Here is a 230686-nt window from a genome sequence, read left to right as displayed (position 1 = left end):
ATAAAAGCTCCATCGAGGTCATCCGAACCGGCCGAGATGTATTACAGTTCACAGAAAAAGAAACCGACATCTATTTTCCCTGCGCGGTGAATCCATCCGATGCCTTTGCCTATACAGGCAATGAATGGGGGTTTGGCAGCGTTGAATCAATGATAGGTAACAACAGTTCCCTACGCTTTGATCAAGTGATCCATGCAAATCCTTTACTGTTAGACATCAAGCATCATATTCCTGTCAGAATAATGGAAGATTACCAAGCGAAAATCGAAGCAACCAGCATCGCTAAACCACGAAGCCAGAACCTCAAAATAGAAACAAACATCCCTCAAGCAGACGCTGATCCTCGGTCACATCAACTGCGTCTCTAAAAATTGAATTTTTGCTCAGAAAGAAAAAAGGGTGATGCAGTGCTGAAATAAATGTTCAGCACTGCATCACCCTCGGTACAGCTGAGACTAAATCGAATAATCTGTCTTATTCATTTTTAGGGAATATTCAACAGCACCAATTATCCTTTCATCCCCTTCAACGCGACTTGCCAACCGTTCCGAAGACATATCGGTATAAAGATGTTGGCAAAAGGCCGCAAACGTCTCTTCACTGCCATTAACCAACAGCCAGTTAAGGATATTTCGCTCTGAAATAAAATCCGTTTTACGCATAGTCTTAGGAAGATCCTCATTAAACTCAACCATTAAATTAGGAACCATTCGACCGTCTAAAAATTTACTCTGATATGTAGGACAGGTCGATGCGAGCCATTGCTCCAAAGGCTGATGTTCCAGAACCAATTGTTCATGTTCTATATCCAGGCTATCGGCTTCTATTCCTGTATCGATTTTTAGCATTCCTAAACACGTTGCTGAACCGTAAAAGATATGAATCCAGGATTGAATTGTATGCGTTCTATTATCTTTTATGAATTGTTCTAAATGCTTGAGAGATGAACAAGCACCCCAGCCAAAAGGATTCTCATTAAATTTTTGATACTGTTCTACATCAGAAAACCGTAACGCCATTAATTCATCTTTTGTAGCTCGAGCGATTAATCCTCCCTGGTTATGCAACATGGCATGACTTCGACCGTCTACACGAAACAATAATTTTGGTTGTTGCAATTTGACTAATGGACGTCCTACTCGCGGATTTCCCAAATTATTCAGAGTATTCCCTATCTCATGAGTTTTATCCTTCACTTTTTGTTTTACATGAAAAAACCATTTTGCGGAATACATAGCTTGCCTCTTTATAATAACGATGATTTGTAACGCTGAAGCTCTTTGCTTCTCATGATCAAAGCGATTATATCTGGCAAATATTAACTAAAAATTAAGCACCCTGCCTTATTTATTAAAAGATTTATAGAATTTAGGTGCTGTTGACATTTCATTATGTTCAAGCTTACTTTCCGCGACTTGTTCGCGGAATCGATAGATCTTGCGCAAAACAAGAATATATTGCGCCTAGAAAGATTGAATTGGATCCCGCGAACAAGTCGCGGGACGTCCAAACTTGAATTGTCAACAGACCCTAGAATCGATTGACCATTTCGCGTTCGATGCCAAGAGAGGCGTTGGGAATAAATTGATGAATACTTAACCCACCCTGATATCTAAGACCGGTGTGGTTTTTAAATCAGCCGGCAGCATGCTCAATAAATAATCTCTTAATCAGATTAAATTCATTGCACACTCGCAAACCCAAACCACGCAACGCAGTTAACGGGGTAAACGAATGAGTAAAGACTTGTTTAAAGCCCTCCATTAGCATAATGGTTTGCCAGACAGCATGTTTGCGCTCTCGTTGATAGGCACCCATTCTCTTGCTGGATATTAAGGTATCATCCCCTTGATCCAGGAGTTTTAGCCAGGAAGTCACATCTGCCAATCCCAGATTTAACCCCAATCCTGCCAAAGGATGGATGGTATGAGCTGCATCACCAAGAAGCAACCACCGTTTTCCAGTGTATTGCTTCACATGCCTCATTCTTAATGGAAATTGGTGCCGTTCGCTTGTTAAGGTGACCTGACCTAAGTGTTGAGCAAATGATCGGGTAATTTCAGTATTAAATTCACTCGGCTCCAGGGCCATCAATTTTTGTGCTCGAACAGGATTAGTTGACCAAACAATAGAGCATTGATGTGCATTGACTAAGGGTAAAAATGCCAAGGTTCCATCCGAATTAAATACCTGGTACGCGGTTTTTAAATGAGGTTGTTCCGTTTGTACCGTTGCAACTAATGCATTTTGATTATAAGACCAACTGCTTACATCAATCTTTAATTTATTACGGGTTGGCGAATTCGCACCATCTGCAATCATCAGTAATTGCCCTTCCCAGACACCATTAGAACTGGAAATCCTAATCCCATTCTCAATATGGGTAACGTCTTCAACAGCACAATCAGAAAACAAACAGAGATTGGATTCAATCGAAGCCCGTTGCAATAATCCTTGTTTTAAAATGGACTCTTCGATAATGGAGCCTAAATTCTGTTCCGCAATAAGACGTGAATCAAAATCGATGTACGCACCGCTCGAAGCGTCCCAGACATGCATGTGGTTGTATGGAGATATCCGTGTTGCATCCAGACAGTCCCATACATCCAATTTCTGCAATAAACACTGTGATGCCCTGTTAATCGCATAAACACGTTTATCCGTATCAGAAACATCGGCTTCTAATGGCCCCGCATCAATTAAGGCAACAGAGTAATTTCGTTGAGCCATAGCAATGGCCGCGGATAATCCAACGATTCCTCCGCCGATTACAAGTACATCAAATCTCTGGCTCATTCTAACTCCCGTTTGCTTAAGGCAATGTCACAAACCAAATCAGGTATAAACCCGCCAAACCCGCGTGCATAACGTGCAAGAATGTTTTTTAGAGCCGGAATATTATCCAGGGCAATGAGACCAATATTTCGTGCCAGACCAACCCCGGGAAAACGACTGGTAAAGAGTTGAATCAAACCATCCGTAGAGCGGGTTATCACCCGTTGATCATGCAGCCTTAACTGCAAGTACTCATCCAGCATGTCCAAGTTAAGCCCTTTTTGGGCGATACATTGCGCGAGAGTCGCTACGTCCCGTATTCCAAGATTAAAGCCCTGACCTGCAACCGGATGCAGTGTGTGTGCCGCATTACCCACAAAAACAACAGGCCAGTGGGTTTGTTGAGGCATCAAAACCTGTTTTAGTGGATAGGTAAATCGTTTTCCAACCTGGACAAATCGTCCTAAACGATACCCAAACTCATGCTGCAGTTCTTTAAGAAAAAGGCCATCACTTAAAGCCATTAATTTTTTTGCTTTTTCTGGAGGCATAGCCCAAACCAGGGACATTTTCTTATCCTGCATGGGTAGAAGGGCAAGAGGACCATGAACGGTAAATCGTTCATAAGCCTTGAAATTATGAGGCTTTAGCAAACCTATATTGGCAACAAGTGCATTTTGCCCATAACTTTTGGATTGTGCCGTTAAAGCGCAAAATTTACGGATTTCAGAATCAGCGCCATCAGCAGCAACAATTAATTGTGCTTCAATACTCATGTCGCCAGATTGCGTTGCAACGGTTACTGTTCTATTGTCACGATCCAATGCCGTGACAGTTGCTGGAGCCAACAGCTGATTTTTGTCTAATAATTGATGTAATGCCCGATTAATATATTGTATTTCAACTACATAACCCAGAGGATTTATTTCATCACCCTGCAATCGGGACACCCCAAAGCGGTGCTGATCTGAAACATGAATCATAGTAATTGGCGTCACATAGTCTTTAAGAATATCCCACACACCGAGCATGCTTAATATGCGCTTGCTGGCCGGTGATAAAGCAATAGACCTGGCATCAAAATCTGGGTTGACCTTATCACTAAATGGCTTCGATTCGACCAATAAAGTACGATGCCCTAAACCATTCAAAGCCAGCATTAAGGTGGCACCGGTCAAACCACCACCCACTATGAGAATATCAGTCTGTATATCAGCCACGCATCAACGCCTCAATTTCTTCTACATCAACAGGTAACGCTGCAGTTAATACTTCATGACCTGTAGGAGTAACCACCACATCGTCCTCTATTCGAACCCCAATATCCCACCAACGTTTGTCTACGCCACTCATCCCGGTGCTAATGTAAATTCCTGGTTCTACAGTCAACACCATGCCCGGCTCAAGAGGCCGCCATTCATTATTTATTTTATAACGTCCCGAATCATGAACATCAAGACCCAACCAATGGCCTGAGTTGTGCATATAAAAAGGCTTGTATGCTTCTTTTTCAATAAGTTCATCCACGTCGCCGTGTAAAAGTCCCAATTCAACCAGACCAGAAGTTAATATTCTGACCATTATTTGTTGAACCGAATTCCAGGGAATCCCAGGTTTAATAACCGCAATACCCGCTTTTTGAGCTTTAAGTACCAGTTCATAAATGCTTTTTTGCTCTGAGGTAAATGTGCCGCTAACAGGAAAAGTCCGAGTAATGTCTGCTGCATAATTACCGTATTCACCGCCTGCATCAATAAGCACCAAATCACCTCGTCTCAATGGCTTATTGTTATCAGTGTAATGAAGAATACAGGCATTTTCACCACTTCCTACTATAGGATCGTATGCGACACTTCGGCATCCATGGCGGCTGAATTCATGAATAAGTTCCGCTTCCAATTGATACTCATGCTCCATATGTTTACATACTTGCATCGCACGTTTATGCGCGCTTACTGAAATACTGGCCGCACGTCGCATTAAATCAAGTTCTGCTTCGCTCTTAAACAGCCGCATCTCACTGATTAAAGGCTCCAGATCACAAAAAGTCTCAGGCGCTTTTATTCCTTTTCTGACTTGAGATTTAATCGTATTCAAAGTCGTCATTAATCGTTTTTCCAAGGACAAATCCCTGCCAAGGATAAAATAAACCGCGGTCTTCCCGCTCATGAGCTTGGGCAACTCGTCCTCAAGACTGGCGATAGGAAAGGCCTGATCCATACCCAGCTCGCTAATGGCACCATCCTGCCCCAAACGTTTGCCGGTCCATTGCTCCTGAGCCGGGTTACGAGGACGATTAAACAAAATGCTTTGGCTTGACTTACCTGAAGTGATTACCAGCAAGGCATCCGGTTCATTAAATCCCGTTAAATAATAAAAGTCACTGTCCTGACGAAATCTATAATGCGCGTCACCATTACGCAGTGATTCATGTGCCGCTGAAATTATCGCGATACTGTCGTCAGCTAATTGTTGCGCTAAATTTTTTCTTCTGGTTTCGTATTCGCTAAATAAATGCACCATCTTCACTTCCTTTTAAATTAATGTGTTGTTTCCGAACCGCCCCGTTCTCGTTCATTCATCACTAAATCACCATGCAGACGGATTACCGCCAAACGCGCATATTCACTTACTTCCATCAATGCTTTTTCATCTTCTTCATCAACATCCAGAGTCTCACAGTCCAACTCGGCAAATTCGATAATGTGCTGAAGCGCTTCCTGGGCTTCTTCTTCATAAAATTGATCCGCATCCACTCCAGCCATAGTCAAACCTTGCGTAAATCCTTCACACCACTCACTAAATGCCTGTGCTCGCTCAACTAAAGATTCATTCTCATCAGGAAGTAATAATTCAAACTCAAAATCAAAGTTGTTGATTTGCTGCTGACTTATTGCATAAACAGAAAACATAACCAATAAAGCATTACGGCTTTCTTCATCTTTTTTATTGTTCAGTAGGGCTCGTAAATAAGCCTCGCCCTGACTGTCTGCTCCAGCACAAAGATAACCACACATCATCCCATGCAGTTCACTGCCAGATATACTGAGTGACAATACAGCAATGGATTCGGCAAAATCAGCGTACTCTGGTAAATGCAAGTGGGTATTTTCTACAGACATAATTCACTCGTTTTAAAAAAATTATTAATGATAACCGATTTACAGTGAGTGTTCACCTGCATTAATCACGTTAATCAGGAATTCACACTATTTGCTGCATTCGAGCAAAATTGCTACTATTTAAATAGTACATTGCTACTTCAAAGGCATAATAATGACTCCTATTAAATCCTGTAAAGTTAAAATTTTAAATAAATCATATGAAATAAAGTGTCCGGAAGGCGAAGAAGGCAATTTACTGCTCGCGGCTGAGAAGCTTAATGAGCAAATGCAGATTAATAAAAGCAAATTTAAAATGCTTGATAATTTTCATAATTTATTACTTGCGGCGCTGGATATTGGTCACGAGTTAATCCTGTGCAAAACCGAACAAGAACAACAACGACTTAAAGTGACCCAATTCATCACTTCTTTGGAAAATAAAATTAACAAGACCGTTGGCGGTGAAGCCGATAACATGCCACAAACAGATTAATCACGTAGTTTACTGTAAGGCACTCTATAATAAATGTATTGGAATAGTTGAAAGGAATTCATCATGCGACGTCAATGGTATATTGGATTTGGGGTAGTTTTATTAACGTTTTTGGCCCTGTTCGCAATGTTTCATGACATCAGATGGTTTATCGGTTTCATGATTCCTATACTCATTCTCTGGATTTATGATCTGTGTCAAAAAAAACACAGTATTTTACGAAATTTCCCCGTACTAGGTCACGTCCGATTTTTTCTTGAGTTCATAAGGCCAGAGATTCAACAATATTTCGTAGCAACTGATGAAAGCGAACTTCCGTTTAACAGGGAAATGCGTTCTCTTGTATATCAACGAGCAAAAAACACCCGTGATACGATTCCGTTTGGTACAGAACGCGATATCACCAGCGTAGGGTATACCTGGGCCCTTCACTCACTGGTACCCAAGCACGCCGCGGAAGTTGAGGACCGCATAATGGTAGGCGGACCGGATTGCAAAAAACCCTATAATGCCTCTCGATTGAATGTTTCAGCAATGAGTTTTGGCTCCTTATCCGCAAATGCCATCATGGCATTAAACAAAGGGGCAATGATTGGTGGTTTTGCTCATAACACAGGTGAAGGAGGGCTAAGCCCTTATCATTTGCAAGGTGGCGACATCATTTTTCAGATAGGAACTGCCTATTTTGGTTGCCGAGATGAACATGGCAATTTCAACGATGAGGAATTTATTAAAGAAGCCAATCGCAATGAAGTTAAAATGATAGAAATCAAACTGTCCCAGGGGGCCAAACCCTCGCATGGAGGCATATTACCGGCAGCCAAATTAACACAAGAAATAGCCACAGTGCGAAAAGTTAAAATGGGAACTGATGTACTATCACCGATTGCTCATTCCACGTTTGATACTCCGGTTGGATTATTGCATTTTGTAAAAAAACTCCGTGATCTTTCTGGAGGAAAGCCCATTGGGTTTAAACTATGCCTTGGCCGCAAAGATGAATTTCTCGCCATATGCAAAGCCATGCTAAAAACACAAATATTGCCCGACTTCATTACGGTTGACGGGGCAGAAGGGGGAACAGGTGCTGCTCCGGTGGAATATGCCAATTTTATAGGCACGCCATTGGAAGCTGGATTGGTTTTTGTTCATAATGCCCTTGTAGGAATCAATGTTCGGGATAAAATTCGAATTATCTGCAGCGGTAAAGTAACCAATGGCTTTGATTTGGTTACCAATATTGCTCTGGGAGCGGATATGTGCAACTCAGCCAGAGCGATGATGATGGCCGTAGGCTGTCTGCAATCAAAACAATGCAATGCCAACACCTGCCCAACCGGAGTAGCAACTCAAAATAAACGGTTGCAATTTGGCTTGGTAGTCGACGAAAAAAAACATCAGGTAGCCAACTTTCACAACAATACAATCAAGAGCTTTTTAGAAATGGTTGGTGCTTTGGGTTTAAATAATCCCAGTGATTTAAGACCAAGGCATATCATGAGACGCATCAGTGTCAATGAAGTAAAACCCTTCAATGAACTGTACGAATATCTCTCACCTGGCCAGTTGCTAGGTGATAATATTCCTAACAGTTTTAAAGAGTTTTGGGACCTGGCTAATCCAGAAAAATTTTAGGGTCTGTTGACTATTCAAGTTTCGACGTTCTGCGAACAAGTCGCGGAACGTCGGCTTGAACATAATGAAATGTCAACAGACCCTAGATGTAAAACATAGCCCAAACTGCTCGATTAAAAATGATCAATATGACCATCATACTTACAACTATGCTATACTCATTTTATGTTGTGCACCGTATTTCTAATGCGTAACGAATAGTCATCATCGAAGGAATCGATATATGGATATAAGAGAACGCTATTTAGTTAAAAATCGTACTCATGAGGAGATACGGAGAGGAGGGGCCATTGGCAATCTCAATGAGGGAATTGAAATTACCCTGCATAACATACCCACTCGTTTAATTGCCTGGCCTGGGAATGGTTTTCAAACTGAAAGCATTCACGTTTTAACCCTGGCTCCAGGGTTAGAAAGCCCAATGTATCAGTATCAAATTTCTGAAGAAGCTTTATTGTGTGCGCAAGGAAAGGGCGAAGTCTATCTTCATAATCAATGGGTTGAAATTGAAGCCGGTGATATTGCTTATTTTCCTGAAAATATTCCGCATGCTGTCCGAAATCCAGCCGGAAATAAAGAAGATTTTGTTTTGGTGAGTTCGATCACCCCGCCTTTAGTTAGCCTGTATGAAAAATCAGGTTTTTATATTCAGGACTTGGGTAAAATCGATTTTGACGCAGCAGAAGCCGCAAAAGACCGAATTATTCCAGGTAACTTGTCCACAGAAAATCAAATGCATTTTAACGACTCTCATCCGAAGCTTCGTGCCTGGAATATGAAAGCCAGTGAAGTACGACATAAAGGAGCATTGTTTAACGTATTTATGGGAGCTGAGTTCACAGCCAATGGCAGTCCTATGCGATTTGTCTTATGGCCTGGTCATGGTGCACGTCAATGTGGATTTCACTTAACGCGTTGTTCTCCAGGTGATTTATTTGCTGCTCATACTCACCCCGTTTCTGATGAATGTGTTGTCATTTGGGCTGGCTCAGCCCGAGGATTTCTGGATAACCACTGGATAGAAATGTACCCCCATGACTGTTTGCTCGCACCCTGTGGCGTTCCCCATGGCGGTCCATTAAATGTAAAAATCGAATCAAAGGGATTGCATGAAGCAAAAGCACACACACTATGGGGAGGATTTGCATCACCGCCTCAAGGTGATTTGTATCTGCGAGCTGCTTATATAAAAAATCAGGAATTTGATGATCCACCTGCGATACGGTTTACTGACATAGAGCCTATAAAATAAATGAATATTAAAGACAGCCTTACACCACGCTCCATTATTCTAAAAAGTCATGTCAACAGATATACTTTTTTAGGGTTAGCCATTGCTGTAAGCAGTATATTGATTGCCAGCCTGATCGTTTCATATCAAATGACTGGCTCGGTGAGTTTAGCCGGCTTTATAAAAGCGCAACGTTCCAATCCGGCAATTTGGGTATTAGATTTAACCCCTTTTATGTTCGTCTATTGGGGTCAAGCATTCTGTGAAGGCCTGGTAAACAGAGCACAAACCCTATTGGTTGATCAAACCCGAGAATTTTTAAATATCAGTGGAAATCTGGAGTTAAAACTCCGATACGAGAGTAATCATGACAATTTAACCAGTTTACCGAATAGCCGCATGCTAAGCGAGCAAATGAAACAAGGGATAGAACAATTAGGCACCCAGGGGCAATTGGCTCTCATCATAATAAAAATTAATGATTTTCAAGCCATTAATTATAATTTCGGGACATTTAACGCCAATACGGTTTTGAAACAATTTGCCGATCAATTAAAAAATCTGCTAATCGACCCTTATATGCTGGAGGTCTCGATCGGGTTGAACATGGTTTCGCGCTTGCAAAGCGATGAGTTTGCTTTTTTACTCCCCAGACTAAAAAAAGAATTCAATACGAATGAATTATTAGAAAAGATGCTGAAATTAATCCCGTCGAATTATGCTATTGATGGTATCAATATAAACATCAACACCACAGCCGGTATTGCCGTCTACCCATTTCATGGTCAGGATGACGTAACCTTGATAAACCATGCCAGCATTGCCGTATATCATGCTCGAAAAGACGGCAGGCCTTATGCCATCTATAACCCGGAAATGCAGGATGATTTAGTCCAGAATCGAATCATGATCAATGAATTGAAACGCTCTATTGAACATAATGAACTGGAAATTTATTATTTACCCATCATCAATCTGGCTTCCGGCCAAATCATAGGGGCGGAATCTCATATACGATTTGAACACCCTGAATACGGCATATTAAGCCCTGAAAAATTTATCCCCTTGGTTGAGGGTACGAGTTTAATTCAACAATTAACCGAATTTATGCTGAAAGGAGTGATTCAACAAATTGCCAGTTGGCAAAGCGAAGGCTACGCATTATCAGCATCAGTCAATCTGTCAGTAAAAGATGCTTCAAATAAAGAGCTACCCGGTCTCATCGAAGAATTACTTGATCGATATAAAGTACCCCCTTCCCGTTTTATACTGGAATTTACTGAAAGAGCCTGTTTAACAGAACAAACTACAACCAAAGAAGTGCTTGGCAAGCTCGCTGCAATCGGAATACAGTTATCCATTGCAGATTTTTGCAGTGGCGATACCTCGTTTATTTATTTAACCAATTACCCAATAAACGAAGTCAAAATTGAAAAATCCTATGTATTTAAAATGACGCATGATCCCAAAAAAATTAAAATTGTTGAGGCAATTATAAAAATTGCCAATACATTAGGGCTAAAAACGATGGCGGATGGAATTGCTGATCACGATACTTTAGAACGATTAAAAGAGCTGGGCTGTCAATCCGGTCAAGGTGTGTATTTTTCTCATCCCGTCAAAGCCGGTGAATTTAAATCACTATTGAATAAAACATTTCCACGTTAACATGAATGCACCCCAGCAAAGCATTCATTTAATATCCACTCTAGAACTATTTTTATCACATTAATATTTTTTTCTATGTTTTAATAAAAAAGCGCTGCTATAATGTAGTTAACCCGATGGCGAGTGATTTTAGAACCAACGCTCATTAGCCAGGGGAGCATCCTGTAATTGGCGTTGTGCAAGCCCACCATAGCAGTGGGAAGCCTGAACCGATTCATCCGCCCCCCACTTGAACCCCAGGGTTCAAAATCGATGACTGTCGGGTTATACCTTCATTAACTGCTCTTTCAACAACAGATACTCATCCCTAACCTTGGCGGCCTGTTCAAACTCCATGTTCTTGGCGTGCAAGTACATTTTCTTTTCCAGCAGATTAATTTGCTTGACCAGCTCTTGCTCTGACCAATGCATGTATTCAGGTACTTTTTCTGCCACAGCCGTTTTTCGCTTACCGATATAAGCGCCTTCCATAATATCTTCCACAGACTTATTAATCCCCATGGGAGTTATGCCATGTTTCAGGTTAAAGGCTTTTTGTTTTTCCCGTCGTCTGTCTGTTTCATCCAGGGCTCTTTGCATGGAACCAGTGATTTTATCTGCATAAAGAATCGCCCTTCCTTTTACATTTCGTGCAGCACGACCTATGGTTTGAATTAAAGAACGATCCGAACGCAAAAATCCTTCCTTGTCGGCATCAAGGATGGCCACTAATGCAACCTCCGGCATATCAAGACCTTCACGCAGTAAATTAATCCCCACAAGGACATCAAATTCGCCCAAACGTAAATCACGGATGATTTCAACCCGCTCTACTGTATCTACATCGGAGTGCAAATAGCGCACTTTAATTCCATGTTCCGTTAAATAATCCGTTAAATCTTCTGCCATTCTTTTAGTTAAAGTAGTCACCAGAACACGCCCCCCCTCCCTGATGACCTGACGCGTTTCAGACATTAAATCATCGACCTGGGTTCTTACCGGCCTGATTTCCACTTCCGGATCAATTAATCCGGTGGGGCGAACCACCTGCTCGGCAATGTTAGATGAGTGTTCCTGTTCATAAGGCCCTGGTGTTGCAGAAATATAAATAGTTTGCGGCGAACGATCTTCAAATTCCTCAAACCGTAAAGGACGATTGTCCAAGGCTGAGGGCAAGCGAAATCCATAATTGACCAAGGTTTCCTTACGAGACCTGTCTCCTTTATACATCCCGCCAACTTGAGGGACAGTCACATGCGACTCATCAATGATCAATAAGGCCTCAGGCGGCAAATAATCAAACAAGGTTGGCGGTGCTTCACCGGGTTGACGTCCAGACAAATAACGAGAGTAATTTTCAATACCCGAGCAATACCCAAGCTCCTGCATCATTTCAATATCAAAACAGGTTCGTTGTTCCAGACGCTGGGCTTCAACCAGCTTGTTTTGTGAATTAAATTCAGCAAGACGATGCTGCAACTCATCTTTTACTAACTCAACGGTTTCCAATATGCGTTCACGTGGCGTGACGTAGTGGGTTTTAGGGAAAATTGTAACGCGCGGCAAACGTTGCAGGATTTCACCGGTTAACGGATCAAAACTGGCGATATTTTCTATCTCGTCATCAAATAATTCGACTCTGATCGCGTCTTTTTCTGAATCAGCTGGAAAAATATCAACAACATCCCCATGCACCCGGAACTGACCTCTCTCCAGAGTTAAGGTATTTCGTGTGTATTGCATTTCAGCAAGGCGTTTTAAAATTTTACGCTGCCCGCATTGTTCTCCACGGGAAAGATGTAATACCATACGTAAATAGGAATCGGGATCACCCAAACCATAGATTGCAGAAACTGTAGCTACGATTATGGCATCCTTACGCTCGATTAAGGCTTTGGTTGCTGACAATCGCATCTGCTCAATGTGTTCATTGATGGATGAGTCTTTTTCTATAAAAGTATCGGAAGCAGGGACATAAGCTTCTGGTTGATAATAATCGTAGTAGGATACAAAGTATTCCACTGCATTATCAGGGAAAAAAGCTTTAAACTCGCCATAGAGTTGAGCCGCCAGCGTTTTATTTGGCGCCATAATTAACGCGGGTCTTCTCATGGCCTGAATAACATGGGCTATAGTAAAGGTTTTACCCGAGCCGGTTACGCCTAAAAGTGTTTGTTTGGCCAAGCCTGATTCCAGGCCATCAATTAACGAGGCAATTGCAGTAGGTTGATCACCGGCTGGTTGGTAATTTGAATAAATTTTAAATAAGTCTTTCATATTCTATATTATATGCTAGGACACTGATAATTCACAGGAGTAACAGATGGATATCGCATTGGCGAAGCGTGTACAAAAAGTAAAACCCTCACCTACTCTGGCGGTAGCTGCAAAAGCAGCTCAGATGAAGGCACAAGGCCTTGATATCATCGGTCTTGGAACAGGGGAGCCAGACTTTGACACGCCACAACACATTAAACTTGCCGCCATTGCAGCCATTGAAGCGGGGTACACCAAATATACTGCGGTAGACGGGATTGCTGAATTAAAAGAAGCAATTCAGAATAAATTCCGGCGCGACAATGGTCTGAATTATCAGATGAATCAAATTTTAGTTTCCGTTGGCGGAAAACAGAGTTGTTATAATTTATGCCAGGCATTCCTCAACGCAGGTGACGAAGTCATTATTCCCGCACCTTATTGGGTTTCCTATCCGGATATGGTTCTATTGGCTGAAGCAGTGCCGGTCATTATTTCAACCACTCCTGAGCAACGGTATAAAATCAATGCACAGCAGTTAGAACAAGCCATTACACCTAAAACCAAAATGATATTCCTGAACAGCCCCTCCAATCCCTCAGGAGTAGCCTATACATTGGATGAGTTAAAAGCTTTGGGCGCTGTATTGAAAAAACACCCCAATATACTTATTGCTACTGACGACATGTACGAACACATCATCTGGAGCCAACCCTTCGCCAACATACTGAATGCCTGTCCCGAGTTATACGACAGAACCATCGTACTGAACGGCGTTTCCAAAGCCTATGCCATGACCGGATGGCGCATTGGGTATGCAGCAGGTCCTGCGCCTTTAATTAATGCCATGAAAACCGTGCAATCCCAATCCACGTCCAACCCCTGTTCCATAGCTCAACGAGCTGCTGTAGCGGCCTTAAATGGCAGTAACGACAGTGTCAACGAAATGGTGAATGCATTTCATCAACGCCATGACTATGTAGCGGATCGATTAAACAACATCGAAGGCATTAATGTCATCCCGGCTGACGGCACCTTTTACATCTTCCCCAGTGTCCAGGCCATCATCGAGAAACGCGGCTACGCCAACGACATCGAGTTTTCCGAAAAATTATTAAACGAAGTTGGAGTCGCTCTGGTACCCGGATCCGCATTCGGAACAGAAGGCTGCATCCGCATATCATTCGCCACTGGAATAGATACATTGAAAGACGCATTAAACCGTTTACAACGTTTTTGTAGCGAATAATAAAAATAAATTCAAAATATACTTGACCATTAAGCGGAATCGTTTTAAGATTTCGCCTCAATTCCCCGGTAGCTCAGTCGGTAGAGCGGATGACTGTTAATCATTAGGTCGGCGGTTCGAGCCCGTCCCGGGGAGCCATATCCAGTCTAGGTTTTGGCGAATTCCAAGTTTTACCATCCTGAAGCTTGGTACCAGTTTTGGTACCGATTGTTTAATACATTTTATCCCCTATAATTTGTAATATATTTTACCTTTAAGCCGTTCAATGCAAAACATCAAACAAACAGAAATAGCCCAATGGCTTGAACAATTAGAAAAGATTCCAACGGGTAGTTGTTCGTGCCCCAGTTTTTTAAAACCATTTCATTTTGTTACTATTGGATTAGCAGTAAAAAAAGCAGGGTGGGAGACTATGAAGTTACCAGAAGATCTTATGCAATACGCTGCAAGAATGAAGTTATGGGATGCGATAAATTTATTACCTCCTTGCAATGTTTCAGAAAATCAGAATACCGGAAAATTTTTACCTGTTCAGGCTTTTCTTGATAATCAACAAGATGTTTCGCATATTACAGATGAATTAACCAAGATTATTTTAAATACTGCATCAAAGGAAATCCGTGAATCTTTAACAATTTGCTTAACTGAGTTAATAAATAATTTTTTTGATCATGCTGGAGTTAAGTCCGATTTACCATGTTTGGTTTGTGCACAAAGCTGGCCTAAAGGTAAACTAATTCAAGTTGCAATAGCTGACGCTGGAATAGGTATTAGAGATTCCTTAATTGAAAATAACCAATTGATTACTCGATTAGAAAATGAAAATTCATGTAAAATTGCTTCAGAATATGGTGTAACCAGTAAACCTCAAAACGATCATTCAGGATATGGTCTAACGCTTGCTAAAGATTTAATGATACAAGCAAACGGAACCTATATTTTGGCTTCTGGTAATGAAATATACTCTTGCTCAAAAAATAGCACAGAATTCCATGATACAATTAATTCTCGATGGAATGGGACTATACTTGTATTAGAATGGAAAATTGATGAACCACTGGATAGTAAATCTATATATGATAGTTGGCCTGTGGCAGAGGGGTATAGTGATGAAGACTTCTTTTAAAATTCAACTTAAAGATTTAGTAAATGACAACTCTTCTCGCTCTAATGCAGCCAAAGCTTTTGAGCTTATTATTGAGTTTTTAAATAAATATAACTCGATTGAGATTAATTTAGCTGATGTAAATTTTACACCATCTGTTGCTGATGAAGTAATTGGTAAACTTGCAGAAACCCTTGGCGCCAGAAGATTTAAAGAAAAAATAATTATTTCAAATTTCTCAGATGCTCAAATGTCACTTATGAGACATGTGATTGGACGACGAATGTCTAAAAAACAAACCTATCATCTATAGCTTAATATAATAATGCAACCACCTATAAAATCACTGAATTTGCCCTGTTTTAAGTTTAGTGTTGGTCGAGCGGCTCACTCAAAGTTGAAACCCAGCAATGCTGCGTAGCTCGAAGTTGGGGGCAAATCAACCGTAATATGGCAAACGGTTTCGCCTGTTTACAGCCATTTTTTAATCCGTTACCTCCTATATATTTTAAATTGATCAAACAATTATTAAAAAATTGCTACCTTTACTTACCCTACTAAACGTCCAGCCACAAGTTAAGGGTTAAGGTGGCTTTGCATAAGACGTCGGTTGACGTTTCGCCGGAATTTCACCAGCTCATCAGTCATGCTTGATTCCAAATTAGCAAAGCGGTGCTTGCTTCGCAAGGGATTTTGGAAAGAATTTTGTCCAATCCCGATTGGCGGGATCGGACAAAATGCTGAAATGTGTTGATTTTACGCGGTAAAATCAAGGTGGTTTTTCTGCGTCACTGCTGGAAAATTGCAGTGACGCAGAAAAAAATAGAGGTAAACAATAATCTTTGACTCTTAAAAGGATGGGTATTATGTGTTATCCCATGCACTTCAGTCATCTTGAATACCTACCTGTTTATTATCACAGTCCTGTACAATTGGTGCTGAATGCTCAAACACATATGGATTTGTTTGCCAACATTTTCTAGCTAACCAGTTAGCTGGATATTTCCATGTAGGTACCCATACTCCCATCATGACCTGGAAATTATAACTTTCAATTTGCCTGTTTAGTCCCGCCATTATCTTTTCAAATAAGGTATCATCAGGATTAAGTTCTCTAAATACAGAAAACGCCGCTTCCCTATCAACGGGGTGTGGATAACTTTTCCAAAATTTTTCAAATTGGCTACACACATATATATAATTATAATCTTCTGACTTATGAGGTGGGTCGGCCTCAGGGGTATTGTCTGTGTCTGGTTTTTGTCTTAACTGACAGGATTCCCCTGATCCTAAAGAATTTTCCTGTGTCGGGTTTGTGCCGGGATTAAGGTTCGACTTCGATACGGCCTTTTTTGGCGAAGGGTTATCCAATTCAGCGTAAATACACTTTACTATCAGATGCCTTTCAGTTGACTGGATTTCAATAAGACCAGCACGCTCAAGCGATTTAATGGCTCTTTTCATTTGCTGGAGACTTGGGCTGCCTGTTTTAACGCCTGCAATGGGTCCAACATAAAGTGTTTCACGCAACGATTGGTAACTAATCCTGCGCTTGATGCCTACAATACAACTTTGTCTGTCCATGTAGGGACGAATGCCCATCAGGTAAACTACTCTTTGTATATAAGGTAATTCCAGTAGCGCGGCTAACTCGTGCGCATTAGCGAATAAAAAATTCATACCCTTCCATTTAAATACAATTCCAATAATCATTTTTATTTGCCAGCTGGCATTTTTTCATTTTAAGAGTCTTATTAAGGCTGTCAATATAGATAAAAGATGTGTTACTAAATGATATTATTTGAACCAGAAAAAATTTTGAATTTATGGAATTCGTCATTGCAATAGTAACAATATCGAATAATGGGCACTGTCTGTGTTAATACCTTTGTTGTATAACGATTTTCATTATTTTCTGATAGATTCAGCACAAGTTGCCTTTATATCAACCGCGATTGGTTTAAAAATATTTAAAATATTCTAGCTTGGCTAGAACTTTTAACTTAAAAATAAACTACTCTGTTTCGTTAGTTTATTTTTATGCTATATTATCTAGTATGACTAGAAAAAATGAAACAAAATTAAACCATTTCTTGGTTAGCTCACCATCCGGTGAAGTTTTGACTTCTGACTGGCTTGAATCCCATGGTGTATCGTCAAAGCTGGCATGGTGGTATGTTCATACCGGGTTATTAGAAAATCTTGGGGCAAAAGCTTATAAAAAGGCTGGTGATAAAATAGGTTGGGCTGGCGTTGTTAGCGCACTACAAAACCAATTGTCGTTGCCTGTACATATAGGAGGTAAAACCTCATTGCGGTTACTAGGTTTGGCTCATTTCGTGATGATGCAAGCAGGTAATCGAGTGGAGTTATTCGCACCTCTGGCAACAAAACTTCCCAAATGGCTGAAAAATACTGAATGGAACACCGAATTTGCAATAGTCAGAACATCTATATTCAATGATCTCGATAACCAATTAGGCATCATAAAACAGACTATAGACGGTAAAGAATTACAATTATCCTGCCCAGAAAGGGCTGCCATGGAATTACTCTATCTCTATCCACAAGATGAATCATTCGATGAAGTGGTTTATCTGATGGAAAATCTGAGCCAACTTCGTCCAAAGGTTGTACAGGCGCTTTTAGAAAGTTGCGGTTCTGTCAAAGTAAAACGGTTATTTATGCATCTGGCTGAGGAGTTTAATCATCCTTGGGTTTCTGCGTTAGATTTAAATAAAGTTGATCTTGGCCAAGGCAAACGAGTTATGGAAACAGGGGGTAAATATTATCCCAAATACAAAATATCTTTGCCAGAAATAAAGGAGCTGTAAGTGAGTTTTGAACAAATATATCAAAATCAAGTGGCATTGTTGATAGATACCTTACCAGTTTTAAATCAATTTGAATGTTTTGCATTAAAGGGAGGTACGGCTATTAACCTATTCTTCCAAAACATGCCAAGATTAAGTATTGATATAGATTTAACTTATTTATTCATTGAACCAAGAGATGAATTTTTGATAAACATAGAAGCTCAACTCACCAAAATGAAACAACTGTTAAGTAAAAAAAATTTAATCATTCAAGAAGTTCGTACGAAAAGTGGAGTATTAGCAAAGCTATTGGTTTATCAAAACAATGCTGTGATCAAAATCGAACCTAATTTTACGCTTAGAAGCACTGTTTTTCCTTGTGAAGATAAAGAGCTATGCCAAAAAGCTCAAGATACTTTTTTTAAATATGTTCGAACAAAAACCTTATCCAAAGCAGATGTTTATGGCGGTAAGATTTGTGCAGCACTTGACAGGCATCACCCTAGAGATCTATTTGATGTTAAATTATTGATAGAACACGGTGGTATAAATGATGAAATAAGACAGGCTTTTGTAGTTTATCTGGCAAGTACAAACAGACCTATGCACGAACTTCTTTCACCTCAGCCCACTAATGACGTATTTAAAAGAGAGTTTGAAACATTATTTAATAAGCAGTTTGCTGGGATGACTGATTTACCAGTTACTCATACTGAATTACTTCCAATACAGCGTGAGCTCGCCATTCAATTAATAAATGACTTTAGTGATAAGGAAAGACAATTCTTACTCTCTGTAAAATCAGGTGAACCCGAATGGTCATTGATGCCTTTATCTGGCATTGATCAATTACCCGGTATCCAATGGAAATTACAAAATATTAATAAATTGGAAAAACAGAAAAAACAAGAACTGCTAGATAAACTAAAAGCTGCCCTGCAAATATAATTCTAATCACATGGATTTAGCGAAAGGTAAATGTATCACCTTGTCCTGTAATAAACTGTAAACGTAATTTGCCCAGCTATCTAGTGCTTCCTTTCTTTGCGGTAACATTTCATTGCGGTTATAAGTTGCCATGATTCTCGGCATCTTATGCCCAAGGCATTTCTCTATCACCACAGGATCAATTTGCAGTGCTTCTCCAAGCTGAGTGGCAAAGGTACGACGGAGATCATGTGCAGTCCATTCGGGAATCCCTAAACGATCCTGAATACGCTTGATAGCCCTTGGTAAGGCATTTTCTGTCAATGGTTGACGTCCATCAATACCGGTCAATACATAGTTTGATTTACTGATCAATTTTAATTGTTGTAATAAGTTTATGGTCAAATTGCTGAGATGCACTTTATGTAAAATACTGGCTTTTGAATGAATTGCGGGAATAGTCCAAAGCGATTCAGCAAAATTAATTTCATCCCACTGAGCCAAACGCAGTTCAGCAGTACGCACACCAGTCAGTAAAATAATCTTAATGGCAATCCGAGTCTGTGGTGCCATTTGAGAGTCGTTACTGTCCAGAAATAGCCAGAGAGTTTTGATTTCTTCCAGACTTAAAACACGCTCTCTTGGTTTCTCATGACCTCCAATATCTCTTGCACGAATGTTAGAGGCTGGATTGGTACTCATAGTGCCTCGGCTGACTGCATAACCAAACATTTGTTTGAGCGAGCTTAAAACGCGGTTTGCGTGGACGCTTGCTCCCCGTTTGACGATCTTATCTAGCGCTTGGGTAATATGCTTGGTTTCCAGTTCATCCAAAACCCAATCGCCCAGAAGCATTGTGATATCACCATCTATTTGTTTTTTAACTGTTAAAGGACGTTTTAAATGCTTTTCGACATAATGGGTATACCAACTTAAAGCCAATTTTTTTACAGTGTTGTCCGATTTGGCTTGTTGTTGTTTCGCGTGCTCTATAGGGTTAATCCCTTGCTCTTTTAGATGTTCCGCATCCAACATCAGCTCTCGTGCTTCCCTCAAACCAATTCCCGGATACTTGCCCAAAGTCATCTTGTATCGCTTGCCATCAAAAGTGAATCGAAAGATCCAAGATTTACCCCCTCCTGGCATCACTCGAATTCCTAGCCCACTAAACTCGATTTGTTCAAACCATTTTTGCTGAGGTTTTAAATTGCGGATGTACACATCAGTAAATTTCATAACTGGTACCAAGATGATTTTTGGTACCGATTTTGGTACCACTAATTGTGAATTTAGATAATATTAAATGATATTAAAACAAAGTCAAATATCAATAAAAACCTATTATTTACATGAAATTATGATTTTATTTGAAATCAATTGATATCGAATAATAAATGACTGTTAATCATTAGGTCGGCGGTTCGAGCCCGTCCCGGGGAGCCAACTCCAGCAAGGCTTCTAAGCTCTCTCCTCAAAATATCAAATTTAACGTGTCGAATATGTGTCGAAGTTTGGTGATATATTTAAATAGATTTTAATTTGCTGGGATTAAAGATCTGTTCCCACAAAAATATTGCATATCTATCAGTCATTCCTGAAATATAGTCAGCCAAATAATTGTACTTTTGTTCTTCGAAATTTTTGTTGCTGCGAGCTTTGGAAATATTGTATTGAACATGTTTAGGAATTATTTTAAATAAATCTGTTGAATCATAATGGTTGCTTATTAGTAATTCGGCTTCCATAATTGCCCAAAGATCTTCTATCACTTTTTTTGCAAGTAACTCTGTTCTTGCAACTTCCGGGGCTTTCAGAACGTAATTTTTATAAATGTCCTGCTTTAAAGAAGAATAATTTCGGCCGGATCCAAAATAGAGTATATTTAAATCACAGTCGCCTGCTTCAAAATATCCATCCAACAATTTTGGTAAGTTATTAATATCTTCATTTTTACAACAGTTATCTAGAAAATTATCTAAATTCATTTTTGTTTTTTGCATCATGGCCTTGATAAGGATGGATGAAACTGCACCAAAGTTATCTAAATCGAAACTACTATGAATAAAATCGGACCAGGTTTTTTTATCCAAATGATACAGATTTTCTGGTAAATCAATATCATTAAATAATGTTAAAACATCTTCTCTACTAACAAGGCTAAGTTTCATTGCGTCTTGTAAATCACTACTAATATAAGCAATATCGTCAGCAGCCTCCATTAAATAACAAGCAGGATGCCTCAGACTTTGAGTATTTGTAATATGAAATAATTTTTCCAGGGGTATTTTTTCGAAACTATAAAACCCGGGAAATTTCGATTTTTTTTTAAAGTTAGTCGATTTATACTTCATTATTCCGTCAATCAAAGCACATGTTACTTCATAAGGTTTTCGACCCTCATTTCCCAGTAAGAGCCTAACGTTTTGTTTGTTGGCTTCAAAGCAATTAGTATCATCTACCCCCCTCTTTCTCATTAATTCGTTGAGCGTTCTTTCACCTCTGTGACCGAAAGGAGCTTGCCCTATATCATGTACCAGACAAGAGGTAGCCACTAAATCCTCAAAATCCTTTTCAAATGGGGTTTCATTTTTTAAATCAAATTTTTCTATCAATTTGCTTACAAAAAATCTAGATAACTCTCTACCAATCTGTTCAACCTCAATGGAATGAGTTAAGCGAGTTCTTGGATAATCAATAAATGGATTAAGGTAAACTTGAGCTTTGTTTGATAATCTTCGAAACTGAGATTTATGGATAATTGTTCCGTAATCCACTAAATACTCAGATCGCTCAATATTCACGTCCGTCCTACGACTGATTCCTTTATATGTGCAGATGCTACTGTTCATCCATGAAATTGACATTATAAAACTCCTAATTCACCTATTTATCATTTTAGACCAAATAATAAAGTAAAGGGGTCAGATCTTGCCGTTTGCCTTTACCATGAGCTAGAAATCACAAAAATCAGAAACTTAACACGATATGAATAGCAAGCGGCACGGGGTCGCGTCTTGACATTTGCTCTTTTAGAAATAGGCAAAAGTCAAGACGCGACCCCATTCGTGTGGTTGGGAAACCATTACTTGGCCGTTTAAAAGAGAAAACACGATTTCCAAGCTTTTTACCCGCACTTGGGGGTATAGTTAACATTATTGGCAATTGGGGGTAAAAATAGCACAGATAGAGGGTCAGATCTTGCTTTTTGCTTTTCTCTATTTTAAAACAAAAGGCAAGATCTGACCCTCTATCTTTTTGCTATTTTAAAACAAAAGGCAAGATCTGAACCTCTATCTTTGCTCTATCTTTTTTTGGGGGGGGTACGAACGTTGCTGTTAAAGAGGTTAAATAAACCTGTTTTTCAAATATTTGTCTATTTTGAGGTTAATTTCTATTTAAAGTCTACTTTTAGAATTAATCAGACTAATGACTTGAAGTGGATTTAGCTCACAGCTGTTCAGATATCACTTTTTTAGCGTCTTTTAAAAGGAGTAATAATTGATTCTCTCTTATTGGAGAAGGTTCAAATCCAAATCGTTTATAAAAAGTTTCGGCTTTCTCATCTATAGCATGAACTAATAAAGCTCTTACGCCGCTTTGTTCTGCAATTTGCAAGGTTTTTGATATTGCATCTTTAAGCATTGCCTTCCCAATACCCTTTCCTTGATATGTATCAAGAACAGCTAATCTTGCTAATATGACAACAGGAATAGGATATTTGCCCATTCCCTTTTTTATGCGATCAGATGCCTCATCAGCTTCTACCTGCCCTACTGTAAGACTGTAATAACCAACCACAAAATTATCATCAGCAACTATGAAAGTAGTGGCAGAACCAGACATTTTTGCTTGAAAAGCATATTTTTTTAACCATTCATCTAATTCTGGGTAATTACTATTAAAATCAGTTAAATTATGATCTTTATTTAAAGGTTCAGGTTTTTTTAACGTCATTTAAATCCCAAGGAGATGATGAAGAAAATAAATCCTTTAGCCCTTCATTATCTTGCTCTGGGCGGTCTAGAATTTCGGAAAATTGATTAAAGATATCGCCAGAAACCATAAATAATCTCTGATCTAAAATAATTTTTTCAGCAGCTTGATACGCACTATCCGTTATAAATTCAGTCAATGACTTATGACTTATATCAGAGGCCATTCGGATTACTTTGGCTTGCGATTCAGATGCACGAAAACCCAATCGGGAAGTTTTAGCACGCACAGTCCTTGATTGTGGTCTTCTCACCTTTCTTGGATCTTTAGCCGTAGGTGTTTTTGTATTGTCCACCTTTCTTACATTTGTCATGATATTTCTCAAAATAATCTCTATTAATTACATGTTAGTACAATTGACGCACATTATCAATGAAAATCCCTTTTCAAGTAAATAAAACGGGGCGGCCTGTTGAAAAATATGAAAAAACTTTACTCAAATTATCAAAAATGATCTAATCCGAATTTATTTTCAATGAGTTAAATTATTTGTATGCAGAAGCAAGCATTGGGGTCAGATCTTGCTTTTTTGCTTTTAATTTTATGCAAGTTACTGATTAAGGGGCTATAGATTAGGAATATTTTTATGAGTAGAACTGAAATATATAATGGAAGGATTATTCGATCTAATCCATTGGTCCCACATATAGGCGGATTCTCTTCTAATGGAGTTATTGAAATTCATACTAATAATTTTGTTGACGTTTCTCAACCAGACAGTTTGCAAGCTAGGATATTTAATGGTGAAGATGATGCAGATATATTTTATATTGAAGGTGCAATACAATTAATTGATCAGGGATTAGCCTGACCTAGACCATTAACTGGTTATGAATATCCCAGTTAGCCTATTTGCTTCGCTGCTCACCGCAAGCTGTATTCCACTCTTTAGTGAATTTCTTTATACTTGTGCCACAAATTAATATTGTAGGAAAAATATGAACATAAATACTGAATTAGCACCAACTGTTGAGGAATACTCTCAGGCTATGAATCTTATTGGGTCAAATTTATTTTCATCCTTAGTTCAAAGTATGGAAAAATTACAGCCCCATTTTCGCAATCAAAAAATGGTTTCTAATGCCCTATCTTCTTTTATAGTTAATGTAATCTATAAACAATCTTCAGGAAATAGTGAAAAAATACATCAAATGTTGGATGAAATCCTGAAACTGGTAAAAATTCAATTGGATAGTATTCCTTGAAATGAAATTGTATATCAGTAAATAGCCTGTTTGCTTGCAAACAGGGCTTCATTCGCCAAACTCACCTTGCAATGACTTGCCGCCCCAATTGTTCGGTAACATTTCTTGTCTGGCATAATTCTGAAAACTTGAATAAGGCCTGTCGATAACCTTTTGTACTAGACCGTGCTTAACTGGATTAAAATGAATATAATCTATATGAGTAGACAAATCTGACTCATCACGTACCCGATGTTCCCAAAATCGTCTCTGCCACAAATTATACTCATCTCGGGCATTTTTTAATAATGGAATACCCAATAATTGGATCTCTTGAGAGTAATATGTTTTTAATTGACGCACTCGAGTCGAATAAACCAAGTCACCCTCCGGAAGTTCCCACGGCTGTCCCATTAAAAATGTGACATCTTTCCGGGCGTAGCGAGGAATCTCCTGCAAATTGGCACAATCTGAATTAATGCATTAATTATCATTACTATTTAAACTCTCTAAAAATACATATGCTCATGTATTTTCGATTTTAAATCCGGATGAATTTAAGAAGTGCTTTATTTCCTGGATTCAATCATTCCAACAAGCATTGGGTAATTTGATAGCCATTGATGGCAAAACATTAAAGAAATTTAAGGATATGAGCATTAGGCGCCTGCAGAAAAAGGCTGGCTGGGTAGACTCAACTCTTGATATGATTTTTATGGCAGCATTTTAATGGGATCGTGCAACCTTGCAGGAGATTCCTCGCTACGCTCGGAAAGACGTCATATTTTTAATGGGACAGCCGTGCGGAAGTTCCATAATCATATGCAAGTGATCAGGTAATACTACTATTGATTTGATACTAAACGGATTATTCTTTTTCGCACGGCGAATAGACCATCCTAATAATCGGATGTATTTTACTATTAAATCTGATTTTCTATTTTTTAACGTTAGTGTAAAAAATAAGTATCGCCTCGAGTTTGATCTCGTCTGTATTTGACCATGTAATTCTTCCTTTGCGCCTTGCTGAGGCGAACAGAACATGTATATATTGGAATCGATAGCTTCAATAGACAAAATCCTGGTTTACACTATCTCTTAAGTTATTTTTAGCAATATTGGTCAAACAATCAGTTTAAGATCGAAGTAACCTGAACCCTGTAAATATAACGATAGTTGAGTGAGAACAGTATGAATTATGAACGTCAGTTAAATAAAGTAATCGATTTTATCGGTGAGCATCTTGACGACAAACTCACTTTAAATCAACTGAGTGATATTGCATGCTTTTCAAAATATCATTTTCATCGCTTATTTACGGCTTTTACTGGCTTATCTTTGCAACAATATATTCGTTGGCTTCGCCTAAAAAGAGCAGCTCATCAATTAATTGTTAATAAAGATACTTCCATTATTGAAATCGCAATCAATTCGGGGTTTGAATCTCATGAATCATTTACACGAGCCTTTAAAAAAGCGTGCAATCTAAACCCAAGTGAATTTAGAGCACAATCAAGCTGGCAAGCCTGGGAACAACCGCCGTATTGTTTGCCTAAACAAGGTAATATGACCATGAATGTAACGATTAAAAATATAAATGCACGACGTTTAGCTGTATTAGAACACCGAGGAGATCCTCGAACAATGGGAGATAGCGTTAATCGATTAATTAGCTGGGCTAAAGCTCAAACTATTAGCCTGAAACCTAAAGCGGGAGAAGCCTTTGGATTTGGGTATGATGATCCTCAAACGACCCCACCAAATGAATTTCGTTTTGATCTTGGTATTACGGTACCAGAGCAATTGAAACTGGAAGGTGAGATAATTGAAAAACGATTACCCGCAGGCCGATACGCAGTAGCCATTCATCAAGGTTCACGTAATAACCTGAGTGACACGGTGTATGAATTATACCGTAATTGGCTGCCAACATCAGGTGAAGAACTGGGGGATTTGCCTTGCATTTTTTGTTATTATAATTTTGATCATGAGGTTGCTGAAACAGAATTACTCACTGAGTGTTGGTTATTTTTAAAATAATCAACAGATCCATAATTCCCCCTGTGTATTAATAAAAAAAGTGCTCGCAAAATTTTGCTAAAGTACAAAATAACAGCAAAAATTAGATCAAATATACACAATCTGTGATATAGTGCGCCATTTTTTTTCCCGTGGTTGGTTTAATGATGAAAACATTTCATGAGGCGGTTCGCTTAGGTTCTTTGGATGACATCAAACAATGGATTGATAATGGAGCTGATATTGATAGCACTGATATTAACGGCAATACACCGCTGATGCTCGCTGTTGTACGGCAACGCCCGTTGATTGTTCGTTATTTGCTGTCTCAAAACCCTGACCTGTTAAAAGCCAATAATAACGAGCAAACGCCAATAACAGCAGCACAGGGAAAGAATGAAAACATTATTCGTATGTTGGTCATTCAGCATGCAAAAGTTGAACATTTAGCTCAAATTAATTCCTATGATACAACAGAGCTTATCATCAATAAGCTCATTACTACATTGTTGTACAAAAGCAAACGTCATGGTTGGGATGATCAGTATTGCATTAACCTAAGATATTACATCAATTCCCTGGACTCTTCGTTTGAGGAGAAAGATGAAAAAGCATATGAATCGTACCTCCTCCATCAAGAAACAACTCAACATGATTTTTTTGGTTCCTGGTTGTCAGATGATTCGGATTCGGAAGAAGAACAAGCGTTTCTTGCCCAACCAGAAGAAGACCGTGAGGCTATTCTCTCTGAAGCCAAAACTTCTCAGTCCCATGCTCAGCGAAATAATCTTTTTTATAGAAAAAAAAACAAAGACTATCAACGTGGCGATTTTAAGAAAATTAATGACGCCTCCAGCGTATTTAAACTGCAGGATCGTATGCAAATTCATCATCCTAAGTCAGAGGATATGGATGCTGTAGCGCGAGATCTGGAGAGACTTAACGCATATATTGGGCTTGGATATTCTATTGAAGAAGCCCAAAAAAGAGTAGTAACCCAATTCAAAATTGCGCAATATCGAGGCGTGACCTATTTAACATCAAGATGGAATAAACCAGCACGTGAAGGCCATCGTAAAGCGGATGAGTTAGGACAGCCGCAATACAGTGCCTCTGTCTATAAAGCTGCTGGAATTGATATTTTTAAAGATTATGCGGATGGACGGCAGCGTCTTAAAGATCCAAAAACCAGAAGAAAAGTAACCTTGATAGCTAATACACTTCGTGAATTATTATTGACTTTTCGTGAACCTCGTCCCCTTGCCTGGAAGGGCTACAGCTACTCAACCTACGCTTATTTTTTACAAAATCTCTATACTCAAGCCTATGATGCATTTCATCGATACATATCGCAAGATCCCATGCTCAGTAAGATGCTCATTAATGATGCTAACCCTTTTCTTTCTACTGGCGGCACTCCGTATCATGCCGATAAATATGCCTATGGCATCAAACCCTATAAGGGTCATAAAGATGAGCGGCTCAGACCTCGGTGGAATAAAACAGGCCGGGCAGAGCGCCCATATTCAGGAGCGGTTTATGTCTCCTTGCATCCGCTCACCGATTTTGATGTAGATGGCCCTTTACATATTCCAACATTGACATGGGATGCTGAAATCAGACTGAGTAGTGAACTCAACATTGTCCCTGAAAAGGAGTCCTGTTTTCCTTCCTTTTTGCCTGGACAAAGAGTCATCTACAAACACATTGCAAAATATCCTTCTTTTGTTGGACCCTACAAACAGATTTATCTTGCCAAATACGGTATAGACGAGGTGTTTTATAATACGTTACAGGAGATGTTGGAGCATGCTGCGCCACATACAAAAGAAATGGTGGCTTTTAAACAGATTTTAGGTGAGTGGTTGTGTGGGTTTCACGAAGTACGATTGATTGAAATAGCCCGTAAGAAAGCCGAAGAAGATGGGTATGTTTTGATTTATAAAGGCATAGGAAAAACCTTTTCGCTGACTCCGCCTATTGATTCACCTCGTTGTAATACAAGTACTAATACTGAAGAAGTTAAATCACCAATCAATCAGATGGTAAAATTTCGTAGAACGTTGGCGCGTGGAGTTGGGGATAAAATCGTTCGCTTGACCAACCCAAGAGATTACTCCCAATTGCTTGGTAAAATAGATGAATCATTACTGTCTGAACATGGTTTAGCTGGCGTAGATGACAAAAAAAATCCGGCGCTCACCTTGCCCATGGCGTTTGCACTTAATGCTTTGAAGCACAAACGCTACTTTGCTTTAAGATATATGTTGCGTACACCATATTTTATAAATTGCTTTAATGATCCTTTCCATCGGGTCAATACTGACAGGCTTTTAGGCGCATCCTTGCTTCATTTAGCGGTGGTGAATGAAGATCGAGTAGCATTAGGGCTCTTATTAAGCTGTAAGGCATTGCAAATTAGTCGTTGTGATCAGTCAATCAGCCACTCGTTCCAGGGAAGAACATTTTACGAAAAAATCTCACCACTTGCTTTAGCCATTATTTCTAATCAACAGGACATCTTTCGAATGATGCTCAGCAGTAAGCGATTCAATATAAAAGAGGAAGTGGGTTGTGTGAGCACCAAGGATGTTGATAATTGCGAAGTTCAGGCCTGTTCTGATGATAGCGATCAGGATACCTGGGAAAGAGAATTTGTACCCTCAGCACAGGATAGGCTGACCAGAGAACCTGAAGTTAATTTGGTGCAATTAGCTATCGAACACGCGACTCCTAAAGTAGTTGTGATGCTGTTGCTTGCTAACGCGCCCTCCCGAGTCAGAGGCGCTAGTCAACGACATGCTCTGAGTAATGCCAGGCGCGAGCAACTCAGATGGTTTTTTACACCACCACCAAAGGCGGAGGATGATTTGATAAAAGATCATCTTTCAGGAGTTTTTGATGGCTTGCTAAGCCTTGCCAGATAACTAATAATAAACGATGAAAATGAGTTCATGGATTGAATAATGAAATGAAAAAAAAATTCCTGAAAAGAATAACCACCTTTTTATGCTCAGGGCTTTTATTGAGTCAGATGCCAGCCAGCAACGCGTGCACACGTGCAGTGTATTTAGGTTCTGATAATCTGGTTATTACTGGTCGCTCTATGGATTGGAAGGAAAACATGCAGTCCAGTATCTGGGTATTTCCAAGAGGGATGAAACGTAATGGATTGGCAGGCCCCGAATCACCACAATGGACATCAAAATACGGATCAGTGGTTATCTCTATATATAACTTTGCAACGGCCGATGGAATGAATGAGCGTGGCTTGGTCACCAACATGCTTTATTTGGCAGAGTCAGATTATGGCAGTGCCAAAGAAGGGCATCCTCCTTTATCGGTGAGTATATGGGGGCAATATGTTCTGGATAATTTTGCAACAGTTAATGAAGCTGTAGAGGCCATGTCTAAAAAGCCCTTTCAGATTATCGCGCCCCATTTACCCGATGGAACAGCAAGCACAGTCCACTTATCATTATCCGATTCAAATGGCGACTCCGCTATTTTTGAATACATTAATGGCGAGTTGGTGATTCATCATGGCCGTCAATATCAGGTGATGACTAATTCACCCATTTACAGCAAACAATTGGCAATCAACGAATACTGGCAGAACATTAACGGTTCTGTATTTTTACCGGGAACCATCAGGGCTGCGGATAGATTTGCCAGAGCCTCATATTTGATTCAGTCTATTCCCAAACAAGTGGATAAAAATTACATTCAAAACGTACCAGAACAGGCTTATACCTATCAGGCTATTGCTGGAGTATTGGGGGTGATACGCTCTGTTTCTGTTCCTTTGGGCATCTCAGATGCGGCAAAACCTAACCTTGCATCAACTATTTGGCGCACCATCTCTGATCAAAAAAATCGTGTTTATTATTTTGACTCATCAACCTATCCCAACATTTTTTGGGTGAATCTGAAAAAAGTTAATTTTGCTCCCGACGCTCCAGTGCTAAGTCTTTTAGTTGATGGAGGTACTTTTTATGCGGGAGAAGTATCAAAACTGTTAAAACCGGCGAAACCTTTTGAATTTTTGCCGGCACAATAAGTAAAGGGATCAGATCTTGCCTTTTGTCTGTACCATGGGCTAGAAATCATACAAATCAAAAATTTGTCACGATATGATAATAGCAAAAGACAAGATTTGACCCATCTGTCTACGAATCAAGGACAGTTTCACTAATAGAACTGCAGTCATCCAGTCTAACAGCCGCTCTTTCATTTTCCATAATGTATTCTGTTTCAAAAAGAAGTTAGATATTAAATATAGGTTAACGTATAATCCGCGAGCTCAATTGAGACAACTGTATTTTTTAGGGAAATGGCCCTGAACAAGTATCCCCTGTCATCTACAGATAGTGAGTTATAAATACATATGAAATAATTTAGATTTGGAACAATTTTATGCAATCTACAACAGCTATTAAAGAAGCACTTGAACAAAAGAAAATGCAACAAAACGAAGCATTAATCAAAGAGTCCATTTTAAATGAAATGCTGCACAACGTGTCGGAAAATACGCTTCTTTCTCCAGAATTAAAGTCAGCCTTGATTTTGGAAATAATAAAATTAAATCTGGATACTTATCTCAACATACAACTTTCTTTGGACAATAAAATCAACCCTGAAGTTGATAAGATACACGTCAATCAATCGAATCAAACAACCACTACAACTACCGGCAGTGAAGCACCGGCAAGACCAGTAAAGGAAACCCATTCCAATCCAGTAGTTACCAGTGATTTAGTTCACATTGACACGCCTTCAAAATCTCGTTCTCGTAGTCAAAATAGAAAGATTTCACTAAATTTGGAAGAAAGAAAAGCAAGGTGTAAAGCCTCTAAAGAAGGCGACTTGGCAAAAAGCAAAAGCTCTCCAAAAGATAAAAGCTCACCCAGAGATATAATAACCCAGGCAGGCTCAAAATCGTCCGATTCTCTTCATGATACCGCTCACTCCTCAACGCCTTCACCACGCAGAAACTCAAGCAGTCCACGATGGTTTCTTGCTGGGAGCGAAAGCAGTGAATCTCCCAGAAAAAGAAGATCATTTACCAGTCCGCATAGTGGAAAAAAAGAATCACCAAGAGATCAGACATTCACTGATTTGCTACCAGTAAATAAGGAAACCCTGCATCAGTACCTCAATAAATTGAAACCCTATTTAAAAATGAAAGACACCGATATTGCTGTATTGACTGATGAAGACAGACCACATATCCACCTGGTAGTTACCCCTCACCGAATAATGAAAACGAATACATTAAGTCAAACCAAAACGGTCATTCTTGTCGATAAGCAAAAAATTGAAGGAGAAGGGGCTAATCGAGTAATCAGGGGATATGATTTAATAAACAAACAGTACCTGGCTGTAAAAATACTTAATAAAAGCGTCACTAAAGCAGTACGTGACATAGAAATCGAGAATCTTAAAAAAAGAGGGTGGTTTTATGCGCGTTACCAACTCAATAGTGACGAGCAAGCCTTGATCATGAAACAAATACCCGGGGATACCTTGTTGCAAGTTCTTTATGTTACGGATGACACGGTGTCCAAGCATGATATCTATGCCAACTACTGTCCTCATAAAAAAATCATTGATTTTGAACTGCAATTGAAAATTATCATCAATTTAATGAAAGAAGTATTAAAACTTCAGGAACAATATGGATTATTGCATCGAGATTTAAAACCAGAAAACATTAAAGTATATTATGCAAATGATACTATTAAAGTGCGTATCATTGATTTTGGCGACGCCGTTCCTGTTGATTCCGAGATAAAAGAGCTTTGTGGGACTGATGGTTACACCGATCCGGAAATAGATAGTCTGGAACATCAAAAACCATACCACAAAGAACATGATTATTTTTCTTTAGGTGTTATTATTGCTGAAATTCTTACCACAAGAAATTATCAGAAGGCTATTCGCGAACAAAAAGCGTTGGTTGCTCATGAACTATTTACAAAAAGAATATCTCCCAACCTGATTCAGCAAGCCATGGATGATGTATTTAGGCCTGAAACGGTAGAAGATCACTATGATAGTGTCTCTGATCAACAAAAGAATTTACAGCACTTTATGCTTGTGGAATTGAAAAAATTAGCAAAAAAAATGATCATGACGCGGCTGCGTCATTCTTCTTTGGAAGAGGAAATCCATCGCATAGAGACTATAGAAAAACACGTTCATAAGTTTTCCAAAAAAGTGGAACATTTTTGGGATGCAAAGGACCAACTGCAAGTGTCATTAAATAAAATGAATAGAAATTTCAATGCGGGTTTTTTCTTACCTCAAAAAGAATTTCACATTAATTCAGCTCAAGATGCAACTGAGTGCTTTAAAGAAATGCATCAGTCAATAGCTGAAGACGATTTCACTTTATATATTTAAGGCGATTACAAGCCCGTGCGGAAAGGACCGCTTGCTGAAATCAGTTATCTTAATGAATTCAGCAGATATCGCACGTGTCTTAAATGCTTCATTCAGGACACGTGCTGAACGTATTTAGAGACCAGGAGCGGGTGTCTCATCACGTTCAGTAGAAGCTACTGCAGCATGTAATCCAGTAGAGGCTCCTCGAGTTGTCATTACAAGCAACGATAGGGGCAATACAACTAAATCAAGAACCGCCTGACACAAGTCGTTAAATATATGTTTTGCGACATTAAAAAAATAAGATGCGTTATGCTCATCCCCAACTAATTCATGGATTCCGGAAAGAACAGCGCTACCAATAATAATCGCGCCAATTACCGCAGGCGTGGTTATGAGCACAGCGGGATCTAAAATTGCCAATCCAATCATTGCTATTGGTAAAAAGGTATGGCGTGCGCAAAAAACAAACTCTTCTTTAGACTCATAAGGCTGAAAGAACATCTGATCTACTGTACGACGTTTACGTGGAATAACAATATCGCTATTTAAACGATTTTGAATTACGTGATCTGAACCTGTTAGAAAACTTATTGATAATTTGCCAGCCATAAATATCCTCTAGTCTTGTGTAATAAATAAGCGCTCAAGTATACGTCGAGGCAAAAAAAAGAGCAATGTGAAAGTAATTTGGTTGTCTGGGTGAAATCCACTGACAAACGGGAAACAACTCCTTACTTAGGTATTTTACCAAGCAAAAAGCCGGAGCGGATCATGGCTTCCATGCAATAACCTGTTGCAACAACTGTCTTTTGCTCACATCTTTGCCCATGCCCAACGGTTTTGATCGCGGAACCACAAAAACAAGGGATCCCGCGGTCACAGCCGCGGGAATTCGCTTGAGATGTGAGTACATGCTGCATTTCGAATTTCCGTGGCTGTGACCGCGGGATCAAAAAAATAGGAGTGCCTGTTTGCTCGCAAACAGGATCATGGTTTCTCAAGTGTTTAAGTCGAAACTTATAGTTGGTGCATCAAATCCTGGTTGCGAGCACCTGTCTCTTGATCATATCTTGCCCACGACTAGCGGATTTGATCGCAGAACCAGGATGGCTGTGCTAAAACACGGGATCCCGCGGTCACAGCCGCGGGAATTCGCTTGAGATGTGAGTACATGCTGCATTTCGAATTACCGTGGCTGTGACCGCGGGATCAAAAAAATAGGAGTGCCTGTTTGCTCGCAAACAGGATCATGGTTTCTCAAGTGTTTAAGTCGAAACTTATAGTTGGTGCATCGAATCCTGGTTGCGAGCACCTGTCTCTTGATCATATCTTGCCCACGACTAGCGAATTTGATCGCAGAACCAGGATGGCTGTGCTAAAACACGGGATCCCGCGGTCACAGCCGCGGGAATTCGCTTGAGATGTGAGTACATGCTGCATTTCGAATTTCCGTGGCTGTGACCGCGGGATCAAAAAAATAGGAGTGCCTGTTTGCTCGCAAACAGGATCATGGTTTCTCAAGTGTTTAAGTCGAAACTTATAGTTGGTGCATCAAATCCTGGTTGCGAGCACCTGTCTCTTGATCATATCTTGCCCACGACTAGCGGATTTGATCGCAGAACCAGGATGGCTGTGCTAAAACACGGGATCCCGCGGTCACAGCCGCGGGAATTCGCATGATATGTGAGTGCATGCTGCATTTCGAAATCCCGCGGCGAAGACCGCGGGATCCATGAAGTTAAACCGGACTGGTTTGTAAAGATGTGTATAAGATTCAGTTGCGAGCAACCAGGCTAACTGCATTTCGAAGTGACCCGATATTTTATCCAAAATCCACTTTAGAATGAGATGGAGAAATTATGGATTTAAATACTTTTCTTTTGCTGCAAATCAGGATAATGTGCTCTTTTATTAACATTACAAACAAGGATGAACACTATGCCATTTAACCAAACTTTTTTTAATGAATGCATGGAGGCACACAGAGGTCGAGCTCCAGGCTATAGCATGGAATGCTTATTTGCAGATGCCTTGCTGCAAACGTATCATTTTATGAAATATCTCACCGTAACATTAATCTTTTTGAGCCTAGCTTACACTATTTACAATCACGCTCATATCAAGCAAACCCCAGAAACAGAGTATAATCGATTAAATACTCTAGACTAATCACCACTGAAGCGAGAGGTTATTTGTTTGAAACCGGATTCAGCTTTATTTTTGCTATTCCTGAATAAAACTATGTCTACAACACATTGCTTTTATCAGGAATAGATGTCACCGCAGAAGACATTGAATCTGTGCTCAACACCTGCTTTTCATTTTCAGGATCTTCATTGAGTACCTGATATCGTCTATAGAGCAAAACTTAGCTATTTTAAAATCAAAAAATTCCACACTAACGTTTCTGGGGACTTGAAGAAAGCGATACCTCATCTGCGGCAGTTAAATCAGATTTTGAATTCTTTGCAGCATCCAACTGATCCTTCATCAATTTTGTATAGAAACCAGTATTGGAGCTTTTTACTAAAGGATGTTCCTCATCCACCCCTCTCGATTGCTTCTCACTTAATCCAGTTAAAGTGCTCACTGGCTGTGCATGAAAAATACAACCACCGTTTGGATTTTTATCATATCCTGTCCACTGCATTTGGGTAGGAGGTATCAGATATTCAAACTCCTCAGGCTTTTTTGAAATACTTGATATGTATTTCCCAATAACATTGGAATAAACAATCCCGGTAATGACCCCCGAGTTGATACCTTCTTCTGTCATTGCCCTCATAAATTCCGATTCGATTTTCTCATGTGATGTACTGATAAACCCCATCTCCTGAGTAACAAGACCACCTTGTTCAACGGCTTTAATTCGTTCTTCAATGTACTCTTCACTGAATTTGTCTTCTACCCTAAAGGTATGTACTGGATGGGTTTCCGAAATCTGATTGAGGCCACTGCTCACAAAAGCAATATGGCATAATGTTTCGCCCAGTTGCCGGGAGTCAAGGGAAGATACTTTTTCAGTCGAACCTCTTAATAAACTGTTACACAGAGCATAAAATCCACCTGAATAAATATTGATAGCACTCTTTTCTGACCAATTTAATTGTTCCAATGCCTTGGGTTTTGATGATGCCTTTTCTCGCTCTTTATAATCATTATCAGTAGGAATACCATCCAAATCGGGCAATCGGGGAAGTTCCATTGCTAATCCACTATTAATGAACTTTTCATAATGTGCCGCGTCCTCTTTTCTCAAGGTCACATGATTCATATTAGCGAAACGTATTATTTCACTCATATCAAAGATCTCATTTTGATACCTTGCATACAAAATTTCATCTTTTATTTCAAAGGTAACAGGCTCTTTGTTGTTTCCAAGCTGGTAATCAAGAAATGCTGAAATCAAGTGCTCAAAAGCATAGGTATATGGGTTTTTATTCAATGGACCATATTCAATATGCTCCTGCACAAGACCCACTTTTGTTAATTTTTTAATTAGTTCGGGATTCTGCTGGACAAAATCTTCTGTTAAACTCATTTTCAGTACCGCATACAGCCTATATGATTAAATATAGACCAAAAATGCGGTAAACTATTCTCGGGTATTTCGATGTAATCAGGTAAAGTCACACACCACCAATGAAATGCCATTATTGAATTGGCAATTTAACTATTTTAAAATATCAATGAGCCTTGGAACAGTTGGGCAAGAGGCTTCTAAACGAGAGACCATTGGAATTGAATCATTCACCTTTAAGTAGTTCTTCTGTAGGAATTTTATCTGTTTGTCATATTTTTTTAATAACAATCAGCAACATATTAGTACAATATCCCATTGAACTCTTTGGGTTTCATACAACCTGGGGGGCTTTTACTTACCCCGCCATATTTATTCTAACCGATCTGACAACCCGGCTCACTTCCGCCAGTGCTGCACGAACTATTATTTTTCGCAGTATGTTTCCTGGATTAATCATTTCTTATGCTGTTGCAAGCTATTTAGAAACTCAAGACTTGAGTCTTTTTTTTGTTCTACACCCTATACCTTTACGTATAGCATTCGCCTGTTTTATCGCTTATGTTGCCGGGCAGCTTCTTGATATCTTCATTTTTCAGCACTATAGAACTCATTCGTCCTGGTGGCTAGCCCCTGCACTGTCAACTACCGTTGGGAATCTCATTGATACTCTCTTATTTTTTGCTATTGCGTTTTATCAAAGTTCCAATCCTTTTTTAAATCAGCATTGGCCTGAGATTGCTGCTATAGATGCCCTGTTTAAAATCATCATTAGCCTGGTTGCATTTGTTCCAATATATGGCTTCTTGTTAAACAGGCTTCGTATCCGTTATGTGAATCAAACAATGGCATAGGACAGCAAAATCCCAAGTGAGGTATCGCCAACAGGTACTTCCTAAATTCATGCGCCTATGTCTTCAATTTGAACAGACTTTTTAATCCAAGTTCTATTGCATGGTCTTCTGTTTTTTCGATCAACTGCTCATCTTTGTCAAACGCAGTATCATCACCGATAACAGCCAAAATTGCTCCACTCAGAATAGGTGGATACAGTGAGTTAGAAGCGTTTCTGAACGCAGTATGCAAACTGGAAAGAATAAATAATTGCGCACACTCCATCTCGCTGGCCAATACCCCCGCTCTTTTCAAAGTCGTCATGTAGGAACTGTTGTCATCCATCAATGAAAAACCAAATTCCCTGGCAAAAAGTGAGCTTTTCGAGTGAACTATTCCGGTATGGATATTGAATGCTGCTGAAGACATATCTTTGCTCGCTTCCTGAGAAGCCAGAACAAACTCCAAAGAAGCAATTGCGGGGTACTCTTTGTAAATATAATCCCAGCTGGCCTTGTCATCCCGTACAGCACCCGTAACGATAACCAAATCTCCTGAGCGAACTTGACTTGGCAAGAGAGTTCCTGCAGTACCAACGCGCAGAAAACGACTGCCTCCGAGCAGCATTAATTCTGTAACGATAATATCGGAGCTACCGCCCCCCATACCCGTTGAAATAACGGCGACATCAAGGCTCCTGTGATCTTGTTTTATCACACCAAGATAACAATTATGCTGTCGTGGATGAGGTTTTATCTGAACTGATTCAAAATGTTCACTGATGCGTTTTGCTCGGCCATCTGATCCGGTAAGAATAATATATCGCCCCAAGGATCCATTACCTTTCAAATCATCAGCAACAAGGCCTATATGCCTGGGCGACATGTCTGATTTTATCATGTTTAAAACCCCAAGAGTCAAAGCACTATACCTCTATGAACCCAAATTCAACGCATCCTATTGAGCACTATCAGGTTCCAAGTTGCATATCTGACTGTTTCTCATCATCCAGGGTTTGGCTGTCATCGTGTTCTGCATGCTTTTCTGGGACAGAAGGAAGTTTGGCGTCATCTATTCCCTTGCCCGGATCTTGCACCGTTTCAGACATTGGTGACAAATTCGTGGGGCCCTTCTGTTGTTTTCTATACTCCTCTATGTCCAATCCACTAGGAGTCAATTCATCGCCTTTAACAAAGGGCCGACCATCACCATGATATAAGGTGCCATCACCTTTTGAGAAAGCCATCACTTTATTGGTTGCATGATCCACGACAACAAAAGGTCTATTTAATTCAGCCTGTTTGTGGAAAAAATCAGTCATAGCTTCCTTGGTAGGAAATGCAAGCGTTACCCTGCCATTTTCAACTTTGGGCTCTCTATACCAATCTTCTTTACTAAATTGCTTATTATAATCTTCAACAATGGGATCAATATTTTTACTTGAAACATCTGCCTTCGGTAACTCTTTTTCTTTCGCCAAGGCTTCTTGCAATTCCAGCATGGACATTTTCGCCAATTGGCTGTTCTTTTCCATAAGTTGATTTAATTCCTGCAATTGCTGTTCTTCCAATTTTTTTTGTTCTTCTAATTGTCTCAATACGATTAATCGTTCCAGAACTTTTTTATCATGCATGTTTTACTCCTGATGATTCGATTTATAATTAAAGCCATATGAGAAAGTATAGTCCAAATCAAAGGTTACTCAGCTAATCCAATATTTTTAACACGTGTTATCCATCAATATTCTTAAGACATATCCACGCTCTCTTCATGACAAAAACCTGTCTTGACCGCGCCGGTGGGCAAGACGGGTTTTGTGTCCTGTACCAAGCACGATATTAAATAATCCTTATTTTATGAACTATCTATGATATGATTGCCGCGGAAAATGGCATCCGCTCACACTACAGCCATTACTGAGCAATGACAGGCCAAATCAAAGTCTCAACGCTCATTCCAAACCAATCAACAATGGAAATTTAAGCCGCATTAACTTAATGACAGGACTTGGATTTTTTACACTAAAATATTTATGAAGGGATACATAAGCACATGAACACTAGATTTATTATTATATTCATTTTGCAGCTTTTTTGCGCATTAAGCTTTGCCGGTGATGTTGGTCCTGCCAAAGAGGACAACTCAATCAGGGTTTATATTCCGGATTTAAAACCAGGATTTGAATTTACAGCAAGCGCTACATACCTTCAGCCACACGCAGATAATTTAGGCTGGGCAGTCATTACAACCGTGCTCCCCATACCCTCGCCTAACTGGCAGGTGGAAACGATAGATCCTGAATATCAAATGGGCTTTAATCTGGGAGCGCGTTACGTGTTCTCAAACCCGGGTACCGATGTCCAACTGAACTGGTCGCACCTCGATTCCCAAGACCGTGATGGAGTCATTGTGAATCCAACATCACAGTGGGTTTCTCCTTTCTCCCAAACAGGAACACCCCCGACCGCAACAGGTCAGATCACTGGCGTTTCCTTATTGAAAATAGCCGATACCCAACTGAATTTTAATTACGATTCCGTTAATCTTGATCTGGGAAAATTTATCAATTTTGGCTCTAACCTGCAAAGCCGCCTGTTTACTGGAATCAGTTCCGTGTTTATTAAAGAACGATTGGTATCTACCTTTCGTGGTTTACCATTACCCATTTTTGTATTTAACAATACCACGTCGTACAAAGGCATCGGGCCAAGATTAGGACTTAACAACAACTACGAGTTATATCGAGGTATTCATCTGATTGGCCAATTCGCAGGCTCGCTCCTTTATGGCAGAATGCAGCCGGCTCAATACCAATTTACCGGTACTTCCAAGGAATTAATTGCAGCGCAGATCTATGTAAACCAGGAAGGGCTTGCAAATCCCACAGTTAATCAGCTGGTTACGGCTCTGGATGCAAAACTGGGTTTAAGTTATCGATACCTCTATAATCAAAAAACTGAATTAACGTTTGAAGCGGGCTACATGGGTGCCTTGTACATTAATCCTCTTTCAAGTTACGAAACCAATACCAATGTTATTGCCATTGATTCAGGTTCACTCTCTACATCAAGTGCCAAACACACCCAAAGTAATTTTTCAGTAGGCGGACCTTACGTTTCAATCAATGTACGCTGCTAATAGATAAGATAACCGGTGGAACAAAATGTTATAGTACTCATTCCATTGGTTATTTTGTGCTACTATTATCGGCATAAAAGATAAAAAAACACGATCTGTTATGACAAATCAACTCTGTATGCGTTGTTACATTGCTGGTAAAGTTCAAGGAGTCTGGTTTCGTGCCTCAGCCAAAATTGAAGCAGATAAACTGCACATAAATGGTTGGGCTCGAAACCTGGATGATGGCAGGGTAGAAGTATTTGCTTGTGGTACCTATGAACAATTGGAGCAATTTCATATTTGGCTCCAAAATGGGCCTCGACTTGCCAGGGTAGACCGCTACGCCAGGGAAGATTTACCTTGGGAAGAATACCGAGGTTTTGTCACGTTATAGCATGGTTTTTCGGTCTTGATGTATCTGCATAAAATCATTGAGTTGTTTGGCAATACGCTCTTTTTTTCTCAAAGAAGAATCATAAGTGCTTACCAGCGGTAACGCGGGCTGATTGTTTAAGGCTAAAGCCAATCGATAGGTCATGCCTCCCTTGCTTCCCCTACTTTCCTGAATGATTACTTGTTCAACATCTGAAAACGACAATTTTTGCTCCTCTGCATAAAAAAATCCTTTTCGTTTAATCACGATTGTTTTCAATATCCGGTCAAAATCAACGCTCACCCCTCTTACCGCAAGTAAAACAATCCCTAGTAATGAGATAAATGCGGCTAAAATATAAGCCCACCAAGGTGTTGGGTACGGAATCTTGAAATGTGTATCAAGACTTTGGTTAATGTAATTATTTATAGCCTGAGCAGCACGGTCTTTATTGATTCGACCACTTGAGCTTCCACCTGTAAGATTCACGTCACCATTACCTGTAACGAGATTTACCGAGTAAACCGTTCCCCCTTTACTTGAACGGCCACTCATAACAAAAGCTCCTTTTAACTGGCCCAAATCAGTAATTGAGTGATAAATATTAAAAATACTGCGTTCCAAGGTGCATGATTTAGCACTGTTTAATTGCTTCTCTTTACAAACAATCGTGTATTCCAACATCATAAAGGAAATTGCCAATAAACTACCAATGAGAATCACTAAACCCAATATGTGAAGAATCCATTGACTGATTACCAATTGTAACTGGTTAGCACCGACAGTAATTATTTTCATAAGAATCATCCATTAATCATCAACATCTGTATCGACTTTTAGTAAATAAACTTTATAACGGCCGGGACGAGCCTTTTGTAATTCATTCTAAAATGCGGAGTTAATTTTAAATAAATCATAGCTGAAACTTTATTGTTTGTTATATAGTGCCCGAATTTCAATAAATGGAGTTTGGGTTATGTTATTTCGCTACAGTATTCTATCTGCACTATTATTAGGGGCATTGAGCACCTCAGGATTGACTCAAGCAGCCATAAATAAAGATCGATTAATCGTTACAAACTGTATGGTTAACAAACTCAAAGAAAAAGCCAGGGTAATTCATCAAACGACTGAATTCAGTTTGATTGAAACCGAACTGGATAATGAAATATTAAATACGATGCATGAGAACAGGCCAACTTGCGGAAAATTTCTTAACCTGGATGCCTATTACTCCAATACTCCTCATACAACACTGAGTCCTGAACAGTTAATACAGCATTTTACACACAACAAAGAATTATTCAGTAATAAATCCTATCCAATTCATCATGAAAAACAGGTCGAGCAACTATTTAAGCTGATCGAGCCTGGCAAGATTTGGCAAACCAATCAACATTTGACCAGTTACCTTAACCGCTCGGCAAAATCCGATACCGGTGTAGCTGCCGCTCATTGGTTTAAAGAGCAATTCGATACACTGGCCCTAGAATATGGACGGACGGACGTTAACAGCTATTTTATTGCAACAGGAACAAAATACCCTCAACCTTCAACCATAACCGTAATTGGTAAAGATAAACCGACCGCAGCAATTGTCATTGGCGCTCACATCGATACCCTGGATGGAAACATGCCGGGAGCAGATGATGATTCCAGCGGCATATCAGTAGCCCTGGAGATAGCCAGAACATTGTTAGCATCGGAAATTCAACTGAATCATCCTGTTTATATCATTGCTTACGCAGCAGAAGAACGTGGTCTGGTCGGTTCTGGTTATGTTGTGAACCATTTTTTAAATAAAAAAATTCCTGTTAAAGCGGTGATGCAGTTGGATCAAGCAGGATTCAGGGCAAATCCAAAAGACCAAACGATATGGTTACTTAAAGATTATGTTGATTCGGATCTCACCCGATTTATCGCTCAATTATTAACTCAATACGTCAAAATTCCAGTAGCTTATACCCGATGCGGTTACGCGTGCAGCGACCACGCCAATTGGACAAGGGAAGGATTTAGCGCTTGCTATCCTTCAGCGACCACCCTGGATGATGATAATCCCTATATACACACTTCTGAAGATAAACTCGACATCATTAATCTGGAGCATATGGTTAATTTTTCAAAGCTGGGATTGGCCTTTGTTGCGGAGCTTGGTTTGAACTAGATTGAGTCCCCCAAAAATGACTCATATGCCTGTTTCATACACCCAAACTTCGGTTCATTTAAAAGACAAAATGAACCGAATTATATCTGTCTTAATAATTCCTTAAGTAAATATGAATACACTGTATTCTCTATTTATTTAACTTTTTGGAACGAACGATAATGACCAAAGTAGTAATCTATACAGATTTTGATGGCACTGTAACCAGTAGATCGGGAAATAAAGCTGTATTTACCCCCTTCTACCAATCGCTATTAATAGGTTATGAAGAAGGTAAAACTCAGGATTACAAAAGAACACCGATGAAGTCCGTCGAGGCAATCCAGGAACTGTTCGTAACAAAATTTGGTGAATACACCGAGCAATTCGACTTCAATAAACCTGACGCGGACATGCTTATGGCACCGTCAGCTGTACAATTTTTCCATGAATTATTAGCAAATGACCAGGTCAGTATTAATATAGTCACTCGAAATCGCTCCGAGTACGTAAACGCGCTGTTTAAGTATCAGGGATTTTCTGACAGTGAAATCAATAAATTAACCTATATGGAGAGTGGCTTTAAATTTGAAGATGTTGATAGAGACCTTAAAGTGCGCGATCTACGAGGTCAACGTCCATCATCTCTATATATTCTTGATGATTCGAGGAGTGATTTCTTTGCAATGCTTAATGCAGCCAGATTGAATTCTTATACCAACGAACAAACTAAAGCATTTAACAAAGAACCAGGACAATTCGAGTGGAATCTCTACCTGGATGATGTCAAAGCAGACATTTTAAGACCCGAGGCCCCCATAGTGGAACCCAATACGGAACATCAGGACTCACTGACTACTGAACCCTCTACGTCTGCCTCGTCTACGCAAACCACAGATGTGGATTTACGGGTAGCTGGAATCTTCAACCTGGGAACATCAACAATTCAAAGGAGCGATGAACACGCTCAATCTACGCCACAACAGGAAATAACTGACGGGCAGAATTCAACTGTAGTGATACAAGCCCCTGTATCCGATGAGGCTCCGAATAACCATCCTCATCCAAAATCTGTACTACCCGATAACACCAAAACACAGCAAACACCACCTCTGCCATCAAATTCCAGCCCTGCAAAAATTATGGCTACAATGGCTGGATTAGGCTTTAGCCTTGCCTTTATAGTTGGTTTTGCTTTAGTAGCCAGCGGTGTTTTTGCTCCTTTCGGATTGGGTCTCATTGGAGCCACAATACTTGGAGCGGTACTTGGCGCCCATACAGCGCTAATAACTGGAGTATTTGGATTAATAATTGATATAGCCAGACAACCCAGCCCTAATGCGGGACCAAAACTCAATACCGATAACTCTATCCAAAGTTGCAGCAGCAGCATCATCTCGTTGCGTGGTTTAGGTGGAAAAGCACCTGTTTCTCAGTCTGATGTTCCTGTCGCTCATTTTCCAGGAGTACTCTTGGTAGAACACTCTTCAAAAGAATATTCTACAGCGGATCAATCTACTTCCCCAACACAAGAGTCCTTTAAGCCAGATTAATAACTCCTAAAGCCAAAGTCGCATCAATAAGTGTTCATATTGACTTCAATTGATGCGACAAACTCATCCAAAAGATATAGAAATTATACGTGTGCTCTCTAAATGCGTTATCATAGCGCCAGAACTTACGAAAAAACCCAACAATACAAGCATACACACAGGCTTGATGACTGGCTTTGAAACTCTTTTGTTTCATGAAGCGATTGGGCTTTTCCGTAAGTCCTGTTCCCTTTATTTAATCAATGCAGGAAATCAGCCATGAATCAATTACCCAATTGTCCTAAATGCAATTCTGAATATACCTACGAAGACGGCGCTCTGTACGTTTGCCCTGAATGCACGCATGAATGGGCTAAAGACCATCAAGAAGCAGACCAGGAACATTCACGCATTATAAAAGATGCTAACGGCAACATCCTTCAAGATGGCGATTCAGTTACGGTCATCAAAGACTTGAAAGTCAAAGGTTCATCACTGGTAGTCAAGGTAGGAACAAAGGTAAAAAACATTCGCCTGGTTGAAGGCGATCATGATATCGATTGTAAAATTGATGGAATAGGGCCAATGAAACTGAAATCGCAGTTCGTGAAAAAGATGTAAAGCCTCCATAACTGATTCGTGGCTAAATCAACCATTCAAATGGTCTTTTTCGCCACGATGAAGCAATTAATATTTCCTTAAGGAGCAGTGATTATAATTTGGGCACGCCCATTCGAGTCCAATATACCGGAGTTTATATGAAAACTACTGAAGAATTACTCAATCTCCTTAATGTAACAGCAACAGATACTTTTGGAGACATTCAAAAAAAATATCTTGCATTAAAAGAACAACATGAACGGCTTGAATGGATGAAAAAAATAGGTGCAATTAAACCCTTTGGACCGCAAGCAGCCAAATTAATTCCTGTTGTCGAGCTTCAAAATGCCTGGGCTCATATTGATACCGAAACCAAATACCAACACTACAAAGCTACCGGAACCTTTCTAGCTGTAGCGTCATCATCACAAACAAAAGAACAGGAACTAAGCGATCAAAACAAAAGTGCGCCTCTATTAGATTCACTGACCAAGTCGCGCCCAGCCCCCAAAGGACGTAGATTGCCCACCAGAAGAAAAGCAGGTGAAGACGCATCATCAACAGTACCACAAGCTACCGAGCCAAATAAAAACACTGCATCACCATCCGAAAGACAATCAATACCTGTTCTATCTGCTTCAATACCAGCACAAACCACCGAGTCAACGCCTGTTGAACCCGAAAAACAAAAAACGATAAAAGAGCTTCAGGCAATCGTTGCAAATGGAGTCAAAGGTTTGGCTATACCCGCTGAACCAATTACACTAGATACCAATCCTGAATCGACAGAAAGCAATAATCAACTCACGGCTAAAGAGCTTCAGGAAGCTGTACTCAAAGCAGTACAAGACTATACCCAATACCATAGAGTTGGTGACAAAGGAAATGCTCAAGTGAACAGAGGACAAGGAGATGGCTTCTTTAGCTTTTTACGTCACGGAGCAAAAGGTTTAGCCACTGCAAATGCATTATACAGCTCAATAAATTCAGATACACTCACCGCACAAGAGATTGTAGGTACTCTAAAAGATTTTATGGGTGATTCATCCAGAGCCTATCATCATCATTCATTCACTTCATATCTTGCTGACGCAATGGCACAAAAGAGATTAGTAACTGCACACCAAACGGCACGCTACAGTCAAAAAGAATTGGTTCAGGAAATGGAGCAATGGATACAGAATAATTCAACCCCTGAACAAACCAAAACCTTATAAAACGCACTTTAGCCCTGTTGATTCGATATCGGAAGGCAGGGCTTTTTTCAATAGATCAAAACATCACGAAATCTGAATAGTGTTCACGCATTTTAAACAGGATGCGATGGGTCCATATGAATTATATTTACAATTACTGTGCTTTTTTTTACTATCCTGCAAATTCATATATAAATTTTGGAGTAATCAATGGCCGGGCATTCGTTTTTTTCTCAACTCAATGCAACATGGGATGAATATTCTTCTTTAAGAAATAAATATTCAGACGCGATCCCTATTCCACAAAAAAGTTATTTTAACCGTATTCGGTCTATAGATGAATTCGCAACTTTAGCAGTTCGACCGATTGAGAAACCATTGTGGCTGGGCATTCATACCTTGAGCTTTTTATTAAAAGCGGTACTATCCCTTGCTGTATCTGTTATTTTAGCACCCTGCGCTTTGGCATTGGTGATTATTGCCCCTACATCCGACTTAAGCAAAGCCACCAGCGAAACCTTCAAACTGGCAGCAACGCATGCACTGGTTTCAACTGGAATGGCCTCCTTGGCCCTGTTTTCAACCGCCCTTGCTTTAATGTTGAATCCTCTTTACCTGGTCACTCGTGCCGCATCAACTGTTGTCGACAGCCTCAACACAACTACTGAAACGAGTTGTGGATTCAGCCTGACCCGATAATCAAATTTTAAGCCGAAACACTCGTTTCGGCTCCACTCTTCCTTTTCAGATATATGATTTAAAATGATTTTTCTTATGAACTGCATTAAAGTAACCAAAGAATCAATATCGATTTGCAACACAATCAATAAAGGAAGGAATCATGCGAGTAAAAGCAGCAATAGCATTTGCAGCAGGTGAGCCACTTGAACTAGAAATGGTTGATCTGGAAGGACCGCGAGATAATGAAGTTTTAGTAGAAATTAAAGCAACCGGAATTTGTCATACCGACCGTTATACTCTGTCAGGACAGGATCCCGAAGGACTCTTTCCAGCTATTCTGGGGCACGAAGGAGCCGGGGTAGTCGTTGAAACAGGAAAAAAAGTAACCAGCCTGAAACCTGGCGATCATGTTATACCGCTTTATACACCTGAATGCAGGCAATGCGAATACTGCCTCTCCCAAAAAACCAATTTATGCCAGGCCATTCGCAACACTCAGAGCCGGGGCGTCATGCCCGATGGAACGTCTCGATTTAGTCTGAATGGCAAAACCATTCATCATTATATGGGAACATCAACCTTTGCCAATTATACGGTTCTGCCAGAAATTGCTCTGGCAAAAATTCGTAACGACGCGCCATTTAATAAAGTATGTTACATCGGCTGTGGAGTCACTACAGGCCTTGGAGCCGTGTTGTTTAATGCCAAAGTTGAAGCTGGAAGCCGAGTCATTGTATTTGGATTAGGTGGCATTGGTCTTAATGTAATTCAGGGAGCACGCATGGTGGGCGCGCGGCAAATAATTGGCGTAGATAAAAACCCTGATCGTAAAGGGCTTGCAACACAACTTGGAATGACTGATTTTGTCAATCCAAACGACGTACATGGTGATTTGGTTGGGCATTTGGTTGAATTAACCCAAGGTGGCGCTGATTACACCTTCGAATGCATTGGTAACGTAGACATCATGCGCCAGGCCTTAGAGTGCTGCCATAAAGGTTGGGGCGTTTCAACAATTATCGGTGTTGCCCCAGGCGGCCATGAAATCTCAACTCGCCCTTTCCAATTAGTTACAGGCAGAGTTTGGCAAGGATCCGCTTTTGGAGGAGCGCGTGGACGAACTGATGTACCTAAAATTGTTGATTGGTATATGGAAGGACGAATTAATATTGATGATCTGATTACTTATGAGTTACCTTTTGATCAAATCAATGAAGGCTTCGAATTAATGCGCAGAGGATTAAGCATTCGCACTGTGCTTAACTATTAAAAAGCGGTTTGCTAATGCATGCATTACAACTGCATGCAAAATCATTAATTACCCTGCTTACTCATCAAGTTTATCGCCTTATTAACTCAACGAATCGGAACACTATAGTTCCGATTAATACTGCGCCAACTCACGCAATACACAGGTAGCATACGCTCCTGCTGGCAATGTAAACGATAATTCAGCAACAGAATCTTGAATTGAATAATTGCATTGCTCAATATGAAGGATGTTGGAGCGCCAACCCTCTTCCAAGCCATTCCGCTCCAATCCAGCCAACCATTCACTCCAATCTGAAAACACTTCGTTAATCAGCTCACGAGCCCTTCCCTGCACCATGGGTTTGCCCTTACCTGGTAATGGGCTTGCCGGAGCAATGTCCTTATCCTTAACTCGATTTAATAACTGTTCATCCACCTCATCAATAACAAAAATACTGTTTGATCCTCTGAGTTGAATCACATCGCCTGGCTGAGGGACATTCCAGGTTAAATCGAGTACTCTTCGGGACAAGACTAAATTATAAAGCCATGAACGGGCAGCAGAACAATAGATTCCCTTTAAAAATCGATCTTTAACTTTTCGTCCCTGTACCAGCATTTCTTCTGCTTTTATCAAGTTTCCACCCTCGCGGCCAAACCGCTGCTCCCCAAAATAATTAGGAACGCCAGTCGTTTTAACAAGCTCCACTCGATCCGCTAAATCTTGTTCATTGGAGACATCCCTCAATCTCATGACAAATTGATTGCCAGCTAAATAACCCGGCCTAAGTTTTTTATTATGGCGCGTGCATTCTAAAACCCGCCATCCCGGTGCCTCAAGTGTTTCAATACCAGGAATAGTCTCACCAGGAGCATGAATGCTTAACCACTGAGTAGCTAACGCCTGACGATCTTTTAAGCCGGCATAACTGATCAGTTTTATCGGTTTATTAATCAACCGACCCAAAGATTTAACCACCTCTTCGGTAGTTAAACCTCTTTTTTCTATACGAATCAGAATGTGTTCGCCTTCACCACTAAACTGTCCCTCAAAATACTCATTAACCTGAAAATCTTCAGGGGCCAATTTAAAACTGACCGTAGATTTTGGAATACCGTGTATACGTGGCCAATCAAGAGAATACATCAACAAATTCCTTGGAAAACCGTGACCAGATCAGCGTTTATCGATCAATGGCCTACGAATGAGTGAGAATAAAACATGTGAGAGTATATCATGAGAAATGGATTCGATTAAAACAATGTGATTTTATCCTCTGCTGATAGAATCTCATGGCCTTGATCTATTCATTAATTAAATACAATAAAAATTTATCACTGGTCATTTCTTTTGAGAAATACCAACCTTGAACCAAATCACAGTGAAGAGTTCGAATCAAGTCTAATTGTTCCTCTGTTTCTATCCCCTCTGCAATGACTTCTAATTTTAAATTTTTGGACAGGGCAATAATACTGCTCACCAAATTCAAATCATTATTATTGGTATTAATACTCTGAATAAAAACGCGATCAATTTTCAAGCTTTTGACCGGATAGGAGCGGATGTACTCCAGTGCAGAATAGCTCATACCAAAATCATCCAGAGAACAATGAATATTCATTTTATTTAACTGATTTAAATGAGATAAAATTATTTTGTCGTCATCATTAAAGGCAGATTCTGTGATCTCGAAAATTAAAGACTCGGGATGTACTTCCGCTTCGTTTAAAATGGACTTAAGTTGTTCAATAAAATCTCTTTGTTTTAACTGGACAGGTGAAATATTGACCGCAACCTTTATATTTCTTCCTGTAATTAATTGCCATTCTTTAATTTGTGAACACACTCTTTTGAGTATCCAATACCCTAGTGGAATGATTAGACCCGTTTCTTCTGCTATAGGAATAATTTGTTCTGGAGTAATCGACCCCAATGACTGACTATTCCATCTTAATAAAGCTTCTGCTGCTATGATTTTATTGTCTTTAGTATCAATAATAGGCTGATAGCACAGATAAAACTCATTACGAGCCAGTACCTGGGGTAATTCGGCCTTGATGCTAAGATAATGAGTCGCTATATCCGTCATAGAGTTAGCAAAGACTGTCCAATTGTTCTTTCCTTTCATTTTGCTTTGATACATCGCAGCATCTGCATTACGCATTAGTTTTTTTGCATCGATTCCATGATCAGGATAAATGGCAATTCCAATACTGAACGAAATATATAACTCCAGCGATTCAATTTTAAAGGGACACAAACAAATTTCCCGAAATTTCAGGACAATACGCTCCGCATCAGAGATATTATTTATATTTTCCAATAGCAGCATAAACTCATCACCGCCCAAACGGGCAATTGTATCAGTCTGTCGGATGATAGAGAGGAATCGAGCTGATAATGCCTTTAACAGCATATCTCCTGCAGCATGCCCCATAGAGTCATTAATCTGCTTAAAATCATCCAGATCAAGAAACAACACTGCCAGTTTTTTCTCACTCGCATAGGCCTTTGAAATAGCACGCTCTAATTTCCTAACGCCATAAGAGCGATTGGGTAAATTGGTTAAATGATCGTAAGTTGCCTGATGTTTGAGCATTTCCTCATAACTTTTTTTCTGAGACACATCTTCCATAACAGCTAAATAGTGGGTTGTCTCCTCATTGTCATTGCGAAGTGGGGATATAATTGCGGATACCCAAAAATCTTCCCCCTTTTTATTTCGATTGAGCAGCTCACCTCGCCATTCTTCCCCTTTGATTAATTGATTCCACATTGACTCATAGACTTCTATTGGAGTTTTACCTGACTGGAGTATTCTTGTATTTTTTCCCAAAAGCTCATCAGCACAATACCCTGTCTGCTCGAGCACTTTGGCATTGACGTATTCAATAGCCCCTGATTTATCAGTAATCATTACTAATACAGGAGTTTGTTCCAGAGCACGAGTTAATTTCCTGATGGTATCCTCTGAACTTTTTCTGGCAGAAATGTCTCTTGCGATAGCCAAAACCAGCTTTTCACCAGTGGCATTAAAAATACCCAGGCGAACATCAACGGGGAACGAAGTTCCATCCTTTCTTTTATGGCGTCCTTCAAAGGTGATGGGACCGTTTTGCAAATCCAGCCAAATTTGATTCAATGCCTCTTGTGTCGCACCAATTTCAATATCCCAAACAGATAAAGTACAAATCTCTTCCCTCGTATAGCCTAATGACTGACAAGCAGCGCTGTTTGTTTCTACAAAATGCCCGCTTAAATCATGAATAAAAATGGCATCCGCAGCGGCATTCATCAAGTTTCGGTATCGTTCCTCACTTATCTTCAACTGATTAATCTGCTTAATCTGCTCTGTAATATCTTGTTTTATAGCTATATGTTGGACGACTTTGCCAACATCATTAAGCACAGGAACTATGGTTGTTTTAGCAATCCAATCGCTGCCGTCTTTTTTTCGTGATTGAATTTGGCCTTTCCAAATCGCTCCAGAGTCTAACTGAGCCTTTATCTGTTCAAATAATGTGATATCTTCTATAGGCGAACGTAATAAAGACGATACGGATTTATTAAGTGCCTCAGCAGCATCGTACAAGGTAATGTGTTCAAAAGCAGGATTTACATATTGTATTACTGCTTCTTCATTGGTTATTTCTATAATGTCACCCGCCTTTTCCAGGATAGTATTCAGTATTTTTTCTCTGTATTTAACGTTCATTTTCGAAAAATTAAGAGCACACACTCCTAAAATATCTTTAAGAAACGGAGTCACTAAGGCTAAATAAGGGGCAGGTGAATTAAACCAAATACTAATACAAATCAGTTCATGCTGTGCTTTTTCCAAACAAACATCAATGCGGTTCGTTACATTATCCAGTCGCTGATGGTTAAGTCTGACTTTTTTGATTTTTAAAAGCGAACTGGTTGCCAATTTCATTGAGGCCTGTCGCAACTCTTTTTGAATATCGAAATCAGAACCGTAAAAGGCAAGGGGATTAATGGATTGGTGCACATCATACTGCCAGATGACGATTGTATTATTTTTAAACAGAGGATGTTGAATCAAGACACTAATAACCTGTTCAGCATAAGCAGGTAATGACATGTCATTATGACTGATGTGGATCAATTGACTGATCAGTTCACGCTCGTATTTTTTCACACTTAAATAATCATCATGGCTCTTTGGATGACTTAAATGAATCGCTAAAAGAGATTTTATTTCTTCATTGGTCATTCAAAACTCGCACACAACGATCAAATATAATACATTAAGTTTAGGCTCTTATTCTCCATTAAGCAAAATAAACTTATTTCATTTTTCATCAGACACTCATCGAATTACATCGTCACCATAAATTGAATGATCATTTTTGGTATATGCTTAATAGAGGCTTCAACGAAGGAAGTTATTATGAGTTTTAAAAACAAGGTGGCCATAATCAATAGCTCCAGAACTCCATTTGTTAAATCCCAAACTCTCTATCTGGGGAAATCAAATCAAGATTTACTGGGTGCTGCTTTGGCTGATTTAATACACAAGACGAAATTACAAGGCCAAATATTAGGCGATGTCATCGCTGGTGCAGTGATTAATCATCCGTTTGACTGGAACCTTGCTCGAGAGGCGGTATTAGGAAGCGAATTATCTCCAGAGACTCCAGGGCTAACAATACAACGCGCCTGTGGAACAGGATTGGAAGCGGTGAATCTTATTGGATTAAAAATCGCCAGCGGCCAAATCAGTGCCGGTATTGGAGGAGGCACCGATACGAATTCAGACATCCCCTTAATTGGTCAACGAGAGTTAACTCATTTTCTAATTAAATTAAAACAAGCTAAACGCATTACGGAAAAACTGGCCGCACTTAAGTCATTCAGGCTCAGCATGTTAAAACCCCAGCTCCCCGAAGTAAGAGAACCACGAACCGGTTTGTCTATGGGAGAGCATTGTGAATTGATGGTAAAAGAATGGAATATTTCCCGCGCAGCGCAAGATGAACTGGCCCTGCTCTCCCATAAAAACGCTGCGCAAGCTTATGATGAAGGTTTTTTTAATGATTTAATCACCAGTATCGATGGACTAAATCGAGATACCATTACTCGTAAAGACACCACCTTGCAAAAGCTGGCACATTTAAAGCCAGCCTTTGATCGCTCAGATAAAGGAAGCCTGACAGCAGGAAACTCAACCCCGCTGACTGACGGCGCATCCGTTGTTCTATTAAGCTCACCTGAATGGGCAAAAGCCCGTCAATTAGAGGTACTGGCCTATTTTGTGGATTGCGAAGTCGCCGCTGTTGATTTTGTGCATGGAGCTGGATTGTTAATGGCTCCCACCATTGCAGTGAGCCGCTTGTTAGAAAGAAACAAGCTACGCCTGCAAGATTTTGATTATTATGAAATTCATGAAGCTTTTGCTGGTCAGGTACTTTGTACGTTAAAAGCCTGGGAATCAGAAGAATATTGCAATAACATCCTGGGACGCAAATCCGCACTGGGACGCATTGATTTAAATCGACTAAATGTAAAAGGTGGAAGTCTTGCTTTAGGTCATCCTTTTGCGGCAACGGGTGGTCGAATCGTAGGATCTGCAGCTAAAATGCTTGCTCATAAAGGGAATGGCCGCGTTTTAATCAGCATCTGTACAGCAGGTGGCATGGGGGTAGCTGCGATTCTGGAGCGCTAGATCGAAATCATCAATCACCAGTTCAGTTAGGTAGTCTTCAATCCACGCACCGGAACATCCATATGATACACATAATGATTAATTATTTGCTCGGCCTGTTCGCTGGTTAATGGTTTCGTTATGGCACCTTCCATGAAATACTGCTCACAATCGTATTTTATTACATCGGCTTCATATCCCGTTAAAGCGATAATAGGAACATGATGATTCGTATCTTTTTCCATGTTACGTAATTGCTTGGCAACAACATATCCTGAAGTATCCTCCAGACCAATATCCATTAAAACTAAATCATATTTACCGGGACCAAACAGCTTTAAGGCCTTATCTCCTGTCTCGGCAATATCGACCTGACAATTCAGCGCGGTTAAAAGAGCCTTCTCAACATTTTGTGCGATGACATTGTCTTCTATCATTAACACGTTAGGCAAGGATGTGGTTTTTGATGGTTTTTCTGAACTTAGCGATTTTTCTGCTTTGGATCTGGTTTGTTGTTCCTGAATTTTTAGTCCACTAATATCCGTTAATACAACCACCAAACCCACTACATTTTTATTTTCATCAAACATCGGTACACGATTGGTTTTAAAATAAAAACTCTTTTGCTTGTCATTGAATATTGGCTTTTCTTCTACATTATAATGAGATTTGCCGGTAAATATGGCGTTCATATCCTTTAATTTTAGCTCCTCAATGCATTCGTCCTTCCAACGAGCAAATTTTTTCATTTGCAAATAGGGAGTTCCTTTGAAATCACGTAGTCCATTGAAACCTAATAATTGAACAAACCGATTATTGCAACCCAATAAATTGCAATCCACATCAACCCAATAAACCATATCAGGAAGGCAATTCATAATATCCATGTAATATTGATGAATCTGTTCTACATCCTCTGGGTTTCCTTTCTGATGATTCCAAAACATATGGATTCTCTCTTCTTTTGTATTTTAAGAAAATTATAGTACATATTGATTAATTATGTTTCCCAGGACAGTCCTTTTCAAAAGCAATAAAACAAATACAGAGTGACTTTAATTTTTATTGCATGTTAATCAAAGAGTTAAATATGGAGGGGACTTTGCATTCCACATTGCAAATCCCGTTTTTCTTGACTTAATATAAAAATTCATTCGGTTAAAATACTGAGCTAATGATGGCAGCATTCACTGTATTTGCGTTTGGTACTGGGGAACGAAGTACTGTAACAAAAAATATTATATCTCAATTTTCTGCTGCCTGTAGCAGCGAACATCTCAATATCGAAGGTCCCGATTGGCTTGGGAGAGAAGTTAGAGGTAATGCTATAAATGCCGCTCGTCGTATTGTAAAATGGTTAAGTGCTCAAGACAGCATGGATAACTCAATCAATTTAACTGGATTTAGTCGAGGTTCAGTAACCTGCATTCATATCGCAAACCAACTCAAAGAATTTGAATCCTATCTGGAACATAAGGCAAGACCATTGAGTGCACGACACAGTAAATTGCTTAATCAATTGCACTCGTTAAAATTAAACCTTTTTGCCATTGATCCCGTAGCTGGCATGAGCGATAAAAGTGACCTGCTCGCTCGAACCATTCCAGACAATGTAAAAAATTACATCGCCATTTTGCAAATGGATGAGATGCGACGTGATTTCAAGCCCCAGGACATCACACGCACTATTATTGTTTCACCAACGCAAACCAAAGTATCCATGCTGCCAATGTATGGGAATCATTCGGATAATACCAAAATAAAAAATAAAGACATGCAAAGTGGTGCCATATTATCTTGGTATATGCTGTATTATTTTTTAACGCAAAACGGAGCCCAATTCAAAAACAATCAAATACCGCCAATAATCGCCCAGCATCTTGATCAGGGTATCATGGAGCTTCCGAAAAATCCTGATCCAAAGGATTTATTAAAATTATGCACTCTTCACCATATGGAACGTGAATATTATTTAGCATCAGGACAAATGCTTAACTTTTACGATGGAATACCTCTTCCCAGGATCGCAAGAACCTTAAAAAATCATTTAAAATATTACGTAAAAAATTCCCATTTTTTTACAAATCAGTTAGAGCGTGAACTACTAAAAATATCCTATCCCAAAACGTTTAATTATTTATTCGAAAAAAATCAGTTTGATGAACGCTTTCCACATGATAGCGCCAGTAACAAACGTGATGTTGTTGCTGAACTTGGCACATTAAAACAAGAAGATCCTGACTTATTCGAGCGTCTGTACGCAAGGGGGGTTAGCCTTAATGATCAGGATATATCGCTAGGCCCACCTCGTGGCATCTATTATCTGGAACCGTGTTCCTGCATTCAACAAATTATACCGCACATGGTACCTGATCAGATAAAACAGCATGACCAGGTAATGAATCAACTGCCACAACTTGAGTCAGCAATTTATCGATTATGCTTTCGTTATCAACGTGAAAAATCAGAACTGAATTTTGACTCAAACCGCGCCCTATCCACCTTTGTTACGTCCATTCGCAGTCAAATCAACTTTATTGTCAATAATTCTCCGCTGAGCAGGGATACAAAATATCATCTCATCCTGGAGGCTATTGAAGCACATTACACTTTTCTGATTAAGTCCAATAGCTCATCTGAATTAAAATTCATGCTACGCAGTTTATTAAATATGCAAGGCCGTACCTATCAGATTCATCAACAATCATTGCTCAATAGCACTTTAACAGGGCTGGTAGAGGCTTTATTCTTTCTCGTAAGGGAAATCATCCTCTTTGCAGGCAATTTGGGGTACATCGGTGGAGCCGCTTTCACCTGCATTGGCACCCTAATTCAGGATCTGGGGCGACGAGTCAATGAAGTGCTAGGAAAGATTGACTACAATCCCCCCAAATACACACTGAGTCTTCTTGCACGGCTTATAGAAATAATAGGATATGCAATTAAAAACAATTTTGGATTAAAAGCATTAACTGAAATGATTACCTTGTATATTAATACAATCAAAAACACTCTGGTTATAGCTATCAATACTACAGAAATGGAACGATTGGATACTAAGCATTCACAAAGAGCCGAGCAGATTCACGGGTATCATACCAATCAAAGCGCCGATTCAAGGCTTAGACTGTACGATCAACCACTGGATCACGCATCAAAACAGGGGAATCCTCCTCTCGAAAAGATGCCCCCTGACTCAAAAACCCCCGCATCAATGGATTTTTAATCCTCGCTAGAGCCTAACATTTAACGCGCTCCAGCACCGAACTATTTAACCGCCATTGAGCAGTTCATCAAACCACATCATCAAGAGTCACTTCAGGCACTTCCATAATAAGATGTTCCGTATAAGCAGTAGATGGTGTCTGAAAACCAACAGGAGCATTTCCTGCTAAAATATGCTTCATAATGACTAAAGAAATTATTGACGTCAATTCATAGCCATTTGGTGTGGTCATCAATGCGGCTTTCTTGATGCCCTCGCGATTAATCACTTCACCGTATATTTTGGAAAGGGAATTATGCCGCTCGTCTCTGGATGGCCCTTCAGGTAATCGTCTGATTTTATAGTCGATAAGATGCTGAATAGGAGCCCATTTAAATAATGATTTAACTGGATTTATCCATTGGTGCAATTGAATCACTTTTCTGGGTAATGCCATGTAGGTTTCAATATGAGGTATTCCAGTACTCCACCAGGCTGAAGCTAAATCGCCCCAGGAAATCGTAGCACAAGTTAGCGATTTTTTAAGGCCAAAATCAAAGGTCCGCATCTTCCAGTTCTTGGAATTCTGCATTAAATGGCCGTTTTCTCGAATGAGAGTACCTTCGGAAAATCCTGACATCATCGTTCTCGCTGTTCCACGAGAAACACTCGAACCGGATTTGACTCCCTTTTGCAAAAATCCTATGGCAAGAATTAACTCTATGGCATCAGGCAATTTGCTCTTCAAGTACCGAGCCAGACAATCACTAGGAACAACATCAAAACCCGCACCTGGCAATATCATAATCCCAGACGATTTAGCCTGTTCATTCAAAGTCATCAATTGTTCAATGACCTGCACTTCACCGGTAATATCAACATAATGCGTCCCTGAAGCAAGGCAGGCTTGAACCATTTTTGAATAGGTATTGATAAAGGGGCCAGCACAATGCAAAACGGCAGTAAAGTCTTCTAAAATTTTTGTGGTTTGTTCCAAATCCTCAAGATCAAAAACTCTATATTCAAGATTTAACGCATTCGACTGACGAATCAACTGCTCTTTGTTTCGTCCACCCAACACTGGATTCAGCCCTTGCTTCACACTCAGTTCTGCAATTAATGAGCCGGTATACCCATAAGAGCCATAAATTAAAAAATTGGTGTTCTTAGTCACCGCAATCCCTTGTAACATTATTGATTTACCTTATTCTATAACGATAGTGCACCATGAGCGAGGTAAAATTAAATCCATGAATGACTTCAAAGTATACATTAATCAAGTTAACATAGGGTATTGGAATCCTATCTAAAGTTTCTATGAGAACACCCCATTTTCTTGATCATCTAATAACCGAAATCGACACCGCCCTTCGCACATTACTTCCCCCTCCAAAGCGAACTTCTTCTCGTCCATCCCCTGCAGCACAAATGAATAACGTACCACTTTCTTCTAATGAAAAAAAACATGTTGCAGGCTTGATGCGAGTGAACCACGCCGGTGAAGTATGTGCCCAGGCGTTGTATCAAGGACAAGCATTAACTGCCCAGTTAGCCCATGTCAAAGAACAAATGACTCAGGCAGCTATAGAAGAAACCGATCATTTAGCCTGGTGCGAAGAGCGCTTGTCGGAGTTAGGCTCTAAACCCAGCCTACTGAACCCGCTCTGGTATTGCGGCTCACTATTCCTTGGCGCCATTGCTGGACTTGCTGGAGATAAAATAAGCCTGGGATTTGTTGCTGAAACGGAACGACAGGTAACCGCCCATTTAAAAAAACATGTAGAAGGCTTACCAGACAAAGATGAACAATCCAGGTCCATACTTCAGCAAATGCAAGCGGATGAAGAGCATCACGCCGCAATGGCTCTTGATGCTGGAGCAGCAGAACTTCCTTACCCTGTAAAACAATTAATGAGTATTGTATCGAAACTAATGACCAAAAGTAGTTACTATATTTAATTTAGGACAAACTCCTATGGTCAGAAATATGGAATCTTGGAGAAAAGTCAGATTTGCGTGCAGCAACAATGGTTGCTGCTGCAATGATGTTAACCATGTATAAAATGATTATTCTGCCGAACAGGTTTTACCTATGTGCAGCACACTGTTTTTACGGCTAAATGAAAAATACACCACCATGCCCACTATCATCCAGACAGCAAAACGCAAAATAGTGATCCAGGGTAAATTCATTATCAGATACAAACAACTGACTATTCCTAATATGGGGACATAAGGCATTCCCGGAGTTTTATAGGGTCTGTGCATATCTGGCTGTGTTTTCCGCAAATATAAAACACCACCACAAACAATGATAAAGGCAAATAATGTACCTATATTCACTAACTCAGCCAAAGTGGTAATTGGAGTAACTGCAGCAAACAAAGCCATTAAAATACCGCACATTACAATGATACGGGCTGGAGTTTTGGTCTTGGGATTTGTTTTAGAAAATATCCTGGGTAACAAACCGTCGCGAGACATGGCGAAAAATACTCGGGTTAAGCCATAAAATAAAACAAGCATCACTGTGGTTAATCCGGCTATAGCGCCCACTCCAATCAAACCAGCTGCTGTTTTATGCCCCAAAACCAGCAGTGAATGACTGATCGGTGAAGAAACATTAAGCGTTGTGTAATGAGCAATGGCAGTAAGCAATCCTGAAACGATAATGTATAAGACAGTACAAATTATTAAGGAGCCTATAATCCCTTTGGGCAAATCACGTTGCGGATTAATGGCTTCCTCCGCAGCGGTAGAAACGGCATCAAAGCCAACATAAGCAAAAAATATCAACGAGGCTCCTTTCATTACTCCTGACCAGCCAAAGGGCATGAATGATGACCAGTTTTCTGCGCGCACTTCCGTAGATGCAATCGCTATAAAAATAAAAATTACAAATAACTTGATTATAACCATCAGGTTATTAAAACGGGTGCTGGACTTTACTCCGATAACCAATAAACCAGTCAAAACAGCAATAATAGAAAAAGCCAGGATATTAAATACGCCCCCATCTTCGGGACCATGCAATAAATAATTCGGAATATGTATTTTCAATGCTAAGAGAAAATCATTGGCATAACCGCTCCAACCCACTGAAACTGCTGAAACCGAGATGGAGTATTCCAATAATAAATCCCAGCCAACAATCCAGGCCAGCAATTCACCAAATCCGACGTAGGCATATCCGTACGCGCTTCCACACCCTCCGATTGAGGCAGCCAGTTCAGCATAGGACAATGCTGCAAAGGCACAGGCAAATCCAGCGATAACATAGGATATTATTACTGCAGGGCCAGCCTGAGTCGCTGCAACGATGCCCGTGAGAATAAAAATTCCAGCACCTATAATAGCGCCCACGCCTAACAAAGTAAGATCGAATGCAGTGAGGCATTTGGCTAAATGCGTTTCATTATCTAACGAATCAGCAATATCTTTTTTGCGAAACAAGTCCATGATAGTATGCTCTCAGGTTTATGACTTTTTTATTTCAGCACCTAATTCTGTGTTGTTGAAATATGACGTCTGGTTAAGGTCCATATAACTAAAACCGTTCACCATTTAACTCTAACACTAAACAAAGGCTGGGAGAAACCCCACAAAGGTTAAAATTTGAATGAAAAGAATAACTTCCAGTTTATTGATGATGTGTACATTAACCTCGAACGCCTCTACTGCAAAGTTACAAGACAGCTGTTCTCGCTGGATATCTTTTTTAAAACCAGTGTGTCAACGGCTTCATCAGGTTTGGACTGAAGGTGATACCGATCTCTATGTTTCTGGCTACGCCTGGCATAATCGTTATACGTACAGCCGAGAAAAAATAGCATCCTATAATGAAGCCGCCTTAGGCGGAGGACTTGGGAAGGGGCTGTTTGATGAGAAGGGAAATTGGCATGGTTTATTTGCTATAGCATTTCTTGATTCTCACTCTGACTGGGAGCCTGCTGCGGGTTACGCTTATTTAAAAGTAGCAACTCTGAACACCAATTTAAAAGCGGGGCTTGGATATTCTGTACTGCTTACCGCTCGTTCTGATATCAATAATTACATGCCCTTTCCAGGAATACTTCCCTGGACATCAATTTTTTATAAAAAAATGGCAATAGCCGCAACCTATATTCCTGGATTTAATAACAATGGCAATGTTTTGTATATTTTAGGAAAATATACTTTTTGATCAATTAAGCGTTCTGCCTGCTAAAAATTTACCTAGTCAAAATAGTTGCAACAGAATATTCAACTTGTTAGTCTCTCTATGAATTTTAACCCTATGTAACAAGGAGATGTAACATGATGTTCAAATCAAAGCTGGCCACTTTTGTTAGCGCTTTAGTCCTTGCCAGCTCTGTTTTCGCTGCCCAAGATAAGCCCGAAATATGTCCTGGAATGGCAGCCGTACAGGCAGAGGGAATGACCAACGCTGCGGAAATTCTTGAAGGCTTATATCTGACATTTAATTTAAGCCATTACGATACCTCTTCTAATTGGGTATTTATCATGGGGGCAATTAATGCAGACTCTGAAGATATTGCTATCGAAGAAAGCAATCAAATTCTTTCAACCATGTCAGGTTCGCCTACGCCTGAAGATGATGGAGAGGGAAGCTGGATCTGTCAATATGAAACCAATGTCCCCGAGGTATCTGCGTTTGCAGTCCAGGCAGACGATATGATTTCCCCATTAAAAATGTCCAGATACCTCAGAAAAACCCATTAATATTAATTAATCATTACGGAAGCTGTTTCTGCTTCCGTACCTTTGATGACGAATACTCATTACAACACCCTAAACATCATAATCTACATTAACTTCTCTTCCAGGGAACTTCCAAATGTTTTTTAGCGAGGCGGATTAATTAAGCTGTATATAACAAAAAAGCTATCGTGCACTAATGTTCGAGCAAGACCGCTTTTTTGTCATGTACAGTATTCTTTTATTATTTACTCGCTTTCATTTTGGTAGTTAATGCCATATTGTGCTATGTTTTCTTAATGGAATATAAATCAGGGTGATTATAATGAAATCATTTGTTGAGCAAGCTCAATTTTATGCGGAATACCACCAAAATGCGATGACTCGCTACACTCATATGGCAGGAGTGCCTTTAATCATCCTCTCCATGATGATCCTGTTAGGGTTCGTTAAAATTAGTGTTCCTGGGGTCTATTCAACCAATCTGGCCTGTCTAACAACTCTGGTCTTTTTAGTTTATTACTTTAGACTGCACTGGAAACTGGCCTTGGCTCTTACACCAATTTTGCTCATATTATTATGGTTGGCCAGTTGGTTTAATTATTACGGTCCCACCAAAGTTGGTCTTTGGGCATTCTTGATAACCTTTGTTGTTGGTTGGGGATTACAATTTTATGGTCATTATATTGAAGGCAAACAACCCGCATTCATGACCAATCTGGGCCAGGCGTTAATCGCACCGCTCTTTCTCACAGCAGAACTTTTTTTTATGGCTGGATATATGAACGAACTAAAAGAGCAAATCTACGGTACTGCTAAAGCGGAATCGCATTAAATCCCATTTTTGACCCGGCGCAGGAACCTTTTTATTGCATCCTGCGCACTCTATCAGGGAACTAATTAACCAGCAAATTGCGGCATTACCAATTTAAAGCAATGATGAATTTTATTATTTCTTTTAAAATCCTGATCTATAGTCTGAGTACTAATATCCTGTACGGAGTATTTTTCCTTAAGCAAAGGATCCAGTTTAAATTGGCGAAAGTTGGTAGAAAAATACAAAACACCATCCGGATTAAGCAAGCGCATTGCCGAGTTTATTAAAAGAACATGATCTCGCTGAATATCCAGCGTATCCGTCATTCTTTTCGAATTGGAAAAACTGGGGGGATCCAGAAAAATAACATCAAATCGATCTCTGGTGATTTTTAACCATTCCCTACAATCAAATTGAATAAACTGGTGTTTTGAGACATCAATTTGGTTGAGTTTAAAGTTATCTTCTGCCCATTTTAAATAAGTATTGGATAAATCAACATTTGTTGTGACGGCACCTGCCAACGCAGCATGAACACTGGCACTGGCCGTGTAACAAAAACAGTTGAGAAATCGAGTTCCGGGCTTCAATTGGGCAAATCGCAATCGTAAGGGTCTGTGGTCTAAAAACAAACCGGTATCCAGATAATCATAGAGATTCACGATGAGTTTGGCTCGACCTTCAGTCACCACCATCGTGTGTCGTGTCTTATCCATTTTTTGGTATTGCTCTGTCCCTTTCTGCTGCTTGCGCTGTTTCAGCACTAATTTATCGGGATTGATGCCAAGTGCCCGTGGCACCACCTGCATTACTTCCAAACTGCGTTTTTCCGCTTTTTGCACCGGGATACTGGCTGGAGCCGCATACTCTTGTAGCACAGCATAATCGTTGTAAATATCAACTGCATAAGCATATTCTGGCAGATCCGCGTCATACATCCTGTAACAGGAAATATCGTTCTTTTTGGCCCATTTTTGCAAATGATTCCGATTTTTTTCCAGTCGATTCAGCAACATTTGTGCATTTGGTGACAAAGTACTTGATTGCGTCCCCTTTAATTCATTCTCAGCGGAGATATCAAAACAATATAATTTGCATTCAAGGGGGCCGTTAAACAAGGTATATTGTTTACCTGCTCGCAGTCCTATAGCCTTCGCCAGGATTGGATTTGAAGTAAGTACGGCGGCTTTCCACCCTTGATAATATTGATGCAGCGTACTTCCCAACTGTTGATATACTGGTACAAGCTGTGTCGCATCACCCAATCGCTCACCATATGGCGGATTACAAACGACCAATCCCGTCTTATCTGTCGGTCGCGAATCACCCACGGCCCGATTATTGAACTCGACTAAAGGAGTAACTCCCGCCCGCTCGGCATTAGAACGCGCTAATGCAATTAATTTACTGTCGTTATCCGAGCCGGTAAGCTTCACTGTCAGGGGTTTTACTTGCTGCAAAGCCTGAAGCCGTATTTTTTCCCAAAGGGATTCTTGGTGTTGCGCCCAATATTGCAAAGACTGATCCTGACGTAGCAACCCTGGTGCGATATGCGCTGCCATCATCGCGGCTTCAATGACAAGTGTTCCTGAGCCACAAAAAGGATCATGCAAACCATAACCCTTGGCAGCTAGTTCTGGCCATTTTGCCCGAATCAACAAAGCAGCTGCTACATTTTCTTTTAAAGGAGCTGCTCCTGCTTTGCTACGATATCCTCGCTGATGAAGACTGTAACCCGTTAAATCAAAACTGACTGTTAACACATCATTTTTTAAATGTGCGTGAATACGAATTTGCGGCCTTTCTTTGTCTACATTGGGTCGTGATCCATTCAAACGCCGAAAATGATCCACAATTCCATCTTTGACGACCTGAGCTCCGTACATGGTGTTGCGAATCTGCTCAGAAGCACCGTGAAACTCTATGGCTATGGTTTTATCATGAGTGAACACGGTCTGCCAATGAAAGCCAGTGCATAGTTGATGCAGTGCCTGTTCATTGGCTGCATGACCACTAAATAAAACCAATTGAATTCTATTGGCTATACGTGACCACAAGCACAGCTGGTAAATTACCGGTAGGGTCGCTTCCCCATAAACCCCTTGCGGGCTGACTCGGGTGATATGCATACCTAAGGCTTTAAGCTCTTCCTCCAGCAAATATTCGAGTCCTTTGGGACAACTTACAAATAATGGATAATTCATAATATAGAAGTCCTTAAATAGCGAAAAAGAGCTTTTGCCGCGCCTGTATTTTTTTCCTTCATCTGATCATCAACTGCTTTTTTTATCAACTGTCTTAGCTGTTGCACGTCTTCTGGTTGATATAGATTAATAAACTCGGTTAAAGCATCTTTACCCTCATGAATCAATTTATCCCGCCATTGTTCAATTTCATGAAAATTAGCGGTAATAGCACTGTCTTCTTCAAGGATTTTTTCGTATGCCTCAAGTATTGCTTCATAATCGGCTGCACGCATTAATTTACCGATTAACTGAGCCTGACGTCTTTTGGCACCATGACTTTTAATCGATTTTGCATCGACAATTGCTTTACGCAAATTATCGGTAAGAGGCAAAAGATCTAATTTTGCTTCACTTAAATCGATAAACTTTACCGCTGTTTTTTGTAAAAAATCGGCTTCTCTTTTTTTCTGTGATTTACTGACTTGCTCTTCCATAGTATGCACTGTTATCTAAAATTTGTGCTGATTATACTATATATGCCTAAAACCCGATACTGGAACGCGAACTTACTGCATTGTCAGGTTGAACGAAGCACTTTTGGGTGATTTATCCTTACCGAGGGATAAGAATAACGAAGTAGATGCAACTTATGTTGTCTGTAAGTTCCAAGCGATGCAGTGAGCCAATTGAATGGGATATATCGAGGCTACCTGACTTTAGGAATACCCTGCAAAAATAAAATGTTACTCCACTGCAACCAATGCACCACTCGATTGTGCACGATTTTTATTTGGTTTGGAGCGAAAATAAGTATGGCCAATAGCAATCAGATTATAGATTAATATAAATAATAAGAGTGTGTGTAACCAACTGATTGTTAGTTGCGTGAAAACAGGAATGGTAATCATCACCCCCAAACACCCTGAAAGACTTAAAATCAAGGTTTTCTTTAGAGGGATCTTATTTTGCTGTAAAAAGACCAACGTTGTAAGCGGTTGTTGCATTGCACCAGCTGTCGTCATAATAGGAAAAGCAACAACAGGTGATATGTTCATGACAAACAACACCCCTTGAACCATGACAAATAAACCGACACCTACTGAAGTCAACGCCCCGCAGATTACCAGTGCAAAAAATCCTATCACTAATTTCCATGAATGCAGCTCAATCAAATCACCGCCAACGGGTAATAAACGAAACTGGTGGGAGATTAAAAGCGCAATGATTAACGCAAACGAACACATCATTGCCAAACGAATGGCTTGTTTACTCAGCTGACTCACAACAAAACCACCCAATAAACCGCCAATGCAGGTTCCGGCAACCAAAGTTAATAAAGTAGTTAAATCTACATCAACCAAATGCATAAAAAATAAGGATTCAATGGCACCGGGAATAACCTGTGCGCCATTATTAACGGCAGGTAATTCATCATCACGAAAAGTACCTAATAATTTAGCCAGGGCAACATTGACAGCAAAACTGCCTACTCCCAAAGTATCTGCAATAAAGGCAACTATGCCGCTAAAGGTAAGTTTGACATATTGAGTTAATGTCAGAGGAACGGAAGGGGCACTACGAAGTTTAATTACCATCACAGCGACACAGAATAAACTCAAAATTAATATGCCAGTGGTAATAAAATATATGGCCATTCAGTTCTCAACACAAAATTAATAGATATCCCTGATGGATGGCTAGTTCAGTTAACAATTGACTTGTTCAACTACTACGCAGCACTTAGGGCTTATGGAGCACTTAGCAACAACTCCAGACAGAATGCCCGCTTAAAATTTTAATCCAGTCAAATTTCAGGGTAATTCCCAGCATGGTGATTATATACTAATTTCCATGCTCAGCAAACAACATTTAGCGCAAAAAAAATTCTGAGTGCATCATGCAGATACATTGATTGATTCAAAATGCAGTAAACCCTCAATCCAATAAAGCCAATTAAGGGTCAACACATGTTATACAGCACAATTTGAAGTATCAATTCCAACCTGACCAAAAGCAGATTGAATCACACCTGAATCCACACCGAGCTCCCTACCCGCATAAACGACGCCGCAGGCTCCAGATATAAAATCCGTTGCAGGAGTCCAATATTTCATATTGGCAATGACCATTAAATGATAGGCTTTTTTGATTCCCAAATCTTTGGAGAGTAAATAAAATGCTTTATTAAACACGCCACTCGCTGTATGGACTATGTAATTTTGACGATATTGAGGATCGCTAAAATTTGATTCTGCGAAAGCAATCAGCTCATCATAACTAATTGCACAATATGCCCCTTTGCTTTGAGCAAGATTTTTATCAAGACAATCAGCAGAGCTGCCGTCAGAAGAAGGATAATCCATAAATCTCAGTGCTTTTCCAAAAGCTTCGCGGACTACAGTCTCACCAATGCCCCAGGTTATTTCATTCGGTTGTAAATATGCTTTATTGTACATAAGGGGATTTTGTTCTAGCAAATAAGCACGAGATGCCTGTCCAGCCATATCGGACATGGATTCATTCAAAGCGCCGGACTGATCATGGTATTCAAGACCTGAATGTTGTTCGGTAAACCCATGTGTTACTTCATGACCTGCAACATCGAGAGAAACCAGAGGATAAAAGTCCTCGCCATCCCCAAAAGACATGGCCTGCCCATCCCAAAAGGCATTGTCAAATTGTGTACCAAAATGGACACGCATCACTAATTTCATGGGTCTACCATCGGGCTGTTGCAGCGCATTTAGACCGTACCAATCCCGGTACATATTGACAATAGTGTGTCCAAAAAAGTAGGCGTCATTACTTGGAGAAAAGGCACCGTTAATATTTTCTTCTACATTATTGTTGCAGGTATATTGAAAAGGCGTGTTAATCATATTATCCCAATCCCATTCGGAATACAGATTAACTAACTTCACTTTGGCATTATCCATCACACATTGATTACCCCGTTGAGTAACCTCCAGTCCTGGCAAACCATCTTTTCCGTACCAGTACTCATGAACTTTTTCATTGCCACCTGGGCCGCTGTCCAGATAGGTTTTAATATTATTCCATTGGCTCACGAAAGCCCCGGTTTTCGCATCAATGACAAAGAAAGGCCAACTCGGCTTGCCATCTTTTTGAATGCTTTTAAAAGAAACCAAATACACCAGCGTTAACTCATCATTCTCGCCTGGTCTGATTTGTAATTCAGTTTTTTCCTGTTGGGTATCCGCTTGGGGATTAACATTAAAATAGGATTTTTTAGCTAATTCCAATGCCTGTTGACTGCTGATGGCGGGCTTTATATCAATTTGAATGTCTTCCAGTAAATGTCCGTTCACTTCGGCATTGTCCTTGGAGATTCCAACCTGCTTGCCAGTTTTGGTTATCATGATCTGGGCACCGATCACTGGTATGCCTTTGTACATTTGTTGGTAGCGCGTTATGACCTCATTATCCTCTTTAGTTTGATTCATTTGTTGCAAAGAATTATTTTTAGGGGAGGAATTTAATGCTCGAGTTGTTTTCGAAGCGTCCTGAGTTAAGGGAAATTGATTTAAACGGTTAAGAGGCGCCTGGTACAAATCCACTTCAGTGGCAGCAACAAGAGAAGAGGAGGACAAAAACATGGCACAAAGAGCGATTTTTTTTAACATGGGTAGAGTCCAAAAATCAAAAACCCTCTCATAATGTCACAAAAGTAAACATGATGCAATATTTTCTTCCAGTCAGCTTGATTCTTCAAACCGGGACTGCCTTTGGATTGAAATAAAATAAGGCCTCATAAAAAAATACAATCGTCTCATCACATTACTCTTTCTTTAATTCTGAATAAGCAATACCATTATTCCTGCAATAAATGACATATGATCCGCTGAGATGACCAGATGATGGTATCAGTGATGTAATCAAGGATGAACAAAGTGATGAATTATATTAAAAGCGCTGCTCTTATTGGATTGGGATTAGTATCCTGCCTGTCCCTTAGTTATGCCGGACCTCTTGAGCTTTTTTTGCAAAAACATCAGGAAAATCAGCAACCTTTATTGGCAAGCAACTCCATAAAAACATCAAGATTCATGCAACGCCTCGATCACAATCATCCTGAATTGGGCACTTTTGCTCAGCGCTATTATGTCGATGAAACCTATGGCCCTAAAGCGACTGACCCTGTATTTTTCTATATTTGCGGTGAGTCCGCATGTACTCCTAGAGCATTGAATGGCGCGATAAGGACTTATGCAAAAAAACATCATGCCAAAATGATTGCCCTGGAACATCGCTATTATGGAGAAAGCCTGCCTCGAAACACCTTTTCAGCAGAAGATCTGCGCTTTTTATCTACTGAAGCTGCTTTGGACGATTTAGCTTATTTCCAGCGTCAAATGAGCAAAGAACGGAACTGGACGGGAACCTGGATAGCCTTCGGAGGGTCTTATCCCGGATCATTATCGGCTTACTATCGATTAAAATACCCTTATTTGATTGCCGGGTCCCTTGCTTCATCCGCTCCGGTAATGGCCAAAGAGGATTTTTATGAATACGATGCTCATGTTGCTAAAGTAGCTGGGCCTGAATGTGCAGAACAGATACGCTCTGTAGTTCGTGAAGTAGAAGCAACATTAAGCGATGACCATAAATTACAGGAGATGAAACGTTTATTTGAAGCAACGGAAGTTCGCGATCCGGTTGATTTCTTGTATCTAATTGCGGATACGGGCGCCGCTGCAATTCAATACGGAATGAGAAATTCATTTTGTCAGGCTTTATCCACCAGTTCAACGCCTCTTATCGGCTATTCTGATTTTGCCAAAAAACTCTACAAAGACATGGATGTTTCTGCGGTAGAAATTACAGCCCAGGGAGCGATGAGTGAAAACCCCGATGATTATAAAAAGGGAGTGGGTACGCGACAATGGTACTATCAATCCTGTACCGAATACGGTTATTGGCAAAATGCCAACCCAGATTATTGGCTATCGGCACGATCGTCTTTAATCAATCTGGAATATCATCGAACTATTTGCCAACGTTTGTTTGGTTTAAGTAAACCGGCTAACACCGCCAAACTTAATAAATCATTTTATTTCCCTTTAATGGATGATCTGGTGTCCAACATTTATTTTACCAATGGCGATAATGATCCCTGGTCAATATTGTCTCTCTCTGAATTAAACGGTAACGCAGTGAATCTTAAATTGACTTACCAGATAATAGAAGGCGCAGCACATTGTGAGGATTTACACAGTCCTGACTCCTCTGACTCTGATTCATTAAGGACGGCTCGTACCATCATGAATTCTCTATTAGGACAGTGGCTTAAAAACAAATCATCAGCCATCTGATTGTGGAGCTACTCCTGTTCGTTAGTAAACGTTTATTGCAGTTTGGAGGTACTGCTGATGGAACCATCTGATTTTATAAAGCGTATGGTGTTTGTATTAATTTGTTGCACTCGAAGACATCTGAATTGAGATTTCCCATAGGCGTTAAGAGTACGACAATATTGATTGTTTTTAATATACCAGGTTCCTGTCCAATTTCTTTTTTTTCCAAGTATATAAGTGTATCCATAAATGGAGCCGTTTTTATTCCAGCATCCATACCCTGTAAATTTAACCCCACCGTGGTTACCGAAAAAAACTGAAGAATGGCCAGAAAGAAGAGTTTTTATTTCACTTGTTGTAAGATAGTGAGCTGAGTTCACAGAGCCAATTGGAAAGAGCAAAATCAGAATCATCCTTTTTAAAAAAGCCATAATAGGACCTTCGGGCAACAAAAAAATCATATTGACTAATTCTAGACCAATATATTGCTTTTTCAAAGGAACATGAATCGACAGGACATCCATTATTGTTGTTTACTTAAGAAAAGAGACATGATTTAAAAAATGCAGTGCCGATCAATTAAAACGCACGGGTATTCAATAAAAGCAAAGTGATTTAATAATTAAAACCATAATAAAATTCGAAATTATTACTACCCTATATTCAGTCTGCTCTTACTGGCATCTTTGAAAATACATTCCCTTCCTATCAATCCTGTCATCAATCGCGTTCCTTGCCCTTTAAAAGCTCCGCTTGATGGCAGACTTTTGAAAACAAAGCTATTCTAAAAAATGAATCAAGGAACGAAAGGAAACCGTCATGGATACAAATGAACATACTGAACTGGGCAATGCATTAAGACTGGAAAATACAGAAAACAATCCCTATTTAAGGATTGACGACTCTGGCGTGCTGCATCTTCGTTTGCAACGCTTTAGTGACAACAACTTGCCTGAGCCCATGAAGCTGGAAGTGTCGGCTGGTGAAATCATCGCCATGGCAGGAGATTTTTTTACTGAGGCAAATTGGACTATGGATTTGGATTTACCTCAATGCGATCGATTTAAATCCTCAATTGATCTAGGTCAATACCTCATCCACAAAAAAATCAAGCCCAAGGAGGAAGCAGCCTTAATTAAGGCTTACAATAACCTGGCCTCACCGGATGTCTCTCGTAAACAAATTGATACCATTTATACCATCACCAACAGCAACTACATCCCATTCTCCCCGACCCTTGATTTTTATATGAAACAACTGATGTATGTTTTTCGGGTTAAAAATTATGGAGAAATGCTGACTCGAAATCAGACTCACTTTACCCCCTGGTCTTTAAGGGTCTATGTTTTAGGTCATTCTATTGCGTTAAGGTACGCTCACCTGGCCTATGAATTGAAACAATGGGCAAAAGACACGGCATATCAATCTGAAAATCCTGATTTTCAATCAATAAAAAATTCTTTTTCCTCTAATAAAATTACACCGCCCCACAAAACATTATTTGATCTGGCACATCGATATCATGCTCAGGCACTGTCAATGGAGTTTTTTACATTTCATTACTATACCGATCATTTTGCTACCGGTCATATGGCCATGATTGGCGACCTGCGCAAAATATTGCAAGATCGCTTTGGAACCTGGGGAAGCATTTTGGCCAACAACCTGCACGATGAAATAAATCGTATAGGCGTGTTTACCATTAGACCCTATGATCCAACGCCTAATGAGAATGAAGCGCCAACGCGCGCTCGTGGCGATGGAACAATTAATTCCTGTCTGGATCAACACAATCGTAAAGCATGCATTGACGGAATGACTAAGTCCTTACAAGATATTAATGACGTGTTACATGGCGCCCCTGTTCCTAAACACCAAAATTTTGGTGGTCTTGAACACTTGCCTGATGTTGATTTTAACTCCAGACAACATCAACCGCTGATTGTATTAAGCGGGGATAAAGTCTTTTACCGTAAAAAACTCAATACAATTCATATTATATCACCAACTGAATATGAAGCATTACGGGAAAACCCTTTAGAACATGGCTACGTTGAATTAACCAGTAAATGGGAGGCATTCAAACTGGTAACCAAACTTCGCCTGTTTCCCTCTCTCTACGAAGGACAAGTACAACCCGTTTCAGCAATTAAAAAAATTGAAATTATGTTAGACGAACACAATAGACAACCGCAACGGCAGCCGATAGCTGAGAGCAGCTGTACTCCAGAACAGGATAGAAGCGTTCTTGACTGGAGAACTAAAGCGTTCGAGTGGGATAATTTAAAAGACAGGATGGACGCGCTGGACGGCCTAAAGAAATACAGTGTTTTAAAAATGAAGCGCATGGAGAAGCCCGGGGAAATTCCGGAAACACAGGAAAATGTGACCTTGGCAATCTAAAGTGTGTTGACACTATCGAATTCGACGTCCCGCAAGCCATAGGATTTCGGTCGATATGTAATCCAGATTCATCCTTCAAATTCCGGCGGTCACAGCCCTGACTCTTGGTCACAAATATAGAATCTTGGAGAAAAGTCAGATTTGCGTGCAAGAGACAGGGTCGAAGCCGCGGGAATTCGATAAGTAGAGCTGAACTGGTTTTTAATGATATGCTGAAGGTTCAGGAACACGTCGCAAGAAAGCAAAATAGACTGCACACCCTATGGGGCTCACGGCTGTCCCATTAAAAATATGACGTCTTTCCGAGCGTAGCGAGGAATCTCCTGCAAATTGGCACAATCTGAATTAATGCATTAATTATCATTACCTTTTAAACTCTTTTTTTTTACAAGGAATTTAATGATGTCATCAGAAGATGTACCTGGATTTTTATATCATTTCGACTGATATGATTTTAATAGCCGCATTTTAATGGGATCGTGCAACCTTGCAGGAGATTCCTCGCTACGCTCGGAAAGACGTCATATTTTTAATGGGACAGCCGTGCTATGGGGATTTTTATTCAATAAACAAATTCAAATAATATGATAGAATAACTTCCAATATCCATGAGGTAATTATGAACTTTCTAATTAAAGTCCTATTCTCTACTGTTTTATTAATGATCTCCGTCGCTCCTGGCTATGCGGAAGTAATCCTTAAAGACCTTCAAGGCCAGAGTACCCCATTTTCAAAGCTTAAAGGTAAATGGGTATTCATAAACTACTGGGCTGGCTGGTGCCAAACCTGCCTGGATGAAATACCTGAATTTAACCGTTTTTATCAGCAACACAAAAACAATCCGATTGCCTTATATGCAGTAAATTTTGATGCCTTGCCTTTGTTCGAACAAAAAAATTTGATACGACGCTTCAATATCAACTATCCCAGTTTACTTAACGATCCCGCAACCGATCTGCGTCTTGGAGATATATCAGGAGTACCAGTAACCTTTATCTTCAATCCTAAAGGACAATTAGTAAAAACTTTATACGGTGGACAATCAGTCAACTCATTAAATAAAGTGATGATGGAGAACCAAAGCTGAACTGGCTCTCTCAATTTCAGGTTCCGCCTCCAACTTTTATGCGGCTTATTGTTTCCGAGAAATCCTGAATAACAGCCTCAGATTGAGTCTTTGTCTTGAAGAACCTTGCTTGACCGGTCATCAAATTAGCAACACCCAAAGAAAGTACTGAAAGTGCATCACTAAGAAAATTAACCAAAGTCTGTTTCCAGCCTCTATGAACACTTAAAACGATTAATGCATCAGAAACGGCGTCTACGCACTCCCTCTGAAAATCCTTCAGGTTCAATTGAATGGGCAATCCCGAGTTGAGAAATCCCTGTTTCGCATACTCTATTCTTGTATAAAACACAGCAGCCTTTTGAGCTGCGCTTTCATAATTCTTATTCGTTTTTGCAACTTCTTCTAATCGTTCTTTTAAAGACCTGATTTTTTCCAAATGCTCTGAAAAATTAATCTGCACCAGGATTTTTTGAGCGTCAAGATAAGAATTTATTTGCTCTTTGGCATGATCGGCAGAAGCTACTACGGATTCTCTCTTTCCTTTTTCTGCATCGGAGATCACGTGGTGAAGTTGACGTAAACCCAAAGTCTGATGAGCAGCAACTAAATCAGCTCGATTTTGAGTTATCTCGTCCAATTTAGCGAGTATTGATATAACTTGATTATCAACACCTTCTAGAGTAGTGATCCCTGAAAACTCTACAGGTAATCCTCTAATATGCTGTGCACAAGACCGAATTACTTCATTAGCCTTGCGTAAATCGTCAAGACGCTGGTTGGCACACTGATGAATTTCCTGTTTTTTCTTATCCAGCGCTAACTGAATTCGGGGATGATGACGGCCCGAATACCCCAGAGTCTCTCGTGCTGTTTGTAAATCACTTTTATGTTGGATAATTGCGGTTAGTTGATTCAAGGATACTCCAACGGCTTGAGCCACGTCTTTTTCATTTTCTAATTGGCCAAAATTCACTGTAAGTACATTAATTTTTTGTTCATAACGTGAAATGATCTCTAGAGAATACTGAATCTTTTTTTCTTTGGCTGCAGCGCTATAAATTGCTTGCCGTTTATCTTCAAGAGCCTTTTTGATTTCGGGATGTACTTCGCCAGAAATACCCAAGACATGTTGTGCTCGCCGCAACTCATCTGTTGATGCTGCACATTCGTCCAGTGCTTTCAATAAGATATCAGTCGTTCTAACCAACTCCTCTGATGATTGGCCTGGGGCAAAATATATTTGTAACGCATTAATTCGATCGACCTGATTGGCAATCGCTTTTTTTGCAGAAGCAAAATATTGATATTTCTCCTGGGCAAGCCGTTGCATTTCACTCTCTTTTTGATCCAACGCATCACCAAACCGCATTACGAAGGGATGAAACAAACCCAAAGAGAGTTTTGCTGCAGCTAAATCCGCTTTACTATAAACCAGACGGTCAAGACCGGCTTGCAAAACCTGCAAATATGGAGCAACATCTTGTTCCTGAGTGACTTCTTTAAAAGATATCGAATAGCCTTTAATCGCAATGATGTAAGACTCCATAACCCGAATATCTGCTGTAAGCGCCTCTTCTTTGAGAGCACCAGTGTTTCTAATCTGCTGTATTTTATGTTCCAGCGCATGCCTCAAGCCTGGATGATAGCCATCCGTATTGCCTAAGATATGAATGGCTTCTTCAAGCTCAGGTTTCGCTACGATTAACTCCTCCACTTGCCTTACCAACAGCTGGATTTGATGTTCAATATCTTGTGTAGAATGACATGAATCAAAATCGAAGGGATATTCAGAAATCCTCTTAATCCAGCCATCGATAATACTCTGTGCTGCATTCTCATCCATTGGGGCTTGTGTTGAACCAAACCAGCGGTGAAAATCAGTATGAGGTTGGGCATTTAGTAACGCATTAAAGTCCTTCAGGGAAATTTTGAATAATTCCTCAATTCGTGCACTGGCCATGGTACTCAAGGTTTTGGCCAGGGCAGGGTTGACGGTACTTAAGGCAAAAAATGAATCAAATAATTGTTGTGGATTTTTATAATTCAAATCCTGGAGCAGCTCATTTAGAAACTGATCATCAATGATGCTGTGATCCATCTGTCTCAAGGCATCAACTAATAGTTCGTCAACACGTCCATTCAAATAAATATAAGCAAATACCGTCTTCTCAGAAAATTTATTGGAACCAAATAAATGGAAGATGTCTTCCTGATTAAATAACTGCTTATAAAATAATGTCCGTAACCCCCCGCTTCGAGATAAAGCATTATCGGAGGGCTTTAAGTAATGCTGAACCAGGCCAACCTCTAAAAGATTTCGAGCCTGAGCCATGGTACATCCTACCTCTAGACTTTTTTCACGACAAGCAACTTCTATAACCCGCTTCAAAAACTCAGGGTTTTTCAATTCTTGGCGCACTAATGATTCTGAACTTCTATCACCTATCAATTGAGCAATGGCCTTAAAATCCAGAGAACTATCCCGGGTGTATATAATAGAGAGTAATTCCAAACGCGGTATCATTTGAATGAATAAATTGATAAATTTATCCTTATCTCCTTGCGATAGCAGAATACTATCCAAAAGAGTGTTTACATCATCTGAAGATAGCTTATTTAAGAGGGATTCAAAATAAGGAATACTGCGATACACATTATAAAAATAATTAACAATATCCTTATTTAATGGCCCACGAGCCTGTTGATTAATCAACAACTGATGAAGCTGCGGATTTTGAAAAACATAATGCCCCACTGCAGTTGGACATATGAGTAACACCTTGGTCAGCTCGTGATTTTGTGCATTCGTATTATAGACACTGAATCGATAATTTCTTTTTTTTATATCATCCAGATTAAACGTCTCTCGCTTTGTATTATCATGAGGATTAATGAGCACAAAATCATAAGTGCCATCGCTTTTTTTAGTCACCCTGTCAATTCTTAAAGCATGACGACTGTGTATGATCCCGTGTTGGTCCGGTCGACCATAGGACATACTGATATAAACGGGTTGTGCCGGATTAATCATCTTTAACTTGATAATTTCACCCAGATTTCTGGTGTCATGGGCCTCAACTCCAATAAATTTGCCCACAAACTCTGTAGAAGATGTGCTATGACGGGCTCGAATATTATGCGCCACAATACTGGCAAGAAGATCCTCATTTGACCACTCACTTGTATAATAATAAGAGCTAATCCGTTCTAAAATTTTTAGAGCCAAGGCGTTAGTCTGCACCCCACCCCGCGCTTCATCAATAGCTTTTAATCGGGCCTTATCCATAAAGAAGACGTCTTCATTAGTTAGGGGATCAAAATGATGTATGTACTTATCCTTCATTTTATCGGGATTAAAATTGTTAGAAGTAGCATGGATTTCAGTACGCTTAATTCTCAGATATACCCCATCTTCTGTTTCAGTAAACAAAGATTTTACTAATTGTAATCCTTCATCTCCGGAATTCAGAATGCAATCGAGCGCTGTTAACAGATAACAATCACCCGTCTGGCCTTGAATTATGGTGATTGGAGTAACATCGCTTGGGAATAATGGAGTCATTTTATATCCTGAATATCATAAATTAAATATGTTCTAATATTGGTCATTATAGGAAATGATTATTATGCGAACATTAACAGGAGGATCGTTTATTATTTAAAATGACGAAAAATCAATTTCTTACTCAATTTTTTCGCTTTATGACTGGCCATTAATTGTATAGGCACTATGAATGATGTAAAAGACGTTGTTTTTGATCCGCAGTAATTCTGATTTTCAATTGCCAGTCACCTTCTTCATTGATCGATTCGGACAATACAGCCCCCAATTGATACAATTGAGCGCGCAGTTTAGCCTGAGCACTATTTAAAATGATGTCTTCAATAAGAACAGCTCCATGCAATTGAGCCGCTATAGCTTCTTTTAGCAACTCAAGACCCTGTCCTGTTACTGCGGAGAGCCATACTTTACAAGAGCCTTCGTTGCAATCAATTTTAGGTACCCATCCTTCCTGTAAATCAATTTTATTAAAAACCTGAATGACAGGAATATCGCTTACACCAATTTCATCCAACACCTTTTGAACCGCAAAAACCGTGTCCCGCCAGTGAGGATCGGAAATATCAATGACGTGTATTAATAGATTAGCCTGCTGTGTTTCCTCTAAAGTTGCACGAAAAGCTTCGACGAGATGGTGGGGCAAATCACGAATAAAACCTACAGTATCTGCCAGAATCACTGGCAAAGAACCAGGCAGTTCCAATTTGCGCATCGTAGGATCCAAGGTAGCAAATAATTGATTTGCTGCATAAATATTTTCACCAGTCAACGCATTAAATAATGTGGATTTACCGGCATTGGTATAGCCCACCAATGACACAGTAGCCATATCTGCTTTTTTTCGGGCCTGACGATTTTGATCACGGCTGCAGCGTACTTTTTCAAGGCGTTTATTAATGTATCGAATGCGTTCTCGTAATAAACGGCGGTCTGTTTCTAATTGTGTTTCACCGGGGCCACGCAGACCAATACCTCCCTTTTGACGCTCCAAATGAGTCCAACCGCGAACAAGACGAGTAGATAAATGTTGTAACTGGGCCAGTTCAACTTGCAATTTACCTTCAAAAGTCCTGGCTCGCTGGGCAAAAATATCGAGAATCAATCCGCTTCTATCGACAACACGACATTCGAATAACCGCTCAAGGTTTCGTTCCTGTGAAGGAGATAACTCATGATTTACCAGAACCAGCTCTGCATCAAGCGCTTTGACTAACTGACTAATCTCTTCCGCTTTTCCTTTACCCAAATAATATTTAGCATCAGGAGTAGCACGAGTACCCAGGACACAATCAAGAATCTCAGCTTGTGCTGAAAGAGCCAGCTCTTCAAATTCAGCCAGGGCTTTTTCAGCATCAACGCCTGGAAGCGCTAATTGTACCAATATCGCTCGTTCACCACCTTGCGGACGTTCAAACACAGCTCATTCCAATAATTAAAAGTAGCTTAGTCTGCCACAGTTCCTTCGTCCTCACCAGAGGCCTCGTCTGTAGGTATTTTCACCATACGAGAGGGCACAACTGTGGATATGGCATGTTTGTACACCATTTGAGTGATGGAGTTTTTTAACATGACGACGTATTGATCGAACGAATCCACCACGCCATGCAATTTAATTCCATTGACCAGAAATACAGATACAGGGACCTTTTCCTTACGCAATTCATTCAGGAAGGGATCTTGTAACATATGATTTTTAGACATTGCCTACTCCTTGTTGTTATTGTAGTTTTTAAAGGCAAAAACGAATATCTAATTACTTATTCGACAGCTGTAAATAAAACTTTAGTTTAATTTCATGACAGCGCAAATTGAATCCGCTAATATAGAGTCTCGCTTGATTACCCCTCACAAAAACATCAGCGCTAGCTGAGCATATAAGGAGATTTACATGGGATACACGGTAGAAGAAATTCAAGAGTTACAAAACCCCTATAAAGATCTTGGTACTGGAGATGCCCTAGCGACACACCGGGCAGGATTGGATCAATTGTCGGCTGAACAAAAAAAAGAGTTGGCTACCCGCATGGTTTTAGAATGCCCTGAAGGTGAATTAAAAAGCTTTGGTCGTGCCATTGAAGCGGCAAGAGTACCGCATGCAGACGGTCAAACCTTCCATTCGGTATTAGCCGAAGCCTATGAAGTAAAAAATCGCATTCATGCCTTATTGGATAAAAGAAATAAAAATCCCCATCTTTTGCTTTTAAATAAAGAATTTGATAAAAAATTGTTTAACACTTATAGAGACTTAGCCTTACAGGTTCTCGATAACAATGAAACAGCTATAGCGGAGCGGCTAGCCCTGACAACCCCAAGCGAATCCCATGACCAGGTTGCTCAGAATGTGGAAGAAATATTCTCCGATACACTGTTTGCTTCCAAAATAAATCAGGCTTTTGCGCTAAAACGAGATATCGATCATTTCCTTCTGGGTGATAATCCCGGTGAATTTTTCAGCCGCTCGGAGGACAGTATAGACTCATTCCAGGAATTTCCAGGCTTATTCAAAGTTATTGAACAGAATGAATCAACTATAGCAGCAAAGCTTGCCTTGCATGCCCCTAGAGAACAACATCATATTATTTCTCGAAGCATCCAAAATCTGGCTCCGACAACTGGTGAATTTACAACCAAAGTAAGATCAGCCTTTACTCTGCGTCGTAACATCGATTTCCTTTTAGGTGATAAGCCAGAACAGTTTTTCACTAGCCGTGATTTTAGTGTTGATGCCTGCCTTGAGTTTTCAATGTTATTCCCAATCTTGTTAAAAGACCATGAGCACAACATAGGCAAAAAATTGTCCTTGCTGGATTCCAAAACGCTCTCTGAAATAAATCGCAAACTTGAAATGATCAATGGAGCTGCTCACGATCAGTCCAGCTCCTTCCGCTTGATTGCAGCCTCTATAGTCCCAAAACAAGAACCGTCACCAGCTCAACAATCCTCTGTTGAGGTAACTGTATCTGAACCTGCCTCATCAACTTCAAGCAATCCCAACACAGTATTTCAGAGTGTTTTAAGAAAAAGAACTCCGGAGTTGTCTCGATCTGCAACCCTAGCTCAATCCAGTATGGATTCTGACAGTGACAGTGATAACGAGGATGATGATTGCTACTCTAAATTTTGTAGTCTGTTTAAATAAGAAATAATCGATTTAGCCCTTACCTGGTAAGGGCATCTTTACACTATTTTTTCTGAATTTTACATCCATTAAAGTCACTGTCCATGCTACTATTTTTAATTCATACATTATCGAATTCAATTCATTCAATGAATGACTATTTCAACCCAAATACAAAAAACACCTTGGCTAAACAAAGAAGCATTGTTTACAAAGAGATTGGATGACTGTAGAAAGCTCTGATCAATAACGGGTTACAAGACAATTTGTTCAAAACCAATTAAGTGTTATTTAGTAAAATTAATACTGGTACAAACAGATTTTTTTTTGATAACATAGTCGGATTTTTAGTCTACAGACAAAACACTTTATTTTAACGCAACAACTTATAGGAAAACTAATGGCAGAAAACAAATTAAGGGTAGCACTGGTTCAGGAGCAATGGCATGAACATGCTAAAGAACATCAAGACAGTCTGGCCTCTGGAATATTTTCGGCAGCGCAACAAGGCGCTGAGCTGGTGTGTTTGCAGGAACTCACTTTGAGCCCTTATTTTTGTACTCGTTCTGACGTTGACGGAACCCCTTATATGGAAGACATCCATACAGGACCTACAGCTCAATTTGTCAGTCAAATGGCTAAAACACATAAGGTATGTATTACCGCCTCTTTGTTCGAAAAAGCAGGGTACAACACCGCTGTTGCCTTTAATACTCAAGGTGAGCTGATTGCCATTACCCGCAAACAACATATACCCAGCGGGGAAAAATACCATGAAGACTTTTACTTTAAACCAGGAGATTCCAATTACCCTGTTCATTCAATAGCAGGACACCAGTTTGGTTTACCGACTTGTTATGATCAATGGTTTCCAGAATTATCACGAATCTATGGGTTAAAAGGCGCCGAAATTCTGGTTTATCCAACCGCTATTGGCGGTGAACCAACAGCTCCAGGGTTTGATAGTCAGCCCATGTGGCAAAAAGTAATGGTAGCACAAGGGATCATGAGCAATACCTTTATCATCGCTGTTAATCGAATTGGTTGTGAGGATGATTTACAGTTTTATGGCAGTAGTTTCATCAGTACACCAATGGGTGAAATTTTAGCTCAGGCGCCACGAAATGAGCCTGCAGTTCTTGTTGCCGATCTTGATTTCAGTCAACGTGAATTATGGGGAAGATTATTTCCATTTGCCCAACAAAGAGAACCCGCGACTTATCAAGAATTAGTCAAGCCTCGTAATCCTTTGGGAACCAAATAATGAACAACAATGCACAATCAGAAGATAACTTATACAACATTAAGCATTGGGGTGATGGGTATTTTAATATTAATGCGCACGGAAACATTGAAATCAGCAAAAACCCGGAGCAAAAAGGAGTTGAATTACTGGCTATAGTAAATGCAGCTGAACGCGCTGGATTACATTTACCGTTATTAATTCGGTGCAGCGATATACTCCATGATCGCGTACGCAGAATATACCAGGCATTCACTGAAGCCAAAAAGGACACGGACTATTCTGGAAGCTACCAATTGGTTTATCCTATAAAAGTAAACCAGGAACACAGTGTGGTTCGTGAGCTGCTTAAATCACCATCAAACACGATTGGCCTGGAAGCAGGCTCAAAACCTGAATTGATGGCGGTAATCGGTATGCTGGGTGATAATCCCGGCACCATAGTCTGTAATGGTTATAAAGACAGCAGCTACATAAGAACAGCCCTCATAGCTCAACAGATGGGACATAAAGTATTCATCGTTATTGAAAAAAAATCGGAATTGGACATCATTTTAAGTGAATCCGCTCGTCTTAACGTTAAACCCACCCTTGGGGTTCGTATTCGCTTAGTCAGCAAAAGCGCCGGTAAGTGGGAAAATACGGGGGGAGTTAAATCCAAATTTGGTTTAAATGCAAAGCAAGTACTTGAATTGGTAACGCAATTAAAAGCAAATGGCTTACTTGATTGCCTCCAGCTAATGCACTGCCATTTAGGTTCCCAAATTGCCAATATTCATGATATTCGCCATTGCATGCAGGAGGTTGCCCGATATTATGTCGAATTACGCCATCTCAATGCCCCAATAGATACTATTGATGTGGGTGGCGGTTTAAGCGTTGATTATGAAGGCACACGTTCCAATAAAGGCTGTTCCATGAATTACAGCCTGAATGAGTATGCGACGCACATCTTATTGGCTCTTAAACATTTGTGCCAGGATGCGGATATTCCTGAGCCGAACATTATTTCGGAGTCTGGACGGGCGTTAACAGCACATCATGCGGTATTGATATCCAATATTACTGACATCGAAATCATTAAAAAAGCCCCTGTGCTTCCTGAAATTTCCGAAGAGGACTCGCACGTGATTCGCGATATCTATGATACTTATCAGGCAATCACTGACAGTTCGCCAACAGAAATTTATAACTATGCAGAACACTCTTTGCACGAAGCCCACTCTCTATTCAAGCATGGGGTAATCAGCTTGCAGGAAAAAGCAAAGGTTGAAGCATTCTATACCAATATTTGCATGGAATTAAAAGACAGGCTTGATGAAGAAAATCCCAGTGAACACGCATTATTAATGATGATAAATGAGTGTATGGCTGCCAAAATTTTTTGTAACATTTCTTTTTTTCAATCCATTCCTGATGCCTGGGCAATAGGTCAAATCTTTCCAGTAGCGCCTATTTCACAATTAAATGAAACGCCAAATATGCACAGCATTCTCCAGGATTTAACCTGTGATTCGGATGGTACTATTAAGCAGTATCCAGGCCAGTCTTGTGTTACAACCACCCTGATGCTCCCACCTTATGACAGCAAAAACCCATACTGTATCGGTTTTTTCCTGGTCGGTGCGTATCAGGAAATATTAGGAAATCTGCACAATTTATTTGGTGATACGAACTCATTGGACGTCAAGCTTTCTGATGATGGTCACTTTGTGCTGGAAGACCTAGTCAATGGCGATACAGTCACCAATGTATTGAATTTAGCTCACTTCGATACTAAAAAACTCATTCAATCCTATGAGAAACAGTTAATCCAGGCCGAGTTGCCAAAAGAGCAAACTTTATCTTATTTAAATGAATTAAGAAGCATTTTTTCTCAATTAACCTATCTTGATGGACGATCTACACAGTGACGATACTAACACCGAAACAAGCTGGATATTACATGCCGGCAGAATGGCACCCGCATGAACGATGCTGGATGGCATGGCCCTGTCATCAATCCACATGGGAAAAAGTAGGATTGGAACGCGCACGAATCGCTTATGCCAAGGTGGCAAAGTCTATAGCAGCGTATGAGCCAGTAACGATGCTGGTCAACCCAGGAGATGAAGCTTCTGCAAGTGAATTATGTGGTGATACAATTTCCATAATTACTCTCCCCATCAATGATTCATGGACTCGTGATACAGGAGCAACATTTTTATTAAATGCAGACAACCAACTTGCGGGAGTCGACTGGATCCATAATGCATGGGGCGGCAATTATGCTGACTGCGCTCTGGATAATAAGATTGCGTCAGTGATTATTGAACAGACCAAGGCCCGCTATTTTCATGCGCCACTGGTCATGGAAGGAGGATCCTTTCATGTCGATGGAGAGGGGACTGTATTAACCAGTCGTGAATGCCTGCTCAATGCAAATCGTAATCCGCAATTAACTCAACAAGAAATTGAACACTATTTAATGGATTTTCTTGGAGCGGAACGCATTATATGGCTCAATAAAGGATTGCTTGGTGATGAAACAGACGGACATATAGATGAAATAGCTACCTTCATCGCACCTGGAAAAGTGCTCTGCCTAATCACCCATGATAAATCGGATCCTAATTACACAACCCTGCAGGAAAATCTGGAAATTCTCAAATCAGCAACCGATGCAAAAGGACGATCATTGGAAATCTATTGTGTCGAACAACCACCCGCGACTTATCTTGATGGAGAACGGCTCACACTTTCCTATATTAATTTTTATCTGGCTAATAAGGGCATAGTCATGCCTGCCTTTGGCTACGAAGAGTATGATAAGGCAGCATATATATTGTTCACCCAGTTATTTCCTGAACATCAAATAACTCAAATTGACGCTTTGGACGTATTTGCTGGCGGCGGAGGGATACATTGTATTACCCAGCAACAGCCAGTATCTCTGCAAATCAATAACTAAGCTAACTAATTGACTATCTGCTGTACTGTTCTGCACCATTACAGTGGATAGTTACTCTTCTACGCCAAATGAATTCAATGCACGTTCTTATCTCACCGTCTCGACACTCTGCAATAGGTCTCGGTATGTTCTTCATCGCGAAAATGAACGATGCAATTCCACTTATAAGAAATTAACGATAGGAAAGACACTGGTTGTTCAGAAAGCCTTGTCTGATGGCGAAGAAAATACCCCCTATTCTTTGAGAAATTTCTTACAATTTGTTGCTCTATCTACGCAATGACTCTATCTGCCAAAAGGTTATACTAAAAACTCAAAAGGATGACATGGATATGTCTGACAGGATGTCAACTAAAGGGACAAGTACAATGGATGTACTTCGCCGCAAGGATGCGGCACTTATTTTTGAAAGAAACAATCCAATGATCATCTGAATAATTTACACGGAACGGCACACATCGCTCACAACCTCATTAAGTATTGGCCCAATGCTGCGGCTTGAATAGGTGTTGGCGCGAAGATATCCATTGTATGATAATCGTTTAGCCAGGCTGGCGTCTTTTATTATTCGCTCCAAACCACTAGCCAGACTCACAGGATCTGAAGGTGGCACCATAACCGCGCATTCTGCTTCACCTACGATTTCCAGGGGACCGGATATTTCTGTGAGCACCATGGGTACTGAATGCATCATACTCTCAACAACTACCAAACCAAAAGATTCTTTCAATGAAGGATGACAAAAAATATCAAGGCCCTCATAAAATGCCTGTTTATCATTTATCCAGCCCAATAAGGTCACTTCATTCTGCAGGCCATGGTGATTAATTTGTTTGATGTACTGTTTTTTCTGTTTTCCATCACCAGCAATATGCGCTTTAAATATAATACCTTTGCGTTTTAATATTGCCAAAGCATCGATAAAAACATCCAATCCCTTAAGATCAGAAAACCTGGCAATGGCTCCTATTACTGGAACTCGAGATCGCTCAGGCTCTATGTAAACCAGATTATCTGGAATGGATATCATATTAGGCACAGTGTAAATTCGTTTTTCTGGATTTCCTAACCTCATGATCTCCCGATGCATGTGTTCTGTAATGGCAATAACTGAATCCGATGTTTTTACTAAGTCATTGTACGATTCAATAGTATGGCATACAGCAATTTTGGGCACTGAAGTACCTGTCTTTTCAAACAATATGGCAGCTCGTTTTGTATGTGTAATAATGCAGTCTGGTTTCTCTTTAAGGATTAACTGGCGCAATCGTTGAACGGCAATCAAGTCATGTCGCCCAAAACTAAAGATTGTTTTTAAATTAGGATCCGAACACGCCTTTCTTATTTGCGACCAAGGGTGAATAACAGGAATAATCTTGTGACCCAATCCTCCCAAAACCTTGGAATAGTTTAAAAAAACTTGTTCAACACCTCCATTTACTCTGGAGAACATGGCATTCATTATTTTCATTAAAAATCCGCAATAATTATATTTCGACTGTTTTGGGCTACATCCGTTTTGTTCGTCATTTGTCTATTTGCATTTTTTAACAATTCTGACTTTGATCTCATGGGACGTTAAGAACTATTCGATGAAAGATCAATTCTTTGGTTCATGGATTAGGAGTTATTATATACCATTTATTCTTTTTATTTGATTGAATCCCAAGCTAGAAACCAATACTGACAATCCCGATTATCCAATTGTTCAAACATTCTCAACACAAATCACATGGACTATCACGGCTGTCCCATTAAAAATATGACGTTTTTCTGAGCATAGCGAGGAATCTCCTGCAAGGTTGCACGATCCCATTAAAATGCGGCCATTAAATTCATATCAAGAGTTGAGTCTCCCCTGCCAGCCTTTTTCTGCAAGCGCCTAATGCTCATATCCTTAAATTTCTTTTTGGTATTTTGTAACCTGTTCAAAATAATATGCCGAACCATCACCCTATTTTCAGGAGAATGATCGTTGCGTACGCGAAAATCATCTTCACGTAATGTAACGTCCAATGATAATTAATGCATTAATTCAGATTGTACCAATTTGCAGGAGATTCCTCGCTACGCTCGGAAAGACGTCACATTTTTAATGAGACAGCCGTGCATGGACTATTCTATTGCAATTTCCTTGTTTCATAATTAAGATTGAGTAAATTATCAAACAGATAATTTATGGTGTTTAGAGCTTATTTCTGTGTAAACCTGCAAACCAAGTTTCTCAAAGCAATGTGATGCATCGTATTGCTGACTAGATTTATTGGCTTACTTTTATGTATTAATATTTAATTTCAAGGAATGATTTATGAATATGCTTCGTTGTATCCCTCTCTTTTTAGCTGGTTTTAGTGTGTCTGGAAATGCCCTCTCTGCCCCCACAATTCCTGACAAAGACGGCCCAGTCTGTTCATCAACACTCTGTGCTTTTAATATGAAAGGTGGTGTTTATGCGGGAATCACAGGTTATTATGTTAAGCCTAGTGAAACTGGAATCGGTATGGTTACTGACAGTTGGTTGTATGGAAATACTGGAAATTTTACAGCGATAAGTAAACCCTTCAATCCAGTACATAAATGGGCTGGAAGTGTTAAACTGGGCTACAATCTGCCCATGTCTGCAAATAATATTGAAGCCAATTATTTATTTTTAGATAATAAAACGCATGCATTCAATGACTTTTCAGACGGTTCAATTGGTTTTGGGAGTATTTTGTTTCCAGATGCTGCCTTTCCACCGACTCCTGGATTTGTCAGTGATGCCTCTCTTACTTATAAAGTAAATCAGATTGATCTTAAAGCCGGTAGAAAATACTCTGATGTATCAGGGGTGTTTTCGATCAAGCCGTCATTGGGACTCCGCTATGCTGAATTGAAACATACACTTACATTTACAGCACCAGGGAATATGATCAGTACTTATAATGGAGCCGGCCCCATGCTCAGTATAGATGGAACTTACACTCTTGGACATGGATTTGGATTAGTCGGTTATTTTGATTACGGCCTGTTGGTTGGAACAATCAACGCGCATTCTTTTGTGAGTTTGCTTGGAACCAATTTTAATTTTTCCTGGCCTAAGCGGGATCGAATCGTTAACAGCCTTTCTGGTAAGTTAGGCGTCGATTATTCTCACAATTTTGCATCCAGTTCTAATGTGACCCTGGAAGCAGGCTATCAAATAAATGAATACATCAATTCAATGGATACCATTAGAGGAACAGTACCTCTGGCACAAGGCGTTATTCAACGCATCAATGGGTATGAAACGAATAGTTTTGGATTTCGTGGACCTTACATTAGCTTGACTGTTGCAGCTTAATTTCTTATCGGAACTCTCTACTGAGTGGTTGTAAGGTGAACTATCACCTTACAACAGTTCTTGAGGTTAAATATCTATATTTTCCGCATCCAACGCATTCGATTCAATAAAATCTCTGCGCGGCTCTACATTGTCACCCATTAGTGTTGTGAATATTTCATCTGCTGCAACAGCATCCTCGATATTTACTTGCAACATACGTCTAACCTCAGGGTCCATAGTGGTTTCCCAAAGCTGTTCCGGATTCATTTCACCAAGTCCTTTATACCGCTGAATGGTTTGACCTCGTTTCGCTTCATCCATTAACCAATCTAAAGCTTGCTCAAAATGTTCAATCGGTACAGATTTATCCAAACGCTTTACGTACGCTCCCTCTTCAATCAAACCACCCAGGCGAGACCCCAGGTTCACCATTTCTTTATAATCCTTCGAATAGAAAAACTCTGCATTCATAGGAACATGATGATCCATTCCGTGTTGAGCTATTGTGATTCGCGGAATGAACTGGTTCGTCTCGTCTAAAACCTGAACACCTACAGAGTAGTGTTCCGTTTTACTATCAACCTGCTGCAAGCTTTGATGTAACTGATTACACCAATGACTTATTTTATCGTGATGATTGAAATCTTCATTCTGCAATACAGGTAAATAAGCGACTCGCTTTAATATATCCGCAGGATATCTGCGTTTATAGCGCTTGATAATTTTTTCAACTCGTCGAAACTGTTGTACCAGTTCCTCTAAAGCCTGCGCAGTGATAGCCGGAGCATCTTTAGAGGGATAAAATGCAGCACCGTCCAGAGCGCTTTGTGTTAGATATTCAAACAAGGCCTCATCGTCCTTAACATATTGTTCCTGTTTTCCTCTTTTTACTTTATATAAAGGTGGTTGGGCAATATATATATACCCTCTCTCCAGGAGTTCTCGGGTCTGCCTGTAAAAGAAAGTAAGCAACAATGTACGAATATGAGAACCGTCAACATCGGCGTCAGTCATGATAATAATACGATGATATCGCACTTTATCCGGATCGTATTCATCTGGACCAATGCCACAGCCTAGTGCGGTAATTAATGTTGCAACCTCTTGCGAAGCCAGCATTTTATCAAACCGTGCTTTTTCCACATTAAGAATTTTACCCTTGAGCGGTAATATAGCCTGAAATTTTCTATCGCGTCCTTGTTTTGCAGATCCACCCGCAGAATCTCCCTCTACTAGATACAGCTCTGACAACGCAGGGTCTTTTTCCTGACAATCAGCCAGCTTTCCGGGCAAACCAGCAATATCAAGAGCACCTTTACGTCGGGTCATTTCCCGCGCTCGACGAGCAGCTTCTCTGGCACGTGCAGCATCGATGATTTTCCCGACAATTGCTTTAGCTACAGATGGATTTTCAAGCAGAAAATCATTAAATTTTTCTGCAACGCTTGATTCTACTGCGGATTTTACTTCAGAGGAGACTAATTTATCTTTTGTTTGAGATGAAAATTTAGGATCAGGAACCTTCACAGACAATACAGCAGTTAATCCTTCACGCGCATCATCTCCTGTTGGAGATACTTTTGCTTTTTTTGCATATCCTTCGTTTTCAATATAGTTATTCAGTGTACGAGTCAGCGCGGCTCTAAAACCAGCCATATGCGTACCGCCATCTCGTTGAGGAATATTATTAGTAAAACAAAAGAGTGTTTCTTGATACGAGTCATTCCATTGCATGGCTAACTCGACAACAATGCCATCTTTTTCTGCCGTCATCGAAAATACAGCTGGAAAAATGGGAGTTTTATTCTTATTTAAATGCTCAACAAAAGCTTTAATACCGCCTTCGTAATGGAAGGTATCTTGTCTTTGAGTTCGTTCGTCAAACAAATGGATGCAGACACCGGAATTTAGGTAAGATAATTCTCTTAATCGTTTCGCTAATATATCGTAATGAAATTCAATATTACTGAATGTTTCAGCGCTGGGTTTGAACCATATCTGAGTTCCAGTAGTTGTTGAGTCACCAGTTTCAGCAATTGGAGCATCGGGAACACCGTGTCGATAGTGTTGCTCATGAATTTTTCCATGCCTGCGAACAAGCAAATGCAATTCTTCCGATAAGGCATTAACAACTGAAACCCCCACCCCATGAAGACCACCGGAAACTTTATAAGAGTTATCATCAAATTTACCGCCAGCATGCAGAATGGTAAGAATAACTTCAGCAGCAGAGCGGCCTTCTTCTTTATGAATATCTACAGGAATACCACGGCCATCATCTTTAACCGTAATGGATTCATCGCTATGAATTGTAACGAAAATTTCCTTGCAATGACCTGCAAGAGCTTCGTCAATAGAGTTATCAACAACTTCAAAAACCATGTGGTGAAGACCGGTACCGTCATCGGTATCACCTATATACATACCTGGTCTTTTTCGTACTGCATCTAAACCCTTTAGGACTTTAATATTATTTGAATCATAACTGGCATCAACGCTCATCAGGAACCCTCATTACCCTATTGTGGTATTTCGAATCGTTCAATTATACCATCTTTTGGCGGCGGTTTATATGTCAGTGGATAAACTTTGGTTTCTCTTTCTCTGCATCCGGTTAATTCATTTTAGTTATTGGCACACAGGATTTAATTTAATTAATTTGTTCCACGTGAAACATTTACATGCCTATTTAATTACACCAAAAAGCAACGTTCTAAATCAGAAACAAGGTTCATTATGCACGGCTGTCCCATTAAAAATATGACGTTTACCGAGCGTAGCGAGGAATTTCCTGCAAGGTTGCACGATCCCATTAAAATGCGACCATTAAAATCATATCAAGAGTTGAGACTCCCGAGCCAGCCTTTTTCTGTAGGCGCCTAATGCTCATATCCTTAAATTTCTTTTTGTATTTTCTAATCTGTTCAAAATAATATGCCGAACCATCGCCATATTTTCAGGAGCATGATCTTTGCGTACGCGAGAATCATCTTCACGTAATGTAACGTCCAATGATAATTAATGCGTTAATTCAGATTGTGCCAATTTGCAGGAGATTCCTCGCTACGCTCGGAAAGACGTCACATTTTTAATGGGACAGCGGTGGTTCATTATGGATGTTATACTCTTTAGTGCGTTTTAATGAAATACCATTACCCTAAATAGGTAGACACAAAACTTAATAATTGTGATTAACTCTTACATTTTATTTACAAAACGGATAAATATTCATGATCCAAATTGATACAAACATTCGACATACAGCAAGCTGGAAAGAAGATGTTATAAAAAATATTAAAATGATACATTCCCAGAATCAATATAAAAGCTAGAGTATTCAAGATGAGGTAAACGATTTAAAAACTCGGATTGATTAATGCAGGTAAAGACATATTGACCTTTATTAACATGCAAATATTCTAACAGGGCATTTTTATGTTGTTCATCAAGTTCAGCTGGAACATCATCAAATAAATACAAGCAATCACCACTTAGAAGAGTTCCTTGCGCCAATTTTAATGCAATCAATATAATTTTTTGTTGACCACGAGACAGTACCTGTTTTGCTTTTGTCTCGTCACTGTATATTAAAATATCTGCTTGATGGGGACCGGATTGAGTGTATTGTTTGTGAAGATCACTGGTGAACTGCTCTGCAAGTACCTCCATCAGAGATCGCCCGGTATTTTTTTTATCCCATCCCTTGTAGTATTCAATAGAACAGGACGTGTTAGTTAATTGTCTTAATGTATCGTAAAAAATAATTTTCCATCTTTCGAAATATTCGTGTCTGAGCATATCCATTTGATTAGCAAGTTGATCTAATTGCTGGTCCCAGGGGATAAAATCTTGATATGATGAACGTTTTTTTAAAAGTGCATTTCGATGCTTTATCACCTTTTTATAATCTTTCCACAGTGACAGGTAATTATGTTTCACGTGAAACAACCCCCAATCCAATACGCTTCTCCGAACGGCGGGGCCTGCATCAATGATTTGGAATATATCCGCATAAAAAATTTGACAAGGTAAAGCATAGGCTAATTGACTGGTACTGTAGCAAAATTGATTGTTCAATTTGATTTGTGTTGGTTGTGAAAAAGATTTTTGAATACTGATGGTTGAGTTATCAGTACAACGAGAAAAAACCGTCAGTGCAGGGTGGCCCCGAGCGATTATAGGCGAAATTTCGCGAGATCGGAACGAATGACCACAGCTCAGCAAATACAAAGCTTCAAGAATGGAAGTTTTACCACTTCCATTCGGGCCGTATATAAAATTAAAGTGTTGATTGAGTAATAAATGGGCTTCAGAAATATTTCTTAAATGATGAATTTTAAGATCAGCTAAAATCATATTTTCATTGGCATGATAATGTATTGATAATTATCATTTTGCAAAGACTCGATTAAAATACTGCTGTCCGTATTCGACATGGACATTCGAATCTGACCGTCACCGAAATGATTCAATACATCGAGTAAATAGGTCGCATTCAAACCGATTTTTAACTCATCACCCTGAGTTTCAGCCACCAGAGTTTCAACCGCTTCTTCCTGTTCATTATTGTTGGCAATCAAAGTTAGCTGACCGGATTGTAAATGGAAAAGTACCGCTTTGGATTTCTCATGAGCCAAAATAACAATTCGCGCCAAAGATTTTTTTAAAATAGCACAATCAATGATAATCTGCTTATCCTGCTCTCTGGGAATTGCTTTAGAATAAGGTGGAAAACGTGCTTCAATCAATTTGGACATAAAAGTAAATTGACTGCTAATCAATTTAAAATGAGATTTTCCTGCAGCCAGCAAAACATGCTCATCACTAATGCAATTTAATAAACGTAATAATTCCTGAACACCTTTTTTGGGTAACAAAAGCTTATACTGACTAACATTATCACAAGAGTAACGACAAATTGCCATTCTGTGTCCATCAGTTGCAACTGCAGAAATTTGATGGGGTTCAAATTCCAAAAAGAGCCCGTTAAGAAAAACTCGAACATCCTGTTGCGACATGGCAAAATGGGTTGATTGTAATAATTGAAGCAAGACCAGTCGTGGTATTGATAGTTCAACCTCGTTGCACTCATCTTCACTTAAAGGGTAATTTTCAGCGGGTAAAGTAGTCAACTTGAAGGAACTGCGTCCTTGTTTGATCGATACAATCCCGTTATCAAAAACAATATTGGGACTGGTATTTTCATCGAGAGATCGGATGATATCAATGAATTTTTTTGCAGGAACAGTAATACTCCCTGAGGTTTGATTAGACTCACAAGAAACCTGAGCAGAAATTTCAATTTCTAAATCTGTAGCGGTAACATGAAGCAAACCATCAGCCAATTTTAATAGAAAATTGGATAAAATAGCCAAAGATTGCTTTTTATCAACAGCACCAGCTACAGTAAGCAAAGGAGCGATGAGATCTTCTTTTTTTATAGCTAACTCAAACACGATAAACCCCTTATCAAGAAGATAATATACGCATTAAATTTTTATAATCTTCGGCAAAATCACTATCATCCTGGACAAGTTCTTTAACTTTTCTGCAGGCATGAATAACCGTAGTATGATCACGACCACCAAAATGATCACCGATTTCAGGCAGGCTGTGATTGGTTAGCTCTTTGCTCAGAGCCATCGCCATTTGTCTTGGTCTGGCAATAGAGCGGCTACGACGTTTAGACAGTAAATCAGCAACTTTAACTTTATAATATTCCGCTACAGTTTTCTGAATGTTTTCTATGGTCACTAATTTATCTTGCAATGCCAATAGATCACGCAACGCTTCATGAACAAACTCAATTGTGATCGGTTTCCCGGTAAAATGTGCATTAGCAATAACCCGACGTAATGCTCCTTCCAGCTCCCTGACATTTGAACGTATTCGTTTCGCAATAAAAAAAGCTACTTCATAGGGAAGTTCAATATTCGATTGCTCAGCCTTACTGATTAAAATGGCAACACGGGTTTCCAGCTCCGGTGGCTCGACAGCAACAGTAAGTCCCCAGCCAAAACGAGATTTGAGTCGCTCTTCCATACCCTCGATTTCTTTAGGATATCGATCACTGGTTAAAATTATCTGTTGTTGCCCTTCAAGCAAAGCATTAAAGGTATGGAAAAACTCTTCTTGAGAGCGATCTTTACCTGCAAAAAATTGAATATCATCAATAAGTAATGCATTTAATGAACGATAAAAGCGCTTAAATTCATTAATGGAGTTGGTTTGTAATGCTTTAACCATATCTGCTACAAATCGTTCTGAATGTAAGTAAAGGACTTTAGCTTCAGGATTATTTTTAAGGATATTATTACCAATAGCATGCATTAAATGGGTTTTACCCAATCCAACACCACCATAAATAAACAATGGATTATAGGCGTCACCGGGACGCTCTGCGACTTGCATTGATGCAGCGCGGGCTAATTGGTTTGAGTTTCCTTCAACAAAACTATCAAAAACGAATTTTTTATTTAAATGACTGCTCTTGTAGTCAACGGCTTTTTTATTGACCGGTTTGGGTGCGGTATTGGTTGTAGGAGAGACAGTAGTCTCAACAACTGAGGCAACGGGTTCAGCAGCCTTGCTTCCGATCTCTATAGAAACAGATTTTATATTGTCACCGCAAAACTGATTAATCAATTCTTCAATGCGAGAAAAAAAATGCTTTTTTACCCAATCAACTACAAATCGATTAGGCGCAAGTAAAACTAAACGTTGCTCATCTGTATGAGCTTGCAAAGGACGCAGCCAGGTATTGAATTGCTGAGCAGAATATTCATCTTGCAATAAACCTAAACATTTTTGCCAAACAGTATCTGACACAACAAAACTCCTCATTATATAAGGGTGGTAAAAGAGCAATACAACTAATTACCCACAGCAATAAATAGTGCCATTGAAAGCACCTGTACAGCAAGATAATTAAATAGAATAAATTAAAGATTCAATAAAAGATTAAAATTATAAATTAAAACTGAGCTTTAAATAATAGATGATTAAACCTGCAGATTATACTCAGCCTTCAATAAAAGGCAAAGTTATCCACAAAAAAAAAGTAAATAAAACCCAAAAAGAACTAAAAAAATAGATGTTCTTAACCATTCTCAAGTCGAATTAATAGATAAATCAGAAGAATTATAAGCTATGGATAACTGGGGTTTTAAAGCGGGTATAAGTTGATTACAAATCAGAGAATAGTAATTCGTCAGAAAGAGCAAACACATTAAACACAGCCATAAAGGGAACTTATAAACATCCTAAATATCGATCTAATCTATTGAAATTAATAGTTAATTTAAGGTTATCAACAGATATGGTGTTTACTTATAATAAAAATAAGTTTTTTAAGTATATAAATTTATATTAATTACGTGGAGCTTTTTGGCGTCCAAAAAAATCATTTTTACAACGAATATGTAATTCAGCTCGCATTTCTCTTTCGTTGTAATTCAAACCTGATAACAATAATGTTCAACACATCCAGAAATAATAAATCAAATCTACACAGGGAGGCGATTATGTCCCGAATACAAGATGCGGCGATAAAGGACAATATTGAAGAAGTAGAGAGCTATTTGGAACTTGGAGATAAGATTAACGATTTGATTTAGCAAAAAAGCTAATAGACCATGGAGCAAACGTTCATTACATCGATAAAGAAGGAAAAAGCTATCTACATAAAAGCAATAATACAGAACCTACTAAGTTATTATTAGCCCACGGTCTGAAAAAAAAAAACAAGAGGACAATTATTCGAATTCACTCGAGAGAAAGATGTGAATAAGACGAGGTTTAATAATACTATATTCAGTGTACAAATTAAGAGTTAGTAAAATGGGAACGGTTTATACACACGCAAAAACGAATCAATACAAGAGTTTTGAACAGGAAAAAATAAACATAAGATATTGATCTTAAATAAAATAATAGAAATATCAACAGGATTGAGAATGCTAAATATAATAAAAAAATAAATAATTTAAGAAATATATTATAATTAACAACCTCGCAAAATAATAAAATGCGCCAAAAAATAAACATCTTTCTAATTTGACAGTGGAAAGAAAGTTATCTATCATTGCCAACCTCATAAATTTATATACAGGTTCATCATGAAACGCACCTTTCAACCAAGTAATTTAAAACGCAAACGCGATCATGGTTTTCGTGAGCGTATGGCAACTCGTGCAGGTCGATTAGTAATTAAACGTCGTCGTGCTAAAGGACGTAAGCGTTTGTCAGCTTAAGTGTTTGCATTTAATAAAACACAGAGACTGTTGACAAAAAAAGATTATGACCATGTGTTTGAACAGGCAAAAAAAATTGTAACGACTGAATTTGTTGTATTATACAGAGCCAATAATCTTGGTTATGCCCGTCTAGGGCTGGCGTTATCAAAAAAAATGATATCAAAAGCCCATGATAGAAATCGAATAAAACGTCTTTTGCGAGAAGGATTCAGAAAACAGAATCTGCCTGCAGTCGATATGATATTTCTAGCAAAACAAGGTGTGGCACGACAAACAAATTCAGGCATAAATACCCAATTGAGCAAAACATGGGAAAAACTAATTTCATACTACGACAAATAGTATGCATTCCAATAAAAATATATCAATTTTTGATTGCCCCATTGATTAAACCATGCTGTCGCTATTATCCTAGTTGTTCACAGTATGCTGAGAGTGCAATCAAACAACATGGCATAACGAAAGGCATGTGGATGGGATTTAAACGATTATTACGATGTCATCCCTGGTCGCGTGGTGGTTATGATCCGGTACTCCCTAACGATGAGAAGCTTTAATGGATATTAGACGTATAATATTATATATGGCGTTAGCCTTGGTTGGTTTATCACTTTGGAACGCCTGGCAGGCGGATTACCCAGCAAAAACTCCTGTTGCAATAGAATCAACCAGTCAGTTGAACACTGATGGTCATTTATTACCCCAAGTAACTCCTGGTGACTCAGAACAAAGCCCACTAAATCCATCTGTTGAGCAACAAGCAAACAATGTTATGACGAAACCTGAACAATTGATTCAGGTTAAAACGGATGTTTTAGACGTTGCCATTGATTTAAAGCAAGGAGACATAGTTAAAGGACTGCTTCTTGATTATCCTTTGAGCGTTGATGATAAAAATAAACCATTCCCTCTTTTACAAAATCAACCTCAAGAACGCTATGTAGCGAACAGCAGTATTTTTGTTGCAAAAGACCAATCCGTTCAATCGCTCAATTTTGGTTTTACTTCAGAACAAAAAGAGTATCAGTTACAACCTAATCAAGATCAATTAATCGTTACCCTTGAAGGGAAAAATGAAGATGGGTTAACTGTTAAAAAGGAATTTATTTTTACTAAAGGCAGTTATTTAATCGATGTACAATATAAAATCATCAATAATGGAACAAGTGATTGGAAAGGCTATTTAAACACGCAATTGTTGCGCAGTTCACCCCAGGAAGATAAATCCAGCATTTTTCATGTTGGTTCTTATACTGGAGCATCCTATTCTAATCCTGGATCTCATCGTTATCAAAAAGTTGGTTTTAGCGATATGCATAAAACCAATCTTGATGTTGATGCCAAAGGCGGTTGGATTGCCATGCAGCAGCATTATTTTTTAAGTGCCTGGATCCCTTCCAGTTCAAGTGAAAATAAATTTTACACTCGAGCAATTAATGGTGATTACACTATAGGTGCAGTAAGTCAACCTATTACCATCAAGCCAGATGAGCAAAAGAACATAGGTTCCAGGCTGTATGTTGGTCCTGAAATTACCAGCGTTTTAAAAGGCATCGCTCCTTCTTTGGATTTAACCGTTGATTACGGAATCCTTTGGTTTGTTTCTTCATTGCTGTTTTCATTGATGAAGGCAATTTATAATCTTGTTGGAAACTGGGGCTGGTCTATTGTTCTGGTTACCGTCTTAATTAAGCTGGCATTCTACCGGCTTTCGGCAACCAGTTATAAATCAATGGCTGGAATGCGTAAATTACAACCCAAACTGCAGGCTTTGCGAGAGCGTTATGGCGATGATAAAGCCAAAATCAGCCAGGCAACTATGGAACTGTATCGCCAGGAAAAAGTGAATCCTTTAGGTGGTTGTTTGCCTATTATTATTCAAATTCCTGTATTTATTGCTTTGTATTGGGTATTGCTGGAAAGTGTTGAGTTAAGACAAGCTCCCTTTATTTTCTGGATTAATGACTTGGCTTCAGCTGATCCCTATCATGTTCTGCCGCTTATTATGGGTGCGACAATGTTGGTTCAGCAAAAATTAAACCCAACACCGCCGGATCCTATGCAGGCAAAAGTAATGATGTTCTTGCCAATTCTATTTACTGGTTTGTTCTGGAGTTTTCCATCCGGATTGGTGTTGTATTGGATAGTGAATAATACCTTATCCATTATGCAACAATGGTACATTACCCGAAAATATTCAGACGACAAACCAGCCAAAAAACTGGTAGCAACAGCAAAGTAAATGTCTGAAGATACCATAGTAGCAATAGCTACCCCACCAGGAAAAGGTGGGGTAGGCATCATCCGATTATCGGGTGAAACAGCTTATTCAATTGCAATAACTCTTAATGCTAATAAAGCACTGAAACCCAGATTGGCAACGTACTGTTCTTTCTATACATCAGATAATGAGTTAGTTGATCAGGGCTTAATGCTCTATTTTAAGGCTCCTCATTCTTTTACCGGTGAAGATGTCGTAGAAATTCATGGACATGGTTCACCAGTTGTACTGGATATGCTCATTAAAGAATGTGTTGTTTTGGGTGCTCGCCTAGCAAGACCTGGAGAGTTTTCAGAACGAGCTTTTTTAAATGATAAAATCGATTTGACCCAAGCTGAAGCAATAGCTGATTTAATCAATTCAAGTTCACAAACTGCAGCACGTCTGGCATTACGTTCCTTGCAAGGCGAATTTTCAGCCAAAATTAATCAATTAAATGAAGAACTCATTTATTTGCGCTTGTATGTTGAGGCTGCAATTGATTTTCCTGAAGAAGAAATTGATTTTTTAAATGATGGAAAGGTATCAAATTTACTTCAGGATTTGCTGGAGCAACTGACTGTAATACGATCCCAAGCCAATCAGGGCGTGATTTTACATGAAGGTCTTTCTGTAGTTATTGCAGGCAGACCCAATGCGGGTAAGTCTACTTTAATTAATAATCTTGCAGGTCGGGATGTCGCGATAGTTACCGAGGTTGCAGGTACTACTCGCGATGTCATGCGTGAACATGTATTATTGGATGATATTCCTTTGCATATTATCGATACAGCAGGATTAAGGGAAAGTGATGATTTGGTTGAGCGAGAAGGAATTAGAAGAGCTTGGCTTGAATTAAAACAAGCTGATTGTGTTTTATTGGTAATTGATGTGAATGATCCCGAGCAACATGAATACATTTCCAATGAAATAAGATCGGAATTACCAAACGATGTCCCCATAATAACTGTGTTTAATAAAATTGATATGAAGAACCTCTCTGCTAAAACAGAGAACAATACCGTGTATTTGTCAGCCAAGTCAGGCTATGGCGTCGATGGTCTAAAGACTTTAATCAAACAAATGGCCGGTTATCATCCCAATGAAGGCCAGTTTTTAGCGAGAAGGCGTCATCTTCAAGCTTTGGATGAAGCTCAAAATCTACTACTCACCGGACAAAAGCAATTAACGGAGCATCGGGCTGGGGAATTGTTAGCAGAAGATTTACGTCTTGCTCACCAAGTGCTTTGCGAAATTACAGGAGAATTTACCTCGGACGATTTATTGGGAAGGATTTTTTCCAGTTTTTGTATTGGTAAATGAACCAGTTCACTCTAATCGGTGCTTTTAGTCTGCGCTTGTGAACAGGCGCAGTATTTATTAGCTCTTTACATTACAAAAAAACTGTCTTGCCCGCGCAGGCGGGCAACCATCCCTCAAAATAATCCGATACCCAAATCAAGCAAATGGGGATTGTTTTGCCCGATAAGATTTGTTTTTCATTGTCAGTTGCATTTCTTGATAAGTTTTTCTCTTAATCTCTCCTTCAACTCGCTGACACACTTCATATAACCTCGCTTTTAGCGTTCGGGATTATATGATTTTCATTTTGTCAGCGAGTTATCTTAATTGATCTCAGTGCCAAACCTGAAATGGTTGCCCGCTTGCGCGGGCAAGACTGGATTTTTTCATGTACAGAGATTTATTGGATAAAATACTGAAATCAAGCAAGAAAATGATTTTCTTCTGTTCACCTCAATTCTAAAAACCTACATCTTTATTCTTAAATATTCACCCGTTTATGAACGTTTCATACTGCTGAAACTCACAAAACAATGTGTCAAAAAACAATACAAAAAGACTTGTCAAATGCAAAACCAAGTGTTAACGTACTATAAATAAAACTTCCTGTATAATTTTTGAGAGTTGTTATCATGGTTTATTCGAAGCAAAATGCAGCTGTACGTAGGGACAAACATCAGTTCTTCTCCGAAATTCCTTCCATTGACACTCTCCAATTAAAATTTAAAGCTACTGATCAACGCGCTGAAACGATCGGATACAGTTTTTTACTGCAGAATAAGCATTTGCTCGAAGCCGAATTTACTGAAATGTTTCACATCTTAAAAAATCAAGATGATGAAAAAAAAGAAGTTTTTTGGATCTATTGTTACTATTGTGCCTCTTTGCTGGAAGCTTTTCATAGTGCTTACCTGCAACCAGGAAAACAAGCTGAATATGCTCAAATAAAGGTACAAATTAAAGAGCGCCTGATTAATAAAGTACAGCATAAAGCTTCAGAAGCGGCTTTTATTGATTCACTATACAACTCTTACCTTGGCAGTTTTCGCAATTTGGTGAACTCCCCTTTTCATGTATCGCAAATTCGTGATTATGTTGCGTATGCGAATCTGTGTCGAATTTACTGGGCCTTTTGTCGTATGACACTCACTCAGGGTTTGACTATGGCAAAAGATTTGCATCTCATAGAAAAACTGGATGTTTTACTCGGTACACATACAGATGTAGACAAGATTATTTCTGTTTTTCAAGCGCCTGTAGGCGTCATTAATTTCTTTAGTGTAGGATTCTTTCTTATACGATTGATGATTGATGGTGGTTTGTTGATCAAGCATACATTTTTTCCATCTGAATTGGAGAAAGGAGCAAAAAATGGTTGTGATGTCACCAAACTGGATTATTTGCCTGGTGCTGCCAGCATTGAGCCTTACAGAAACAGTTACATTCTGGTTCGGGATGAAGACCATGATAATGTACAGTTATATTATGTCCCTAAAATTGGAACTCCCCTAAAGCTAACCGTTAAGGATCCCAATAAATTCAAAGATGAATTGCTGAGTAAATTAAATGAACACAGCACAATCCGTTTAAACGCTCATGATGTTAAGGAATTGATTACAGCCCAAACGGGTCATGTTCCTGAAATTACAACCGCTTTTGAACGGTTTACCAATGAGCTTTATAAACGGCATTGTAATTTTGCTAATGACGTGGTTTGGGCAACAGTTAACTGTTTGTCCAATTTTAATAATTTATTCAATATTTCAGGACCTGTCGCAGGCTATTTAACGGCGGTATTTCTGACCTTTGACGTATGCATGGCACTGTATAAGTGTAAGTTAGCCAAAGAGGAGTATTTGACTAAAAAATCTCAATATCTTTTGGAAATTGACGATTACAATAATCCAAATTTATTTAAGAAATTGACAGATGAACAACGACGTTTGCATATTGAAATGCTCAATAAACAGTTATCGGAACTTGAGATCAATTGGCGGACTAAAGAAGCAACCTTTTATTTTGTAGCTGCTGCAGCTGCTGTGTTAATGTCAGGATTTACTGTCGCAATTTTAGTCAGTCCTCCTATGCTGGTGCTCGCTTCATTTTTTGTTTGTACTGTAGCCGTAGCGATGTATCTTTCAGCTGGAGCCTATTCACAATACAAAGAAAAAAGCCTCTACTTGGAACAAGCTCAATTAACGGGTAAGCAACTTCCAGTAGCTTATAAGGAATATGAAACCGCTCGTAATGATTTTATCTTTAATATGGCTAAAAATACGATCATGCCTATGGTATTGATAACTACTTTTGCGATTTGCTGGCCTGCGGCGATTGCCCTAACAGCCATGTATCTGGGATATGAACTTTACCATGCTTATGATCAACATAAAGACACTCTTGCATCCCGCCAATTGATGGACGGAGAGGAAGAAAACCAGGGTTTTCTTCCTGGCAAGAGTTAAGCTTCAGGGTACATTGCTTTAACGGCAGCGATATCTTTTTCACTTAAGTGGGTTCGCTGCCCAATTTCTACTCCATCAGTTAATGGGATAATGGTTTTTTCACCATTTTTGGAAAAGGCAAAGCTACCGTAGTGCATGATTGATTGATAATCATAATAACCAAAATCTTTACCGTCGGTTAATTGCTGTTCAAAATTGTGCTTGTATTTCTCGTCAATATTCTCCCATACGATACGCACATAGGAGTTTCTGTCTGCTCGTGATTGTTCATGCCATAAACCAAGAGCATGGCCAATTTCATGTACCGTATTCATAGTGGTACACCGTGGCGCCAGATTAATTTCCTGTTTACCTCCCTTTTTGCCTACATATGAAGAACAGGTTGTACCTTCCGCATGGATGAATGAAATATAATCACGGTGTTCGTAGCGATTTTTAGAGTTTAACTCTAAAAACTCCAGATGAGTGTTTTTTTGCCAATGATCGATTGCTTGATAGATGGCTAATTTGTTCATAAAGGGTAAATCTTCAGCTACCTCATAAGGAACAACTCCATTAGGCCAACGCGAGCCTCCTGCTTTTGGAGTGATAATGGCCCCCTGAGCTTTTAAATGGGCTACCTTTCCAATAAGAATATCCCCTTCAACTACCGCAAATTCATTAATTTGTTCATAAATAATATCACGGTTGCCCAATATTGGATCGGCAATAGTAACATGTCCATGATGTGCCGCATATGATGAAGAAAAGAACAAAACAGAACCAATAAAACAATGCTTCCTTAAAAAATATTTCATAAAAAATCCTTATTTTTGAAATAATCCAGGATTAGTTTATTGAAAGGCTCTATTAAATTCTATGGCAGAAAAGAAAAATAAATCGTAGTGATTATTGGCACCTATCTTTTTGTTTTAGTTGTCTTCTGAATTCAATAACCCGCTTATCCATTATTCTACTCCAGAGAGGGGGAATTAACGCCAGAACTATCATACCCAGATATCCTGATGGAAGTTGAGGGCTTTGTTCCATATGGCGTAAAATTTGATAAGGACGAGCGCCATAGGTATGGTGATCTGAATGACGTTGTAAATGAAATAATATGGCGTTGGTTAACCAGTGATTCGCATTCCAGGAGTGATATGGACTGACTTTTTCATAAAGACCGTTTTCCAGTTTTTTTCTTTCCAGACCATAATGCTCAATATAATTTACCAGTTCAAGGGTCATGATGGCGGTGAATGATTGTATTATAAAAAATGCCAACGTAGAAAATCCCCCGAGAAGCAAACACAGACTACCAATGATTAATGGTACTGAAAGTATCCACCAGAAATGATTATGTAAACTCCAGCATGCGTATCCCTTCTGCAGCATGCGTCTTTTTTCAAGACGCAGGGCTGATTTAAAGGAGCCGATCAATGTCTTGGGTATGAATTGATAAAAGCTTTCTCCCAATTGTGCCGTTGCAGGATCTTCTGGGGTAGCTACCCGAACGTGATGCCCTTTGACATGTTCGATAAAAAAATGACCATAACACACGCATACTAATAATGTTTTACTCAGAATTTGTTGGGTACGGCTGTTTTTATGCATCAATTCGTGCGCTAAATTGATCCCTGCCCCACCGGATATTAGTCCTATCGACAGGGTAAAACCAAGCCATTCAATCCATGACAGATGATGAGTGCTAACTACATAAGCAGCATAAACAAGCATGATCATTTGAGCTGGTACATAGGCATAGGTTATGTATTTATAATAACTGTCTTTAATCAGTTCATGTTCTTGTTCTCTTGATGGATTGGATGGATCTCTGATAAAAATGTCAACAAAAGGGATTAAGATAAACACTACTGCGAAAGGTAAAAAACTGTACCATCCTCCAAGGTGAAGGCCGATAATGGGTAGTGGAATGAGTAAATATACCATTAAAAAGCTGAGTTTTTTTAGCGATGACATCATTGTACTCTATTATGTCTGACCTAATTAAATTATAGGATATAGCCCTCTGATCCAGCTTGGCATAATAGGACATGAGCTGGTTATTTTCGGACATTTTGAGCTCATTTGCGGTTCTTTGCATGCATTATGAGTGAAAGTGAGGACATAAAGGTCTATTAGAGAGTAATTTGCTTAAATGTCTCATAATTTCCTGGTTCTCCTGTTTTGCTCGCCGAATTTGGGATAGTAGCAATAAAAAATTGGAACAACAGTGTCTCAGCATCAAATAGTTGCAATGGTTGAATAAATTTCAACCTATTGGCTAATAAACACAATAATGTTTTGTACACTGGTGTTACCAATGATTTGATACGTCGCGTCTACGAACACAAAAACAAATTGGTGGCTGGATTCACCAAAAAATACAACGTGGATAGACTTGTTTACTATGAAGCCTGTGAAAGTATCCCTTGTGGCTATTGAACGAGAGAAACAAATTAAAGGTTGGTCACGAAAAAAGAAGCTTGATTTGATTAATGCATTGAACCCAGATTGGAACGACTTGTATCAATTGATTCTTTAAAGTTGTGCCTCCCGAGAGGAGATCCCTCACTACCTTCGGGATAACGTGGGTAGTTACTTTTATTGCCGTGCAAATTAATTTTAGGTAAAAAATTTGTTTTGAAAGAAGATAATTAATCATGCTCAAACGCTAAGAATTGCTGCGGTAATGTATTGGTAAACTCATTATTAAATGCACAGGGTCAAAGCCGCATCATTCAGGAGGTTAGAGCAATTGCCAACAGCCTCTAATACAATGACTTCATGACTTTTTCATTTTTAAAGCCATTTCATAAAGTTCGTTTTTGTTTGCTTTAGTTATTTTACAGGCTATGGATACCGCTTGTTTTAAAGGTACTTCTTGTAACAAAACAGCAAGGAGCTCCTGATGCGATTGAAGAGAATCACGCTCCGGGCGAGGAGGTATTATTAATACAAATTCTCCTTTTGTATGGCCTGTATCTGCTAATAACCATTGTTTGACTTCAGACACTGTACCTGTAATAAATCGCTCATATGTTTTAGTCAGTTCTTTCGCCAGAACCAGCTCACACTCTGGACCGTAGGTCTTTGAAATATCATCAATGCACTCCAGAATTCTGTGTGTTGACTCATAAAAAATAAGCGTATGAGGTTCATTTTGTAGTGATTCGAGTTTGCTTATTCGAGCAGCGTGCTTTGCTGGAAGAAAACCTGAAAAGATGAAGGAATCGCAGGGTACTCCTGCTGCACTTAGAGCTGTAATTAAGGCACTTGGTCCTGGAATTGGGGTAACAGGAATTAAATGTTCACGAGCAAGTTTTACTAAAGGATATCCAGGATCGCTGATTAAAGGTGTTCCTGCATCACTGATTAGAGCAACCGTAGTTCCATTGAGGATTTGTTCAATGATTTGCTTACTTTTATCACTTTCATTATGGGCGTGCAGAGAAGTTAAATTATTTTTTATTCCCAGCGCAGTGAGTAATTGTATGGAGTGCCTGGTATCTTCAGCAAGGATTAGATCGACTGATTTTAAAATATTAAGCGCCCTGAAACTGATGTCATCACGGTTTCCAATCGGAGTCGCAACTATATAGAGAGTTCCTATGCCTGTTGCTAGAGAGTTTGTCATAGTTTATCCTCTTCGGTTATTGCGTATTTGGCGAATGAATATGTTTCTAAAATTATTTAATGTTCGTATTTTTTTATTACTGGTCTCAACATTTTTGCTGTGTCAATGCACTCAAACCGTTAATTCATCTGAGCCTGTAGTGACCACCGTTCACAAAAAAGTTAAAGATCCTTACAGTATGCCTACTGCGACCTATCTTGCATTAGCAAAAAATGAAGAAGGTTCCAAAAAACAAAGTCTATTATTAGCCGCTGCAGGTCGTATGATATCTGAGGGCCAATGGCGACAAGGTTTGGCCATTTTAGCACAAACAAATGAATTAACTGATGATCAATTGAATGAAAAAAACCTGCTATTAGCGAAAATAGATGTAATCCGGGATCAACCCAAATCAGCTTTGGTTAAATTGGCAACTATAAAAGACTCAGATAGCCTTTCGCATTACAATCAAATTCAATTGCATGAGCTGTTGGCTCAATCCTATCGCTCTACAGGCAATCAAATAGAGTCGGTAATGGAACGAATAAAACTGGAGTCCTTATTGACGGAGCAGGAGCAGCAGGTTAACAACAGAAGAACGCTCTGGTTTACTTTAATTAACTTGCCTCAACCTGAATTAAATGCGATGGCTGCAGAAGCTGCTGATAAGTCTGAATTACAAGGATGGCTCCAGTTAGCTGTTATTTCGCGTAAATATCGAGACAATCCTAAATCATTGCTTGCTGCCCTGGATCAATGGCAATCTCGTTATGATAATCATCCCGCGAATAATATTCTTCCCAACCCCTTGGACAGTATTGCTGACAAAATGATTGCCAAACCTAAAAATATAGCATTATTACTCCCATTAAGTGGGCCACTTTCTGGTCCTGGTAAAGCAATACGCGAAGGATTTATGGCTGCTTATAAGAGCAATAATGGTGAGGAGACAACTCAGATAAAAACTTATGATACAGCTCAAGGGGAAATCACCGAACTGTATCAAAAAGCTATTGATGACGGTGCAGAATATGTTGTTGGTCCATTGACTAAAAATCAGGTAGCTGCTGTAGCTGTGCTGAACCATCCTGTCCCTACTTTACTTTTGAATGATTCAGACGCCAGCGTACAGGATAACTCTTATCTTTTTGGTCTGTCTCCTGCTAATGAAGCCAGCCAGGTGGCAAGTAAAGCGCGAAGTAAGGGTTACCGCAGGGCTTTAGTCATTGCACCCCAAAACGACTGGGGCAATGATGTGACCAAGGCATTTGTTAATCAATGGACGAATAATGGTGGCAGAATTGTTGATACCTTTTTATATGGCACCAATGATGATATGAACAAGAAAATGAAGGATTTTTTAAAAATCTCTGAAAGTCAGGCAAGAGAAAAACAATTAAAGCAGGTTTTGGGTCATAATCTACAATCCTTGCCAAGCCGTAGACAAGACTTTGATATGATCTTTTTATTAGCCTATCCATCAAAGGCGCGTCAAATTATGCCCTTGTTAAAATATTATTATGCAGGTGATGTACCGGTCTTTGCTACATCAAGTGTTTATGGCGGCAATGCCAATGCTTTAAAAGATAAAGATTTGGATGGGGTCATTTTTTGCGACATCCCCTGGGTATTTTCACATCAGATGGGGACGAAAAATTGGCCAGAGCAATTTAATAGTTATAATAGGTTGTATGCCCTGGGTATGGACAGTTATGCATTAGCTACTCAAATAAATCAGTTAATTTTATTTCCCGCGGATGGTTCTATGGAATCAAACGGTACTCTCTATTTGAAACCTTCACAGCAGGTTGCGCGTGTTCTGGAGTGGGGGCAATTTAGACAAGGCCTGGCACATTCATTAGGCAGTACTGTTTAAATTGAATGATGAATTCAGAAGGATAGCCAATTGAACACTGTTCACTCAGGCCGTGTTGCGGAACAAAAGGCATTAAAGTACTTGCTGGAACAAGGCCTTAAGCTGGTGTGCCAAAATTATTATTGCCGTTCAGGTGAAATTGATTTAATTATGCGAGAAGGAAATTATCTCGTATTTATTGAGGTACGCTGTCGTTCAAATATAAAATTTGGAGATGGGTTTGCCAGTGTTACTTATGCAAAGCGCCAAAAAATAATAAAAACAACGTCGCATTATTTGCTGAAACATAAAATCCAGGAGCGTAATCCAATACGCTTTGATGTCATAAGTATTGACGGGAATTCTGGGGATATTACCTGGATTAAAGACGCATTTAACGCAGATTATTGAACATAAAAAGGTTTATAAAATGGTTCAACTGGAAGAAAGAGTAAGACATCTTTTTGGTGTGAATATTGAAACAAAAATCGCCGTTGCAGACGCTTTATCGGATACTATTGCAAAAGCAGGACAACGATTGGTGAATTGCCTGCTGGCTGATGGAACTATATTTGTGTGTGGCAGTGGGGGATCCAGCGCGAATTGCATGCATTTTACCAGCGCTATGTTGAACCATTTTGAGGTGGAAAGGCCTTCTTTACCTGTAATTAATTTAAGCTCTGATGCAACATGTCTTGGATCGTTTGCAAATGAGCATCATTACGGTCAAGTGTTCGCAAGACAGATTCAGGCTCTGGGCCATGAACAGGATGTTTTGTTGTTACTAACTACTTCAGGTAATTCCGATAGCATGCTGCATGCATTGCATGCAGCCAATGAACGAGGAATGGATACTATTGCACTAAGTGGAAGAGATGGCGGCGTTTTGGCCAATCATCTGGGGCCAGAGGATATTGAGCTGCGAGTGGCTTCAGATAGCGCTGCGCGTATAAGAGAACTTCACTTGTTCATATTACATTGTTTTTGTGATTTAATTGATCAGTCTTTATTTGGTCAGGTTTTAGGATAAAAAAAATGAACATAAACTCCAGATTAAAATCAATAGTTGTTTTATTGGTAAGTACTATGCTAACGGGCTGCGTCGTCGCTGTTGTGGCAGGTGCTGCTGCAGGAATGGTCTATGACAGACGCAGTGTAACGACAATGGAAGCAGATGCACGCCTGTTTCATGTGATACATAAAGGTATTGTTGCAGACCCTCAATTTAGACATTCACGAATTTTAGTGACCAGCTTTAATCGAGTAGTCTTGTTGGTTGGCCAAACACCTACTGCTTCTTTGCGAGTTGTGGCTGAGAGAGTAGCCCAGAATACCCCTGGGGTAAAACGAGTATATGATGAAATCACGGTGGATAATCCCCTCTCAATGTCCCAAAGATCAAAAGATTCTTTGATTACCGGTCAGGTTAGAAGCAATATGTTAACCAAAAAAGGGCTGGAATCTGGTTCGATTCGTATAGTAACTGAAAATGGCGTTGTTTATTTAATGGGGATCGTTACACCAGAGCAAGCATCCTTAGCGGTTGATGTAGCCCGTCGGATAAACGGTGTAAGAAAAGTCGTGAAAATTTTCCAATACATTCGATAAAATGATAAAACAGGGACGTTTTATACTAGTGTTACTGATCATGGCATGCGTTTTGTCTGGCTGCATAAGCACTGTATGGACTGGTGCCTCTTTGCTTTACGACAGGCATGATGTATACAAAAAATTAAACGATTATAACTTGTTGGCTGAAGTAAACAGGGTTTTGGCTGTTAACAGAACATTTAATAATTCCAGCTGTGTTCTTGATATTGCTGCGTTCAATGGGGACATACTAATCGCAGGCCATGTGCCTAACGATGAATTATTTGAAGAATTAAAATTGCGTTTAGCTCAAATAAAACAGTACCGACGATTGTTTAATGAGGTTAATGTCCGTCAGGTTTCTTCTAACAGCGTTCAAGACAGTTGGATCACTGCGAAAATTCGCAGCCAGATATTTGCTGATGACTCTATTGATCCCAATGCATTTAAAATAATAACTTCCGATCGCACTGTTTATTTAATGGGTGATGTCAAGCCGGATCAGGCAGCTAAGGTTATTAAAATAGCCAGGTACACTACGGGAGTTGAACGTGTGGTTAAATTGCTTAAGTATTTCACGTATCAACCGACGCATCTAGTTAAGTGATTGATTTTTAATGATTTTAAAAGGTTTTTTGAATAATATGGCCTGATAAAATCAGGCCATCAGCTGCACGTCCAATCCAGGAAGTGGCTAACCTGGGAGGATAAGTTATACTGTATCAATGGATTCGTCCTTTATCCAGTCGTTTACGCATTTTTCTTAATTTAAATTCACGAATTAGTCCTGTTGAACCATTTGTTTCTGATTCTTCAGCATTTCCATTTCTAGGAACACATGGGTGTGATTTACAGTGGCGTCGATAGAGCAAATGACTTTTGTTGTGTTTATGGTCTAATCCATCGCTGTAACGATGAATCATTTTTTCATGCAGACCTGCTGCAGTATGTTGTATTTTATCAGACATATTTTATTCCTTTGGCGAGGTTTAAATAAATCTACTTAGCAAGAACACAATGCTAAGCCCTACGCTTTTATTATAGCTCGAAAAATTCAATATCGCCGTTGATTATTACAGTTGATTGATTTATAATTCGCGCGGTGAAAGTTAGGTGAATATGTGAACAAACAGCTGAATAAGCGCGGAATCATGCGATTGTGGCTGGTACAGCTTGGCATAACATTGGTCATTGCTGTCCTTTGCGCAATTGTATTTAACATTAAAGCGGCAGGTTCGGCGGTACTTGGTGGACTGGTCTGCATCATTCCTAATGCCTATTTTGCAAGTAAATTATTCAAGCATCAAGGTGCTCGAGCCGCGAAGCAAATAGTGAATAGCTTTTATAAGGGTGAAGCAGTCAAGATAATTTTGTCCATGTTCCTGTTCACAGCGGTATTTGTATTTTTTAGAATTACACCGTTAGCATTTTTTACATCGTATATTTTGGTACTCATGACGCATTGGTTTGCCCCATGGATAATTGTCAATAAACAGAATAGGCCAGAAAGTGACTGAAATGGTATCTAGCACAAATTATATCAAGCATCATTTAACATACCTCACTTATAATGTGAGCGATATGAAGTTGGGTTCAGACGGTGGTTTTTGGACGTTGAACCTTGATACATTATTCTTTTCTTTGTTTTCCGGCATTGTTGTTGCCGCCTTGATGTATTTTGGGGCGCGAAGAGTTACAACAGGTGTTCCAGGAAAGCTGCAAAATTTTGCTGAGATAATGCTCGAATTTGCAGATAACCAGGTAAAAGATTGTTTTCACGGTAAAAATAATTTGATAGGCCCATTGGCACTTACGATATTTTTATGGGTGTTCTTTATGAACTTCATGGATATAGTGCCGGTCGATATTTTACCGTTTATTGCACAAATGAGCGGAGTACACTACCTCAAGGTAGTACCAACAAATGATTTGAACTTGACCTTTGGTCTGTCTATTTCTGTCTTTTTGTTAATTATTTTCTACAGTATCAAAATAAAAGGTGCTAAAGGGTTTATCAAAGAGTTGACCTTACAGCCTTTTAATCATCCGCTGTTTATTCCTTTTAATTTATTGCTGGAATTGGTGGGCTTAATTGCCAAACCTATTTCTTTGGCACTGCGGTTATTTGGAAATTTATATGCTGGCGAATTAATATTTATTTTGATAGCGTTACTCACCTTAAATGCCGCTTCAAATTCACTGATTGGAACAGCGACTTTAGGTTTTGCCCAGTTTTTATTGGCATTAGCCTGGTCAATATTCCATATTCTGGTAATCACGTTGCAAGCATTTATTTTCATGGTCCTGACTATCGTTTATCTCAGTCTGGCACACGAAGAACATTAACCAATTTAATTATCATCATCCATTGTAAAGGGGATAAATATGCAAGCTGTTGAATTAATAGCACAAGTTCAAAGTATGACCGTTATTGCGGTTGCGTTGTTAATCGGTTTGGGTGCATTGGGCACAGCAATAGGATTTGGTTTGTTAGGCGGCAAATTCCTTGAAGGTTCAGCGCGTCAACCAGAAATGGTTCCTATGCTGCAGGTGAAAATGTTTATCGTAGCAGGTCTGCTGGATGCGGTTACAATGATTGGTGTTGGTATCGCACTGTTCTTTACCTTCGCAAACCCTTTCCTTAGCAACCTGGGTTCTTGATAACTCATGAACAGGGCGCCACAGCGCCCTAATTGTTACAGGAGATATTACTTTGGATATTAATTTGACATTAGTAGTACAAATGCTGGTATTTGCAGCCTTTGTTCTGTTTACCATGAAATTAGTTTGGCCTCCTTTAGCCAAAGCTTTGGAAGAGAGACAAGAAAAGATTGCTGACGGACTGTCTGCCGCTGAGCGTGGTCGTAAAGAGCTTGAGTTGGCTCAACATCGTGTTAAAGATGAGCTGAAACAAGCCAAAGCACAATCTGCCGATATCATCGACAAAGCCAATAAGCGCGCTTCCCAAATTATTGAAGAAGCAAAGGAAGCAGCCAAGCGTGAAGCACAGATTCAGGCAAAACTCGCTCAAGAGCAGCTCACACAACAAGTGAACCACGCCAAAGAAGAGCTTCGCAAACAAGTTGCCCGACTGGCCATTTCAGGCGCTGAAAAAATTCTAATGCGTGAAGTAGACGCGAAAGCGAACAGCGCACTGTTAGATAACTTGATAGAAGAGATTTGAAATGTCTGATAGCACCACTATAGCCAGACCCTATGCAAAAGCAATTTTTGAACATGCGTTAGCAGAAAAAAAATTAGCTGAGTGGTCTGAGTACTTAATGATTCTTGCACAAGCAGTATTAACTCCACAGGCATCACAATTTATTGCAAATCCCAGTTCAACTGATGCGCAACAAATTGAGTTGCTACAAACGGTTTGCAAAGAAAAAGTAAAAGACGATAAGTCATTAAATAATCTTATTGCGTTATTAGCTGCTAATAAGCGGTTAATGCTGTTGCCGGAAATTAAAGCTCTTTATGAAGTGCATAGAGCAGAACAAGAAAAGACACTGGGTGTAGATGTCATCAGTTTCTCTGAAGTATCCCCCGCGCAACAACAACAGTTGATTGAATCGCTAAGCAATCGATTACAGCGCAAAGTGTCATTAAGAATAAGTATTGATCCCTCCTTGCTTGGTGGTGCAGTTATTCGGGCAGGCGATTTAGTTATCGATGGTTCAGTCCGGGGCAAGCTTAATAAGCTTGGCACCGGTTTGGCCGCTTAATATAGAGGATAGTTTCCATGTCAGAACAAGTAGCTTTAAATCCTTCAGAAATCAGCGAATTAATCAGAAAGAAAATTGATCAGTTCAGCGTGGTTTCCGAAGCTCGTAATGAAGGAACTGTTGTTAGTTTAAAAGACGGTATCGTTCGCTTACACGGTCTTGCTGATGCAATGGCTGGTGAAATGATAGAATTCCCTGGCGGAGTATATGGCCTGGCTCTTAACCTTGAAAGAGACTCAGTAGGTGCTGTAATTCTGGGTGATTCATCAACTCTTGCAGAAGGTCAAAAAGGTAAATGCACTGGTCGTATTCTGGAAGTTCCTGTAGGTAAAGGACTTTTAGGTCGTGTTGTTGATGCATTGGGTAATCCAATAGACGGTAAGGGTCCAATTGATGCTGCTGGCATGTCCCCTATTGAAAAAGTTGCTCCTGGTGTGATTTCTCGTAAATCAGTAGATCAACCTGTTCAAACAGGCCTAAAGGCTATCGATGCGATGATTCCTGTAGGACGAGGACAGCGTGAGCTGATCATCGGTGACCGTCAGACAGGTAAAACAGCAATTGCCATTGATGCCATTATTAACCAGAAGGGCACTGGCGTTAAGTGCGTGTATGTTGCTATCGGACAAAAAGCTTCTTCTGTTGCGTCTATTGTACGCAAGCTGGAAGAACACGGTGCTTTGGAGCATACCATAGTCGTCGTTGCAGGGGCTTCCGACTCTGCTGCGTTACAGTTTATTGCTCCATACTCTGGTTGTTCCATGGGTGAATATTTCATGGAACGCGGTGAAGATGCATTGATTGTATACGATGATTTAACCAAACAAGCATGGGCATATCGCCAAATTTCATTACTGCTGCGTAGACCACCAGGTCGTGAAGCGTATCCTGGAGATATTTTCTATTTGCATTCACGCTTACTGGAGCGTGCAGCACGTATTAACGCTGAAGAAGTAGAAAAATTAACAAATGGCGAAGTAAAAGGTAAAACCGGTTCGCTTACTGCTCTGCCGATCATTGAAACTCAAGCGGGTGACGTATCTGCTTTCGTTCCGACAAACGTGATATCCATTACTGACGGTCAGATATTCCTGGATGTGGACTTATTCAACTCAGGCGTAAGACCTGCAATTAACTCTGGCTTGTCTGTATCACGGGTTGGTGGTGCTGCTCAGACCAAAATTATGAAAAAGCTGGGTGGAGGAACTCGTCTTGCACTAGCGCAATTCCGTGAGCTGGAAGCATTTTCTCAGTTTGCATCTGACCTTGATGACGCAACTCGTAAACAATTGGAACGTGGTCAACGTATTACTGAGTTAATGAAGCAAAAGCAATATTCTCCCTTTACTGTAGCTGAAATGGGTATATCTTTATTCGTTGTGGAAAAAGGATACCTCGATGATGTTCCAGTTAGTGAAATCAGTTCCTTTGAATCGTCATTACATGATTACATGCGCAGTACTCATGCTGCCTTGTTGCATGCAATTAACGAAGCAGGCGGATATGATAATGAGATTGAAGCCAAATTAACTAAAGCAGTTGATGAGTTTAAACGTACGGCTAGTTGGTAATTTAATATCTCATGGAAGTGATTCCAATAGGTATACAGGTCATTACAATTCATGTAATGACCTATAAATCAATTAAAGGCGAAGTAACATATGGCTGGAGCAAAAGAAATCCGTTCGAAAATTTCGAGTATCAATAAAACTCGTAAAATTACTCGTGCGATGGAAATGGTGGCAGCAAGTAAAATGAGAAAAACGCAGGATAGAATGCGTGCATCTAAACCTTATGCCAATAAAATATATGATGTCGTGAAGCATATCGCTCGTGCAAACTCCGAATACAGACATCCTTTTATGACGGAACGAGAAATAAAACGTATCGGTATAATCGTCGTAACAACAGATAGAGGACTATGTGGTGGTTTGAATGCTAACCTGCTCAGGGAAGCCATTCGAAACATTCGTAACTGGAAAGAGCAAGGTAATGAAGTTGATGTTGCTGTAATCGGTCGTAAAGGCCAGGCTTTTTTCAAAAGAGTTGGTGGAAACATCCTGGGATCCGTTGAACATCTCGGAGATACGCCAGGCATCAATGAATTTATTGGTATTGTAAAAGTCATGTTAGATGCTTATTACAATGGCACTATTGATTCCTTGCATATTGTGTATAACGAGTTTGTTAATACCATGACTCAAAAGCCATTGGTTAAACAATTGTTACCATTACCAAAATCAGAAGAAGATACCAGTTCAATGGGGCATCATTGGGATTACATCTATGAACCTGATGCAAAGGACTTACTCGATGATTTATTAGAACGTTATATTGAATTACAGGTTTATCAGGCGGTTGTAGAAAACGTTGCCTGTGAGCAAGCTGCAAAAATGATTGCAATGAAAAGCGCAACGGATAATGCAGGTGATTTAATAAAAGAATTTCAATTGGCTTATAACAAAGCCCGACAAGCTGCAATTACACAAGAACTAGCAGAAATTGTCGGTGGCGCAGCCGCTTTATAAGAGGGTATATAATGAGCTTAGGAACTGTAGTAGAAGTGATTGGTGCGGTGGTAGACGTTGAGTTTCCCCGTGATAGCGTCCCTAAAGTCAATGATGCATTAGAGCTTGTTGATAGTGATTTGGTATTTGAGGTTCAACAGCAGCTTGGTGATGGAGTTGTGCGTACCATTGCTATGGGTACCACTGACGGTTTAAAGAGAGGCTTAAAGGCTAAAAACTCTGGCAAACCCATCCAGGTTCCCGTAGGAAAGAAAACCTTAGGTCGTATTATGGATGTTCTTGGACGTCCAGTTGATGACGCCGGCCCCATCGGTGCAGAAGAACATTGGGCTATTCATCGTAAAGCGCCCAGTTATGAAGAGCAGGCCGGAAGCCAGGAGTTACTGGAAACAGGTATCAAAGTAATTGACTTGCTATGCCCCTTCGCTAAAGGCGGTAAAGTCGGTTTGTTTGGTGGTGCCGGTGTGGGTAAAACTGTAAATATGATGGAGTTAATTCGTAACATTGCTATCGAACACAGCGGTTATTCTGTATTTGCTGGTGTGGGTGAGCGTACTCGTGAGGGTAACGACTTCTATCATGAAATGAAAGATTCCAATGTATTGGATAAAGTATCTCTGGTATACGGTCAGATGAATGAGCCACCAGGGAACCGTTTACGCGTTGCATTGACCGGTTTGACCATGGCGGAAAAATTCCGTGATGAAGGTCGAGATGTTCTGTTGTTTATTGATAACATCTATCGTTATACCCTGGCTGGGGTTGAAGTATCTGCATTATTAGGCCGTATGCCTTCAGCAGTAGGATATCAACCAACATTGGCAGAAGAAATGGGTATGCTCCAGGAGCGTATCACTTCAACCAAAACTGGTTCGATTACTTCAATTCAAGCGGTTTATGTACCTGCTGATGACTTGACTGACCCATCTCCTGCAACCACTTTTGCTCACTTGGATGCTACAGTCGTATTGTCTCGACAAATTGCCGAGCTTGGAATTTACCCTGCAGTAGATCCTTTGGATTCTACATCACGACAATTGGATCCATTAATCGTCGGCCAGGAACATTATGATACTGCTCGCCGTGTACAACAGACTTTGCAACGTTATAAAGAATTAAAAGACATCATTGCAATTTTGGGTATGGATGAGTTATCAGAAGAAGATAAGCGTGTCGTAACTCGTGCGCGTAAAATCCAAAGATTTTTGTCACAACCTTTCTTCGTGGCGGAAGTCTTCACCGGTTCACCTGGAAAATATGTTTCTCTTAAAGATACGATTAAAGGGTTCCAGGGAATTCTTGCTGGTGAATATGACGATTTACCTGAGCAGGCATTTTACATGGTGGGAAGCATTGAGGAAGCCGTTGCGAAAGCGAAAACTCTATGAGGCAAGCCGATATGACAATAACAACGCATCTGGATATTGTTAGTGCGGAACATGAAATATTCTCTGGCTTGGTAGAGATGGTTGTTGCCACTGGAGAATTAGGCGAAATTGGGGTTACACCCGGTCATGCTCCTTTGCTAACCGTATTAAAACCTGGTGAAATACGATTAACCATGCCTGGCGGTGAGCAAGAGATCTATTACGTGCAAGGTGGAATGCTTGAAGTCCAGCCGCATTGTGTGACTATTCTTGCTGATGTCGCCGAGCGAGCGGAACACCTGGATGAAGCAGCAGCTCTAGCTGCAAAAGCTCAGGCTGAAGCAGCAATGGCAAATAAAGGTGGTGACATCGATTATTCCGTCGCTGCCGCTGAGTTAGCTCGCGCTGTTGCTCAAATCCGTGCGATTCAAAAAGTTAGAAAGAAAATTAAATAGAAGTAGCTTCAATTAATATATAAAAGGTCAGTACCAAGGTACTGACCTTTTCTTTTTATACGTTTTATGATTCAGCTGATGACAATAATCCCTGTTGATCCTATTGATGCTATTAAATTTTCCTAAGGTCAATACAATCGCATACTCTAAGGTCAGTTGGCCACACAAGTTTCGAGGACCCGCGACTTGTTAGAGGGAGCCAATTCAATCTTTACAGGCTCACTATGTTCTTGGTTTGCATGAGAACTCTTGATTCCGTAAACATATCACGGAAAGTGGGTCTGAAAAGAATGAAATGCCAACAGCCCGAGATTTACCCAGTTAATTATCGAGCCTGATTGCCCTCTAATTTGATAGATACCTGTTATATACAGTTAACAATGTGCAAAATGCGGTATTATACAGAGAGTTGCACACGTTACTCTATGGTCAATTCACAGGGTTATCCACAGGCAATTAAATTAATTGGAGAATTTTGATTTTTAAAAACGTTTAAAATCAAAGAGTTACGTTTATTGAAAATTGAACCATAAATTGAGCATAAAGTTATTCACATCTTACATGCTGAGTATATTTCTAACATGATGAATATTTTGCTAAAATTGCTTTGCATTACTTACCTTTATTGCACTACGATGATTAAATAGTGATTACTACCACAATGAATACAAAAACAATGAATGATACAACTGAACAAAAGCCACTAACTGAATTTACCGAGAAAGCCTATCTTGATTATTCCATGTATGTGATTCTAGATAGAGCTTTACCCAATATTGCAGACGGATTAAAGCCTGTTCAACGAAGAATTGTCTATGCCATGTCGGAGCTAGGCTTAAAAGCCACAGCAAAACACAAAAAATCGGCAAGAACTGTCGGGGATGTTTTAGGTAAATTTCATCCTCATGGCGACAGTGCCTGTTATGAAGCCATGGTTTTGATGGCGCAACCGTTCTCGTATCGGTATCCATTTGTAGATGGCCAAGGAAACTGGGGTTCTCCTGATGATCCCAAATCATTTGCTGCCATGCGGTACACAGAAGCCAGATTGTCACCCTATGCAGAGGTTCTGCTTGGTGAATTATTACAAGGTACTGTTGATTGGGTGGATAATTTTGATGGAACGTTGCATGAACCGTCATTGCTTCCCGCGAGATTACCTAATATTTTACTTAATGGTGCTACAGGTATTGCTGTTGGTATGGCATCAGATATTCTTCCGCATAACTTAACAGAAGTTGCCAATGCTTGTGTCCATTTGTTAGACAATCCTGATGCTGATTTAGCCGCAATTAATGAACACATAAAAGGTCCTGATTTTCCAACAGAAGCAGAGATCATTACGCCACGAGAAGCGATTACTGCAATGTATGAGTCAGGAAATGGATCGATTAAAATGCGAGCTATTTTTAATCAGGAAAAGCAGAATATTGTTATTACTGCTTTGCCATACCAGGTTTCTGGCGCCAAAGTGATAGAACAGATTGCTGTGCAAATGCAGCAGAAAAAATTACCGATGGTTGAGGATTTACGCGATGAGTCAGATCACGAACATCCCACGCGCCTCGTGATTATTCCCAAATCAAATCGAGTTGATGTTGACGCTTTAATGTCTCATCTATTTGCTACAACTGATTTGGAGCGGAGCTATCGAGTTAATTTTAATATGATTGGTTTGGATGGTAAGCCACGTGTCAAAGGATTGTTAAAAATTCTGACCGAATGGTTGGAATATCGTGTTACAACAGTCAGACGACGATTGGAGTACCGACTTGAAAAGGTATTAGAGCGTATTCATGTTTTGGAAGGTTTGTTAATTGCGTATTTAAATATAGATGAAGTTATCGCCATCATTCGAGAACATGAGTATCCCAAGCAAGGTTTAATCGCCCGATTTAATTTGAGTGAGCGGCAGGCTGAAGCAATTTTAGAAATGAAACTGCGTCATTTGGCGAAACTCGAAGAAATTAAATTGCGTGGCGAACTTGAAGAGCTTAGTGCTGAACGAGATACTATCCAGGCTACCTTAGCCAGTGAGTCTCTTCTGAAGGCTTTAGTAAAACAAGAAATAATCAGAGATCGTGATGAATTCGGTGATTCACGTCGTTCTCCAATTATTGTAAGACAAGATGCACAAGCTCTAAAAGAAGAAGATATTTTACCTAACGAACCGATTACGGTTGTTTTATCAAAAAATGGTTGGGTTAGAGCAGCAAAAGGTCATGACGTGATGGGTACCGATCTGAGTTATAAAGCGGGTGATGAATTTAAAGCCCAGGCTCCTGCGCGCTCAAATCAGCAAATCATCTTTTTTGATAGCGAAGGTAAGGTGTATTCATTACCCGGCCATGTACTTCCTTCCGCAAGAGGTCAAGGTGAGCCGCTCACTGGTAAATTGAATCCTGCTGAAGGCATGACCTTTGAAGCGTTGGTTGGTGGAGAGCCAGATCAACGAGTTTTATTGGCTAGCGATGCGGGTTATGGTTTTGTTGCTAAAGTAAGCGATCTGTATGTAAAAAATCGCAATGGAAAAGCATGTATAAAGCTTTCTCAAAACAGTCGTATCGTTCCACCTCGACTTTTACCGAATAAGGATGATATTTTTGTTGCTTGCGCAACCAGCGTGGGAAGATTGCTTGTCTTTTCCATTAAGGAATTGCCAGAGTTATCTCGAGGAAAAGGTAATAAATTAATTAGTATCCCATCAAGCAAATCGGTGTCACGAGAAGAATATATTATTGATCTTCAGGTATTATCTGAAGACGATGCTTTAACGGTGCATGCTGGAAAACGTCATTTCACTCTTAAAGGTGCTGATTTAGCACATTACAAAGGGGAACGAGGTCGACGGGGAAATCGTTTGCCGCGAGGACTACAGAATGTGACTCATTTACAGGTCACGGTAGCAGAACAGGCTTAATTGATTATTAATTTATAGCCACTGTTTCCCGTGAAACACTGGCTAAATTTCAAACATTTCTTTAATGAAGTCTGTTTTTTCCTGAGATAGTTTAGTCAGGGATAAGGTCGCTAAGCCTGCTGTTTTATAAAGCGCTCTAATCATGGGATTATTGATGGTCTTCAAGTGCAGAGATAGTGTTTGAGTATCTCCACGGCATAAGGGTCCGGTTAATGATTCGTCGATTGGAGTGGTGTTGCTCAAATTATTAATATTGCCTTGCATCAGGTTACATATCATTGCGCGAGCCTGATACTGGGGTATTCCTGCTTGAAGGAGTAATTCTTCGCTGGCACTGGCTAAAGTAATTAAGTAGTTTGAGGCAATAGTTGCAGCAGCATGATATTTTATTTTTGCTTCAGGCTGAATCGGTATAACACGTGCAGCTAAAGAACTAAAAATACCATTTAACCATTCGCAAACTTCGGGGTCGCCTTCAACAACACAGTCGATTTGATTGAAGGCCATAGAATCCAGGTATCCTGTTTTAAACGCTTTGAGCGGGTGAAAACTGGCTATAGAGCATCCAGCCATTTTGAGTGGTTTAAGCAACTCTGAATTTAATGCACCACTGCAATGAATTACAAAACTGTTGGGCTTTAGAACAGAATCTTGTATTAATTGAGTCACTATGGTTTCAATTGAATCATCACTGCATGTGATCCAGGTTACATCAGCTTGGGGTAGTTGATTTAATGATTCAACCGCGTTGCCCATTCCAAGGTCACTACAGGCTTGTTGCGCTGATTTAAACGTACGATTGTATACTGAATCAAGGACGAGCATTCGGGAAGTGGATAATGCCATGGCCAGGTTCTTGCCTAAACGACCCGCCCCAATAATGTTGTAGTTCATTAGTTCCTCTCTAGTGGCGCATTTTAACGGCAAAACAACGATGACTTACAGTACTTAGTCAACTTGAATGGAGTGAAGTATATCCAAATGTGGGCATCGTTGTGGCCTCAGGAGATATCATATTGCATAAGGAGTCCAGAGGCGCTGATATAAGCAAAATTTATTCATAATTAGCTGAATTGTATCAATAAAAGCATAAATAAACCAATCAATTCAGATGCACATAAAGCCTAATCCATGGTGCAAAAAATGAACAATATAACTGTAATTAACTGTTTTGATTGTTTTTGTTACGAATTTATAGCAGGATGGAATTTCGATAAAAAATCAGGATGATATTATGAAAAAACGGATTGCTTCATTATTAGTCATTTCAACAGTAGCCTCATCGGCCCATGCTGTCTCACAAAATATGGTCTGGGGTGATTCAAATAAATCGTTGCCTCAGTTTGAACAAAAGCATTCCTTTAAACAGGGAGTTATCAACTCAGTGGCTGTTCAGCAAAGTGACTATAAACTCAAGCTAAGCGACGAAGCAAAAGCCAGCGCCAATCATGCTCGATATCAGTTGATGTATAAGGGCATTCCTGTCTGGGGCTATCAAGTCATTTATCATTCAAAACAAGGTAGCAAGGATACAGTAACTGGAATAAATGTGACTGGAATTGAAAAAGACATTAGCAGTATCAAGGGTGCATTTTCAGCGAAAGAAATTGAGCAAGCAATTTTGGGAGCAGTAAGTCATCCGGTAAAATTTAAAAAAATGAACAAGGTTATCTTTATTGATTCGGATAACAAAGCGCATCTCGCTTATCATTTATCTTATTACAGCAACAGTGAAGAAAAACACATCAAAGCACCTAACTATTTAATTGATGCGAATACAGCCAAGATATTAAAACAGTGGGATGAAGTTCGTCATGAACGTATTGGTCAAGGTCTGGGTGGAAACGCATTTCCTCTTCCTTATCGTGGCGGTATGTTTCAGCATGGGAATGCGTTGCCAGGATTACCCTCTTTGGGCAAATTTGATGTATCGGTCAAGGATGGTATGTGCAGCGTTGAAAATGATTCCTTAAAAGTGATGAACCTGGAAAATCTGGCTCTGGGTTACGATGTATTTCCAATTACAACCTTTGCTGAATCAATGCTTAATATCCCAGTCTTTTCATATGCCTGCGATGAAAGCAATTTCTATTTAAACTATGCAGATGGCACAACAGGACCTGTCAATTATGCTTTTTCACCCGTGAATGACACCATGTATTTTGCTCAACAGACATTGGACATGTATGAAAAGCAGTATGGCGTTAAAAAACCAATTGGTGATGATTTGCCATTACGTGCATACACCCATCTTGGTGATATGGATAATGCATTTGCGATTCCAACCATCAGTCTTGATGGATTAATTGTGGCTCATCAGCAAATTGTTATTGGTAACGGAGATGAATACTTAACTGCTCCTGCTCAATCGGTAATAGGTCACGAATTGTCGCATAATTTTACTGCCATCAATTCAGGATTATTTTATGAAGGACAATCGGGTGGCATTAACGAATCATTTTCAGATATGGCTGCCATAGCCCTTCAAGATTACTTAAGGCAAGATTATCCATGGTACTGGGATGGTGAAGACTGGACTATTGGGCGTGAAGCAGTAATAGGAGGTCAACCATTGCGTTATATGGATGATCCAACTAAAGACGGCAGGTCTATAGGACATGCGGCACAATATACGGATGCTTTGGATGTTCATATGACGAGTGGGGTATTTAATAAGGCATTTTATTTGCTAGCTCATAAACCGGGTTGGTCTATCCAAAAAGCATTTCAGATCATGGTTGATGCGAACATGAATTATTGGTCGCCAATTGCTTATTATGATTTTGCTGCCTGTGGTGTCATTCAGGCTGCTTTAGATAGAAAACTGGATAAAAGCCCGGTAATTGATGCATTTGCTGAAGTGGGTGTAGTTTGCCCCATGCATAAGACCTAGTTTAGGGGGACTCCTGATTTTTATCTCTGTGCATGACAGGTTTTTGATCATGTATAGAGATATATTTCAAAAAAAAACACTATTTTGGTATAAAATTGGTTATAATATTCACAATTTGTAGTTTTGAGAGTATTGAGCATGGTTTATTGGGTTCAAGGAAATGCGCAGCAAATCTTTAAAGCTTTTGATTTGGAATGGTTGCAAAGGATCAGAGATAATACTTTTTCTTCTGAAACTAAATTTCTTGGTACTGAACAACAGGCAAGTGAATTTATAAGTAAGTGGGAATCAACAGGGCAAGTGCCTCATTTAGCTCCGGGAACCATCTCTGCTGCCAATTTATTCCTGATTTTTGGCCCTCCATATCAACCGTTTAAATTAGCTGATGAAAATCTTGCTCATTATGAAAAGCAATTCGTACGCCATGATTTTGCTTATTTTAACGATCTCCAGGAACCTTGTGGGTTGACATTAATTTATAGGAAAGATAACCCATCTCAATGGTTTTTGGGATTAATGAATAACACGCACTTGGCTCCTGAGGAGCGAGTCGTTACTCTGTTGTCTGGTGTTGATTTAAAACCTTACCTTAAACCAGAGGAAACCGTTCTTAGAGTTTCTCAAGCAGACGATGAGCTTGAATCATTACTGGATCCAATTAATTATCCATTTATTCAATATCAACTAAAGAATGTAATTAAGGCGGAAACTGGAGAAATTGATCTTGGTGCTCCATGTGTTGATGCCCTATCCACTTACATACAGTTTGATAAATCGAATGATACTCATTTAAAACCCAATGGTGTTCGTGAACGGATCTTGGCATATAACTTGTTCATTTCACCCAATATGATGAGGGATTTACTGCATAAAAAAGATGGATTACAAAAGGAGCTTGAATCAGTTCAATTGACAGATGATTATCGATTGAATAAAAACTTATTACAGATGATCGTGGTGTTCTATGAGGAAAAAAGCCTCAAAAGAAACCAGGATCTGCTTCGTGATCATGAATTTATTAAAGATATGGGCGCTTTGATGTGGGATCCACAACAAATCAAATTATTGCCCGAATTGCGAGCAAAAGAGTATGATTTGGAATTAGTGCAATTAATCTTATCAAAAGAAGCTTATTATCGTGCTTTTAAGGTGTTGCTCGAGTTGGGAATCGCTCAGGATGCTCCAGACTTATATAATGATCCAAATAAATTAGAGCAATTAAGTTATATAAACAGTTTAACAGAGAGCGACTGCAGAAAACTATGCTTAATCTTCTGGGCTAAAGGGAAATTGTCACTCCAGGAGCTTATGGAGATAGTTCAGGCAACACAACAATACCCCATGTTAGCTACGACTTTGGTTGCCCTGGATCAGTCAAAAAGAATCATAAGCATAAAAGATCTGAGAAAGCATGTCCTTAATCCCTTAATTCATATGCAAAAATCCATCTTGCATCATTTTATCGATGAATTTGAACAGTACGGTTTAAATAAATCCGTATTAACCAAGCTGAGTTTAGAAGAGTTGCATGATCTTAGTAGTTCGTTCAGTGTATTAAAACAAGCGGGAATTACTTCATCTGAAGAATACAGCTGGGTATTAAAGAAAAATAATCAAGGACAAATACTGCGCATATTTTTGCCGGAATTGTCCCAAATTGCAGATATTGAGCAAAGAAAAACGCTTGTTAACATACTTTACAAAGGGGTGCAAAAGGGGGTTGTGAGTCAAGGCAAAGCACTGCTTGAAATTACAGACAAGAATTTGTATTCAATTGCGTTGCAGCTGCACAAACGGTTTATTTGCGTGAAACAAATGCAGGATCTTCGGTTTACTAATGAGGTGATAGCACTAGCCAGTGAAGCAGAGTCGTTGAATGGTCTTCGTTTTCGAAATGTAATATTCCAGGTTGAAGAACAATGTAAAGGAGTTCATGAGCGGCTGAGAAAGTCGTCAACGGATAGAGATAAAGTGAGTAGGTGGCAACGAGCTGATGAAGATTATAGAAGAGCTCTTTACAGTATTGCCTTTGAAGGAATTACACAGCCAGGCACGGATATAACATCAAAAATAAAACAGGCAGAAAAAAAGGTTCTGGATATAGTTGATCCTGAAATGAAGTCCTGGTTACACAAAATTTTGGTGATTATTGCGAATATTGTGATCACGACGCTTACTTTGGGCGTAGCCAATGATATTAAAGAACGAAATACAGGAAATTACTGGTTTTTTAATCAAACCACGTCGGGTGAAAAACTACGAACTCTTGATAAGGAAGTCCAATCGCTTATTGAGTGCCCTGATTCGGAAATTCCTAAATTAAAGTAAATCAAGTGAGTGGGGTAATGATTCGAATCTGCCCCACTATTTTCATCGATTAGACCAAGCCAGACTCAATTACCCCCTTTTTAAGCCATATTTTTTTATATTAAATGAACAAGTTACCTTAAATCTGGCGTTTAAAAACCATAAATTAATATTTTGTATTAAAAATACTCTTGAACTTCTTGATTATTTCTGCTTAATATGATGCATAAGATGATGGACTAGCATTCAAGGATTTGATATATGGGGTTACCTAAGAAAGCGCTTAGGGAGAGCAACTTAAAAGAGTTAACAGCTGGATCTGCTGTTAAAGATGGCTCCCATGTAATTACTCGTGTTACCTTCATTGAAGACGGCATAGAAAAGCTAGCTTTTTATAAAAGACTGGAGCCGAAAAATAATTATCCTGAATTGCTGGCTAAAATCAGTGTTGCTGCCTCATTTTTTAAACGACTATTTCAAGGAAAAAACTCAGCCGAAGAGCGTTTGGTTTTTGATGAAAACGATAAATTGGTGGGTACCTTATCCATAGGCATCAAAGGATTTAAGAGTTTTAATTTTGCTGATGAACCTGTCCCAATTGATCTCGCTTTAAAAGAAGAAGTCATTCCCAGCACAAAAACTTTAATTGAAAAGTATATCATGGAGATTCTTTTTGGTCGATGGTTTCTTGATGATGATGATACACATGCACATCAAATGGGGTTCGTAGATAATGAATCTGCGGATCTTGATTTTGACATGTTTTTTTATTGGTTCACCATTTACATGAAAGAGCCAAGGCCAATAATTGGTGTCCCCAAGAAGAGAATCGATCTCACTGTTCGAGATTGGGAAACGTTCCCGAAGGTTAAGGATTCTAAACCCTATCATTGGCCGACTTTTAGGCATCCCGGCCAGGAAACTCTACCAAGCGCGGTTCCCTCACAAATACTTCAGAGTGTCCTTCCTAAAAAATTTGCAGATCCCACTCAATTTGAGCAATTGGCTCATGAACCACGCGCCCATGAGCAAAAATTTGTTGCAGCAATGAAAGCTTTATTGACCTATCAACCTGAAATGGTGCGCAAACGTTTAATAGACCTTTTTGGTGACATGACGGTTAATTATACTTCATTAGACGCAACAGACGTGAACCTTCGTATTCAGTACGAGACCGAGTTCCCTGAATTATGTAATAGCCAGACAAACGTCATGTCTTTTGTTGATTTCATGATGAACATTTATCAAAAGCATTATGATAATTTATATCGGGTCGTTGTCTTTTATATGGGATGTGAAAATAACGGAAATGGTGTTGCTCTCGATTCAACCCATTCTACGCTATACAGTAAACCTTCTATATTTAAAGGTATTGTTGATTGGATGAGCATTCAAAATGAGACCTTATACAAAAAAGATGATGCAAGTCTGAAGTATGATATAAATGAATTACAACACCGTTATCATCAAATATGGCGTGATGCTTATGCTCTTACTGTGAAGGATCTATTACACAATACCTTTAATTTGACTAAAAGACTTCTTGATAAAGTATGCGTTGTTCAGCCAGAAATCGTAGAAGTCGAAGGTAAAAATACTTCAGATGACAGCTTAACGACTGCTTGGGAATTATTTGGCTCCATGCCTCAATTATCTATTGATGCCATTGAGCCTATGATTAGCGTTGATAAAGAAAGCCATTTTCGTGAAGGCATCCTGATGCTGGTTGGTTTTTATCAGGGATTATACAACATCGTCAAAACCTATTATTGTAAAGAACGGCACGATTTGACAGAGGAAGACAACCTGGCTTTTTGTAACAGTTTAAATGAGTTACACCAGTCCTATAACCTGGCTTTAAGACAAAAACTATTTCACACCAGTTCTTATGCAGCAGAATTTAATCCTATAGCGATTCAATTAAAGCACTTGGCAGAGCATGCCAATTTCCAACTTCATTTGATAACTACTGATGAAATGATGAAAGATTCCATTAGATCTACAGCAGAAAAAGAATTGCTACCTCATACTCATGAGGAAGTGATTAAAAAATACAACATCGCCTTGTTTGATTGGGCCAATACGATCAAACCCGAAGAACTTACTTTGTACATAACCGAAATTATAGATAGATATTATACCCCAACCCTCGAAAGCCTGTCTTATCGTCACAGATCAGGGCCGGTTAAAGAATTTTTGGCCGCAAGTATGAACCAAAGCGGGGATAATCGTCTGGCGTATATTTTAAGTTCTGGTAGAGAAGAAACCGGGGCATTAAATAAATATCTAATTCAATATCTTACTCCAATCATGCTACAGGCTCCGCCGCTGCCTTTGCCTAGTATCAATAATGCCGTTAGAAACGGCTCCTTTGATAATGACATACCATTATTCACTAAAGCTGCGGTTAATTTTGCAAAATTTGAAAATCGATTTACTCATCTATATCATCCAGAAGGAATTCGCTTATTTTACAGTACGCTATACGATTGGGTAGATAAATTACCCGACGATCGATTCAACGATATAGTAGAAGAAGCTATAAGAGAATATGAAGCGGGATTAAGCAAGATTAAATTTTGGGGGCCAGAATCCAGAAGAAAAGAAGTTAAAGGGTATTGCTCAAGTTATGGGCACGCAAGGGCTGTTGCTTTGACTTTTATCAATGGAGCTGATTCATCAACTATGAAAACAGCACTATTTGATCGATTAATTGCCCAACTAAAAGTGGATATTACTAAAAGCGTTGAGATGCAGAATGATCCAGGGTGTAAATTAATTAATCAATATGATTTGAGGGAGCATAGGACTCATATATTTGCTTGTCTCAAAGAGTACTCTGTTGAACCTTCTCATAAACAGGATATCAAAGCAGATCCCACTGCATTAGTTATATGAATGGGATAGCGCTGGAGATTAATACTGTTTATCGATTCTTCAGGATGAGAAGGGCACGGCTGTCCCATTAAAAATATGACGTCTTTCCGAGCGTAGCGAGGAATCTCCTGCAAGGTTGCACGATCGCATTAAAATGCGGCCATTAAAATCATATCAGTCGAAATGATATAAAAATCCAGGTACATCTTCTGATGACATCATTAAATTCCTTGTAAAAAAAAGAGTTTAAAAGGTAATGATAATTAATGCATTAATTCAGATTGTGCCAATTTGCAGGAGATTCCTCGCTACGCTCGGAAAGACGTCATATTTTTAATGGGACAGCCGTGATGAGAAGGGTTGTTTTTGTGACAAGCAGCTCTTCTTTAGGTTATTATTGAATCTCTCCAAGATCTGTGGGTAAGGTGTATGTCTTTTGATTTATTAAAAACGGTTCCTCAATATATTATTCCTAAACAAGGACTTACTTGCTTCGCAGGTGTTTTGGCCAATGTACGGCATGTTCCAATAAAAAATTATATAATTCAGCGTTTTGTAAAAAAATATCAAGTCAATATGAGTGAAGCGCTTATTGAAGATCCGACCGCATACTCCTGTTTTAATGAGTTTTTTATCCGTCATTTAAAGCCAGAATGCAGGCCCATGGCGGCAGCGGATATTGTCTCGCCTGTTGATGGGTGTATCAGCGAAATAGGCGCAATTGATCAGGGAACACTGATTCAGGCCAAAGGACGTTATTATTCAGTTCAAGAGCTTTTGGCTTGCAACAACGATACCGCCAAAGAATTTGCCCAGGGGCAATTTGCTACAATCTATCTATCACCGAAAGATTATCATCGAGTGCACATGCCCATTGATGCAGAACTCACTTCCATGACCTATATTCCCGGAGCATTATTTTCAGTTCAGCCAACAACGGCCAGAGTAGTTCCGAAATTATTTGCCAGAAACGAACGACTGGCTATCTTTTTTAATACCAAGGCAGGGCCTATGGCTATGGTTATGGTGGGTGCTACTATTGTTGGCGCTATTGGAACCAGTTGGCATGGAGTGATTCAGCGCAGCAAGAAAATACAACATTTTGATTACTCGCAAATTGATATCAAAAAATCTTATGCCCAAGGTGAAGAGATGGGTTATTTTAAATTGGGTTCAACAGTCGTGATGTTGTTTGCCAATGGTGAAGATGTTTTATGGGATAAAGCATTGAAGGCCGAGAGCGTCGTTCGTTTTGGTCAATCCATGGCCGTTGTTCAATAGATACATGATGCACGTCTGATTAAATAATTTCTGTTTCTGAAAAAGTTATTTTTATTGGATAATATGCTAAATTTGACTGGATTTATAAAGGAATGCCTTAAAATGACTGCTCGATTGACGATGTATGAGGGATTCCAGCCTACATGGAGTGATGTAAATGGATGTTTTTCTCGATGGTTGGTATATTGCAGCAACCTCAAAGCAAGTCAAAAAAGCCCCTATCCGTCGTGTTGTTGAAGGAAAAACCTTAGTTTTATTCCGAGATGAAATCGGGCACGTACAGGCCTTGGTTGATCACTGTTTACACAGGGGGATGAAGCTGTCAAATGGATGCGTCAAACAGGGAACACTTGAATGTCCTTATCATGGATGGCGATATAATGGTAAAGGAGAAGTCGTTTCCCAGCCGGCTTTATGCGACCATGAGCCCCTTAAATCCAAAACCTTATCCATAGACAGTTTTCCCACCCTCGAGCAAGAAGAACATATTTGGGTATACATTGGTCATTCACCCCCTAAATCCCCTCCCTTTTCTTTTCCATTTTACGGTGAAAAAGGATGGGGGCATTTCTTTATGCATACCCAATTTGAAGCGTCTGTTGTTGCCTGTTTAGAAAATTTTTTAGATGTTCCGCATACTGTATACGTCCATCCCGGTTTATTTAGGAAGGGTGGTTTTACAGCGGTAAAAGCACGTATAACAAAAGATTCACATTCTGTGAAAGCTGAATTTTTGAATGAGCCGGTACTCACCGGAATTGGTCCCCGATTGTTTTTCCCCAAAGGCACTCAAATGCGCCATACCGATGCATTTTATTTGCCGTCCATATCTCGGGTGGACTATACCTTTTCAAATAATAGAGCTTTTCTCATTACTTCTCAGTGCACCAGGCAAGATGACGGTATCGTCAACGTGACCACTCATATTGCCTGGAATTTACCATTGCCAAAAATGTTATGTAAACCCATCCTTCGCGCGTATTGTCGACACGTTATTCTCCAGGATGTACGCCTTTTAAAAAAAATAGGACAACAAACGGAACGTTTCGGCCCGCAATTTTTACACACCAATGCGGATTTGTTAGGTCGACACATTATATCGCTAAGAAAGAATGCAGCTGATGGAACTCTTGATGACAACGAGGCCATTAGTGTGTTCGAAAGAGAGTTAAATTTATGATATCAGAAATAAATATAGAAGAAGGAAAATTACTCGGTTCTGTTGAGTTGGTCGAGCAGTGCGATCACAACTCGCGACAACGATTGTATGAAATTTTCATAAAATATTATTCTAAAACAGATAGAGAGACTTTTGATAAGGATCTCAATGAAAAACAATGGGTCTTGTTAATGAAAGATCACGACCGCACCATTCAAGGCTTTACAACCATGATGCTGTACGATTTGGTGTTTCAAGGTAAACCCGTTCGTGCTGTATTCAGTGGTAATACTATCATTGAAAAAGATTTTTGGGGCTCAGGGGTTCTCTCTAAAACCTGGAGTCATTTCATGGCTTATTTAAAACTATCAGAACCGGATGTTCCTTTATATTGGTATCTCATTTCCAGCGGTTATCGAACTTATATGTTTTTACCTTTATTTTATAAAGAATTTTATCCTCGATATGATAAAAAAACGCCCCCTTTTGAGACTCAACTTATCGATACGCTGGGGCGGATTAAATTTCCTGATGAATATTCGAATGGATTAGTTCGTCCCCTTGTGCCTCGAGAGTGTTTGCACGAATCAATTGCTCAGCCCCCGGAAAGAAAGCTTAAAAATCCTCATGTTGCCTTTTTCCTTGGAAAAAATCCCGGATATATGTCAGGTGACGAATTAGTTTGCCTCACAGAATTTTCATTTGAAAATAATTTGGGAGCAGCCCAGGCGGCTTTACAAAAGGTCAAACAAACCTATTGTTTCAAAAAAGAGAGTGATGTTTCCAATGTATAAAAAATTTGTACGCCATTACTTGTGGACACGGATGAATGCACCTGCCGCGAAACAATTTAAACGGGCGATGCTGGAACCTCGTGAAACCCAAGAGCGAATTTTAATGGATTTTTTGCAGCGTAACCAACATACCCAGTTTGGTAAAAAATATGGATATGCATCCATAAAAAGCGTTGCAGAGTTTCGCGATCGGGTACCTAAACAGGATTATGAAGACTTTGAATTACCTGTTGAAGCGATTAAAAAAGGTCAGAGTAATGTGCTGAGTAAGGATAAAACCCTGTTTTTTGAAACAAGCTCAGGATCTTCGGGGCCTGTAAAATATATTCCTTATAATCAATGCTTTCTAAATGAGTTCAGGAGATCGATTTCTGCCTGGATGTATGATTTGTTCACGAATAGACCTGAATTAATGAAAGGAACCCAATATTGGTCAATTAGCCCCATGCTTAGAACAAAACAATACACAGAGGGTAATATACCCATAGGCATCACTGATGATAGCGAGTATTTAGGCAGGTTTTCTCAACGCCTCATCGGGCCTAACCTGGCGATGACATCTGAAGCTGTGTCACAATTACCCCTGGATGATTGGCAAAACAAGAGTATCCAACAACTTGCCGGGTACAGGGATTTACGATTTATTTCAGTGTGGAGCCCTTCTTTTCTGATTTCATTAATGCAGTATTTACCAAAAGGGATGTGTCCTCAGGATTTATGGCCAGATTTAAAAATTATCAGTTGCTGGGGGGATGCTGCTGCGAAGCGATTTATTCCGGAATTAAAAATACTATTTCCCGGAATAGAAATACAATTTAAGGGCTTAATGGCCACAGAAGGGGTGATTAGCATTCCTTTGTTTGAACAACCAGATCCTGTAATTGCCTTAACCTCCCATTTTTTGGAGTTTGTAGATGATAATGATCGTTGCTATCTGGCGGATGAACTAACTGTTGGAGGCCAATACAAAGTCATGTTAACAAGTGGGAACGGTCTTGTACGGTATGCCTTGGGTGATGTAGTTGAAGTTACAGCCCCTCTATGTATTCAATTTAAAGGGCGAGGTGACGCAATGAGTGATCTGTGTGGGGAAAAATTATCTGAACGTTTTGTGCAAAGTGTTTTTGATAAGCATCTTCCAGATGATTCATTTTTTCTGTTGCTACCTCAATGGGGGGAAACACCGGGTTATTCTCTGTATCATCAAGGTATTCATGACTCGGAATTAGCCAATAAAATTGAAGACGCATTACAAGAATCTTTTCATTACAACTATTGTCGTCAGTTGGGGCAACTTGCTCCGGTTCAATCTCGTTACTGCCCGGATTTGCCTCAACGCTATTATGACGCTTGCGTGAGGGCGGGACAACGGCCAGGAGATGTCAAGCCTCGAGCCTTGGTTCATTCAATTGATTTAGCAGAGAGAATCGCTCATGAAATTTGATTTGGCAGGACCTGATGAAGAAGCTTTGCTCAGAAGACATCTTTGGAAAACTCCAATGGAGGGGGCTGTAGATCTGGTTTTTGCACGAGAACCCAATTACTTTAATATCGGTAAAACTCAAGGCGACAAGGTACAGACTTTTGTTGGCACCACAGATGGGACAATCAAAGTATCAGGTATACGTGCTACACGTTTAAGTCAGGTCAATGGTCAGGTACAAGAAACAGGATATCTGGCCGATTTTCGAATTGCCAAGTCATCACGAAATGGATTTGCTTTGTTGCAAGCCAATCGTTTTTTAAAAAAACTTCATCAAGACAATCCAATACCCTATTATACCGTCGTCATTGGTGACGATAATAAGCGCGCACTAACTTCTCTTGCCTCAAATTACAAAGGATTTCCCCGATTTCGCGATTATGGCAGAGTCTTGACCCCATTATTATTTACTATGAGGAAGTTAAAGCGTTGTCCTGAATTGGAGCGTGGTTCTTTGAATACGCTACCAGAGATTTGTGCGAAACTGAATGAAAATAAACAGCAATTAGCCCCCTATTACTCCGAGTCTGATTTTACATCTGGAAAATTTCCAAATTTTAAAGTGGACGATTTTTTAATTTTAAGGCAAGGATCTAAAATAAAAGCGGTAGCTGCCCTGTGGGATCAAGGCTCATTTCGCCAGACAGTTCCGATTCATTATGGCGGGTATTATCGGTGGTTAAGACCAATGCTTAACCATTTTTTGTCTTATGGCCTTCCCAAGGCGGGACAGCATATTAAGAGCGTGTACATGGCTTTTGTGGCCTCTGACAGCATCGAGGATCATCGAGTTTTGCTCCGTGCTTGTTTGCAGCGCGCCAGAAGTCAGGGGTTCACTCATTTAGTAACTGGAATACATGAGCGTGATGAACGTGCCTCGCTTCTTGCTGAGTTTCCTGGCATTCCCTATGCTGGACGCCTTTTTTTGGTCGATTACGATAACCATGAAGACCTGGATGATCGTGTGCCTTATGTGGAGGTTGCCACGCTATGAAATACGCCATTTATTTTCTTATATATACGCTGATAACGGGGATTCTTTATTCATTGGCATCGCATCATCCCATTTATGAACCTTTTGTAATTAATGAATTGATTTTTGACCAATACATCCCCATGATTCCGCATTCAGTTTATATATACTTGAGTTATTTTTTCCTGCTTCCTGTTTTAATTTTGGTTGCCAGAGGTAAGCCAGGTTTTTCTTCAGTATTTTATAGTGCTATGGCTTGTGGGGTAATTAATGTTCTGATCTACACTCTCGTTCCAACCCGATTGTTTGAGCGAATTTTGGCTCCAGAACATTCTTTTTTAGCTTATTTACAATCTAAAGACACTATTTTGTGTGCTTTTCCCTCCGGGCATGTGGCACTTCCATTATCCATCGCCCTCGGTGCGTTTATGATTGCTGGTCAAAAAAGGCCACCAGAAGTCACCTCGTTTTGGCGCAAAATTTCTGTTTTTTACTTCGTTTGGTTTTGTTTGCTGGCCTTGTCAACTTTACTGACCAAGCAGCATTTTGTTTTGGACGTGGTTTCTGGAATTCTGTTGGCTGCCTTTGTTGTATTGACCGCAATGTATTACTTATACGCAAAAAAACAAAAAAAATTGTTAAATGTCCGAACCCTTGGGGCATTAGTGACCGAGATATCACTGATTGCATTGGCGATGACGCTCATCATAAGATATTGGCATCCTGCGATTTTTACATTGGGAATCATCTTTATCGCGTCTCGGCAACATGCCTTATTAGCACTTTACCATGATGCAGTGCATTACCTGATTTCCTCAAATAAGCGTTTAAATGACTTTATTATTAACTGCTTTGCTGGAGTCCCTTTTTTTATGCCGGTTCACGGATATCGTTCGTTACATTTTAGCCATCACCAGCATTTGGGAACTGAAAATGATCCAGAAAAGCGGTACTTATATCGACATCAGCCATGGAACTATCAAGCACTGAGCACCCGTTTATTGCTTAAACAGATATTAGGTGATTTATTGCTTTGGAATTCTCTCAGGATGTTGTGGCTTTTTATTAAAGATCGAATTTCCAGTAATAAAGATATAAATCTGCCTGTTACCCAATATTATAACGACCTCTATATTCAGTTTATGTTCCTTTTCGCAGTGATTGGCTTCGGTTATCACTATTGGCCGACAGCAATAATGCAGGTCTTATTTTTATGGTTTCTACCTTATTTAACGGTCACCCAATTGCTGCAGAAGATTCGCAGCTTTGCGGAACATACACAAAGAACAACTGATACAGATTCTGGTAGCTGTTCATGGGCGCCAAGTTGGTTGGGCACGTTTTTTATTTGGCCTTACAACATTAATTATCATCAAGAGCATCATCGCAAGAGCAATATCAGTTGGGATGAGTTGCCAAAGAGGTTTGCCAACGCGGAACAGCGCCCAGGAAAAGCATTAATACAACATATATGGAGTGTAAATAAATAAAATGAAGGGAACTTACAAGGTAGGAGGCATCGATGAGGTAAGCTCTGTTGAGCCGCAATACGATTCTTTAGGGCGCTATAGCTCGATGAATTTGGTTGTGATATCTCTGCAAATTGTGGCCTGGTTTTTTCTATTGAATACCATTGATCAGCATTCCTTACCTTTAGCTGTACGGGGAATCGCAGTATTTTTATTTTGTATGCTCATGCAAGGGGTTTTTACAATGGTGCATGAATTTTGTCATCGAAATGCCCACCACAATAAACAATTGAATTATTTAATAGGATGCCTTTCCTCTACTCTTTTTGGCACTTCAGCCACTTTCTTAAGGGTACAGCATTGGGGGCATCATCGCCGAAACCGTACCGAAGCTGAGAGAGCAGAATTCATTCACGATGATGAAAGTAAATGGGGGAAAATAGGACGATATTATTTTGCCATTTTAGGGGGAATTTGGTTTTTGTGTTTCCTGTTCCCGATGATAACGCCTTTTATTCCCTATTCATTTGCTGAAAAAATAGCTCGTGATAAACGATTTAATACTTATTCTGCCGCGTTTGAGGAATTTAACCGTGCTGATTGGTTGCGTATGCGCGTTGAAGGAGGATGTTTGTTTGTTTTTTGGGCTTTAGTTGTTTTTTTTGGCCCTTGGCATGGGACGACTTTATTGTTGGCTTATGGTGCATTTGCTTTTTCGTGGTCTACTTTGCAATGGGTCTATCATTTGCACACTCCCATTCATGTCGTTGAGGGTGCTTATAATCTCAGAGCGCCCTGGTTGATCAGAGCATTGTTTCTTAATTTCAATTACAACCTGACTCATCACCGCCACCCGGCAATGCCATGGCAAGAGCTCTATCGAAAAAGTAATCAAGAAGAAACACAGCCCCTTTGGTATCGTTATCTTCTAGTGTTTCGTCCACCCGTCCTTTTTCCTCAAGATGTATCTAAGTTAGAGAAGAGATACTTCTGATGGCTTTTAAAGAACCATGGAAACCGGAAGGATTTGATAATTATTTGAGTCATTTTCCAAGCACACCTGACCTGAAGCTGCCTGCTTCCCAAAACATCACACACCAGTTTTGTGATATTTGGAATTTGGGATTGAAGAGTTTGGAAAAAAGACTTGATGGATTAAACAAAAACGTCACGATTGTCTTTGTCAGAGGTTATTTAGGCAGCTACTTGCTAAAAAGTCTTAAAGAGCCTGCTCATTTATTAAAACGATTAGGTTACGACTCGATTATAATGAAACAAACAGCAGGGGGCTCCTGCAAAGACAATGTTCAGATGATGTATCGGCAATTAAAGCATCGTCAAAACCGGGAACATTTTATTTTCTGTGCCCACAGTCGAGGCGGATTGGAATGTTTGAGTTTATTAACTGAACATGAAGACATTCGCGATAAAACAAACGCGATAATCATGTCTCAGACTGCCTATGGCTCTTCTTCTGTTTTGGAAAGCATTTTGCACGGGGAACACCAAAAAACAAATTATTCATGGTACCGTTCTTTATCTGAAAAAATGCAAAGGGTGATGTTGTCTGCTATCAGGGCTAGAGTGGGTGGAGAAGAACTCACATCAAGAGTATGGCCTAAGCTCATCAAGACAGTAGAAAAACAGCAATTTAATTTTCCGGTGATTCAAACCGTGTCCTGGTCTGTACAACCAACCCTGTGGCTTGATTCATTCCATGAGCGCCTAAATGAGATTCGTCCTGCATGCGCTCATGATGGCCAATTTTTCTTGAATGATTTAATTTGGCCCAACATTAATCATGTACTACTCCCCAATCTGGATCATGCTCAACCAGTTGTAGGCGGCTTTAATTTCAATCACAAACACTATTGGCTGACATTAATTAATATGATTATGCGAGATACGATATAAATCAGGGAGTTATATACTCAATTGAACTGTTTTGAACTGAAACAATGGTACCGAGAAGAGGACTCAAACCTCTTTGTAATGTATTGATTTTATTGGTTTTAATAATAAGGACTTAAAGCTTACCCACGGTGGCGTATGATAGCGGATTTGAACTGATATGAAAGGATAAGAAATATTAAGTATGGATTCTAGTATAGCAAGTACTTTTATCACCATCGTTAAAAGCAGGATAATGATCCATTCAAGAACTTCCCATATAAGCCGATAAGCAATACATATCACTTTATTTGGCGTACAAATGCTGGTTACTAAGTTTTCCAAGCACATTAATGGATTAATTGAATACCTTTCTTCCCCTGATGAGAGAGGAAATGCAGATCTTATCAGAAATTATTTTAGAGAAATGTACCCTCAATTTAAATGCGAAACACAAGCAAACGATGCAGATGGTTACGTCCCAGGTCATTTTATTCTTGAATTAAAAAGCAAACAACAAGATTGGTTCAAGGGATTAATTCAGGGACTCGCTTATAAACGACATCTAGATGTGACCTTAATAGTGGTTGCAACTCATAACTTATTAGCTGTTTGGGATGTTAAAGATATTCCTGATCAAATTGTAGATGAAATATACTTGAGTCAAGATGCTGCCAGTAAAATAGGAGTTCAATTAGCCAAAAAATATGAAACTCAGGCGCGAACAATTTTTAACAAGGCACTTTGGAGAGGAGAAGGGTTAACTGGAATATTTAGTTTAGATACAGATCAGGTTTTAAGGGAAATTAAACTTTTTGAAAAAACATTAAAGGATTCTAGGAAAACACGGCTAAAAATAACCACAGATGATTTTACCAAAATATTAAAAGAGATGGTTGATTATTTTATAAATCCTATAAAAGCTGTCTCAGCATTTTATAGTATGATTTTTGGTTGGACAAAAGAATCCGTTGTTGAGTTTAGTAAAAAATCGCCCGAGATGGCATCTCTTCGTGGTGAAGTCATTAATAATTTGAATCCAAGAAAGAGTGCAAAATTTAAAGAGTTTGTGGAAAAATATTATATTCATTTGCGTAAAGATGAGAACATCGATGATTTTTTTGCTAAATATGATAGAGCACTAGATTCGGTAGATAGGGATTTTAGGATTAAACATGGAATATTTTTTACCGATTTGTCACTATCAAAATTTGTCTTATGGTACGTTAAACAATCAATATCAAATTTAGGTGAGGATTATCTAGTAATAGATCCTGCTTGTGGAAGTGGTAACTTGGTGACGAATTGGCGAGCACCATTACAGCTAAGACATAAAATTGTAAGTGAAATTGAACCAGAACTCCTCTTTACTGTTGAAAACAGAATGAAGGGCGATGCTTGGCATTATGGTAAATATACTGTTATACCCAGAATTTCCGAAGGAAAAGGATTAAATTTTTTAACTCATTCAGCAGTTGAGTATTTAGATATTTTAAAAAGTTATTTACCGGGAAAAGATGTAAACAAGCCGATAGCATTTTTATGCAATCCGCCCTATCGGGGTGATGATGACCAATCTGCTAGTTCAGTAGAATATCAAATTCATCCTGATATTTTATTGCTCATAGGGAAGGAAGCAGCTACAGAGCGATACAATTGCTTTCTTGCGCAGATGAAATTGATTTGTGATCAAGCTCCAGATAGTGGTTTACCAGAAGATTCTTTGTTGCTCGTATTTACAAAGTCATCATGGCTCACAGATAGACTCTCCTTTGAAAAGATACAAAACATCATTACTGAATCTTTTGATTTTCAAGGTGGCCTTCTATTTAACAGTAAGGAGTTTTTTGATGTTAAGGGAAAATTTCCTATAGCATTTACCATTTGGAAATATAGAAATAAAATTAAACAAAGCAATGCTGTGAAACGTAACGTTTTGCTATGTGATTTAACTTGGGTGGAAAAGAAAAAATTACAAGAAATGCCATGGCCTATTAATGAAAAAAATGATTCCACAATTTTAGATGATTTATGTAAGTCTATTATTAATGATAAAAGATCTATTTTTGTTTCTTTAACTTCTAAGCATTTAAAATCCATTAGGGAATGGGCTGGGCAGAAAATGCTGGATTTTAAAAGAGATAGACGAGTGGCTGAAATTGGACAAATGAATGTTGGAGGTCTCCCAGAGAATGACCATAGAATGGCAAATAAAAAAGCCTATGGTGATGCTAATGGTAAGTTCATTGGATTTATGGATGATCTTACTCCATGTCGAGTTAAAAGAGGCCGGTTGGATTTCCTTGGTTTAGATTAGACACTGCATTTATGGACTACAGAAAAATTCGATGTTGCTCCGGCCCAACCCCTGTAAAAAGCTATTGTGCTTTTGATTTAGATTCAGCCAAAAAGACATTTTTTTGGTTTGCATTAGGAAAAACGATAGCTCAAACTGGGTTTCCGATGTGGGTTGATGCTATTGAGCTTTGGGCACCTCATATAACCGAGCAAAATGATAATTTAGTTACTAAATATATTTTTTCTATTGGTTTAGCAGATAATGAGTGCGTGGAGACATTTTTTCCAAGTAATAATCCAATTAAAGATCTACCCGAGCTGCACATTACCAGCCCATTATGTCCAAATAATGAGGATTCTTTCTGGTCTACGGTAATGTCACCCATATTTAGTAAAAATGAAGATAGCTTGCCTGATTTATTGGTAATGGCTATTTATGAACTTTATAAAGAATGGTCAAAACGGTTCGATAATAATGCTGAGAAATGTGCAACCTTTACTAAACCATATTTTGTCGAAAACGGATTTTTACGAAGGACATCTGGTTTAATACAAATAAAGGAATATGCTGAGGTTGAAAATGATCAGGCCTTACTTGCGCTATATAGAAAATCTAAAGAGTTGCTTAAAAAAGTTAAAGCGCAGTTTTATGAGTATTTATTGGATAGTAATGGACTTAATTATTTCGCCAATTATCAAAATAATAATGCTCTGGAAAATGATGCTCATTCTGAATACGAAAGTGACAAAATCAAAGATAATCCTATTGAAACAGATTTTGATAAAATATTAGAGAAACGAATTGCATTAACCGCAATTATTCTTGATACCCTCAAAGGAGATAAAAATTTAGGTCGTACAAAATTGGCTAAAATTCTATATATTAGTGACGTATATAATAACTTGGACTTAAATGCTAAATATTATAGAAATGCTGCAGGTCCCTTGGATAGTAGATTTTTATATAACAAAAAAATAGGCATTGAAGCCATTGGCGAAAGGTACCATTATTTCAAAACCCATACTGGTTTGAGTAAATTAATCAATTACCAACCAGATACAAATTTTGACTCTCTTTTGTCAAAATCATACAAAGTATTTAAGAATAAACTCGAGGATATAAAAAAAATAATATTATATTTTAAAAAGTTGGATACAGAGCAGTCTGAAATTTTAGTAACATTATTTGCCTGTTGGAACGACTTGTTAATCGAAAATAGAAATATAACTGATGAAATAATTATTTATGAATTTTATGAACAATGGCACCCAAGAAAAAAGCGATTTGACAAAACTAGATTGTTAAAAGCTCTTATGTGGATGAAGAGCAATAACATAATACCGAGTGGCAGTAATAAGAATACACACACATATACAAAAAATGATTTTGATTTTTAGGGCTAATTGGTAGCAATTTCTATAGCAGCATTATTCTCATAAGAAAAAACAGACTCACTCCCTTCAAGTAACTGAATAGAAAACCCTAGATTTCCTGGCCTTAGAGGAAGTTGCGGAGTTAACAATGCTATGCTGATCGTAGATTGTTTTTTATCCATATTGATTTGGCCGCTAATATTAATAAGCGGGCTATTTTCAATTAAATACTCAAACTTAAATTGATCAGGGTGTTTTTCATTTTTTTCTATTTTAAATCGTAGGAGCAAGGCGAGAGTGGTGGCTATCGGCCATTGAATTTCAGCGGCAGCACTTCCATTAGTTTGGAATATTATTTGATCGCTATATAATCCCATTAAAGAAAGTTTGTTATTTAATTCAAATCTAATATCTTCGCAAAAAATTGCATCAATTATTTTCATCTATCTTCCTACATAATATTTTACTTGCGGTTCATTTACACCAGTATTCCTACTCTCATCACGAGCAAATTTAGTAATTAACCCACTACTTTCTCTTTCTAAAGCTGTAATGGCCACAGGTGGATTTAATGCCTTGCTGGCTCCTTGCTCGAACTCTTGAATTGCTGCTTTGATTATCGCGGAACTTGTAAAAGTCGAATTAAATTTATGCTCAGCAACACTTATTATCCAAGGAAATGTTGCTAATACCCGAAGTAATGCAAGCCCACTCGAAGAAAAATCTCCATTTTTCCATCGAGTTAAAGTTCTTGCTGGGAGCTCAAATACACGCTCTAACATTGCCATTGAAATATTTGATCTATTAAAGCCATCAAGAATTTCTTTAATCATGTCTAGTTGGGCATTCTTTTGAGCGCTTATATAGTTTTGATCTGTTTCTGATAGGAAATCACCCTCTTCAGAACAAGAGTTACATTTGTAATAGATTTCATCATAGAAAAATTTATTACCGAGAGTTAATTGATCAAACGTTTTATTCTCGTAACGAGTCATTTCTGTAGCCCCACAAGCTGGGCATTGATTTTTATCCATATTCATGAGTTTCTCCGCATGAACTTCACTTTTTTAATTTACTAAATGCATCACGAAATACGGAGTTTCTTGTATCAGGTAATAGATTATTCTTGAACGATTTAATAACCCATTTCCCTGTGGCTGGTTGAAAAAAAAATGCAATATAGCCATGTTTTTCACCAGAATAGAAACCATACGCATCCACTTTTATTACAATTTTTGGATCCGGATTGTTTTCCCACTGCTTAACATTCAGCAAATAGGGATTTTCAAGTCCATCATTTCCAATAAACTCCAAAATTTGCGCCTGAGTCTTGAGATTAAAATCTGTTTTTGCTGTTGCTACAGCAGCTCTCAAAATATATGTATTAGGCGGCTTCTTTGAGCAATTTTTTATAAATTCATCAAAATCATATGCAGCAGAAGACACAGAAAATCTCGTTATTATTGTTTTAATAAAAGTCAGGCATATGTTGTATCATAGCATAAAATGAAGAAATTTGTATTTCATCAGATCAATAATGTAGTAAAGCGGCTTTGGAATAATGGGAACGATGGAAATATGAGATTGAAATTAGCTTAGCTTGTAATGCTCGCTAATTTCGTCAAGTTTTCGGCTCATATCAACATGCTCATTAATCTTTGGCCTTCCTCTGGTAAAATATTTCCAGTAGAGATTTCTGATATTATTTTTTTGCCAATAGCTGACAAGCTTTAGATATTTTCAATCTCGAATTCATTTATATCAATTTGCACGGGTTGACTAGTTACTCTTGGCTTGGGAGCGAGAGCTCATTTAAAGCCAATAAAAGGATAGTTATCGGTGAGCGATGCACTAACAGCAAATGAAAAAATCGCTTCTAATCTATCATGTAAGCGATGTGTTACTTCATGATGGCCTTTTGCTTCATGAGGTTGGATTATTTCAAAAAAGTTCCGCTTTAGTTACTTCACCAATTGGCCTATCACCAATAAAAGGATAAATATCACGAGTGAGACTTTTGTAGTGGCGATTGCTGGTAACGGCTTTCCATCGATGGGTGTTTTTTTGATACCATTGCTCTGCAACCTCCCGAAAGATGATCTTTTTTTGTTCGTCAACATCACCTTTTCTGGGATCAATCCCATTATCTAGTTAACTATGGTGTGAACTTGCGATGACGCGGGCTTCTGCTAAGGATAAGCTAGGATAATTGCTTAATGTGATTGTTTGAGGCCTCTTTTCCCATTGAAAACGAAAGATTAATACCTTCTTTCCACTTGGCCTTATCTCTAATACTAAGCCATCACGATCAGCATGGCGTTTTCCATCTTCTATCTTTAATGATTTAATCTTTGCATCTGTAAGCATGACAGTTACCTCAACTAAGTGGCAACTTTGAATAGAGGGGGAATATAAATCTTATCCAAGATCTTACCCTAAGTGCTCGCGGTTATATGCGAAAAATAACGAATAGTTGAGAAAGATTTGAGAAGAAGAAGTCTATGTTAATGCAATATAAATCAGGATGTTACGTGATAATTTGAACGATTATGAACTGTTGTAAAATAGTTCAATGGTACCGAGAAGAGGACTCGAACCTCCACGGGGTTGCCCCCACTAGCACCTGAAGCTAGCGTGTCTACCAATTTCACCACCTCGGCATAGTGCGCTACGTTACGCAAAATAGAGTCTTATGTCAATATTTTTTTATTTTGAGTAGGGTAACCCTGCTTTTAAAATTCGTTCTCTGACGCCTTCCCATTCACTCGTTTCTGGAGGAAGTTCTATGGCAATGCAGATGGCATTGGAAGAATCAGCATATCTGAGCTGATAATATAAATCATAAGCTGCTTTTTCAGGATTGTCTGCCAGAAGATGAAACAGCTCGTCTTCTACACCCTCGGGTTGTTTGCTGGCGATGACATAAACATCACCCTCTCTTCTTTGGCAAAAGCCGGACAGTTTTTCAAATTGTTTAAAATAGTATAAGTTTTTTTGCGGTTGATAATGACTCTCTAATTTGCCGGGTACTCGAATATTGGTTTCTTTGGCAGCGTAACGAGAGGGAACAACAGCGGCTATCGCTTGTTCATCAATGAGCCCGTGGCGCAAAATTTGATATGTCTCAGGATTGGTTGCATCCACTATAGTCGATTCAATGCCAACGCGGCATCGACCACCATCTAAAATTAATAACTCCTGATCTTTGAAGGATTGCTTTACATGTAAGGCCGTTGTTGGGCTGACTTTACCAAAAGGATTGGCTGATGGAGCAACTATAGGGCTATTCAGTTTTTGTAATAGTTTTTGGGCAACCGGGTGTGCAGGACATCTTATGGCTATAGTGGTTTGGCCGCCAGTAATTAAGGGGTTAATATGGTTCTCTTTGCCGCGGAATACCAGAGTTAAAGGTCCAGGCCAGAATGTATTAATTAATATCTGTGCATATTCCGGGATTTCGTCTACCAGTTCATTCAAATCCCAATCTTCTGCTATATGAACAATTAACGGATGATTCAATGGCCTGTTCTTCATGGCAAAAACTGCTTTAATCGCTTTATCTTTATTGATCAGCGCAGCTAATCCGTAAACGGTCTCTGTTGGAATGGCAACAGGTTTTCCATTCTTTAAATCAAGAATAGCTCGATTCAGATTAGTGGTAATTTGGGGCATAAATGGGTCTCATTAATAGGTTGATATAATATAGGAAACTGGCCAAAAGAATGGGTAGTAACAGAGCATTATTTTTACACAGATCGCCCTGCTAATGGAATAGTTAAAACTAAAAATAACGCCAACTCGCCCTATTGTGCACTAATCATGATACCAGAAGTGCATTACCTCACCAAAAGGTACAGAGGAGCTGGAATTTTGGTTTTATTAAATCCCGGTTGAGGAGTTGTTTTAAAGACTGTCAGACCATCCGTCCAACAGTCTTAAAGCCCTTTTAGATATAGCTTTCGTAATGGGGCGTCCACATTGTTGCATCAATGGCTTTATCAATTTCAGGGTCATTCATTGCACTTATATGTCCTTCTTTGATGCCTTGTTTGATTACTGCTTTGGCTATATGTCTGCTGACCTCCCTGATTGATGACAGTTCAGGCAAAAGGCGACCTACACCCGTTTCTACTGCTGGTGCTAATTCACTTAAAGCTATGGCGGCTGCCATCATCATATCATCAGTGACCCTTCTGGCTTTTCCTGCAACAACTCCCAAACCCACTCCTGGGAATATATATGAATTATTGCACTGAGCAATATCAAATTTTTGCCCGTTCAATTCTATTGGATCAAATGGGCTTCCAGTTGCAATTAATGCGGTTCCAGAAGTCCAATGCAGCAAGTCTTCAGGAATAGCCTCTACACGGGATGTTGGATTTGATAATGGAAATATAATAGGTCTTTGGCAATAATCAGCCATTGATTTGATCATCGATTCCGTGAATTGTTTGGGTTGTCCAGACACACCGAGAAGTATCGTTGGTTTTGCATTAATGATGACATCGTTTAAGCTGATTTGCTCTAAATTGTGTACGTTCCAGTTTTTTAATGAATCCAAGGGTTGAGTAAATCCTTTTTGGAACGGCAACAGCTCGGTCATGCCATCATGAAGCAGTCCATTCCTGTCAACTAAATAAAAACGAGAACGGGCTTCCGCTTCAGATAAGCCCTGACTCATCATGGCGTGTACTAATTGTTCGCTGATTCCACAACCTGCAGATCCTGCGCCTAACAGTGCGATGCGTTGGTCTTTCAACGGCGTACCAGCAACACGCGTTGCAGCAATAATCGCTGCGACAGCTACCGCAGCGGTGCCTTGAATGTCATCATTAAAGGTACATAATTGATCTTTATAGCGTTCGAGTAATGGATAAGCATGTTGTTGGGCAAAATCTTCAAACTGTAATAAAACATTGGGCATATGCTTTTTAATGCTTTGGACAAATTGATCGACAAAATCGTCATACTCTTTTCCTGTGATTCGCTCATGCCGCCAGCCAATGTATTCCGGATCCTTTAAGCGTTCCTGATTATTGGTACCAACATCCAGGATGATCGGGAGCGTTTCCGATGGTTTTATACCACCACAACTGGTATAAAGTGATAATTTTCCAATAGGAATCCCTAATCCTCCTGCTCCTTGATCACCCAAGCCGAGTATCCGCTCTCCGTCTGTGACGACGATAACGCTTATAGTTCGTGATGAGGCGATCGATTTGATAATCTCATCCATTTTGTCCCTAACTGGGTAACTTAGAAATAGACCTCTTGGTTGCCGATAAATATGTGAAAATTGCTCACAAGCCAAACCGACTACCGGGGTGTAAATAATGGGCATTATTTCTTCGAGATTTTCAATTATAAAACGATAAAATAGCACCTCATTGTAATCTTGCAGAGCTCGTAAATAGATGTGTTTTTCTAGGGGTGTTTCTTTTAAGTGATACGCGTCATGGCACCGAACAATCTGTTCTTCAAGGCTCTCAACGGTTGAGGGAAGCAGGCCATGTAATCCAAACCGATCTCTTTCTTCAGTGCTAAAGGCAGTATTTTTGTTGAGCAGAGAATCTTTTATTAATTCCATTCCATGTTTTGTTATTGTTACAGTCATTTAAACACTCCTTGTTATGGTTCGCAGGACTTATGAAGAATGCCCAATCTCTTGATACATCTAGTGTAGTTGATTTTTATCTATTTTGTTGTGATGTTCTATTTTGCCTTTTAATCCCCATCAGCATAAAATGAAAATCTTTACCATCAAAAGCTAGGGATTTATAAGGTGTTACTCACGTTAACGGAAAAAATGATGGATGGTTGCTTTGCTGTGGTTCCACGACAGAAGCCACAGTCAATGCATATTGATCATGCGAAGATCATTGCACATAGAGGCGCTCACAATAATACCAAAGGAATCATCGAAAACACTCATGAATCTTTTCATTTGGCACGAAACGCCGGGTGTTGGGGAATCGAATTAGATGTACATGCCACGGCAGATGGTGTCTTTGTTGTGAATCATGATAGAACCCTCAATCGCCTGTGGGGTCATGATGTGACTATTACTGATTTGACGTTTCATGATTTACGCTCTTTAGTTCCAGAAATTCCTTCGCTTGCCGAGGTGATCACCGAGTACAGCAGAGATCTGCATTTGTTCATCGAATTAAAATCACCAATAAAGGATGAGCGTTCATTGATGAACACTCTACAGGGATTGTCACCCATCCAAGATTTTCATTTACTGGCTTTAGAGGCGTCTATTTTTGACTCTTTGACGCTGTTCCCAAGAAAATCCTTATTATTGGTAGCCGTCCATAATAACGTGAACCAGTTTTGTGAGTTAAGTATCCAGGAAAATTACGGTGGCGTAATGGGAAGTTATTTACTTTTAACCAACAAGAAAAGAAAAAAACTAGATGAAGCCAATCAAGTTTCAGGAGTGGGCTTTGTGAATTCCAAAAACAGTTTGTACAGGGAGTTAAACCGAGGTATAAATTGGATATTTACGAATAACGCTATCGAAATAAGTCAGCATTTGCACCAGCTGCGTTCGGAAAAAAATAAATGATTGGTAGTGCTGGTGACGTGCTTTTGAAATGAAGCGGCTCCAGGGGTCTGCTAAAAAATAAAGGGGTGTTCAACTAAATGGTACAAGGAATTCTTCATTTTTATAATGCATTTAAAAACTCCTGGAATGGTCTTAAATATGCCTTTCGTTATGAGTGGGCATTTAAATTTGAATTGGTTCTTTTAGCTTGTGCCATTCCTTGTGCCTTTGTTCTTGGGAATAACGCGGTAGAATTGATACTCTTGATTGGCTCAGTAGTACTGCTTCTTATTGTTGAGTTACTTAATTCAGCAATTGAAACCACAGTAGACAGGATTAGCTTGGAGCATCATCCTTTGTCAGGTCTCGCAAAAGACTTGGCATCTGCGGCCATTTTTGTTGTTGGTATTAATGCCGCAGTTACCTGGGGAGTTTTTCTTGTCTATGCCTTGCTCTGAAAAGGGGCTCATTAGATCAATGTGGCAGTTCCTAATGACTTTTTATACTTTCCTGTCTTTGGTCATGGAGTATAGAACAACCGAGCGTAAGCAATGGATCCCGCGGTTAAAGCCGCGGGAATTCGAAGAATGGAGTTGAACGGTATTTTTAAAGCGGTGAGGAGATTGAGCAATTACTGCCCGGTAAATTGATTGATGGTACGAGTTAAACGATCGACTAATTCATCAATTTCCTGTTCACTGATAATCAATGGCGGTAAAAGTCTGACTACGGTGTCTGCGGTTATATTAAATAAAACTCCATTGGCAAGGCCGAGAGCACGCATGTCATTGGCGGGTCTGTCCAGCTCTATACCTATCATATAGCCTTTACCCCTTATGGTTTTGACATGAGGATGTTCACCGAGATTGCTAATTAATTTATCCAGGAGCAGCCCACTGTTTTTTGTTACCTTTTCGCAGAGTTTATCGCGTTCAATTACATTCAATACGGTCAATGCTGTAGCACATGCCAGTGAGTTTCCGCCAAAGGTCGAACCATGATTGCCAGGTTTAAACAGGTCATTAGCCCTTTTACTCATGAGACAGGCGCCAATCGGCATCCCATTACCCAGTCCTTTGGCCGTAGTTAAAATATCTGGTTGAATCCCATAGTGCATGCAGGAAAACAGTTTTCCTGTACGGCCATTTCCTGTTTGGATTTCATCTAAAATAAGCATCCAGTCATGTTGTTCACAAAGTTGAGCTAATGAGCGCAGGTATCCTTCCTCCGCTGGATAAATTCCGCCCTCACCCTGGATGGGTTCTAACATAACTGCGACTACATCTTCTCTATTGGCAGCAATAGTATGAATGGCATCAAGATCATTAAATGGTGCTCGAATAAATCCAGGTACCAAGGGTTCAAAACCCGCTTGAACTTTGCGGCTTCCGGATGCAGTTAAAGTAGCCATTGTTCGCCCGTGGAAGGCTCGTTCCATTACAATAATAGAAGGCGTTTCAATGCCTTTTTTATGTCCATAAAGACGGGTTAATTTAATGGCAGCTTCATTCGCTTCTGCACCTGAGTTGGCGAAGAACACCTGATCCATTCCTGCCATGGCGGTAAGTTTCGCCGCAAGCAGCTCTTGCTCCTTAATGTGAAAAGCATTGGAGGTATGCAATAATTTAGCCGCCTGCTCCTGGATTGTTTGCGTCACCTCGGGGTGTGCATGGCCAAGACCACAAACCGCTATTCCGCTTAAACCGTCGAGATATTCTTTTCCCTGTTCATCGTACAGCCAAACCCCTTTACCATGGGTAAAGGTTACGGGCATCGGATTGTAGGTCGTAATTAAAGCCATGATTTCTCCCTTTCGTCCTTATCATTATTTCATGTTATTGCTTACAAAATCCCAGTTGACTAAAGACCAGAATGCATTAATGTAATCGGGGCGCAAATTGCGGTAATCAATGTAGTAGGCGTGTTCCCATACATCACAAGTTAATAAAGCGGTTAACCCATCGATCATAGGCGTAGCAGCGTTACTGGTGCTGACTATCTTCATAGCGCCTGTTGCATCCTGGACAAGCCATGCCCAACCAGAACCAAAGGTTGTCGCTGCTGTCTGGGTGAATTGTTCTTTGAAGGCAGTGAAGCTACCGAAGTGTTTATTGATCGCTTCAGCCAGTTTGCCTTTGGGTTCTCCGCCACCATTGGGACTCAAACTGTGCCAATAAAATGTATGATTCCAAACCTGGGCTGCATTATTAAAAATTCCGCCTTTTGCTTTCATGATAATGTCTTCAAGACTCATCGCTTCAAATTCGGTACCGACTATAAGTTTGTTTAGATTGGTAACGTAGGCATTATGATGTTTGCCGTAATGGTATTCCAAAGTTTCTTTTGATATATGCGGCGCTAAAGCGTCCAGCGCGTAAGGTAATTGGGGCAGGGTAAATGTCATTGTTATCTCCGATTCATAAAGCGATTAGTGTAGCAGGATGGATGCGATATTCAATGTACTTGCAAGAGCATTTGATTATTATTTTTTGTAAATTTGGTGTATACTATTAGTCCAAATTGACTATTTTATCAAATAAATCTCTTTATTTATGAAATAGCATCAGGTTGCCAGTATGGTTGATTTGCTGCATCATAATGCAAATGCGACTCATTAGTTGCGACCTTGTCTGGTTTTCGCCATAATTGGCGGGATTTATTTATTAAAAAGGTGCATAAGTGGATACTTTAGATAAAATTAAAAAGCAAATTGAAGAAAATGCAATTATGCTTTACATGAAAGGAACACCCAAGATGCCACAATGTGGGTTTTCTGCTCGCGCAGTCCAGTGCATTGAAGCGTGTGGAGTTGACTTTGCCTATGTTGATATCCTTGCTAATCCTGATATTCGTCAGGTTTTACCCCAGGTTTCTGATTGGCCTACTTTTCCACAACTTTATGTGAAAGGTGAATTAATTGGTGGTTCTGACATCATTGCTGATATGTTTCAGCAAGGTGAACTAGAGCCCATGTTACGTGATGCGATTGCTGCATAATGACAATAATAGCGTGAGGATAACCTCACGTATTGCAATGGAGATCATAGAATGAGTGTATTAGTTGGGCGTAAGGCGCCAGACTTTACTGTAGCTGCAGTAATGGGTAATGGTGAAATCGTTGATAAATTTAATTTACATGAACACTTAAAAGGTAAATACGGTGTGGTTTTTTTCTACCCTCTCGATTTTACTTTTGTGTGCCCTTCTGAGCTGATTGCTCTTGATCATCGGATTGAAGAGTTTAAAAGCAGAAACGTTGAGGTGGTCGCAGTTTCTATCGATTCTCACTTTACTCATAATGCTTACAGAAATACTTCAGTAAAAAATGGCGGTATTGGACCTGTACGCTATACTATGGCTGCGGATATGACACACAGCATCTGTCAATCATATGGCGTTGAGCATCCAGTTGCTGGCGTTGCATTCCGTGGTGCATTCATCATTGATACTAATGGAATGGTTCGTTCTCAAATTGTTAACGATTTACCAATTGGCCGAAATATTGATGAAATTATTCGTACTGTAGATGCTGTTCAATTTTTTGAAGAGCACGGAGAAGTGTGTCCTGCCGGCTGGAAAAAAGGTGATGCCGGTATGAAAGCATCTCCTCAAGGTGTTGCCGCTTATCTGTCTGAACATTCAGACTCTTTATAATGCGCTTTAATCCGGGAATTGTTAGTCTCATTTTATGATGAGACAAGTTCCCGGATTTTTATTAAACCGTTCAATTACAACATCGACAATGTACGCCATTGATTGGTCATGGCACAAAATAAATCGGCTGTCTTTTCCGCATCGTAAATGGCTGAATGAGCCTCTTGAGGATCGAATGGGATTCCTGCTGCATGAGCTGCTTTTGCCAACACGGTTTGTCCATAAATTAAACCACCCAGTGTTGCAGTATCAAAGCAGGTAAATGCATGAAATGGGGATTTTACCCCTGTTCGTTTAATTGCTTCCTTTATAAACAATAAATCAAACCAGGCATTATGTCCTACAAGAACCGCTCTTTGGCAGCGTGTTTTTTTTAAGGCAGCAAAGATGGGTTGAAATAATCGCTCTAAAGCAACTTGTTCCTCTACTGCAAAACGCAGAGGCTGAAAGGGATCGATTTGATTAAATTCCAACGATTTCTGATCTAATTCAGCCCCGGAAAAAGGTAAGATGTGCTCAAAAAAACTATCTCCTCGTTTCAGTTGCCCCTCTGAATCCATTTCAACGAGAACAATACACATTTCCAGAAGCGCATTTTTATGTGGCACTAAACCGGCAGTTTCAACATCAACAACTACAGGCAGAAACCCGCGAAATCTCTCTTTAATATGGGGGCTTAATACAGTATTATTTTTCTTCATGGGTACTCCAAAGCAGCGTTTGTCCTGCAGCCATGGGAACTACCTTACCCTGCCCAAAAGGCATCACTTCAGGAACGTTTTGAGGGGTGTTTATCAATTCAATCTGTTCTTTGTTTATAGGCAATTGATAAAACTCGGCTCCATGCACACTCATAAAATCGTTAAGTTTATTTAATTGATTAAGCTCATCAAACATCTGGGTGTAGAGGGCAACAGCAAAGGGCGCTGAATATATCCCGGCGCAACCACAGGCACTCTCCTTTGTTGATGTTTCGTGAGGGGCAGAGTCAGTGCCCGCAAAAAATTTGGGATTTCCACTGCTGATGGCGAGTTGCAGAGCCCGTTGATCGTTCTCATGTTTTAATATAGGCAAACAATAATAGTGGGGCTTTAATCCCCCGGCCAATAGATCATTACGATTATAAAAAAGATGGTGAGGAGTAATTGTGGCGGCAACCGTTTGGGGGGCATCACTGACAAAGTCGACAGCTGTTTTGGTTGAAATATGTTCCAGTACGATTCTCAATTTAGGGAAATTAGTGATTATGGGGATTAAATATTCATCGATGAATAATGCTTCTCGTTCAAAAATATCACTATGAGTCACCTCTCCATGAATTTGTAAGACCAGATTATTGCTCTGCATGACCTCAAATAATGGATAAAGTGCACTTAATGATTTGGCACCTGCTTCAGAATTGGTTGTCGCACCGGCCGGATACAATTTTGCACCTAAAATATAAGGCTCTGATGCAGCAATGTGTAGTTCATCAGCTGACACCGATTCATTGAGATAATACGTCATGTAGGGATTAAAGGAATTACCGGTGGGTGTAGCTGCGACTATCCTTTCTCGATAACTTTGTATTAATGGTAAGGTAGTAAGAGCTGGTTTAAGATTCGGCATGATTAATGCGCGGGCAAAGTGTAGTGCTGTTGCTGGAACCGTATGGATTAATTGGTCTCCGTCTCTGAGATGAACATGCCAGTCATCTGGGCGGTTAATAAGTAGAGATCGCATAATAAAGATTCCTGCAACATTGCCGATACTTAAGGATATCATGAATTTGGTCATTGGGATGAGCAAATAATGGCACTTGGACATTTTTCAGGCAAAAGCATTCTAACCGGTATGATGAGCAGTATGCTCTATATGACAAGTGCCATGGCGGTGCCACATATTGATTATGCCAGTCCCATGGGAGCTGAAAAATGGAAAATGAGTGGAAATCCACTTCGATGTGGATTGTCATTGGCTATTCCAAATTATGGAATAGGATATTTTGAACAATACGCTACAAAACCGCCACATTTTATTTTGCGCAAATGGGATCAGGTACAGAGAGCATTGCCAGCTCAGGTTTTGGCAAAACCTCCTGTCTGGAAACCCTCTTTAACCAATTCGTATGTCGTTGCCCGTTCTTTTATTAAGCCAGGTGAATACGGTATTTATCTAGGCCGGGAACCGGCTTTAAAATTACTGATTTTTTTATCCCAGGGCTATCAGGCAAATTTTAATTATTTATCGGAAGAAGGATTTAGCGTTACTGTAGCACTTTCACCAATTCGCTTTCAGAAAGTGTATGCAAAATATCAACAATGTCTCGGCGGACTATTGCCCTTCTCTTATGACGATGTAAAAGAAACGGTCTTTCATTTTGGCATAGACAGCCGGGTGTTAACCGATGAAGATAAAGCGCAGTTACGCCGAATTGCTCAATATGTTGCCGCAGACATGCAGGTCGATGTAATTCGAGTTGTCGGTTACGCTGATGAGAGCGGCCGCAAAGGATATAATAATGCAATTTCTCAATTCAGAGCCGAAGCGGTAAAGAACTATCTAATATGGCTTGGAGTACCCAAAAGCAAATTGTCTGTCACCTGGGTTGGAGCACTAAAACCCATAGCACGCAATGATACTGATGAAGGACGTGCTGCAAATCGCCGTGTTGTCATTGAGTTGATAAAAAAATAATCCAATCTTTCCAATAATGCTATCTAGCTGATAGTATTCAATAAATTCTATTTTATCTTGACTTTTTCATAGTCACTTTAGATACTCTCATAGTTATTAAAACACTCACTAAAACATAGCATCTTAGCTATAAAATGCTTTGCATGTTGCATTATAACTAATGGAATTAACAAATATTCGATGGAGAGAAGCATAATGAGTTTAAAAAGAACAACAGTCGCATTACTGGTTTTAGGCAGCGGGGCGGCATTTTCTGGGACCATGGGGCCAGTCTGTACTCCTGGTAATGTAACCGTTCCTTGCGAAAGTACCGCTTGGGATGTCGGTTTAACCGCATTGTACTTAGAGCCTATAGAAGATGCTAACTGGGGTTACCGCAGTATTGTGCCTGTGGCTGGATATGATCATTATAGTGATTGGAATCATGGTTTTGACTGGGGGTTTAAACTGGAGGGTTCTTATCATTTCAATACAGGCAATGACCTCACTGTAAATTGGATGTATTTAAACCCGGTAAATAATGGTTACTTTGGGATCGCTGATCGAACTTTTCATCACGAATTGACATGGAACGTAGTTAATGCTGAGTTGGGCCAGTTTGTTGATTTTAGTTTAAATAAGAAGATGCGGTTCCATGGCGGTGTTCAGTATGCGCAACTAAAAGGCAATCTCAACAACTACCGAGGAGGCGTATTTACCAGTCATGCTGACTCAGAATTCAGCGGATTCGGGCCTCGCACTGGTATTGATATGAATTATGTGTTCTCAAATGGCTTTGGGGTCTATGCAAAGGCTGCAACTGCTGTATTGGTCGGAAGCAGCCGATTTTATGATGGGTTCTTCTTGAACTATGGTTCAAAAAATGCGGTGGTTCCTGAAGTTGAGGCTAAGTTGGGCGCGGCTTATACTTATTCGCAAGCTCAGGGCGACTGGATTCTGGATGCAGGTTATATGTGGTTTAATTATTTCAAAATAACACATAATTCAATTGCTATTCCTTTTGGAGGGTTTGAAGGTAATCTTGCAGAGTCAGGTCCTTATATCGGTTTGAAATATGTAGGTCATGTATAAAGCGCGACATACAAAAAGTTGTTGGCATCACCCATTTGGGGGCGCGTTCTTAAATGGGTGAATAGCCAAGCTTAGAAATTTTATCATGGATTCCAATTTTAAAAAGTGAATACAATGCTATAAAAACGAAACAATGGGTGTTTGGTTCTAGTCGATTTCAGAAAAACAATATCTGCTCAAAATTTACATTGCGTGTCCAAAAAAATGTTATCTCCATGAAAATATTCATTTTTTTAATCGAAATTCTTGACAACCTGAAAATCAGTGCTGATACTCATATCGTTGCATGCTTCGAACCTGAACGACGAATGCATGCTATTGACAACTCTAAAAGGTGAGTTATCAATAAAATGGGAACTCAATTATAATTTAGTGGAGACAAGGCATGTTAAGTTTGAAAAAAACAGCAGTGGCTGTTCTTGCTTTAGGTAGCAGTGCAGTGTTCGCTGGTACTATGGGACCAGTTTGCACCCCAGGTAACGTGACCGTTCCTTGCGAAAGAACCGCTTGGGATATTGGTATCACAGCGCTGTATTTACAACCTGTATACGATGCTGAATGGGGTTATCATGAAACACCTACTGTCAACGGGTACACACATTATCGGGATTTGAATCAGGATTGGGATTGGGGCTTTAAGCTAGAAGGTTCTTATCACTTCAATACCGGAAATGACATTAACGTTAACTGGTATCATTTGGATACAGATAACAACGGCTATTATTCTAATGCGATTGATCATTACCGTCATAACGATAAATGGGATGCTGTTAACGTTGAGTTAGGTCAATTTGTTGATTTCAGCGCCAACAAGAAAATGCGTTTCCATGGTGGTGTACAGTACGCAAGAACGCAAATGGATCACAATTTTTACACCAGCGGTGTCTTCTCTTCTAATGCAAATTCTGAATTTAGCGGTTTCGGACCACGTACCGGTCTTGATATGAACTATGTATTCGGTAATGGTTTCGGTGTTTATGCTAAAGGCGCAGCAGCTATTTTGGTAGGTACCAGCAGTTTCAATGATGGGCTTCATTTAAGATACGGCTCCAAGAATGCAATAGTTCCGGAAGTTGAAGCGAAACTTGGCGCTGATTACACTTATGCAATGGCTCAAGGTGACTTGACTCTGGATGTTGGTTACATGTGGTTCGATTACTTCAATGCGATGCATAATTCCGCATCTCCAGTAGGCTTCCAAAGCGACTTCACAGCCTCTGGCCCGTACATTGGGTTGAAGTATGTTGGTAATGTGTAATTTGTTAAGTTTTTAAGAAATTTCAGCAATACTGTTGACTTTATTTAAGTCCGGCTGGATAATTTATCTAGGTACGCTCTCGATTAGAGCGAAGAATGCGTACTGTTGCTGATTACTTATAAAATTGGTAACGAACGGAAATTAATAATAAAAAAGTGGAGATAAGCATGTTAAATTTGAAAAAAACAGCGGTAGCTGTTCTTGCTTTAGGTAGCAGTGCAGTGTTCGCTGGTACTATGGGACCAGTTTGCACCCCAGGTAACGTTACTGTTCCTTGCGAAAGAACTGCATGGGATATCGGAATTACCGCTCTGTATTTACAACCTGTTTATGATGCTAATTGGGGTTACCGTGAGAACGTTGATCTTAACGGTTATCACCATTACCAAGATTGGAATCATGATTGGGATTGGGGTTTCAAACTAGAAGGTTCTTACCACTTCAACACTGGAAATGACATCAATGTTAACTGGTATCACTTAGATACTGATAACGACGGTTATTTCTTCGGTTCAGTTGATAACTATCGTCACAACATCAAATGGGATGCTGTTAATGGTGAGTTAGGTCAATTCGTTGATTTCAGTGCTAACAAAAAAATGCGTTTCCACGGTGGTGTTCAGTATGCACGAATCCAAATGGATCACAACCGCTATAACAGTGGCGTATTCCTAGCTAATGCAAACTCTGAGTTCAGTGGTTTTGGACCACGTACCGGCCTTGACATGAACTATGTATTCGGTAACGGTTTCGGAATTTATGCTAAAGCAGCTACTGCAATTTTAGTTGGTACCAGCAAATTCAATGATGGCTTTAACTTCAATTACGGTTCTAAGAATGCAATTGTTCCAGAAGTAGAAGCTAAACTGGGTGCTGATTACACTTATGCAATGGCTCAAGGTGACTTAACTCTTGACGTTGGTTACATGTGGTTTAATTACTTCAATGCTATGCATAATACAATAGGAAACACACTGGGTGGTTTTGAAACTGATTTCTCAGCTTCTGGCCCATACATTGGTTTGAAGTATGTTGGTAATGTATAATTTCTTATTAAATTAAGAATTATTGTAGAGCCCGTCATTAAGGTGATGGGCTTTTTTTTTCTTTTACGTAAGGGAGTATTTATGTTAAAAAAGACGACTTTAGCTGTATTGGGAATGGCAGCAAGCAGCTTTGCAATTGCTGGCACTATGGGACCAGTATGTACACCTGGAAATGTTACAGTTCCTTGCGAAGCAAGCATGTGGGACATTGGTGTACAGGCTCTGTACTTAAGTCAAATATTTGATGCTGATAAAGCATATCAACATGATACTTTACCATTTAATGGCTATCGTGAAGTAAATAATGAATGGGATTGGGGTTATCGCCTGGAGGGTTCCTATCATTTTAACACAGGTAACGATGCAACCATAACCTGGGTTCATTATAAAAATGATGCAAACCGCGATGGTTTTGTCGGATTAATACCCTTTTCACAATTAGCGGCTCCATTATCTTCATCTTACCGTATTCAAGACGATACTTATTTTGATCAGGTTAATCTTGTTCTGGGTCAGCATGCCGATTTTGGTTTGGTTAAAAACATGCGTTTTTATGGTGGATTGCAGTATGCCAACATAAATGATAATGCCTATTCCTATTTTTACCGATCACCTGCTCAATTAATTCCATTAGGAATTGATTCTGTGTATCAATATGATAAAACAGCTTTTAAAGGTGTTGGTCCGGTAGTTGGAATTGATTATTCATACGATATAACCGATTCATTCAGTGTTACAGCGAATGGAGCAGGTTCTATTCTTTATGGAACAAGTCGCTTTGACTATGGCTTCACTGGTGCACCTGTAGGCGCTATATTATTCGATCGATATGGTAGTAAGAAAGCAATTGTTCCCAGTTTAGAAGCTAAACTTGGAGTAAATTATGCTTATGCTATGGCTCAGGGTGTATTGAATTTTGAGGGTGGCTATCAGGTAGTGAACTACTTTAATGCCTTACAAACAGGTGGCGTTAACGGATTCACAGCAACTCAAGTTGTTAACAGCGATTACGGTTTGTATGGACCATACTTCGGTGTTAAATATGTCGGTAATGCATAATTGAGCAATTGCTGATGATCAAGCCCATTTTTAATGGGCTTTTTTAATGTATAGGTACGGATTTTTCATTAATTTTGTTACAACATCTCAAGAACAACGTAACACAACCTTTCATACCCGTTTAAACTAATCTAATCAATTATAGAACTAATAAACTTCAGCCTGAAACAATATATTTCGCCCGTACTTTGATTAAAAACAAGATCTAAATTTACCTCTAGCCATCTCGAAATTGTCACGATATAATCCGACACCTAAATGGTGTTGATGTAAAAATAATAAACAGGAGTACCCCGCATGAAGTTTAAGAAAATCATATTGGCCTTAGCCTGTTTATCAACGAACTTATATGCGGAAAATAACCAACAACTCCAACGTGAAATTCAACGTTTACAACATCAGGCTAAAGATTTACAAACACAACTTGCTCGATTACAAAAAAAATTGGTGTCACAGAATACATCGCAAGAGCCCAGTAATCGAAAACCTGTTGCGAAAAAAAGTTCGCCTAAAGCGGTTCCTGGCGGGAATAAAGACAAGAAAAAAAGAAATGATTATTATTCTACACAAGTAACAGTACACGCCCCGGAAGCGCATCCCGAGTCAATAGGTTTTTACCCTACAGCGCTTGTTGCCGATGATCAAGTCGTTACTTATATCGCGGGTACCCCGGTAGTCAGTTCGCCGTATTTGGGAGACAGGCCTGCGTTTGATGGTTCAGATTACATCGTCAATATTTCGAGTATTAATCGGGATATTCGTTTGATGCAACAGCGTCGCCGTCTTTATAGAGCCTATCAGAGTATAGGCTACCCTGTTCCTCATATGCCCATTATAGCCTTGAGTGGAAAATCTGAACCTGTAGGAGTCCTTAACGATCCGTTTAGAGGCAATACCAATGGTGATTTGACCTTGGGTTCAAGTGAGTTAGATATCGCTGCTGCACTGAATCAAAATGTTGAAGCCTATATTGCTATAGCTTACGATGAAAGCCCCCCTGAAGTAGGTCCTCGCATTAATAATTCAGCTTTTAATTTAAATATGGGCTTTGTGAATATTGGGAATCTGGATAAAACTCCATTGTATTTTACTGCGGGTCAGCTTTACGTCCCCTTTGGCCGATACTCAAGCTCTATGATCAGTTCTCCTTTAACGATGAATGTTGCACGTACCAAAACTAGGCCCTTTATTTTAGGTTATAAATCTCAGGAAGATTCAGGACCTTTTGCTGCGGTATATGCTTACAGAAGTGATACTAATTTAGGTAAATCTGGTGTAGGTGGAGTGAATTTAGGGTATATATTTGAATATCAAGAGGTTACAGGTGAAATTGGAGCGAGTTACATTAGTTCAATAGATGATGCGGCAGGAATGCAAAGCACGGGTTCTACTATAGGTACCACATTCGGTGGATTCGGCTCAATTACTAATGGTAACGAAGCTGTAAGAAAAACCCAGGCAATGGACGTACACGGCAACATAGGCTATGACCGATACAATTTCACTGCTGAATGGGTTGGCGCGACACAAGCATTTAGACCGCAGGATTTGAGTTTCAATGGTAGAGGTGCCAGACCTCAGGCTGCTCAAGCTGAAGTCGGTATGACCTTTAGGGCCTTCAACAGACCCTCTTCAATTGGTCTGGGATATCAGTGGTCAAAAGATGCTTTAGCCTTAAACTTACCTCAACAAAGGTTTGTTGGTGTATTCAACATATCAATATGGAAAGATACAGTTGAAAGTTTGGAATATCGTCATGATATCGATTACGGAGCGGGACAATATGCTAATGGAGCTGCTCCTCCTGGATTGGTGAATCTTCCTACCTTGGGTACAGGTCGTTCAGCGGATACAGTGTCTGCCCAGATAGGAGTCTATTTCTAGAGGATTTTGGTTCCTCATAAGGTGGCTTCCAGTGTTTCGTAACTTGTTTCTGCGGATGAGTACTCGAGATTACCTTTCCACCTACTGCAGCCTGCTAAAATAACTCCAGTGCCAGGCTGCAATAAATTCCTGTTTAAGCTTATGCTCTCCGGAACGCCAGATATTCTGTTTACTTTTTATATCGTATACGACCCTCTCAAAAAGATCCGAACATGTGTACTACTTGCAGACTTCGCAAGTTCTTGTTTAATAGCAGCAAGCAATATAAATAAATTGTGTTCACAGACCCTGGTAAACAGTGCAGGGACTAATCATTTAATGAATATATGCCCTATGCACATGGTGCTCGAAGAATAATTATTGTGGATGGTTTTTAAAAAAATAAATGATTTTTAGAGTTCAAACTTTCGTTTGAGCAATTTTTATGATAGAACTCTATTTTTTTAGAAGCAATGAGGTCTAATAGTGTCAATTAAGTCAGATAGATGGATTGAGAAAATGGCTCGTGAGCATGGAATGATCTCCCCGTTCCAATCCGGACAAGTAAGAGAAAATGATGGCGGTCGTATCATATCTTATGGTGTGTCAAGCTATGGTTATGATGTACGTTGCTCTAACGAATTCAAGATTTTTACCAATATCAATTCTGCTATTGTCGATCCCAAAGCATTTGATGAAAACAGTTTTATCGATGTGACATCGGATGTTTGCATCATACCGCCCAATTCATTCGCATTGGCGCGAACTGTTGAGTATTTTCGTATTCCCCGAAATGTTTTGACTATCTGTTTGGGGAAATCAACTTATGCACGCTGTGGAATTATTGTGAATGTAACACCTTTAGAACCTGAGTGGGAAGGACATGTGACTTTGGAATTTTCAAATACTACAACGTTGCCCGCTAAAATTTATGCAAATGAAGGCGTAGCGCAAATGTTGTTTTTAGAGGCAACCGAAGTGTGTGCCGTTTCTTACCGCGATCGTGGTGGAAAATATCAAGGGCAAACGGGTGTGACTTTGCCACGCACGTAAGATGTTATTTGAATTGGTGATCCCGTATCACTTCGATATACGGGATTATCCGCTGGTCTATTACATTCCTTTGTGAACTTGTGAACAATCAATCCTCTTCAGACAATGGATATTTCGCTCGAGACGCATCGACTCGCTCACGAAGTTCTTTGCCTGGTTTGAAGTGAGGACTGTGTTTTGCTTCAGTCACAACTTTTTCCCCGGTTTTAGGATTATGAGCATTTCGCGGTGGCCGATAATGCAGTGAAAAACTTCCAAATCCCCTAATTTCGATTCTTTGCCCATTAATGAGGGCTTCACTCATTAATTCCAAGATTCTGTTGATCCCATCAGCTACTTGTTTTTCTGAAAGATGCGTCATTCGAGCAGCGATGTGTTCAATGAGTTCCGATTTAATCATACCCACCTCGTTTTGTCGCGTGATCTAAAGTCTGCTACCAAGACACAGCAGGTGCTGACATTTTTCCTTTGTTTTATAAGTATAGACGGGGAAAAAAATTATTCAATGTTTTCAAGCCAGTTAGTTTAAATTAGTTTTCTAATATGTATAAATGCTGGGACGATCCCCCAGCTCATTTGTAATTTGGTACAGCTTATCATTGTAAAATCACGGTTTAGTAAGGGTTTGCTCGTTGTAATTACAGTGTGAATTTGCGGGAAATTACTGAGCATCGAATTGACTCGCTCCCAGGTTGTACCGAAAAAAGTGGTGGAATTAATAAAAACGAGGGTTGCTTCATTTAAATCAACGTCCAATAGATCGCTGTTAATAAATTGGATGCATTGTGTTTGAGTCCTGTAGTCAGGATTGGCAGCAAGTTTTTGGATTTGAGCGCAGGCACTTGAATAAAGCTCCGGAAGTATCTCTACACCGATGCTTTTCCGTACAGGAAAAACCATACCACATGCAATTACCGCTTTTCCCACCCCGCATCCCAAATCATAAAATACAGTGTCGCAGTCTGGACTGACTAACGATAACAGAGCTACAAAAGGCAAAAATTCAATTTCACCATAAGTATATTCAATTGCATCCTCCTTCTGATTTTGTCTTGCCAGGTGAGAAAGGGAGAATCCATCCACCTCTGTGTACAATTCCTTAAAAACCTGAGCATGTTTGGGCAGATTCAAAGAATGTTGCCATCGCTGAATTTTGAATCTCCTTACCATTTTAGGCACATAATTAAATAGCAATAGGAACATTATCACGAGGAAAAGCAGGGCTGCGGTGAGATGCATGAAATTAAAAACGGTATCAACCATGCCGTAAGCCATCATCATTTAAGATTTTTTCTTTTTCTTCCTGACTTAAATTGGGCCATGCCTGGAGTAATACTTTTCCGGCCTCTCGCTCATTCATTGCTTGGCGATGCATTTCCCAAGGAAGCTCATCGCTAAGATACAGTACAATAACAAAGGCTGTTAAGAGCGTGGTAAAGACCGCAAAGAGGCCAAATCTTAACTGAAACATGTTAAGTAGTTTATTGCTTTTGTTTACTGCATCGTTCGCTACTCGTTCAACATGATCACAGCTTTCACTGGCTATGCGATGAAATTGATGAACGTCGTATCGAGCCAGTTGAGCTATGATCGTTTGTGTTGCCTTTGTAGCGTTTTTTTCAATTTTATCAATACATTGTTCGGTTAACGTGGTGAGTTGGTTCTGATGTTGTTGAAATTTAAGAGCGAACTCATTGCAATTGCGCTCTAATATGTGCAGATTGGCTTCCCCTTGTACCAATGCTTTTTCTGCTGTTAGTTTAAATTGGGCTACTCCTGCTTGGGATAACAAGTCGATAATTGTGGCCAGCTCATTTTGTAGCGATTGAGTGCAGTGCAGTAATTTGGTATTTTGTTGTTCAATTTCTTCCCGCCACTCCAACATCTTGGTTTCAGCAAGTTCAAAATAAGCGATAAATTCGCCTGTATGCCTCAATAACTCTTTGACGCGGACTATATCATTATCTTGATACTGTTCCATGCGCTCTCCTTTTCGTTCCATCTTTTCCAGTAGAATGCTCTATACTCAGTTCCGTAACAATCTTAAGTCAGGTCAGGCAATTAGTTCCTGATCTGGTTTTGTGATCTTATTTACCTAAGTATTGTAGTTATAGTTCATTCTATATCGTTAAAAATATTTTTGGAACGGCAAAATTGGGACTTGATTCGTGCTTTAAAGCCAGTTGAGGCTATCTCTGATATGTTGGTTTGATCTAATGCCCATATTTGCTTTAATCCATCGATGTGTGATTCGATTAGTGTTTTTACCAGGGGCTGATGGTTTAATAGATGATCGTGTGCTTTTGGCAAGCTTTATGCTTCATTTCCGTACGTATCCCTGTTTTAAATTATTCAAGCTTTGTTGATAATTGCTCTAAGACCTCTACGTGGTGGGCTTGTCTTCAGCCTCTAAAGTGAGAGTCGCATCGATCGAAGTTTATTAAATAGACGTTTTGATTTTAATTGCTGCTTCCTAACGGAAATTAGTACAGTAAATTGTAAAAAGCCAGTTAATATTTCCTTAATATTGATTCATTAGAATGGATATATAGATTAGGGGGTGGAGAGTACCATGGCCAGAAACAGTTTTTTTGATAGGGCTCTTGCAAAACACGATAAAAAGCAGGTCATATCAGAAGATACATTTATTAATGTGGGCGGCAAGCAGTTTCAAGCTCTGGCTGTAGCTTTTATTGATTTTTTTAAACAATCTAACCGTGTTAATGATCATACTTTAAAGAAAATATTAGAGCGCTTTTATACTTATTATCCCAAATTTATTTCGAATCAAGCATACCTGACGCCAACAGAGCGCATGGGAATATTAATTAACAACGCGCGTAAATCCTAGGTGGTAGAATGTTTGGCCTATGTATTACACCAAATTACCATAGATGAAGTGTACGCTCACCCTTTAGATTACCGTGAAGCTTTCGATGGCCTTAATGTCAATACGCCTAAAGCGTTTCTGCGCCAGCATGATACAACAGTTCCTTCTAGTGTTCTTCGCGCTTTATCTCATGCTCTGGGTATAACGATTGTTCTTTCTTTTACGGAACAGGGAAAAGAATTGCGGCTCAGAGAGATATATTCTCATGGCCCGTCTCATATGTTTAAAGCCGAACTGACCTTACAGGTTAATGAGGGTAACTATTATCCCAGAGTCAAAAATGAAGCGGATTATGCTTATGTAGGTCAATTGGCAATTAAGCCTCCTGAGCCAGTTATAAACGAAGAATGGGATAAGGATACTCTTGCCGAAATAATCGATTTGATTAAATCAGATAATAAACAGATTTTAAGAACTTATGAGCAATGGAAAAAGAACTTATTGATGGAAGGTTTGACAAGAGAACATTTGATAACACTCTATATCAAATTTTTGCCGTCACAAAGCACGATTATTCCCGACTCCAAATTATTTTTCTCAAAATTAACTGCACCTGAAGGCAGGGTAATTAAAGTTGATGGCATGAGTAACGCACAATATGTGAATGAAGAATTAGCTGGAACTTTGGCTGAGTGGATTAGTCTTAATCAGGTAGATCCGGATCTATTATTGGATTATATGGATAAACCCGGAATGCGGGCAGCTAGTCCAGCCGCCTGATCCGGTTGTTGATTGCCCAGATTTATGGACTTTAAGCCGTTTAATCAATTGTCTTGTGATGTGTTGAATTGACTCCACTCTGGAGTCAATTCAACACCTATTCTGGATTGTTTACAGGAATCCTTGCTGTTTCATCCATTCATCATGAGCAAATTTTGACATGTAGTTTCGAATGGAGTCTGGTAAAATGACCAGGCATTTTTGTCCCTTTGTTAAGGATTTTGCCGCTTGCAATGCCGCCCACATCGCAGCACCGCAAGAGCCTCCTACGAGTAATCCTTCTTCGTGAATTAATCGTCTTGCAGTGTGGAATGAGTCAGCATCATTTGTCTTAACATAGGCATCAATTAGGTTATTATCCAAAACATCAGGAAAGAAATCATAACCTATTCCTTCAACCAGATAGGATTTGATTTCAGTTCCGCCACCCAGTATAGAACCTTCCGGATCAGCGCCAATGATCTGGATTTTTGGATTGTGTTCCTTCAAGCGTTTTGCTATGCCTGTTATTGTGCCGCCAGTTCCAACTCCTGCTACCACCATGTGTAAGTCCATACCAAAATCATCAATTATTTCCTGGGCTGTTCCTTGATAGTGGGCATTAGGATTGTTGGGGTTTGAGTATTGATCAAGGATGTGAGAGTTAGGTATTTTCGCTTGCAGTTCTTTTGCCAGGGAAATGTGGCTGTCTGGTTCGTGCGATGCAGCTTCAGTTCGTGTTCGGTATATTTTTGCTCCCAAGAGTTCAAGAACAGATTGTTTTTCCTGACTCATTTTTTCCGGCATGGTGATAATCACTTTATATCCTAAAACGGCTCCTGCCAGTGCTATGCCTATTCCTGTATTTCCGGAAGTCGGTTCTATCAGTGTGTCTCCTGGCTTTATTCTTCCCTGGCGCTCAGCCTGAATAACCATCTCGTAGCCGATCCGGTCTTTAACCGAGCCTCCGGGATTGAAAAATTCACATTTGGCGTAGAGTTCGCAGTCTAAATCACTGCCTAAACGATTAATTTTTACAACCGGAGTATGTCCTATGGTGGCCAGAATATTAGGGTAAATCATGTTAATCCCTTTTTTATGATAAGAAATTTGATTATAAGGATCTGGGGAGAAAATGCAAAACTGTTGCCTTGGTTTATTCAATGTGAAATGCAAGAGACCCTAAGTCATTCATGTTACTTACAGGTCTCAATTTAAAGTGAGATTAAGGAACAACAATCATATCAAAATACACCTTGGTTGTATTGTCACCTTGTACTGGGATGGTTTGTACCGCATGTGGACTGGAGGTGGCACTGGTTGTCTGAAAAATTAATGAACAAGACTCCCCTGCTTTTATTACATCACATATAGACGTTTGTAGTACATCACCATTCCAGGCTGAAGGCAGGGTTGCCCTTACATTAATCGCATCAATTCTTGATGCATTCAAAATAGTTACAAATCCCGTATTGGGGATATTGAAGGTCATGGTTACTAGACAGTTGGCCAATGTATTGCGACATGATATTAATCCTGATTCGGGCCTTGAGGAATTGTTGACGGTTTGTATTGACAACTTGGCTTGTTCATTCAACGTATCGGAATTCGATGCGTGCAAGATTCCTACAGTTAATAAAGTCAGCATGAGAATGATAGCGCGGTTTAATTGAAGAAAATTCATAAATTCATCCTTAGTTTATAATTACATTAAAAGATTTTTGTTTTATGTCAGTGGCCGTTGACAATTGCTCTATAACGCTCTACATAGTTTGGCTTGTCCACCTCATCCTTGATTTGAATGTAAAATCTGGTAAGTTACACGTTATTCTGCCATGATAATCTAACGAAAATCTATATAATTTCATACAGTTAATTAGGGTCTGTTGTCAATTGCTCCCTTAGCCTGGGGTTCTGGCTTTATGCGCGCAATCGAGTAATGGCCCAATCAGATCGGAATGATTTTTCTCGAGCGTTTTGGTTAATGAAGCTGTTATCAATTGAATTACTTAATGCATACGGGATTTATTAAGTTAATTGAACAATACAGGAGTTTTAAAATGCAAAGATATTTAACTTATCAATACGGACGCTGGTCATTATTTGTCCTCGTGCTCGGAATTTTGGGTTGTCAAGGAGCCAATGTTGTACCTCAATTAACTCCAGAACAACTGGCTGCTTTTAATGTGACTCAGGATCAAGTGAGTCAATGGAACGCCAATAATGTTGCTAATACGAATCCAGAAGTGATTGCAAGTCTTGCTATTATTGGTTGCGGACCTTAGCCTGTTGCTTAGGCCGATTCTACTTTGGGAATGAGCCCAAATAGTATTTATTTCAAATTAATTTATATAAGGGAATGGAATGAGATCCAGGATATTTTGGGTTGTTCTGATGTTATTCGCTTCAACAGCATATTCTAAAGAGCAGATTGTTGAGTCAATGAGGGCCGTTAAGAGTAAACAGGATATAGAACAATTAATTCAACTTTACTTAAAGCCCAAAGGAGTTTTGAACACATCTTATGATGAATTTAAATTCTCTTCTTATAACGGAGCAGCATTTAATCATTATTCAGGTCATAGTAATTTTACCTCTGCTGGGGCAGACAATCTGAAATTCTACAATTTTTATTGGGGAATTAATGCATACAACATCACTACCAAAACGAATACAACTTCAAGATTGACTAATGATTTAAGTCAAAGTCACGGATCAATTGAGGATAACGGCGTGTTTTTTCATGTGATGAAGCAGGTTGTTTTTCCGGTATTTGTTGATGTGTTTGCCAGTTTTGGCAGAGATCGATTCAAGCAGACTAATACAGTTAACGGGGATACGGCTAATCCGCTGATGGGCCATACTCATTATTACGGGCATGACAGTACCGTTGGTGCGCGAACTTTTTTTGGTCAGTCGTTCAAGCAACTCTATTTACAAGGTTATTTAACTTATTTCTACAGCACTTTTTATCAACCTAATTTTATTTTTGATTACCCCATTGATACTGTTTTTGTTCCCTCCTTGACCTCTAAAGTAGGAACTGCAATAGAACACTCACGTCTGTATTATCAGGTGAATGAGCATTTCTCTCCTTTTGTCAGTGGAAGCTTGATACAGATAACAAGCCGTTCATTCAGCAGACCTGTAATAGATCAGAATCTTGCAGCGGTTTCGGCACTTCCGCAATTGTTATTGGCTAAAAATGGGTACAGTTATGGCATTGGCGTGGATTATCATTATAAGTTCATCCGTATAACACCATCTTTTGTGCACACCGTTCGTGGCAATACCTACTCGGATAACTTTGTGGGTGTTAATTTTGAGTTAACTGGTGTAAGTTGAATTTGAGGAAATGCGCGTTTAAAAATAGAACATTATAATCAGATAAAAATGATTCTAAATTGAAATTTCGTAGACTCATTTGGGGTATATTGGTACTATGCGTTGAAAATTCCAGATCAGGAATACTAATAATAACAAGGAGTTTGAAGGATTATGTTGCATTTTGTCAGGAAAGCCAGTCTATTAAGTTTGATTATAGCCAATAGCTCATTATCTTTTGCTGGAGTCATGGGCGAGGTTCAGGATGACAGCAAGCGCTTCTTTGGCTATGTGTCACCAATATACGGTTCATTAAGTGATGACGGCATTAATAGAACCCCGTTTGCGGATACCATCGTTGGTGGAGCCCAAACAGCACTGATGACGAATACTGATTCACGCTGGGGTTACAGTTTGGGTTTGGGTTATAAATTTGGTCCAGAAAACGGGCATGATGTCGTTTTAAGCTATACCAATTTAAAAAATCGAGGTACGGTGGCTACAGCTGTTACCAGTGACAGCGATGTGCTGGTTAATCGATTAAGCCAGATTGTAAGATCTCAATTTGAAAATCCTGCTTTTATTGCTTCATCTGGTGGGAAGGAGATGATAGGACCTGCAAGTGCAGTAGTGAGCGCTTATTACGACTATCAAACGGCTGATCTGATAACACACAGAAATTTTCTAAGTAGTTTTTTGAATTACGTCCATTTTTCTCGTTATTACGGAATTAAAGCATCAGAATTTAAAAAGGGATTTTCAGCTCAATATGCCGGAACTTTAATATCTATTGATCCCAATGCTTTTAATACGTCACTTGAACCATTGACTGATCATATGAATTATGCAGCGAAATATTTCGGAATTGGCCCTCGTATAGGTATGGGCGCAGCATGGGATTTAACCCGATACTTTAGCCTTGTTGGTGATGTTTCTGCTTCACTTTTGGGTGGAACCTACAAGACCAGTTGGAATGAAGCGCTGATTACTACACCAACTGCGTTTATTCCTGGCTACCAGCAAACAGGCCGATACAGTTATTCCCAGAATAGCAATAATAGACTGTGGACATCCCTGGTAATTGGTTCCAATTTGGCGATTGCAACTCATTTTGATTTAAAAAATGGCAGTAGCGTTGGGGTTCAGGGCGGGATTAATACAGAGCAATATTGGACTAATACTTCGCCTGATGCAATTCGAGGCAACAAAACCGCTAATAGCCTGTATTTTAATCAGCGATTGGCTATTCGTGACGTATTCGTTAAATTCAGTTATTTTGCTTAACTCTTTTGTGGACATGATTTGAATTTATTTCAAATCATGTCGATTAATTAACATTTTCCCCCCTGATACTCTTTTAATGGGTGGCTGTTGTTTTTTGATGGATTATCTGGGGCGTTCTTTCTTGTTGACGTAGTTCTTTAAGTTTTAAATTAATAGTGTTGTGGAGGTAACATCATGCTTGTGAGTCCGTTAGATCATGCCCATGTCCCCAGTTCTATTATCTCATCTCCCAAGGGTATTCACCCTACAGCATTAATCGCCCCAGGAGCAAAAATTGGCTCTGATGTAACGATTGGTCCTTATTCAATAATTGGCGAGCATGTTCGAATTGGGCAGGGCACTACGATTGCCTCTCATGTTACTATTGACGGCTGGACCCATATTGGCGAACGGAATTATATTGGTATTGGATCTATTTTGGGTGGCACTCCTCAAGACCTTAAGTTTAAGGGTGAAATCAGTAAGCTCTTTATTGGCAATGATAATGTGATTAGAGAATATGTGACTATAAACCGTGGAACAGCAGGAGGTGGCGGAGAAACCCTTATTGGTAATAGCAACGTCATCATGACCTATGTTCATGTTGCGCATGATGTTTCTATTGGGAATAATAATATTTTTACCAATTCTGTAGGTATTGCGGGTCATGTAGTTATTGAAGATAGGGTCACTGTAGGCGCCTGTTCCGTGCTTCATCAATTCATCAAATTAGGGCGTATGTCAATGATTGGCGCACTTAGTCTGATAACTAAAGATGTTACTCCATTTGCTTTGGTTACAGGCAATCCGGCGAAACGATACGGGATCAATATAGAACGACTTCGTCGTAACGGATATGAACCCGAAGCGCGAATTGCCATACAGCGTGCTTATAAAATACTTTTTCACCAAGGCCTTACCATGAAAAAAGCCATTGAGCAGCTTGAATCAGAGTTTCCTGAAAACATCGATATTCAAGACATTATCAAATTTCTTAATCATTCAACACGCGGTATCTATCGTTAATTTAATTAGTAAAGGTGCTTATGCATTCTCATCGGTTTTCTACTCCTCGTGGGCCTTTCAGTCTTGCTGAATTAGCTCAGATTTCCGGGGCTGAGTTATTACAGGAGTCTCAGGGCTCATTTATGGTTTCTGATATTGCGACGCTTGCTGATGCTCAATCGACAAATCTGGCCATGTTGCACCAAAAAAAATATCTGAAGGCTTTAAAACATTCACTGGCTGGGGCCTGTATACTCGCTCCTGAATACAAAGAGCATGCTCCTGAGCACATGCATTTGTTGCTTCATAAAAACCCCTATAAAGCTTATGCCCTGATTGCTCAGCTTTTTTATCCTTTAGAACAAACGCGTAGTTTTATAGCGGCATCAGCGTACGTTTCATCAACTGCATTAATTGGCGGCGAGTGTCAAATCGAACATGGTGCCTATATTGGCGACAGGGCTCGTATTGGCGCTCGTTGTAAAATTGGTGTTAATTCATATATTGGTGAAGGCGTTATTCTAGGAGATGATTGCCATATTGAAAATAATGTCTCTATCAGAAATACCCTCATGGGAAATAAAGTAATCGTTTATCCTGGTGCTCGCATTGGTCAAGATGGTTTTGGTTTTGCAAGCGATGAACATGGACACTATAAAATTCCTCACCGAGGTGGGGTAATTATCGGTAATGACGTTGAGATTGGGGCTAATACCTGCATTGACAGGGGATCGCTGGATAACACCGTTATTGGTGATTTTTGCCGTTTGGATAACCTGATCCAGATAGGGCATAACGTTAAAGTGGGGCGAGGCTCGATTATTGTTGCTCAGGTGGGTATTGCGGGTAGTACTGAGTTAGGGGAGTGCGTTACTTTATCGGGACAGGTTGGTGTCATTGGCCATTTAAAAATTGGTAGCAAGGCAAACATTTTGTTTGGCAGCAAAGTTCTTAAAGACGTCCCACCAGGGGCTAGAGAGGGAGGTTTTCCTGCCATGCCATCTCGTGAGTGGCTTAGGCAGATTTATTCATTAAAAAAAGAGTCAGGCCGAGGCAGCATCAAGAACCTTTAGTACAGCTAAAGCCGCCTTTTCATTGGCATTCTGGCGCAGGTCTTTGTGAATTTCTCTGAATTGTTGAGTGAGTTGATGGTGTTCTGGTATTTGCAGTAATTGCAGAATCTGTTGTGCTATAGGTTGTGCAAGCGCTTTTGATTGAAGATACTCAGGAACCAGTTCACGATTGGCTAATAAATTGGGAAGAGAAATAAAGGGAATTTTAAGTTGTGGCGCAATAAAGGCATGGGTAATCGCACCCCATTTAAACGCAACAACCATCGGTTTTTTCAACAGCATTGCTTCGAGTGTTGTTGTGCCCGACTTTGCTAATACCACATCTGCAGCAGCCATTACTTCTCGGGCATTTTGAGTGCTTATTTGGATATTCGCTTTAATACCCCTGCCCTCCAGTTGTTTTTGAAACATGTTCTGTAAATTTGCATTGGCGAGTGGCACCATAAAATGAACTTGTTGGTGCTGTGCGTAGATTTTTTGAATGACATTAAGAAACAATGGACCCATATATTTTATTTCACCAGCTCTGCTGCCGGGTAATACGGCAATGTGTTGCTCCTGGCTATTCAAACCCAGTTGAATTTTTTTTTGTTTCGTATCCATATCCAAATCAATATCATCAGCTAGAGGATGTCCAACAAACTGAGCAGGTACTTCATATTTTTGATAAAATTGTTCTTCAAAAGGAAAAAGGGTCAGAACCAAATCAACCGCTTCTTTTATGTGAAAAACTCTTTTTTGTCGCCATGCCCAAACTTTTGGACTGACGTATTGAATGGTCTTTACCCCTCTTTGTTTTAATTTTTTGGCAAGCCATAAATTGAAATCGGAATAGTCTATCCCTATAAATATATCGGGAGGATGATGTATCCATTGATTGAGCAGTTGTCTTCTTATTCGATAAAGTTCTGGATAGCGCTTTAGCACGTCTCCAATACCCATAACGGACAAGCGTTCCATATTAAAAAAGGACTGAATGCCTTCCATAATCATTTGCGTGCCGCCTATGCCTTCGAATTCTAAAGGTAAGCGATGTTTTTTTAATTCCCTGATTAAACCGGCTCCGAGCAGATCTCCTGAGGCTTCTCCTGCTACCATGGCAATTCGTAAAGGACGTCTCAAGCTCACTTAATTCTCTGAATTATGGGATGTTTCAAAAGAGGGATAGTAGCTCAAATTCAAGGCAAAAACCAAGTACTATTTTACTTTGGAAATCACTGCTTGTAGACTGCCCTTTATGCCGGATTTTTTTACTTTATCCGTGAACTGGTTTATCTGGATGGTGTTATGAAGGAATAATTCTATGGTCACTTTAACACGGGATTTAAAAAAACTCCCCTTGACGTTAATGGGTTGGTTTGTCTATTGGATTACCCCTATTAAAAAGAGTGTCGCACAAAATAATATTGAACGTGTATTTCAACATTCGCTTAGCTCTAAAGAAAAAAAACGTTTGGTAATTGCCTATTATTCTCATTTGGTGACTAGCATAAAGGAATGGATCTTATATGCGTTAGTCTGTAAAAAACGTCTGGGGAAACGTGTAAAAGTTATCGGTTTGGAACATTTATATAATGCGATGAACCAGGGTAATGGCGTGCTCGTTTTAACTGGGCATTTTGGAAACTGGGAGTTTGCCCCCCTGTTTTTTCTTGATAAAATTGAGGGCAATAAAGACATCTATTATTGCATCAGAAAGTCTTTACGCTTTAAATTTTTAGATAACATCTTCTTACGACGTTATGAAGCAGTTGGTTTTAATCTTATAGACAAAAAAAATGCAATTCCTAAAGTGGGTGCAGCACTCCGCAAAAAGGGTGTTGTTTTTTTTCCATTTGATCTTCGACCTTCCAGGAAAGACAATAATACAGTCATGACTAATTTTTTAGGTCAGAATACAAGAACTTATAATAGTTTGGCGTACATGGGAGCACGTTATAATTCCCCTGTTATATCAGTAATATTTTACCGAGCCAATAAAAGAGATCATGTGATTGCATTTCATCCCGAAATGGACCGCTCCCAGAGTGTCGATAAGCAAGAAGCGATTTTTGAAAATACCCAAAATTACAATAAACGACTTGAAGAAATGATCCTTTCGCATCCAGATCAATGGCTTTGGTCCTATAAGCGCTGGTAATTTTTAAGGCATAATAATGAAAGATTACGATTTTTCCAAACTTCGCGTTACTCTTTGGGGGCGATTAATGTGTTGGATTGTTCCTTTGAGGAAAAATATTATTACCAGCAATATTGATCGGGTTTTTAAAGATAATGTCAGTCCTGCTGCAAAAAAAAGACTACTTTATGCTTTTTATTCTCACTTGGTTATGGTGCTTAGAGACATACTGCTTGTTGGATGGTTGAGTACAGACAGCATGAGGCGCAGAGTAGAAATTCGCGGTGCTGAGCATTTTTTTTCGGCAGTGAATCAGGGCAAAGGGGTTTTAGTTTTATCAGGCCATTTGGGTAGTTGGGAGTTGGCTGTGTCAGCCGGGCTACTTCATTTTGAATCGCTGATTGATAAAATTCATATCATAAGACGGCCTATTCGCAAAAAGTGGTTGGAACAGATGATTTTTCAGCGCTTTTATAAATGGAATCTTAAATTGATCAGCAGTATTAACGCCCCCAAGTTAGTCAGTCGCGCACTGAATAGGAAGGAGATCGTGCTCTTTTTTTTCGATCAGCATGCCAGTATAGAAAAAAATTCAGGGTTGGCAGTAGATTTCTTTAGTGCCAAAGCTGGAACTTATCGTAGCCTGGCTGTTCTTGCATCGAAATACTGCTGCCCTGTGGTGCCTTTATCGTGTTATCGGGAGGGTAAAGGGAAGCATGTGATTGAGTTTTTCCCCGCCCTTGAATGGCAAGAGCACCCGGATCACTCTCAAGCCATATACAATAATACCCTGATTTACAATCAAACCTTGGAACGCATGATTTTGGCTCATCCGGAGCAATGGTGGTGGGTGCATCGCAGATGGAAGATCTGAACAGATCGGAACCGGGTGCTCATAAAAATACTCTATTTAAGGAAATTCTAAATTCATGACAATGTAACAATCATCTTGGGGCGTTGCGATAGATGAAAGAGGTTTAAAGCATTAATTAGGTGATTCCATTGTCGTGCTGAGAAAATCCATAGTTATGTGGTTAATTGCTGATTTTTAATCTATATTATTTGCGGAAGTACTTATTTTTTGGTTTCAATTTATTAACTTATGCAGGAAGCTTAATATGAACAATAAACAAATTTTGAAGTGGGGATGTGTTGCTTCTTTGGTTTTTGGGTTGTCAGGTTGCTATATGGATAGCCAAAGCGCTCAAGAGTCAACTTATTCAACTGCAAACTCAACTCCTAGCAGTCAATCAACCACAAGTGAACCACAAGCCAAACAAAAAAGTTATGCTTCAAAAGAGCCCACCCAAAAATCAACTCCAGGGCCTAAACAAACTGCCGCACCACAATTGCCAGTCATTCAGTAATTATGGAATACAGGCCTTTCTGATGTAACTCCAGATATTGAGTAGAATTGAATCCTGGCTTAAATACGCCAGGATTCAATCGTCTATAAAAAAGGAATGACCTTATTGCGGGGCAATCATTTCTTCTGGTTTTACATATTCCGCGAATTGTTCTGCAGTTAAATAGCCCAGTTTCACGGCGGCTTCTTGTAGGGACGTATTGTCATGATGAGCCGTTTTAGCTATTTTTGCTGCTTTATCATAACCTATATGTTGGTTCAGTGCGGTTACCAGCATTAGGGAGTGGTGCAAATAATAGTCGATTACTGGTTGATTGGCTTCTATCCCTTCTGCGCAAAACTCCTGGAATGAATGACAAGTATCTGCCAACAGGTTCAACGAATGCAGCACATTAAATATAATGACGGGCTTAAATACATTCAGTTCGAAATTACCCTGACTATCTGCTATTCCTACTGCAGTATCATTACCTAATACCTGGGCACAAATCATGGTCATCGCTTCACATTGTGTTGGATTAACTTTTCCTGGCATGATGGACGAACCGGGTTCATTTTCGGGAATGGTTATTTCTCCAATGCCGCAGCGAGGTCCTGAAGCCAGCCAGCGAATGTCATTGGCTATTTTCATCAATGCGCAGGCCAGAGTTTTCATGGCACTGTGTGCAAAAACCAAAGGCTCGTGTGATGCTAAAGCAGCAAATTTATTAGGAGCTGTAACAAACGGTAATTGGGTAATGTTGGCAATGTGCGCTGCAACTTTGACTGCGAACTGAGGGTGTGTGTTCAAACCAGTTCCCACGGCAGTGCCTCCCGCCGCCAATTCATACAGTTCTGGCAAAATTTCTTCCAGGCGGTGGATGCAGGCATCCAGCTGAGCAACATAACCGGAGAATTCTTGACCCAAGGTGATTGGCACCGCATCTTGTAAATGGGTTCTACCGATTTTTACTATATCCTTAAATGCCGCCACCTTCACTGCGAATGCATCCCTTAAGTTGCGAACTGCAGGCAGTAATTTTTGATTGATCGCAATGGCCGCAGCAATATGCATGGCTGTAGGGAACGTATCATTTGAGGATTGAGACATATTCACATGATCATTGGGATGTATGGGGGTTTTACTGCCCATAGTCCCACCGGCCAATTCAATGGCTCGGTTGGATATAACTTCATTGGCATTCATATTGGATTGAGTGCCGCTGCCTGTTTGCCAGACATGCAAAGGAAAATGATCATCCAGAATGCCTTTGCTTACTTCATCAGCTGCTTTGACAATTAAATCCGCTTTGTCTTTGGGTAATTTTCCTAAGTCCTGATTCGTTAAAGCCGCTGCTTTCTTCAGGATTCCAAATGCATGAGTTACCTCACGAGGCATAATGTCATGGCCAATATTGAAATGATGTAAGGAACGTTCAGTTTGGGCCCCCCAATATTTATCTGCGGGCACTTCAATTTCACCCATACTGTCTGATTCAATACGCGTTGTGTTCGTCATGGTTAATTCCTTGGATAAGATAATTGCGTGCGAAATTAAATAATTATTTTAGCATAGCAGACGTTATTAAGTAATTTTTGTTATAGTGTCCTTTCAAGATTTTTGGTGAATAAATTGTGAGAGAAATTCGTATATACCAACCTGGTGAATATGACAATGGACAATTAGTGGAGCTATCTCCTGAAGCGGGACAACATGTGGCCGTGGTGTTGCGTATGCAACCTGGCGATCCTCTGACGTTGTTTTGTGGAGACAATCGCGAATTTTCAGCGGTTATTGAGCATGTTAAGAAAAAGCAAGTAAGGGTTTTGATTGAGGCGGTTAAAGAACACAATCGGGAGTCACCATTAAGCATTCATCTGGCGCAAGCCATCTCTAAAGGAGATCGTATGGAGTTGGTGATGCAAAAATCAGTTGAATTAGGCGTGGCTTCAATAACGCCGTTAATCACGGAACGCTGTGCAGTAAAGCTGGATAAAGAAAGGATGTCGAAAAAATGGCATCAATGGCAAAATATAGTAATTGCAGCGTGTGAACAATCCGGGCGTAACGTGGTTCCACCGGTGCATGCTCCTGTTTCATTAGAAGAGTACTTGGGGTATGTAGACACCGCATCCAAATTTATTCTCTATCCAGAAGGAAAAAAAACGTGGCGGGATTACACAATCGGTCAATCAGATAGCTCACTGATTATCGGGCCGGAGGGTGGGTTGACTGATGAAGAAATTAAATTGGCTTGTAAATCGGGTTATTTACCCTTATCTTTGGGGCCAAGAATTTTACGTACAGAAACGGCGGCTATTACTGCTTTAAGCGTGTTGCAAGCGGTTGCTGGTGATCTATAATAATAGTTTGAATTATAAATAGTTGAGGAATACTCATGAGTGATAATATTAAAGCTGTGACAGACGCAAGTTTCGATCAGGATGTAATTAATTCCAGCAAACCAGTTTTGGTGGATTTTTGGGCGGAATGGTGTGGACCTTGTCGAGCGCTGACCCCCATTCTGGAAGAAGTCGCCGCAACTCACAGTAACGATGTTACCTTTGCAAAAATTAATATTGATGAAAACCCTCAAGCGCCTTCAAAATTCGGTGTTATGAGCATACCTACTTTAATATTATTTAAAAATGGCCAGGTTGTAGCGGTTAAAATGGGTTTGTTATCCAAATCTCAATTAAGTGCTTTTGTTGAAAGTCACGTCTAATTGTATTTAAGTGATGGTTGAGGCTCAGCAGATACAGGGCGCAATCATCACTCGTACCCAACATTGATTAAATATTCTGATTTAGTTTATAAAGAAAATCTTTTAGTTTTCGTAAAAAAAATTGGATCTTGTTTGAAAGCTGTGATAGCCTGTTAGCAATATGTGACAAACTTTAATTCAAGTATGTTGCATAGGCAGTCGAATTCTTAGCTGCTATTCCCTAACAAAAATTTTCTCGGATATTCAATTCGTTTAAACAATAAATCAAGTGAGAAGTATGAATCTTAGTGAACTAAAGCAATTAGCTATTGCTGACCTCGTTAATATCGCCCAAGAGATGGGAGTTGAAAATACCTCCCGTTTGCGCAAACAAGACATTATCTTTGCTATTCTTAAAGCCCATGCTTTAAAAGGCGAAGACATCCATGGTGATGGTGTTCTGGAAGTTTTGACTGACGGTTTTGGATTTTTGCGATCCGCGGATGGTTCTTATTTAGCTGGTCCTGATGATATTTATGTCTCGCCGAGTCAAATTAGACGTTTTGGTCTTCGATCAGGTGATACCATTTCTGGTAAAATTCGACCACCTAAAGACAGCGAGCGCTACTTTGCTTTATTAAAAGTTGATCAGATAAATTACGACACGCCAGACAGTGCAAAACGTAAAATATTATTTGAAAACTTGACTCCGTTATTTGCGACGCAACGCCTGGTGATGGAACAAGGTAATGGCAGTACCGAAGATTTAACCGCAAGGGTTGTCGATCTGTGTGCACCATTCGGCCGCGGTCAGCGTGGTTTGATTGTTTCTCCGCCGAAAGCGGGTAAAACCTTGATGCTACAAAATATTGCGCGTTCTATAGAAAAAAACTATCCAGAATGTTACCTGATTGTATTGTTGATAGATGAGCGTCCTGAAGAAGTTACCGAAATGCAGCGTTCTGTAAAGGGTGAAGTGGTAGCCAGTACCTTTGATGAGCCGGCAAATCGCCACGTTCAAGTAGCCGAGATGGTTATTGAGAAAGCGAAGCGCTTGGTTGAACACAAGCGGGATGTTGTTATTCTTCTTGATTCCATTACTCGTTTGGCACGTGCTTATAATACCGTTGTTCCTTCATCTGGTAAGGTATTAACTGGTGGTGTTGATGCGAATGCTTTACAACGTCCAAAGCGCTTATATGGTGCGGCACGAAACATTGAAGAAGGCGGCAGTTTGACCATTATCGCTACGGCCTTGGTTGACACGGGTTCCAAAATGGACGAAGTGATTTATGAAGAATTCAAGGGAACCGGTAATATGGAGATCCATCTGAGCCGTAATATCGCTGAGCGTCGCGTATTTCCTGCAATTAACATTAATCGCTCAGGAACGCGTCGTGAAGATTTATTGCTCAGCCCAGAAGATTTACAGCGTACCTGGATATTACGTAAAATTCTGCAGTCCATGGATGAATGTGATGCCATTGAATTCCTGTTAGAGCGTATGAAAAATCATAAAACAAACGCTGAATTTTTTGATGCAATGAAAAGACAAGAGTAATTAAAAGTACTGTTTTGCAAGCAATAACCCAGCGTTGGATTGCTTGCCGAATACCAATTGCCATTAAGTCACGATTTTCGCCTCTATCCGTTCGAACTAAGGAGAGGCGGTAGCCTTGTCTCCAAGTCTTGTTAACCAGGCTTCGAGACTGGCATAAGTGCCCTCTCAACTCGAAGGGATTAAGGGTTAAATTGGAATTAAATAATGAAATCCTTTTGAGTTAAATCACTAATGAACTACTCTGATCTTAGAGACTTTATCGCACAACTCGAATCACGCGACTTATTAAAACGAATTGACTATCCCGTCTCGCCTTATCTTGAGATGACTGCCATCAGTGATCGCGTGCTGCGCTCTGGAGGACCTGCTCTGTTATTCACCAATACATCCAATCATCGAATGCCGGTTTTGACTAATCTGTTTGGTACGGTCGATCGTGTCGCAATGGGTATGGGTGAAGAGTCGATCACTGCATTAAGGGATGTTGGCAAATTATTGGCCGCTTTAAAGGAACCAGAACCTCCCAAGGGGATTAAAGATCTATTTAGTAAGTTGTCTTTATTAAAACCTGCCATGACTTTGGCACCCAAATACGTGAGTGGTGCTGAGTGTCAAACCCATGTATGGGAAAAGGATGAAGTAGATTTAACCATGCTGCCCATCCAAACGTGTTGGTCGGGTGATGTGGCGCCTTTGATTACCTGGGGAATGGTTACTACAAAAGGTCCGAACCAAACTCGCGAAAATATGGGAATCTACCGCCAACAATTATTGAGCAAAAATAAGTTGATCATGCGCTGGCTCTCCCATCGAGGTGGCGCTCTTGATTATCAAGCCTGGTTGAAATCGAATCCAGGCGAGCGCTTTCCCGTCGCAGTAACCCTTGGTGCGGATCCGGCATCTATTTTGGCGGCAGTAACCCCGGTTCCTGATACTTTATCTGAATATGCTTTTGCTGGTTTGTTGCGAGGGCAGCGTACCCGATTAACACGTTGTATTGGCAATGAATTGCATGTACCTGCCAGTGCGGAAATTATATTGGAAGGTTATATTGAGCCAGGTGAGGAGGCCCCTGAGGGTCCGTATGGCGATCACACCGGTTATTTTAATGAAGTACAATCTTTTCCTGTTTTTACTGTGGAGCGTATTACTCATCGTGATAAGCCGATTTACCTGAGTACTTATACGGGAAGACCGCCAGATGAACCGGCCATATTAGGCGTTGCGTTAAATGAATTGTTTATCCCGTTACTACAAAAACAATTCCCTGAAATAGTCGATTTTTATTTACCGCCTGAAGGCTGCTCTTATCGATTGGCTGTTGTCACCATTAAAAAAGAATACCCTGGTCATGCCAAGAGGGTTATGATGGCTGTCTGGTCTTTCTTGCGGCAATTCATGTACACTAAATTTGTCATTGTCTGCGATGACGATGTGGATGCCAGAAATTGGCAAGATGTGATATGGGCTATTACTACACGAATGGATCCGGCTCGTGATACAGTAATGATTGAGAATACGCCTATAGACTATCTGGATTTTGCTTCTCCTGTCTCTGGTTTGGGATCAAAAATGGGAATGGATGCAACCAGCAAATGGGCTGGAGAAACACAAAGAGAATGGGGCAGACCAATCCAAATGGATGAGGATGTTTTAAAAAAGGTAAATGGATATTGGTCTTCACTGGGATTAGATTAATGAATGAAAAAATAGTTCAGGCTCAGGTTGAAACCATTGCACCATTGACGGACAGTATCATGCGGTTGGTTTTAAATCCCGTTGAATATGTTTCATATCAGGCTGGTCAATATCTGCAGATTCTTTTGGGTGATGACGAACTAAGCTACTCTATTGCCAATGCTCCTTTAGGATCACACAAATATGAATTACATATTCGCCACAGTCATGAAAATCCTTACAATCAGCAATTGTTCTCTCATATAAAAGAACATGGAGAGGTTACTGTTCGCCTGCCTTATGGTCAGTGCAGCATCAATGAATTAGAGATCGATAGACCTATTTTGTTTGTTGCCGGAGGCACAGGATTTGCACCGGTTAAAGCAATGATTGAACAATTGTTAGCAACTTCAGATCCCCGTTCATTTGAGTTGATTTGGGGCGCTCGTTCACGAAGCGATCTTTATATGGATGAAAAAGTCACTCATTGGCAAAATCATGCCAGTCGTTTTAAGTATGTTTCACTTCTTTCTGATGAAAGCAAGGAGACGCTTGCTTCCTGTGTGCTGACTCGACATTTAAATGCTCTTAATGATTGGCAAATCGTACTGAGTGGTCCTTTTGACATGGTCTACAGTACACGTGATGTTTTAGTAAGTAATGGTGTATTGCCCTCTCATCTGTTTTCAGACGCCTTCGCTTTTGAATCCAGGTAAAGCGGTTTAAAAATAATCAGGATTAACTTAAAGGAGATGATTGATGGAGACCTTATATCAAATTTTAGGGGTTATTGGTGCCGTATTGATTGTATTTGTTTTGTATCGTGTCATTAAGGGAAGTCCTGAGCAATTCAGTAAAGAAAATTTAAGTAAAAGCTCGCTCACTATGGGTGTTTTAGCTCTGGTTTTAATTGGTTTTATTGCTTTGCTGGTTTTGATGTTAAGGAGTACCTAAGTCGCTTTTGAGTACTTCCGGGCGACGTCATTACTAATGAAGAGAGAGAGCTTTCTGCAATTGGTATCCTATCCGCATTTGAAAATCCTTCACTGCGTTCTGGATGACAAAGCAAGAAAAGAGGTCATCTGGAGCAAAGTGATAGCTCTTCTCTGATTGACACATTCTCCCCATTGGGAACTTATTCGCTATACATCTCAAGTATTTAATGTTTGGCATTAGTAATCCGATAACTCCCTTCCTGTTCTCTTAAATAATGATGAATATTGGGATTATTGATGGGCAGCTGGCTGGGATCTGCAATTAACATGCATTCCTCTACATAGGTTACCTGGCTGCTGTCATCAACTAATAGTCGATACCATGGATTACGTGTGGCAAATTGGCGTTGGCTTGCCTGAGGATTATATGTTCCTGAAGCCTGGAATATGGGATCCACATCCACCACAATTGCTCTGTAACGTATACGCGTATGAATCACCAAATCCCCAATATTAAATTTAGCAACTTTATCCATTTTAAGCACCTTTTGTGAGCTTTGTGATGAATGTATCGGTACATTGTTCAATAGCTTGAATTGAATTATGGGATTTAAGAGAAATTTAAAAATTCAGTAAACCAAATTGATTTAGGAGCTGAGTTGCCAACAGCCCCTGGCTATTGATCGTAAATCGGCATCTACATCATATGCGTAAACAGAAGACTAATTAGATTTTGATGCATAATACAAACGTGCTTCAATCCATCATTTTTATATGTCTTTTAAGAGATTAACTAATAAATCGATAGAATCAGCAAGCGTTATTTGCTCTTCTTCAGTTAAAACCTGAAGATTATCGTTCAATCTGTTATGCAGAAGATAAGGGGCAGCAGCAACAAACTCTTTTCCCTTTTCTGTAATATCAATATAAATAATACGGCGGTCTTGAATATCACGTGTTCGATTGACAAATTGTTTTTCTTCCAGACGGTCAATTACCCCCACAATAGTACTCATTGATAAATAAATTTTTTTTGAAAGAGAAGATATTGTCATTCGTCCATTTTCATAAATTTCATACAAACAGACTATTTGGGGGATAGTTAAACCATAGCATTTGTTTAATCTTCTGGAATGAAAATCCATCTGCTGCATAATCTTTCGTAAGGCAAGAATGATTCTTTTGGAACGTTGCTCTGACTGCTTGGCAATCTTTATATTGTTGTCTGGCAATTGATTTTCAGTATCACTCATGAATGATTCTTTACCTATTAACGGTTGCAATGAAGAAGTTTACCTATTACTATGACAAATACTTTGTGTACAAATCATATCAACAGATATCGATATTTAAGGACTTTACTATTGTATCCAAGTATTCAATATAACTATAGAACCATCCTCAAAAATAGTCTTGAAAATAATGTTCAATGCGCCTGTCTCACTAATAATTCTCAAAGATCACCAATTAAGGGAGGATTATCGTATGAATAATCAAATAAACAACCTTTTGAAATCAAAAATGAATACATTACAATTGGACAGTTACTCTCTGGAGGAAGAAGTTTATTTTAATAGTAATGGAGTATTAACATTAGGAGTTGAAATTGAGCTCCAGCTTATTGATCCTAAAAACTATAACTTATGTTCCAGAGCAACTGATGTTCTTAACGCTACAGCTCATCTTGAAAAAATCAAACAAGAATTTTATTTAAGTACTATAGAAGTGAATACAGATAAATGCCTTACTGCTCATGAGGTTGAGGACGATCTTTATGCAACATTCGAGTCATTACAATTAGCAACGAAAGATTTAGGAATTTTATTTTCTACAACTGGATCTCATCCTTTCTCTAAATACTCTGATTGGGTCGTATCTCCTACGACTCGTTATCAGGAGTTGATTGATCGCAATCAATGGCTTACACGACGCATGAGTGTCTATGGGTTGCATGTTCATATTGGCATGTCCAGTGGGGAAGATTGCATTCGGTTTAACAACTTTTTTATGTATTTTCTGCCTCATTTATTAGCTCTTTCTTCAAGCTCTCCGTTCTGGCAAGGCATAGATACAGGGCTAGCTTCTTGTAGACCAACTACCTATGAGGCGCTACCTACTGCAGGACAGCCCTATCATGTCCGAACATGGAAAGATTTTGAGCATCTATATAAGTCATTAAAATTATGCGGTTCAGTTAAATCACTTAAAGATTTATGGTGGGATTTAAGACCAAGTCCTGGTTTTGGAACATTAGAAATTCGGGTTTGTGATGGAGCAGCTACTTTAGCTGAAACACTTGCTTTAGTTGCCTTGATTCATACACTCGCTCATTGGTTCGCTGATAATGGAAGTTGGCTTGAATCAGTTGCTTATCCTCCTTATTGGCTTTCACGGGAAAATAAATGGAGAGCCATTCGTTATGGTTTGGATGCTGAGCTAGTAATGAATACTGAAGGTAAAACCAAATTGATGCGCGAAGACATTGATGAATGGCTTGAAAAATTAAAACCCTATATTGAAAAATTGCACTATCAAACATATTTTTCTACTTTAAAAATGATTATGAATTCAGGTACAAGTTCCGAACGGCAACGTAAAGTATTTGCTTATAATCATTGCCATAATGATATTGTGAAGCACAACGTTAGTGAATTTTTACTTCAAACTCCTCTATACCGACGTGAATCTGGTGTATCCCCTTAGTTGAATCAGGGCACAATTTAATTAAAAAATCAATTCGAGGAATACTTCAATGAAACAGGTAACCTATACATCAAAAAAATTGGGTAATGTACTCATCAAAAGTGAATTGAATCAGTATACAATTTGTTCAAACAGGGTGGAGGGCAGATCCCTTAATCAAGATGAAGAATCTTTTTTAATTGATAAATATACATCTCTTTTAGAGAATCCTGAAAATACAAAAATGTTTGGAGAGGGCAAGGTTTGGGATAGTGCTTCCATAAGAGAATTCATTCAGGATGAAACTAAACGTTGGAATTCTGGTTCTCAATTCTCTGTGCTTTCAATTTACCATTTAGCTACCCAAGAATTTATTGGTTATCTTTATATGAAGCATTGTCTAGATGATTTCTCCACTGTAGGGGGTGGTCATCGAAATGTCGGTGAACTCATTTATATTATTGATCAAGCTTTTTGGGGAAAAGGTTATGGGACTGAAATTGCAATCTTGGGGAAAAAATTTATAAAACACATAATTGCTGAAAGTAAGATTGATTCATTAGAGCGGAATATTAAAGAGATTGTTGCTACGGTTCATCCATCAAATGAAGGCTCAAAAAGAATTTTACAGAAGACATTGAAAAATCAGGAACCAGAGGAGTTTATTAAATTTGGTGGTCAACCACGGCTATTATTTTTTAAGCCGCTGAAAGTCATTGATGTCTCGGAGAGTAAGCCTATGGAGTTAATTTCTAAATTATAAAAAGAGAAATGGCGCGTGGTTTAGCCTGTTCGATAAACAAAGAGTTTTTCGTTGGATTTTGGGGGATGCTTGCATAGGCTGTTTAGCCTCAGAACAGATGCTGGCGAAATTTATGGAGGTAATGCCTAAAGCAGATAAAGCATTGCTATGGAGTTATTCCATTTGAGGCTGAGTGAGATTGAAATAAGATTAAACGAACACAATGGCCAGAATAATACCCAGCTCATACAGAAAACATAAAGGTAAGGCCAGCATTAATTGAGATAATACATCTGGAGGGGTAAGTAGCATTCCTACTGTGAAGGCGCCTACGATAATGTAGGGCCTGAGTTTTTTTAGTGTCAGTACGTCAATCAGGTTCAAGCGGACAAGCACAAGGCAGATTAGCGGTACTTGAAAGCTAAAACCGAATAACAGCAGCATTCGGGTAATAAAATCCAGGGTATATGCCATATCGGGCATCAACCGCACCCCTTTGGGAAGGGCATGGGCAAAAAATTGAAACATGAATGGGAGAATCAGAAAAAAGCAAAATACCACGCCGATTGCAAAAAGCACCAAACTGATAAGGATCGCTCCACGTAATTGATCTTTTTCATTTTTGTACAGACCTGGACTGATAAAGCGCCAAATATGGTATAAAGCAAACGGAGCACTGAGCAGCATGGCGGTATCAGCAGCAAGCTTAAGTGGGGTAAAAACAGAAGAGGTAATTTGAGTTGCGATTAACCCTTCCTGGTTAGGCAGGGATTTGAGCAACGGGGTCACTAACAAGTGAAACAGATCCGCTGCCATGAAAAAACAGATAAAAAATAGAGCGCTAAACCAGATTAAGGTATTAAGTGCCCGGCGTCTTAATTCCATCAAATGAATTAGCATAGATTCCGTTGACCTGGATAAATAGGTAATAGAATAAACTATAAATCTTTATCTTCCTATTGCCCGAATTAAACGGGCAACAGAATAAAAAGCCTGTTATACGATAGCGCAGGAGTCTCTATATTTAACCCCTACGACTTCAGGTCTTATTTCTTTTAAACGATTAAACTGATCTACAAAAACTACGGTCGGTACCATGGATGCACAATCTTCTTCCAGCACTTGCGTGAATGAGGCAATAATGATCAAATCTCCAGGGGTAACCAAGTGAGCTGCGGCACCATTAACACAAATATCGGTAGACCCCTTTTCCCCGGTAATGGCATAGGTTTCAAATCGGGTTCCAGCAGTAATATTCCAGACATTGACTGCCTCATAAGGAAGAATGTTTGCTGCTTTGAGTAATTCCGGAGAAATGGTGATACTGCCTTCGTAATCCAAATCGGCCTGGGTCACATAAGCGCGGTGAATTTTAGATTTCAGCATTTTTCTGTATGTCATATAGCAATTGCCTAAAATTAAGTGGAAATAGAAGGATGAGCACATCGCCCTTGTTCATTTTGGCCGATTTTACATCATTGTGCGTGGCCTAGGCCAGATAAATTTTATTGCTTAATGAATTAATTGATCTATATAACCCCAGGGTATAGGATTTACTTTTTGATTTCCTTTGGAAATTTCAATGTGAAACCTGAATGGTCAACAAACCCCGGTGGGCGCCTTTTTCTATTGGTTAAGAGGCCTTGAGGCAGTTTGTGACGGGATTAGGTGTTGGCAACTTTCTTGTCGATTTGATCTGAAATACGGAAAATACAAGGTAAGGATATAACAGTGCTAAAACATGTGATCAAAAAACTGGTGGTCGGTTTGATAGCAAGTGCTTCTTTGGTTATGGGGCATGCAGCCAAGCCATTATGGACGATTGAGCCAGATGCCTTATCTTCACCAACGGTCACATTGAGTGCAACAGAAAGCGCGACGATTCGCTACACGGTTACCAATCAGGCGCGTAAAACGCATCGCTTGCAGATGACACCTATAACCGGCATTAACGCATCAGGATGTGATTCACCGTTGGGTTATCAACAGTCCTGTGTCTTAAATTTGTATATAGATGGTGCAGCAATTTCAGGGACGGTCGTTGGTGGGCCTTTATTGTGTGATAATGGCAATAGGAATTTGTGTTATCAACCCAGTGCAAACAATATTTTACGTATTACCCGTACCAATCAATCTGCATCGACCATATCAATCTCAGGATTTCCTCTTTCATTAACACCAAATTCCTCTGGCTCTTTAATCGTGACGAACACAAGCAGTGCAACAGCCTTGGATGTTAAGGCCACCTTGCCCTCTGCTCTAGCGGCGGATGTGACCCAGGATGCGAGCAATTGTGCCGTTTTGACTGCCGGGTCGAGTTGTACTATTCAGTTCAGCGCCAATGGGCAAACCCATCCCCCAACCTCAATCATTATTGCAGGGAATAATACCAATTCGATAACCGGCACTATATCGGTAATCGCTGTGCCCCTTTCTGTGAGCGGCTCTCCTTTGTTATTAACTCAGAATACCAGCGGTTCTTTAATCGTGTCGAACACCGGAGACGCAACGGCATTGAATGTGATGGCTATTCTGCCTCCTGCCCTAGCCGCCAATGTGACTCAGGATGCGAGCAACTGTACTGTGTTGGTGGCCGGGGCGAGCTGCGCTATTCATTTCAAATCAAATGATCAATCCTATGCTCCAACCACCATTACCGTGGCGGGAATCAACACCATGTCGGTGAATGCAACCATGACGCTTGCCAATTCATACGGCAGTAATGGTGTTGTAAATGCGATATTATTTGATGCAGCCAATCAACTCATCTATATCGGTGGTACTTTTACTGAGGTTGGGCCGAATACAGGTACCTTTGTCCCAATTGATGCAACGACTGGATCTCTCGCCCAAAGCTTCCCTTCAATTGATGGATTTACGAATGTGGTGGTTTCTGATGGGAATGGGGGTTGGTACATAGGAGGGGATTTCACTCATGTAGCTGGCGTAGCACGCAACAGACTGGCTCGTATTTTAAATGACGGGACGCTCGATCCGGATTGGAATCCCGATGCAAATGCCTTGATTAATGACATTGTTGTCAGTGGCAGCACTGTCTATATAGCAGGAAATTTTACCACAATGGGAGGACAGACGCGTAATCGTTTGGCTGCCGTAGATGCAGCGACAGGAAGTGTTTTGTCCTGGAACCCTGATGCCAACAGTGCAGTTAATGCTTTGGGATTAATTGGCAGCACCCTCTATGCAGGAGGGGACTTTAGCACGATAGGTGGACAGTCACGCCCTTATCTCGCTTCAATAGATGCTACGACAGGAAGCGTCACTTCTTGGAATGCTCTTTGTAATAATCCAGTATATGCTATTGCGGTGAGTGGTAATACCGTCTATGTCGGTGGAAGTTTTACTACAGCTGGGGGGGTTGTTCGTAATCGCCTGGCAGCCTTTGTTCATCCATCTGGAGGTGACGCGGGCTTTAATCCTAATGCGAATCAGACAGTTTATAGTCTGGCAGTGAATGGAAACACCCTTTATGCCGGAGGCCGTTTTACTGTTATAGGTGCTCTTAGCCGTCCTCGCCTGGCTGCTTTTGATATTTTGAACGGTGGCAACACAACGGGATGGAATCCTATCGGAAATGATTATGTTTACTCCCTTGTGGCGAATAACAGCACCGTGTATGCGGGTGGAATTTTTACTACTATGGGAGGGCAGTCCCGTAATGGATTGGCAGCAATTGACGCTGGAACAGGCGCTGTAACCGGATGGAATCCGAAGCCAAACGGCGCTGTAGTGGCTCTGGCCTTAAGTGGCACTAACGTCTATGTAGGTGGAGCTTTTAATACATTAGGAGCACAGCCCCGCAACCGTCTTGCCGCAATTGATGCCGTATCAGGAGTTCTAACGGCTTGGAACCCTGGTGCTAATGGTTCTGTCTCTGCTTTAGCGGGCGGTGGCAGCACCATCTATGCTGGCGGAGATTTTACCACCATAGGAGCTCTGACCCGCAATCGTTTGGCAGCTATTGATGCTGCGACAGGGAATGCAACAACCTGGAATCCCAATGCCAATAGTACTGTGAGTGCACTCGCCCTGAGTGGCAGCACTCTTTATACGGGTGGAAATTTTACTTCAATAGGGGGGCAGAACCGTAATTATCTGGCAGCTTTTGACACTACGACCGGAAACCTTTCGGGGTGGGATCCTAATGCCAATGGCTCCGTTCTGGCGCTTTTAGACGATGGTAATACTGTCTATGCAGGGGGAAACTTTACTTTCATAGGCGCTTTAACCCGCAATCGTCTGGCTTCTATAAATGCTGGGACGGGAATTGCAACGGCTTGGGATCCTAATTCCAACAGTACGGTCAGGGCTCTTGCGGCGGGTGGTGGTTTTATCTATGCAGGTGGAGATTTTGCCTCAATAGGTGGCCAGCCCCGCAATCGTTTGGCTAAAATTGATGCCACAACAGGAATCCCGACCGTTTGGGATCCCAATGCCAACGGTAGCGTGAATGCGCTGGCTTTAAGTGGCAGTACCGTTTATGTCGGTGGAAATTTTACCTCTATAGGAGGGGGGACTCGCAATCGCTTGGTAGCGATTGATGCCAATACAGGACTTGCAACAGCCTGGGATCCCAATGGCGATAATTCGGTGAACGCGCTGGCCTTGAGTGGAAGCACCGTCTATGCGGGCGGTGCATTCTCTATAATCAATAATTTATCCTTGCCGCGTGTGGCTATTATTCCCATGCAGTTTAGCCCTTGATTGTTAGAGAGAAAAATAAACCATGCTGAAGGATGCATTTAATTTTAGCTACATTTTCAGCAAATGCATGCTATAAGTTTCTCAATCAATTGGCATGCAAAAAGAATATTAAGAGGCACTTTTTGCTGGTTTAAGGTGTTTCAGCATGAATAATAGTATTCATAGCTCGTCTGGCATTAGTAATCATTCCTTAAGCGCGTTATAATTTCTTTTTAACTGTTGAGGTGATAAAAGTGAGGCATAGCCCACGTAAGCGTTTTGGTCAGAATTTTCTGCAAAACAAGCATATTATTGATGAATTATTGCGCGCTATTAATCCTCAAGCTGATGACAATGTGTTAGAAATTGGACCGGGTCTTGGGGCATTAACTCAGCCTTTGTTGCGCCACTTGAACCAACTGACCGCAGTAGAAATTGATACGGATTTACACCTCTTTCTGGCCAATCTTCCCATAGCTCAGGGCAAATTAAATGTGATTTCTGCTGATGCGTTAACGGTTGATTACAGTCTGTTCGGATCACATTTAAGAGTGGTAGGAAATTTGCCTTATAATATTTCCACGCCCTTATTGATTCATTTGTTAGGTTATGCCTCTTATATAGAGGATATGCATTTTATGTTACAAAAAGAAGTTGTCGATCGAATGGCCGCAGGTCCCGGGACTAAAGCTTATGGCCGCCTGAGCGTCATGTTACAGTATCACTGCGAGGTCGAGCATTTATTTGATGTACCCCCAGAAGCGTTTGACCCACAGCCTAAAGTGGATTCTGCTGTAGTGAGGCTTATACCCTATCGCGACTCTCCTTTTGAGCCCGTTGATGTAGAACAATTAGAGCGAATTGTTGCCAGTTCCTTTGCCATGCGTCGCAAAACACTCACTAATAATTTGAAGGGAATCATTTCTGTAGATGAATTAAGTGCTTTAGGTATCGATGGAAGTAGAAGACCGGAACAAATTTCTGTTGCTGAATATGTTCAACTAGCGAAATTTATTTCCAAATAGTGTAAAATAAATAATATAGCATATTGGAGGTTGTTTTGTTTCATCGTCAACGAAAAAGCCCTTTGTCTGCGCAATCCAAATCAATTAAGGATTTAACGCGCAATGTATCCGCTACTCAATTTCTGCTCGATAATAAGCGTCAGGTATTATTACAAAAAATGAGGGAGTTGAGTGGTCTGGAAGAATCTCGATATGCGAGTTTATGCGAGGTTCTTATTGAGAATCTGGTCAACTATTGCCAATTTCTTCCTGAAACGACGAACAGCTATTACTCTCAACCTGGAGGCCTGGTCGATTACGCCCTGAATCGAACAGAAGCGGCATTGAGTCTATTTAAGGAATTTATGGTCCTTGACAAGAGCGGGATTTTATCTGAAGAACAGGTGCTTTGGCAGTATGCCTTATATTCTGCGGCTGTTTTACAAGGGATAGGTAAACTCTTTGTTGATTACAGCATTAATTTATTCGATGCAAACGGACAACTACTAAAACAATGGAATCCCTTGTTAGAGAGCTTGGTCAATACGGGAACTTATTATGATTATGAGTTCCAGAAAGAATCGGATCAGGATTTTCGTCGTCGCCTGAATTTACTGCTGGCAAGAGCTTTAATGCCGGTGAGTGGATTTACCTGGATTGCCTCAAATCCCCAGGTTCTGGCGGTATGGTTAGCTTTGCTGAATGAGGACATGCGTTCTGCAGGTACCTTGGGAGCTATTTTAATACGTGCAGATGCTATAGCCATTCAGCGATACATTAGTGAATTTATGGTGAAGGCTGGGGTGGGCCGCGTTGGACGTTATGGACGAGCGGGAACATTTGCAGGGGGAGTTCCTGCGTCTGTTGCAGAAAAAGAACAGGCAATAGGTGTCGAATTTATTCAATGGCTTACCAATGCATTGGCTGAGGGCAAAATTTTGATTAATAAGGCACCTTTATTTATGGTGCCCGGTGGAATGTTAATGTCGCAGGAAATGTTTCAATTATTTGTGAGAGAACATCCTGAGTATAAAAATTGGCAAGCCGTTCAAAATGGATTTTTATCTTTAGGTTTACACGGTCGTGGAATTGCAGGAAATGTTATTGGCCGATTTGAACAGGCTCATACTCAACATATGCAAACAGGGGTGGTTTTTACTGAGTTTGCGGTAGCCCTGCCATCAAACGTAGAGGTTCATCAATTGAACACTGGCAAGATCGAGTCCATGTCTGCAACGGAATTAATTCATAAAGCGCAATTTACCAGTCAGTTTACCCAGCAACAGAATGCTATAGTGGTTAGCCCCTTGCAAAAATTACCTGCATCAGGGCAATGGCAGAACATTGAGAATGACGTGTCTACCTTAATACCGGGAGCTAAGCGCGGTGTCTGATTATGCCATTGGAGATGTGCAAGGATGCTATGAACCATTGCAGCGATTGCTTGAATTGATCCAATTTAATGAGCGAGTCGACCGCTTATGGTTTGTCGGTGATCTGGTTAATCGTGGCCCGGCTTCTTTAGCGGTATTGCGGTTTATTAGCAGGTTGCCAATTCCTCCGATGATTACCTTGGGAAATCATGATTTGCATTTATTAGGCTCCTTATTTGGAGGACGACCCTGGAAAGGGCATGATGATACGATTCAGGAAGTTGTCAATGCTGCTGATGGAGAAGAGTTGGGACATTGGCTGAGAAAGCAGTCGATGCTGTGTTATTCACCGGAACTCAATGTCGTCATGTGCCATGCTGGAATTTCCCCATTATGGGATTTACCTAAGGCTATGTCTTTGGCAAAAGAATTGGAAGCAGTGCTTTCTGGCGATCATTATAGAGAATTTCTGGCACAAATGTATGGAAATAAACCGGACGTATGGTCAGATGATTTAACGGGGTTGGACAGATTAAGAGTCATTACCAATTATTTTACCCGGATGAGATTTTGTAATGACCTGGGGCGTTTGGAATTAAATTATAAGGGAGCAATCTCCAAAGCGCCTGCTCATGTGCATCCCTGGTATGAAGTTCCTGGACGTAAAGAAATTGAGGCAGACATCGTGTTTGGCCATTGGGCTGCTCTTATGGGCTTATGCCCCAATCCCAGAATCCATGCGATAGATACTGGATGCCTTTGGGGCGGTGAGTTAACCGCATTAAGGTTGCAGGATAAACAAAGATTTTCTGTTTCAGGTTAATTTTTAAAAACAACGGGCGATGAGATTGGTGAACTTTTTAATAAAAAAAATAGGGTTATTACAGATATTCCTGTTGTTTTTCCTGTTGGGTTCAATGACATACTCTGCAAGCGCCTCGAAGTTATCGCAATCTTTATATAAATGGGTCGATGATCCCTCTGCAGAAGCACAACGTGTTGAGCAGGCGGGGGCTCGGTTGCGAGAAGCGATCAACAATCCTGAATTGATGTTAAAAAACTGGATTGAGTTACCTACATCACCTGCCGCACGTAAAAAAACCATTCTGCGCTTGAGTATCAGAGAGGCCATTCTTTTGGCTTTACGATACAACCCCAATATCCAAAATGCTGAATTGGATCGCATTATTCAACGTTATCAATTACGTTTGGCACATAATGAATTTGAGTTGCAATATGCGCTTGGCGCTCAGGGAATGATCCAGAAAAGTACTTTTGATGGCGTTGGCACTTCCTCAACCAATACTTTTTTGGCAAGCCCTGAATTAGGCTTGAAAACCAAGTTAGGTACCAAAGGCTCTTTAGCTATAGATAACAATGTCGGAGTGAACAACAGTTATAATCCGGTGTTAAATTTTTCAGTAACTCAGCCGCTTTTACGTGGTTTTGGCTCATCTGTAAATGAAGCGGGACTCTTGGATGCCATGGATAATGAGTGGATTAATAAACTCAGCTTACAGCAATCAGTGGTGGATCAAATCACTCAGGTCATCATTGCCTATCGAGCGCTTATTTTAAGTGGTAATAACTTGCAAAATCAGCGTTTACAATTAGAAGAAGCAAAAAAATCGTATCAAATTAATGAAAAAAAAATAGAGGCCGGCCAGTTGGAACCTACTGGAAATATTCAACAATCCTATCAAATTGAATCGTTGAGTTTATTAGTGGAACAAGGTGAAAATGATTTTAAAACAGCTGCCCAGGATTTATTGCAAACCATAGGCCTTGATCCTGAAATGCATTTGTCAGTACCTAGCGATGTCACGTTGAACGAACTCGTGGTTCCTGATTTGCAACAATCTATTGATCTTGCTCTGAATCATAATGTTCAATACCTGGCTCACAAAATGGCTTTACGTGCCGATGAGCGAGCGTATAAGGTTGCAAAAAATCAACAATTATGGCAATTGGATTTATCAGCTAATGTACAAAGTGGCACTGTAAATGATGTTACTGGTACCAACACAGGGGTACGTGGTATTTATAATGGGAATAATATTACCGAATCAGCTCGAGTAACGCTTACTGTTCCACTGAATGATATAGGGCGTCGAAGTCAATTAATCAGCGCGAAATTAAAATTGGAAAAAGATCGAATCAATTTGATTGCCGCAAAACGTGCTTTGGTTACCCATATAACGAACACAATAAATAGCATACAAAGCTTGGCAAAACGCTATGAATTAGCTAAAAAACAGGTACAACTGGCGGAAAAATCATACGCATTGGAAAAGAAAAAGCAGCAGGCTGGCATTTCCAGTGCCTTGGATGTAAATAATACACAGAATCAGTTAATACAGGCGCAATCTGGTTTAATCGGTGCAAAGATTGCGTATCTTAATCAGTTATCAGCCCTGCAAAGGACTTTAGGAACCACGCTGGACTATTGGCAAATTAAACTAAGGTATGGCGGATGAATAAATACGTAAAAATTATTATGAGCTTGGTGGTAACCGGCATTCTGTCAGCATGCGGCAGCCAGGATAAGCCCAAAGCCAGCACGTTGAATGCTTATACGGTAAAACCTCAACCCTTGCATAAAACCTTGCATTTCACTGGAACCATTCAGCCTTTGCATGAAAGTACGCTGGCCAGTCCAATGGACGCAGTAGTTGAATCAATGAATTTTCATTACGGTCAGATGGTCAAGAAAGGCGATGTCGTGTTAACGCTGAATTCCACTGAATTGCAGAAGCAGTACAACGAGACGTTAACTGACTACCTTAAAGCCAAAGACAGCTATTCCATTGCCAAGGCTAAATTTATTGGGACTCAGGAGTTATGGGATGCTGGTCTATTATCTAAAAATAATTTTTTGAGTGAAAAATCTGGTGTCGATACTGCTCGGGTTACCTTGATGCAAGCCACCCGTAAGCTTACTGAGTTGCTGGAAAAAATGGATGAGAATAAATCCCAGAATTTTTCTGATTTGAGTCTGGCGGACTTTGAAAAGGTACGAACAATATTAACCTCAAACCATAATATTATTCGATTAAAAGCCCCCAGTGACGGGGTCATGTTGTATCCTCCAAAATCTGGAGAAGATAAATCGGCACGAGTAACAGTAGGTTCTTCAGTGAAATCAGGGCAAGTTATTGCTTTAGTTGGTGATTTGAAAGGCATTAGTATTGAGATCGACGTTCCTGAAATAGATATAGACAAGATCCGCCCCGGGATGAATGCAACGATAAGTGGTGTTGCTTTTGGTAAACATCAATTAAAAGGCACCTTGGTCGCCGTCAATGCACAAGCCTCAAATACCAGTGGTGGCGGGTTGCCGTCATTTACTGCAGTAGTCGAGGTGAAGTCTTTGACACCGGAACAACAACCCTGGATCAAAGTGGGTATGAGTGCAGCTATTGAGCTCAACGTAGCGAGTGATAATCAATTATTGGTTCCTATTGCTGCAGTAAAGCGAGAGAAGGGAAACAGCATTGTTAACTTAAGATTGGCTCAAGGCTCTATTGAAAAACGCATTATTACCACCGGCCCGGCGCAGGCGGATTCCGTTGTGATTGAGTCGGGTCTTAAAGATGGCGATGTGGTGGTTTATGACTAATGAACCCTTGATTACGCTCAGGGATTTGGTAAAAACCTATCAGCTTGAAGGGATTAGCAGTACTGTTTTAAAAGAGGTTTCCTTGACGGTAAATCAGGGGGATTTGCTTGCCATCGTGGGTGCTTCAGGTTCTGGAAAATCAACTTTGATGAACATTATAGGTTTACTGGATAAACCGGATTCAGGATCTTATATTTTAAAGAACAGGAATGTGGCGGGTTTAAGTGATGATGAATCTGCCGAGCTTCGCAATCAAAGCATTGGTTTTGTCTTTCAGCAGTTTAATTTGCTCCCTCGATTTACGGCGATGCAAAATGTCGCCTTGCCTTTGACTTATAGAGGTACGCCAGCAACGGAAATTAAGGAAAAAGTGATGCAGGTGCTCGAAAAAGTAGGGATGGCGCAATTCGCATCTCATCGGCCAATGCAATTATCGGGCGGTCAGCAACAACGAATTGCAATCGCCAGGGCTTTGGTCACGGAACCTCAAGTGATCCTTGCTGATGAACCGACAGGCGCCCTGGATTCGCGTACAGGCTCCGAAGTAATGAATCTGTTTTTAGCACTGCATGATGAAGGCCGTACTATTATCATGGTGACCCATGATGAACATGTCGCGGCACAATGTCGGCGTAGAATTACTTTAGCTGATGGAGTCGTCGTGGCGGAGTCTGGCCAATGAATTTTGTAAACCACTGTCAGCAAGCTCTGGTTAATTTAACTGCTTCAAAATTACGCTCCATTTTAGCGGTGCTTGGAATTTTGGTGGGTACTGCTGCGGTTGTTGCTTTAATCAGTTGCGGCCAGTTGGCTACAGAAAAAGCTCTGGCGCAATTCAAGGCATTGGGAACTGATTTATTAGCCGTTTCAGTGTATCAAAAAATGCCAAGTAAATCGCGCAGTGGTGAGGATTCCCTGTCCGTTGATCAATGGCAAAAATTGGCAGAGCAAATTCCGTATATAGTAAAAATTGCCCCATACAGTACTGCCTATCAACAGCTTAGTTTTCAAGGGAAACTGATGCAGGGGGTAGTTATTGGCGCAGATGAACATCTAGCTGAGATTGTGCATGTTGATTTGGCTCAGGGGCATTTTGTCTCTTTTGTTGAGTCGTTTGAACATTTTTGTGTGATTGGTGATGGATTGGCACAGCAAATAAAAGAAATCAGTATGGACGATCCGATTGGGAAACAGCTGCGCATCGGACAGTCTTTATACACCATTATCGGTATTGCACGTCATTGGAAAGAAAGCGGATTTTTTAATGAAGACATTAATCAGGCGGCAATAATTCCTATTGCAGGCATCAGTCTGGTGAGCAAAGACGCAAAAATAAATAACGCGGTAGTTCTTCTCAAACCCGATAGTCCTATAGATGAAGTCATTGATCAAATAAAACAGATGATCAGTTCATTCGCACCAAAATTAAGTATATTCCCACGCAGTGCCAAACAAATCATTGCCAGTATGGAAAGTCAGGGGCGTATATTCACCTTGTTACTTGCGGTTATTGGCGGTATCTCTTTGATTGTTGGAGGCATTGGGGTGATGAATGTGATGCTGGTTTCAGTCAGTGAGCGAAAAAAAGAAATAGGCATTAGAAAAGCAGTTGGAGCAAAAAACAGCGAGATTCAAGCCCTCTTTTTGGCGGAGTCTGTGATGCTCTCTTTGTTGGGTGGAATTCTTGGGGTGATCCTGGGGCTCATCTTTACCCGCATAGTGGCGTATTTTAGTGACTGGTCTTTCTCAATTTATTTACTTCCTCCTATAGCCGGTTTTTTAGTCTCTGCAGCTACGGGAATTTTCTTTGGTTTTTACCCTGCTCGTCGGGCAGCAAAGCTTGAACCTATGGCCTCATTACGAAGTGAATAAGCGAAACAACCCATGGCTATTAAAGCTGAGTTTGAGTTTTACTTAAGCTCGGGATGGATTGTTTATTATGCCTGAAAAAGCCCTATTTGCTGCTCACCATTGTTGTTATAATTTCAATCAGTTAAAATCAGTCTTTTAATTGATTTGGTACAGTATGTTATACGGGGATACAATTCAGGATACCAGACAGATGTTTTTTTCCAGTTGGAATAAATACCAACAAAAGCAACTGCTGAGTCCTTTGGAAAATGAAATCGTTCAGGTGATACTGGTTCATCCTGAATACCATAAAATTCTTGAGCAAAGCTCTAAATTTCAAGAGCAAGCTTATTACCCTGAATTAGGCGAAACCAATCCTTTTCTTCATATGGGGTTGCATCTGGCGGTACGAGAACAAATCAGCACAGATCGCCCTGCCGGAATTCGTGCTGTTTATCACGCTCTGGTCAAGAAATATAAAGACACTTTAGCTGTTGAACATTTAATCATGGAGCAATTAGCGGAGTGTTTATGGAGTTCTCAAAAAAATAATATGCCGCCTGATGAACAGCATTATTTGAATGCATTGTCTGGGTATATTGATGATAATCAGTTAAGATAAGTTTTTAACTATTCAACCAGGTTATTTATGAATAATCAGGAAAAATCGACTCATTTTGGCTTCAAATCCGTAGCCTGGGATGAAAAAGAAAAAAAAGTTGCGGATGTTTTTCATTCAGTCGCTAAAAACTACGATTTAATGAATAATTTAATGTCCCTTGGAATCCATCATCTCTGGAAACGATTTACGGTAGAATTAAGTCAGGTAAGACCAGGACAAACGGTTCTGGATTTGGCTGGGGGAAGTGGCGATTTAACTCGTTTGCTATCCAGGAAAGTTGGTGATAGTGGTCAGGTAGTTCTAGCTGATATTAATTCAGCAATGCTTAATGTCGGACGCGACCGATTACTTGATGAAGGTTTATTTAGAAACATTAATTTTGTTCAAGGGAATGCGCAATGCCTGCCTTTTGCGGATAATACATTTCATTGCATCACTATGGGTTTTGGTTTGCGTAATGTTACGGATAAAGAGGAAGCTCTGCGCTCCATGTACCGTGTCTGTAAACCTGGAGGCAAGCTTATGGTACTTGAATTTTCAACTCCAACTCTACCCGGGTTAAAGCCAGTTTATGACTGGTATTCGTTTAATATCTTGCCTAAAGTAGGCAAATTTATTGCCCAGGATGAAGAAAGCTATCAATATCTTGCTGAGTCCATACGCATGCATCCAAATCAGGATGATTTAAAAGAAATGATAGAAAAAGCCGGTTTTGAAGATTGCCAATATCATAATCTGAGTGGGGGCATTGTTGCCTTGCACGTTGCCTATAAATATTGAGTTTAATATGCTAAAAAAATACACCTTAAAAGCATTACAAAAAGCAATTAATCAGGCAATGAGCCTCGATGATTCAATGCGTGACAAACTGATTGCCCTGCATGGAAAAGTGCTGGAAATGGTTGTTGCTCCATTAAATGTTCGTTTTTTTATTCAATTCATTGATGGAGAAATGCAACTTCTGGATCAGTATGACGGACATGCGGATACGGTAATTCACAGCAATCCTATCGGTTTAATACGCCTTAGTTTATTGCCCCCATCAAAAGCACGCTCTTTATTCAATGATAAAATCAGGATGTCTGGTGATATTGAGTTTGGGCAGCAGGTAAAACATTTATTCGATGAGATGGACATTGATTGGGAAGGCCATCTAGCTCATTTTACTGGCGATGTGGTTGCCCACCAAATTGGTTCTTTTATACGCAGGGGTATGGAGTTTAAAAATCAATTTAGTGAATCCATGCGTCATAATGTCACCGAATTTCTTCAGGAAGAATTACGTATTCTTCCATCGAGAAATGAACTTGAAGATTTTTATAATGATGTCGATGAATTATCATTAAGTGTAGAGAGATTGCAGGCGCATGTGAACCAATTGTTGAACGATAATGAAACTCATTAATCGAATGAAGCAGTTATTTGATAGTCACCTGACTTTATCTATTAAAGTTACAGAAGCACTTTTAGCAATCTCCAAGCGAATCTCCAGATTACATTGTATATACAGTGTACAATGGAAACCAACATCACGATTATTAACTGATGAGTTGTCATGAAATCAATGAAGCAAATAATTCGCCTTATCCATATTAATTTTATTCTTGCTCGCAATGGATTGGATAACGTGGTCGTATCTCTTAGACTGTTCGCGCCCCTGCGCTTTATTGTTTATTTAAATCCATGGAATTGGTTGCGAAAGGAAAAGCTCACTCGAGGGCAAGCCCTGAGGAAGACTTTGGAAGAATTGGGCCCTATCTTTATAAAATTTGGCCAGGCTCTATCAACCCGACCCGATATACTTCCTGAGGATATAGCTAAAGAGTTAAGTAAATTACAGGATAAAGTTCCTCCATTCGCCAGTGATATTGCGATTTCCATGCTCGAACAAGCCTATGGGAAATCTCCTTATGAACTTTTTGCTCAGTTTGATTCTAATGCTCTGGCATCTGCTTCCATGGCTCAAGTTCATGCAGCCACTTTGAAATCAGGTGAAGACGTTGTTGTCAAAATTCTCAGACCGAACATGCGGCGTATTATCGAACAAGATATCAGTATTATGTATACCATCGCCAGGTTGGCCGATCGATACTGGCCCGAAAGTCGACGATTGAAACCTAAAGAGATAGTCAAAGAGTTTGAACATACATTACTAGATGAGCTGGATTTGCTGAGAGAAGCAGCAAATGGAGCTCAATTACGCCGTAATTTCAATAACTCACCGCTGTTATATATTCCAGAAATCTATTGGGATTATTCGCGTGACAATATTTTGGTTATGGAACGTATTCATGGCATACCCGTCTCTGATGTGGCCAGTTTGCGTGATAACCAGATTAATATCAAAAAACTTGCTGAACGCGGTGTAGAAATTTTCTTTACCCAGGTCTTTCGTGACTGTTTTTTCCATGCGGACATGCATCCGGGAAATATTTTTGTTTCTTATAAACATCCTCAGGAACCCCAGTATATTTGTATTGATTTTGGCATCATTGGTACTTTAAACGAAAACGATAAAAGGTACCTGGCGGAAAATTTATTGGCTTTCTTTAACCGTGATTATCGAAAAGTAGCCGAACTGCATGTTGAGTCTGGTTGGGTTTCTCGAGAGACGCGCGTTGACGAATTTGAAAGTGCTATTCGAACTGTATGTGAGCCCATATTTGAAAAACCTTTAAAAGATATTTCATTTGCTCAGGTTGTACTTCGATTGTTCCAAGTGGCACGACGGTTTCAAATGGAGGTTCAACCTCAGTTAGTTTTGTTACAAAAAACATTATTGGCTGTAGAGGGTTTAGGGAGACAGCTTTATCCCGATCTGGATCTGTGGGTCACTGCAAAGCCTTTTTTGGAAAAATGGCTACGCCAGCAGATTGGTCCAAAGAATTTCTTCAACCAATTAAAAGAAAATTTGCCATTTTTTACTGAGCAATTACCAAATATGCCGAAATTAATTTTCGATGTGTTGGAGTTGAAAAAAGCCGAATTAATCGCAAAAAAGAATCTTAACCATTCAGATGTGAACAGTCAGGAAGGTATGATTCAATGGAACAGCATTGGTATCGGCGTGTTGATTTCATTTCTATCGCTGGCAGCATTCGATTATCTTGATTTAATTGATTATCAGCAGATGACCCCCATAGCCTTAGTAGGGGCTGCTGTAGCAGGACTATTTGTTCTCATAAACCGTAAATTAAGGAGCTAAAATGGGATTAAGTGGCATCAGCCCTTTATCATTATTATTAATATTGGGAATTATTATAGCATTATTTGGGACTTCCAAATTGAAAACGATTGGCACCGATCTGGGGGAAGCCATAAAAAATTTTCGTAAAGCCATGAGCGATGATCACTCCACTGAATCAAAAAAGGATGATCAATCACTATGAGCAGTGGCGAGTTGTTAGTCACATTTGTTGTAGCAATCATTGTGTTCGGGCCATCAAAACTCCCTATGCTGGCTAATCATCTTGGTCTGTTCCTGCGTAAACTAAATCAATTAAAAGAACAAGCCGAAGTCTTTTGGCAACAACAACTCAATGAGATTCAATTGCAAGAAAATAAGCGTAAAGCAGAAATTGGAGATGAAGAGTATAAGAATATTGAATCCAAATCTGAATCGTGAATCCTATAGAGGTTTATGAATTGTGAATTTAAATGAATCAAATTTAGTGCTTAACACGATCATCCCTTGAACTCCTTTCCAAATACCTAAAAAATCGCATAAATTTACATTTTTGTAACATTCAGTTAACAATTCCTTAACATTCGTCTGACATAATTCTTCCAACTCAATGACAATTAAGACAGTACAGAAGGAGTGAACCAGCCCAAACAGCTGAAAATTGGAATGGGACAGGACTTTCGATATAGGGTAGGTGCCTGAAAGCTACATAATTCCAAACGTGTTTAAGACATACCAATTAGTTAATAATTTATTTACCTGAGGAGTCACGAATCATGGCGTTATCAGAAATCATTATCAACGATGTAGTGAAATATCAAACAAATGTTGTCATTAGCGAAGCCAATTTTCCTACTCTGCGTCAATACCTCCTGGAGCGGAAACCTTTATCGATCGTTACAAACGAAATTGACACATTTTTAAATGAACACTTCATTGCCGATAAACAAATGGTACTCGAGCAGCTTACCTCTGCTGCATGTGAGTCTCAAAAAAAGAGTGATGCTGAAGAGGTCATACTTGATAAACAGGAAAAAAACAGTGACGGCCTGTTAAGAACGAATTATGCCCAGGAAGTATCTACAGTACAAAACAGGTTGGCCCAGCTTGGAACTATGATCTATCAGCAAAACAAGTACAGCGCTCAACTGCAAAGCCAGCTTTCTGAATATCAAATAAGCCTGAATCAAGTTGAGCGGTCTATAGAGCGCATAAAATCTGAGCGTAGAGCGATTCAAGTCCTATACGTGGTAAGCCCCGCGCTTCCTCAACCTAATGTCCATGGGCATCCTCAAAATGGCATACAAGTGCCTAATTTATATCCCGTTGTTTATTCCATTCAAGATCAACTTGCTCTGGATGGTTTGGCTCGTGAGGAAAACAGACTGAATGACAAGCTTCACGGATTGAAAGAGGTCATTCGATTAAAGAGATCGGATTCTTTTCGTGAAGGGCAGCAATTGGGCGGTCTTCGCAATGAACAGAATCAGGCTGAAGCGCGTTTAAAATATTTAAGGCAGCAATTGGACGTTGAACTTCCAAAACGTGAACAACAAAGGCACATTAGAAATCAGGAACGGCTGGCAAGAGAACAAGCCCGAAAGACGGATGATCCTGATTTGATGCAACTGTCTCAGAAAAACCGTGAAGCACTGACTCAGAAAATTACTCTTAAAATTGATGAATTAAATAGATTAAAAGCTAAATTAGTACAAAGTGCCACGAACAACAGCTACTCCTTGTTTGTATCTCAACTTGACGAGGCATTGCAGGGCGCAACTCAGCTTAAGCTAGGTTTTTATGAGCGCGACACATTAAAAACAATCACAGGGATGATGAAAATTTACCTTGAGATGAGCGGTCAAGAACAAACACTGATTAAGTCCCTGGGTGAAGCGAGAAATACGTTACAACAACAGCAAAAATGGCTCCGCGAATGCACAGCGAAGTTGCAGCATTATGAGCGCTCTAACCCGCAATTAAGGCAGAGCAATAAGGAGCTTGCAGAGGAAAATGAACGGTTGAAACTGAATAGTAAATCAGTTGGTTCTTCGAGAAGCAATGCACTGTATGTTTCTCTTTTTGTTGGCGCCAGTGCTTTAGCCAGCGCTTCAATCATTGGATCGCTTGTGGTAAGTCCCTTGTATTTTGCGCTATCAGGAGTGTTGGCTTTAGCCACTGTAATTTCTTTAACTGTAGCAGTTGTGTATCACTTTCAAAAATCCTCCGCGGATAATCAGATGGCACGAAATGCAAAAACCATAAGCACGAATCAAGATCTTATTTTGAAACATAGCAGAGAAGCTGATGAATTACGTGAGCATACTCTCCCTGATCTCAATCTGAGTATTGCAGAATCCAGTCGACTTATTGGCGAAAAAGAAATTGAGCTAAAGGAACACCAGGTTGCGATGCAGCACTTGTTGGCTAAAGCGCAAAATGTAAATCAGTTTAATGGTGCTGCATTCCCGTTCTTTAGTGGTACTTACTCTGTTCACTCAATGCCTGTAACACCATCGGCTCCTGTTCTTGATATGCCTGAGAATGAAGTGGCTTCAGCTCCTTTATATCCCTACATTCCCGGGTATTTTAATCAACAACAGTAACTGGCTTATTGAAATCCATTGAGCAGAAATTTCTGTTCAATGGATGTTCCATTCAGCATTCAAAATGCTTCATCATCAAATCGATTGATCGGTTTATGGCAGTAAGGTGCTTTTTGATGTTTGAGATAATAATCCTGATGATAATCTTCCGCAGGCCAAAAAGGTTGAGCCTCCAGTAATTTCGTTGCAACCTGAAATCCCTTTTTTTGTAATGTCTGTATTAAAGACTTAGCTTGTTGTTGCTGTTCGGCATTGTAATAAAAGACAGCGCTTTGATATTGTTGACCCAAATCTGGCCCTTGGCCAGTTCTTTGAGTGGGGTCGTGTATTTCAAAAAAGCGTTTAATAACCTGATAATAATCTACTCTGGCAGGATCATAAATCACTCGCACCGTTTCATAATGCCCAGTATTTCCTCGGCAGACTTCATCGTAACTGGGATTCAGAGTATGACCTCCGCTATAGCCTGATTCAACTTTTAATACACCAGGAATTTGCTTTAAAAAATGATCTACTCCCCAAAAGCACCCTCCAGCTACCAGAGCTTCTTCGCTATCTAAGACCAGTCTGTCATTTACAAAATCCAGTGAAGCTGAATTGACGCAATGGCGTAGATTTTTATGAGTAAAGGATTCTCCTGTAAATACATGGCCTAAATGAGCAGCACAACGTGAACACACTATTTCAGTACGCATGCCATCTCTGTCTGGCACCTGTTTGACTGCATGAGCAATGTTATCGTCAAAGCTTGGCCAACCACATCCTGAACTGAATTGACTGCTTCCTCGAAATAATGCCAATCCACAACGCCGGCATAAATAAGTCCCATGGCTATTCACTTTATTGTATTGACCGGTATGCGGGTATTCCGTTGCTTTGTTGCATACAATGCGTTGTACCTCAGGGGGCAGGCTGGCCGTTTTATCAAGATATTCATTCACTTTATGCATCCTTAAAAAATTATCTGATAGTGAGGTAATGCCTCAAAAAATCCAGAAGTTTCGTCATCATTCAATGCGGTGAGGATCTTCAAATGCAGGTACAATATCGCATACTATAGGCGTTCATTTCATTCGGGATGATGTACATAGATGCACTTGGACCTCACATATTCGCGTTATTTTTAATATAGATCAGATGGTGGCAGATACAATGATTTAGCCCAAAAAAAAACCGGGTTAAGACTTCGTCCATACCCGGTTTTTTGAACTGTTCTCAAATTTTGGGATTGAGCAAAATTATTGAACCTGACAGATTTTATCTGCCATATATCCTATAGCACCTGCATAATAGATTGAATTGTTATAACGCAATATCATCTTATAATTGGAAAATGCTAAAAATGTCGGTCCGCCATAGGGCTGAACGATACTGGCTTGTAATTCTTGATACGGTAATGGTTGTCCACTTTCAGTACGAACGCCTAATTCATTCCATTCACTGACGGGTTTGACTATCGTTTTTCCTTCCATTTTCATATCAAATTTAGCGGGCAGTTTAACTTGTATTGCCCAGGGCTCACCTGTTTGCCATCCATTTTGTTTCATATAGTTCGCAATGGATGCAAATACATCAGGCTTGCTTTTCCAAATATCCTTGCGTCCGTCCCCATCGTAGTCAACTGCATATCGTACCCAACTGGATGGCAGGAATTGGGGTTGACCAGAGGCCCCCGCCCATTCGCCTTTAAAATCAGCCAGACTGACATGACCATCATTAAGAATGTGCAAGGCCAGCAGAAGCTCTTTGCGGAAAAAATCTTTGCGTTTTGAATCATAAGCCAAAGTAGCCAAAGCCTTGATGACAGGGAAATTTCCCATATACGTGCCATAGCTGGTTTCCATCCCCCAGAATGACACAATAAAGCAAGGATTGACGCCATACTGTTTGGCAACTTCGTCCAATACCTCTTTATTTCTTTTATATTCTTTGCGTCCTATTGCAATTCTGTAATTATCAGCGCGGGTATTAAGGTATTTTGTAAATGTTAATCGATGTTCCGGTTGTGAATGCATAAATCCTTTGATTTGACGGCTGGGTTCTTTAACGCCAGCAAACGCTTCATCAAAGACTTTGGGAGCAATACCCTGTTGTAATGCTTCCTCTCTAACCCCCGCAACCCAATCATTCCAATTTTGATTTGCAAAAGCAACTTGATTGAATAGCATCACTGCTATTATCGTGAGCCCCCACTTTTTCATAGCTCTTCCCCTGGTTTATAATTGTTGTTTATTGTTTTTAAATTTCGACCTGTTTTTGTTTATCTTTAAATTTTAAATAAATCACTCTTTTAAATTAATAACTTATATGTGTATTCTAATAAGATAGACCATTAATCAAAAAATAGCAGCTATGGAAATTCATCATCTTGATGCAAAAACCATCCATTCAGCATTTTTAACGGCATGTGACTCTATAATTTCCAATCGAGAGAATCTTAATGCCATTAATCTGTTTCCAGTAGCTGATGGAGATACTGGCGATAATATGTCTGCTACCGCATTATCGGTCATCACGCATTCCTCTTCTCAACATACGCTGCAGGAAACGTTTAAATCCTTGGCAGACTCCGCCCTGATTGGCGCTCGCGGTAATTCAGGGATGATCTTCTCTCAGTTTTTTAATGGGCTTACTGAAACTCAATTAACCTCGGAACAGATTGATACGATAACGTTCTCCAGATTAATTACACAAGCTAGTCACAGCGTCCGATCGGCTATTCTTCATCCAGTAGAAGGTACCATTATTACTGTAATCGATGCCTGGTCGACCAGCATCAGTAAAGTAGCACAGGATTTCATTTGCTTCAAAAAGTTAATTCAACACAGCTTATCCGATGTGAGTCAAGCGCTTCAAAGCACAGCAAATACGCTACCTGTTTTAAAAGATGCTCAAGTTGTAGATGCTGGAGCTTTAGGATTTTACCATTTTATTCATGGTTTTGCAGATTATCTAAGCAATCCTCGCGAGATAAATCGTACTCATCATCATGAAGACTGTTTAAAAGCTAATCATGAACTGCCAGACAAAGGCAGTATCCCGGAACAACGATATTGTACTGAAATTACCCTTTCAGGGGAATTCATTGATAGAACTTCAATCGCAAATCAATTGGAACAATTTGGCGATAGCGTTGTAAGCAGCGGAAATGCTAATTTATGCCGATTTCACGTCCATTGCACAAAACCGGCAGTAGTTTTTGAATCCCTCTTTAATTTGGGTACGATTACTCATGCTAAAGCTCAGGATATGTTACGCCAATTTCAAATGATACATCAACGTAAATACCCGATAGCTTTAGTTACTGATTCAAGCGCTGATATCCCTCAATCCGTACTGGACGAGAATCAAATTCATATTATCCAGTTAAACATACATCTGGATGGTCATAACCTATTGGATAGAATCTGCCTCAACCAGGAAACGTTCTATGATCATTTAAACAATCTTAAAACCTATCCAAAAACATCGTTTCCATCGCCAGCACTCATCGAAGAGCAACTGGTGCATTTATCTAACCAATACGAGCATGTACTTGTTTTGCCCATTTCACAAGGTTTAAGTGGTACACACGATGCAATAATTAAGGCATCTGATCGGTTAAATAATGTGCATGTAGTGAACTCTTGCCAGACATCCGGTGGGTTAGGATTACTGGTCAGCTTTGCCGCTCAATTAATTGCTTCTGGATTACCTATCGAAGCAATAAAAAAGGAATTGATTCTAAAAATACCTAAAATTGAACAGGTAGTGTATGTGTCGCAGTTTGAATCACTTATTCGTAGTGGAAGAATTGGCAGGCTCAGTGGTCGTATCGCTCAACTAGCCCAAATAAAACCCATTATCCGCCTGAATAGCTCTGGAAAGGCAGCAATGTTTGATAAGGCTTTTAGTGAAACTAAAGCATTAACTAAATTGATTCGTCATGTAGATTCTCTGCGCGAAGCTCAGCAATTGGAGTCCTATGGTTTGGTGCATGCAGGAGTACCTGACAAAGCTAAATCATTTGCTCAGTTAACCACAGAAGCTTTTGGGCAACCCCCAGCATTTATCGAATCCGCTTCAACTGCTTTGGGGCTTCATGCTGGAAAAGGAAGTGTCGCTCTGGCATTCATGATGAAATAAATCGGGAATTAATTTTATGAAACTGTTTCTCCTTGTCTATTGTATTGTATTTCTTCATATGTGTCTGATTTGGTGCTTGTATCGATATTTGAAAAACCCTTCCATAGTAGATGTTGGTTGGGCCTCAGGCTTAACTATAAGCGGTCTTGTCTATTTGTTTGCCAACCCCTTTTCGACTCGTGCCCTGATTTTAGGAGCAGTACTTGCTTTGTGGGGAGGGCGTTTGGGGTTCTATCTTTGGTATACACGAATCAGGATAGGGCATGTTGACCCACGTTATATTCGATTAAGTGATCATTGGAAAATTGCCAAGCCACTGGGCTTTTTCCTTAATTTTCAGATACAAGGTTTATTGATTACTCTAATTGCTATCCCGTGGTATTTCTGTGGTATTGCAGGCGTGGCTAGTCTGAGTATTTTTGATTATTTAGGGATCCTGCTCGCTATTACAGGTTTGGTTGGCGAGACTATAGCGGATTTGCAACTGCAACAATATAAAAGAGCACCTTCAGGAGCCTTATGTAATATAGGTCTTTGGTATTATTCCAGACATCCGAATTACTTTTTTGAATGGATGGTGTGGTGTGGATTTTCATTGTTTGGATTGGCATACAGCAACGGCTTTATTGGATTGCTCTCACCATTAACCCTATATTTGATCATGACTCAAATCACAGGCCCAATGACTGAAAAGGGATCGATAGAATCAAGAGGGCAGGCTTATATTGATTACCAGAAAACGACGCCGATGTTTTTTCCACGTTTAAAATAATCAGTAAATGGCACAACGGATTGATATGATGAACGGAGAGTATCCAGCCTCTTTGTAAAAGGACATTTTTAAATTGCCCCATCAACCAAATTCGGCAAATAACGTAAAAATATTGACATTATTGGGTATAATATGAGATATTCAGTTTGCGAGGTTGGACTTGCTATGTGTCATTCCACTGGGTCAATTGGCGACACACTGATTGGCCCTTTCTATTTTCCCCTTTAAAAACTACTTAATGCCAGTTTAATTCCAATAAAGGTCATTAATACCCCACTGAACAATTCAATTGCTTGCCATACAGTAGTCTTGGTCAATATATTGGAAAAATAACGCGTTGTAACGGTTAGTGAACTGAACCACAATAAGCTTGAAGAGATGACTCCCAATAAAAAGGCCATCTTATTATCGGGAAATTGGCTGCTGCCACTGCCGATAATGACCAGCGTATCGATAATGGCATGGGGATTTAATAAACTGAAGCCCAAGGCAAAAAGGACAATCTGAACTCTGTTATGAGGTTGAGGCGCCTTGTCTGATTCTCGTTTATGATGGGTGAACGCACTTCGAAAGGCTTTTATTGCATAATAAAGTAGAAATGCAGTACCAAACCAAACCAGCCAAATTTGCAGAGTAGGGTGAGCTAATAGTATTTGATGCAGGCCCGCAACACTGGCACAGGCTAGAATAATATCACAGATAAAACATACGGCAGCGGATAATGCGGCATGATTCCGGCGCGCACCTTGTTTGATCAGAAAAATATTCTGGGGTCCCAGGGCCATGATCAACGATAAGCCTAAAAGCAAGCCATTAAAATATATAAACATAATATATAGCAAGAACAGGATTAAATGGCTGACGATTATATCATAAATTTATCAATTGCACTCGCTTGAGCGAATTAATTTTGAACTATTAGTTTATTAATGCAACACAATCAATTGTTGGAACTCAATGGCGAGTATAAGGTATTTGGAGTAATTTACGTGTATAATTCCCTAAGATACCCTATTGGTGATCAAGAGTCAGATACCTCACTTAGAGTAACTTTTCTGGTAGTTTCGGCACACAGATTCTAATACATTATGAAGTATGGGAGCTACCATGCTGCTGGAATAGCGTTGTACACGTTGATAGGCATTATATGCCAGCTGCCTTGCCAGATGCTTCTCGGTGATTACGCGTTCCAACGCATCGGCCATGCTGATGGGATCTTCAGGTGGCACCATGAGCGCGCTTTGCGAATCCCCCACAATTTCTAAGGGGCCAGATAACTTGCTCAGCACCATGGGCAAAGAATGCATCATGCTTTCCAATACGACCAGCCCAAATGCTTCTTCGCGAGAGGGAAGACAAAAAATATCGAGGCTCTTATAAAACGAATGCCTGTCTTCTATCCAGCCTAATAATTCAATGTCATCAGTTAATCCATGATGGTTTACTAATTGAATGCATTGTTCTTTGTCTTTGCCATCACCGGCAATTTTAGCTTTGAATGCAACTTTTCTCTTTTTTAATTCAGCCAGAGCTTCGATAAAAATATCGACCCCTTTAATTTTTGCCAGCCGAGCACAAACTCCAATAACGGGTATGTTGGATTCTTTGGGTTCTTTGAATGTTAATTCTTCAGGAATATGGACCATATTAGGAACAGTATAAACGGTATGTGCCGGTACTCCCGAATCGATAATCTCTTGCCGCATGTGTTCAGTAATTGCGATGATCGCATCCGTTCCAAAATCGTAGTGACCACGAACATGACACACTGCAATTTTCGGAACTTTTGTCCTGGTTTTTTTGAATAAATAAGCGGCTCGATAGCTGTGAGTAATGATACAGTCCGGATGTTCACGCTTAATGAGTTGTCTTAGTCTATAGACAGCAATGAAGTCATGCTGATTGAAGTTGTGGATTGTTTTTAGATGCTCTTGAGGGCAATTGTTTTTAATTTCAGCATTAGGGTGAATTACCGGAATGACTGTGTTGCCTTGCATGGTAAGGGCGGGGGTATAGTTTAAAAATACTTGTTCCAGTCCTCCGTTAACTTTGGAAAACATCGCATTCAAAATTTTCATCCTGCGCCCCTCTATAGTGTTTCTTGGTTTGTTCAGTGCATTTTGCTGAAGAATTACGACAGATCGATCATGATTTGTCCATTGTCAATTCGTGTAGGATATACTTTCAAATTTTTTTCTTTTGAAATTTTTCCTAACAACGAGCCCACGACTGGGGGCCATGGAGACCAACATTTGGCTTTACCAGTATTTAAATCAAATTCACTCTTGTGAAATGGACAGATTATGGCACAATCTTCAGTAATGGTGCCTTTGGTTAAAGGCAGTTTCAGATGAGGACATTGTGACTGGATTGCATGAACTTGTTCATTGTGCCAGATTAATAGTATTTTTTGGCCATCAATTGTAGCCACGTGTCGATTTTCTTGCTGTAACTTCGCCAGTTCCATTGCTGGTTTGAATGCCATGATGAGATTCCTTGTTTTAAAAAAATGGTCATTATAACAGTGAAGTAGGTATTCTGTTAGCAGTTATTTGCCGGAGTTGATTCATTGCGTGGCTTGATTTTGTTCATCTTGGTCAAGTGGAGATATGCAGGCCAATTTACACCTTAGCCTCAATTGAATAAAAGGGCCATTTAACAACCTGAATACATTGCATCTTGGCTACAGAGAAGTATAAAATGCGACATTTATTCTGTCTCCTCAAGAGAAGCATGCAAAATAAGAACAAATAGGAGGGAGCGTGGGCTCTTTGTTTAGAAATAAGTTTATAGTTGCTGTATCATTCGCAATGCTCAGCGTTATGGGCCAAACAGTACAAGCTGAAGATGCTACTAATAAACCCATCGAACCATTAATTGATGGTTTTTATCCGAGCTATCCTCCTACTGCTCCTGCAACTGGCGCACAGCAGGAATTGATAAAACGTGGTGAATATTTGGCAAAGATGGGTGATTGCATCGCGTGTCATACTGATGTTAAAGGCGGAACTGGTGCTTATGCAGGCGGACTTCCTTTAGAAACACCTTTTGGAACTTTTTATAGTCCTAATATAACACCAGACAAAGAAACCGGAATTGGTAACTGGACTGAACAAGATTTCATCAGAGCGCTTAAAGATGGCAGGGATCCAAAGGGAAGAAACTATTTTCCTGTATTTCCCTACATTTATTTTTCCAAAATGACGGATGATGATGCTCGTGCTTTATACGCTTATTTTATGAGTATTCCCGCCATAAATCAGAAAAATAAAGATTTGCCTTTCCCATTTGGAGTGCCCGGTGCACGATTCTCTTTATGGGGGTGGAATATTCTGTTTTTCTTCCCGGAAGAGAACTCTATCGAGTACCAGGCAGATAAGTCACCTGAATGGAATCGCGGGAAATATATAGTGGATACACTGGGTCATTGCAGCATGTGTCATACCCCACTTAATGTATTTGGCGCGCCCAAAAACAGATATTATCTGACAGGTAGTTTTATTGACGGCTACTGGGCTCCTAATATTACCAAGTACGGATTGGAGTCTGCCACACCTGATCAGGTTGCTGATGTGTTCAAAAACAATGAGCTGATTAATAACGCAGGACCCGTTGCCGGGCCAATGGCTGAAGTAAATCATAACAGCTTAAGTCATTTGACAGATGCAGACCGGTTGGCTATTGCGACTTATCTGAAGACTGTTGAAAGTGAAGAGCTTTACGGAGTATCCCCTTCAGATATGCCTCCAACTCTGGCGCGAGGAAAACAGGTTTACCTGAAAGCGTGCATTATATGCCATCAGGATAGCAAGATGAGTGCGCCAGTAATTGGTGATTCCGCAAACTGGTATATGAGGTTGAAAAGCAGTGGATTAACAGGCTTGTATCGGCATGTGATCCATGGCTTTAACTCCATGCCGGTTAAAGGAGCCTGTGTCACCTGTTCTGACAACGATATAATCTCCTCTGTAGATTATATATTAAATGAATCCCTGACTCGTGCTCAATGGATTGATTTGAAAGCGGGTGGTGCCGAAAAGTATCCTGCAAGCGGTGAAAATATATACAATGAAAATTGTGCCGTTTGCCATAATGACGGTAAATTGGGTGCTCCTAAAATTGGTGATAAACAGGTCTGGGCACCTTTAATTGCCAAAAATATGGATGTTTTAATAGAAAATACGGTTAAGGGTAAAGACCATGTTAAAAATGGTGGTTGCGATCAATGCACTACAGATGAAGTGATAGAGGCAATCAAGTATATGGTCAGCCAATCCAAAACCGATGGAAATTATTCTTTGTGGTAGGTTAATAGGTTTTTGTGCTGGTTAAATCGATTAAAATGAGTCGGGTTTTCCCGACTACTTGACGAGATGAGGGATTGGGATGTTAAACAGGTTAAAGATCTGTAGATTCGTAATAATGCTTTGTGGCTTTGCATCGGGTCAATCAGTTTGGGCAGCTGCAGATAACTGGCAGCTAAATATGTATAAAGGGGTTACTCCGCTAAGCCATGATATGTATTATTTGCATATGGTGTGTATGGCTGTCTGTGCCGTAATTGGTGTAGTTGTCTTCGGGGTAATGATATATTCCCTAATTCACCACAGAAAATCCAAAGGATATAAGCCTGCATCATTTCATGACAACCCTCGTCTTGAAATCGTATGGTCAATAATACCCTTTTTAATACTGGTGGGTTTGGCAATTCCTGCTACCCAGGTATTGATAAGAATGGATGATTCCTCTGAGTCTGACGTTACAATTAAGGTTGTTGGCTATCAATGGCGGTGGCAATATCAATACCTCGATCAAGGCATAAGTTACTTCAGTAATTTATCAACACCCTATGATCAAATTCAAAATAAACAGAAAAAAGGCCAATGGTACTTGCTGGAAGTAGATAAACCGCTTGTCCTGCCAGTCAATAAAAAAATCCGTTTTCTGGTTACTTCAAACGATGTAATCCATTCCTGGTGGGTACCTGAACTTGGAATTAAACGAGATGCAATTCCCGGATTCATGTACGAAGCATGGGCGAGAATAGAAAAGCCTGGAGTTTACAGGGGGCAATGTGCTGAATTGTGCGGTATCAATCACGGTTTTATGCCGATTGTAGTTCAGGCTGTTAGTGAAAATGAGTTCAATGATTGGGTTGCCAAGCAGGATAAAATTGAAGATCAGTATGCCAGAACAGAAACTCAGGTAGCCGATCAAAAAACAATGTCCCGCAGTGAATTAATGACCTTGGGCAAACTAAAATACGAACAGTTCTGTTCTGCCTGCCATAAAGCTGATGGAACCGGTCTTCCGCCTATGTACCCTGCTTTGAAAGGCAGTTCAGTTGCAGTAGGCAAGCCTATTTCACGTCATATTGATCTGATTCTTAATGGTATTCCGGGATCTGCTGGAATGATGCCTTATAAAGATCAGTTGACTGATGAAGAGATTGCAGCAATAACAACTTATGAGCGAAATGCTTGGGGTAACAATACTGACGACGAAATTCAACCATCAGATGTTGCGAAATTGCGAGAAAGTAATAATAAAAAACCTACCATGGTTAATAAAGCTAAAGCAGGAGGTTTACAATGAGCAAGGCATTAGCGCATGCAGAAGCGTCTCATGATGAGCACGGTCCAGAACAGGGTAAAGGAATTATGGGATTTGTGAAACGCTGGTTGTTTACTACGAACCATAAAGACATCGGCAGCCTATATTTATGGTTAGCTATGATTAGTTTTTTTGTTGCTGGTGGTATGGCTCTTGTTATTCGGGCTGAACTGTTTCAACCTGGACATCGTTTTGTAGATCCTAACTTTTTTAATCAAATGACCACCATGCATGGTCTGATCATGCTTTTTGGGGTAGTCATGCCCGCGTTTACAGGTATGGCGAATTGGCAGATTCCTATGATGATAGGCGCCCCTGACATGGCTTTGCCTCGACTCAATAACTGGAGTTTTTGGATACTGCCATTCGCATTCTGTCTGTTATTTTCTACAATGTTTCATGCGGGCGGTGGTCCTAATTTTGGATGGACAATGTATGCACCACTATCAACAAAATATGCGCCTCCCAGTACCGATTTTATGATTTTTTCCATTCATATGATGGGACTTTCATCGATTATGGGTTCGATCAATATTATCGCAACAATTTTGAATCTGCGTGCTCCAGGCATGACTTTGATGAAAATGCCCATGTTTGTATGGACCTGGTTAATTACCGCATTTTTATTGATCGCGATTATGCCTGTTTTGGCAGGCGCTGTTACGATGATGTTGGCTGACAGACATTTCGGAACCAGTTTTTTTAATGCTGCAGGCGGTGGCGATCCGATTCTGTTTCAACATATATTCTGGTTTTTTGGACATCCAGAAGTGTATGTATTGGTTCTGCCCGCATTTGGAGTAATTTCTGAAATTATTCCCACCTTCAGTCGTAAACCGTTATTCGGTTACCACTTTATGGTTTACGCGACTGTAAGTATTGCCCTTTTATCCTTTATTGTTTGGGTGCATCACATGTTTACCACTGGCGTTCCCTTGGGCGCTGAATTGTTTTTCATGTACACCACCATGCTTATTGCGGTTCCTACTGGCATTAAAGTGTTTAACTGGGTCAGCACCATGTTTAAAGGGGCGATGACATTTGAAACGCCTATGCTTTTTGCCTTGGCATTTGTATTTCTGTTTACTATAGGTGGATTTACCGGTTTGATGTTGGCATTAGTACCTGCTGATTACCAGTATCAGGACAGTTATTTTGTTGTGGCACATTTTCATTATGTGTTGGTACCCGGGGTTATATTTGCTCTCCTTGCTGCTACCTATTACTGGCTGCCGAAATGGACCGGGCATATGTATAACGAGCGTATGGGAAAATGGCATTTCTGGCTGTCCGTTATTTCCGTTAACTTGACATTTTTCCCCATGCATTTTCTTGGACTTGCAGGCATGCCAAGAAGGATACCGGATTATGCTTTGCAATTCGCCAATTTTAATATGATTGCAACTATTGGAGCATTCATCTTTGGTTTCTCCCAGTTACTGTTTTTATTTAACATTATAGGAACTGTAAGAAAACGAGGTACTAAAAAGGATGTTGCTACAGCTAGAGTTTGGGAAGGGTCACATGGTTTGGAATGGACATTGCCATCTCCACCACCTTACCATACTTTTACAACTCCACCTGAGATTCACTAAAGGTGGGGTTTAATGAATAATGTAAAAAAGCAACAAAAACTACTCATCATATTAACTCTTGTTGTTTTGGGAATGTTTGCTTTTGGTTTCGCCTTGGTACCTATCTATAATAGCTTATGCAAAACCTTAGGTATCAATGGCAAAACAAATCCAGAGGCAGTTGCTTATGATGTGAGCAAAGCAAAAATTAATAAAGAAAGGGAAGTATTGGTTGAATTTGTTGCAACAAATAATAGCGGTGTGCCTTGGGAATTTTATCCAAAAATTTCTAAAATACGGGTACACCCTGGTGAAATAGCCAGACTGGCTTTTTATGCTGAAAATAAAACAGATCATAGAATGACGGTTCAAGCAATTCCCAGTGTAACTCCAGGAATTGCCGCTAAATATTTGAAAAAAACGGAATGCTTTTGTTTCACTCAGCAGACATTGAATGGACATGAGGCAATGAACATGCCGTTGTTATTTCATCTGGATGCAGAGTTACCAGAGAATGTTAAGACGGTTACTTTGTCTTATACCTTGTTTGATGTGTCAGGAAGAGTAATGAATTAGAACCTGGGGATCTTATCTGGTTCCAATACAGATAAAACATCACCGTAAATTAAATCTTCCCGATGAAAAAGTTATTAAATATAAATCTTGCACTATAAACAGACCATAAATCAGCTTTTGCAGCCTGATTTATTGATACAGGAGAATAAAATAGAATGGGAGCACACGGTACTTATTATGTCCCCAAGCCTAGTCATTGGCCTTTGGTGGGCTCGATTGGATTGACTACAACTCTGGTAGGAGCTGCTTCCTGGCTTCATCTTGATTGGTATGGTCCGTATATATTCACTGCGGGACTGTGTATCCTTATCTTTATGATGTTTGGCTGGTTTGGTCAGGTTATTTATGAAAATGGTAAAGGTCTTTACGACATGCAAGTCGATAGATCATTTCGTTGGGGAATGTGCTGGTTTATCTTTTCCGAAGTGTGCTTCTTTGGGGCTTTTTTTGGTGCTCTGTTTTTTGCCCGCTTTTGGGTTGTTCCCCTTTTAGGTGGAGAAATACACCCGATAACTCATTATACCTTGTGGTCTGATTTTAAAGCAGCATGGCCATTACTGGATAACCCGAATAACCAAATTTACTCCGGTGCCCATGAAGCTATGGGTGCTTGGGGCCTTGCCGCAATCAACACTCTGATACTTTTAACTTCAGGGGTTACCATTACGTGGGCTCATTGGGCTTTAAAATTGAACAAGCGTACTCAATTATTAGTTGGAATGTCCCTGACTATTGCATTGGGTATATTATTCCTGTTGCTCCAGGCCTATGAATATCATGAAGCCTATACTGAAATGAACTTAACTTTAGCTGCTGGTATTTACGGAACAACGTTCTTTATGCTTACAGGCTTTCACGGTTTACACGTAACACTCGGTACCATTATGCTGATTGTTATTTTAATACGCTGCAAACGTGGTCATTTTACTCCAGAGCGGCATTTTGCATTTGAGGGTGTTGCTTGGTATTGGCATTTTGTAGACGTTGTGTGGTTGTTTTTATTCTTATTTGTTTATTGGCTATAAATATAATTCTTTATATCCAAGTTATAACCGGGTGTTGATTAATAAGCCCGGTTGAAATTGTATGTTTTCGATCTCCAATTTATACGTGAAATTGAATTTTATAAAGTCTATTTCACGTATAATCGCCGCTCCACGAAAATAGCGGGCAATAAACAATACCTGGCTGTCCTTGTCTAAATAATCGTTACAGTTTAAAACCAGCTCGGTGTCAGATAGGCTGATCATTTGGCATTCGTGTATATTATCGCCAATTTTAACGGTAACATTTACAGGTTGAACGGGTTGAATTAACACCGCAATCTCCGCCAGATAATATAAAGGATGCTCTATAAATCATTTTTCATAATTGAGACATATAAAGTATCATCCTTTTAAGCACTTATTATAAAAATAACAAGATGTCCAAAAGCCTACCATTATTATAATTCTAGCTTAAATTTACTATTTTAGCTTGGCAGGAAAATGGCGAGACAGGGTGCAAAATAGTTAGGATAGTCAGCAGAATTGGTTTTGCGTTATAGGCTTAATTGTATAGATCAAATAGCGCAGATACAAAATAATAGATGAGGATTAAAAAGAATAAACAAATTGAAAATATGGGCAAGAGAAAAGTAAATATACGTATTAATATAAAGCTATAAAAATGAGTTGTTTGATGTGCAGACCCCCAAAATGCTTTTAACAGCCATATATAGAAACCTATCGAATACAGTAATAATGGATACAGCCAGATGTTATTGATATTCCATGGATGGTTTACTAAGGCGCATATCAGTAGAATGTAAAAACCGATATATACAACTCCTCCATCAAAAAAATAAGAGCTGGAGTACCTCCCAAAAATAATTTGGAAAAAGGTTAACTCTCCATTCCATCCTTTTTTTAAGTAAGTCAGCATACAAGGTTCACCTGATGTATCTTAAATAAATATAGAATATAAAAATTAAAAATACAGCTCTCTTAATAAGACGAGAGCTGCATGGATATTAGCTTATTCAGATTATGTCAGTTGCTATTTTGATTAGCAGCGACTTTGTTTTTGAGGTCAAATCGATCGGCATTCATTATCTTAACCCATGCCGTTACGAAATCATTTACGAATTGTTCTTTGGCTTCATTTGTTGCGTAGAATTCTGCAACAGCTCTTAACTCGGAATTGGCTCCAAAAATAAGATCTACTGAAGTAGCTTTCCACTTTAATTGACCTGTTTTCCTATCAAAACCTTCGTAGACACCTTCTTCATTTTTGGACTTTTTCCACTCGGTGTTCATGTCTAATAAATTGATAAAAAAATCATTGCTTAGGCTTTCAGGTTTATCAGTAAAGACTCCATACTGATTGTTCCCCGAATTAGCATTGAGCACCCGCAATCCTCCAACCAGAACAGTCATTTCAGGAACACTTAAATTCAACAAGCTTGCCTTGCTGACGAGCATTTCAGGCGGGGATTTTTGATTACTTTTATCAAAGTAATTACGAAAACCATCCGCTGATGGTTTGAGCACTTCAAAAGAATTCACATCAGTCATATCTTGTGAAGCATCAGTGCGTCCAGGAGCAAATGGAACCTTAATGGTGTAACCTGATTTTTTAGCGGCCTGTTCAATGGCAACATTACCGCCAAGGACAATCAAGTCAGCAAGCGATACTTTCTTGCCACCGGTTTGTGTTTTATTAAAATTATCTTGAATGCTTTCGAGGGCTTTTAAAACCTTAGCTAAAGTCGCTGGCTCGTTTACCTCCCAGTTTTTCTGTGGCTCAAGCCGAATCCTTGCGCCATTGGCACCTCCCCGCATGTCTGTACCACGGAATGTAGACGCTGAAGCCCAAGCTGTCTTTATAAGTTCAGCATTATTGAGTCCAGAATTAGCGATTTGTGTTTTCAGCAGATCAATATCCTTTTCATCAACCATTTTATAATCAACTGCTGGTACTGGATCTTGCCAAATCATCGTTTCTTTGGGGACTAACGGGCCAAGATAACGCGATTTTGGCCCCATGTCTCTATGAATTAGTTTGAACCAGGCTCTCGCGAAGGCTTCATTGAATTCATCGGGATTATCCAGAAATCGTTTGGCTATTTTGCTGTAAACAGGATCAAATTTAAGCGCCAGATCCGTTGTTAACATCACTGGGGCATGACGTGCATTCGTGTCAAAAGCATCCGGCACCATATTAGACGCATTTTTATTGTCAGGAATCCACTGAGTGGCTCCAGCAGGGCTTTTTGTTTGTACCCAGTTAAATGCAAACAAATTTTGCAGATAATTATGGCTCCATTTGGTTGGTGTTACTGTCCAGGCTCCTTCCAGGCCACTCGTAATAGCATCTTTGCCGTTACCAGTGCCGTAGCTGTTCTTCCAACCAAAACCTTGTTGTTCAATGTCGGCAGCTGCAGGAGCTGGCCCAAGGTTTTGGGTGGATGCTGCACCATGAGTTTTACCGAAAGCATGTCCACCAGCTATCAGTGCAACAGTTTCTTCATCATTCATAGCCATGCGGCCAAACGTTTCTCGAATATCTTTTGCTGCAGCAAGAGGATCAGGAACTCCGTTTGGTCCTTCCGGATTAACATATATCAAACCCATAACTGAAGCCGCGAGTGGTTTTTGAAGAGTACCATCCGGAGTATGGCGATTGCTTTCCAGCCATTTTCCTTCGGAACCCCAGTTTATATTAAGAGCTTCCCATGCATCTTCTCGACCACCAGCAAATCCCAGGGTTTTGAAGCCCATGGATTCCATGGCAACATTTCCAGTCAGTACAAGCAAATCTGCCCAAGATATTTTATTGCCATATTTTTGTTTAATTGGCCACAACAAACGTCGGGCTTTATCGAGGTTTGCATTGTCTGGCCAGCTGTTTTGCGGGACTAATCGTTGAAACCCACCATTGGCTCCGCCTCGACCATCATAAATTCGGTAAGTACCTGCTGCGTGCCATGACATCCGAATAAATAAAGGACCATAATTGCCATAGTCAGCAGGCCACCACGGCTGAGAAGTTGTCATTAGTTTTTTGAGATCATCAATCAATGCATTCAAATCAAGGCTATTGAATGCTTGCGCGTAATTAAAATCCTTACCCATTGGATTAGAAGTGGCATTTGGCTGGCGAAGAGGGCTAAGATCCAGCAAATTGGGCCACCAATATTGATTTGTTTTGGCAACATCCTCTGCATATACAGGATGCAAAAAACAAAAAGGCGATAGAAATAAAGTGCAGACAGAAATAAATAAAATGATTCTTTTGAGCATAATTAAAATTCCCTTTTCAACCAAGCTTTCAACTATAAACCATTTGTATTGAAAATTTAAGTAACCAACAAGGATTTAAAGTGGGATGTTAACCTCATTTAAACAGAATGGGTTTCAACATGGAAGTGAAGTTCAACCTTTTAAGTAATCGCTAATTGTTTCCATCGTATGATCTATAACAACAGATGCTTGCTGATAAAGAGGCTCTAATAAAGTTCTTTGTCCGACTTTATGATAACGCTCAAGATATTGACATGCCATTTTCATTCGGACGGCTCCTACATAAATGGCTCCGCTTTTCATTTTATGGGCTATTTGCTGTACTTTATCCCAATCAGCTTCAGCATACGCCTGAGTCATAAGTTTTAAATCATCCGGAACGGACTGATCTTTCATTACCGTCAAAACCTCGGTTAGCATAGCTTCCGTCCCTACAAATTTTAACGCTTCAGAAATATCAAAAATTGGAAATTTGTTTAAATCAAAAAAATCTTTTTCATTTTTAGGGATTTCGCCTTCAATAAGTGATTTTTGCTGTATGCGGGCTTCTTTTTCTTCACCTTGCAATTGCCGCAAATCAGGTATATTAAAATGATTGATGATTTGTTTTAAAGAGTTTTTATTCATTGGTTTTCGATAGACTTCATTCATTCCTGCTTTTATGCAGTCATCCATAATATCATTTAAAGCATGACCTGTTAGCCCGACAATATAGCAGGGTCGGCGTTGATGCTCTTTTTCAAAGGCTCGAATATTGCTGGCAAGTTCATCGCCATTTATATTGGGTAGCCCAATATCGGAAATAATCAAATCAAACGGGGATTCTTTAACGAATAACATCGCGCTTTCTGCATCGCCCGCGGTACGGATGTGAGTGCTATAGGGTTCTATCATCATCTTTAATACTTTTAATGCTGATTCATTATCTTCAATCAAAAGTACATGAAGTTGCTGTGCATGCAGTGGTTCTATTAAGGCAGAATGAACTGTTTGCGTCTCTTCCAATACAGCAGTATTTTGAGGTTTAGAAGAACATATTAAGTCTTTATTAGCTAATTTCATTTTTAGGGAAAAGAAAAAGGATGTTCCAATCCCTTCAGTACTTTCAAGCTTCAAGTCACCACCTAACAGTTCGGCATATTTCTGAGCAATGTGCAAACCTATGCCATTTCCTGTATAGGCTCCTTTATGCGAGGGGCTAATCTTAAAAAAACTTTCGAAGACCTTATCGTGTAGATGCAACGGGATTCCAATTCCGGTATCACTTACTTTGAATTGGATGGTGATGGTTTCATGTTCTTGTTCAATAAAAGTTGCACTGATTTCAATTTGGCCTTTAGGAGTAAATTTGATAGCATTTCCAACTAAATTAAGCAATATTCGGTGTAATTTCATCCTATCGCCAATGAGATAATGAGGGATCCGTTCATCGATTTGTGTTTTTATAGCCAAATGATGTTCCTCAATTGCTGGAATTTCCAGTTCAAGAACATCGTTTATAAGGCGATGTACATCAAAAACTTCACTAATTACACTATTTTCATTCAGATTATCTGCCGTTATCATGTCCAGGACTGAATTAAGCAACCCTAGTAATTGCTCCCCACTGTCATGAATTTGTTTGGCGCACTCTTTGAATTGAATGTCCTTAATATGGTTTTTTAAATGGTGTGAAAACCCAATGATTCCTGTCAGCGGGGTACGTATATCGTGCCCCATATTAGCGATAAATTCCGTTTTGACTCGATTGGCCGCCTCGGCGTTTTCTATGGCTACTTGCAGTGCGGCTTGAGTATTTTTAAGTTCTGTAATCTCCAGTGAATTACCTAAAATACCGATAGTGTTGCCTCTATCATCTAATAAAGGCATTTTAATGACTGTAAAGTACCGATCTTGGCCGTTCATTGTTACTTTTTCTTCTAAAAATAATGTTTTTCCTGTCTGAATGACTTGCTGATCATTCTGTTTCAGCGTTTGTGCCTGATCCGGCCATAAGTCTTTGTCTGTTTTACCAATAATGTCTTTGATGGAGGTAAGTCCTAAGGTTTTAAGTAAGGTATCATTACACCCCAAATATTCAGCATCGGTGTTTTTCCAATAAAAATTACCGGGAACACAAGCTGATATTTTTTCTAATTGGGAATAGAGTGTATGGTGAACAACTTCAAGCTTGTCGCTGTCTGAAACATCACGACCTATAAGAAGCCAACCCGAACTATTGGCTAGCGGAACAACAGACCAGGACAGATAAACTTTAGGATTTTTGTGGTTTATAATGGTTTCAATAGATGCCCCATTGTCACGCATGGCAACATAATCTGAAAATGAAAATGGGCTCCCTTCTGATAATAATGAGGAGAATTGGATACCTTTCATTTTCGTTACGTTCCAGGAATAATACTCTTCTGCTATTGGGCTTAATTCTTCAATAGTGCCATCGGATGACAAAAATATAACCACGTCTTTTAAATTCTTGAGTAGGGATTCAAGATATACATTTTGTGATGTGTTCATGTTCAATGTTTGATCTCCATTTCATTGGCTGTCCCCAAACAGATTAATGACTTAAAGGGGGCTTTATAAAGCCTTCATTTTCCAGATAATTAAAATAAACATCCAATAGTTCTTTATTTAAAGAGGGCATTATTTGCCCTACCTCATTAAATGCATTATGTGTATTATAGTTATTGGCACGAGAAATAGTGGCTAACCCCTTCATCCAATCATCATTTTGACTGTTAATGTACAGGGAGTACAGGCTATACAGCGCGTTATCTTCTTTAATGAATTGAACATGTTCTTGCTTCCACTGTTGAGGGTCAATTAATGCGACCGGATAGCCGCGTTGGTTTATATAATGAATTAATTGTCTCCAGGGTAGTTTGTTGGGATTAATCAGATTAAAGACACGGTTGGTTTGTGGCCCAAGAAGAATCCTTTTTGCAATAACATTGCTAATAGTATCTACAGGTAACATATCCAACATGAGATCCCAGTCGGGAGCGACTTGAAGTTGAATGCATCCTTTAAGTAATAGGAATAAGTGATTGCTTTGAGCGTTAAATGCGCCTGATTGACTGTGACCTACAATCCATCCCGGGCGATAGATATTAATCAATAAGCCTTGATGTGCTGCCTCTGAAAGAAGCTGCTCTGCTACCCATTTAGTTTGACTGTATCCATCTTGAGGGGGAGGGATGTCATTGTCTACTCTCATAAAGTCTTCCACGATAGAATGCGACTCATCCAAAAAATGACTTACAGCCGATAGAGTAGAAATAAAGTGGATGGGTTTCGCTTTGTTTTTTGCGGCAAAGGCGATGAGGTCACGAGTGCTTCTTACATTGGCTTCTCTTAGTTGCTCATAAGGGTAAAGATGATTGACCGAAGCGCCATTATGCACAATGACATCAATTGTTTTAGATAGTTGTGATAAATTAGAAGAAGATAGTCCTAAATTGGGACTTGCTAAATCACCAACCAAGGGAATAATTCGTTCGTTACAGGATAAATCAAAATTGTATTTAGCCATGGTTTTATTGAGCCGATCTATAGCCTCGTCTTCATTTTGGGCACGAATTAAACAATAAATTATTGCTTGGGAGTGGTGATAGAGCGTATGGAGTAAATGAGCTCCAAGAAATCCTGATGCTCCGGTCAGTAATACCTGATTTATATCCTGAGGATGCGATAACGGGGTCGTCAGGGATAGTTCCCTATGTAAAAACCTGTCGCGCAGCATGAGCTGATTCACGGCACGTGTTGACACGGTATTTCCTTCAATCAATTGGCTTAAGTGCTTGATGGTTGGGTGTTCAAGAAACTCAGGCAGAGGTAAATCGATGTGATATAAATTCTTAATTTTTAAGATTAATTGAGTCAGCAATAAGGAATGACCTCCTAAATCAAAAAAACTATCTTCCACGCCAATTTTTGTTATACCCAGTAACGTACTCCAAAGTTCAGCTAATGCGTGTTCTGTGGCAGTTACCGGAGCACAATAATTACTCCCTACAGCGAATTGGGTGATATCCGGTGTGGGCAGTTTTTTATAATTCACTTTGCCATTAGGGGTTAACGGCATTTTATCAAGGCGAACAAAGTAGCTTGGAATCATATATACAGGAAGTTGATTTTTTAAGAAGATACGAATTTCTTCGTCGCTCACCTCTTCAGTACAGACCATATAGGCAACCAATACCTTGGTGTTATTGGCACTGTTTGAGGTAATCACCGCACATTGACTGATGGCATGGTGATGGAGTAAATGAGCCTGTATGGCCTCAGGTTCTACTCGAAAGCCTCTTATTTTGACTTGATTGTCTTGACGCCCAAAATAGTCAATAGTTCCATTAGGCATCCAACGAACATTGTCTCCTGTTTTGTAGAGGGCTGAATTAGTGCTGCTTTGAAAAGGATTTTGAATAAATTTTTGCTCGTTTAATTCAGGTCGATTTAAGTAGCCGTGTGCTAATCCATCACCACTGATATACAGCTCTCCAAGAGCACCTACTGGGGTCGGTTGAAGTTGCTCATCAAGAATATAAACCTCTGTGTTGGCAATGGGGGTTCCGATCGGGATGGTCTCATGTGATTCATCGAGTTTTGTGATGTGGTAAGTCGTTGTGAACGTGGTGTTTTCTGTTGGTCCATAGCCATTTAAAACGTATTCTGGAGTACCTTGTTCGCATTGGATCACGCTCATAATACGTTCTTTATTCAGTACATCGCCACCAACAAGAAGATAAGTCAGATGACGAAACATGGATGCATCCTGAGCTGAGAGTTGATTAAATAAAGCAGATGTAAGCCACAGGATGGTAATGCGTTTTTTTTCTAAAAAAGAACTGAATTTGTTGGCATCCAGTAAGACAGTATGAGGCACGGCAATAAGTTCTGAACCATTTAAAAGGGCTCCCCATATTTCAAACGTTGCAGCATCAAAGCTAATACTCGCTGCTTGTGCCACTTTATCGTGTTCCTTAAACTCAATGTAATTTGTGTTTTTTACCAGCCGCGTGATGCCTCTGTGTGGAATCATTACTCCTTTGGGGTTGCCGGTGGTGCCCGAGGTGTACATGATGTAGGCGAGGCTTGAAGAAGTAATGTCTGTTAGATCCAAATTGGCTGAGGATTGTTGTTTCATCAATAATGCCAGTTCATCGAAAAGAACGATAGGAACACCCAGTTCCGCACAGTCGTCTTCAATTCGTTGACTCAGATGATGAGAAGCTAATAAAAGACTGGGTTTACTGTCGTTAAGTATTGAATAAATATGCTTTTTGGGATAGTTAGGATCGATGGGAATGTAGGCCGCCCCTGCTTTCAAGATGGCTAATAAACCGATAATTAAATGCAGTTCCTGGGTAGTACAAATGGCAGCATAGGTATTAGGCATGACTCCGTTATTTTGCAGGCAACGTGCTAATTGATTCGCTTGATGATTCAGCGATTCATAGGTTAGTGATTTTGCTCCATACACGACCGCTGTGTGATTTGGAGTTGCTTGAGCCTGAGCCTCAAATATTTGGACAATAGTTTTATCTTTAGGATATACAAAGCATTTAGGTATTCCCATATTCAGCATGAGGTGTCGTTCAGTCTCATCCATCAATGAAAGTGTCTCAATGGAATGATGCAGCGTAGTATTTAAGTGCTGTATCAGATGATTAAAATGCCGTTGAGCATTTTTTATCACTGAAATAAGTGCCTCATTATGATCCACCATCGATTCTTTAATCCACCAGGTGATGGTGTTCGTATCGGGTGAAATCGTAATAAGCACAGAGGCATTTATGAGGTTTTTGGGCGTGGCGCATTGCTTTTCAGTGCCTACATAAAGGGCCAAAGGGGCCTGATGATGTTCTGTTTGAGAAAGTTCTGGGTATCGATAAAAGACATCACGTAGAAAAGTACCCATTTTTTTACGCTTTGTACGCATCGTATGAATTTGCTGAATGGCTTTAGCATAGGTGAAGCTGTTATCAAGGAGAAGCGAACAGGGGAGGAATGATGCAAAAAATAAAGTGAGATCATCCGGCACCATGGCATCTTGTGAGTCGTATAACCAAAGAGCGCACGATTCTTTATTTCCCAATCGATACAAATAAATAAATAAAGTTGCTAAGAGCACATCCATCGTTTCAACATCTTCAGGCAACTTTGTCCATTGTGCCTTCAACGTGTTATCGACACTAAGCTGCGAGACAGAGATTAATGCATCGTCAATGCACTGCTCGCTGTGTTTTGGTTGAAAAGGCAAATAGGTGGGTTGGAACGTTCTTAATTCCTGAACCCAAAACAACTCTTTGGGGGCGTGGTGTTCACTAAAATATTGAAATTGGTCGCATTGGGTTTGGGTAGGCGAGGCAAGATGCATCCCCTTTTTAAGCTGATGCTTTACCGCTAAATCAGAAAGGTTGCACGACGTTCCATCGAGTAGCATCAGTTGTTCCAAGCTAACAAGATCCGTTTTGGTGCTGATATGCCAGGCATGAGGATGAAGTGCCACAAGTGTTCCTGGACGATCTTCTGAGCCCCTACCAAGCTGATGCATTCGCACCACAAGATATATGGTGTTGTCAATTTGAATTTTGGGTGTGGCCAGGCGGTTATGATGATTGTGACCTAAATCCAAGGCATGGACCGTACGCACGATGTCACATGCGGGTTGCTCCCAACTAAGCCACCCGTTACCTGGTGGCTTTTGCTTAAAACTGTAATAACTACTTTGCGTGATGTCTTGCGGGATTGACGTAATGGATGTGTTTTGTAGTTCCTCAATCAGTTCGTTAAATAAAGACAAGGCATGGGTATAACATTTTAAACTCAAGCTTAAGGCGGTTTCCTGAGCATCAATAGGAAATCGGGCTTGTTTCAGTATGTTTCCCTCATCAATACGTTCGTTCATTACATGCCAGGTGACACCGTGTTCTGGTTCGTTGTTTAAAATAGCCCATGACAGTGCATGTACCCCGGCGTATCGGGGCAGAGGCGCATTATGAAAATTAATGGCTAAATGGCGTGCTCGTTCAATAATTATTGGGGGTACAATAGTCCCGTTGATAATACTGAATAAATAATCAAAATCGGTGACGAGTAACGATTCAGTTGCCTCATCTAAAGAAGTGTAGTGCTTAATATGATGTGCTTCAGCCAGTTTTCGTGCTGCATCAAGTGCTGATATGACTCCTAAAATGCGGTACTTTTTCTTCAAAAGAAGTTCAGCACATTGAATCATTAAGTGATCATCACCTATCAGATAACAGGAACAATTTTGCATTATGGATTCCATTATTTACTACGGTTAGTGCCTTGCAGTACGTATTGTACCACATGTCCCATGTAATAAATATTAGTGCATTATGGTTTGTGGTGCATTAATCGGTTCAATATTGGGTCTGATTTTTAGTTAAAAATGATAAAGAACATCCTGTAATTGTTCATAATTTTTATTTGCCTTGTTTTTTCATTTAACTCGACATATATGGAACGCTGTTTCATGAAACTACTGTATAAATGAACTCATGAAGTTACCTTTTTATTTATGTTGATGGACTTTCGGGATCGTTAAAGAGCAGGTCTTGCCTTTTGCGTTAAGAAATTATGGTTTAAAATGAAAAATATCTGGCCTTTGATGTACGTGTGACCGAGCAAGATTAAATGAAAGAACATTTTGAGCAGTGTAATATGATCCACTTATCTTGCAAAACAGCGCTCAATAAAGCCGGCACTTTAAAAACAGAGGGTCTGCTTGAACAGCGTGATGACTACTGCTATTTAAAAATTGATGATGATTATATCCATTTAATTCACCCGATACTGAGTGCCCATTATGATGTAGATAAGCCTGACTATTTTAGGTTACCTGAAGATGTTGGCGCACATATTTCTGTTATTTATCCTGAAGAAAATGTCACTTTGAATCGAGAACATATTGGTCAAAAGCACTTTTTTAGAGTTGATGGATTGATAAAGGCAAAGTTTGGATTAAAAGAGTATTTTGCATTATCCGTTACCTCGCCAACTTTAGCCGTTTTTCGTCAAAAATATTACCTTGATCCAAAGCCGACCTTTAAAGGGCAACAAATTGTATTCCATATTACTGTTGGTGTTAGGGCTGAACCGGACAATATCATCGAGTAATTTTTTTACCGAGTGAGTATTTATATTATCCGGTCTTGTTTTTTGTTTGGTAAGATTATTAATTTAAAGGGCAAAAACAAGATCGGGCCCGCATGGCCATTTTATCTAAGTTTGTGAGTTGAAATTTGCACCAAATTGACTAAAATATAGGTGTCTGCCAGTATTCACGGAGCAAATGATGGGAACCACTCGCCATTTTAAATCAGTTGCTGAGATTCATGGAAAATTCAGTGCTATAGAAAGTACTTTTAAAGACGTAATGGCAAGAGAACTCCTTATTCTGAATACGCATGAAAATCCAACACTCGACAAAGAGTTTTCAATGCGAATTATTGATGATTTTGAACGTAAAACAGATACCTTAAAACAGTTGAGAGAAGATCTGCGTGGAATAAAAACCGAAGTTGCGCACCGTGGGAAAGGTTTTTTTAAGCATGGAAATATTAAAAACAAACTAGATCAAATTATTACTGGACAAATGATTCAGGAGCTAAGGACCGAAATGAAGAAATGCGTCCGAGCTTTAAGAGATGCGAATTATAGAAATGATCATAAAGTATGGTCTGGTTATATCAAGGAATATAACGATAAATACTCAGAACTACCAAGGTTAACAGTCTGGGAAGATGAACAAACCACACTGGGAAAACCTGGTTAAAATTATTATATATTTATAAGTTGAGTTGTGAATCTGTTCAGCAATCGTAATGTGTACTTATAATTTTTGGGGTGTAACTTAGTATACATACTATAGCATTAAGACATTCATTTGGTCATATGTATTTATTTGATTTTACAGTTTAAATTGTTGGCATTTCGGGGTGTCAGTTCTAAATTTGGGGGATCTACTTAATTAATCCTTATGGGGTATTAGGGTAATCCCCCCGAAAAATAATTGATGCCAAAAATAGAATTTTCTCATAATCTATGCTGGAGGAGATTCTGCATGAAAAGATCAAAATTTAGTGACAATCAAATACTATCGATTCTAAAACAGGCCGATGCAGGTCAGTTAGTTCCTGATTTATGTCGTGAGCACGGAATCAGCTCAGCAACTTTCTATAAATGGCGAGCCAAGTTTGGTGGCATGGATGTATCGATGATGTCTCGTCTAAAAGAACTTGAAGCCGAAAATAGCCGATTAAAGAAGATGTATGCAGAAGAGCGTCTTAAAGCCGAGATTCTGAAAGAAGCCATCGAAAAAAAGTGGTAACACCGTCCCGCCGCAGGGAGTTGGCGCAAAAGGCGGTGATGGACTATCACATCCCTATTCGAGTAGCCTGCTTACTTTTTAGCATCAGTGAAACCTGTTATCGCTATATAGCCAAGTTAAACGGTGAAAATGCACAAATTGCTGACTGGCTATTACGTCTGACCTCCGCTCAACGTAATTGGGGTTTTGGTCTGTGTTTTCTGTACTTACGTAATGTGAAACATTTTAAATGGAATCATAAACGAGTGTATCGAATCTATCGGGAGTTGGAATTGAATCTGAGAATCAAACCTAAAAAACGGTTAATTAGAGAAAAGCCAGAGGCATTGGCTGTACCAGATAATATTAATCAATGCTGGTCTATGGATTTTATGCATGACCAACTTCAAAATGGACGGAGCTACCGATTATTTAATGTACTTGATGATTTTAACCGAGAAGGTC

General features: G+C 39.8%; 197 protein-coding genes, 2 tRNA genes, 1 other RNA gene and 3 pseudogenes (1 of these 203 cut by a window edge). 131 read left to right on the top strand and 72 right to left on the bottom strand.

Annotated elements, in window-relative coordinates:
- On the top strand, positions 1-368 hold the 3' end of the coding sequence (locus tag ELY21_RS01025) for a type IV secretion protein Dot (RefSeq protein WP_127106045.1). 1018 nt of this gene lie to the left of the window's left edge; 368 of the gene's 1386 nt are visible here — the last part of the coding sequence; the start codon falls outside the window, past its left edge; the stop codon is at positions 366-368.
- Between the two features lie 87 nt (positions 369-455).
- On the opposite strand, the gene ELY21_RS01020 is transcribed toward ELY21_RS01025, so the two are convergent.
- The 5 genes from ELY21_RS01020 to ELY21_RS01000 all read right to left on the bottom strand — a co-directional run bounded on the left by ELY21_RS01020 (position 456) and on the right by ELY21_RS01000 (position 5897).
- Positions 456-1235 carry a hypothetical protein gene (locus ELY21_RS01020; RefSeq protein ID WP_127106043.1) on the bottom strand — a complete coding sequence of 260 codons (780 nt, stop codon included), beginning with the start codon at positions 1233-1235 and terminating at the stop codon, positions 456-458.
- 400 nt (positions 1236-1635) lie between these two features.
- Entirely contained in the window at positions 1636-2796 is a 1161-nt protein-coding gene (locus ELY21_RS01015) for an FAD-dependent oxidoreductase (RefSeq protein ID WP_127106041.1), read from the bottom strand.
- Entirely contained in the window at positions 2793-3995 is a 1203-nt protein-coding gene (ubiH, locus tag ELY21_RS01010; protein WP_127106039.1) for a 2-octaprenyl-6-methoxyphenyl hydroxylase, read from the bottom strand. The genes ELY21_RS01015 and ubiH overlap by 4 nt, the downstream gene beginning before the upstream one ends.
- Positions 3988-5298, bottom strand: coding sequence for a Xaa-Pro aminopeptidase (pepP, locus tag ELY21_RS01005; protein WP_127106036.1), 1311 nt, complete (start codon positions 5296-5298; stop codon positions 3988-3990). The genes ubiH and pepP overlap by 8 nt, the downstream gene beginning before the upstream one ends.
- 17 nt (positions 5299-5315) lie before the next feature.
- Complete coding sequence (locus ELY21_RS01000) at positions 5316-5897, bottom strand: UPF0149 family protein (protein WP_028384017.1); 582 nt, start codon at positions 5895-5897, stop codon at positions 5316-5318.
- Positions 5898-6051: 154 nt separating this feature from the next.
- Between ELY21_RS01000 and ELY21_RS00995 the strand changes: the two genes are divergently transcribed.
- From ELY21_RS00995 to ssrS, 5 genes are all read left to right on the top strand, one after another.
- The gene (locus ELY21_RS00995; RefSeq protein ID WP_028384018.1) at positions 6052-6372 is read left to right on the top strand and encodes a cell division protein ZapA; all 321 of its coding nucleotides are present in this window, start codon (positions 6052-6054) and stop codon (positions 6370-6372) included.
- 63 nt (positions 6373-6435) lie between these two features.
- Complete coding sequence (locus tag ELY21_RS00990; protein ID WP_127106034.1) at positions 6436-8007, top strand: FMN-binding glutamate synthase family protein; 1572 nt, start codon at positions 6436-6438, stop codon at positions 8005-8007.
- Positions 8008-8230: 223 nt separating this feature from the next.
- Positions 8231-9259, top strand: coding sequence for a cupin domain-containing protein (locus ELY21_RS00985; RefSeq protein ID WP_127106032.1), 1029 nt, complete (start codon positions 8231-8233; stop codon positions 9257-9259).
- The gene (locus ELY21_RS00980) at positions 9260-10906 is read left to right on the top strand and encodes a bifunctional diguanylate cyclase/phosphodiesterase (RefSeq protein ID WP_127106030.1); all 1647 of its coding nucleotides are present in this window, start codon (positions 9260-9262) and stop codon (positions 10904-10906) included. It abuts the gene before it with no gap.
- A gap of 107 nt (positions 10907-11013) precedes the next feature.
- A non-coding RNA gene (gene ssrS / locus ELY21_RS00975) (6S RNA) lies at positions 11014-11176 on the top strand.
- Here ssrS and uvrB read toward each other — a convergent pair.
- Positions 11171-13162 carry an excinuclease ABC subunit UvrB gene (gene uvrB / locus ELY21_RS00970; RefSeq protein WP_127106028.1) on the bottom strand — a complete coding sequence of 664 codons (1992 nt, stop codon included), beginning with the start codon at positions 13160-13162 and terminating at the stop codon, positions 11171-11173. The two genes, ssrS and uvrB, sit on opposite strands and share 6 nt — an antisense overlap.
- A 46-nt stretch (positions 13163-13208) precedes the next feature.
- Here uvrB and ELY21_RS00965 point away from each other — a divergent pair, with 46 nt between their 5' ends.
- The 4 genes from ELY21_RS00965 (at position 13209) to ELY21_RS00950 (ending at position 15808) form a co-directional block, all read left to right on the top strand.
- Positions 13209-14390: a pyridoxal phosphate-dependent aminotransferase gene (locus tag ELY21_RS00965; RefSeq protein ID WP_127106026.1), complete on the top strand. Its 1182-nt coding sequence runs from the start codon at positions 13209-13211 to the stop codon at positions 14388-14390.
- 62 nt (positions 14391-14452) lie between these two features.
- Positions 14453-14528: transfer RNA gene (locus tag ELY21_RS00960), tRNA-Asn, on the top strand.
- A 127-nt stretch (positions 14529-14655) separates the two neighbouring features.
- Complete coding sequence (locus ELY21_RS00955) at positions 14656-15516, top strand: hypothetical protein (RefSeq protein WP_127106024.1); 861 nt, start codon at positions 14656-14658, stop codon at positions 15514-15516.
- Positions 15500-15808: an STAS-like domain-containing protein gene (locus ELY21_RS00950; protein ID WP_127106022.1), complete on the top strand. Its 309-nt coding sequence runs from the start codon at positions 15500-15502 to the stop codon at positions 15806-15808. The genes ELY21_RS00955 and ELY21_RS00950 overlap by 17 nt, the downstream gene beginning before the upstream one ends.
- 572 nt (positions 15809-16380) lie before the next feature.
- Here ELY21_RS00950 and ELY21_RS00940 read toward each other — a convergent pair.
- The gene (locus ELY21_RS00940; RefSeq protein ID WP_127106021.1) at positions 16381-17175 is read right to left on the bottom strand and encodes a hypothetical protein; all 795 of its coding nucleotides are present in this window, start codon (positions 17173-17175) and stop codon (positions 16381-16383) included.
- Positions 17176-17552: 377 nt separating this feature from the next.
- On the opposite strand from ELY21_RS00940, the gene ELY21_RS00935 reads away from it, so the two are divergent.
- Complete coding sequence (locus ELY21_RS00935) at positions 17553-18329, top strand: type IV toxin-antitoxin system AbiEi family antitoxin (RefSeq protein ID WP_127106019.1); 777 nt, start codon at positions 17553-17555, stop codon at positions 18327-18329.
- The gene (locus tag ELY21_RS00930; RefSeq protein WP_127106017.1) at positions 18330-19259 is read left to right on the top strand and encodes a nucleotidyl transferase AbiEii/AbiGii toxin family protein; all 930 of its coding nucleotides are present in this window, start codon (positions 18330-18332) and stop codon (positions 19257-19259) included.
- 6 nt (positions 19260-19265) lie between these two features.
- On the opposite strand, the gene ELY21_RS00925 is transcribed toward ELY21_RS00930, so the two are convergent.
- From ELY21_RS00925 to ELY21_RS00910, 4 genes are all read right to left on the bottom strand, one after another.
- The gene (locus ELY21_RS00925) at positions 19266-20474 is read right to left on the bottom strand and encodes a site-specific integrase (protein ID WP_127106015.1); all 1209 of its coding nucleotides are present in this window, start codon (positions 20472-20474) and stop codon (positions 19266-19268) included.
- Between the two features lie 287 nt (positions 20475-20761).
- Positions 20762-22039 carry a dGTP triphosphohydrolase gene (gene dgt, locus ELY21_RS00920; RefSeq protein WP_158618488.1) on the bottom strand — a complete coding sequence of 426 codons (1278 nt, stop codon included), beginning with the start codon at positions 22037-22039 and terminating at the stop codon, positions 20762-20764.
- A 646-nt stretch (positions 22040-22685) separates the two neighbouring features.
- A complete protein-coding gene (locus ELY21_RS00915) occupies positions 22686-23192 on the bottom strand; it encodes a GNAT family N-acetyltransferase (protein ID WP_127106011.1) in 507 nt (168 codons plus the stop codon).
- The gene (locus ELY21_RS00910; protein WP_199741605.1) at positions 23173-23544 is read right to left on the bottom strand and encodes a DUF1778 domain-containing protein; all 372 of its coding nucleotides are present in this window, start codon (positions 23542-23544) and stop codon (positions 23173-23175) included. Before ELY21_RS00910 ends, ELY21_RS00915 begins: the two co-directional genes overlap by 20 nt.
- A gap of 273 nt (positions 23545-23817) precedes the next feature.
- Between ELY21_RS00910 and ELY21_RS00905 the strand changes: the two genes are divergently transcribed.
- Positions 23818-24042, top strand: coding sequence for a hypothetical protein (locus tag ELY21_RS00905; RefSeq protein WP_127106009.1), 225 nt, complete (start codon positions 23818-23820; stop codon positions 24040-24042).
- 127 nt (positions 24043-24169) lie between these two features.
- Complete coding sequence (locus ELY21_RS00900; RefSeq protein WP_127106007.1) at positions 24170-24436, top strand: hypothetical protein; 267 nt, start codon at positions 24170-24172, stop codon at positions 24434-24436.
- A gap of 48 nt (positions 24437-24484) precedes the next feature.
- Here ELY21_RS00900 and ELY21_RS00895 read toward each other — a convergent pair whose 3' ends face one another.
- Positions 24485-24829: a transposase gene (locus ELY21_RS00895; protein ID WP_127106005.1), complete on the bottom strand. Its 345-nt coding sequence runs from the start codon at positions 24827-24829 to the stop codon at positions 24485-24487.
- A 777-nt stretch (positions 24830-25606) separates the two neighbouring features.
- Between ELY21_RS00895 and ELY21_RS00890 the strand changes: the two genes are divergently transcribed.
- From ELY21_RS00890 to ELY21_RS00875, 4 genes are all read left to right on the top strand, one after another.
- Positions 25607-26455: a GyrI-like domain-containing protein gene (locus tag ELY21_RS00890; RefSeq protein ID WP_127106003.1), complete on the top strand. Its 849-nt coding sequence runs from the start codon at positions 25607-25609 to the stop codon at positions 26453-26455.
- Positions 26456-26598: 143 nt separating this feature from the next.
- On the top strand, positions 26599-29361 hold the full coding sequence (locus ELY21_RS00885) for an ankyrin repeat domain-containing protein (RefSeq protein WP_127106001.1): 2763 nt from the start codon (positions 26599-26601) through the stop codon (positions 29359-29361).
- A 44-nt stretch (positions 29362-29405) separates the two neighbouring features.
- Entirely contained in the window at positions 29406-30494 is a 1089-nt protein-coding gene (locus ELY21_RS00880) for a linear amide C-N hydrolase (RefSeq protein ID WP_127105999.1), read from the top strand.
- 356 nt (positions 30495-30850) lie between these two features.
- A complete protein-coding gene (locus ELY21_RS00875; protein WP_127105997.1) occupies positions 30851-32839 on the top strand; it encodes a protein kinase family protein in 1989 nt (662 codons plus the stop codon).
- A 114-nt stretch (positions 32840-32953) separates the two neighbouring features.
- On the opposite strand, the gene ELY21_RS00870 is transcribed toward ELY21_RS00875, so the two are convergent.
- Positions 32954-33433: a hypothetical protein gene (locus tag ELY21_RS00870; protein ID WP_127105995.1), complete on the bottom strand. Its 480-nt coding sequence runs from the start codon at positions 33431-33433 to the stop codon at positions 32954-32956.
- Between the two features lie 1329 nt (positions 33434-34762).
- Here ELY21_RS00870 and ELY21_RS00865 point away from each other — a divergent pair.
- The gene (locus ELY21_RS00865; RefSeq protein ID WP_127105993.1) at positions 34763-34993 is read left to right on the top strand and encodes a hypothetical protein; all 231 of its coding nucleotides are present in this window, start codon (positions 34763-34765) and stop codon (positions 34991-34993) included.
- A gap of 229 nt (positions 34994-35222) precedes the next feature.
- Here ELY21_RS00865 and ELY21_RS00860 read toward each other — a convergent pair whose 3' ends face one another.
- Positions 35223-36365: an ADP-ribosyltransferase gene (locus ELY21_RS00860; RefSeq protein ID WP_127105991.1), complete on the bottom strand. Its 1143-nt coding sequence runs from the start codon at positions 36363-36365 to the stop codon at positions 35223-35225.
- Positions 36366-36565: 200 nt separating this feature from the next.
- Here ELY21_RS00860 and ELY21_RS00855 point away from each other — a divergent pair, with 200 nt between their 5' ends.
- Positions 36566-37198, top strand: coding sequence for a 7-cyano-7-deazaguanine/7-aminomethyl-7-deazaguanine transporter (locus ELY21_RS00855; protein ID WP_127105989.1), 633 nt, complete (start codon positions 36566-36568; stop codon positions 37196-37198).
- Between the two features lie 55 nt (positions 37199-37253).
- Here ELY21_RS00855 and ELY21_RS00850 read toward each other — a convergent pair whose 3' ends face one another.
- Both ELY21_RS00850 and ELY21_RS00845 read right to left on the bottom strand, forming a co-directional pair.
- Positions 37254-38078, bottom strand: a complete 825-nt coding sequence (locus ELY21_RS00850) for a nucleoside phosphorylase (protein ID WP_127105987.1) — start codon at positions 38076-38078, stop codon at positions 37254-37256.
- Between the two features lie 70 nt (positions 38079-38148).
- Positions 38149-38811, bottom strand: a complete 663-nt coding sequence (locus tag ELY21_RS00845; RefSeq protein WP_127105985.1) for a hypothetical protein — start codon at positions 38809-38811, stop codon at positions 38149-38151.
- A gap of 419 nt (positions 38812-39230) precedes the next feature.
- On the opposite strand from ELY21_RS00845, the gene ELY21_RS00840 reads away from it, so the two are divergent.
- Both ELY21_RS00840 and ELY21_RS00835 read left to right on the top strand, forming a co-directional pair.
- Positions 39231-40316, top strand: coding sequence for an Lpg1974 family pore-forming outer membrane protein (locus ELY21_RS00840; protein ID WP_127105983.1), 1086 nt, complete (start codon positions 39231-39233; stop codon positions 40314-40316).
- A gap of 100 nt (positions 40317-40416) precedes the next feature.
- Entirely contained in the window at positions 40417-40692 is a 276-nt protein-coding gene (locus ELY21_RS00835) for an acylphosphatase (protein ID WP_127105981.1), read from the top strand.
- On the opposite strand, the gene ELY21_RS00830 is transcribed toward ELY21_RS00835, so the two are convergent.
- Positions 40687-41469, bottom strand: a complete 783-nt coding sequence (locus ELY21_RS00830; protein ID WP_127105979.1) for a hypothetical protein — start codon at positions 41467-41469, stop codon at positions 40687-40689. The genes ELY21_RS00835 and ELY21_RS00830 overlap by 6 nt on opposite strands.
- A gap of 178 nt (positions 41470-41647) precedes the next feature.
- Here ELY21_RS00830 and ELY21_RS00825 point away from each other — a divergent pair, with 178 nt between their 5' ends.
- The 6 genes from ELY21_RS00825 (at position 41648) to ELY21_RS00800 (ending at position 48096) form a co-directional block, all read left to right on the top strand.
- Positions 41648-42838: a M20/M25/M40 family metallo-hydrolase gene (locus ELY21_RS00825; protein ID WP_127105977.1), complete on the top strand. Its 1191-nt coding sequence runs from the start codon at positions 41648-41650 to the stop codon at positions 42836-42838.
- Positions 42839-42999: 161 nt separating this feature from the next.
- Complete coding sequence (locus ELY21_RS00820) at positions 43000-44370, top strand: sulfite exporter TauE/SafE family protein (RefSeq protein ID WP_127105975.1); 1371 nt, start codon at positions 43000-43002, stop codon at positions 44368-44370.
- Positions 44371-44628: 258 nt separating this feature from the next.
- Positions 44629-44970: a zinc ribbon domain-containing protein YjdM gene (locus ELY21_RS00815; RefSeq protein WP_028384060.1), complete on the top strand. Its 342-nt coding sequence runs from the start codon at positions 44629-44631 to the stop codon at positions 44968-44970.
- 137 nt (positions 44971-45107) lie between these two features.
- Positions 45108-46166, top strand: coding sequence for a hypothetical protein (locus ELY21_RS00810; RefSeq protein ID WP_127105973.1), 1059 nt, complete (start codon positions 45108-45110; stop codon positions 46164-46166).
- 189 nt (positions 46167-46355) lie between these two features.
- Positions 46356-46844, top strand: coding sequence for a hypothetical protein (locus tag ELY21_RS00805; RefSeq protein ID WP_127105971.1), 489 nt, complete (start codon positions 46356-46358; stop codon positions 46842-46844).
- A gap of 142 nt (positions 46845-46986) precedes the next feature.
- Positions 46987-48096, top strand: a complete 1110-nt coding sequence (locus ELY21_RS00800) for an S-(hydroxymethyl)glutathione dehydrogenase/class III alcohol dehydrogenase (RefSeq protein ID WP_127105969.1) — start codon at positions 46987-46989, stop codon at positions 48094-48096.
- 114 nt (positions 48097-48210) lie between these two features.
- Here the strand turns inward: ELY21_RS00800 and truD are convergent, their stop codons facing one another.
- Together truD and ELY21_RS00790 are read right to left on the bottom strand one after the other, a co-directional pair.
- Entirely contained in the window at positions 48211-49224 is a 1014-nt protein-coding gene (gene truD, locus ELY21_RS00795; protein WP_127105967.1) for a tRNA pseudouridine(13) synthase TruD, read from the bottom strand.
- Positions 49225-49381: 157 nt separating this feature from the next.
- A complete protein-coding gene (locus tag ELY21_RS00790) occupies positions 49382-52312 on the bottom strand; it encodes an EAL domain-containing protein (protein ID WP_127105965.1) in 2931 nt (976 codons plus the stop codon).
- Between the two features lie 177 nt (positions 52313-52489).
- Here ELY21_RS00790 and ELY21_RS00785 point away from each other — a divergent pair, with 177 nt between their 5' ends.
- On the top strand, positions 52490-53764 hold the full coding sequence (locus ELY21_RS00785) for an acetyl-CoA C-acetyltransferase (RefSeq protein WP_127105963.1): 1275 nt from the start codon (positions 52490-52492) through the stop codon (positions 53762-53764).
- Positions 53765-53790: 26 nt separating this feature from the next.
- Here ELY21_RS00785 and ELY21_RS00780 read toward each other — a convergent pair whose 3' ends face one another.
- On the bottom strand, positions 53791-54690 hold the full coding sequence (locus ELY21_RS00780; protein WP_127105961.1) for a response regulator: 900 nt from the start codon (positions 54688-54690) through the stop codon (positions 53791-53793).
- 227 nt (positions 54691-54917) lie between these two features.
- On the opposite strand from ELY21_RS00780, the gene ELY21_RS00775 reads away from it, so the two are divergent.
- A complete protein-coding gene (locus ELY21_RS00775) occupies positions 54918-56969 on the top strand; it encodes a DUF5621 domain-containing protein (protein ID WP_127105959.1) in 2052 nt (683 codons plus the stop codon).
- A 67-nt stretch (positions 56970-57036) separates the two neighbouring features.
- On the opposite strand, the gene ELY21_RS00770 is transcribed toward ELY21_RS00775, so the two are convergent.
- On the bottom strand, positions 57037-58140 hold the full coding sequence (locus ELY21_RS00770; RefSeq protein ID WP_127105957.1) for a trans-acting enoyl reductase family protein: 1104 nt from the start codon (positions 58138-58140) through the stop codon (positions 57037-57039).
- A gap of 125 nt (positions 58141-58265) precedes the next feature.
- Between ELY21_RS00770 and coq7 the strand changes: the two genes are divergently transcribed.
- Entirely contained in the window at positions 58266-58907 is a 642-nt protein-coding gene (coq7, locus tag ELY21_RS00765; protein WP_127105955.1) for a 2-polyprenyl-3-methyl-6-methoxy-1,4-benzoquinone monooxygenase, read from the top strand.
- Between the two features lie 108 nt (positions 58908-59015).
- On the opposite strand, the gene ELY21_RS00760 is transcribed toward coq7, so the two are convergent.
- On the bottom strand, positions 59016-60407 hold the full coding sequence (locus tag ELY21_RS00760; protein WP_127105953.1) for an amino acid permease: 1392 nt from the start codon (positions 60405-60407) through the stop codon (positions 59016-59018).
- 160 nt (positions 60408-60567) lie between these two features.
- On the opposite strand from ELY21_RS00760, the gene pagP reads away from it, so the two are divergent.
- From pagP to ELY21_RS00745, 3 genes are all read left to right on the top strand, one after another.
- Positions 60568-61131 carry a lipid IV(A) palmitoyltransferase PagP gene (gene pagP / locus ELY21_RS00755; protein ID WP_127105951.1) on the top strand — a complete coding sequence of 188 codons (564 nt, stop codon included), beginning with the start codon at positions 60568-60570 and terminating at the stop codon, positions 61129-61131.
- Between the two features lie 113 nt (positions 61132-61244).
- Positions 61245-61670: a DUF4949 domain-containing protein gene (locus ELY21_RS00750; protein ID WP_127105949.1), complete on the top strand. Its 426-nt coding sequence runs from the start codon at positions 61245-61247 to the stop codon at positions 61668-61670.
- A 301-nt stretch (positions 61671-61971) separates the two neighbouring features.
- The gene (locus ELY21_RS00745) at positions 61972-62481 is read left to right on the top strand and encodes a DUF962 domain-containing protein (RefSeq protein WP_127105947.1); all 510 of its coding nucleotides are present in this window, start codon (positions 61972-61974) and stop codon (positions 62479-62481) included.
- Positions 62482-62546: 65 nt separating this feature from the next.
- On the opposite strand, the gene rlmKL is transcribed toward ELY21_RS00745, so the two are convergent.
- The 4 genes from rlmKL to ELY21_RS00725 form a co-directional block, all read right to left on the bottom strand.
- Positions 62547-64667, bottom strand: coding sequence for a bifunctional 23S rRNA (guanine(2069)-N(7))-methyltransferase RlmK/23S rRNA (guanine(2445)-N(2))-methyltransferase RlmL (rlmKL, locus tag ELY21_RS00740; RefSeq protein WP_127105945.1), 2121 nt, complete (start codon positions 64665-64667; stop codon positions 62547-62549).
- Positions 64664-65143 carry a ribosome biogenesis factor YjgA gene (gene yjgA, locus ELY21_RS00735; RefSeq protein ID WP_028382953.1) on the bottom strand — a complete coding sequence of 160 codons (480 nt, stop codon included), beginning with the start codon at positions 65141-65143 and terminating at the stop codon, positions 64664-64666. The genes rlmKL and yjgA overlap by 4 nt, the downstream gene beginning before the upstream one ends.
- A 249-nt stretch (positions 65144-65392) precedes the next feature.
- A complete protein-coding gene (locus ELY21_RS00730; protein ID WP_127105943.1) occupies positions 65393-66304 on the bottom strand; it encodes a sulfite exporter TauE/SafE family protein in 912 nt (303 codons plus the stop codon).
- 315 nt (positions 66305-66619) lie between these two features.
- Positions 66620-68293 carry a M4 family metallopeptidase gene (locus ELY21_RS00725; protein WP_127105941.1) on the bottom strand — a complete coding sequence of 558 codons (1674 nt, stop codon included), beginning with the start codon at positions 68291-68293 and terminating at the stop codon, positions 66620-66622.
- A 270-nt stretch (positions 68294-68563) separates the two neighbouring features.
- Between ELY21_RS00725 and ELY21_RS00720 the strand changes: the two genes are divergently transcribed.
- The gene (locus tag ELY21_RS00720) at positions 68564-69982 is read left to right on the top strand and encodes a S28 family serine protease (protein WP_127106178.1); all 1419 of its coding nucleotides are present in this window, start codon (positions 68564-68566) and stop codon (positions 69980-69982) included.
- 32 nt (positions 69983-70014) lie between these two features.
- Here ELY21_RS00720 and ELY21_RS00715 read toward each other — a convergent pair whose 3' ends face one another.
- Positions 70015-70395 carry a hypothetical protein gene (locus ELY21_RS00715; RefSeq protein WP_127105939.1) on the bottom strand — a complete coding sequence of 127 codons (381 nt, stop codon included), beginning with the start codon at positions 70393-70395 and terminating at the stop codon, positions 70015-70017.
- Between the two features lie 388 nt (positions 70396-70783).
- Between ELY21_RS00715 and ELY21_RS00710 the strand changes: the two genes are divergently transcribed.
- Together ELY21_RS00710 and ELY21_RS00705 are read left to right on the top strand one after the other, a co-directional pair.
- On the top strand, positions 70784-72367 hold the full coding sequence (locus tag ELY21_RS00710) for a type IV secretion protein Dot (RefSeq protein WP_127105937.1): 1584 nt from the start codon (positions 70784-70786) through the stop codon (positions 72365-72367).
- A 661-nt stretch (positions 72368-73028) separates the two neighbouring features.
- On the top strand, positions 73029-73454 hold the full coding sequence (locus ELY21_RS00705; protein WP_370272418.1) for a TlpA disulfide reductase family protein: 426 nt from the start codon (positions 73029-73031) through the stop codon (positions 73452-73454).
- A 16-nt stretch (positions 73455-73470) separates the two neighbouring features.
- Here ELY21_RS00705 and ELY21_RS00700 read toward each other — a convergent pair whose 3' ends face one another.
- The 3 genes from ELY21_RS00700 to hfq all read right to left on the bottom strand — a co-directional run bounded on the left by ELY21_RS00700 (position 73471) and on the right by hfq (position 78699).
- Complete coding sequence (locus tag ELY21_RS00700) at positions 73471-76998, bottom strand: hypothetical protein (protein ID WP_127105933.1); 3528 nt, start codon at positions 76996-76998, stop codon at positions 73471-73473.
- A 166-nt stretch (positions 76999-77164) separates the two neighbouring features.
- Complete coding sequence (hflX, locus tag ELY21_RS00695; RefSeq protein WP_127105931.1) at positions 77165-78415, bottom strand: ribosome rescue GTPase HflX; 1251 nt, start codon at positions 78413-78415, stop codon at positions 77165-77167.
- A 26-nt stretch (positions 78416-78441) separates the two neighbouring features.
- Positions 78442-78699 carry an RNA chaperone Hfq gene (gene hfq, locus ELY21_RS00690; RefSeq protein WP_127105929.1) on the bottom strand — a complete coding sequence of 86 codons (258 nt, stop codon included), beginning with the start codon at positions 78697-78699 and terminating at the stop codon, positions 78442-78444.
- Between the two features lie 187 nt (positions 78700-78886).
- Here hfq and ELY21_RS00685 point away from each other — a divergent pair, with 187 nt between their 5' ends.
- The 4 genes from ELY21_RS00685 to ELY21_RS00670 all read left to right on the top strand — a co-directional run bounded on the left by ELY21_RS00685 (position 78887) and on the right by ELY21_RS00670 (position 84309).
- Positions 78887-80137 carry a hypothetical protein gene (locus ELY21_RS00685; protein WP_127105927.1) on the top strand — a complete coding sequence of 417 codons (1251 nt, stop codon included), beginning with the start codon at positions 78887-78889 and terminating at the stop codon, positions 80135-80137.
- A gap of 379 nt (positions 80138-80516) precedes the next feature.
- Entirely contained in the window at positions 80517-81380 is an 864-nt protein-coding gene (locus tag ELY21_RS00680; RefSeq protein ID WP_199741604.1) for a carbon-nitrogen hydrolase, read from the top strand.
- Entirely contained in the window at positions 81380-83272 is a 1893-nt protein-coding gene (gene speA, locus ELY21_RS00675) for a biosynthetic arginine decarboxylase (protein ID WP_127105923.1), read from the top strand. The genes ELY21_RS00680 and speA overlap by 1 nt, the downstream gene beginning before the upstream one ends.
- Positions 83273-83304: 32 nt before the next feature.
- Positions 83305-84309 carry an agmatine/peptidylarginine deiminase gene (locus ELY21_RS00670; RefSeq protein WP_370272404.1) on the top strand — a complete coding sequence of 335 codons (1005 nt, stop codon included), beginning with the start codon at positions 83305-83307 and terminating at the stop codon, positions 84307-84309.
- Positions 84310-84748: 439 nt separating this feature from the next.
- On the opposite strand, the gene ELY21_RS00665 is transcribed toward ELY21_RS00670, so the two are convergent.
- Complete coding sequence (locus ELY21_RS00665) at positions 84749-85780, bottom strand: glycosyltransferase (RefSeq protein WP_127105919.1); 1032 nt, start codon at positions 85778-85780, stop codon at positions 84749-84751.
- A gap of 837 nt (positions 85781-86617) precedes the next feature.
- Here ELY21_RS00665 and ELY21_RS00655 point away from each other — a divergent pair.
- Positions 86618-87631, top strand: a complete 1014-nt coding sequence (locus ELY21_RS00655; RefSeq protein ID WP_233588624.1) for an Lpg1974 family pore-forming outer membrane protein — start codon at positions 86618-86620, stop codon at positions 87629-87631.
- 66 nt (positions 87632-87697) lie between these two features.
- Here ELY21_RS00655 and gyrB read toward each other — a convergent pair whose 3' ends face one another.
- From gyrB to dnaA, 4 genes are all read right to left on the bottom strand, one after another.
- Entirely contained in the window at positions 87698-90115 is a 2418-nt protein-coding gene (gene gyrB / locus ELY21_RS00650; RefSeq protein WP_127105915.1) for a DNA topoisomerase (ATP-hydrolyzing) subunit B, read from the bottom strand.
- Between the two features lie 792 nt (positions 90116-90907).
- Complete coding sequence (gene recF / locus ELY21_RS00645; protein ID WP_127105913.1) at positions 90908-91969, bottom strand: DNA replication/repair protein RecF; 1062 nt, start codon at positions 91967-91969, stop codon at positions 90908-90910.
- Positions 91966-93069: a DNA polymerase III subunit beta gene (gene dnaN / locus ELY21_RS00640; protein WP_127105911.1), complete on the bottom strand. Its 1104-nt coding sequence runs from the start codon at positions 93067-93069 to the stop codon at positions 91966-91968. The genes recF and dnaN overlap by 4 nt, the downstream gene beginning before the upstream one ends.
- A 13-nt stretch (positions 93070-93082) precedes the next feature.
- The gene (gene dnaA / locus ELY21_RS00635; RefSeq protein ID WP_028382935.1) at positions 93083-94441 is read right to left on the bottom strand and encodes a chromosomal replication initiator protein DnaA; all 1359 of its coding nucleotides are present in this window, start codon (positions 94439-94441) and stop codon (positions 93083-93085) included.
- A gap of 1289 nt (positions 94442-95730) precedes the next feature.
- Here dnaA and rpmH point away from each other — a divergent pair.
- The 6 genes from rpmH to ELY21_RS00605 all read left to right on the top strand — a co-directional run bounded on the left by rpmH (position 95731) and on the right by ELY21_RS00605 (position 101892).
- Positions 95731-95865 carry a 50S ribosomal protein L34 gene (gene rpmH / locus ELY21_RS00630; protein WP_006869475.1) on the top strand — a complete coding sequence of 45 codons (135 nt, stop codon included), beginning with the start codon at positions 95731-95733 and terminating at the stop codon, positions 95863-95865.
- Positions 95866-96210, top strand: a complete 345-nt coding sequence (gene rnpA / locus ELY21_RS00625; RefSeq protein ID WP_127105909.1) for a ribonuclease P protein component — start codon at positions 95866-95868, stop codon at positions 96208-96210.
- Positions 96177-96425: a membrane protein insertion efficiency factor YidD gene (gene yidD / locus ELY21_RS00620; protein WP_127105907.1), complete on the top strand. Its 249-nt coding sequence runs from the start codon at positions 96177-96179 to the stop codon at positions 96423-96425. The genes rnpA and yidD overlap by 34 nt, the downstream gene beginning before the upstream one ends.
- Positions 96425-98110 carry a membrane protein insertase YidC gene (gene yidC, locus ELY21_RS00615; protein ID WP_127105905.1) on the top strand — a complete coding sequence of 562 codons (1686 nt, stop codon included), beginning with the start codon at positions 96425-96427 and terminating at the stop codon, positions 98108-98110. The genes yidD and yidC overlap by 1 nt, the downstream gene beginning before the upstream one ends.
- Positions 98111-99451 carry a tRNA uridine-5-carboxymethylaminomethyl(34) synthesis GTPase MnmE gene (mnmE, locus tag ELY21_RS00610; RefSeq protein ID WP_127105903.1) on the top strand — a complete coding sequence of 447 codons (1341 nt, stop codon included), beginning with the start codon at positions 98111-98113 and terminating at the stop codon, positions 99449-99451.
- 611 nt (positions 99452-100062) lie between these two features.
- Entirely contained in the window at positions 100063-101892 is a 1830-nt protein-coding gene (locus tag ELY21_RS00605; RefSeq protein ID WP_127105901.1) for a hypothetical protein, read from the top strand.
- Here ELY21_RS00605 and legP read toward each other — a convergent pair.
- A complete protein-coding gene (legP, locus tag ELY21_RS00600; protein ID WP_127105899.1) occupies positions 101889-102689 on the bottom strand; it encodes a Dot/Icm T4SS effector Zinc-dependent metalloprotease LegP in 801 nt (266 codons plus the stop codon). The genes ELY21_RS00605 and legP overlap by 4 nt on opposite strands.
- A 91-nt stretch (positions 102690-102780) precedes the next feature.
- Positions 102781-103851, bottom strand: a complete 1071-nt coding sequence (locus tag ELY21_RS00595) for an alkane 1-monooxygenase (protein WP_127106174.1) — start codon at positions 103849-103851, stop codon at positions 102781-102783.
- 285 nt (positions 103852-104136) lie between these two features.
- Here ELY21_RS00595 and ELY21_RS00590 point away from each other — a divergent pair.
- A pseudogene (locus ELY21_RS00590) lies at positions 104137-104416 on the top strand (GIY-YIG nuclease family protein).
- A gap of 240 nt (positions 104417-104656) precedes the next feature.
- On the opposite strand, the gene rsmI reads toward ELY21_RS00590, so the two are convergent.
- Entirely contained in the window at positions 104657-105508 is an 852-nt protein-coding gene (gene rsmI / locus ELY21_RS00585) for a 16S rRNA (cytidine(1402)-2'-O)-methyltransferase (RefSeq protein ID WP_127105897.1), read from the bottom strand.
- A gap of 40 nt (positions 105509-105548) precedes the next feature.
- Here rsmI and ELY21_RS00580 point away from each other — a divergent pair, with 40 nt between their 5' ends.
- Genes ELY21_RS00580 through ELY21_RS00560 form a run of 5 tightly spaced genes read left to right on the top strand, consistent with a single transcriptional unit; the run spans position 105549 to position 109539 of the window.
- The gene (locus ELY21_RS00580) at positions 105549-107363 is read left to right on the top strand and encodes a penicillin-binding protein activator (protein ID WP_127105894.1); all 1815 of its coding nucleotides are present in this window, start codon (positions 105549-105551) and stop codon (positions 107361-107363) included.
- Positions 107364-107393: 30 nt separating this feature from the next.
- Positions 107394-107753 (top strand): YraN family protein, encoded by a 360-nt coding sequence (locus tag ELY21_RS00575; RefSeq protein WP_127105892.1) that lies wholly within the window; start codon positions 107394-107396, stop codon positions 107751-107753.
- Between the two features lie 19 nt (positions 107754-107772).
- On the top strand, positions 107773-108372 hold the full coding sequence (locus ELY21_RS00570) for an SIS domain-containing protein (protein WP_127105890.1): 600 nt from the start codon (positions 107773-107775) through the stop codon (positions 108370-108372).
- A gap of 5 nt (positions 108373-108377) precedes the next feature.
- Positions 108378-108950, top strand: a complete 573-nt coding sequence (locus ELY21_RS00565) for a BON domain-containing protein (RefSeq protein ID WP_028382921.1) — start codon at positions 108378-108380, stop codon at positions 108948-108950.
- A gap of 1 nt (position 108951) precedes the next feature.
- Positions 108952-109539, top strand: a complete 588-nt coding sequence (locus ELY21_RS00560) for a BON domain-containing protein (RefSeq protein WP_127105889.1) — start codon at positions 108952-108954, stop codon at positions 109537-109539.
- 115 nt (positions 109540-109654) lie between these two features.
- Here the strand turns inward: ELY21_RS00560 and ELY21_RS00555 are convergent, their stop codons facing one another.
- Positions 109655-109900: a hypothetical protein gene (locus ELY21_RS00555; protein WP_127105887.1), complete on the bottom strand. Its 246-nt coding sequence runs from the start codon at positions 109898-109900 to the stop codon at positions 109655-109657.
- 153 nt (positions 109901-110053) lie between these two features.
- Here ELY21_RS00555 and ELY21_RS00550 point away from each other — a divergent pair, with 153 nt between their 5' ends.
- From ELY21_RS00550 to parC, 10 genes are all read left to right on the top strand, one after another.
- Positions 110054-110449, top strand: coding sequence for a F0F1 ATP synthase subunit I (locus ELY21_RS00550; RefSeq protein ID WP_028382918.1), 396 nt, complete (start codon positions 110054-110056; stop codon positions 110447-110449).
- 1 nt (position 110450) lies between these two features.
- Entirely contained in the window at positions 110451-111278 is an 828-nt protein-coding gene (gene atpB / locus ELY21_RS00545; RefSeq protein ID WP_127105885.1) for a F0F1 ATP synthase subunit A, read from the top strand.
- A gap of 39 nt (positions 111279-111317) precedes the next feature.
- A complete protein-coding gene (gene atpE / locus ELY21_RS00540; RefSeq protein ID WP_028382916.1) occupies positions 111318-111593 on the top strand; it encodes a F0F1 ATP synthase subunit C in 276 nt (91 codons plus the stop codon).
- A gap of 52 nt (positions 111594-111645) precedes the next feature.
- On the top strand, positions 111646-112116 hold the full coding sequence (locus ELY21_RS00535) for a F0F1 ATP synthase subunit B (protein WP_028382915.1): 471 nt from the start codon (positions 111646-111648) through the stop codon (positions 112114-112116).
- 1 nt (position 112117) lies between these two features.
- The gene (locus tag ELY21_RS00530; RefSeq protein WP_127105883.1) at positions 112118-112660 is read left to right on the top strand and encodes a F0F1 ATP synthase subunit delta; all 543 of its coding nucleotides are present in this window, start codon (positions 112118-112120) and stop codon (positions 112658-112660) included.
- A gap of 17 nt (positions 112661-112677) precedes the next feature.
- Positions 112678-114231, top strand: coding sequence for a F0F1 ATP synthase subunit alpha (atpA, locus tag ELY21_RS00525; RefSeq protein ID WP_028382913.1), 1554 nt, complete (start codon positions 112678-112680; stop codon positions 114229-114231).
- A 90-nt stretch (positions 114232-114321) separates the two neighbouring features.
- A complete protein-coding gene (atpG, locus tag ELY21_RS00520; RefSeq protein WP_028382912.1) occupies positions 114322-115188 on the top strand; it encodes a F0F1 ATP synthase subunit gamma in 867 nt (288 codons plus the stop codon).
- 11 nt (positions 115189-115199) lie between these two features.
- The gene (gene atpD / locus ELY21_RS00515; RefSeq protein ID WP_028382911.1) at positions 115200-116576 is read left to right on the top strand and encodes a F0F1 ATP synthase subunit beta; all 1377 of its coding nucleotides are present in this window, start codon (positions 115200-115202) and stop codon (positions 116574-116576) included.
- An 11-nt stretch (positions 116577-116587) separates the two neighbouring features.
- Complete coding sequence (locus ELY21_RS00510) at positions 116588-117010, top strand: F0F1 ATP synthase subunit epsilon (protein WP_028382910.1); 423 nt, start codon at positions 116588-116590, stop codon at positions 117008-117010.
- 676 nt (positions 117011-117686) lie between these two features.
- On the top strand, positions 117687-119930 hold the full coding sequence (parC, locus tag ELY21_RS00505) for a DNA topoisomerase IV subunit A (protein ID WP_199741603.1): 2244 nt from the start codon (positions 117687-117689) through the stop codon (positions 119928-119930).
- A gap of 42 nt (positions 119931-119972) precedes the next feature.
- On the opposite strand, the gene ELY21_RS00500 is transcribed toward parC, so the two are convergent.
- Positions 119973-120857, bottom strand: coding sequence for a Rossmann-like and DUF2520 domain-containing protein (locus ELY21_RS00500; RefSeq protein ID WP_370272400.1), 885 nt, complete (start codon positions 120855-120857; stop codon positions 119973-119975).
- A 307-nt stretch (positions 120858-121164) separates the two neighbouring features.
- Between ELY21_RS00500 and ELY21_RS00495 the strand changes: the two genes are divergently transcribed.
- The 13 genes from ELY21_RS00495 (at position 121165) to ELY21_RS00435 (ending at position 140752) form a co-directional block, all read left to right on the top strand.
- The gene (locus tag ELY21_RS00495) at positions 121165-122823 is read left to right on the top strand and encodes a M4 family metallopeptidase (RefSeq protein ID WP_127105877.1); all 1659 of its coding nucleotides are present in this window, start codon (positions 121165-121167) and stop codon (positions 122821-122823) included.
- Between the two features lie 138 nt (positions 122824-122961).
- Positions 122962-125151, top strand: a complete 2190-nt coding sequence (locus ELY21_RS00490) for a hypothetical protein (protein ID WP_233588621.1) — start codon at positions 122962-122964, stop codon at positions 125149-125151.
- A gap of 240 nt (positions 125152-125391) precedes the next feature.
- Positions 125392-128028: a hypothetical protein gene (locus ELY21_RS00485; RefSeq protein WP_127105875.1), complete on the top strand. Its 2637-nt coding sequence runs from the start codon at positions 125392-125394 to the stop codon at positions 128026-128028.
- A 408-nt stretch (positions 128029-128436) separates the two neighbouring features.
- A complete protein-coding gene (gene asd, locus ELY21_RS00480; RefSeq protein ID WP_127105873.1) occupies positions 128437-129288 on the top strand; it encodes an archaetidylserine decarboxylase in 852 nt (283 codons plus the stop codon).
- Between the two features lie 157 nt (positions 129289-129445).
- Positions 129446-130468 (top strand): Rieske 2Fe-2S domain-containing protein, encoded by a 1023-nt coding sequence (locus ELY21_RS00475; RefSeq protein WP_127105871.1) that lies wholly within the window; start codon positions 129446-129448, stop codon positions 130466-130468.
- Entirely contained in the window at positions 130465-131241 is a 777-nt protein-coding gene (locus ELY21_RS00470) for a hypothetical protein (protein WP_127105869.1), read from the top strand. The genes ELY21_RS00475 and ELY21_RS00470 overlap by 4 nt, the downstream gene beginning before the upstream one ends.
- A complete protein-coding gene (locus ELY21_RS00465; protein ID WP_158618487.1) occupies positions 131234-132685 on the top strand; it encodes a GH3 auxin-responsive promoter family protein in 1452 nt (483 codons plus the stop codon). The genes ELY21_RS00470 and ELY21_RS00465 overlap by 8 nt, the downstream gene beginning before the upstream one ends.
- Positions 132675-133718 carry a hypothetical protein gene (locus ELY21_RS00460; protein ID WP_127105865.1) on the top strand — a complete coding sequence of 348 codons (1044 nt, stop codon included), beginning with the start codon at positions 132675-132677 and terminating at the stop codon, positions 133716-133718. Before ELY21_RS00465 ends, ELY21_RS00460 begins: the two co-directional genes overlap by 11 nt.
- Positions 133715-135187 (top strand): fatty acid desaturase, encoded by a 1473-nt coding sequence (locus ELY21_RS00455; protein WP_127105863.1) that lies wholly within the window; start codon positions 133715-133717, stop codon positions 135185-135187. The genes ELY21_RS00460 and ELY21_RS00455 overlap by 4 nt, the downstream gene beginning before the upstream one ends.
- A 1-nt stretch (position 135188) precedes the next feature.
- Entirely contained in the window at positions 135189-136160 is a 972-nt protein-coding gene (locus ELY21_RS00450; RefSeq protein WP_127105861.1) for a fatty acid desaturase, read from the top strand.
- The gene (locus ELY21_RS00445) at positions 136160-137080 is read left to right on the top strand and encodes a hypothetical protein (RefSeq protein ID WP_127105859.1); all 921 of its coding nucleotides are present in this window, start codon (positions 136160-136162) and stop codon (positions 137078-137080) included. Before ELY21_RS00450 ends, ELY21_RS00445 begins: the two co-directional genes overlap by 1 nt.
- A 298-nt stretch (positions 137081-137378) precedes the next feature.
- Complete coding sequence (locus tag ELY21_RS00440) at positions 137379-139373, top strand: hypothetical protein (RefSeq protein WP_127105857.1); 1995 nt, start codon at positions 137379-137381, stop codon at positions 139371-139373.
- A gap of 11 nt (positions 139374-139384) precedes the next feature.
- Complete coding sequence (locus tag ELY21_RS00435; RefSeq protein ID WP_127105852.1) at positions 139385-140752, top strand: hypothetical protein; 1368 nt, start codon at positions 139385-139387, stop codon at positions 140750-140752.
- 2 nt (positions 140753-140754) lie between these two features.
- Here the strand turns inward: ELY21_RS00435 and ELY21_RS00430 are convergent, their stop codons facing one another.
- The 7 genes from ELY21_RS00430 to ELY21_RS00400 form a co-directional block, all read right to left on the bottom strand.
- The gene (locus tag ELY21_RS00430; protein ID WP_127105850.1) at positions 140755-141171 is read right to left on the bottom strand and encodes a hypothetical protein; all 417 of its coding nucleotides are present in this window, start codon (positions 141169-141171) and stop codon (positions 140755-140757) included.
- Positions 141172-141768, bottom strand: coding sequence for a hypothetical protein (locus ELY21_RS00425; protein ID WP_127105847.1), 597 nt, complete (start codon positions 141766-141768; stop codon positions 141172-141174).
- Positions 141769-141787: 19 nt separating this feature from the next.
- Positions 141788-142174: a hypothetical protein gene (locus ELY21_RS00420; RefSeq protein ID WP_127105845.1), complete on the bottom strand. Its 387-nt coding sequence runs from the start codon at positions 142172-142174 to the stop codon at positions 141788-141790.
- 705 nt (positions 142175-142879) lie between these two features.
- Positions 142880-143095 carry an Arm DNA-binding domain-containing protein gene (locus tag ELY21_RS00415; RefSeq protein ID WP_127105843.1) on the bottom strand — a complete coding sequence of 72 codons (216 nt, stop codon included), beginning with the start codon at positions 143093-143095 and terminating at the stop codon, positions 142880-142882.
- A gap of 206 nt (positions 143096-143301) precedes the next feature.
- Positions 143302-143388: transfer RNA gene (locus ELY21_RS00410), tRNA-Leu, on the bottom strand.
- Between the two features lie 46 nt (positions 143389-143434).
- Positions 143435-144400: an L-threonylcarbamoyladenylate synthase gene (locus tag ELY21_RS00405; protein ID WP_127105841.1), complete on the bottom strand. Its 966-nt coding sequence runs from the start codon at positions 144398-144400 to the stop codon at positions 143435-143437.
- A 274-nt stretch (positions 144401-144674) separates the two neighbouring features.
- The gene (locus ELY21_RS00400; RefSeq protein WP_127105839.1) at positions 144675-146342 is read right to left on the bottom strand and encodes an NAD-dependent malic enzyme; all 1668 of its coding nucleotides are present in this window, start codon (positions 146340-146342) and stop codon (positions 144675-144677) included.
- 168 nt (positions 146343-146510) lie between these two features.
- Here ELY21_RS00400 and ELY21_RS00395 point away from each other — a divergent pair, with 168 nt between their 5' ends.
- Both ELY21_RS00395 and ELY21_RS00390 read left to right on the top strand, forming a co-directional pair.
- Positions 146511-147299 carry a glycerophosphodiester phosphodiesterase family protein gene (locus ELY21_RS00395; protein ID WP_127105837.1) on the top strand — a complete coding sequence of 263 codons (789 nt, stop codon included), beginning with the start codon at positions 146511-146513 and terminating at the stop codon, positions 147297-147299.
- 77 nt (positions 147300-147376) lie between these two features.
- On the top strand, positions 147377-147736 hold the full coding sequence (locus ELY21_RS00390; protein ID WP_127105835.1) for a diacylglycerol kinase: 360 nt from the start codon (positions 147377-147379) through the stop codon (positions 147734-147736).
- A 173-nt stretch (positions 147737-147909) separates the two neighbouring features.
- Here ELY21_RS00390 and ELY21_RS00385 read toward each other — a convergent pair whose 3' ends face one another.
- Together ELY21_RS00385 and sodB are read right to left on the bottom strand one after the other, a co-directional pair.
- Positions 147910-149079 carry an aspartate aminotransferase family protein gene (locus ELY21_RS00385; RefSeq protein WP_127105833.1) on the bottom strand — a complete coding sequence of 390 codons (1170 nt, stop codon included), beginning with the start codon at positions 149077-149079 and terminating at the stop codon, positions 147910-147912.
- 24 nt (positions 149080-149103) lie between these two features.
- Positions 149104-149682: a superoxide dismutase [Fe] gene (gene sodB / locus ELY21_RS00380; RefSeq protein WP_127105831.1), complete on the bottom strand. Its 579-nt coding sequence runs from the start codon at positions 149680-149682 to the stop codon at positions 149104-149106.
- Positions 149683-149957: 275 nt separating this feature from the next.
- On the opposite strand from sodB, the gene grxD reads away from it, so the two are divergent.
- A complete protein-coding gene (grxD, locus tag ELY21_RS00375) occupies positions 149958-150275 on the top strand; it encodes a Grx4 family monothiol glutaredoxin (protein ID WP_028382887.1) in 318 nt (105 codons plus the stop codon).
- Positions 150276-150326: 51 nt separating this feature from the next.
- On the top strand, positions 150327-150932 hold the full coding sequence (locus ELY21_RS00370) for a peroxiredoxin (protein ID WP_028382886.1): 606 nt from the start codon (positions 150327-150329) through the stop codon (positions 150930-150932).
- 74 nt (positions 150933-151006) lie between these two features.
- Here ELY21_RS00370 and rnt read toward each other — a convergent pair whose 3' ends face one another.
- Together rnt and pyrC are read right to left on the bottom strand one after the other, a co-directional pair.
- A complete protein-coding gene (rnt, locus tag ELY21_RS00365) occupies positions 151007-151633 on the bottom strand; it encodes a ribonuclease T (RefSeq protein ID WP_127105829.1) in 627 nt (208 codons plus the stop codon).
- Positions 151620-152654 carry a dihydroorotase gene (gene pyrC / locus ELY21_RS00360; protein WP_127105827.1) on the bottom strand — a complete coding sequence of 345 codons (1035 nt, stop codon included), beginning with the start codon at positions 152652-152654 and terminating at the stop codon, positions 151620-151622. The genes rnt and pyrC overlap by 14 nt, the downstream gene beginning before the upstream one ends.
- Positions 152655-152723: 69 nt before the next feature.
- On the opposite strand from pyrC, the gene ELY21_RS00355 reads away from it, so the two are divergent.
- The 7 genes and pseudogenes from ELY21_RS00355 (at position 152724) to dcd (ending at position 160958) form a co-directional block, all read left to right on the top strand.
- Positions 152724-153608 carry an OmpA family protein gene (locus ELY21_RS00355; protein WP_127105825.1) on the top strand — a complete coding sequence of 295 codons (885 nt, stop codon included), beginning with the start codon at positions 152724-152726 and terminating at the stop codon, positions 153606-153608.
- A 192-nt stretch (positions 153609-153800) separates the two neighbouring features.
- Positions 153801-154679, top strand: a complete 879-nt coding sequence (locus ELY21_RS00350; RefSeq protein ID WP_127106170.1) for an Lpg1974 family pore-forming outer membrane protein — start codon at positions 153801-153803, stop codon at positions 154677-154679.
- 385 nt (positions 154680-155064) lie between these two features.
- Entirely contained in the window at positions 155065-155937 is an 873-nt protein-coding gene (locus tag ELY21_RS00340) for an Lpg1974 family pore-forming outer membrane protein (protein WP_127105823.1), read from the top strand.
- Between the two features lie 167 nt (positions 155938-156104).
- Positions 156105-156983 (top strand): Lpg1974 family pore-forming outer membrane protein, encoded by an 879-nt coding sequence (locus tag ELY21_RS00335; RefSeq protein ID WP_127105821.1) that lies wholly within the window; start codon positions 156105-156107, stop codon positions 156981-156983.
- 81 nt (positions 156984-157064) lie between these two features.
- Complete coding sequence (locus ELY21_RS00330) at positions 157065-158042, top strand: Lpg1974 family pore-forming outer membrane protein (RefSeq protein ID WP_127105819.1); 978 nt, start codon at positions 157065-157067, stop codon at positions 158040-158042.
- 561 nt (positions 158043-158603) lie between these two features.
- A pseudogene (locus ELY21_RS00325) lies at positions 158604-159926 on the top strand (LbtU family siderophore porin); the annotation flags it as partial.
- Between the two features lie 465 nt (positions 159927-160391).
- Positions 160392-160958, top strand: coding sequence for a dCTP deaminase (gene dcd, locus ELY21_RS00320; RefSeq protein ID WP_127105815.1), 567 nt, complete (start codon positions 160392-160394; stop codon positions 160956-160958).
- A gap of 88 nt (positions 160959-161046) precedes the next feature.
- On the opposite strand, the gene ELY21_RS00315 is transcribed toward dcd, so the two are convergent.
- The 4 genes from ELY21_RS00315 to ELY21_RS00300 all read right to left on the bottom strand — a co-directional run bounded on the left by ELY21_RS00315 (position 161047) and on the right by ELY21_RS00300 (position 163268).
- Positions 161047-161358 (bottom strand): integration host factor subunit beta, encoded by a 312-nt coding sequence (locus ELY21_RS00315; RefSeq protein ID WP_028382876.1) that lies wholly within the window; start codon positions 161356-161358, stop codon positions 161047-161049.
- A 125-nt stretch (positions 161359-161483) separates the two neighbouring features.
- Positions 161484-162197, bottom strand: coding sequence for a methyltransferase (locus tag ELY21_RS00310; RefSeq protein ID WP_370272417.1), 714 nt, complete (start codon positions 162195-162197; stop codon positions 161484-161486).
- Between the two features lie 16 nt (positions 162198-162213).
- The gene (locus tag ELY21_RS00305; RefSeq protein WP_127105811.1) at positions 162214-162939 is read right to left on the bottom strand and encodes a hypothetical protein; all 726 of its coding nucleotides are present in this window, start codon (positions 162937-162939) and stop codon (positions 162214-162216) included.
- 134 nt (positions 162940-163073) lie between these two features.
- Positions 163074-163268: a hypothetical protein gene (locus tag ELY21_RS00300; RefSeq protein ID WP_127105809.1), complete on the bottom strand. Its 195-nt coding sequence runs from the start codon at positions 163266-163268 to the stop codon at positions 163074-163076.
- Between the two features lie 262 nt (positions 163269-163530).
- Between ELY21_RS00300 and ELY21_RS15760 the strand changes: the two genes are divergently transcribed.
- The gene (locus ELY21_RS15760; RefSeq protein ID WP_233588619.1) at positions 163531-163809 is read left to right on the top strand and encodes a hypothetical protein; all 279 of its coding nucleotides are present in this window, start codon (positions 163531-163533) and stop codon (positions 163807-163809) included.
- A 12-nt stretch (positions 163810-163821) separates the two neighbouring features.
- The gene (locus ELY21_RS00295) at positions 163822-164568 is read left to right on the top strand and encodes a hypothetical protein (RefSeq protein WP_233588618.1); all 747 of its coding nucleotides are present in this window, start codon (positions 163822-163824) and stop codon (positions 164566-164568) included.
- A 111-nt stretch (positions 164569-164679) separates the two neighbouring features.
- Here ELY21_RS00295 and ELY21_RS00290 read toward each other — a convergent pair whose 3' ends face one another.
- Both ELY21_RS00290 and ELY21_RS00285 read right to left on the bottom strand, forming a co-directional pair.
- Positions 164680-165630: a pyridoxal-phosphate dependent enzyme gene (locus tag ELY21_RS00290; RefSeq protein WP_127105807.1), complete on the bottom strand. Its 951-nt coding sequence runs from the start codon at positions 165628-165630 to the stop codon at positions 164680-164682.
- A 142-nt stretch (positions 165631-165772) separates the two neighbouring features.
- Positions 165773-166231 carry a hypothetical protein gene (locus ELY21_RS00285; protein WP_127105805.1) on the bottom strand — a complete coding sequence of 153 codons (459 nt, stop codon included), beginning with the start codon at positions 166229-166231 and terminating at the stop codon, positions 165773-165775.
- A 376-nt stretch (positions 166232-166607) separates the two neighbouring features.
- On the opposite strand from ELY21_RS00285, the gene ELY21_RS00280 reads away from it, so the two are divergent.
- From ELY21_RS00280 to lpxD, 5 genes are all read left to right on the top strand, one after another.
- Positions 166608-166832 carry a hypothetical protein gene (locus tag ELY21_RS00280; RefSeq protein ID WP_127105803.1) on the top strand — a complete coding sequence of 75 codons (225 nt, stop codon included), beginning with the start codon at positions 166608-166610 and terminating at the stop codon, positions 166830-166832.
- Positions 166833-166911: 79 nt separating this feature from the next.
- On the top strand, positions 166912-167892 hold the full coding sequence (locus ELY21_RS00275; protein WP_127105801.1) for a hypothetical protein: 981 nt from the start codon (positions 166912-166914) through the stop codon (positions 167890-167892).
- A 153-nt stretch (positions 167893-168045) separates the two neighbouring features.
- Positions 168046-169155, top strand: a complete 1110-nt coding sequence (locus ELY21_RS00270) for an Lpg1974 family pore-forming outer membrane protein (protein WP_233588617.1) — start codon at positions 168046-168048, stop codon at positions 169153-169155.
- A gap of 174 nt (positions 169156-169329) precedes the next feature.
- Entirely contained in the window at positions 169330-170160 is an 831-nt protein-coding gene (gene lpxA / locus ELY21_RS00265) for an acyl-ACP--UDP-N-acetylglucosamine O-acyltransferase (protein WP_127105799.1), read from the top strand.
- Between the two features lie 20 nt (positions 170161-170180).
- Complete coding sequence (lpxD, locus tag ELY21_RS00260; protein ID WP_127105797.1) at positions 170181-171212, top strand: UDP-3-O-(3-hydroxymyristoyl)glucosamine N-acyltransferase; 1032 nt, start codon at positions 170181-170183, stop codon at positions 171210-171212.
- On the opposite strand, the gene lpxB is transcribed toward lpxD, so the two are convergent.
- Entirely contained in the window at positions 171183-172340 is a 1158-nt protein-coding gene (gene lpxB / locus ELY21_RS00255) for a lipid-A-disaccharide synthase (protein ID WP_127105795.1), read from the bottom strand. The two genes, lpxD and lpxB, sit on opposite strands and share 30 nt — an antisense overlap.
- Positions 172341-172515: 175 nt before the next feature.
- Here lpxB and ELY21_RS00250 point away from each other — a divergent pair, with 175 nt between their 5' ends.
- The 3 genes from ELY21_RS00250 to ELY21_RS00240 all read left to right on the top strand — a co-directional run bounded on the left by ELY21_RS00250 (position 172516) and on the right by ELY21_RS00240 (position 174698).
- Positions 172516-173352, top strand: a complete 837-nt coding sequence (locus ELY21_RS00250) for a lysophospholipid acyltransferase family protein (protein ID WP_127105793.1) — start codon at positions 172516-172518, stop codon at positions 173350-173352.
- Positions 173353-173368: 16 nt separating this feature from the next.
- Entirely contained in the window at positions 173369-174205 is an 837-nt protein-coding gene (locus ELY21_RS00245; protein WP_127105791.1) for a lysophospholipid acyltransferase family protein, read from the top strand.
- A gap of 244 nt (positions 174206-174449) precedes the next feature.
- Positions 174450-174698, top strand: coding sequence for a hypothetical protein (locus tag ELY21_RS00240; protein ID WP_127105788.1), 249 nt, complete (start codon positions 174450-174452; stop codon positions 174696-174698).
- 102 nt (positions 174699-174800) lie between these two features.
- Here ELY21_RS00240 and fumC read toward each other — a convergent pair whose 3' ends face one another.
- Positions 174801-176195 carry a class II fumarate hydratase gene (fumC, locus tag ELY21_RS00235; RefSeq protein ID WP_028382864.1) on the bottom strand — a complete coding sequence of 465 codons (1395 nt, stop codon included), beginning with the start codon at positions 176193-176195 and terminating at the stop codon, positions 174801-174803.
- Between the two features lie 116 nt (positions 176196-176311).
- On the opposite strand from fumC, the gene ELY21_RS00230 reads away from it, so the two are divergent.
- The 6 genes from ELY21_RS00230 (at position 176312) to ELY21_RS00205 (ending at position 181573) form a co-directional block, all read left to right on the top strand.
- Positions 176312-177040 carry a 16S rRNA (uracil(1498)-N(3))-methyltransferase gene (locus ELY21_RS00230; RefSeq protein ID WP_127105786.1) on the top strand — a complete coding sequence of 243 codons (729 nt, stop codon included), beginning with the start codon at positions 176312-176314 and terminating at the stop codon, positions 177038-177040.
- 35 nt (positions 177041-177075) lie between these two features.
- Entirely contained in the window at positions 177076-177402 is a 327-nt protein-coding gene (trxA, locus tag ELY21_RS00225) for a thioredoxin (protein WP_127105784.1), read from the top strand.
- A gap of 277 nt (positions 177403-177679) precedes the next feature.
- Positions 177680-178942: a transcription termination factor Rho gene (gene rho / locus ELY21_RS00220; protein WP_028382861.1), complete on the top strand. Its 1263-nt coding sequence runs from the start codon at positions 177680-177682 to the stop codon at positions 178940-178942.
- A gap of 231 nt (positions 178943-179173) precedes the next feature.
- Positions 179174-180640 (top strand): 4-hydroxy-3-polyprenylbenzoate decarboxylase, encoded by a 1467-nt coding sequence (gene ubiD / locus ELY21_RS00215; RefSeq protein ID WP_127105782.1) that lies wholly within the window; start codon positions 179174-179176, stop codon positions 180638-180640.
- A complete protein-coding gene (locus ELY21_RS00210) occupies positions 180640-181335 on the top strand; it encodes an NAD(P)H-flavin reductase (protein ID WP_127105780.1) in 696 nt (231 codons plus the stop codon). The genes ubiD and ELY21_RS00210 overlap by 1 nt, the downstream gene beginning before the upstream one ends.
- Before the next feature lie 43 nt (positions 181336-181378).
- Positions 181379-181573, top strand: a complete 195-nt coding sequence (locus ELY21_RS00205; protein WP_028382858.1) for a hypothetical protein — start codon at positions 181379-181381, stop codon at positions 181571-181573.
- 205 nt (positions 181574-181778) lie between these two features.
- Here ELY21_RS00205 and hspQ read toward each other — a convergent pair whose 3' ends face one another.
- Positions 181779-182090, bottom strand: a complete 312-nt coding sequence (hspQ, locus tag ELY21_RS00200) for a heat shock protein HspQ (protein ID WP_127105778.1) — start codon at positions 182088-182090, stop codon at positions 181779-181781.
- Positions 182091-182324: 234 nt separating this feature from the next.
- On the bottom strand, positions 182325-182807 hold the full coding sequence (locus ELY21_RS00195; RefSeq protein ID WP_127105776.1) for a MarR family winged helix-turn-helix transcriptional regulator: 483 nt from the start codon (positions 182805-182807) through the stop codon (positions 182325-182327).
- A gap of 268 nt (positions 182808-183075) precedes the next feature.
- On the opposite strand from ELY21_RS00195, the gene ELY21_RS00190 reads away from it, so the two are divergent.
- Positions 183076-184257, top strand: coding sequence for a YbdK family carboxylate-amine ligase (locus tag ELY21_RS00190; RefSeq protein ID WP_370272416.1), 1182 nt, complete (start codon positions 183076-183078; stop codon positions 184255-184257).
- Between the two features lie 49 nt (positions 184258-184306).
- Positions 184307-184999 (top strand): GNAT family N-acetyltransferase, encoded by a 693-nt coding sequence (locus tag ELY21_RS00185; protein WP_127105772.1) that lies wholly within the window; start codon positions 184307-184309, stop codon positions 184997-184999.
- 189 nt (positions 185000-185188) lie between these two features.
- Here ELY21_RS00185 and tatC read toward each other — a convergent pair whose 3' ends face one another.
- Positions 185189-185878 carry a twin-arginine translocase subunit TatC gene (gene tatC / locus ELY21_RS00180; protein WP_127105770.1) on the bottom strand — a complete coding sequence of 230 codons (690 nt, stop codon included), beginning with the start codon at positions 185876-185878 and terminating at the stop codon, positions 185189-185191.
- 96 nt (positions 185879-185974) lie between these two features.
- Positions 185975-186379 carry an aspartate 1-decarboxylase gene (gene panD / locus ELY21_RS00175; protein ID WP_127105768.1) on the bottom strand — a complete coding sequence of 135 codons (405 nt, stop codon included), beginning with the start codon at positions 186377-186379 and terminating at the stop codon, positions 185975-185977.
- 330 nt (positions 186380-186709) lie between these two features.
- Between panD and ELY21_RS00170 the strand changes: the two genes are divergently transcribed.
- The 15 genes from ELY21_RS00170 (at position 186710) to ELY21_RS00100 (ending at position 203941) form a co-directional block, all read left to right on the top strand.
- Entirely contained in the window at positions 186710-189703 is a 2994-nt protein-coding gene (locus ELY21_RS00170; RefSeq protein ID WP_127105766.1) for a hypothetical protein, read from the top strand.
- Between the two features lie 233 nt (positions 189704-189936).
- Positions 189937-190707: a 16S rRNA (adenine(1518)-N(6)/adenine(1519)-N(6))-dimethyltransferase RsmA gene (rsmA, locus tag ELY21_RS00165; protein ID WP_127105764.1), complete on the top strand. Its 771-nt coding sequence runs from the start codon at positions 189937-189939 to the stop codon at positions 190705-190707.
- Positions 190708-190742: 35 nt separating this feature from the next.
- On the top strand, positions 190743-192080 hold the full coding sequence (locus ELY21_RS00160; protein WP_199741602.1) for a TraI domain-containing protein: 1338 nt from the start codon (positions 190743-190745) through the stop codon (positions 192078-192080).
- Positions 192073-192882 carry a symmetrical bis(5'-nucleosyl)-tetraphosphatase gene (locus ELY21_RS00155; RefSeq protein WP_127105760.1) on the top strand — a complete coding sequence of 270 codons (810 nt, stop codon included), beginning with the start codon at positions 192073-192075 and terminating at the stop codon, positions 192880-192882. The genes ELY21_RS00160 and ELY21_RS00155 overlap by 8 nt, the downstream gene beginning before the upstream one ends.
- A gap of 94 nt (positions 192883-192976) precedes the next feature.
- Positions 192977-194536, top strand: a complete 1560-nt coding sequence (locus ELY21_RS00150; protein WP_127106166.1) for a TolC family protein — start codon at positions 192977-192979, stop codon at positions 194534-194536.
- Positions 194533-195678, top strand: coding sequence for an efflux RND transporter periplasmic adaptor subunit (locus tag ELY21_RS00145; RefSeq protein ID WP_127105758.1), 1146 nt, complete (start codon positions 194533-194535; stop codon positions 195676-195678). Before ELY21_RS00150 ends, ELY21_RS00145 begins: the two co-directional genes overlap by 4 nt.
- Positions 195671-196360: an ABC transporter ATP-binding protein gene (locus ELY21_RS00140; protein WP_199741601.1), complete on the top strand. Its 690-nt coding sequence runs from the start codon at positions 195671-195673 to the stop codon at positions 196358-196360. The genes ELY21_RS00145 and ELY21_RS00140 overlap by 8 nt, the downstream gene beginning before the upstream one ends.
- On the top strand, positions 196357-197550 hold the full coding sequence (locus ELY21_RS00135; RefSeq protein WP_127105756.1) for an ABC transporter permease: 1194 nt from the start codon (positions 196357-196359) through the stop codon (positions 197548-197550). Before ELY21_RS00140 ends, ELY21_RS00135 begins: the two co-directional genes overlap by 4 nt.
- 154 nt (positions 197551-197704) lie before the next feature.
- Positions 197705-198151: a DUF1841 family protein gene (locus tag ELY21_RS00130; protein WP_127105754.1), complete on the top strand. Its 447-nt coding sequence runs from the start codon at positions 197705-197707 to the stop codon at positions 198149-198151.
- A 27-nt stretch (positions 198152-198178) separates the two neighbouring features.
- Positions 198179-198931 (top strand): bifunctional demethylmenaquinone methyltransferase/2-methoxy-6-polyprenyl-1,4-benzoquinol methylase UbiE, encoded by a 753-nt coding sequence (gene ubiE, locus ELY21_RS00125; RefSeq protein WP_127105752.1) that lies wholly within the window; start codon positions 198179-198181, stop codon positions 198929-198931.
- Positions 198932-198938: 7 nt separating this feature from the next.
- Positions 198939-199556 carry an SCP2 domain-containing protein gene (locus tag ELY21_RS00120; protein WP_127105750.1) on the top strand — a complete coding sequence of 206 codons (618 nt, stop codon included), beginning with the start codon at positions 198939-198941 and terminating at the stop codon, positions 199554-199556.
- 150 nt (positions 199557-199706) lie between these two features.
- A complete protein-coding gene (gene ubiB / locus ELY21_RS00115) occupies positions 199707-201356 on the top strand; it encodes a ubiquinone biosynthesis regulatory protein kinase UbiB (RefSeq protein WP_127105748.1) in 1650 nt (549 codons plus the stop codon).
- Position 201357: 1 nt separating this feature from the next.
- Entirely contained in the window at positions 201358-201540 is a 183-nt protein-coding gene (gene tatA / locus ELY21_RS00110; RefSeq protein ID WP_127105746.1) for a twin-arginine translocase TatA/TatE family subunit, read from the top strand.
- Positions 201537-201776 (top strand): twin-arginine translocase TatA/TatE family subunit, encoded by a 240-nt coding sequence (locus ELY21_RS00105; protein ID WP_127105744.1) that lies wholly within the window; start codon positions 201537-201539, stop codon positions 201774-201776. Before tatA ends, ELY21_RS00105 begins: the two co-directional genes overlap by 4 nt.
- A 335-nt stretch (positions 201777-202111) precedes the next feature.
- Positions 202112-203941, top strand: coding sequence for a hypothetical protein (locus ELY21_RS00100; RefSeq protein WP_127105742.1), 1830 nt, complete (start codon positions 202112-202114; stop codon positions 203939-203941).
- Positions 203942-204000: 59 nt separating this feature from the next.
- On the opposite strand, the gene ELY21_RS00095 is transcribed toward ELY21_RS00100, so the two are convergent.
- A complete protein-coding gene (locus ELY21_RS00095) occupies positions 204001-204882 on the bottom strand; it encodes a bifunctional methionine sulfoxide reductase B/A protein (protein ID WP_127105740.1) in 882 nt (293 codons plus the stop codon).
- 297 nt (positions 204883-205179) lie between these two features.
- Positions 205180-206142, bottom strand: coding sequence for a lytic transglycosylase domain-containing protein (locus tag ELY21_RS00090; protein WP_127105738.1), 963 nt, complete (start codon positions 206140-206142; stop codon positions 205180-205182).
- A 151-nt stretch (positions 206143-206293) separates the two neighbouring features.
- Between ELY21_RS00090 and ELY21_RS00085 the strand changes: the two genes are divergently transcribed.
- Together ELY21_RS00085 and ELY21_RS00080 are read left to right on the top strand one after the other, a co-directional pair.
- A complete protein-coding gene (locus ELY21_RS00085) occupies positions 206294-208066 on the top strand; it encodes a DegV family protein (protein WP_127105736.1) in 1773 nt (590 codons plus the stop codon).
- 16 nt (positions 208067-208082) lie between these two features.
- Positions 208083-208838 (top strand): DUF1295 domain-containing protein, encoded by a 756-nt coding sequence (locus ELY21_RS00080; RefSeq protein WP_370272384.1) that lies wholly within the window; start codon positions 208083-208085, stop codon positions 208836-208838.
- 224 nt (positions 208839-209062) lie between these two features.
- Here the strand turns inward: ELY21_RS00080 and ELY21_RS00075 are convergent, their stop codons facing one another.
- The 3 genes from ELY21_RS00075 to ELY21_RS00065 all read right to left on the bottom strand — a co-directional run bounded on the left by ELY21_RS00075 (position 209063) and on the right by ELY21_RS00065 (position 211323).
- Complete coding sequence (locus ELY21_RS00075) at positions 209063-209668, bottom strand: LysE/ArgO family amino acid transporter (RefSeq protein WP_127105734.1); 606 nt, start codon at positions 209666-209668, stop codon at positions 209063-209065.
- A 207-nt stretch (positions 209669-209875) separates the two neighbouring features.
- The gene (locus ELY21_RS00070; protein ID WP_127105732.1) at positions 209876-210916 is read right to left on the bottom strand and encodes a glycosyltransferase family 4 protein; all 1041 of its coding nucleotides are present in this window, start codon (positions 210914-210916) and stop codon (positions 209876-209878) included.
- 53 nt (positions 210917-210969) lie between these two features.
- Positions 210970-211323 (bottom strand): Rieske (2Fe-2S) protein, encoded by a 354-nt coding sequence (locus tag ELY21_RS00065; RefSeq protein ID WP_127105730.1) that lies wholly within the window; start codon positions 211321-211323, stop codon positions 210970-210972.
- A 337-nt stretch (positions 211324-211660) separates the two neighbouring features.
- Here ELY21_RS00065 and ELY21_RS00060 point away from each other — a divergent pair, with 337 nt between their 5' ends.
- The 5 genes from ELY21_RS00060 (at position 211661) to ELY21_RS00040 (ending at position 217626) form a co-directional block, all read left to right on the top strand.
- Positions 211661-213145, top strand: a complete 1485-nt coding sequence (locus ELY21_RS00060) for a c-type cytochrome (protein ID WP_370272415.1) — start codon at positions 211661-211663, stop codon at positions 213143-213145.
- A 79-nt stretch (positions 213146-213224) separates the two neighbouring features.
- Complete coding sequence (gene coxB, locus ELY21_RS00055) at positions 213225-214433, top strand: cytochrome c oxidase subunit II (protein ID WP_127105728.1); 1209 nt, start codon at positions 213225-213227, stop codon at positions 214431-214433.
- On the top strand, positions 214430-216046 hold the full coding sequence (gene ctaD / locus ELY21_RS00050; protein WP_028382827.1) for a cytochrome c oxidase subunit I: 1617 nt from the start codon (positions 214430-214432) through the stop codon (positions 216044-216046). Before coxB ends, ctaD begins: the two co-directional genes overlap by 4 nt.
- Before the next feature lie 12 nt (positions 216047-216058).
- The gene (locus ELY21_RS00045; RefSeq protein WP_127105726.1) at positions 216059-216601 is read left to right on the top strand and encodes a cytochrome c oxidase assembly protein; all 543 of its coding nucleotides are present in this window, start codon (positions 216059-216061) and stop codon (positions 216599-216601) included.
- 155 nt (positions 216602-216756) lie between these two features.
- The gene (locus ELY21_RS00040; protein ID WP_127105724.1) at positions 216757-217626 is read left to right on the top strand and encodes a cytochrome c oxidase subunit 3; all 870 of its coding nucleotides are present in this window, start codon (positions 216757-216759) and stop codon (positions 217624-217626) included.
- Between the two features lie 21 nt (positions 217627-217647).
- Here ELY21_RS00040 and ELY21_RS00035 read toward each other — a convergent pair whose 3' ends face one another.
- The 4 genes from ELY21_RS00035 to ELY21_RS00020 all read right to left on the bottom strand — a co-directional run bounded on the left by ELY21_RS00035 (position 217648) and on the right by ELY21_RS00020 (position 228166).
- Complete coding sequence (locus ELY21_RS00035; RefSeq protein WP_127105722.1) at positions 217648-217920, bottom strand: hypothetical protein; 273 nt, start codon at positions 217918-217920, stop codon at positions 217648-217650.
- A 711-nt stretch (positions 217921-218631) separates the two neighbouring features.
- Positions 218632-220884 carry a catalase/peroxidase HPI gene (katG, locus tag ELY21_RS00030; RefSeq protein WP_127105720.1) on the bottom strand — a complete coding sequence of 751 codons (2253 nt, stop codon included), beginning with the start codon at positions 220882-220884 and terminating at the stop codon, positions 218632-218634.
- 132 nt (positions 220885-221016) lie between these two features.
- Positions 221017-223398 (bottom strand): PAS domain-containing sensor histidine kinase, encoded by a 2382-nt coding sequence (locus tag ELY21_RS00025; protein WP_127105718.1) that lies wholly within the window; start codon positions 223396-223398, stop codon positions 221017-221019.
- Between the two features lie 43 nt (positions 223399-223441).
- A complete protein-coding gene (locus ELY21_RS00020) occupies positions 223442-228166 on the bottom strand; it encodes an amino acid adenylation domain-containing protein (RefSeq protein WP_158618486.1) in 4725 nt (1574 codons plus the stop codon).
- Between the two features lie 380 nt (positions 228167-228546).
- On the opposite strand from ELY21_RS00020, the gene ELY21_RS00015 reads away from it, so the two are divergent.
- From ELY21_RS00015 to ELY21_RS00005, 3 genes and pseudogenes are all read left to right on the top strand, one after another.
- Positions 228547-229029, top strand: a complete 483-nt coding sequence (locus tag ELY21_RS00015; protein WP_127105714.1) for a hypothetical protein — start codon at positions 228547-228549, stop codon at positions 229027-229029.
- Between the two features lie 175 nt (positions 229030-229204).
- Entirely contained in the window at positions 229205-229687 is a 483-nt protein-coding gene (locus tag ELY21_RS00010; protein ID WP_127105712.1) for a hypothetical protein, read from the top strand.
- 288 nt (positions 229688-229975) lie between these two features.
- Positions 229976-230686: pseudogene (locus ELY21_RS00005) on the top strand (transposase); the annotation flags it as partial.

This window comes from Legionella sp. km535, from assembly GCF_003990085.1.
Classification (GTDB): Bacteria; Pseudomonadota; Gammaproteobacteria; order Legionellales; family Legionellaceae; genus Legionella; species Legionella moravica.
Note: the sequence above shows the minus strand (reverse complement) of the source record. Positions and strands in the feature narration are given on the sequence as shown.

Excerpts from the sequence above, each read along its gene's own strand:
- ctaD (WP_028382827.1), top strand. The coding sequence starts at position 214,430 with ATGAGCAAGGCATTAGCGCATGCAGAAGCGTCTCATGATGAGCACGGT.
- ELY21_RS00425 (WP_127105847.1), bottom strand. The coding sequence starts at position 141,768 with ATGAATATGGATAAAAATCAATGCCCAGCTTGTGGGGCTACAGAAATG.
- ELY21_RS00905 (WP_127106009.1), top strand. The coding sequence starts at position 23,818 with ATGAGTAGAACTGAAATATATAATGGAAGGATTATTCGATCTAATCCA.
- ELY21_RS00655 (WP_233588624.1), top strand. The coding sequence starts at position 86,618 with ATGAATATGCTTCGTTGTATCCCTCTCTTTTTAGCTGGTTTTAGTGTG.
- atpA (WP_028382913.1), top strand. The coding sequence starts at position 112,678 with ATGTCAGAACAAGTAGCTTTAAATCCTTCAGAAATCAGCGAATTAATC.
- atpB (WP_127105885.1), top strand. The coding sequence starts at position 110,451 with ATGGTATCTAGCACAAATTATATCAAGCATCATTTAACATACCTCACT.
- ELY21_RS00245 (WP_127105791.1), top strand. The coding sequence starts at position 173,369 with ATGAAAGATTACGATTTTTCCAAACTTCGCGTTACTCTTTGGGGGCGA.
- ELY21_RS00145 (WP_127105758.1), top strand. The coding sequence starts at position 194,533 with ATGAATAAATACGTAAAAATTATTATGAGCTTGGTGGTAACCGGCATT.
- legP (WP_127105899.1), bottom strand. The coding sequence starts at position 102,689 with ATGAAATATTTTTTAAGGAAGCATTGTTTTATTGGTTCTGTTTTGTTC.
- ELY21_RS00100 (WP_127105742.1), top strand. The coding sequence starts at position 202,112 with ATGGCGTTATCAGAAATCATTATCAACGATGTAGTGAAATATCAAACA.
- ELY21_RS00510 (WP_028382910.1), top strand. The coding sequence starts at position 116,588 with ATGACAATAACAACGCATCTGGATATTGTTAGTGCGGAACATGAAATA.
- ELY21_RS00195 (WP_127105776.1), bottom strand. The coding sequence starts at position 182,807 with ATGAGTGATACTGAAAATCAATTGCCAGACAACAATATAAAGATTGCC.
- ELY21_RS00820 (WP_127105975.1), top strand. The coding sequence starts at position 43,000 with ATGACCAAAGTAGTAATCTATACAGATTTTGATGGCACTGTAACCAGT.
- ELY21_RS00750 (WP_127105949.1), top strand. The coding sequence starts at position 61,245 with ATGATGTTCAAATCAAAGCTGGCCACTTTTGTTAGCGCTTTAGTCCTT.
- ELY21_RS00875 (WP_127105997.1), top strand. The coding sequence starts at position 30,851 with ATGCAATCTACAACAGCTATTAAAGAAGCACTTGAACAAAAGAAAATG.
- tatA (WP_127105746.1), top strand. The coding sequence starts at position 201,358 with ATGGGATTAAGTGGCATCAGCCCTTTATCATTATTATTAATATTGGGA.
- ELY21_RS00190 (WP_370272416.1), top strand. The coding sequence starts at position 183,076 with ATGAATACATTACAATTGGACAGTTACTCTCTGGAGGAAGAAGTTTAT.
- ELY21_RS00075 (WP_127105734.1), bottom strand. The coding sequence starts at position 209,668 with ATGTTTATATATTTTAATGGCTTGCTTTTAGGCTTATCGTTGATCATG.
- ELY21_RS00910 (WP_199741605.1), bottom strand. The coding sequence starts at position 23,544 with ATGACAAATGTAAGAAAGGTGGACAATACAAAAACACCTACGGCTAAA.
- ELY21_RS00385 (WP_127105833.1), bottom strand. The coding sequence starts at position 149,079 with ATGGCTTTAATTACGACCTACAATCCGATGCCCGTAACCTTTACCCAT.
- ELY21_RS00995 (WP_028384018.1), top strand. The coding sequence starts at position 6,052 with ATGACTCCTATTAAATCCTGTAAAGTTAAAATTTTAAATAAATCATAT.
- fumC (WP_028382864.1), bottom strand. The coding sequence starts at position 176,195 with ATGACGAACACAACGCGTATTGAATCAGACAGTATGGGTGAAATTGAA.
- ELY21_RS00915 (WP_127106011.1), bottom strand. The coding sequence starts at position 23,192 with ATGACGTTAAAAAAACCTGAACCTTTAAATAAAGATCATAATTTAACT.
- ELY21_RS00475 (WP_127105871.1), top strand. The coding sequence starts at position 129,446 with ATGGATGTTTTTCTCGATGGTTGGTATATTGCAGCAACCTCAAAGCAA.
- ELY21_RS00685 (WP_127105927.1), top strand. The coding sequence starts at position 78,887 with ATGGGATACACGGTAGAAGAAATTCAAGAGTTACAAAACCCCTATAAA.
- ELY21_RS00285 (WP_127105805.1), bottom strand. The coding sequence starts at position 166,231 with ATGAATTTTCTTCAATTAAACCGCGCTATCATTCTCATGCTGACTTTA.
- yjgA (WP_028382953.1), bottom strand. The coding sequence starts at position 65,143 with ATGGAAGAGCAAGTCAGTAAATCACAGAAAAAAAGAGAAGCCGATTTT.
- lpxD (WP_127105797.1), top strand. The coding sequence starts at position 170,181 with ATGCATTCTCATCGGTTTTCTACTCCTCGTGGGCCTTTCAGTCTTGCT.
- ubiE (WP_127105752.1), top strand. The coding sequence starts at position 198,179 with ATGAATAATCAGGAAAAATCGACTCATTTTGGCTTCAAATCCGTAGCC.
- ELY21_RS00010 (WP_127105712.1), top strand. The coding sequence starts at position 229,205 with ATGATGGGAACCACTCGCCATTTTAAATCAGTTGCTGAGATTCATGGA.
- ELY21_RS00205 (WP_028382858.1), top strand. The coding sequence starts at position 181,379 with ATGGAGACCTTATATCAAATTTTAGGGGTTATTGGTGCCGTATTGATT.
- ELY21_RS00080 (WP_370272384.1), top strand. The coding sequence starts at position 208,083 with ATGAAACTGTTTCTCCTTGTCTATTGTATTGTATTTCTTCATATGTGT.
- ubiD (WP_127105782.1), top strand. The coding sequence starts at position 179,174 with ATGAACTACTCTGATCTTAGAGACTTTATCGCACAACTCGAATCACGC.
- sodB (WP_127105831.1), bottom strand. The coding sequence starts at position 149,682 with ATGACATTTACCCTGCCCCAATTACCTTACGCGCTGGACGCTTTAGCG.
- ELY21_RS00725 (WP_127105941.1), bottom strand. The coding sequence starts at position 68,293 with ATGTTAAAAAAAATCGCTCTTTGTGCCATGTTTTTGTCCTCCTCTTCT.
- ELY21_RS00965 (WP_127106026.1), top strand. The coding sequence starts at position 13,209 with ATGGATATCGCATTGGCGAAGCGTGTACAAAAAGTAAAACCCTCACCT.
- ELY21_RS00020 (WP_158618486.1), bottom strand. The coding sequence starts at position 228,166 with ATGCAAAATTGTTCCTGTTATCTGATAGGTGATGATCACTTAATGATT.
- ELY21_RS00555 (WP_127105887.1), bottom strand. The coding sequence starts at position 109,900 with ATGTCTGATAAAATACAACATACTGCAGCAGGTCTGCATGAAAAAATG.
- ELY21_RS00140 (WP_199741601.1), top strand. The coding sequence starts at position 195,671 with ATGACTAATGAACCCTTGATTACGCTCAGGGATTTGGTAAAAACCTAT.
- ELY21_RS00335 (WP_127105821.1), top strand. The coding sequence starts at position 156,105 with ATGTTAAATTTGAAAAAAACAGCGGTAGCTGTTCTTGCTTTAGGTAGC.
- ELY21_RS00370 (WP_028382886.1), top strand. The coding sequence starts at position 150,327 with ATGAGTGTATTAGTTGGGCGTAAGGCGCCAGACTTTACTGTAGCTGCA.
- ELY21_RS01020 (WP_127106043.1), bottom strand. The coding sequence starts at position 1,235 with ATGTATTCCGCAAAATGGTTTTTTCATGTAAAACAAAAAGTGAAGGAT.
- ELY21_RS00670 (WP_370272404.1), top strand. The coding sequence starts at position 83,305 with ATGCCGGCAGAATGGCACCCGCATGAACGATGCTGGATGGCATGGCCC.
- ELY21_RS00495 (WP_127105877.1), top strand. The coding sequence starts at position 121,165 with ATGAAAAAACGGATTGCTTCATTATTAGTCATTTCAACAGTAGCCTCA.
- ELY21_RS00900 (WP_127106007.1), top strand. The coding sequence starts at position 24,170 with ATGAACATAAATACTGAATTAGCACCAACTGTTGAGGAATACTCTCAG.
- ELY21_RS00530 (WP_127105883.1), top strand. The coding sequence starts at position 112,118 with ATGTCTGATAGCACCACTATAGCCAGACCCTATGCAAAAGCAATTTTT.
- lpxA (WP_127105799.1), top strand. The coding sequence starts at position 169,330 with ATGCTTGTGAGTCCGTTAGATCATGCCCATGTCCCCAGTTCTATTATC.
- ELY21_RS00400 (WP_127105839.1), bottom strand. The coding sequence starts at position 146,342 with ATGACTGTAACAATAACAAAACATGGAATGGAATTAATAAAAGATTCT.
- katG (WP_127105720.1), bottom strand. The coding sequence starts at position 220,884 with ATGCTCAAAAGAATCATTTTATTTATTTCTGTCTGCACTTTATTTCTA.
- ELY21_RS01000 (WP_028384017.1), bottom strand. The coding sequence starts at position 5,897 with ATGTCTGTAGAAAATACCCACTTGCATTTACCAGAGTACGCTGATTTT.
- hfq (WP_127105929.1), bottom strand. The coding sequence starts at position 78,699 with ATGTCTAAAAATCATATGTTACAAGATCCCTTCCTGAATGAATTGCGT.
- ELY21_RS00305 (WP_127105811.1), bottom strand. The coding sequence starts at position 162,939 with ATGGAACAGTATCAAGATAATGATATAGTCCGCGTCAAAGAGTTATTG.
- ELY21_RS00470 (WP_127105869.1), top strand. The coding sequence starts at position 130,465 with ATGATATCAGAAATAAATATAGAAGAAGGAAAATTACTCGGTTCTGTT.
- ELY21_RS00040 (WP_127105724.1), top strand. The coding sequence starts at position 216,757 with ATGGGAGCACACGGTACTTATTATGTCCCCAAGCCTAGTCATTGGCCT.
- atpG (WP_028382912.1), top strand. The coding sequence starts at position 114,322 with ATGGCTGGAGCAAAAGAAATCCGTTCGAAAATTTCGAGTATCAATAAA.
- ELY21_RS00485 (WP_127105875.1), top strand. The coding sequence starts at position 125,392 with ATGGGGTTACCTAAGAAAGCGCTTAGGGAGAGCAACTTAAAAGAGTTA.
- ELY21_RS00185 (WP_127105772.1), top strand. The coding sequence starts at position 184,307 with ATGAAACAGGTAACCTATACATCAAAAAAATTGGGTAATGTACTCATC.
- recF (WP_127105913.1), bottom strand. The coding sequence starts at position 91,969 with ATGATTTTAGCTGATCTTAAAATTCATCATTTAAGAAATATTTCTGAA.
- ELY21_RS00025 (WP_127105718.1), bottom strand. The coding sequence starts at position 223,398 with ATGAACACATCACAAAATGTATATCTTGAATCCCTACTCAAGAATTTA.
- ELY21_RS00935 (WP_127106019.1), top strand. The coding sequence starts at position 17,553 with ATGACTAGAAAAAATGAAACAAAATTAAACCATTTCTTGGTTAGCTCA.
- ELY21_RS00845 (WP_127105985.1), bottom strand. The coding sequence starts at position 38,811 with ATGCATGATAAAAAAGTTCTGGAACGATTAATCGTATTGAGACAATTA.
- ubiB (WP_127105748.1), top strand. The coding sequence starts at position 199,707 with ATGAAATCAATGAAGCAAATAATTCGCCTTATCCATATTAATTTTATT.
- coq7 (WP_127105955.1), top strand. The coding sequence starts at position 58,266 with ATGAGAACACCCCATTTTCTTGATCATCTAATAACCGAAATCGACACC.
- ELY21_RS00415 (WP_127105843.1), bottom strand. The coding sequence starts at position 143,095 with ATGCTTACAGATGCAAAGATTAAATCATTAAAGATAGAAGATGGAAAA.
- yidD (WP_127105907.1), top strand. The coding sequence starts at position 96,177 with ATGGGAAAAACTAATTTCATACTACGACAAATAGTATGCATTCCAATA.
- atpE (WP_028382916.1), top strand. The coding sequence starts at position 111,318 with ATGCAAGCTGTTGAATTAATAGCACAAGTTCAAAGTATGACCGTTATT.
- yidC (WP_127105905.1), top strand. The coding sequence starts at position 96,425 with ATGGATATTAGACGTATAATATTATATATGGCGTTAGCCTTGGTTGGT.
- ELY21_RS00680 (WP_199741604.1), top strand. The coding sequence starts at position 80,517 with ATGGCAGAAAACAAATTAAGGGTAGCACTGGTTCAGGAGCAATGGCAT.
- ELY21_RS00990 (WP_127106034.1), top strand. The coding sequence starts at position 6,436 with ATGCGACGTCAATGGTATATTGGATTTGGGGTAGTTTTATTAACGTTT.
- ELY21_RS00805 (WP_127105971.1), top strand. The coding sequence starts at position 46,356 with ATGGCCGGGCATTCGTTTTTTTCTCAACTCAATGCAACATGGGATGAA.
- uvrB (WP_127106028.1), bottom strand. The coding sequence starts at position 13,162 with ATGAAAGACTTATTTAAAATTTATTCAAATTACCAACCAGCCGGTGAT.
- ELY21_RS00760 (WP_127105953.1), bottom strand. The coding sequence starts at position 60,407 with ATGGACTTGTTTCGCAAAAAAGATATTGCTGATTCGTTAGATAATGAA.
- ELY21_RS00150 (WP_127106166.1), top strand. The coding sequence starts at position 192,977 with ATGACATACTCTGCAAGCGCCTCGAAGTTATCGCAATCTTTATATAAA.
- ELY21_RS00210 (WP_127105780.1), top strand. The coding sequence starts at position 180,640 with ATGAATGAAAAAATAGTTCAGGCTCAGGTTGAAACCATTGCACCATTG.
- rho (WP_028382861.1), top strand. The coding sequence starts at position 177,680 with ATGAATCTTAGTGAACTAAAGCAATTAGCTATTGCTGACCTCGTTAAT.
- ELY21_RS00825 (WP_127105977.1), top strand. The coding sequence starts at position 41,648 with ATGTTATTTCGCTACAGTATTCTATCTGCACTATTATTAGGGGCATTG.
- ELY21_RS00340 (WP_127105823.1), top strand. The coding sequence starts at position 155,065 with ATGTTAAGTTTGAAAAAAACAGCAGTGGCTGTTCTTGCTTTAGGTAGC.
- parC (WP_199741603.1), top strand. The coding sequence starts at position 117,687 with ATGAATGATACAACTGAACAAAAGCCACTAACTGAATTTACCGAGAAA.
- ELY21_RS00435 (WP_127105852.1), top strand. The coding sequence starts at position 139,385 with ATGGACTACAGAAAAATTCGATGTTGCTCCGGCCCAACCCCTGTAAAA.
- ELY21_RS00860 (WP_127105991.1), bottom strand. The coding sequence starts at position 36,365 with ATGAGTTTAACAGAAGATTTTGTCCAGCAGAATCCCGAACTAATTAAA.
- speA (WP_127105923.1), top strand. The coding sequence starts at position 81,380 with ATGAACAACAATGCACAATCAGAAGATAACTTATACAACATTAAGCAT.
- ELY21_RS00490 (WP_233588621.1), top strand. The coding sequence starts at position 122,962 with ATGGTTTATTGGGTTCAAGGAAATGCGCAGCAAATCTTTAAAGCTTTT.
- ELY21_RS00665 (WP_127105919.1), bottom strand. The coding sequence starts at position 85,780 with ATGAAAATAATGAATGCCATGTTCTCCAGAGTAAATGGAGGTGTTGAA.
- truD (WP_127105967.1), bottom strand. The coding sequence starts at position 49,224 with ATGTATTCTCTTGATTGGCCACGTATACACGGTATTCCAAAATCTACG.
- ELY21_RS00605 (WP_127105901.1), top strand. The coding sequence starts at position 100,063 with ATGGTTTATTCGAAGCAAAATGCAGCTGTACGTAGGGACAAACATCAG.
- ELY21_RS00060 (WP_370272415.1), top strand. The coding sequence starts at position 211,661 with ATGGGCCAAACAGTACAAGCTGAAGATGCTACTAATAAACCCATCGAA.
- ELY21_RS00330 (WP_127105819.1), top strand. The coding sequence starts at position 157,065 with ATGTTAAAAAAGACGACTTTAGCTGTATTGGGAATGGCAGCAAGCAGC.
- ELY21_RS00720 (WP_127106178.1), top strand. The coding sequence starts at position 68,564 with ATGAATTATATTAAAAGCGCTGCTCTTATTGGATTGGGATTAGTATCC.
- asd (WP_127105873.1), top strand. The coding sequence starts at position 128,437 with ATGTCTTTTGATTTATTAAAAACGGTTCCTCAATATATTATTCCTAAA.
- pepP (WP_127106036.1), bottom strand. The coding sequence starts at position 5,298 with ATGGTGCATTTATTTAGCGAATACGAAACCAGAAGAAAAAATTTAGCG.
- ELY21_RS00240 (WP_127105788.1), top strand. The coding sequence starts at position 174,450 with ATGAACAATAAACAAATTTTGAAGTGGGGATGTGTTGCTTCTTTGGTT.
- atpD (WP_028382911.1), top strand. The coding sequence starts at position 115,200 with ATGAGCTTAGGAACTGTAGTAGAAGTGATTGGTGCGGTGGTAGACGTT.
- ELY21_RS00085 (WP_127105736.1), top strand. The coding sequence starts at position 206,294 with ATGGAAATTCATCATCTTGATGCAAAAACCATCCATTCAGCATTTTTA.
- ELY21_RS00460 (WP_127105865.1), top strand. The coding sequence starts at position 132,675 with ATGAAATTTGATTTGGCAGGACCTGATGAAGAAGCTTTGCTCAGAAGA.
- ELY21_RS00455 (WP_127105863.1), top strand. The coding sequence starts at position 133,715 with ATGAAATACGCCATTTATTTTCTTATATATACGCTGATAACGGGGATT.
- mnmE (WP_127105903.1), top strand. The coding sequence starts at position 98,111 with ATGTCTGAAGATACCATAGTAGCAATAGCTACCCCACCAGGAAAAGGT.
- ELY21_RS00870 (WP_127105995.1), bottom strand. The coding sequence starts at position 33,433 with ATGGCTGGCAAATTATCAATAAGTTTTCTAACAGGTTCAGATCACGTA.
- ELY21_RS00090 (WP_127105738.1), bottom strand. The coding sequence starts at position 206,142 with ATGAAAAAGTGGGGGCTCACGATAATAGCAGTGATGCTATTCAATCAA.
- ELY21_RS00890 (WP_127106003.1), top strand. The coding sequence starts at position 25,607 with ATGAATTATGAACGTCAGTTAAATAAAGTAATCGATTTTATCGGTGAG.
- ELY21_RS00790 (WP_127105965.1), bottom strand. The coding sequence starts at position 52,312 with ATGACCAATGAAGAAATAAAATCTCTTTTAGCGATTCATTTAAGTCAT.
- ELY21_RS00925 (WP_127106015.1), bottom strand. The coding sequence starts at position 20,474 with ATGAAATTTACTGATGTGTACATCCGCAATTTAAAACCTCAGCAAAAA.
- ELY21_RS00840 (WP_127105983.1), top strand. The coding sequence starts at position 39,231 with ATGAACACTAGATTTATTATTATATTCATTTTGCAGCTTTTTTGCGCA.
- ELY21_RS01015 (WP_127106041.1), bottom strand. The coding sequence starts at position 2,796 with ATGAGCCAGAGATTTGATGTACTTGTAATCGGCGGAGGAATCGTTGGA.
- ELY21_RS00700 (WP_127105933.1), bottom strand. The coding sequence starts at position 76,998 with ATGACTCCATTATTCCCAAGCGATGTTACTCCAATCACCATAATTCAA.
- ELY21_RS00850 (WP_127105987.1), bottom strand. The coding sequence starts at position 38,078 with ATGATAAAATCAGACATGTCGCCCAGGCATATAGGCCTTGTTGCTGAT.
- rsmI (WP_127105897.1), bottom strand. The coding sequence starts at position 105,508 with ATGACAAACTCTCTAGCAACAGGCATAGGAACTCTCTATATAGTTGCG.
- trxA (WP_127105784.1), top strand. The coding sequence starts at position 177,076 with ATGAGTGATAATATTAAAGCTGTGACAGACGCAAGTTTCGATCAGGAT.
- ELY21_RS00830 (WP_127105979.1), bottom strand. The coding sequence starts at position 41,469 with ATGAAAATAATTACTGTCGGTGCTAACCAGTTACAATTGGTAATCAGT.
- ELY21_RS00880 (WP_127105999.1), top strand. The coding sequence starts at position 29,406 with ATGAAAAAAAAATTCCTGAAAAGAATAACCACCTTTTTATGCTCAGGG.
- ELY21_RS00595 (WP_127106174.1), bottom strand. The coding sequence starts at position 103,851 with ATGTCATCGCTAAAAAAACTCAGCTTTTTAATGGTATATTTACTCATT.
- ELY21_RS00980 (WP_127106030.1), top strand. The coding sequence starts at position 9,260 with ATGAATATTAAAGACAGCCTTACACCACGCTCCATTATTCTAAAAAGT.
- ELY21_RS00015 (WP_127105714.1), top strand. The coding sequence starts at position 228,547 with ATGAAAGAACATTTTGAGCAGTGTAATATGATCCACTTATCTTGCAAA.
- tatC (WP_127105770.1), bottom strand. The coding sequence starts at position 185,878 with ATGCTAATTCATTTGATGGAATTAAGACGCCGGGCACTTAATACCTTA.
- ELY21_RS00780 (WP_127105961.1), bottom strand. The coding sequence starts at position 54,690 with ATGTTTTGGAATCATCAGAAAGGAAACCCAGAGGATGTAGAACAGATT.
- ELY21_RS00105 (WP_127105744.1), top strand. The coding sequence starts at position 201,537 with ATGAGCAGTGGCGAGTTGTTAGTCACATTTGTTGTAGCAATCATTGTG.
- ELY21_RS00570 (WP_127105890.1), top strand. The coding sequence starts at position 107,773 with ATGGTTCAACTGGAAGAAAGAGTAAGACATCTTTTTGGTGTGAATATT.
- ELY21_RS00770 (WP_127105957.1), bottom strand. The coding sequence starts at position 58,140 with ATGTTACAAGGGATTGCGGTGACTAAGAACACCAATTTTTTAATTTAT.
- ELY21_RS00355 (WP_127105825.1), top strand. The coding sequence starts at position 152,724 with ATGGCACTTGGACATTTTTCAGGCAAAAGCATTCTAACCGGTATGATG.
- ELY21_RS00565 (WP_028382921.1), top strand. The coding sequence starts at position 108,378 with ATGAACATAAACTCCAGATTAAAATCAATAGTTGTTTTATTGGTAAGT.
- ELY21_RS00130 (WP_127105754.1), top strand. The coding sequence starts at position 197,705 with ATGTTATACGGGGATACAATTCAGGATACCAGACAGATGTTTTTTTCC.
- ELY21_RS00865 (WP_127105993.1), top strand. The coding sequence starts at position 34,763 with ATGCCATTTAACCAAACTTTTTTTAATGAATGCATGGAGGCACACAGA.
- ELY21_RS00440 (WP_127105857.1), top strand. The coding sequence starts at position 137,379 with ATGCTGGTTACTAAGTTTTCCAAGCACATTAATGGATTAATTGAATAC.
- rpmH (WP_006869475.1), top strand. The coding sequence starts at position 95,731 with ATGAAACGCACCTTTCAACCAAGTAATTTAAAACGCAAACGCGATCAT.
- ELY21_RS00270 (WP_233588617.1), top strand. The coding sequence starts at position 168,046 with ATGTTGCATTTTGTCAGGAAAGCCAGTCTATTAAGTTTGATTATAGCC.
- ELY21_RS00785 (WP_127105963.1), top strand. The coding sequence starts at position 52,490 with ATGAGTTTTAAAAACAAGGTGGCCATAATCAATAGCTCCAGAACTCCA.
- ELY21_RS00450 (WP_127105861.1), top strand. The coding sequence starts at position 135,189 with ATGAAGGGAACTTACAAGGTAGGAGGCATCGATGAGGTAAGCTCTGTT.
- rnt (WP_127105829.1), bottom strand. The coding sequence starts at position 151,633 with ATGAAGAAAAATAATACTGTATTAAGCCCCCATATTAAAGAGAGATTT.
- ELY21_RS00775 (WP_127105959.1), top strand. The coding sequence starts at position 54,918 with ATGATGGCAGCATTCACTGTATTTGCGTTTGGTACTGGGGAACGAAGT.
- ELY21_RS00940 (WP_127106021.1), bottom strand. The coding sequence starts at position 17,175 with ATGAATTTTTTATTCGCTAATGCGCACGAGTTAGCCGCGCTACTGGAA.
- ELY21_RS00560 (WP_127105889.1), top strand. The coding sequence starts at position 108,952 with ATGATAAAACAGGGACGTTTTATACTAGTGTTACTGATCATGGCATGC.
- ELY21_RS00800 (WP_127105969.1), top strand. The coding sequence starts at position 46,987 with ATGCGAGTAAAAGCAGCAATAGCATTTGCAGCAGGTGAGCCACTTGAA.
- ELY21_RS00950 (WP_127106022.1), top strand. The coding sequence starts at position 15,500 with ATGAAGACTTCTTTTAAAATTCAACTTAAAGATTTAGTAAATGACAAC.
- ELY21_RS00390 (WP_127105835.1), top strand. The coding sequence starts at position 147,377 with ATGGTACAAGGAATTCTTCATTTTTATAATGCATTTAAAAACTCCTGG.
- hspQ (WP_127105778.1), bottom strand. The coding sequence starts at position 182,090 with ATGGATAAAGTTGCTAAATTTAATATTGGGGATTTGGTGATTCATACG.
- ELY21_RS00580 (WP_127105894.1), top strand. The coding sequence starts at position 105,549 with ATGTTTCTAAAATTATTTAATGTTCGTATTTTTTTATTACTGGTCTCA.
- ELY21_RS00065 (WP_127105730.1), bottom strand. The coding sequence starts at position 211,323 with ATGGCATTCAAACCAGCAATGGAACTGGCGAAGTTACAGCAAGAAAAT.
- ELY21_RS00730 (WP_127105943.1), bottom strand. The coding sequence starts at position 66,304 with ATGGCCATATATTTTATTACCACTGGCATATTAATTTTGAGTTTATTC.
- ELY21_RS15760 (WP_233588619.1), top strand. The coding sequence starts at position 163,531 with ATGGCCAGAAACAGTTTTTTTGATAGGGCTCTTGCAAAACACGATAAA.
- ELY21_RS00310 (WP_370272417.1), bottom strand. The coding sequence starts at position 162,197 with ATGCATCTCACCGCAGCCCTGCTTTTCCTCGTGATAATGTTCCTATTG.
- ELY21_RS00895 (WP_127106005.1), bottom strand. The coding sequence starts at position 24,829 with ATGGGACAGCCGTGGGAACTTCCGGAGGGTGACTTGGTTTATTCGACT.
- ELY21_RS00290 (WP_127105807.1), bottom strand. The coding sequence starts at position 165,630 with ATGATTTACCCTAATATTCTGGCCACCATAGGACATACTCCGGTTGTA.
- ELY21_RS00045 (WP_127105726.1), top strand. The coding sequence starts at position 216,059 with ATGAATAATGTAAAAAAGCAACAAAAACTACTCATCATATTAACTCTT.
- ELY21_RS00405 (WP_127105841.1), bottom strand. The coding sequence starts at position 144,400 with ATGCCCCAAATTACCACTAATCTGAATCGAGCTATTCTTGATTTAAAG.
- ELY21_RS00985 (WP_127106032.1), top strand. The coding sequence starts at position 8,231 with ATGGATATAAGAGAACGCTATTTAGTTAAAAATCGTACTCATGAGGAG.
- rlmKL (WP_127105945.1), bottom strand. The coding sequence starts at position 64,667 with ATGAATTATCCATTATTTGTAAGTTGTCCCAAAGGACTCGAATATTTG.
- ELY21_RS00885 (WP_127106001.1), top strand. The coding sequence starts at position 26,599 with ATGATGAAAACATTTCATGAGGCGGTTCGCTTAGGTTCTTTGGATGAC.
- gyrB (WP_127105915.1), bottom strand. The coding sequence starts at position 90,115 with ATGAGCGTTGATGCCAGTTATGATTCAAATAATATTAAAGTCCTAAAG.
- ELY21_RS00710 (WP_127105937.1), top strand. The coding sequence starts at position 70,784 with ATGGATACAAATGAACATACTGAACTGGGCAATGCATTAAGACTGGAA.
- ELY21_RS00835 (WP_127105981.1), top strand. The coding sequence starts at position 40,417 with ATGACAAATCAACTCTGTATGCGTTGTTACATTGCTGGTAAAGTTCAA.
- ELY21_RS00275 (WP_127105801.1), top strand. The coding sequence starts at position 166,912 with ATGAGATCCAGGATATTTTGGGTTGTTCTGATGTTATTCGCTTCAACA.
- pyrC (WP_127105827.1), bottom strand. The coding sequence starts at position 152,654 with ATGCGATCTCTACTTATTAACCGCCCAGATGACTGGCATGTTCATCTC.
- ELY21_RS00280 (WP_127105803.1), top strand. The coding sequence starts at position 166,608 with ATGCAAAGATATTTAACTTATCAATACGGACGCTGGTCATTATTTGTC.
- pagP (WP_127105951.1), top strand. The coding sequence starts at position 60,568 with ATGAAAAGAATAACTTCCAGTTTATTGATGATGTGTACATTAACCTCG.
- ELY21_RS00135 (WP_127105756.1), top strand. The coding sequence starts at position 196,357 with ATGAATTTTGTAAACCACTGTCAGCAAGCTCTGGTTAATTTAACTGCT.
- ELY21_RS00715 (WP_127105939.1), bottom strand. The coding sequence starts at position 70,395 with ATGGCTTTTTTAAAAAGGATGATTCTGATTTTGCTCTTTCCAATTGGC.
- coxB (WP_127105728.1), top strand. The coding sequence starts at position 213,225 with ATGTTAAACAGGTTAAAGATCTGTAGATTCGTAATAATGCTTTGTGGC.
- ELY21_RS00445 (WP_127105859.1), top strand. The coding sequence starts at position 136,160 with ATGGCTTTTAAAGAACCATGGAAACCGGAAGGATTTGATAATTATTTG.
- panD (WP_127105768.1), bottom strand. The coding sequence starts at position 186,379 with ATGACATACAGAAAAATGCTGAAATCTAAAATTCACCGCGCTTATGTG.
- ELY21_RS00070 (WP_127105732.1), bottom strand. The coding sequence starts at position 210,916 with ATGAAAATTTTGAATGCGATGTTTTCCAAAGTTAACGGAGGACTGGAA.
- ELY21_RS00465 (WP_158618487.1), top strand. The coding sequence starts at position 131,234 with ATGTATAAAAAATTTGTACGCCATTACTTGTGGACACGGATGAATGCA.
- ELY21_RS00810 (WP_127105973.1), top strand. The coding sequence starts at position 45,108 with ATGAAAACTACTGAAGAATTACTCAATCTCCTTAATGTAACAGCAACA.
- ELY21_RS00250 (WP_127105793.1), top strand. The coding sequence starts at position 172,516 with ATGGTCACTTTAACACGGGATTTAAAAAAACTCCCCTTGACGTTAATG.
- ELY21_RS00815 (WP_028384060.1), top strand. The coding sequence starts at position 44,629 with ATGAATCAATTACCCAATTGTCCTAAATGCAATTCTGAATATACCTAC.
- ELY21_RS00120 (WP_127105750.1), top strand. The coding sequence starts at position 198,939 with ATGCTAAAAAAATACACCTTAAAAGCATTACAAAAAGCAATTAATCAG.
- ELY21_RS00705 (WP_370272418.1), top strand. The coding sequence starts at position 73,029 with ATGATCTCCGTCGCTCCTGGCTATGCGGAAGTAATCCTTAAAGACCTT.
- ELY21_RS00315 (WP_028382876.1), bottom strand. The coding sequence starts at position 161,358 with ATGATTAAATCGGAACTCATTGAACACATCGCTGCTCGAATGACGCAT.
- ELY21_RS00430 (WP_127105850.1), bottom strand. The coding sequence starts at position 141,171 with ATGAAAATAATTGATGCAATTTTTTGCGAAGATATTAGATTTGAATTA.
- ELY21_RS00955 (WP_127106024.1), top strand. The coding sequence starts at position 14,656 with ATGCAAAACATCAAACAAACAGAAATAGCCCAATGGCTTGAACAATTA.
- ELY21_RS00745 (WP_127105947.1), top strand. The coding sequence starts at position 61,972 with ATGAAATCATTTGTTGAGCAAGCTCAATTTTATGCGGAATACCACCAA.